Raw genomic sequence first — 167,123 nt, 5'->3', positions numbered from 1 at the left:
AGCGCCACCGACACCGAGGTGATCGTCCACCTCGTCACCTATTACCTGGACCAGCACGGCATGACGCCGGTCCAGGCGTCGGCCGCCGCCTTCAAGCGTTTCACCGGCGCCTTCGCCCTGGTGCTGATCTTCGCCGGCGAGCATGAGCTGATGATCGGCGCCCGCCACGGCACGCCGCTGGCCGTCGGCTATGGCGAGGGCGAGATGTATCTGGCCTCCGACGCCTTCGCCCTGGCGCCGCTGACCAACCGCATCTGCTATCTGGAGGACGGCGACTGGGTCGAGGTCAGCCGCACCGCCGCCATCGTCCACGACGCCACCGATGCGGTGGTCGAACGGCCGGTGAAGACCACCGCGGTGTCCGGCGCCCTGATCGGCAAGGACGGCTACCGCCACTATATGCTCAAGGAAATCTACGAGCAGCCGCAGGTCATCGGCGACACGCTGAACGCCTACATCAACCCGGAAACCGGCACCTTCTCCCTACCGGACTTCCCCTTCGATCTGGCCGGCGCCAGCAAGCTGACCATTGTCGCCTGCGGCACCGCCTATTACGCCGGTTTCGTCGCCAAATACTGGTTCGAAACGCTGGCCCGCATCCCGGTCGAGGTCGACATCGCCTCGGAGTTCCGCTATCGCGAGGCGCCGCTGCCGCCGGGCGGCATCGCACTGTTCATCTCGCAGTCGGGCGAGACGCTGGATACGCTGGAAGCGCTGCGTTACTGCAAGCGCCAGGGCCAGAAGATCCTGTCGATCGTCAACGCCCCGGAAAGCACCATCGCGCGGGAATCCGACGCCGTGCTCTACACCATGGCGGGTCCGGAGATCGGCGTCGCCTCGACCAAGGCCTTCACCACCCAGCTGACGACGCTGGCCTGCCTTGCCGTCACCGTCGGCCGCGCCCGCGGCGCCATCGACCAGGAGCGGATGCAGCAGATCGCCCACGCCCTGCGCGAGGTCCCGGCCCGCGCCGCCGACGTGCTGGCCCATGACGAGCGGCTGAAGGAGCTGGCGCAGGAGGTGTCGGAGGCCCGCGACGTGCTCTATCTCGGCCGCGGCGCCATGTACCCGCTGGCCCTGGAAGGGGCGCTGAAGCTGAAGGAAATCAGCTACATCCACGCCGAAGGCTACGCCGCCGGCGAATTGAAGCACGGCCCCATCGCGCTGATCGACGACAATGTGCCGGTGATCGTGCTGGTGCCGTCCGACGCCCTGTTCGAGAAGGTGGTGTCGAACGTGCAGGAGGTCTGCGCCCGCTCCGGCAAGGTCCTGCTGCTGGCCGACCGGAAGGGCATCGACAAGCTGAAGGACAAGGTCCGCTGGTCGGTCGAACTCCCCGCCTGCGACCCGCTGGTGGCGCCGCTGCTGTACGCCATTCCGGTGCAGCTACTGGCCTATCACACCGCGGTGCTTAAGGGGACTGATGTCGATCAGCCGCGGAATTTGGCAAAGAGCGTGACTGTGGAGTAAGAGACCGCTTGAAAAGAATTGGTATGTGCGCAGAGAATAGAGTCTCACACTGAAGAATAAACGGTCATACTGGACAACAAAGCCTCATACTGAATGACCTTGCACCTTCCGGGGATTCGGCACGCCATCGAAAAAGGCAGCCGCATCCCGGAGGTGTCATGGCTCGCCGCCGTTAAGCATTAGACCAGGACAGGAAGGCGGCGTGACTCAACAGAAACAGTCACCGGAAAATCCGGAGCGGTTTACTGTGTCCCTCGTTCCATGCCGGTTCACAGGTCGGGCTGCTCGGTTGCGCTGCGCAGATCGCGTTTCAGGATCTTGCCGATGATCGACGTGGGCAGGGCCGATCGGAACTCGATCGTCGACGGTCGTTCAAAACGGGACAGGCGGGGAACGAGGAAGCTGTGCAGGTCCTCCGCCGACAGCCCGGCGCCGGCCTTCGCGACGACGAACGCCTTGACCGTCTGGCCGCGTACCGGATCGGGTTCGCCGATCACGGCGACATCGCTCACCGCCGGGTGTTCGCGGATCGCGGCTTCGACCACGCGCGGATACACATGCTGCCCGCCGGCAATGATGAGATCCTTCAGCCGGTCGACGATGTGGAGATAGCCGTCCTCGTCGAGAAAGCCGATGTCGCCCGTGTGGAGATGTCCACCGGCCATCGCCTTTGCGGTCGCTTCGTCGTCGCTCCAATAGCCGGCCATGAGCTGGGGGCCGCTGACACACACCTCCCCCACCCTGCCCACCGGTTGGGGCGTCGTGCCGTCTTCAACGGACACGATCTCGACGATGGTCCCCGGCAGGGGCAGCCCGGCCGAACCGGGCTTGGTGGCGCCTTCGTAGGGGGTGCAGGTGACGACGGGGGATGCCTCCGTCAGGCCGTACCCCTCGACCAGCCTGCTGCCGGTCATCGCCTGGAAGCGCTCCTGCAGCAGCGGCGGCAGGCTATCGCCGCCGGAGATGCACAGCCGCAGCGACGACAGATCATGGAGGGCTGCGGTGGGGCAGTCGATCAGCGCCTGGAAAAGCCGGGGAACGCCGGTCATCATGGTCGGGCGCTTGCTCTGGATGGTGGCAAGAATCTCCCGCACGTCGATCCGCGGCAGCAACACCAGCTCGGCGCCGAGCGCGATGCCGAAGTTCATCACCGCGGTCATGCCGAAGACATGGAACAGCGGCAACACGGCAAGAAGGCGCTCCTGTTCCACCGCGCTTCCGGTGAGCCAGTCCCGGCACTGGCAGGCATTCACGAAGAGGCCGGCATGGGTGAGGACGGTCCCCTTGGGCACTCCGGTGGTGCCGCCGGTGTATTGGATGACGGCCGGCGCATGCTGCGGATCGATACCGACCGGAACACAGCGGCCGTCATTGTCGAGCAGGCTGGAAAAGGAGAGATGGCGTCCGTCATCCGGAAAGTCGGCGACGTCCCCCCGGTGCAACAGGGGATACAGCCAGTTCTTCGGGAAGGGCAGGCTTTCCGCCAGGGAGGCGACGATGATCCGGCGCAGCCGGCCCGGCCATCCCACCGCCGACAGGGTGGCCTGGAATCTTGGCAGGTCGAGGGTTATCAGGATTTCGGCGGCGGAGTCGGCGATCTGCCGTTCAAGCTCAAGCTCGGCATTCAGCGGGTTGGCGTTCACCACCGTGCCGCCAGCCTTGAGGATGGCATAGAAGGCGATGATGAAATAGGGACAGTTGGGCAGCAGAAGCATGACCCGTGTTCCCTCGCCGACACCCAGCTCCTGCAGCCCCTTGGCGGTCCTTTCGACCAGATCGAGGGTTTCGCCGAAGGAATGGCGCCGCCCGAGGAAATCCATGCAGGGCCGGTCCCGGTGGGTCGCGGCCGCCTCCTCGAGCAGTGCAGGCAGGGGCCGCGCCGGCGGCGGGCGGCGCCAGTCCAATCCGGGAGGATAGTTGCGCTCCCAGGGGTAGGTGACCCCCTGGGCGCCTGCCGTGGCGTCGGCGATGGACCTGATCATGACGTCGGTTCCGATCACGGGTGTGCCGGACACAGTCTATCGGACCTGCCGGGACCACCTCTTGATGCAGGTTAAAGCCGTTGCCTTGTCGCCATTCCCTGAAGGATGGATGATGCCGACCGGCGCGAAGTCTCACTGCGTGCCGAGAATGCACCGCGGGGCTTCGGCAAAAGCCTTCGACTCATCCGGCACAGTCTCCGCGCTCTGTTTGCTTTCTTCTTCAGGGTCTTGTTCCGTGCCCTCCGATTCCGGCAGCGGCTTCGGCAGTTCGTCCGCGGTCAGGGTTTCACGCTCCAGCAGGCTTCTTGCCCCTTGCTCCAGCATGGCGTGGTTCCTGCGCAAGATGTCCGATGCCCGCGATGCGGCGGCCTCGACCAGGGTGCGGACCGCCGCGTCGATGCGGCTGGCCGACGCTTCGCCGTAATGCCGGGGTTGCCAGAAGGCGCCCTGGGGTTGACCGAGAAGATGGCCCGGCTCGGTGTCGTAGCAGACCGCCCCCAGCGTTTCGTCCATGCCGTACCGCATCACCATGCCCCTGGCGATGTCAGTGACCTTCGCCAGATCGTCGGCTCCGCCCGTCGATACCTCGCCGAACACGATCTGCTCCGCTGCCCGGCCGGCCATCAGGACGGTCATCTTGTCTTCCAACTCGTGGCGGCCCATCAGGAAGCGATCCTCCGTCGGGCGCTGGATGGTGTAGCCGAGCGCCCCGATGCCGCGCGGAATGATCGATACCTTCTGGACAGGATCGGTGCCCGGGATCGCCATGGCGACCAGGGCGTGTCCCATCTCGTGGTGGGCGACGATGGATCGTTCGTGCAGGCTGAGAATGCGGGATTTCTTCTCCAATCCGGCGACGATCCGTTCGATGGCGGCCTCGAAATCCTCCGTCGACACGGCGTCGGCGTCCCGCCTCGTGGCGATCATCGCCGCCTCGTTGACCAGATTGGCCAGGTCGGCACCGGTGAAGCCCGGGGTCAGAGCCGCCAAGTTGGCGAGGTCCACATCCGGGCCGAGAGGGACCCGTCTGGTGTGGATCGCGAGGATTTGCGCACGTCCGGATTTTTCCGGCCGATCCACCAGGATCTGCCGGTCGAACCGCCCCGCGCGGAGCAGGGCCGGATCAAGGATTTCCGGGCGGTTGGTTGCCGCCAGCAAAACCAGACCGGCACTGGGGTCGAAGCCGTCCAGTTCGGCGAGAAGCTGGTTGAGCGTCTGTTCCTTCTCGTCGTGGCCGCCCAGCATCGGCAGGGATCCGCGTGCGCGGCCGAGCGCGTCGAGTTCATCGATGAAAATGATGGCCGGCGTTCGCTCCCGTGCGAGCGTGAACAGGTCCCGCACCCGCGCGGCCCCGACCCCGACGAACATCTCGACGAATTCCGATCCGTTGGTCGAAATGAAGGGAACCTTGGCTTCGCCGGCGACGGCCCTGGCCAGCAGCGTCTTGCCGGTTCCAGGCGGACCGACCAGCAGAATCCCCTTGGGCACATGGGCGCCAAGGCGCGAAAACTCCTTCGGATTCTGCAGGAACTCCACGACCTCCCGCAGTTCCTCCTTCGCCTCGTCGACACCGGCGACATCATCGAACCTGATGGAGACATCGGTCTCGGCGAACAGCTTGGCCTTGCTGCGGCCTATCGACAGCAGGCCTCCGCCCGCCCGCATGCCGGACATCCCGGCCAGACTCCACACGGCGAACAGGATCAGGAGCCAGCCGAACCAACTGACGATGCCTGATGCCCAACTTGACCCGCTGATGCCGCTGAAGGGGATGTGACGGGCCGAGAGGTCGCGGGCGATGTCGGGCGCGACACGGACGGTCTCGAATGTCCGCGACCCGTTGGGCAGAGGTTCGTTCAGCGTACCGGTCAGGGTGGTTTCGCCGACCATGACCTGCTCGATCTTGCCGCGATCCAGCAGATCCTGGAACTGGCTGTAGGGTATCGTTTGCGCCTGATGAACGCCGGGGAGCGCCCACAGCAGGAACAGCCCGACCCCGATCGACAGGGCAAGGGCAAGCCACAACAGCAGGTCGGCGCCGCGGTCGCTGTCCTTCTTGTCGTCCATGACACCTCCCGCTGCGGTCTGAACCGCCCGCATCCCCTGAAGGCTGCAGGGGCGTCCGCGTCCTGTCCTTTACTCAGGTTAAGGCCGGCATGGTGAAGCCGTGGATCAATGGCGGCATTCTCCCGATGCGGTTGCACGGATACCGTTCAGGGAGTCCGCCAAAGGAGTCCGGACCGCCATGGCCAAACCTGCTCCTCCCCAGCCAGCCCCGTCCGCCGAACCCCCGTCCGTCGAACCCCCGTCCGTCGAACCCCCATCCGTCGAACCGGTGTCCGAGTTGAACGTCGGATTGCAGAAGCTGTGCTTTCTGATCGTCAAGGCCCGCGAATTCGACGCCAAGGTGGAACCGTCCGATCTGGATGAGGGCTCCAACCCCAGCGACGACGGGATGCGGGCGGTGCTGGAGGATTCCGCCGACGATCCGACCCTGGCGGAACTGAAGGACGCCATCGACGGTCTCGACGACGACGAGGTGGTCGATGTGATCGCGCTGGTCTGGCTGGGGCGCGGCGATTTCTCGGCGAACGAATGGGCCGAGGCGCAGGCGCTGGCCCGGGAACGCCATACCGCCCGTTCCGCGGATTACCTCATCGGCATCCCCAACCTGGGAGACTGCCTGGAGGAGGGTGCCGCCCAGCTCGGTTTTTCCTGCGAGGAATTCGAAATCAACCGGCTTTAGGACGGATCGGCGGCGGAATGATTGAGGCGCGGCTTCGGCATCCGTCGCGGTCCGGTGGGGCCAAGCGGCGGGGCCGGGCCGCATGCCCCATTCAGAAATGGTTGCGCGCGGCCGCGCGGATGCGGCGGATGTCGTCGTCGACCTGTGCGGGCGTGGTGTGCGGCCCCAGATCGTCGAAATGCAGATGCTCGACCACCCTGATGCCGCACAGTCCCATGATCGCAACGTCCTGTGTCACCGTGAAGGCCTGCCTCTCCCCGGTCGCCTCCAGAAAGGCCATCGGGGCTCCGGAACTCGTGACGATCAGCCCCTTGCGCCCATGGAGTTTGCCCTCGACCTCCTCGCCCCGCATTTCCCAGGCAAATCCGTAACTGAAGACACGGTCCACATAGCCTTTCAGCATCGCCGGCATGCCGGCCCACCAGATCGGAAACACGAAGGAAACCGCCTGGGATGCCGTGATGAGGTCCTGCTCGCGCTGGATGTCTTCGGGTACCGGCCCCGTGCCGGCCAGTTCCTCCTCCGAAAGGACCGGGTTGAAGTCCATGGCGTAAAGGTCGCGCACGGTGACCGCGTGCCCACATTGCTCCAACTCGTCCACATAGGCGCCCACCGCCTGCCGGATGAAGCTGCCGGAGCGCGGATGCGCGAAAACGACGACGTGCTTCATGACACTCCTCCCGTTCCGGGCTCGCGCGGCGCGCGGCCGAGTTTCTGTTCCAGTTCCACGACCGCGCGCAACGTCCTGAGCACGCTGTCCGGCGTCAGGCTGATGGAGTCGATGCCGAGGCGCACCAGGAATTCGGCGATCTCCGGATAGTCCGAGGGCGCCTGTCCGCAGATGCCGCAGGGCCGGCCATTGCGCCGCGCGCCCTCCACGGCCTGGCGCAGGAAGGCCAGCACGCCGGGATCGCGCTCGTCGAAATCGAAGGCGACCAGCGGGCTGTCGCGGTCCACCCCGAGCGTGAGTTGCGTCAGGTCGTTCGACCCGATGGAAAAACCGTCGAATCGTTGGGCGAACTCATCCACCAGCAGCACGTTGTTGGGGATTTCACACATCACGTAGACCTGGAGGCCGTCACGCCCGCGCTCCAACCCGTGGCGCGCCATGGCGGCGATCACCCGATCGGCTTCCTCCAGACGGCGGCAGAAGGGCACCATCACCTTCACGTTGGTCAGCCCCATCTCGCCACGCACGCGGGCAAGCGCCCGACATTCCAGCGCAAAGCCTTCCTCGTAAGCCGGGTGGGCGTAACGCGCAGCCCCCCGGAAGCCCAGCATCGGGTTCTCCTCGACCGGCTCGAACCATCTCCCGCCGAGCAGGGAAGCGTATTCGTTCGTCTTGAAATCGGACAGCCGGACGATCACCGGGCGCGGGAAGAAAGCCGCCGCGATGGTGCCGACCCCCTCCGACAGGCGCTCCACGAAATAGGCGCTGCCGTCCGGGTGGTTGCGGGTCAGGTGGGCGATGCGGGCCCGCACGTCGGCGTCCTCGACACGCTCGGGGTGGACGAGCGCCATCGGATGGACCTTGATGGCCTCGTTGACGATGAACTCCATGCGCGCCAGCCCGACACCGTCCACCGGCAGCCGGCCGGTCTGGAAGGCCTGATCGGGATTGCCGAGGTTCACCATGATGCGCGTCTGCGGCCGCGGCAGCCGGCCAAGATCCAGGCGCTCCACCCGGAACGGAACGGCGCCGTCATAGACCTTGCCGGTTTCACCCTCCGCGCAGGAGACGGTCACCGTCTGCCCATCACGCAGGGCCTCCGTCGCGCGTTCGGCTCCGACCACGGCTGGAATGCCCAGTTCGCGGGCGACGATGGCGGCATGGCAGGTCCGGCCTCCCCGGTTGGTAACGATGGCGGCGGCCGTCTTCATCACCGGCTCCCAATCCGGCGTCGTGGTGTCGGCCACCAGAACCTCGCCCGGACGGAAGGCCGACAGATGGTGGGCGTCGGTCACCACGCGCACCGTCCCGGTGGCCATGCGTCCGCCGACGGCGCGTCCCGACGCGAGCACGGTCCCCTTCGCCTTTGGAACGAAGCTCTCCAGTTCCAGCGCCGTCCGCTGGGAGGCGACCGTCTCCGGCCGGGCCTGGACGATGTAGAGGCCGCCGTCCAGTCCGTCCTTGGCCCATTCGATGTCCATGGGTTGGCCGTAGTGATCCTCGATCCGGATGGCGTATCCGGCAAGCCGCAGCACCTCCTCGTCGGTCAGGCAGAAGCGCTCCCGGTCGGCGTCGGGGGTGGGGACGGTCCGCGTCGGCTCGCGCGTGCGGCCAGGCCGGTAAACCATCTTCACCTGCTTCTCGCCCAACCGCCGCTGAAGCACCGCGCGGTGGCCCTGCCGGAAGGTCGCCTTGTGCACATAGAACTCGTCGGGATCGACCGCCCCCTGGACGACCGTTTCCCCCAGCCCATAGGCGCCGGTGATGAACACGGCGTCGCGGAATCCCGATTCCGTATCCAGCGTGAACATCACCCCGGCCGAGGCGAGGTCGGAACGCACCATTTTCTGCACGCCAACCGACAGTGCGACCTTGAAGTGGTCGAAGCCCTGGTCGATTCGGTAGGAGATGGCCCGGTCGGTGAACAGCGAGGCGTGGCAGCGCCGCACCGCGTCGAGCAGCATGGCCTCTCCGGACACATTCAGATAGGTCTCGTGCTGCCCGGCGAAACTGGCGGTCGGCAGGTCTTCCGCGGTGGCGGAACTGCGGACTGCGACGGTCAGGCCCTCCCCGTACTCGGCCAGCAGGGCGCGGAAGGCCGTGCGGATTTGCGCCTCCATCGCCGGCGTGAGGCCGGCCGAGTAGACGATGTCGCGCGCACGGGCTCCGGCGCTCGCAAGCCGGGCCACGTCGTTCTTATCCAGCCCGTCGAGCAGCGCGTGGAGGTCCTCCCACGCCTTGGCCGCGGTCAGCGCATCGCGGAAGGCCGCCGCGGTCAGGGCGAATCCGTCCGGCACCTCGACCCCCAGCGGCTTCAGGTGCCGGTACAGCTCACCGAGGGAGGCGTTCTTGCCGCCCACCAGGGCCACGTCGTCGCGGCCGAGGTCGGAGAACCAGCGGATGTATGTGGCGTCCGGCATATCCGGCCTCCTTGTTCCGGCCTCCATGTCCCAAAGGCGCTGCATGGCCGGGTGGCGGTTTCGCCTCGTGCTCGCGGGCGTGACGGGTCGCTAGCCGACGACATGATGCTTGCCGACCGGGGTGACTGTGGTCGCCTGCGGCCCTTGGGCGCTTTCCTTTTCGGCGATGCTCAGGCGGACCTCCTGGTCAACCTTCAAGGCGTCGAAGGATCCGTCCGCCACGCTGTTGCGGTGGAAATAGACCTCCTGCCCGTCCGTCGTTTCGATGAAACCGTAGCCGTCTCCGGCGAACAGGCGGACCACGCGGCCGTGCAAGGGAACCACATGCGTCTTCACGTCCGCCCGGCGGCGGCGCGCGTAATCCTCCAACTCCCGGCGGGCCGCGTCGAACGCATCGCGCACGGCGACTCTCGGATTTTCGTGAGCATGGTCCTCGGGCCTGGCGTGACGCACGGCCAGCTTTTCCCCCGGCACGGTCAGGTCGATCCGGACCGCATAGAGCTTGCCCTGATGCTGGTGCCGGTGCGGCGCGTCGATGGTCACATGGCACGCCATGATGTGGTCGAAGAACCGCTCCAGCTTGGCGGCGTGCTCCCGCACGACCGTCTCCAGGGCGGGCGACGGTTCCAGATTGTCGAAGGTGATCTGCACCGGGAATTGCATGGCATTCCTCCTGTCGGTTGCCACCTGTCAGCGGCCGTGCACCACCCGTGAGTTCGGCGTTCGCCAGGGCGTGCCGGGCAGGGCGTGCCGGCCAGGGCGTGCCGGCGAGCGGCGCGTTCCACGACCATCCCCTCGACCGTAACGAGCAGACCAGCCACCTGGGATGCACAGCGCGCTGGCAACCATTCTGGCGGCTCCAGGAGTCCCGGCGTTAACCTGGATCAAGCGGCGACCCGAAGTCTTGCGGTCTAATGATCCGAGCCAACACTCCCGCAGCCAGCCATCCAGGAGGAAGTCGCCATGGAACCCTCAGGCATGAAGCCTCTGAGCCAGCGGCTTACTTCCGAGGACATCGTGGAGACGGTCGGCCGGATCGACGATGCCAGCATTGCCGCCATTCTGGAAACCGGAGCGAGCCGTGAGGAACTGCTCCAGGCATTTGCCTGGTTCTCCCAGGAGAGCGATACGATGGGAGAGGCGCGCCATGCACTGTCCGGCCGTGTCGAACAGGTGTACTGCATCCTGATTGGCGACAGCGAGTTCCCGGACCCGCGATAGCGGCCGGCCGTTCGCCGTCGCAAGGGCTGTCGCCACTTCCAAGCCGGCGCGGCGCCGGGAAAAGATTGTGTGATCGGGAACCGGAGGATCCGGGCCGGGCAGGCGCATGAGCGAGCCCGGCAAATCCTCAGTCTGACGCCGTGGGCAGCCGAAGGCGAGGCGCGGCTTCGGCAGGCGGCTTCCATACCCTCTCCCCTTCCCGACCGCCACCAGCCAGAAATTTCTGCACCTACTTTGTAAATTCCTATCATCTTGGGTAGAGCACGATCCATTCTGTATAGGGCATCGCATATTTGATTCAGATCAACTCTCCCATCCCCTCCGGAGCGCAAGTTCTGTATACTTAGTGAGTTTTCCAATCTCCGCCGTCGTTCCGTGACGGTTCTGTGGAGACGAACCATGTCTTCATCGCATGGCTTTTCGAACAGTGAAGCGCTGTACGCGGAACTCTTGAGTTTTTCTGTTGCAGCACTCGCAACCGGTTCGCACAGCGATCACGCTCTCCTGCTGCTGCACGAACGCTACCGGGAATCCGAGGACGGGGAAACCGCCCGGCGGAAGTGGCTGCTGCGCTCGCTGATCAGCACCCCCGCCCAAACGCCCCTTGGCGTCGCCGTCAAGCTGACCGTGGCCTGTCGCCTCGACGGACACCTGGATGCTGCCCAGGAAGCGGCGGAAGGTCCCATCGGCAGCCACATCATCGTTTCAGCCCTGATCGACTCGCTGGCGCAGGCCGAACTGCTCCCCCAGCTGCGCCCGGCAAACCCGAGCGGGCCGAGACATTAGGCACATGCGAGAAAGGCGTCCCATGCGGCCCGAATGCCAATCCTGCCCGGTTCGACGCGACGGGCTATGCGCAAGCGCCTCCGACGCGCAGCTCCAGGCGCTCGGCACCATCAAGCACCCGCTCTGGCATGTGCCTGCGGGCGGCTGCGTCTTCGCCGAAGGGGACGGCAGCGAGATGGTGTTCATCATTCGCCGCGGCTGGGCGGCGGTGTCCGTCTTCCACGAGAACGGGCGTCGCCAGGTGCTTCGCTTCGCCATGCCCGGAAGCATGGTCGGGTTCGAGACGACCGCCGACGGCTGCATGCCCTGCACGGTGGAGGCGCTGACCGACCTCACCGCCTGTCCGATCCCGCGCCAGTCGCTGATGCGGTTCTGCCAGACCGCACCGGAACTGACGTTGCGGATGTGGTCGCTTCTGGCGGCGGAGACGATTTCGGACTGGCGTCTGCTGGGCGGGCTCGGCACCTGCACCGCGACCGAGCGGATCGCCCGCCTGCTCGTCGCGCTGTGCCAACGCCAGCGCCGGGAGTCCGGCGCCTGTGTGGATGACGACTGTGTGGACGAGTTCGCGCTCCCGATCAGCCAGACGGTGATCGCCGACGCGACCGGCCTGACCTCGGTTCATGTCTGCCGGACCTTGAAGGAGATGCGGGCCGCCGGACTGCTGTCGTTCACCAAGGGGCGACTGCGCGTCATGGATTGGCCGCGGTTGGCCGATCTGGCGGAGATGTCCGAGACGCCGGCGCCCCAGTCCGCATTCCCGCCGCCGCCTCCGGTGTTGGAGCCGGACACATGGTGCGGGGGTACCTGGCACAATGCATCCGGCCGATGCCATGGATCATCGCCCATATCATCGCCCATCGGCCCCTCGTGACCAGCTGGCCGTGACCAAATGGCCGTGACCGGGTGGCGCAGGCAAGACCGGCCCACGCCACCCGGTCCGCATCGCCTGAGAAGGCCCGCTCCCTGCAACTCCGCTCCCAGCCGGTCCGCGTCTCAATCGGTGTGCCAATTCACCCTGAGGAGGCACTCGCCCTCGGCGTACTTCCACGTCACTTCACCGTGGTGATGGTGAGCGAGCGCTTCGGCGATGCGCCGGGGCAAGTGAAGATCCGTGGTCGTCACGTCCATCCCGTCGGCGGTGTCTTGGATGTCCATGATCCTGTTGAGCGGATGCTCGGCGGTCTCGAGTTTCTCCTGATGGCGGACCTGCGCCATGATCTCGGCACGATGGGCTTGGACGAAGGCGCCGCTCATCGTCAGGATGCCGGCCGGGATCCGCTCCTCGATGCGCTGGCAGGCCTGGCAGACGGTCTCCGTCGCATCGGCGGGCCTCGCCCCCCACCGCCAGCGACCGTCCTCGTAGACCGCGTGGCAGCGTGAACAGACGCTGGGATCGGCGGGTTTGAGGTCCGATTTGTAGGGGTCGTGCTCCTTCTCCTGGATCAGCCGGTCTCGCCGTTCCGGTTGCAGGCGGCCATCGATGACCGCGCGGCGGTTCTGAGGTTTTTGTCCCATGGCCACGTCCTCCCCGGTGAGCGGAAAGCGGTATACTCGCGCCCAGGCAAAACGCCGCCTTAACCTGGATAAACCCGTTTGCGATTGACCGGAGATTCACCGTCGGGGTCGATCTGGTTAACCTGGATCAAGGTGGGCTGCGATTTTTGGCGCGACGGTACGGAACCTATCCTCCGCTGCAGGAGACGGTTCATGATCAAGCATATACTTGTCCTGCTCGATGGTGACGCCGCCGACGAACGGGCGCTGAACGCCGCCTTTACCCTCGCCAAGCTGTTCCATGGGCATGTTGAGGTCTTCCACGTTCGGCCCGACCCGCGGTTGGCCATTCCGCCGATTGCCGAGGGCTTCTCATCCGACATGCTGGAGCGCCTGATCCGGGAGGCGGAGCAGGCGGACCAGGAACGGGCATCGCACGCAAGGCGCAGCTTCGACGCCGCTGTTGCGAGCGCCGGCATTCACAGCGTCGGCTATCCCGACGCCGACACCGCCATCGCGTCCGGTTCCATCACAGCGACATGGCGCGAAATGGTTGGCCAGCCGGAGGACATTCTCACTCAGCGTGGGCGCTGTGCCGACCTCCTCCTGTTCGCGCAGCCATTCGATGCTCCGGCCAATGTCCTGCGGCTGGAGACGGCATTGTTCGAAACCGGTCAGCCGATCCTGCTGGCGGCACCAGGCATGGATGGAGAGGCGCTTTCATCGATCGCAATCGCCTGGGACGGCAGCCGGCAAGCGGCAAGGGCGATCGCCGGGGCCATGCCGCTCCTGCGGCGGGCGCGGAATGCCACCATACTGACGGTGGACGGAGGCGATGACGTCAATGGTCCGACGGCGCCGATGATCACATGCCTTTCCGACCATCTGGCCTGGCACGGCATCTCCGTGGCGGTCGACGTCCTGCACAAGGACGGCCGCCCGACCGGCGAGTTGCTGACCGGAAGGGCGACGGAGATCGGTGCGGGTCTTCTGGTCATGGGCGGCTACGGACACAGCCGGTTCCGGGAAATGGTCCTGGGCGGCGCAACCCGCCATGTGCTGGGGACCGCTCTCGAATGTTCGGTCCTGATCGCACATTGAGGCGGCCAGCCACTGATAGTCCGGCATGGGAGGCATCGATGACGCACGATGGAATGCTGCTGTTCGATCTGGACCCGCATTGGCGGCATGGCCGCCGGATCGCCACCCATCTGGAGATTCCCGTTTCCCCGCATGAGGAGAGGCGCTTCGAGGATGGCGAAATGAAGGTTCGCCCCTTGATCAGCGTCAGGGACCGCGACGTGTTCGTTGTCCAGTCCCTGCTGGGCGATGCTCATGACAGCGTGCATGACAAGCTCTGGCGGCTCCTGCTTTTCATCGGGGCCCTGAAGGATTCGTCCGCGCGCCGGGTGACGGTGGTGGCCCCCTATCTGGCCTACAGCCGCAAGGACCGCCGCACGAAATCCCGCGACCCTGTGGCAACGCGCCAACTGGCGATCCTGTTCGAGGCGGCCGGTGTCGACCGGGTCGTCACGATGGACGTGCACAATCAGGCCGCATTCGAGAATGCTTTCCGCTGCCGGACCGAGCATCTTCTGGCACGACCCCTTTTTGCCGATCACGTCAAGGCGACGGCGGGGAATGACCCGATTGCCCTGGTTTCCCCCGATGTCGGAGGCATGAAGAGGGTCGAACAGCTTCACGAAACGCTGGAGCACAGCCTTGCCCGGCCGGTCGGTCTGGCCTTCATGGAGAAGACCCGCAGTGCCGGAGTTGTCGGCGGTGGCCAGTTGGTCGGCAACGTGGCTGGCTGCAGAGTGTTGGTTCTCGACGATCTCATTGCGACGGGAACCACCATGCTGCGGGCCGCCGAAGCATGCCGGACGGCGGGAGCCCTTTCGGTGGTGGCACTGGCGACCCACGGCGTGTTCGCGCCAGGTGCCGTCGAGATGCTGCAGTCGCCGGCCTTCGACAGCGTCGTGGTGACCGACACGGTACCGCCCTGGCGATTGGAGGGCGACATAGCGGTTCGAAGACTCACGGTTCTGGACACCACTCCGCTGTTCGCAGAGGCGATCGCCCGCATGCATGCCGGCGGTTCGTTGAGCGATCTTCTTTAGAACAGATGGCGGATCGCCCGACGTGGATGACCATCCGATACAGCGCGCGGATCGAATGCCGGCGGACCAGGACTATCCGCTCGAATTGAAGGTGGAGTTCCTACAGAGGCCCGATGTTTATTTCGATCGCCCCAGCCAGGTCGAAGCGATCGAAACCCGTCTTTCCTGGGTCTTCCTGACCGAGGGACATGCATACAAACTGAAGAAACCACGACGGCTTCCCGAAGTGAACCTGTCGACGGTGGCGTTGCGGCATGCAAATTGTCTGACCGAAATACGGTTGAACCGTCGACTCAGTCCGCTGGTTTATCACGCCGCCCTTTGCCTTGCCCTTCGGCCGGATGGTGGTCTCAGCTTGTGCGAGCGGCCTGGGCCTGCCGATCGTGTCGTCGATTGGGTGGTTTGGATGCAGCGCCTTCCGACCGACCGGCGGATGGACGAATTGATCGGCTCCAACACCTTGCAGACAAGCGACGTCCGGAATCTCGGGATTACGCTGTCGAGATTTTACCGCTTCAGTCGATCCGTTCCGATGCCGGCCGACAGGTACCTAGGCCGATTTGCCCAGGATGTTGAGAAGAACCAGATCGCGGCCAGAACCACACTCCCCAAAGGAATGGCCGACCGGGCAAACAAGGCTGCGATCTGGCAGCGAGGGTTTTTGACAACACAACGCGGGCTGTTGCGGAAGCGGGCGGAAGGCCGGCGGATCATCGAAGCTCATGGCGACCTTCGCCCCGAACACATCTTTTTTACGGTTCCCCTTCAGATCATCGACTGCCTTGAATTCGACCGGGCACTCCGGCTGCTCGATCCCGTTGATGAGCTTTCCTATCTCGGTCTTGAATGCGATCGCCTGGGAGAAGGGTGGATCGCCAGCCATCTTCTGAAGATTTACGAGGCGCGGAGCGGAGACAGGGCCGATCCTCATCTGGTCGCCTTCTATCGCAGTGTCCGCGCCTGTATCCGCATCCGTCTGGCCGCACACCGGCTGGCCGATGCCACTGCCGCCCAACGGAGACGGTGGTTGGAACGCATCGATCAATATCTCACATGCATCGAGAAACATTGACCCTATTCGGCCAGAGGGTCGGAGGTCCGAACAGCGGCATGGATGGGATGCAACTCGCTTGCCCCCCAGATTTCGGTGTGGGCGCAACCGGACGCACGGACGGTGGTCGCCACCCTCATTGCCGCGTCAATCCCTGGAGCGGTGAAGATGTCGAGGAAGTCGTAGGGACCGAGAACGGCAAAGCTGCTTCGCCATTCGACATCCGGACAGTTCTGGCCGATCTGTTCGGCGAGATGCTGCCGGATCTTGTCGGTGGATTTCGGTGGAGCTTTCGTCCCCTGGATAAGCCGTGTCAGCATGATGAATGTGGCCATGGCGTGCCTCTCCATTCCCGTGGCCGCTGGCTGGGAGGTCAGCCGGGCAGCCGAGCTGCGTTCATGACTTTTCTTCGGCTTTCACAATGGACGGCAGAGGAGCGATCCTCGTTAACCGAGATCAAGAGATCGCTCAAAATTGTCTGGCAGCGTCGAGAAGACCGATCACGTCGGAGTCATCCAGTTGGCGGAAGTCGCGGTAGAACGCTCCGATGGACATGAAAGAGGCGGGAGTTTCCAGACAGATGACGGTGTCCGCTGTTTCGGTGAATGCAGCCAGGCTGTCCGCCGGCGCCACCGGAACGGCCAACACGAGCGCCTTCGGACCCTCCTTGCGCACCGCTTGGAGAGCGGCGAGCATGGTGGCACCGGTGGCAATGCCGTCATCGACCAGGATGGCGGTACGGCCGGCTATGGCCGGCTGACGCCGACCTGCGAGATAAGTGGTGCGGCGTCGCTCCAATTCCTTGAGTTGACGACCCGTCTCCTCTTCGAGCCATGAATCGGGCAAAAGGAGGCCGACGTTGGAATTGATCACCGTCTCGATCGCCGCGTTCCCTCCTGCCCCACAACTGGCAATCGCACCGATCGCCAGTTCCGGCTGGTACGGAGCACCGAGTTTGCGGACCAGAACGAGCCCGAGCGGGGCGTGAAGCCTCCTTGCGATCTCCACCGCCACCGCAACACCGCCGCGCGGGAGGGCCAGGACAACGGGCGCCTGATCCCGCAGGGGCGACAGCTTTTCGGCCAGCCGCCTGCCGGCATCGGTCCGGTCCCTGAAAAGGGCCGTGATTCCGTCCCCCCCTTCCATCGCCGGCAAATGGCCCATGTGCCCTCCTCCCGGTGCTTCTTCAGGACAGCGGCTTCAGCCGCGCGCTTCCTCGGGCTTGCCGTCGCGCCGACCCTCGGCACTCGGAAAGCGCCGTTCCCTCGGATGGAAGGGCCGGTCGACCGATGCGCTGGCGGATGCCTGTTCGGCCATGGCGCGGGACATGCCCTGCGCCTGCTCCACCACCGCGGCCGCCTCTTCCGACCAGCGTTTCAGGCGGTCGGCCATCCAGTCGTTCCAGAGAGAGGATCGTTCCGCCGCATCCTCCACCGTTCCCATCCGCTCCACGGTGGACAATGCCGATTGGAGATCGTCCTGGCGATGTTCCAGCCAGTTGCGGCTCATGGTCTCGAAACCGCCGAACAGGTTCGACTGCATGCGCAAGATTGCCTCGGTCCGTTGCAGAAAGTTGGTTTGCAGCAGTGTGTTGGCGGTCCATATTGGAAATGCGCCTTCCAATTGGGGGGAAGCCGGTGTGTTGATCGCGTGGCTCCTCATCGATACTCCTCCTCTTCTGCCCGGCATTTGCCGCCGGCCAGCCCAGGCTGGGCATCGCGGGATTTAGAAGAGAATCTTTTTCTCGGCCCTTAATCCACGTTAAGAACAAGATGGTGCATTCGGACGGGAATACTTCTTTGGAGATTCCGAGGCCGAAATCGGCTGGTCGGTTCGGCCTTCGGCGGATGGGAGTTCAGGAGGACAGGATCACGGACGAGATCTGGACAAAGCCAATCTCCGCCGTCCTGACGGAGTTGGGGACCACGAGCATCGGGTTGGCCCGGACCGAGGCGGCTAGCCGCCGCAGGCGATACGGGTTCAACCGCCCCACGACGCATCACCGCCGGCCGCTGTGGCTGGAGTTCCTGTCGCGTTTCCTCAATCCGCTCGTTCTCATCCTGCTGTTTGCCAGCGCCTTGTCGGCGGCCACCGGCAATCTCACCAGCTTCGTCATCGTCTTCATCCTGGTCATACTCAGCGTCACCCTCGACTTCATCCAGGAGATGCGGGCGGAAAACGCGATCGAGGCTTTGCGCCGGTCCGTCGCCATCCGTGTCCAGGTCCGACGCGATGGTGTCGAGATCTCGGAAGCGGCGGATCTGCTGGTTCCCGGCGACATCGTCCGTCTGGCTGCCGGTGATCTCGTGCCGGCCGATTGCCGTCTCATCGAGGCACGCGACCTGTTCGTCAACCAGGCGACGCTGACCGGAGAACCCTATCCGGTCGAGAAGCACGCCGATGCGCTCTGCCCGTCGGCCGGCGGACCAGCCGAGGCGATCAACACCGTCTTCATGGGGTCCTCCGTCATCAGCGGCAGTGCCACCGCGGTGATTTGCCGGATCGGCGACGCCACCGTCTTCGGCCGGCTGAGCGGCAGCCTGACGGCATCGCCGCCGCCCACCGCCTTCGAACTGGGCATCCGGCAATTCGGGTTTCTGATCCTGAGGCTGACCATCTTCCTGGTCCTGTTCGTTCTGGCGGTGAATGTCCTGTTTCACCGCCCCTGGCTCGAGTCGCTGATGTTCGCCCTCGCCCTGGCGGTCGGGCTGACGCCGGAACTGCTGCCGATGATCGTCACCGTCACGCTGGCGCGCGGTGCGCTGCGCCTGGCCAAGCGCCGGGTGATCGTCAAGCGGCTGGCCGCCATGCACAACATCGGCGCCATGGACGTGCTGTGCACCGACAAGACCGGAACGCTGACCGAGGCCACGATCCGCATGGTCCGTCATCTGGATTGCCTCGGCGCGGAGAGCGAGCGCGTCTTCCGGCTGGCCTACCTGAACAGTCATTTCGAGAGCGGCATCAAGAGCCCCCTCGATGAGGCCGTCATCGCCTTCCGCAAGATGGATGTCACTGGCTGGGAGAAGATCGACGAGGTGCCCTTCGACTTCGAACGGCGCCGCGTCTCGGTTCTCGTCACAGACGGCTCCCGGCCCCTGCTGGTGGTCAAGGGAGCGCCGGAGGACGTGCTGCGGCTGTCCACCCACTATGAAGCCGACGAGGGTGTCGTGAAGCCGCTCGACCCGGCGGCGCGGGCACGGCTGGATGCCCTGTTCCAGACGTTGGGAGAGGACGGCTTTCGGGTGCTGGCCGTCGCCTCGAAGGTGATGGCGGCCGATCACCGGACCGCAACCCTGGGCGACGAATGCGAATTGGACTTCGCCGGCTATGCCGTCTTTCTCGATCCTCCCAAGGCGAGCGCCACCGCGGCGATCGGCGCCTTGGGCGGCGCCGGCGTCGCGGTCAAGGTTCTGACGGGCGACAACGAACGGGTGACGCGGCATGTCTGCGCGGAGCTTGGCCTCGCCATCACCGGCCTCGTCACCGGTGACGACCTGCGCGCGATGAGCGAGGAGGCCCTGCGCGCCCGTCTCGGCGAGGTCAATGTGTATTGCCGGGTGACGCCGCAGCAGAAGGAACGCGTGCTGTTGGCCTACAAGCGGTCCGGCCGCGTGGTCGGGTTCCTCGGCGACGGGATCAACGACGCATCCGCCATCCACGCCGCCGACGTCGGCATCTCGGTGGACAGCGCCGCCGATGTCGCGAAGGAAGCGGCCGGCCTCATCCTGCTCGACCACGACCTGTCGGTGGTGGGCGAGGCGGTGACGGAGGGGCGCCGCACCGTCCACAACGTCACCAAATACGTTCTGATGGGCAGCAGTTCGAATTTCGGCAACATGTTCAGCATGGCGGGCGCCTCCCTGTTCCTGCCGTTCCTGCCGATGCTGCCGACCCAGGTGCTGCTCAACAACCTGCTGTATGACGCGTCGGAAGCCGGCGTTCCGCTCGACAATGTCGAGGCGGACGTGCTGAGCGCCCCGGTACGGTGGGACCTGCAGTTGATCCAGCGCTTCATGCTGGTGTTGGGACCGATCAGTTCGGTGTTCGACTTCCTGACCTTCTATGCCCTGCTTCACCTGTTCGATGCCGACGAAGCGCTCTTCCAGACCGGATGGTTCGTGGAAAGTCTGGCCACGCAGGTGCTGGTGATCTTCGTGATCCGGACCCGCCACGCTCCCTGGCGAAGCCGTCCTCATCCGGTCCTGGCCGGGCTGACACTGGGCGCCGCCACCGTCGGCGCATTGCTTCCCCTCACCCCGGCGGGAACCTTCTTCGGCTTCGTCGCGCCGCCGGCCTCCTTCTACCTGTTCCTGGCGGCGGCGGTCGTCACCTATCTGGCCCTGGTCGAAGCGATCAAGCGGCTGTTCTTCCGCCACACCGCGTTGCATTGGAAGGCACGGCGCCCGCGCTCCAGACCATCCTGGCGAAGCTGATCCTCGCTGTCGCGTCGCCACCAGCCTGCAACACGGCCGTTGTTCGGGGCCGCCGAAGCACGGCTTCGACCGCCTTCTCCGGCGAAACGTCGCGCGGCCTTAATCCAGATAAAGGCGGCCGGCCCCGCCGGGTGCTAACAACCATCGCGTCACAAGGGTAATCCCAAGGGTAAACCAGGAGGATGCCATGAGCATGACTGAAACGAGCGCCGGCGAAAAGCCGAAGGAGCTCAAGACCACCGGCATGGCGGCCAAGGAAGTGGCGGAGCGCAATCGCCATCCGCTTTTCGCCCTGCGCGACGAGTTCGACCGCCTGTTCGACGAAGCGTCGTCCATGCTGCGCTTCCCGTGGAGCCGCCGCCCGATATTCGGCCTGGAGCCGCTGTTGCGCAGCGACGCCGATCTGGAAGCGATCGTGCCCCCGGCGGAAGTGGATGAACGGGAGACCGAATACCGCGTCACCCTGGAAATCCCCGGCATGGACGAGAAGGACGCCGAGGTTTCCATCCAGGACGACATCCTGACCGTCAAGGCCGAGAAGAAGGAGGAGACGGAAGAAAAGGACAAGAACCGCTATTTCTCGGAACGCCGCTATGGACTGTGCGCCCGCACCTTCCGGCTGCCGGCCAACGTGAAGGCGGACGCGATCACGGCCAGCATGAAGAACGGCGTGCTCACCATCGTGCTGCCCAAGAGCGAGCCGAGCAAGCCGACCAGGCGCACCATCGAAATCGCCAAGGTCTGATTTCCCGGCGCCGCCGGCTGCTGTGTCGGGCCGCGACATGGCAGCCGGCGCAAAGCATTTGGGCGGGAGACGGCCATGAACATCCATCCCGGTCCACTGTGCGATGGCGACAATCTTCTGCTTACGGACCTCTACGAGGTCGCGATGGTCGACGCTTACCTCGACCACGGAATGAACGGCACTGCATCATTCGAGCTGTTCGTCCGCACCCTGCCGAACGAACGGAATTTTCTGGTCGCAGCCGGCCTCGAACAGGCGGTTGCCTTCCTGGAGACGGCCAGATTTGCTCCGGACGATCTGGCATGGCTGCGCGACCATGCCCGGTTGTCGAACCGGACCGTCGACTATCTTGGGGACTTCCGCTTCTCGGGGGATGTGGACGCGCTCCCCGAAGGGACGGCCTTTTTCGCCCATGAACCGATCCTGCGCGTGACGGCCAGCCTGCCGGAAGCGCAGATGATGGAAACGCGCCTGATCAACCTGATTCACCTTCAGACCGTCATCGCCTCAAAGGCCGCAAGGCTGGTGTTGGCGGCAGACGGTCGCCCGCTGTTCGACTTCGGTCTGCGCCGGGCACACGGCGCTGAAGCCGGGCTCCTGGCTGCACGAGCCGCATACATCGCGGGCTTCGCCGGAACGGCAACCGCTTTGGCCGGCCGGCGTTTCGGCATTCCGATCGTCGGGACGATGGCGCATTCCTTCGTGCAAGCCCATCGGCAGGAAGCCGACGCATTCATCAACTTCGCCCGTTCACGTCCACGGAATCTGACCCTGCTGCTCGACACCTATGACACCGAGGCGGCAGCCGGGACCGTGGTGTCCCTGGCAGGCAAGCTGGCGGTCGACGGGGTCCATCCGTCTGCCGTCAGGCTGGACAGCGGCGACCTTGCCGCGCTGTCGCGCCGGGTACGTGCGATCCTCGATGCCGGTGGATTGAGCGGGACGCACATCGTGGCGAGCGGTGGATTGGACGAGTATGCGCTCGGGTCGCTTCTGACCGCGAATGCGCCCATCGACAGCTTCGGTATCGGCACCAGCCTGACCACCTCCAGCGACGTGCCCGCGCTCGACTGCGCCTACAAGCTGGTCGAGTATGCCGGGTTGCCTCGGCGCAAGCGCTCGCCCGGCAAAGCGACTTGGCCGGGGCGTAAACAGGTGTTCCGCAGCTACGATGCCGGCGGCCGGATCCGGACGGACCTGCTGTCCGTCGCCGAAGCGCAAGAGCCGGGACGTCCGCTGCTGATCCCGGTAATGCGGAACGGGCGCCGTGTCGGGGCACTGCCGGACCTGACCGCGATTCGTTCCCACGCTGCGGCCGAATTGGCGAGCCTGCCGGAGCCGGTGCGCGACCTGACGCATCATGCGACCATTGAAACCGTCATTTCGCCCGACCTTGAAGCGCTCGCCGAACAGGCCGACAGCATCTGTCAGGTCCGACCGGACCATCCATAACGGCAAGACACCGTATTCGGACATCGGATTTAGGCATCGCATTTCCGGGCGGGTCCTAACCTGGGTTAAACCCAGCCCCCGGACACGGGCGTAACCTGCTGCGCGATACCGCCATCATCAGCACCTGCTCGCCGGGCGGTGCGTTCAGGATGAGGTGCAGCCATGCCCTGGGAGATCATTCGCAAGCGACCTGACGACAAGGCCACCGCCGTCCTGACGGATTACGATCAGGCCCGCGCCGCCTTCACGTGGTCGGGGGCGCGCGCCGATCTGGACGGCCTGCCGGACGGGGGGCTCAACATCGCATACGAGGCCGTCGACCGGCATGTCGCGCATGGCCGGGGCGACCGGATCGCCTTGCGCTGGCTGGCCAAGGATGGAACGTCCCGTGAGTTCCGGTATTGCGATCTGGCCGAGCACTCCAGCCGGTTTGCAAGTCTCCTGCGCTCGCTGGGCGTCGGCAAGGGCGAGCGCGTCTTCAGTCTGCTCGGTCGTCAGCCCGACCTCTATGTCGCCGCCCTCGGCACGCTGAAGAGTGGCTGCGTCTTCTCGCCCCTGTTCTCCGCCTTCGGCCCGGAGCCGATCAGAACGCGCCTGTCGCTCGGCGACGGCCGGGTGCTGGTGACCAGCGAAACGCTCTACCGTCGCAAGATCGAGCCTTGGCGCCACGAGCTTCCCGGATTGAAGCATGTGCTGCTCGTCGACGGCGGAGCCGGGCCGGGCGACGGTGTCCTGGTTCTGCGGCGCGCGCTTGCGGCGGCGTCGCCGGACTTCGCCTGTGCGCAAACGACACCGGACGACATGGCTCTTCTCCACTTCACCAGCGGCACAACCGGCCGTCCGAAGGGAGCCGTGCATGTGCACGAGGCCGTGGTCGCCCACCATGCCACGGCCCGCTGCGCCCTCGACCTGCGGCCCGGCGACGTCTTCTGGTGCACCGCTGATCCCGGCTGGGTGACCGGCACCTCCTACGGCATCATCGCACCGCTGACCATCGGCGCCACGCTGCTGGTGGATGAGGCGGAGTTCGATGCGGAGCGGTGGTACGGCATCCTCCAGCGGGAGCGCGTCACCGTCTGGTACACGGCCCCCACCGCCATCCGCATGCTGCTGAAGGTGGGCGCCGAGGTGGCGCGGCGCTACGACCTGTCGTCGGTGCGCTTCATGGCGAGCGTGGGGGAGCCCCTCAACCCCGAGGCCGTTGTCTGGGCCCAGGAGACGTTCGGCCGCCCCTTCCACGACAACTGGTGGCAGACCGAAACCGGCGGCATCATGATCGCCAACTACGCCTCCGCCGACGTGAAGCCGGGGTCCATGGGCCGCCCGATCCCCGGTGTGGAGGCGGCAATCGTCGAACGCACATCCGACGGCCGTGTCCATCCGGTGGAAGAGCCGATGACCGTCGGTGAATTGGCCCTGCGGCCCGGCTGGCCCTCCATGTTCCGCGGTTATCTGGGCGAGGAGGAACGCTATCGGCGCTGCTTCGCCGACGGCTGGTACCTGAGCGGCGACCTCGCCATGCGCGATGCCGACGGCTATTTCTGGTTCGTCGGCCGCGCGGACGATGTGATCAAGTCCGCCGGCCACCTGATCGGCCCCTTCGAGGTCGAGAGCGCCCTCATGGAGCATCCCGCCGTGGCCGAAGCCGGGGTGATCGGGGTTCCCGATCCCATCGCCGGCGAGGCGGTGAAGGCCTTCGTTGCGCTGAAGCCGGGCTGGACACCGTCGGACGCGCTGCGCAAGGAGTTGCTCGGGCATGGCCGCACCCGGCTGGGTCCGGCGGTCGCCCCGAAGTCCATCGATTTCCGGGCCTCCCTGCCGCGCACGCGCAGCGGCAAGATCATGCGCCGTCTTTTGAAGGCGCGCGAGTTGGGCCTGCCTGAAGGCGATCTGTCGACGCTGGAAAGGGACGAGCGATGACCGACCAGTCTCTGGCCCCGCATGCGAAGCCGCGTCTGACCCGCGACCATCTGCTGGGTCTGCTGCGGCAGATGGTGCGCATTCGCCGCTTCGAGGAGCGGTGCGGCGAGCTGTACCAGCAGGAAAAGATCCGCGGCTTTCTTCACCTCTATATCGGCGAGGAGGCGGTGGCCGCCGGGGTGATGGGGTGCCTGCAACCCGAAGACGCCGTCGTCGCCACCTACCGCGAGCATGGACACGCCATCCTGCGCGGCGTCCCGATGACCGCCGTCATGGCCGAGATGTACGGGAAGGCCGAAGGCTGCAGTCGCGGGCGCGGCGGATCGATGCACCTGTTCGATGTCGGCACCCGCTTTTTCGGCGGCAATGCCATCGTCGCCGGTGGGCTGCCCCTGGCGGTGGGCATGGCGCTGGCCGACCGCATGCGTGGCCGGCCGCGGGTGACCGCATGCTTCTTCGGCGACGGCGCCGTTGCCGAGGGCGAGTTCCATGAGAGCCTGAACCTCGCCGCGCTGTGGAAACTGCCGGTCCTGTTCGTCTGCGAAAACAACCTCTACGCCATGGGCACGCGCCTTGACCGGGCACAGTCGCAGACCGACCTGCACCTCAAGGCCGCCGTCTATCAGGTCGCGTCGGAGGCGGTGGACGGCATGGACGTCGTCGCCGTCGAGGCGGCGGCACGGCGCATGACCGATGCGATACGCGATGGCGCCGGGCCGCAATTCCTCGAATGCCGGACCTACCGCTTCCGCGCCCATTCCATGTTCGACCCCCAGCTCTACCGCGACAAGGCGGAGATCGAGGATTGGAAGCGCCATGACCCCGTCGCCCGGCTGTCCGCCTGGATGCGGGAAACCGGCATGCTGCACGACGCCGATCTCCCCGCCATCGAACGGGAAACCGAGGCGGAGATCGAGGCGGCGGTCGCATTCGCCGAGGCCGGGCAATGGGAGCCGGTCGAGGATCTGGCGAAGGACGTCTATACCCGCGAGGTGCATCCATGACCGATGCGGACATCACCGTGGCGGCGGCCAGCCGAACGATCACTTACCGCGACGCCTTGCGCGAGGCGCTTCGTGATGCGCTGCTGCGCGACGAGCGGGTCTTTCTGATGGGCGAGGATGTCGGGTGCTACGGCGGATGCTACGCCGTGAGCAAGGGCCTGTACGACGAGTTCGGGCCGGACCGCATCCGCGATACGCCGCTGTCGGAATCCACCTTCGGCGGCGCCGGCAGCGGCGCCGCGCTGAACGGCATGCGTCCGATCGTCGAGATCATGACCGTCAACTTCAGCCTCCTGGCGCTCGACCAGATCGTCAACAACGCAGCGACGCTCCGCCACATGTCCGGCGGACAGGTGAGCGTGCCAGTGGTCTTCCGCATTCCGACCGGGGCGGGGCGCCAGCTCGCCGCCCAGCACTCGCACAGTCTGGAGGGCTGGTACGCCCATGTGCCGGGCCTGCGGGTGGTGGCGCCGGCCACCCTGGAGGACGCGCGCGGCATGCTGTGGACCGCACTGCAGGCCCCTGACCCGGTGGTGATGTTCGAGCATGTGATGCTCTACAATATGGAGGGAACGCTGGATGCCGCGGCTGGTCCGGTCGACATCGACCGTGCGGTGGTCCGCCGCCCCGGCACGGACGTGACGCTCATCACCTACGGCGGCAGCCTGTTCAAGACGCTCGCCGCCGCGCAAGCCCTGGCGGCGGACAATGTGTCGGCGGAGGTCGTGGACCTGCGCAGCCTGCGGCCGCTCGATGCCGAAACCGTGCTGGCCTCGGTCGCCCGCACCCGCCGGGCGGTGATCGTCGACGAAGGCTGGCGGACCGGCAGCTTCGCCGCGGAGGTCAGCGCCCGCATCATGGAGGGGGCCTTCTGGTCGCTCGACGCTCCGGTGGCGCGGGTCTGCACGGCCGAGGTGCCGATCCCCTACCCCCGGCATCTGGAGCAGGCGGCGCTTCCGCAACCGGCCGCCATCGTGGCGGCGGTCAAGGCGCTGATGGGGGCGTGATGGGCATTTTCCGCATGCCGTCTCTGGGCGCCGACATGGAGGCGGGCGTCCTGGTCGAATGGCTCAAACAGCCGGGCGATGCCGTCGCCCGCGGCGACATCGTCGCCGTTGTGGAAACGCAGAAGGGCGCCATCGAGGTCGAGACCTTCGAGGCGGGGGTGATCGAACGGCTGCTCGTCACTCCCGGAACCACGGTTCCGGTCGGCACACCGCTCGCCCTGCTCGCCGGAGCCGGTGAGAGCATCGTGTTGCCCAGCCCCGAGCCGCAGCCATCGGCGCCCCCTCCCCCGCCGCTGCGGGCACCGGCGCCGCTCCCGTCCCCTCCGGTCACGCCCCCTCCGGTCATGGTGGCGACCGCCCATCCGCCGGCGTCGCCGGCGGCACGGCGGCTGGCGACCGATCGTGGCATCGCCCTGACCGCCATTGCCGGCAGCGGGCCAGGAGGTGCCGTGCTTCTCGCCGACGTCGAGCGGGCCGCCGCTACGCCATCCGCCGCCCCGCAGGCGCGCGGATCGGATCTGGCGCAGATGCGGCGGGCGATCGCTGCGGCCATGGCCCGCTCCAATCAGGAAATCCCTCACTACTACCTGAGCACCACGGTGGCCCTGGCCAAGGCGCACGCTTGGCTCAGTGATCGGAACACGGGACGCCCGCCCGAACAGCGGCTGCTCCTGGCGGCACTGCAATTGAAGGCCGTCGCGCTGGCCTTGCGCCGCCTGCCCGAGTTCAACGGTTTCTGTATCGACGGGACGTTCCGACCGGCCGAGGGCATTCATATCGGCACCGCGGTGGCGATCCGCGGCGGCGGCCTCGTCGCACCCGCGATCCAGGACACCGACAAGCTGGCCGTGGACGAGGTGATGGCCCGCCTACGTGACGTGGTCGCCCGGGCACGCTCCGGGCGGCTGCGCAGTTCCGAGCTGCAGGATCCCACCATCACCGTCACCAGTCTCGGCGACCGCGGGATAGAAGGGGTATTCGGTGTCATCTACCCGCCGCAGGTCGCCATCGTCGGCTTCGGCAAGCCGGTCGAGCGGCCTTGGGTGGTGGATGGGCAGGTCGTTCCATGCCCCGTGATGACGGCGACCCTCGCGGCCGACCACCGGGTCAGCGACGGCCACCGTGGCGCCCTTCTCCTTGCCGAAATCGATCGTCTGCTGCAGGAGCCCGGATCGCTATGACGCCCGACGATGTAAGACGTGTGGTGCTGGAGGAGCTGAGCAACATCGCCCCCGAAGCCGACCTTGCCCTCCTCGACCCGGCGGCCGACCTCCGGGAGGCGCTGGACATCGACTCCATGGATCACCTGAACTTCGTGACGGCGCTGCACAACCGGCTGGGCGTCGCGATCCCCGAGGTCGATTACCCCCGCCTGATCACCCTCGATGGAGCGGTCGCCTACCTCATGGCCGATCCGGCGATTGCGGCAAAAGCCGGGATCGCATGACGCGAAGGGCGATGTTCCGATGGATGATTGGACAAGACACGAAGGCTCACCCTCGCCGCTTGGAGTTTCCTTCATCCCCGACGAAGACGCCTACAACTTCGCTCTCTATTCCAAGCACGCGACATCCGTCACTCTGTTGCTTTTCTCCGCACAGAATCCGATTGACCCCATCGCGATCCAGCCCTTCGATCCCCTTAGCAACAAGAGTGGCCGTATCTGGCACTGCCGGTTGCCCGCGACCACGGTCGACCGCGCGACCTACTATGCGTATCGCGTCGACGGACCGCGCGCGCCGGCCGAGGGGCAGCGGTTCGATCCCGAGAAGAATCTGCTCGACCCCTATGCGACGGCGGTCTTCTTTCCGTCCGGCTTCAGCCGCGAGGCCGCCCGCCATCCGGGACCCAATCCCGGTCGCGCCCCCCTCGGCGTCCTGCATGCCAAGGAGTCCGGCTTCGACTGGGCCGGCGACCATGCCCCGCGCCATACCCACGACACCATCATCTATGAATTGCATGTCCGAGGCTTCACCCAACGGGCGAATTCCGGCGTTCCGGCCGACCGGCGGGGCACCTTCGCGGGCCTGATCGACAAGATTCCGTACCTGCGGGACCTCGGCGTCACGGCGGTCGAACTGATGCCCGTGTTCCAGTTCGATCCCCAGGAGGGAAATTACTGGGGGTACATGCCGCTCAACTTCTTCGCCCTGCATCACACCTACGCAGCCGACCCCGAGCCGGCCGGCCAGCTCGACGAATTCCGGACGCTGGTCAAGGCGCTGCACGCCGCTGACATCGAAGTGATCCTCGACGTCGTCTACAACCACACGGTCGAAAGCGACGAAAGCGGCCCCACCTACAGCTTCCGCGGCATCGACAACACCACCTACTACCTTCTGGCCGAAGACCGCCGCCGCTATCGCAACGACAGCGGCACCGGGAACGTGCTGCATACGGCCAACCGCTATGTCTCCGGCATGGTCATGGACAGCCTGCACCATTGGGCGCGGCAGTTCCGCATCGACGGCTTCCGCTTCGATCTCGCCTCGCTGTTCACGCGCCGGGATGACGGCTCCATCGATCTCGAAGAGCCGCCGGTGATCAGTGCGATCCAGACGCATCCCGATCTGGCGCGCCTGCGGATGATCGCCGAGGCCTGGGACGTGGTCAGCTACCAGCTCGGCCGCTCCTTTCCCGGAACCACATGGCTGCAATGGAACGATACGTTCCGCAACGAGGTCCGATCCTTCATTCGTGGGGATCGAGGGGTCACCGCCGGCCTGATCCGCCGGCTCGGCGGCAGCGACGACATCTTCCCCGACACGCCCGAGGACGCCTATCACGCCTATCAGAGCATCAATTTCGTGACCTGCCACGACGGCTTCTGCCTGTACGATCTGGTCAGCTACGACCGGAAGCACAACGAGGCGAACGGCGAAGGAAACCGGGACGGCCGTGACGACAACCGATCCTGGAACTGCGGCTGGGAAGGAGACGTGAATCTGCCCGAGGCCGTGGCCAGGCTTCGGCGTAGGCAGGCAAAGAACCTGTTCTGCCTGCTGATGCTGGCGAACGGCACGCCGATGGTCGTGGCGGGCGACGAGTTTCTGAACACGCAGCGTGGCAACAACAACCCCTACAACCAGGACAACGAGACGACGTGGCTCGACTGGGATCTGCTGCGGACCAACGCCGACTTTCACCGCTTCTGCCGGGCAATGATCGCGTTCCGCAAAGCCCATCCCACGCTGTGCCGCAGCCGCAGCTGGCGCGAGGATGTGACGTGGTTCGGAACGACCGGCAGCCTCGACCCTTCGGCCGACAGCGGCACGCTCGCCTTTCTGCTGCGCGGCGGCACGCAAGGCGATGTCGATCTCTATGCCATGATCAATGCCTCGGCGGCGGAGCAGGAGTTCCTGATTCAGGATACCGCGCCACAGGGCTGGCGCCGGGTGATCGACACGGCGCTCGAAAGCCCCGGCGACATCGTGTCCCTGGATGATGCGCCACCGGTCCCCGGACCGCACCACAGGGTGGAGGCGCGATCGATCGTCGTGCTCGTCCGGCGCTGACGGGCCCCGCTGAAATCCGGGGACCCTACCCCCAATATCCGCCCCGGATGTGCATCGGCCTTAACCTCGATAAAGGCGGTGGCCGGATTCCTTTGGGATACTCTCCGGACGGATGAGCCCCGAGCCTTGGGAGGTCGGCCATGGCACCGATACCGCACCTCAGCTACGTCGTTTGCCAGAACGAGAATCATTGGACCGTCGGCTTCGCGCCGGGCGACGATTGCGGAAAATACCCGTCGCGACGGGAGGCCCTGGTGTCCGCGCTGCATGATGCGGTGCGGGTTCGGGAACTGGGATATGACGTCGATGTCTGGGTCCGCCGGAAGGATGGATCGCTGAGGCGGATCCGGGATCGGATCAATTTCGACAAATCCGCATCCCCCCGGACATGACTGTTCCGGTGCCGTCCGCGCCGAAAGATCACGACTACGACACCGGACAGCCGAGGATTCAGCGCCGAATGCGCTTGTCCACAACGCCGGGAATGTCCTGAGTCGGCTGCGGGAACTTGCCCTTGAGGGCATCCACACCCTCCTGCGGCCGGGCGGTGGGCACGAGATCCTGACGGGCACGGCGGCGTTCCGCGGTCGATATGTTCATCTCACGGTCACGGGTCTCGACCAGTCCCGGCTGGACCTCGCCGTCACGGTTGAACGACCATGCCAACATGGGAGGACCATAGGGCAGCCGATCGCCTGGTTGCGTGCCATTCTCCGACTGCCAGGTGTGCCAGGTCTTGCCGTAGCTGTTCATCTTGCTCTTCATCAGCTCGTGCTCGGCGATGTTGGGCAGGTTTGGCGCCACCAGCTGTCCGGACAGGATCTCACCGTTGTGGGGATGCCAATACTGGCGCTCCCGCCGCGGCAGCTGCTCGAACAGGCGCTCGGAGATGATGTACTCGACGCCCGTCAGATTGGCGCCGGCGGTGTTGCCGTCGAACAGCGCGCACTGGGCGAAGTCCTCGTTCATCTGACGGCAGAAATGGTGCGCCTCCATCTGGTGGTTGGGGTCGTTCTTCATGGGATGGAAGCCGACGAGGTAGATGTCCATGCCACCGACCGGCGCATTGCTCTGGAGCGCCGCCGCTCCAGCCTCGAGCACGTTGGTCTTCGCGCTCTCGGCGCTGCCCTGTGGGCTGACGGACGGCGCCACGGTGCCCATTCCGGTGCAGGCGGCAAGCGTGCCGACGAGCGCGAGGGGCAAAGCAGTTCGCTGGATTTGCATGGCTGTGGTCCAATCCTTCCATCAGGATGATCAAGGTGGCTCAGGCGACATCTCTCCCGCCTCTCGCCCTGGCGGAACGATCTTGCTCTGGAGTCGCCGGTTACCTTTCGGCAGCCTCCAACGCGGCCTGAGCCCGCTGGCGCGGGTTCGCCTCCGTGGAAATCGCTTCGATCCGTCCGAAATCACCCCGCAGGGCCTTCAGCGCGGCGCGCTCGCGGTCGATCTCCGCCGTGGTGCGGATGCCCAGGCGCCGGAACACCGGAACCGGCGGGCACCAGCCCTGGAGCGCGTGCTGGAGAAGAAATCCCGTCACGACGGCGGGCAGGATCAGGAAGCGCCGGTCGACGAAGGCGCCCAGCAGCGTACCCGTCAGCGCAAGCGTCGCCGCGTTCGCCTCCAGCGTCCGCTCGATGTCCCATTCGTGGTCGAGTTCGTCGAGGCGGTGGGCGATGTGCTCCGGGTGTTCGGCGTGGTGGCGCAGGCTCTCTTCGATCTCGGCGGCGAAACGGCGGTTGAGGTCTTCGGACGTGGCGTTTTCCACGCGGGATGCGGTAGCGGGCAGCAAGGCTCCCTCCTCTGTCGGAAATGCTGAGCGGTGTCCCATCCCAACATTAGATATGGCTGAAGTGTTCCCGATCGGGCTCCGACCGCTTTGGCGCCATGCCGTCCCGCGTTGGAAATGGAGGACGGCATGGCGCCAGATCCTCACTGCCGGCCCGTACCGATGCCGTCCGGCTGTCCGAAGCCGCTCCCGACGGGGCAGGTCACGGTCCGGGTGCGCTGCCTCCATTCCCACGAGACCGCCACCGCCATCACAGCCGCGCCGGCCGCGGCCAGCGGCAACCGGTAGGGCTCGAAATAGGTGAGCAGCAGGCCCGGCCCGAAGGCGAAGAGCAGGATCTTGTTGCAGGTCGGACAGGCAATGCCGAGAAACCCGAGCAGGCTACCGAAGCCGGCGCCGCGAACAGGGCATCGGGGCCGCCGGATGGCGACGTACACGCCGACCAGCACGGACTGGATGGCCAGCAGCGAGACCTCGAAGCCCTGGGTCGGCGTCATCCGCACGAACACCGGGTTCGGCCAGACCGCCGTGACCGTGCCGAGCACCAGGAAGGTGCCGATAGCCGCGGCTACGCCATGCCACGGCCGCACCGGCGCGAGACCACCAACATCGGCCGACGGGGCGGTCACGTCGGCGTTCATCCCTGGCCCCCATTCTTCCGCTTCGCGCGAACCTCGGCGACGATCTCCTTCATCGCCTTCAGGTCCAGCCCACCGGGGACAATATAGTTGCCGATGATGAAGCCCGGCGTGCCCCGGAGTTGCAGCATGGCGGCCTGCGCCGACACCTCCTTGAAGGCCGCATCGATCTGCGCATCACGCTCCTTCAGGTCGCGCTCGGCCCGTGTCAGGTCCAGACCGGCTTCCCCGGCGGCCTTCCGGATCTTGTCATCGTCCAGGCGGCCGGGGATGGTCATGAAGGCATCGTGGACCTGCTCGTAGCGGTCCTGCCAACGCCCGGCGAGCGCGAGCTTGGCGGCGTAGATCGAGGAGGCCCCGAACACCGGCCAGTGCTTGTGGATGATCCGGACGCCCTTGTCCTCGGCGGCCAGTTGCTTGACGGCCGGATGGACCCGGCGACAGACCGGGCATTGGTAGTCGAAATACTCTATCAGGGTGACGTCGCCCTGGGGGTTGCCGGCCACCACGGCGCTCGGCCCGCGTTCCAGCGCTTCGGGTCCAAGCTCGGCGACCATGGGCGGGGCCGCCGTTGCTTCGGCGGAGGTCGGCGCCACGAGGGAAGAGACTGCGACGGTACCGGCGCCGACGGCGACGGTTGAAACCAGCAGGGCCGCGAAGATTTTGGTCCGGTGTGAAGTCATGATGGGATGAGTCTCCGTGTTCGGGATGTGAGGACGATCTTGAGCATTCAGGCAAAGGCCGTCGGATGACGCACGGAAGAGAGGTCGCTTGACCCCGCCCTTTTCCCGTGCGCCCGTTTCCCGTGCGCCCGTTTACCCGGCCGACCGGGCCCTGCGGAGGGCGTCGAGGACGGCGTCCTCGGTCAGCACCTCGGGAAGGACGACGCCATGCGGCGCGCCGGGGCCGTAGACCACGTTGAAGGGGATACCGTAGCGGCCGTGCTGCGCGAGGTAGGTCATGATGGCCGCGTCCGGGCTGGTCATGTCTGCCTTCATCGCCACGATGCCATCGGCCGACAGGGCGCCCGCCACCGGCTCGCGATCGACCACCATCTTCTTGTTGACGATGCAGGTGACGCACCACTCCGCGGTCACGTCGACGAAGACGGTCTGGCCCTGGGCGACCAGCTTGCCGATGTCCGCCTGGTCGAACCGCCGCCATTGGGCCGACGCCGCCGCGGCGTCCGGTGCCGCCATCGCGCGGTGCCCGAGGAAGGCCGGGATGGCCAGCGTCCCGGCGAGCGCCGCCACCGCCACCGGCACGGCCGCAAGGCGCAGGTTCCGACCGCCGCGCATGGCCAGCGTCATGGCGGCGATGGCGACGGTGGCGGCCGCCGCGATGCTCCCGGTCACGACGACCGAGGTCTGGGCGGCGAGGACCGTGAGAAGCCAGACCGCCGTCCCGGCCAAAGCCAGGGCGAGCAGGTGGCGGAGGGCTCCCATCCACCGCCCCGGCCGCGGCAGCAGCCGGACCGCGCCGGGAAAGGCCGCCGTGAGCAAATAGGGGCTGGCGAGCCCGACGCCGAGCGCGCCGAACACAGCCAGGATCTCGAGCGGACCGCGGGCCAGCGCGAAGCCGACCGCAGTCCCGAGGAAGGGCGCCGAGCATGGCGTCGCCAACAGGGTTGCGAAGGCCCCCATGGCAAAGTGCCCGGCCAAGCCGTTGCCGCCGACACCTCCCAGCACGGTCATGACCGACGACGGAAGCCGGATCTCGAAGGCACCCACCATGCTGGCGGTGAAGGCGAGCAGGATGACGACCATTGCGGCGATGAAGACGGGCTGCTGGAACTGCATGCCCCAGCCGACCACCCCGCCCGCTGCCTTGACGGCGGCCAGGGCACCCGCCAGGACGAGCATGGCGGCGATGGCGCCCGCCGCCGTCGCCAGGAAGCCCAGCCGTACCCGGCGGAGTTCCTGCCCCTGTTGCCGGATGACCGACATCAGCTTGAGGGAGAGCACCGGCAGTACGCAGGGCATCAGGTTGAGCACGAGGCCGCCCAGGAGGGCCACCGCCAGGAAGGGCAGGAGATCGGCCATGCGGCCGGCGACCGCGGGCGCCTCGGCCGACACGGTGACGGGAGCCTCGACAGCCCGCCCGCCGTCGACGACCGTCACGGTAAGCGGCTTGCCCGGCAGGGTGACGGAGTCGGGACCCGCCGCGATCCGCACGGTCAGAATTGCCGCTTTCCCACCACCCTCGAACGCCACATCGGGCTTGCCGAACGCCCAGTCGCCGCCCTCGATGAAGACATCCGGTTCCGTCAATGGCACCGTGAGCGATATCACACGGACGGCGAGCGTCTTCTGCGCGGTGTCGGCCCAGACCCGCTCGACGGCCAGTCCCGAAGCGCTTCCGTCGCCGGGGACTTGGGCGATGAACCGGGCGATCAGGTTTCCGGCATCCGCATCGGCCGCCGCCGCACCGGCGGGGAGGTCCAGTCGGACCTGGTGCGCGGCCGGGACGCAGATGTCGCTGCACACCAGCAGGTCGACCGTGCCGCGCAGCGAGATGGGGTCACCCGGCCGTTCAGGCTTCACCTCGAGGGGGAGGACGACCTCGCCCTTGTAGCCGAGGGTCTCGATGCCGAGGGTGGAGAACCGGTGCGGCGCGGGCCAGTGCACCTCGATCGACGCGACATTCGTCGAACCGGTCCAGTCCATCTGGGGCGGAATGCCTGCGTCCTCCGGGCTGCGCCAGTAGGTCTTCCACCCATCCTCCAGGACGATGCGCAATCCGGCGGGAACCGTCTCCAGGTCTCCCGTCGCATTCACCGGGGACAGGATCTGCGTGTGCGATGCCTGGCTTGCCGAGACCGGTCCGGCGGCCGCGTCGGCGGAGGCCGGCGCCAGCATGGCGACGAGGGTCGCCGCGATCGGCGCCAGCACGTGGCGCCGCATCAGAAAGGAGAGCATGTCATGGTCCGTGAGCAGGGTCGAGCCAACGGGCACCTCGCCCTGCGGGCGGCGGTGTCCGGCGATCCGGTCACGAAAGGCGATGGCGAGACAGGCAATGCCCGTTCGCGTAGACGGCTCCGTGACCGCTCAGGCGGACGGACGCGGGGGAGGCAGGTCGGGGATGGTGGAGATGCCGCGCGACGGGTCGTCGGTCACGAAGCCATGCGCGTCGGCGTCCGCGGAGGGCGGAGGAATAGCGAATGCGGCCGTGGGCAGACCGCCGCAGACCGTGATGCATTGAACCGTGGAACACCGCGCCGGACCGGGCGCGTTCCCGTTGCGGCCGCAGGGCCGCTCGTCGTCGCGGGCGGTGGACACGAACTCCTGCACGATGGCTTGCCGCTGGCCCGCCATCGCGGTGACCACCTCCGACCTCTGGGCGAAGGCCGCACCGGGAAACGCCTTGACGGTGCCCGAACCGGCGGCGGCAACCAGCGCGGCCAGCATGAGCAGGCCCGCCACCAGTCTCCGAACCATGCTCGCCGTGCGATCCAACAGCGTCTCCCCGATGTGCTCCCTTGAGGCCAACCGCGATATGAACGTGGCCGCACCCCTACCCTGCTCACCCTTCCGCGAGTGGTGGCGGGATGCCGCGTCAATCTTATCGTCAGTGCCGCATCACCGATGGAGCCACTCTGGCCCCTGCCTGTTCGGATCGCAAGCGAATCCATTAGACATTAGGAAACTACGTTCTATCGGCTGCGCCCCGGCTTGGCTGGCATGCCGGTACAGATCTCTGTTTCCCTGACGAAGGACAATCATCATGGTGGCCATGTGGAGTGCCCAACTGTCGGTGATTTACCACCTCGGTTTCGGGCGGCACTCCACATGCGTCGGTCGCCCGTTTATTTTGAGCGAAACTCGTATGTCGTCCGGTGATCGCCGCAGGAAAGAGCGCGCGGTCAGCGCCGTCGCCAGTACCAGACACCGGAACGGAGGGAGAGGTGGGCCAGCTTCGCACACGCCCGGCGTTGCGGGGAGTGCGCAGCTCGTAAGTTCCTGAAAGTACTGGCCGTTTGGAGAAGGTGGTTGGGGGACTAGGATTCGAACCTAGGCTGACGGAGTCAGAGTCCGCAAGAACAGCCTGCGCTTTGCTGCGACACCATACGAGACGGCACGACAACACATTGCAATACCACGTATTTTTATTTGTCAGCTTGCGCTGATCATCGCCAGAATATCCTGTCCTTCACTCTGCCGTGCATACTGGGTGCTTACTGGAGGCCTGTTTATATAGGATGATATTCCGGAAGGAAGCGACCATGCCATCGACACGGATCACCAAGCGGGCTGTCGACGATGCGACGCCTGAAGCGCGGGATTTTTATCTGTGGGACAGCGAACTGAGCGGCTTCGGATTGAAAGTCACGCCATCGGGGACGAAGACCTATCTCGTGCAATACCGCGCCGGCGGACGCGGCATGCCAACCCGCCGCATCACAATCGGGCGGCATGGATCACCCTGGACCCCTGAGCAGGCCCGCCAGGAAGCCCGTCGCGTGCTGGCCACGGTGGATCTCGGCGACGATCCTGCCGCCCGGAAGGCGGACAGGCGGCGGGAATTGACAGTGTCAGAGTTGTGCGATCTGTACATAGCGGAAGGATGCACGACAAAGAAGCCTTCGGCCATCCGGGCCGACCAGGGACGGATCACGTGGCACATCAAACCCCTGCTGGGAAAAGGAAAGCCGGGGACATCACCCGGGGTGATATCGAGCGCCTGTTGCGCGACGTGGCGGCTGGAAAGACCGCCAGCCCACACCGCTCCAGCAAGGGCGGCAGCCGCGCAACCGGCGGAAAGGGCGCTGCGTCGCAAACCGTGATCCTGCTGAGAGCGATGTTCGCCTTCGCCATGGCTCGGGCGCTCCGATCCGACAATCCCGCGGCCGGAATCAAAACATTCAATGTCAGAAAGCTGGAACGTTTCCTGACCGCCGAGGAAATGGGCAGACTTGGCAAGACACTGATCGCGTTCGAACAGGAGGGGGCCAACCCATATCTCATCGCCGCCATTCGCCTCCTGCTGCTGACAGGATGCCGAAAATCCGAAATCTGAGCCTGACCTGGGACCACGTGGATGTCGCCTACTCCTACTTGCGTCTGCCCGACAGCAAGACCGGCGCAAAGGTTGTACCGCTGGGACGGGCCGCACTCGATATCCTGAGCAAGCTCCAACGCCGGCCCGGCAATCAATATGTCATCCCCGGCAAAGGGCAAGATGGACAGTTGGTCAACATCGACCGGACCTGGGAAAAGATCCGCACCGCAGCCGGTTTACCCGATGTTCGTTTGCATGATCTTCGACATAGCTTCGCCAGCGTCGGAGCCGCCAACGGAAGCAGTCTGCTGGTCATTGGGAAGATTCTTGGACATACCCAGCCAACGACGACCCAGCGTTACGCCCACCTGGCACATGATCCCGTCCTAACCGCGGCTGATCAAATCTCTGCCGCCATCGCTGACGCCCTTGACCAATCCAGTTCGCGGCGAAACCGCCAGCGCAAGTTTCGCCTTCGGCCAAATCGCGCCGTGACCCTGGCTGATGCACCGGTCTGACTGCAACAATCGCGACCCTTTGGGTGGGGTGATCAAGTGAAGGTGTGGCCGCAGGCGCTTGTCCAATTCCAGCGCACAGACCCGGATCCAACGGAAGAGGGTTCGTGCGATCGACCGTCTCGCCGCCGTCGAACGGCGAGAGGCCGGCGGGGTGCCGCATGCACCCGATCGTCAAACATCCGGCCCGTCACTGGCTTGCGGTGAACACTGCCAATTGGGCGTCGAATGCACGCTTGTAGGCGGGGCGGCCTTCGCCGCGGGCAACATAGGCCGAAAGGTTCGGATGCTCGCCGAGCAGACCCGATGCTTTCAGCCTCAGCAGCACCGACACCATCAACAGATCACCCGCGCTGAATGCGCCGTCGAGCCACTCGGCATCGCCGAGGCGATCCGACAGTTGCTCCAGCCGGACGCGAACCCGCTCCTCAACCAGCGGAAGCCTCTCCTTGCTCCAGGGCTTGTCGCTTTCCAGAACCTTGGTGGTTACGAGATCAAGGATCGGCGGCTCGACCGTGTTGAGCGCGGCAAACATCCACATGAGTACACGCGCCCGCGTCCGCGCGTCACCGGGCAACAGGCCCGCATGGCGTTCAGCGATATGGAAGACGATCGCACCCGTCTCGAACAGGGCGACATCATCATCCTCGAAGGTTGGAATCTGCCCGAAAGGATGAAGCGCCAGATGCGCGGGTTCCTTCATCGCAGCAAAGGAAACAAGGCGAACCTCATAGGGTCGGCTTACCTCTTCAAGTGCCCAGCGGACGCGCGTGTCGCGCGCCAAGCCCCTGCCGCCGTCGGGTGACCGTTCGAACGCGGTGATCGTGATGGTCATTCCAAGGTTCCATTCCCGGCTGGACGTTTCAAGCCGCCGATCCTGCGTGGACGGCCGCCTCAAGCACAGCGATGTCAATTTTGCGCATCGTCATCATTGCGTCGAAAGCGCGTTTCGCCGCGACGCCGTCGGAACCCGTCGTCAACTCGAGCAGCCGCCTCGGCGTGATCTGCCAGGAGAACCCCCACCGGTCCTTGCACCAACCGCAAGCGCTCTCGACGCCGCCGTTGGTGACGATCGCATTCCAGTAGCGGTCGGTTTCTTCCTGGCTTTCGGTAACCACCATGAAGCTGACCGCTTCGTTCGCCGTGAAATTCGGTCCACCGTTCAGACCCACGAACCGCCGGCCGAGCACCGTGAACTCGACGGTCAATTCGGAACCTTCGTGCCCACCGGGGAAATTGCCGGGCGCCATGTTCACACGGTCGACATGGCTGTCGGGAAAAGTGGCGGCGTAGAACTTGGCCGCTTCGGCGGCTTGGCCATGGTCGAACCACAGGCAGGTTACGAGATCGGGCATATCCGGTGCTCCTACTGGCTTGGTTGCTTCCGCACTTGCGTGCGGCGATCGGTGCCGCACTACATGTTGATTTCGGGTTCGACCAGTTTTGCGAATTTCCGCAGGCTTTCCTGCCAGCCGAGATAGCAGGCCTCTAGCGGGATCGCGTCCGGCACGCCCGCCTGCTCGATCGTCATGTCAGTGCCGACCGACACGGCCTTCAAGGTTACGGTCACTTTCATCTCACCCGGAAGGTGGGGATCATCGAACCTGTCCGTGTAGACGAGCCGCTCGTTGGGGACGAGTTCGAGATATTCGCCCCCGAAGGCGTGGCTGTGGCCTGTGGTGAAATTGCGGAACGACATCCTGTGCGTGCCGCCGACCTCGGCATTCAGTTCATGTACCGTGCAAGTGAAGCCGTGGGGCGGCAGCCAGCTGGCAATGGCGTCCGGCTCCACGAATGCCCGGTAGACTTTCTCCGGCTTGGCATTGACGACGCGATGCAGGCGGACGGTGTTGGGCATGTCAGTTCACCTTCGGTGCGGGGTTGAAGCTTTTGCCGCTTTCCGAGCGGAACAGCAGCGTCAGATAGCGATGGAGATGGTCGATGCTGTCGGCGGCAATGGACGCACCGCCCTTGGCCTTGGCGAGGACAAAGGCGCCCTGGAGAACGGCTTGGGTGTGCAGTGCGAGGCTTTCGGCACTCCAATCGGCGTTCACACCATATTTCCGCATGGCTTCGCGGATGTCGGTCTCGAGTGTCCTCGCATGGCCGGCGATATTGCGGGCGCATGCGGCCACGATCTCGGGACGGGTCTCATAGGCTTCCTGGGTGATCATGCCGGCGAAACAGGTGAAATCAGGAAGGTCTCCGGCAAGCAACTCTTTGCGGAACTCTAGGTAAGCGAGCAGCCGGTCCAGCGGGTCCGCGAGATCATGGTAGGGCGCCCGTGCGAACAGGCCGCCGGTCACCGCATCCCAGTGGGCGACAGCCGCAAGCATCAGGTCGTCCTTGCTCTTGAAGTGATGGAAAAAGCTTCCCTTGGTGACGCCGGCCTCGGCGCAGAGATCCTCGATCCGTGTTGCCGTATAGCCCTTGGTGCGCACGACCTTCAGCGCCGCGTCGAGAAGTCTGGACTTTGAATCAGGCTGCATGTCGATCACCCACTCACCATACCCACTGGTTGGTTTTTTGTACCGACTAGTTGGTATGGTGTCAAGCGGATAGAGTTTCGCCTGCCCGTCATCGCTGGAAAAGGCATTGTCACGCGAACGGAATCGACGCGCAGGAAGCCCGGAGCCCTCGAGGGAATCACGCCGCGGCAGTCGCGGCCCGCCAATCGGCCATCGCCTGCGCCCGCAAAGTGCGCAGAGAGCGGCGGGAAACCAAGTGGCGCTGAAGGTTGAAGGTGTTGTAAGCGGCGGCATGCATCGCGACGAAGCGCTGGGCGGACCCGGGCGACTTGAAACGTTGCATTTTGCGTTCGCGCCGGCGGACCGGCTGGTGCGAGACCTCGGCTCGGTTGTTCATCCGCCGCCCTTGCGCATGGCGGGCTGCCAAGCCGATCTCACGAAAGGCGGCCCCGTAGGACCGCAGCTTATCGGTGGTGACCTGGGTGGGCGTGAAGCCGTGCTTTTGAGCAGTTTGCGCATCAACTTGAGGGCCGCGGTCTTGTCGCGCCGACACTGGACGAGCGCCTCCAGCACTTCGCCTTCATCGTCGACGGCCCGCCACAGATACATTGGCCGGCCGCCAACCCGCACGACCATCTCGTCCAGATGCCAGCGCGGGCTGGGCGTCGGCCGCAAGTGCCGCAGGTTCCGGGCGATCGTCGGCCCAAACTTCGACACCCAGCGGCGCACGGTCTCGTAGGACACGTCGATGCCGCGTTCAGCCAGGAGTTCCTCGACGTCGCGGTAGCTCAACGTGAACCGGAGATACAGCCGGATCGCATGCTGAATGACCGCAGGCGGGAAGTGGTGCCGGGCGTACGTGAGCGGCGACATTCGATGAGGACAGCGGCGTTGCCGACGTCCTGCCACCGTTCTCGTGACAATGCCGATTCGACTTCTTCTCGGACGTGCTCCAATACCCCAAATTCTTAAAGTGCCTCTATACTCCTTGCGTCGATCACCTGGAAATATTCGGAAGGAGCGATCCCAAGCGCGCGCCGGAACATGGCACTGAATGCACTGGGGCTCTCATAGCCGAGGTCCATGGCGACCATTGAGATTGCCGAGCCCTCAGCGAGCATGCGAATGCCACATAGCAATCTGGCCTGCTGACGCCATTTCGAGAATGTCATGCCTGTCTCCAGAGGGAACATCCGCTCCAGTGTACGTTGGCTGGCGCCCGTCTGTTTGCCGAATTCCGACAAGTTGGTGGTACAGCTGGGCTCCTCCAGAATGGCATGGCAGATCCTCAATAGCCTTCGGTCACTGGGCAGGGGCAGATCAAGTGGCAGGACCGGCGCCGGGTGAATTTCGTCCAGAATCAGACTCATGATCCTGTCCTCCCGCCCGCCGTCCGAATAGTCGTTATCTAATTTGACGGCAGCAACGATCAATTCCCGTAAGAGCGGGCTGACCGCCACGACGCAGCAGCCTTTCGGCAAGTTCCGGCAGGCGTCAGGATCGACGTAGACCGTTCGCATTTCAACGCGGCCCGAGGTTTTCATTTCGTGCTCTACGCCGCCGGGTATCCAGACGGCCCGGAGTGAAGGAACCACCCAAGTACCTGCCATGGTCGTCACCGTGATAACGCCGCTGCAACCGAAGATCAGTTGGGAACGGTAATGGCTGTGCATGGGGATCACAAACTGGTCGGGAAGATCCCTGGCCATGGCTGCAACCGCACGGGGAGTGTTCTGGTAGTCGCTCCGGTCTTCGCTTTTGCCGAACATATCCCCTCCTGCTGCAAGAGTTGGCGTGTTTGAGGCATAAATTGGCGAGAGTGCGGGGGCAATGCCCCCGCAGTGAGTGTACTGTATCACTATAAACAAAACATCAAGCTTGGGGAAGTGCCCAATGAACGTCTATCGCAACTTCACGCAAGAACAGCTCGACATGGAATATAATGTCCGCGCTGGTATTCCTGATCATCTGGACATTTTCAACCGTTGGAAAAGCGACAGTGAAGAGTTCCGCGGGTCTGCAAACCTTCATGAGAATCTCCAATATGGTACCGATGCGGCCCAATCCATCGACCTGTTCCTCTCGGCTGAGATAAACGCTCCGATCGTGGTGTTCATCCACGGCGGCTATTGGCAATCCCTCGACAAGTCGGATTTCAGCTATATCGCAAAGCCATATATTGAAGACGGGTTCAATTTCGCTGCGGTTAATTACCGGCTGGCTCCCTCGGTGAGTATGGCAGAAATTGTCTCTGACGTGCAAAACGCCATGCTCTGGCTCTATCGGAATGCCCGGTCCTACCGCTGCGATCCCGAACGGATCTACGTCACCGGAAGCTCTGCCGGCGGCCATTTGACGGCCATGATGATGTCGACCGACTGGCAGAGCCTGTCGGCACCATCCGACCTCGTGAAGGGTGGCTGCGCCTTGAGCGGTCTTTACGACCTGGAGCCGATTCGGTTGTGCTACCTCAACCAAAAGGTTGGCCTGGATCAGCAAAGCGCGCGGGAGTACAGCCCGATCCTCCACATCCCCGCGGTGGCGCCGCCGCTGCTGATTGCCGTTGGGGGCGACGAATCCAGTGAATTCCACCGCCAGCAGGCCCTCTATGTCCAGGCATGGCGGGAAGCCGGCCTCTTCGTGCAGGAGATCGATCAGCCCGATGGCCACCATTTCGACATGTGCGATCGACTGGGCGACCGCCGCGAACCGCTGTACCAAGCGGTCGTCGGGATGATCCGGGCGCATAGCGCGGCCTGAGGATTTCCTCCCTCTTGTCCGGTCGATGACCGGGAGATGGCGCGCTCCGGGCATTCCTCACCCGGAGCGCGTGGTCGTCCGTCAGTCGGCGAAGGGGTCCGTCATCAGGATGGTGTCGTCGCGTTCCGGGCTGGTCGACAGCAGGGCGACCGGGGCCTGGATCAGCTCCTCGATGTGGCGGACATACTTGACCGCCTGGGCCGGCAGCTCCGCCCAGGAGCGGGCGCCGCGGGTGGTGTCCTTCCAGCCTTCGAAGGTCTCATAGATCGGCTCGACGCGGGCCTGGGAACCGGCGTTCGACGGGTAATAGTCGATCTCCTTACCGTCCAGCTTGTAGCCGACGCAGACCTTGATCTCGTCGAAGCCGTCCAGCACGTCCAGCTTGGTCAGGGCGATGCCGTCGATGCCGCCGGTCTTGACCGCCTGACGGACCATGACGGCGTCGAACCAGCCGCAGCGGCGCTTGCGCCCGGTATTCACGCCGAACTCCTTGCCTTTCTGGCCGATCAGCTCGCCGATGTCGTCCATCAACTCGGTCGGGAAGGGGCCGGAGCCGACACGCGTGGTGTAGGCCTTGCAGATGCCCAGCACATAGCCGACGGCGCGCGGACCCATGCCGCTGCCGGCGGCGGCGTTGCCGGCCACCGTGTTGGAGGAGGTGACGTACGGATAGGTGCCGTGGTCGATGTCCAGCATCGTGCCCTGGGCGCCTTCGAACAGGATGCGCTTGCCGGCGCGGCGCAGCTCGTCCAGCTGCTTCCAGACGACGGCGGCGTAGGGCAGGACCTGCGGCGCGATCTGGCGCAGGGGATCCAGGATGTCGGCCGGGGTCATCTCCGGCGCGCCCAGCGCGCGGAACAGCGCGTTGTGGTGGGCGAGCAAAGCGTCGACCTTCTCCACCAGCACGGCGTCGTCGGTCAGGTCGCACAGGCGGATGGCGCGGCGGGCGACCTTGTCCTCATAGGCCGGGCCGATGCCGCGGCCGGTGGTGCCGATCTTGCCGGCGCCCTTGGCCTCTTCGCGCGCCTTGTCCAGGGCGCTGTGCACCGGCAGGATCAGCGGCACGTTCTCGGCGACGATCAGGTTTTCCGGCGTGACGGAGACGCCCTTCTCCTTGATCGCGTTCACTTCACGGATGAAGGCCCACGGGTCGAAGACGACGCCGTTGCCGATGACAGACAGCTTGTTCTGGCGCACCACGCCCGAGGGCAACAGGTTGAGCTTGTACGTCACGCCCCTGATCACCAGTGTGTGGCCGGCGTTGTGACCGCCCTGGAAGCGCACCACCACATCGGCCCGGCTGGACAGCCAGTCGACGATCTTGCCCTTGCCCTCGTCGCCCCACTGGGCGCCGACAACCACGACGTTGGCCATGGGATTCTCCGTTGTGATGTCAAACCGTTATTGAAGAAGGCTCCGCACCTCCCGGCCGCGGTGCTGCATCGCGACCGGGAGGTGCGGTGTCTTTCTCGCCCAGTCGGCACCGGCTGAACGCCGATGCGGATGCCACTTCGCTGTGCACCGCTCTTGCGGCCGAAGCCCGGCGGCCGAATGGGGCCATTTGTGTTCAAAGCGACTGAAGCCTTGATTCAGGACTTGAACCGGTTGGGGTCGAAGGCGCCCGGCGGCAGCGATGACAGGGCTGCCGGTGGTGGGAACGGGTACCGCAGATAGGGTGCCTGCGGCTGGCCGGGAGGCGAATATTGACCATCGGCGAGAATGCGCTTCTTCGCGGACATCTGCACGACCTTGCAGCGGAAGGTCGTGATCTGTGCCGGTGCGAAATCATCGATCGGCGTGTAGTCGCGTTCTGGGCGGTATTTCTCCAGCACCTCATATTGCTGGCGCCGCACGGCTTCGAGATCCTCCGATGGATCGACGTGGCATCGTGCGAGCACGCTGTAATATTCGAAGCTGGTGTTTTGCCCCTTCGGCGCCTTTAGCAGAGCGACCAAATGGTCGATCTCGATGGTCACGTGCGGATTGCGGTGGATCAGTCCGGCCATTCGTCCGAAGCGGGAGCAGTGAAGTAGAAACACCCCGTCAATAAACCGGTAGCTCTGAGCCAAAACATAGGGAAAGGGATCGTCATGGATTGCGATACGGCAGACGACCTGGTCGGCAAGAAATTTCGAAATGGCCTCCCAGTCGTTCCATGCTAGGTCGGAACGCCGCATGCCATTGTCGAAATAGGCCGGTAGGGCAGTGGAGCTGTTCATTCTGCTTCGTCCCGATCAGCGGATGGCGAAGATGCCCTCGACCTCGACGGGGGCATCGAAGGGAAGGCTCTTGACGCCGATGGCGATGCGGGCGTGCTCGCCCCGCTCGCCGAAGGCCGAGGTCATGATCTGCGAGGCGGCGTTGATGATGGTCGGTGCATCTGCAAATCCTTCATCAGCGGCAACGAAACCACCCAGCCGGATGCAGCGTTCGACGCGGGTGAAATCGCCCTGGCAGGCGTGCTTCAACCAAGCCAGGACATTGAGGGCGCACAGTTCAGCTGCCTCCCGCGCCTGATCGACGGAGACGGTGCCCGGAACGCGGCCGACCCAGACCGGCTTGCCGTCCCTGACCGGCAATTGGCCGGACACATGAACGATTCCTCCATGTACGACATAAGGTTTAAAGGCTGCCGCAGACATTTGGATGTCGGGCACGTTTCGAAGAAGATCGTGGTTCAAAACCATGTGAAGCCCACCTTGCAGATATAATGAATTGTCGGAGCACGTAACAATGACAGTCCCGCCGCGCCGCCGCGCGCGCGCGGGCGCCATGTTTGCGCGTTCTCTCGCCAATCGGGATGCAAGCCCCGCGACAGCCAAATGGTCGCGCCCTGTCGGAGTGCAGTTTGGCATTCTTGCGACAGAGGTTGGCGCCGGCTCGCGAGCAGGCGCATCAGAAGCCGGATAGTCTCCTGTACGAACAGTTATGGGAGGCCACAATGAACATCTGCGCGAGCGATCGGCTTGAGAGGCTGCCGCTTTGTAGTTATCACCGGTTCCTTCTTCTGATCATTGGCCTAGCGTTCTTCTTCGATAATCTTGATCTGGCCATGATGACCTACCTTCTGGGGTCGATAAAGGCGGAGTTCGGGCTTACGACGGCTGAAGCCGGAATGTTGGGGAGTGCCAGTTTCGTCGGCATGGCGATCGGCGCGGTTTGTTCGGGTTTGTTCGCGGACCGGTTTGGAAGGAAACCGCTCTTTCAAATGAGCATGATCGTGTGGGGCGTGGGTAGTTATCTGTGCTCGACAGCGACGGACCCCCTGACGCTCGGGGTGTACCGGTTCATCCTCGGGATTGGCATGGGGATGGAGTTGCCGCTGGCGCAGACGCTGCTTTCCGAATTCATTCCAGCGAAGCGGCGCGGCAAGTATCTGGCCCTCATGGACGGAAACTGGCCGATCGCGTTCATCTGTGCCGGATTGATCTCCTACATGGTGTTGCCGAGCTACGGCTGGCGCACGATGTTCGAAATCGGCGCGGTTCCGGCGCTCTTCCTGTTCGCCATCCGGCGCTTCGTGCCGGAGTCCCCCCGGTGGCTGGAATCGCGGGGACGGGCCGCCGAGGCTTCGGCCATCGTGGACGGCATTGAAGGCACCGTGAAGAAGCGACTGAAGCTCACCGTACTGCCCCCGGTGATCGCCAGAACGGCGGGCAGCGCACCGGCATCGATCGGTCTGCGTGATCTGTGGAGCGGCGTCTACCGCCCCCGCCTCCTGACGGCATGCGCATTGTGGTTCTTTGCGCTTCTCGGTTTCTACGGGCTCAGCACTTGGCTCGGCGCGCTTCTGCAGCAATCCGGCTACGACGTGACGAAGTCGGTTCTCTACACGGTCTACATTTCGACCGGTGGTATCCCCGGGTTTCTCTGGGCGGCCTGGGCCGTCGAGCGCTGGGGGCGCAAGCCGACTTGCATCATCACGCTGCTCGGCGGAGCCCTCGCGGTCATGACGTACGGTTACGTCGCTCTGGGAAACCTGGGCATTCCGGCCCTCTTCGCATCCGGTTTCTCGATGCAGTTCTTCCTGTTCGGTATGTGGGCCGTTCTCTACACCTACACGCCGGAACTCTTCCCGACCGGGGCGCGGGCATCCGGTTGCGGCCTGTCTTCCACGGCCGGTCGCATGGGGTCCCTCATCGGCCCGACCACCGTCGGCATCATCCTGCCCGTCGCCGGAACGACTGGGGTGTTCGGGCTGGGCGCGGCTTGCTTCGTCATGGCGGCGCTTGTCATCTACAAATTCGGCATCGAAACCCGCGGTATGTCGCTGGAAGAAATTGCCACACACACGGAAGAGATGAATGTCGAGCCGGCTCTCGCCGGTTCCCGGCAGCAGTCGACCTGATGGCCGCACTGGCCGGTCCTGCACGACCCGGCGGAACTTGGGGGTAATAACAGGGTTGGCGGGTCGCAGTCATGGCCTAATGGCTTTGCCATTCCGGTCAAAGCCATGATTGGCGGGGGAGCGTGCAAACTTGGCGTTCTCCCGCGCGCAGGCACAGGGCGGACCGGGCACAATCGGGCCTGAGTACCGGCGGCATCATCTCCATGAGCCATGCCGCCGATGTTGCCAGCCGATAGAGAAATTTACTTTGGAATGCTCCAGGTCCGAAGAATGCCTGAATGAGCCTTAAGGAATTTACTGTCGAAACCCACCCCAAAAGCGAGTTTTTACCATGACGAGAATGACGGCGGCGGAAGCGGCGGTGCGGGTGCTGGAGCGGGAGGACATCGACGTCTGCTTCGGCGTCCCCGGCGCCGCGATCAACCCCTTCTACGCGGCGATGCAGCGGCGCGGCACGATGCGCCATGTGCTGGCCCGCCATGTGGAGGGCGCCTCGCACATGGCCGAAGGCTACACGCGGGCCAATGCCGGCAACATCGGCGTGTGCATCGGCACCTCCGGCCCGGCCGGCACCGATATGATCACCGGCCTCTATTCGGCGATCGCGGACTCGATCCCGATCCTGTGCATCACCGGACAGGCGCCGCGCGCCCGCCTGCACAAGGAGGATTTCCAGGCCATCAACGTGCCGGACATCGCCAAGCCGGTGACCAAGTGGGCATTGACCGTGCTGGAGCCGGCGCAGGTGCCCTACGTCTTCCAGCAGGCCTTCCACCTGATGCGCTCCGGCCGGCCCGGCCCGGTGCTGATCGACCTGCCGATCGATGTCCAGATGGCCGAGATCGAGTTCGACGACGAGGCCTACGAGCCGCTGCCGGTCTATAAGCCGGCGGCCACGCGCCAGCAGGTTGAAAAGGCGCTGGCGATGTTTGCCGCGGCGGAGCGTCCGCTGGTGGTTGCCGGCGGCGGCATCATCAACGCCGATGCGTCGGACAAGCTGGTCGAGTTCGCCGAGCTGCTGGGCGTGCCGGTGATCCCGACGCTGATGGGCTGGGGCACCATCCCCGACGACCATCCGCTGATGGCCGGCATGGTGGGGCTGCAGACCGCTCACCGCTACGGCAACGCGACGATGCTGAAGTCCGACTTCGTGCTGGGCATCGGTAACCGCTGGGCCAACCGCCACACCGGCTCGGTCGAGGTCTACACCAAGGGCCGCAAGTTCGTGCATGTCGACATCGAACCGACCCAGATCGGCCGCGTCTTCATGCCTGACCTCGGCATCGTCTCTGACGCCGGCGCGGCGCTGGACATGTTCATCGCGGTGGCGAAGGAGTGGAAGGCCGCCGGCAAGTTCAAGGACCTCGGCGGCTGGGTCAAGGACTGCCAGGGCCGCAAGCGGTCGATGCACCGCCGCAGCGACTTCGATCAGGTGCCGATGAAGCCGCAGCGCGTCTATCAGGAGATGAACAGCGCCTTCGGCCAGGACACCACCTACGTCACCACCATCGGCCTGTCGCAGATCGCCGGCGCGCAATTCCTGCACGTCTACAAGCCGCGCCACTGGATCAACTGCGGCCAGGCCGGCCCGCTGGGCTGGACCCTGCCGGCGGCGCTGGGCGTCCGGGTGGCCGATCCGAAGCGGCGCATCGTCGCCCTGTCCGGCGACTACGACTTCCAGTTCATGATCGAGGAGCTTGCGGTCGGCGCCCAGCACAAGCTGCCCTACATCCATGTGCTGGTGAACAACGCCTATCTCGGCCTGATCCGGCAGGCGCAGCGCGCCTTCCAGATGGACTTCCAGGTGCAGCTGTCCTTCGAGAACATCAACGCGCCGGAGATCGGCGTCTATGGCGTCGACCACGTCGCGGTGGCCGAGGGGCTGGGCTGCAAGGCCATCCGCGTCACCGAGCCCGACCGCATCCAGGACGCCTTCGCCCAGGCCCAGGCCTGGATGGACGAGTATCAGGTGCCGGTCGTCGTCGAACTGGTGCTGGAGCGGGTGACCAACATCTCCATGGGCACCGACATCGACAACGTCACCGAGTTCGAGGAGACGCTGGACCTGCCGGTGGAGGAGAGCGAGACCGTGCTGGTCTGACGGGCCAGAAGGTGAATTCCCTCCTGTTCACGAGAAGAAGAACCATGCCCAGATTTGCCGCCAATCTGACGATGCTTTATAACGAACACGTGTTTCTCGACCGATTTGCTGCCGCCGCACAGGATGGCTTCAAAGGCGTGGAGTATCTCTTCCCCTACGCCTATCCGAAGGAGGAATTGGCCGAGCGCTTGCACAGATACGGACTGACGCAGGTTCTCCACAACCTTCCGGCCGGCGATTGGGACGCCGGCGAGCGTGGTATCGCCGTGCTGCCGGACCGTGTCGGTGAATTCCAGGATGGGGTCGGACGGGCAATCGATTACGCGACCGCCCTCGGCTGCGCCCAGATCAACTGCCTCGCCGGCAAGACTCCTGCGGACGTTCCTGCCGATGTCGTGGAGCGCACGTTGGTGAACAATCTTTCCTTTGCAGCCGATGCCATGAGGAAGGTTGGGATTCGCCTTCTGATCGAGCCGATCAACACCCGCGACATTCCCGGATTCCATCTTTGCACCACCGCCCAGGCGAAACGCGTGATGGATGCGGTCGGATCCGACAACCTCTTCCTCCAGTACGATGTTTATCACATGCAGATCATGGAGGGAGACCTGGTGCCGACCATCGGCCGGCTGATCGACCGGATCGCCCACATCCAGATTGCCGACAATCCGGGCCGCAACGAGCCGGGCACCGGAGAGATCAACTACCCCTTCATCTTCGATGCGATCGACCGCCTTGGCTACGCGGGATGGGTCGGCTGCGAATACAAGCCGACCGCCAGCGCCAGTGCCGGGCTGTCCTGGCGCCCCATGTCCGGGCAGGGCAGGTCGATAATCAGCACAGGTTTCGACAAGAGGAGAACATCATGAAGGTCGGATTCATTGGCCTCGGCATCATGGGTGCCCCGATGGCCGGGCACCTGTTGGATGCAGGACACACCCTTTACGTCCACGATATCAACTCCGCTCCCCAGGAGTTGATCGCCAAGGGCGCCACGCCCTGCGGGTCGGGCCGCGAGGTCGCTGGAAAGTCGGACGTGATCATCACCATGGTGCCGGACACCTCGCATGTCAGCGCCGTCCTGTTCGGCGAGAACGGCGTCGCCGCCGGCCTGTCGTCGGGCAAGATCGTGGTCGACATGTCCTCGATCTCCCCCATCGAGACCAAGGAATACGCCAAGCGTATCAACGATCTCGGCTGCTCCTACCTCGACGCGCCGGTGTCGGGCGGTGAGGTTGGGGCCAAGGCCGCCTCGCTGACCATCATGGTCGGCGGCCCGCAGGACGCCTTCGACACGGTCAAGCCGCTGTTCGAGAAGATGGGCAAGAACGTTACACTGGTCGGCGGCAACGGCGATGGCCAGACCACCAAGGTCGCCAACCAGATCATCGTCGCGCTGAATATCGAGGCGGTGGCCGAGGCCCTGCTGTTCGCGTCGAAGGCCGGCGCCGATCCGGCCAAGGTCCGTCAGGCGCTGATGGGTGGCTTCGCCTCCTCCCGGGTGCTGGAGGTTCATGGCGATCGCATGGTGAAGCGCAGTTTTGATCCGGGCTTCCGCATCGCACTGCACCGGAAGGATCTCAACCTCGCCCTTTCCGGAGCCCGCGCCCTCGGCCTGTCGCTGCCGAACACGGCGACCGCGCAGGAATTGTTCAATGCCTGCGCCGCCAATGGCGGCGATGCCTGGGATCATTCCGGCATCGTCCGCGCGCTGGAACTGCTCGCCGGCCACGAGATTGGCCAGAACCATCGCCAGACCGACTGATCGCGGCAATCAGAATGGGCGGCAAAACCACCAAGACTTGGCATCGCCGCCCATCTGTAATGGGTCGATCCGGTGCCGGCCGAATTTCTAATGAATGGTCACTTTGAGAATGCAGCCGAAAGAGCTTTTGTGGGCGATGTTCCGGGCCGCGGTGGACGCAGCGTCGCCCAATCAGTGCGTTCCGCCGCATCTGCCTGATCCGCCCAAGGGACGCACGATCGTGGTCGGTGCGGGAAAGGCGGCCGCCGCAATGGCGCGGGCGGTGGAAGACCATTGGTCGGGTCCCTTATCCGGCTTGGTGATCACCCGCTATGGTCATGCAGCGCCGACCCGGTTCATCGAGACGGTCGAAGCCGGACACCCTGTGCCCGACGCGGCTGGCGAGGCGGCAACACGCCGCATTCTGCAGCTGGCCGGTGAGTTGGGACCTGACGATCTCCTGCTTTGTCTGATCTCCGGCGGCGGTTCCGCACTGCTTTCCCTGCCGGCGCCTGGACTTTCCATCGCCGATAAACAGGTGGTGAGCAAGGCGCTGCTGCGATCCGGCGCATCGATCAGGGAGATGAACTGCGTGCGCAAGCAGTTGTCGGCCATCAAGGGCGGCCGTCTGGCCGCCGCCACGCGTGCACAGGTCGTATCCTTGATCATTTCCGATGTGCCGGGGGATGATCCCTCGGTGATCGCCTCCGGCCCCACTGTACCCGATCGGACCACCTCCGCCGACGCGCTGGCAATTCTGCGGAAATACGCGATCGAACCACCGGCGGCGGTGGTTCGATACCTGTCGGAGACGCGCATCGTTGGCGAAGCATCGGGTAGAATGCGTGAGGATGTGAGAACCATCATGATCGCCACCCCGCAAATGGCACTGGAGCGCGCCGCCGAAACGGCGCGGAGCGCCGGCTTTACGCCGCTGATCCTGGGCAACGCCATCGAAGGCGAGGCGAGCCAGACCGCGCTGGTCCATGCCGGCATCGCCCGCCAGGTGATGGAACACGGCCAGCCGGTGGCCGGGCCCTGTGTTCTGTTGTCCGGCGGTGAAACCACCGTGACCGTGCGGGGGCATGGCCGTGGCGGGCGCAATGCCGAATTCCTCCTTGCGCTCGCCGTTGCGTTCGACGGAGTGCCGGATGTCTATGCGCTCGCCGCCGACACCGACGGTATCGACGGGACAGAGGACAATGCGGGTGCACTTCTCGCCCCCGACACTCTGAAGCGGGCGGCCGCGTTGGGGGTCGATGCGAAGGCGCGTCTGGCAGACAATGACGGGTATGGGTTTTTTCAGGCGCTCGGCGACCTTGTCGTGACGGGTCCGACGCTGACCAACGTGAATGATTTCCGAGCCATTCTGATCGACGGCCGCGAGCCGCAGTGCAAAGGACAGGGGTGAGCGATGCGCCGTCAGCGAAGCACCAAAATCGTGGCCACTCTCGGCCCCGCAAGTTCCTCGACGGAGATCATTCGTGCCCTTTACGATGCGGGCGTCGATGTCTTCCGGCTCAATTTCAGCCATGGCAGCCATGACGATCATGCGCTTCGCCATTTCATTATCCGCGACCTGGAACGGGAGGTGAAGCGGCCGATCGGCATCCTCCTCGATCTTCAGGGGCCGAAGCTGCGCATTGGCCGGTTCGCTCAAGAACGGGTACGGCTGGAGGCCGGGCAGCGCTTCCGCCTTGACACCGCGGATGCACCCGGCGATGCCTCGCGCGTGGCGCTTCCGCACCGGGAACTCTATGAGGCGCTGGAGCCCGGCGTTGAAATCCTTGTGGACGACGGCAAAATGCGGCTGCGGGTTGAGCGGTGCGGCGCTGATTTCGCCGAGACCGTCGTGGTCACCTCCGGCGTCCTGTCTGACCGGAAGGGGGTAAATCTACCCGGCGTCATCCTACCTTTGTCGGCCCTGTCCGACAAGGACAGGCGCGATCTGGAATTCGGCCTTCGCCTGGGCGTCGATTGGATTGCGCTGTCATTCGTGCAACGCCCGGAAGATGTGGCCGAGGCACGGGAACTGATTGCCGGGCGGGCCGGAATCGTCGCAAAGATCGAAAAACCGGCGGCTATGGTGGCATTGGGCGAAATCATCGCTCTGTCGGATGCCGTAATGGTGGCCCGTGGCGATCTGGGCGTCGAGATGCCGCCTGAGGACGTTCCCAGCGCCCAGAAGCGCATCGTCACCCATTGCCGAGCACTTGGGCGTCCGGTTATTGTTGCGACGCAGATGCTGGAATCGATGACAGCGGCGCCGGCGCCGACAAGGGCGGAGGCCTCCGACGTGGCAACCGCCGTCTATGATTGTGCCGACGCCGTGATGCTGTCGGCTGAATCCGCTTCCGGCGCTTATCCGGTGGAGGCTGTGGCGATGATGGACCGCATCGTCCGTCGTGTCGAACAAGATCCGCAGCACCGCAAGTTCACCGACGCCGCCCGGCCGAAACCCGAGGCGACGACCGCCGATGCCATCACGAACGCCGCACGGCAAGTCGCCGTCACGGTCGGGGCCGTGGCGATCGCGGCCTACACCACATCGGGCTCGACAGCACTGCGTGCTGCACGCCTGCGGCCGGGGGTTCCGGTGCTTGGCCTCACACCGGCTCTGTCCACCGCGCGCCGCCTGTCACTGGCCTGGGGAGTCCATGCGGCTCATTCTGCTGACGTGAGCGATTTTTCAGAAATGGTTCACCGGGCCTGTTCGATTGCTGTGCACGAAGGGTTGGCGAGTGCAGGGGATCGTCTGGTAATCACGGCCGGAGTGCCTTTCGGCACACCAGGCGCCACGAATGTACTACGGGTGGTAGGTGTTAAGGACAGCCCATACCCATCCACGTCACTGTCAGCAGGTACTGTCAAGTTGACGCGAATTGGGGCGCCGGGTTGACGGTATAGGGCTGACACGACGACGCACCCTGCGCGGATGTTCAGGCGGGGATGATCCGGCTTGATCAGTTCCCGCCTCTGACCGACGCTCATCAGCCGGAGGCCTTAAGGCGCGGCAACCAGCGCATCGGCCAGCGGTTCGTACCCGAGCGGCCTGATCAGGCTTGCCACGTGGCGCCGTGCCAGACCGATGCACGCCGCAGCGATGATGTCCGGATCCTTGTCATGACCGACAGCATCCATCAGCAGGCGCCACGCCGCCTTCGCCGGTTCGACCAGTCCCGCCTGCTGGGCGAGGATCATCACCAGTCGCCGGCCGTGGCGGACCAGAGCCTCGTAGGCGCGTTTCCACCCTTGCGCTTCCAGTTCCGCTCGCTCGCGACTGTCCGCCGCATCTTCACGCTGTACGCCGACGGCATGAGCCCCCGCGCCATCGCCCGACTGTTGAATGATGAGAACGTTCCAGGCCCCAGGAGGAGAAAATGGGTCGATACCACGATTCGCGGACAGGTCGCCCGCGGGACCGGTATCCTCAACAACGCCAATTATGCCCGCGTCCTGGATTGGGGACGTTGCGAGTTCGTCAAGGATCCGGGCACCAGCAAGCGCGTCGCCCGCATCAACCCTCAGGAAAAGCGGGAGATTGTCGAAGTCCCCGAACAGCGCATCATCGACGACGTTCTGTGGAACCGCGTCAAGGTGCGACAGAAAGCGGTTGCCACCGAGATCGGTCGGGATGAGCAGGGCAACGCTCTGAACCGTGTGCATCGGCGGGCGCTTCCTTCTGTCCGGCGTGCTGGTGTGCGGCGTCTGCGGCGGCCGCTACACCATCATGGGCAAGGACCGCTACGGTTGCGCCGGCCACCGGAATTCGGGCACCTACCCGAACGACCGCACCATCACCCGGCAAGCGATCGAGGGCCGTGTTCTTGCCGGGCTGAAGGAGCGCCTGCTCGGCGCCGACGTGGTCGCCGCCATTATTGAGAAAATGGTCGTGGCGCAACGGCGTGACCAGGCCGAGGCCCGGAACCGGCGCGGGGATCGGGAGCGCGCCCTCGCCGGAACCGACCGGAAGATCGCGTCGATCCTGGAGGCAGTGGAGAACGGGATGTACAGCCCGTCCCTGAAGGAGCGGCTGTCCGCCCTGGAGGCCGAGCGTGCCACGCTCGCCGCCGAGATCGACGCCCTGGGGACGGAGGCGCTGGAGATGCTGCTGCCGGCCAACCTGCCGGAGCTGTACCGGCGGAAGATCGCGGAGCTGGAATCCGTGCTCGGCGACGGCGACGAGGGGATGGCCGCGATGGAGATGATCCGGTCGATGGTCGACCGCGTCGTGCTGTCCCCCTGCCCCTCCGACGCCGGGCTGGAGGCGCAGCTTCATGGCGACCTGCTGGCGATCCTGGAGGCGTGCGCCGAGGCGGAACCCAAACGCCGACAGCCCGCCTCGTTGGAGGCGGGCTGTCAACTGTCGGTGGTTGCGGGGGCAGGATTTGAACCTGCGACCTTCAGGTTATGAGCCTGAAAGTGGGTGTGTTCGGTAAATGCGGTCAACCAGCAAGACCTGCTCAGCACGAAAGCACCGTGCTTACTGGGTGCTTACTGGAGCACCCAACCAGCCCAAACGCAGTTGATAAGTCATTGAAAAGGTTGGTTGGGGGACTAGGATTCGAACCTAGGCTGGCGGAGTCAGAGTCCGCTGTCCTACCGCTAGACGATCCCCCAGACCGTCACCGGGGCGGCTCGTTTGCCGTGCCCCGTGGTGTGGGCGGGTTTATAGCGACCATGTGCCGGGCTGTGAAGAGCTTTTTTCGCCTGGGATGCATTTTTTTCCAACGGCCACCGGCGGCCCGGATTTCCCCAGGGCCGCCGGTGGCGAATGGTGGTCAGCGCGGGGCGATGGCGGCGATCGGAGCGATGATGTGGCGGAGGTCGTCGTCGGACTCCAGTTCCTCCAGCTTGCGGGGAAGGCGGCGGCGCCAGTTGGGGTGCTGGTCCACCGTGCCGGGCAGGTTGGGCTGCTCGTCGTCGGCCAGCGCGTCCTCAATCTGCACCATCACGATGCGGGACGGAGTGCGCGCCAGATAGGCGTGAACAGCGGCCGACAGTTCCACGCGGAAAGGCTGGTCGCCATCATCGCTGGGATAGCTGTCCGGGCGCAGCCCCTCGCGCGACAACGCTTGCAGCAGGCGCCAGCGGTCGACTCCACGATCCCAGATGTCCTTGTCGCGGCTGGCATCGTCCGGATAAAGGCCGAGACGCCGGCGCCAGTCCAGGTCGCGGCCGGTCCAGAAGCCTTTGAAAGGCGCCAGATCATGGGTGCTGACCGTCGCCATCGACCCGGCGGGATAGTCGCCGGGGGACTTGAAGCCGCCGTCGACGGTGCGCTCGAAATAGAGCACGCGGTAGCTGAGGATGCCGGCCTGCTCCAGCGCCGGACGGAAACCCTCCGGCACGGTGCCCAGATCCTCGCCGATCACGACGCAGCGGTTGCGGCGGCTCTCCAGCGCCACGATGCGCAGCAGATCGTGGAAGGGATAGGCGACATAGGCGCCGGGGCTGCCGTCCTCCGGAATCCAGAACAGGTGCTGCAGCGCCATCACATGGTCGATGCGGAGCGCGGCGGCATGGCGCATGTTGGCGCGCAGAAGCTCGATGAAGGGGCCGTAGGCGGACTCACGCAGGCCCAGCGGCGACAGAGGGGCAAGGCCCCAGTTCTGGCCGTTCATGTTGAACTGGTCGGGCGGCGCCCCGACATTGGCGCCCTGCACCAGCATCGACGGATCGGCCCAGGCGGAGCCACCGCCGGGATGGGCGGCAACGGCAAGGTCGCGGTAGAAGCCCATGGCAAGCCCGGCGGAACGCCCGCGCGCAGCGGCCTCGCCCAACTGTCGGTCGGCCTCGAACTGGGTCCAGGCGAAGAAATCGACGCGGTCGGCATGCTCGGTGGCGAAAGCCGCGACCTCGGCGCTTCGCGGGTCCTGGAAGGCGGTTGGCCAACTCCGCCACATCCACTGCGAGGAATCTTCGCAGAAGAAATGCTCGTGCAGGGCATCGAACATGGCATGGCGGTCCAGCGCCGCGCCCATGTCCTGCCGGAAGGCGGCATAGGCGGCCTTGCGTGGGTGGTCGTCGGGAAGGGCACGGAATCGGGCGTGCAGAGCTTCCAGGAGCGGCAGCTTCAGCGCGGCGACGGCGGGGTAGTCGACCAGCTCAGCCTGACGGGCCGTTGCCAGGGCCGTCTGAAAGGCGGGGTCCCCGATGCGGTCGCGCAGATCGTCGGCTCCGGCGAATTCGGGTACGGAGGCCGGGTCGATGTAGAGGATGTTGAGGAACTGGCGGCTGGACGGGGAATAGGGACCGATGTGGTTGGGGTCGGCCGGAAACAGGGCGTGCAGCGGGTTCAGGCCGACCAGCCCGGCGCCCAGTCGACCGGCGATCTCGGCAAAGCCGGCGAGGTCGCCGAAATCGCCCATGCCCCAGTCATGCTCCGACCGCAGCGAATAGACCTGCAGGCCGATGCCCCAGCTGCGGCCGGCCGGCACCATCTCCTCCACCGTCACGCAGCGGTCCGGCGCCACGATCAGGGTGGTGGAGCCGGACGGCCCTGCCGCCCCGCCGGCAGCCTCCACATGCAGGTCCAGCCGGTGATAGCCGATGGGCAGCGATACGGGCAGCAGGGCGCCCAGCGCGCGGCGCTCGTAGGCCGTGCCGTCCAGGGTGGCGCGGTCGGTGATGGGCAGGTCGCGGACCGGGATGCGGCCACCCTGGGCCGTGCCGCCCTCCGGCGTCAGGTCCCACGCCAGGGTGGCATCGTCCAGGCCGGCCGGCAGAGCGACGCTCAGATCGATCCCCTGCCCTTCCCCAACCACCAACACCGGCGGCAGCGGGCGACTCCAGGACCGGCGCTCGACCGTGCGCAGGCTGTCGGCGACCTGATCGTCGGTGGCGGCCTGCAACCCCATGGCGGCGATCAGCGCCCGCTTGGTGGCGGCGGAGGTCTCCCGCCGGTTGCCCCAGATGTCGTGATAGTGGGGTTCTAGTCCAAGCAGATCGGCCAGCCGGTCGAGATCACTCATGCAGGGTCCCCGCGGGTTGTACGGAAAGAGGGTGGGGCTTAGGGATTGGGGGCGCGGCTCGTGGCGTCAATGTCGCCCGGCGGCCTATGCCATCGGCACTCCCCCATCAACCAGCCGACAGGGCGGTGCTCGCCGGCCCGGCCGCGGTCGGCGGCAGAGCGGAGGAAGCGATGGAGTCGTTCGTGGTCTCGCCCGCCGCATCGGCGGATGACGCCGCCAGCGCCGAAGCGGCAGCGGCGGCCTTGGCTTGGGCGATCTGCTCCAGCCGGCTGCGATAACCGTCGACGGCGGAGGCCACCTCCCGCGTCATCGCCTCAAGCGGGCGGTCGGGATCGACGGCCTGCATCAGGGCACGGGACAGGGCCTGCAGTTGGTCGCGGTCGTCGGCGGAGACGGGACCGGCTTCGGCGGCGGCCCGCACCTTGTCGGCGAGGGACTTGATGGCGCGGGCGACCGCCTCCACCGGGGCATGGTCGCCGTCGTCGCCCAGCCGGCGCAGCAGATCGTCGAGGAAGCCGCCGATGCGGCCGACATGGTCGATGGACATGCGGTCCGGAACCGGCCGTGCCAGCCCGGCCAGGGCGAATTCGATCAGGAAGGCGACCTGGATGCTGGCACGCAGCCGCTTCTGGGTGGTAACGGTGGCGATCGCTTCATTCAGCCGCATGCGGGCGCCGGACTGGGTCCATTGGCCGGTCGCCTTCAGCCGCAGCGTGTTGGGCGCGTCCAGCACCGGCACCTGCGCCCCCTCGCGCGGGGATTTGCGGCGGTCGGGGCCGGTGTAGTCGGCGGTGACGACGAAGCCCTTGCGCGCCTCGATCAGGCTGACGATGCGCTCGCGCACCTGCTTGGGCGACACCGGCTTCATCAGCAGGTCGTCGCCGCCGGCATTTGTGACGCGGGTCAGCAGCGCCGGGGTCGGCGCCCAGGTGGTGACGATGACGCAGGCAAACGGGTTGGGCACCGCCGGTTCGTTGCGCAGGGAGCGGATGAAGCGGAAGGCCTCCGAATCCTCGCCGTCGGCATCGACCAGCACCAGATCGGGCATGGCCGCGGCCAGCAGGCCGGCGGCGGCCTTCACCGAATCGAACAGCTCCACCCGGCGGAAGCCCAGCCGGATCAGCACGTCGCGGAACACGCGCGCGGTGTTGAGCTGGCTGTCGATGATCGCGGCGTCGACCTGCGAGAAATCGTAATCCGGCATCGTCCTACCCGAAGCTCCGCTGCCGCTGTGACGGGAACGCGCGGCGCAGCGTAACACGCTTTGTCTCCGCCCGTCGCGGTAGCATCTCCGCCGGGGGGATGGACAGTGGGCAAAGGATCGCAGGGCAACGCGCCATCGGTTTCATGCCGCCACTCACATGCCCGGCTGCTCCACCAAGGTGAAAACCAGGACGGTCCGCCCATCGACCAGGGCCGAGCGCCCGGCCAGATGGATGCGCTCGTCCCCCGCCCCGTCGGCGACGCGGGTGTCGAGCACGCAGCGCCAGCCGCGGCCGCCCGGCACGTCGGGCAGGGTCACGGTCAGGATATCGGCATGGGCGTTCAGCACGATCAGCAGGACGCCGTCGGACAGCGGCTGCCCGTCCGGGCCGACATGGGCGCCGGCGCGGCCGTTCAGCAGCAGGACGATGCAGCGCGCCTGGGTGTTGCGCCAATGCTCCGCCGTCTTTTCCACCCCCTGGGCGTTGTACCAGACGATGTCCTTCAGCCCGTTCGCCGCCACCTCCCGCCCATGCAGGAAGAGGGGGCGGCGCAACACCGGATGGGCGCGCCGCAATGCGACCAGCCGGCGGACGAAGGACACCAGCGACCCGTCACGCCTGGACCAGTCGAGCCACGTGATGTCGTTGTCCTGGCAGTAGGCGTTGTTGTTGCCGTCCTGGCTGTGGTCCAGCTCGTCGCCGGCCAGCATCATCGGCGTGCCCTGCGACAGCATCAGCGTCGCCAGCATGTTGCGCTTCTGCCGTGCCCGCAGTTCGTTTACCGCCGGATCGTCGCTCGGCCCCTCCACCCCATGGTTCCAGGAGCAGTTGGAGGAATGGCCGTCGCGGTTCTCCTCGCCGTTTGCCCAATTGTGCTTGTCGTTGTAGGAGACGAGATCGTGCAGGGTAAATCCGTCATGGGCGGTGATGAAGTTCACGCTCGCCCAGGGGCGGCGCCCGCGCTTCTCGAACAGGTCGGCGGAGCCGGCGATGCGGCCGGCCAGTTCCGGCAGCATGCCGTCGTCGCCGCGCCAGTAGCGGCGCACGGTGTCGCGGTAGCGGTCGTTCCACTCCGCCCAGCCCGGCGGGAAATTGCCGACCTGATAGCCGCCGGGTCCGACATCCCACGGCTCGGCGATCAGCTTGACGTCGGCCAGCACCGGATCCTGCCGCACCGCGTCGAGGAAGCCCGAGCCGGGGTCGTAGCCATAGGGCTCCCGTGCCAGCACGGTGGCGAGGTCGAAGCGGAAGCCGTCGACATGCATCTCCGTCACCCAGTAGCGGAGGCTGTCCATCACCATCTGGACCACCCGCGGATGGCTGAAATCCAGTGTGTTCCCGGTGCCGGTGTCGTTGATGTAATAGCGCGGGCTGTCCGGCATCAGCCGGTAGTAGCTGAGATTGTCGATGCCCTTGAAGGACAGGGTCGGTCCCAGATGGTTGCCCTCGGCCGTGTGGTTGTAGACGACGTCGAGGATGACCTCGATCCCCGCCTCGTGCAGGCGGGCGACCATCGTCTTGAACTCCGACAGGACGCCGGTGTTCATGTAGCGCGGCTCCGGCGCGAAGAAGCCGATGGTGTTGTAGCCCCAGTAGTTCGTCAGCCCGCGGGTGACGAGATGCTGCTCGTCGGCGATGGCCTGGACCGGCAGGAACTCCACCGAGGTGATGCCGAGCGCGCGCAGATACTCTATGACCGTCTGGGTCGACATGCCGGAGAAGGTGCCGCGCAGATGGGCCGGCACTTCCGGATGGCGCATGGTGAAGCCGCGGACATGGGTCTCGTAGAGGACCGTGTCGATCCAGGGAACGCGGCGGTGGCGGTCATGGCCCCAGGTGAAGGCGCCGTCCACCACCCGGCATTTCGGCATGCCGCGGGCGTTGTCGCGCCGGTCGAACGATAAGTCCTCGCGCGTCGAGCCGACCCGGTAGCCGTAATGGGCGTCCGACCATTTGAAGCCGCCGAACAGCGCCCGGGCATAGGGGTCGATCAGCAGCTTGTTCGGGTTGAAGCGGTGCCCCTCCTCCGGCTCGTACGGCCCATGGACGCGGTAGCCGTAGAGCAGGCCGGGGCGGGCGTCGGGCAGGTAGCCGTGCCAGACCTCGTCGGTGTGTTCCGGCAGGGTGACCCGTTCGACCTCGCGCTGGCCGGTCTTGTCGAACAGGCAAAGCTCCACCCGTTCGGCATGGGCGGAAAAGATCGCGAAATTGACGCCGAACCCGTCCCAGGTGGCGCCGAGCGGATGGGGCTTGCCGGGCCAGACCGGGGTGCGGGCGGGGGTGGAAGGCATCAGCGGGCGGCCTGTGTGGTGGACTTCTTTGAGGCGATCGTCAGGGCCGCCGATCCGGCGGGGCGGCGAATGGAACGTTTGGAACAGTATGAAACAGTTTCCGGGGCTTGTTCCATTGTTCCACGTCCTCGCTGCCTCGCCGCGACCGCGTACCGACTCCGCCGACGGTACAGCACCTCGCGGTTTATCCGCCGGGTCCGCATCGCGTCATCATTGGAGGGAACAGGGTTCCTATCGACCATCAGCCAGCGCACGCCTCACCGGTTCCCCGAAAAGACACAAGGGATCCAATAAGAAAGCCTCCCCCCGGCGGCGTCAAGGGAGGTTGGGAAAGTGGAGCGGGTTGTCGCGTGCGTCTCCCTCTCCCGTCGCGGGAGAGCGAAGGGTGAGGGGGGACTCACGGAATGGATTCTCGGTAGAGGGCCGCAATGCGTCCCCCTCACCCTAACCCTCTCCCCGGGGGGGAGAGGGGACTTTCCTTAATCCGCTTTCCTCTCCAGGATCAGCGTCGACAGCGGCGGGATGGTCAGGTCCAGCGAGTGGGTGCGGCCGTGCCAGGGCATTTCCTCGGCATAGACGCCACCGCCGGGGTTGCCGACGCCGCTGCCTCCGTATTTGCCGTCGTCGGTGTTCATCCGCTCGACATAGCGGCCGGGCAGCGGAACGCCGACGCGATAGCCCTGGCGCGGGACAGGGGTGAAATTGCAGACGGCGATGACGATGTGCTCGGGATCGTCGGCCTTGCGCAGGAAGCTGTAGACCGAGTTCTCGTTGTCGTTCGATTCGATCCACTCGAAACCGGACGGGTCGCAGTCGGTCTTGTGCAGCGGCTCCAACTCGCGGTAGAGGCCGTTCAGGTCGCGGACGAGGTCGCGCATGCCGCGGTGCATCGGCTGGTCCAGCAGGTGCCAATCCAGGCTGCGCGCTTCGCTCCACTCGTTCCACTGGGCGAACTCGCCGCCCATGAACAGCAGCTTCTTGCCGGGATGGGCGAACATGAAGCCGTAATAGGCGCGCAGGTTGGCGAATTTCTGCCAGTCGTCGCCCGGCATCTTGTTGATGAGCGAGCCCTTGCCATGCACCACCTCGTCATGGCTGAGCGGCAGCACGAAGTTCTCGGAGAACTGATAGATCAGCCCGAAGGTCATCTGGTGGTGATGATAGCGGCGGTGGATCGGGTCGTTCTGCATGTAATGCAGCGTGTCGTGCATCCACCCCATGTTCCATTTGTAGCCGAAGCCGAGACCGCCGAGGTAGGTCGGCTTCGACACCATCGGCCAGGAGGTCGATTCCTCCGCCACCGTCATCGCGCCCGGCTGCTGGCCATAGACCAGCTCGTTCATCCGCTTCAGGAAGGCGATGGATTCCAGGTTCTCGCGACCGCCGAACTTGTTGGGGACCCACTCCCCTTCCTTGCGGCTGTAGTCGAGATAGAGCATGGAGGCGACGGCATCGACGCGCAGGCCGTCCAGCTTGTACTGGTCGAGCCAGAACAGCGCGTTGCCGAGCAGGAAATTCTGCACCTCCGTCCGGCCGAAATTGTAGATCAGGGTGTTCCAGTCCTGGTGGAAGCCCTGGCGCGGGTCGGCATGCTCGTAGAGATGCGTGCCGTCGAAATCGCCCAGCCCATGCGGGTCGGTCGGGAAATGGCCGGGCACCCAGTCGAGCAGCACACCCAGCCCGGCGCGGTGGCAGGCGTTGACGAAGTCCTTGAAGTCCTCCGGCGAGCCATGACGGGCGGTGGGCGCATAGAGGCCGATCGGCTGATAGCCCCAGGAGCCATCGAACGGATGCTCGGTGATCGGCAGCAGCTCGATGTGGGTGAAGCCCATGTCCTTGGCGTAGGGGATCAGCCGCTCCGCCAGTTCCTGATAGGTCAGGAAGCGGTTGTCCTCCTCCGGCACCCGCGCCCAGGAGCCGAGATGCACCTCGTAGATCGAGATCGGCGCGGTGCGGTCGGAGGTGGCGAGCTTGCGGCTCTGCCAGTCCTGGTCGCGCCATTCGTAGGATGGCAGGCCATGGACCACCGAGGCGGTGGCCGGGCGCATCTCCGCCTGGAAAGCGTAGGGGTCGGCCTTAGCCGGCATCAGGTTGCCGTTGGGCCCTCGGATCTCGAACTTGTAGCGCTGGCCGGGACGGGCGCCGGGAACGAAGATTTCCCACACCCCGACCTCGACACGCCGGCGCATCGGCAGGCGGCGGCCGTCCCAGTTGTTGAAGTCGCCGACAACGCTGACGCTGCGGGCGCTGGGAGCCCAGACGGCGAAGGACACGCCGGCGACGCCGTCGACCTCGCGCGGATGGGCGCCGAGCTTCTCGTAGGTCCGCAGGTGGGTGCCTTCGGCCAGCAGATGGACGTCCAGTTCGCCCAGCATGTTGCCGAAGCGATAGGCGTCCTCGAACTCCTGGGTCGCCAGCGGGTATTGCGCGCGCAGGCGGTAGCGGAAACGCTCCGTCCGGTCGGGCAGCACGGCCAGGAAGAAACCGTCCTGATGGATGCGCTCGGCCTCGCCCGCTGGCTCGCCGGTGGCGCTGTCGATCACCCACAGCCGCTCGGCGCCGGGCACGAAGGCGCGGACCTCCACCGGGCGGCCGGGCGCCTCCTGCTGCATGCCGAGCACGGCGAAGGGATCGCCATGGTCGGCCCGCGCGATGGCGTCCGCCGCCGCGCGCAGGGCCTCGGCCCGGTGGTCGGTGGGGCCGGGGTTACGGCTTTCGGAGACGCCGGTCTGCGCCTGGTCCTTGCGGGTATCCGTCGTCATGTCGCTCGCCATTGGCCAAGTGCCCTTCTTCGTGGAGGCCCCATCGTCTTCATGGACCATAACCGTTCCATCCCCGTCATCCCCGCGAAGGCGGGGATCCAGGCTTACGCGCTAAACCCCGTTTTGGGGAGCCCTGGATTCCCGCCTTCGCGGGAATGACGGCGAACGAGGCGCTGCATGGTGCAAAGCCCCGCCGGAACGCCTTCTCCGGAGGTGAACATACCCGCGGCGGTTTCGTCACACCATGCCCGCCGCGGATTTGCCCGGTTACTCCTTCGCGCCCGCCTCGTTGGCGTCGTCGAGAAGGCCCAGCACGCCCTTGACCGGGATGCCGATCCAGTTGGGCCGGTTCGCCGCCTCGTAGCCGATCTCGTAGAAGGCCTTTTCCAGCAGGAACAGGGTCAGCAGGCCGCGCGCGGTGCCGCCCTCCGACGGCCAGGCCGGGCAGCCCTCGATCACCGTGCGATAGCCGTCGAGGAAGGACTCGACGCTGCGGCGCTCCCAATCGCGGGCGGCGGCCAGCGCCGGGCTGTCGCCGCTGTTGGACCCCTCGCCGGCGCTGTCCAGCCGGAACAGCGCCGCCCAGGCGGCATAGTTGAAGGAGCGCAGCATGCCGGCCACGTCACGCAGCGGGCTGGACTTGGCGCGGCGTTCCTCCAGCGTCTTGGCCGGCTCCCCTTCGAAGTCCAGGATGTACCAGTCGTTCTGCGCCCGCACGACCTGACCCAGGTGATAGTCGCCATGGATGCGGGTCTTGACGCCGTCGGCCGGCATCGACGCCAGCGCCGACAGCCGGTCCATCGCCTCCGCCCGGCGGGCCAGAAGCTGTTCGGCATCGGCCCGCACGTCGGCCGGCAGGCGGTCCAGCGTTCCCGGCAGGACGGCGAAGGCAGCCTCCGCCTGGACGCGAGCGGCATCGGCCCAGCGCGCCAGATCCTCGGCGGTGATCGGCTCCGGGTCGAAGGCCGGATTGGCGGTGCCTTGCTTGCCGGGGCCTTGCGCCAGCGCCCGGTGCAGTTCGGCGGTGCGCTGCCCCAGCGTGGTCATCATCACCAGATGCATGCCGAAGGGCTCGCCCGATTCGGCGGCGTCCTCGGTGGTGCCGGCGACGCCAAGGCGGATGTCCTCCAGCTGGCGCTCCAGCTCCTCGACCGTGCTGGCCCAGCCGTCGCCCTGGTTGCGGACGAAGGCCTGGGCCACCGCCAGCGCCGTCGGCGTGCCGTCGGCGGCGACCTGTTCGACCGTGCCCAGCAGGGCGGGGGTGTTGGCGAAGCCGACCTCGGTCAGGAAGCGGCCCATCTCGACTTCGGGATGCTCGCCCTCCACCAGACGGCGCAGCACCTTCAGCACGATCTGGCTGTCGACCAGGACGGAGGTGTTGCTCTGCTCCACGCCCAGACGCCGCACCTCGGGCTCTTCCGACAGCTCGATGGCGTTCAACGCCTCGGTCGCGGTGAAGCGGACGACGTCGTCACCGGCGGCGGCCTTCAGCGTGTCGCCGCGGCGCAGCGCCTCGATCAGCGCCAGGGCGAAGCCGTCGGCCTGCACGGCGTCATAGATGGCGCCGGTCCTGGGACCGCGCCGCACCTTGCCCAGCGTGTAGGGCAGCAGCGGCCAGCCGGTGCCGCCGGCCCCGCTCTCCCAACTCATCGCCAGCGGCAGGAAATAGCTCTGGTCGGCGGCGTCGCCATCCAGCCCTACCTGCGTCCTGACCAGCATGAAGCCGTCGCCGGGGCCCGGCAATTGGGCGGCCATGGTGACGTGCGAGCGGGTGATGCGGCGGTCCTTGGCGGAGAACCAGCGCTGCTTGGGCAGGAAGGCCTGCAGGATGTCGCGGCCAAGCTCGTCCGCCGCCTTGCCGCTGGTCAGGCTGTGCCAGCCGTCGCGCATGACGACGGTCAGCAGGTCCGGCACCGGTTCCGGCGGGGTCTCGTGCCAGGTCGGCAGCTCCGCCTCCGCCGTCAGGGCGAACCAGTAGAAGCCGTAGGCCGGCAGGGTCAGCAGATAGGGAAGGTCGCCGATCGGCGGGAAGACGGTGCGGCCCAGCAGTTCGACCGGGATGCGGCCCTTCCAAGTCTTCAGGTCCAGCTCCACCGCCTGGGCCGAGCGCGACAGGTTGGCGACGCACAGCGCGATCTCCGACCCGTTTTCCGTCTCCATGCAGCGGATATAGGCCAGGACCTTGCGGTTGCCGGGATAGAGCAGCGAGAAGCTGCCGCGGCCGAAGCTCTGGCGCTGCTTGCGCACCGCCACCAGCCGCTTCATCCAGTTCAGCAGCGACGACGGATTGCGCGCCTGCGCCTCGACATTGACCGCCATGAAGCCGTAGATCGGGTCGAGCACCGCCGGCAGGTAGAGCCGCGCCGGGTCGGCGCGCGAGAAGCCGCCGTTGCGGTCGATCGACCACTGCATCGGCGTGCGCACGCCGTCGCGGTCGCCGAGATAGATGTTGTCGCCCATGCCGATCTCGTCGCCGTAATACAGCACCGGCGTGCCGGGCATCGACATCAAGAGGCTGTTCAGCAACTCGATCTTGCGGCGGTCGTTTTCCAGCAGCGGGGCGAGGCGGCGGCGGATGCCGAGGTTGATCCTCATGCGCCGGTCGGCGGCGTAGAAGTTCCAGAGATAGTCGCGCTCGCTGTCGGTGACCATCTCCAGCGTCAATTCATCGTGATTGCGCAGGAAGATAGCCCACTGGCAGTCGGCCGGAATGTCGGGCGTCTGACGCATGATATCGGCGATGGGATGCCGGTCCTCCATCGCCACCGCCATGTAGATGCGCGGCATCAGCGGGAAGTGGAAGGACATGTGGCATTCGTCGCCGCCCTTTTCCGGATCGCCGAAATAGGGCAGCACGTCCTCCGGCCACTGGTTGGCCTCGGCCAGCAGCATGCGGTCGGGATATTCGGCATCCAGCGCGGCGCGGATCGCCTTCAGGACGTCGTGGGTTTCCGGCAAATTCTCGTTGTTGGTGCCCTCGCGCTCCTTCAGGTAGGGGATGGCGTCGAGCCGCAGCCCGTCGACCCCCATGTCCAGCCAGAAGCGCATGACCTTCAGCACCTCCTCCAGAACCTCCGGATTGTCGAAGTTCAGGTCGGGCTGGTGCGAATAGAAGCGGTGCCAGTAATAGGCGTTGGCGACCGGATCCCAGGTCCAGTTGGATTTCTCCGTGTCGCAGAAGATGATGCGCGTGCCCTGGTATTTCTGGTCGCTGTCGGACCAGACATAATAGTCGCGGTGGTTGGAGCCGGGAGGCGCCTCGCGCGCGCGCTGGAACCAGGGATGCTGGTCGGAGGTGTGGTTGATGACCAGTTCGGTGATCACCCGCAGGCCGCGGTTGTGGCATTCCTCCATGAAGTGCCGGAAGTCATCCAGGTTCCCGTAGGTCGGGTTGACCGAGGTGTAGTCGGCGATGTCATAGCCGTCGTCGCGCAGCGGCGATGGATAGAAGGGCAGAAGCCACACCGCCGTCACCCCCAGTTCCTGGATATAATCCAGCTTCTGGGTCAGGCCGGCGAAGTCGCCGATGCCATCATTGTCGGCGTCGAAGAACGCCTTGAGGTGCAGTTGGTAAATGACGGCGTCCTTGTACCAAAGCCGGTCCTGCCGATCGATCATGGGTCGAGCACTTTCGAGAAGCGTTTGACGGAACACGTGTCGCGGGAACACGGGACGGAAACAAGCCACGGGAGCGAAGGTTTCACCCCACCAGCCGTCAGACAACCCCTGACTTCCGGATAGGCAGGACGGCGAGAACCTGGGCGTACCGCGTTCAGAAGGGGCCGGCCGGAGGTTCCGGGCAACCGTTCGAAAGCGTAGCAATCCAAACTGGACATCGATTGACGCCGAAGGGTTATCCAGGCAGGGTGGCTCTACGCACAACTTTACGCCTATGGCGTATCGGATAAATCATGCTGGGCTCCTTCATCGTCGTCACCGGCGGCGACAGCCGCTATCATCCGTTGATCAGCGAGCTGATCGCGTCGCTGCGGGCGTTGAAGCCGGCGGCAGACTGCCCCATCGGCGTGATCGACGCGGGCCTGACGGACGGGCAGATCCTGGAGTTGAAGGCGCAGGGGGCCGCGGTGGTGACGCCGCCCTGGCCGGTCAGCATTCCGGCGCACAAGCTGCGCAACCGCATCCATTTGAAGGCCAACCTCGCCAAACTGCACCTGCCGACATATTTCCCCGGCTACGACACGGTGATCTGGATCGACGCCGACGCCTGGGTGCAGGATTGGGAGGCGGTGGAGATGCTGCGGCGGGGGGCGGCGCTGAACCGCTTCGCCATCGTCGCCCAATTCGGCCGCTTTTCGGAGACGGAGTTGCGGCTCGCTTGGTTGTTTGGGCCCTTCGCCCGGGTGCGGTCGATCCTGTACAAGAACTCCAGCCGCGCCGGACTGACCACGGCGGAATGCCGGGCGCTGGCGACCCGCCCGACCTTGAATGCCGGCGCCTATGCGCTGAAGTCCGACGCGCCGCATTGGGAGGCCTTCCAGCGCTGGCAGAAGCGGGTGCTGCGCAAGGGCCGGCTGTTCACCTCCGACCAGTTGGCGATGGCGGGGGCGATCTATCTGGACGGGCTGCCGGTCGAGCTTCTGCCGGAATGGTGCAACTATATCGGACCCTGGCGCTTCGACCCGGAGCGGCGGGAGTTGGTGGAGTATTACCTGCCCAATCGCCGCCTGGGCATCGTCCACATGGCCGGCGAGGACGCCATGCGCGCCGACCCGTCGGTGCTGCGCCCGGTGCTGGACATGCAGGACCGCACGCACCAGCTGAGCCTGCGCTATCCGGCCTGGGAAGTGCCGGCGGTGGAGCGGGTGGCGGAGGCGGTCTAGCGGTTCGGCAACGCCAGCCGCGCCAGATCGCGCACCGCGCGGTCGAGCGTCGCCGGGTCGTGGGCGGCGAAGCCGAGGAGGAGGCCGTTGCCGGCGGTCCCGGCGTCGGAACGGTGGTAGCTGGACAGCGGCGGCGCGGTCAGGCCGATGCGGGCGGCGCGCTCGGCCAGGAGATGGTCGGGGCAGTCGGGCGGCAGGCGGAGCAGGACATGCATGCCGGCTTCCCCCGCCTCGGCGCTGGCGAAGCCGGCGAAGGCGTCGGCGATCGACGCCAGGATGGCGGCGCGCTTGGCGGCGTAGAGGGAGCGCATGGCCCGCAGGTGCGAGGCGAAATGGCCGTCGGCCAGGAAGCGGTGCAGCGCCGCCTGCGGCACCACGCTGGTCCCGCCGTCGAAATGGCGGCGCGCGGCGCGCACCGGATCGACCAGATCGGGCGGAACCACGACATAGCCGAGCCGCAGCGCCGGGAACATCACCTTGCTGAAGCTGCCGACATAGATGACGCGGCCGGCGCCGTCCAGACCCTGGAGGGCGGCCAGCGGCGGACCGGCATAGCGGAACTCGCTGTCGTAATCATCCTCGACGATCCAGGCGTCGCGGGCCGCCGCCCAGTCGAGCAGGCGCAGGCGCCGCGCCAGGCTCATGGTCACGCCCAGGGGGAATTGGTGGGAGGGGGTGACCAGAGCCAGCCGGGCGCCGGACCCACGGGCCATGCCGGCGGCGACGTCGATGCCCTCGCCGTCCACCGGCACCGGGACCAGCCGCGCCCCGGCCCCCAGCAGGGCGGCGCGGTTGCCGGGCCAGCCGGGCTCCTCCACCCAGGCCTCGTCTCCGGGGTCGAGAAGCAGTTGCGCCATCAGCGCCAAGCCCTGCTGCGCGCCGGAAACGATGACCACCTGCTCCGCCTCGCAGCGCACGGCGCGGACCGCTCGCAGATAGGCAGCGATCTCCGCCCGCAGCGGGGCGTAGCCGAGCGGGTCCGGATCCGTCGCCAGCGTCCGTCCGCCGTGGCGCCAGCAGCGGCCGAGCAGCTGCGCCCACAGCTCGACGGGAAAGGCACCGAGGTCCGGCGTGCCGAGCGCGAAGGGCCGCCCCACCCGGTCGCGGGCGATGGCCGGCGCCTCGGCCAGCGCCCGGCCGCGGGCGGACAGGCCGACGCCGCGCCGGGCCTCGTCGCGGGCCGGAACGCCGCCGGGCGCCGCATCGGGAAGCGAGGGGGCAACGAAGGTGCCGGCCCCCACCCGGCCGCTGACATAGCCCTCCGCCAGCAGCGTGTCGTAGGCGGTGACCACCGTGTTGCGCGACAGCCCCCACTCGGTGGCGAGCGCCCGGCTGGGCGGCAGGCGCTCGCCCGGACGCAGCCGGCCATCCAACACCGCCTGACGCAGCGCGCGGTAGAGCTGGCGGTGCAGCGGCTCCGCCCCGTCGCGGTCGAGCGCCACCGGCCCGAGGCTGGACAGAACCGGACGTGCCGAGCGGGCCATGGCGAGCCTTTCAGGAGGATAGTAAATTGGTACCTATGGAATCGACATTCCGGACCTTTCGAAGGAGCCATTCTGCCGGCCATTCTGGGCCATCGCAACAGTTCCGGCCTTGAGCACGACCATGACCAGCCTTCTCACCGAGTCCCCTGCGGCCGATTCTCCCGCCGCCTTGGCCCAGACCCCGCGCACCCGTCCGGTGCGGCTGGGCGACCGCGGCAGCCATGACGTCGCCCTGATCCATTCCATCATCGACGAGGCGCCGATCTGCCACGTCGGCTTCGTCGACGACGCCATCAAGGGCCAGGGCGCTCCGTCCCCCATGGTGATCCCGACGGTTCCCTGGCGGGTGGGGGACGAGCTGATGATCCACGGCGCGTCCTCCAGCCGGATGATCCGGCGGCTGCAGGAGGGGGGCGAGGCCTGCATCACGCTGTCGCTGATCGACGGTTGGGTGCTGGCGCGCTCGGCCTTCCATCACTCCGTCAACTACCGCTCGGTCATGCTGTTCGGCCGGCCGCGGCTGGTGGCGGAGGAGACTGAAAAGCGCGCGGCACTCGACGCGCTGATGGAGAAGATCGAACCCGGCCGCAGCGCCAAGGTGCGGGCGCCCAATGCGCAGGAGCTGAAGGCCACATCCGTGCTGGCCTTCCCCATCGCCGAGGCGTCGGCCAAGCGCCGCTCCGGCCCGCCCGGCGACGATCCGGAGGATATGGACCACCCGGTGTGGGCGGGCGTGGTGCCCTTGCGGCTGACCGTCGGCGAACCGGAACAGGACCCTGCCCAGATCAAGGGGTGATAATCGGGGGCTGACAGCAGTCTGAAACAGAAAAAGGCCGCGACCGGGAAGCCCGGCGCGGCCTTTTTCTTGCGGTTTCTCCCGCTGGCGGGAAGGCCGGTCCGATACCCCCGGAACGGCCCCCTGCCAACCGTCCTTAGGACGACGGAGCGTTCAGCAGGCGCGGCAGGATCTGCGCACGACGGTTGGACGGCTCGCGGACGTTCGGACCGGTCTGAACCAGCAGTTGGCTCTCGCCCTTGCCCTGGGTCGTGATGTTGGCGGCCGGGATGCCCTTGGCGACCAGGGCCTTCTTGACCGCGTCGGCACGACGCACCGACAGCTTCTGGTTGTAAGCCGGCGACCCCGAGGTATCGGTGTGGCCGACGACGTTGATCTTGGCGCCACCGTTCTTCAGGATGGCCGACACCGCGTCACCGATCACGCGATCGGCGGCCGGGGTGATGTTCGACTTATCCCAGTCGAAGAACACCAGATATTCGCTCTGGACCGCGGCGACGGCGGCCGGAGCCGGAGCAGCGGCGGCCGGCGGGCACGGATAGCTGCCCTGATGGATGACATAGCCGCCGTCAGCGGTGCGGGCGGCGACGTTGCCCCAGCCGATGACCGGGTTGCACCACTCGGTGCCCTTGCCGACCAGGCTCGCGTCCTGGGCATTGGCGGCCGCCGACAGACCGAAAGCGACGATGGCGGCCGGGATGGCAGCCAGACCCGCGCGAACAATAGTCTTCATTGTCTTCACTCCCTTCCAGAACCCTTCCCCATCAGAGTGCCTGCGGGGGATGAACCTATCAATCGAAGCATCCGCCCGAGTTCAAGCGCGGCAGCGACCTTCCCAACATGTGGTGCGCGGTGGTGTTCCGACACCCCAGCCGATTGGCCGAACCGTACCCGTTCTTGGACCTATGCTCCACTTCCATAGCAGCTTTTCCGGTAGGTTTCCGCCAAATCCGTGTAACGGTGGCTGAGAACCGGAAAAACCGCGAGATCGCGCTCCGTCAGCTCGCGAACCGGTCTAGCAGGGCTGCCGGCCCACAAGAATCCGGACGTCACCCGCTTTCCGGGCGTCACCAGAGCACCGGCCGCGACCATCGCCCGCGACTCGACATAGGCCCCATCCAGGATGCAGGCCTTCATGCCGATGAAGCAGCCGTCTTCCAGCGTGCAGGCGTGCAGCAACGCCATATGGCCGACGGTGATGTCGTCGCCGATGTAGGTGCCCTGCCCTTCAGAGGCCACGTGGATCACGGTGCCGTCCTGAATGTTGGTGCGAGCGCCGATTCGGACCTCGTTGACGTCTCCACGCACGGTGCAGCCGTACCAGATGCTGCTGTTCGCCCCGATCACGACATCACCGATCACCGCCGCCGTTTCCGCGATGAACGCAGTCGGGTCGACGGTGGGCAGGATGCCGTTGAAGGCGCGAACAAGGCCGGTCATCAGGTCGTACCGAAGTCGTGCATGACGGGCGGGATTGAAGCACCGTAAGGCTTAAGGCACCACCTGATTTCGCATTGACAGGCCAAAGCAAATCCCGATTGGTGCCTCTGTGCAACAGTGCGGACAGGGGGCCACAACGCTGTCACAGCCCCCGCCCCATCCTGCCGCGGTACCCGATTACGGGAAAAGCGGCGCCTGATCGATGCCGGTCGTCTCGCCCAGCCCCATCATGACGTTCATGTTCTGGATCGCCTGACCCGACGCGCCCTTCACCAGATTGTCGATCACCGACACGATGATGGCGCCGCGCGGGGTGCGGTCGGCGACCACGCCGATCAGGTTGTGGTTGGAGGCGCGGACATGGCGCGTCGCCGGCACCACGCCGGCCGGGGTCACGCCGACGAAGGGCTCGTCGGCATAGCGGGCGGCCAGCGTCGCGCGCAGGTCGTCGGCGGTGACGCCGTCGGCCATGCGGACGTAGATGGTCGCCATCATGCCGCGGTTCATCGGCACCAGATGCGGGGTGAAGGAGACGGTGACCGGACGGCCGGCGGCCAGCCGCAGCTCCTGCTCGATCTCGGGCATGTGGCGGTGGTGGCCGACGCCATAGGCGTTGAAGCCTTCCGACACCTCGGTGAAGAGGTTGGCCTGCTTGGCGTCGCGGCCGGCCCCGGACACGCCGGACTTGGCGTCGATGATGATGCCGCCCGGCTCGATCTGGTTCTCCATCAGCAGCGGCAGCAGCGGCAGCAGCGAGCAGGTCGGGTAGCAGCCCGGATTCGCCACCACCCGCGCCTTGCGCACGCCCTGGCGGTTGAACTCGGTCAGGCCGTAGGCGACCTCCTTCTGCAGGCCGACGGCACGGTGCTCATGCCCGTACCAGGTGGCGTATTCGGCCGGGTCGCTCAGGCGGAAATCGGCGGACAGGTCGACCACCTTCAGGCCGCTGGGCAGGCCGGCGACAACCTCCTGCGTGGTGCCGTGCGGCAGGGCGCAGAAGATGAAGTCCAGGTTGTCCCACTTCAGCTCTTCGATCTTCACCAGATCGGGCAGGCCATAGCCGCCCAGATGCGGGAACACCTCCGCCATCGGCTTGCCGGCCTGTCGTTCGGCGGTCAGCGCGGCGATCTCCACGTTCGGGTGGCGCAGCAGCATGCGCACCAGTTCGGCGCCGGTGTAACCGGAAGCGCCCAGGATGCCGACGCGGATTTTCGAACCGCCGGGAGTGGTGCCCGGAATGCTGATGGAGGCCATGGAACCGATGTCCTTCGCTTGACGGGAGGAACGTTGAGGTTTGGGTAGGCGTGACGGTGAGGGCAAAAAGAAAGGGGCGCCCCTTTCGGGACGCCCCTCGCTTGTACCGTAAAGCAGCAGGCCCGTGTAGGGATTAGCGCTTCGAGAACTGGAAGCTGCGGCGGGCCTTGGCGCGGCCGTACTTCTTACGCTCGACCGTACGGGCGTCGCGGGTCAGGAAGCCGGCGGCCTTCAACGGCGGGCGCAGGGCCGGCTCGAAGTAGGTCAGCGCCTTGGAGATGCCGTGACGGACGGCACCGGCCTGGCCCGACAGACCGCCGCCGGCGACGGTGGCGACCACGTCGAACTGCTCAGAACGCTCGGTCACGCCGAACGGCTGGGCGATCATCATGCGCAGAACCGGACGGGCGAAATAGACCGACTGGTCGCGGCCGTTCACGGTGACCTTGCCGGAGCCCGGCTTGATCCACACGCGGGCGACGGCGTCCTTGCGCTTGCCGGTGGCATAGGCGCGGCCCTGGGCGTCCAGCTTCGGAGCGGCCAGCTCTTCGGTGACGGTCGCGGTGGCGGCGGCGCCCGTCAGTTCCTTCAAGCTGGAGAGGGTGGTGGTGACCTGAGCCATTGTTACGCGCTCCGCTTATTCTTCGGGTTCAGGGCGCCGATATCGAGGGCGACCGGCTGCTGCGCATCGTGCGGATGCGTGGCGCCCTTGTAGACCTTGAGATGGGTCATCTGCTGGCGGCCGAGCGGACCGCGCGGAACCATGCGCTCCACGGCCTTCTCGATCACGCGCTCCGGATACTTGCCGTCCAGGATCTGGCCCTTGGAGCGGCCCTTGATCCCACCCGGATAGCCGGTGTGCCAGTAGAAGATGTCGGCGTCGCGCTTGTTGCCGGTCAGCTTCACCTTCTCCGCATTGATCACGACGATGTTGTCGCCGCAATCCATGTGGGGGGTGTAGGTCGGCTTGTTCTTGCCACGCAGGATGTTCGCCAGGATGCTGGCAAGCCGCCCGAGAACGAGGCCGTCGGCGTCAACGACGTACCACTTCTTCTCGATTTCGGTCGGCTTCAGATTGAAGGTCTTCATCGCCACACTCGTTTCTTCGAATACGGATCGGCAGGCCGCCGATTCCGGGGCGCCGAAGCGGACGGCTTTCTACGGGCCGGAGCAGGCCTCTGTCAACGGAAAAATTTCTGTTTCCTTTCAATGGTTTGCAAACGCGGTAATAAGATACCGCGCAGGCAAACCCATTGATCTTAAACGATTTTTTATGACGCCCCATCCATGCGGTAATGAGATACCGCAACGGTGACGGGGGCGTGCGGCGGGATGGAGTAGGTTCCGGTGACATGGGCGACCGGCTCTGGATCGCCTTCGGAGAACAGCAGGATCTCGCCATAGGCCAGCCGCTTGCCCAGCTTCAGGACGCGCGCCTCGGCGATGATGGCGACGGGCGGCGGGCGGCGCAGGAAGTTGATGGTCATGCTGGTGGTCACCGCCAGCTCGACCCGGCCGATCAGGCTCAGCACCGCGCCATAGAGCGCCACGTCGGCCAGTCCGAACATCGCCGGGCCGGTGACGGTGCCGCCGGGACGGACGAAATCGTCCTTGTAGGGCAGGCGCAGGCGAATCGTCCCGGCGCTCAGGCTTTCCACGACGATGCCGAAATTCCCGACCAGGGGAACCCCCTCGCGGATCAGTTCCTCCAGCTCTTCCTTCGTCATGGCGGGAGCGGAGACGGGGGCGGCGCTTTGTGCGGTATCGACGGCGGACATGGACCCTCGGCCGGTGATCTCGGTTGGACCTCCGGACTGTGCGCCATCCCGGCCATTCGGACAAGTATGGTGCCGCTATTCGGCCGGCTTCGGCTCTGCGCGGGGCGGCTCTGGCGGGGTCGGGCTTGCGGGTTCCGGAGCCGCCGCGGGTGCGGTGGGTGCGGTGGGTGCGGTGTCGGTGGGGGCGGTCAGGCGGATCGGGCCGCCGCCAGTGGCGGGCGGAGCCGGTTCGGCGGCGGACTGCTCCGCCGGAGCGGGTGCCGCCGGCGCGACCGGTTCGGCGGGCGGGGCGAGCGGGACCGCCTTGATGTCCGATTTCGGCGTCTCCGATTTCGGCGCATCGGGCCTGGGGGCGTCCGCCTTGGGCGAATCAGCCTTGGGCGAATCAGCCTTGGCGGGCGCGGGATCGGCCGGGGTGGAATAGTCGGGGACGATGCGGGCCTGACTGCCGGTGATGACCAGAACCTTCTGGCCGATCGGCAGCGGCTGCGGCTCCTTCTGGGTCAGCGACAGCAGATCGCCGTTCGACTTGCGGACGATGTATTCCCAGCCGGTGGTGTCGCCGGCGATGTGCTCCATCGCCGTGCCCAGCAGGCCGCCGATCGCCGTGCCGCCGACGGTGCCCAGCGCGGCGTTCATGCCGCCCGTCCCCACCTGCGCACCCAGGATGCCGCCGGCCGCCCCGCCGCTGACCGCGCCGACCGTGCCGTTGGCGCTGATCGCCACCTGACGGAATCCGACGACGACGCCCGGCTCCACCTTGTTGGCCTGCTGGACCGCATTGGAGGCGTAGGTGTTGGGGGAATAGTCGGAGGTGCAGCCCGCAAGACCGCCGGCCGCGGCGATGAACAGGCAGAAGGAGACCGATCGGAGCACGGGGTAGCCATCCGTTTTGAAACCCGCCGAGTTTCTTACGGCAAAGCCCCCCGGCTCGTCACCGGGCAAAATCCGGACACGGCCGGAAGGCTGCGTTGCAGTGCAGCGATGGCCGCCCGGCGTCAGCGGCCGGCGGTCTGGTTGCTGGCCTTCAGCGACAGGTATTTCAGTGTCAGCTTCGGCACATTCTCGATCACCCAGGTGGCCATTGCCTCCTCCTCGCGCAGCGAGGTCTGCAGCAGCGGCGTGGCGAAGGCGAAGTTGCCGGCCTCCGCCACGGTCAGCAGCGAGCGGTAGCTCGCCACCTCGAAATTCTCGAAGGCGTAGTTGGCGAAGGAGTTCTTGAGGATCTCGTCCTCGGCGAAGGTATGGCCGAGCGCGGCGAGATTGCCCATGATCGACAGGGCGGTGTCCTTCAGCCCGGAATGGCTTTCCTGCAACTGGTCCAGGATCTGCTCGATGCGGGTGATCTGAGATTCGGTCTCGCCACGGTGCATGCGCAGGTGGTCCGAGACTTCCGGATAATTCACGAGGCGGTCCAGCTGGCGGTCCATCAGGGCCAGCGCCTGCTGTTCCACCGCATGGGCGTTGCGCAGGCCGGTGACGAACAGCGCGCGCGTGAGATCCGCGGGATAGGCGGCCATGTGTGTGCTCCTGTGGTATCAACGCTCCGTTGAACGTCTGCCCGCACCAACAGCGGGACACCGTCTTCGACGCTTACCGCTTCCGCCATAATTCAAAAGGGCAGAGCTTCGGCCACCCGTGTCCGGCACCGGCGGGGAAGTGCCACGACCGGGACACGGACGCGCGGTTGCCGGACGCAAGGGATCGCGGGGAAATGCTGGGCATGATCCGCATCCCCGCCAAAGGCGCCCCCGCAAGAGGCATCCCCGCCATGCCAGTCACCCTGCCCGGCTCCGTGGGCGCGGTGGTCGTCCTCATCCTCGTGCTGGCCGCTCTCGCCGGCTGGCGCCGGGCGGAGCCGGAGGACCTGACCGGCTGGCGCGCCGAACGGCTGGCGGCCTTCCAGGTCTGGCAGGCGGCCAACCCGGCCCGCGAGATCTGGGACCATCCCGACGCCCCGGTCCTTGTGGCCCTTCCCCCCGGCAGCTTTCTCCAGGGCTCGCCCGAATCGGAACAGGAGCGCTTTCCCGACGAGCCGCTGCAACGGCCGGTGTCGATCCGGCACCCCGTCGCCATCGGCAAATACCCGGTGACCCGCGGCGAATATGCCCGGTTCATCCAGGACAGCGGTTACAAGCCGCGGACGATCTGCCGCGGCTATGCCGGCGAGACGGAGCTGCTGCCGCGCTGGCATTTCTCCTGGCGCCGGCCGGGCTTCGACCAGACGAACCGGGACCCGGTGGTCTGCATCAGCTGGTACGACGCCAAGGCCTATGTGGACTGGCTCAGCCGGCGGACCGGCAAGCCCTACCGCCTGCCGACGGAGGCGGAGTGGGAATATGCGGCCCGCGCCGGCACCCGGACCGCCCGCTGGTGGGGCGACGATCCGGCCAAGGGGTGCGATGCGGCGAACGAGGCCGACCTGAGCGCCAAGGACCGCTTCACCGACTGGGAGGTCGCGAACTGCCGCGACGGCGCCCTGTTCACCGCGCCGGTCGGCAGCTATCGGCCCAACGGCTTCGGCCTCTACGACATGCTCGGCAATGTCTGGCAGTGGGTGGAGGACTGCGCGGCGGATGGCGGCGGGACATGCCCGCAACGGGTGATGCGGGGCGGATCGTGGCACAGCAATCCGCGCTATGTCCGGTCGGCGGTCCGCCGGATTGACGGGGCGGAGATCGGCTATGCCGCCTACGGCATCCGCGTCGCCCGCGATCCCTGAGGCCCCGCTACGGCCCCTTCGGCCAAGCAGAATCAGCCACGCAGAACCGCCAGCGCCGACAGCCCCTCCACCGCATGGTCGAGGAAGGCACGAACCCGGCCCGGCATCAGCCGCGCCGTCGGCACCACGACATGGACGGGCAGCGGCGCCGGCTCGGTGTGCGGCATCAGGCGCACCAGCGTGCCGGCGGCGAGATCGTCGGCCACCTGATAGGACAGCGGCCGGGCGATGCCATGCCCGTCGCGGGCGGCAAGCAGCGCCGGCTCGATGTGGCTGACCGACAGCCGCGGGGTGACCCGGACCACCCGCTCCCGCCCGTCGACCAGAAAGCGCCAGTCGGGCGGCCGCGGCCGGGCGGTCGACAGGATGATGTCGTGGCCGGCCAGATCCTCCGGCGCCGACGGAGTGCCGCGCCGCGCCAGATAGGTGGGGCCGGCGACCAGATAGCGCCCGACCTGCCCCACCCGCCGGGCGACGAGGCCGGAATCGGGCAAGGGGCCGATGCGGATCGCGACGTCCAGCTCCTCCTCGATCAGGTCGAGGTTGCCGTCGGACAGCACCAGTTCGACCCGGAGGTCGGGAAAGGCCCGCATGAAGTCGAGGACCAGCGGCGTCACATGCTTGCGCCCGAACATCACCGGCGCGGTGACACGCAGCCGCCCGCGCAGCGGCCGGTCGGTGCCGGTGGCGGCCAGCGCCTCGTCATAGTCGGCGAGAAGCCGGCGCGCCTGCTCGGCCAGCCGCCGGCCGGCGTCGGTGGGTGCGAGGTTGCGGGTGGTCCGCTCGATCAGCCGCAGGCCCAGCCGCTCCTCCAGTCCCGACAGCGCGCGGGTGACCGCGGGCGCCGACCGCCGCAGCCGCTTCGCCGCGCCGGCGAGGCTGCCGGCCTCCAGGATCGCCACGAAGATCGTCAGTTCGTCCAGCCGGTCCACAATTCTTCCGAATTCTGAAAGAGTCCCTTTTGATGAAAGCGCATTCCTGCCGACGCGCGCAAGTGGTTGGCTGTGGGCATCCGCGAAACAGTCATCCAGGGGAACCGTCCGATGAGCACCACCACCGAGCCCGCAATCACGCTCTACGGCACGCCGCTGTCGGGGCACAGCCATCGGGTGGAAGCCTTTCTGAACATCCTCGGCCTGCCCTACCGCTATGTCGAGGCCGGCGCCGAGCTGCGGCGGTCGGAAAGCTTCCTCGCCCTGAACCCATTCGGACAAATTCCGGTGCTGGTCGACGGCGACCTCGTCCTGCCGGACTCCGTCGCCATCCTGGTCTATCTCGCCGACCGCTATGACGCTTCCGGCCTGTGGAATCCGAAGGCGCCGGAGGACGCGGCGCGGGTGCAGCGCTGGCTGTCGATCGCCGCCGGCGATTTGCGCTTCGGGCCGGCCCTGGCGCGCATCCTGACGCTGTGGGGCGGAGCCGCTTCGCTGACCGACGCGCAGGCGGTCGCCGGGCGCGTCCTGCGCTTCATGGACGGTCATCTGGCAAGCCGCGACTGGCTGGCGGCGGAACGGCCGACCATCGCCGACATCGCCTGCTACGCCTATGTCGCCCGCGCGCCGGAAGGCCACATCCCGCTCGATCCCTATCCGGCGATCCGCCGCTGGCTGGAGCGGGTGGAGGCGATCCCGGCGCTGATCCCGATGCCGCAGAGCGCGATTCCGCAATCCGCCTGAACGCCCGCCACTGCAAACGTAGGAGCACGGCCATGGACCAGGACCGCATCCCCGACCCCTTCCATCCCGGCGAGCGGGAGGCGCAGGCGCGGGCCGGGTTCCGCGTGCCGTCGGCGCCGATCCGCGACCGGCTGATCCCTCAGCATCAGCAGTTCTTTCCGCTGCTGCCCTGGCTGCTGGTCGCCGCGCGTGACGAGGCCGGCGACCCGGCGGCCGGCGTGCTGACCGGCGCCCCCGGCTTCGTCTCCGCCGCCGACCCGCAGACGCTGTGGGTGCGGCCCGACCATGGCGCGTGGCAGCCCTGGCCGGCCGGACCGGCGGTGGGGGAACCGGTGGCGGCGCTGGGCATCGACCTCGCCACCCGGCGACGCAACCGGGTGAACGGCCGGGTGGCGGCCCGCGACGGGCTGGCCTTCGCCATGGCGGTGGAGGAGAGCTTCGGCAACTGCCCGCAATACATCCATGTTCGCCGGGCGGAGGATGAAGCCCCCTCCCCCGCCGGAGCCGTGGAAGCGTTGGCCGGACTGGACGGCGAGGCCCGGCGGCTGATCGGTGCGGCCGACACCGCCTTCGTCGCCTCCGCCTCGTCGGCGGGGCGTGACGGCCGGCTGGACGTGTCGCACCGGGGCGGGCCGGCGGGTTTCATCCGGATCGACGGCGACCGGCTGATCGTGCCCGACTATTCCGGCAACCGCTATTTCAACACGCTGGGCAACATGCTGTTGAACCCGCGCGCCGGGTTGCTGCTGGTCGAACCCGCCAGCGGCGACGTGCTGCACCTGACCGGGGCGGTCGGCATCGATTGGGAACCCGACCCTGCCCTGCCCAATGCCCAGCGCAGCTGGAGCCTGCAGGTGGAGCGCGGATGGCGGCGGAAGGCGGCGATCCCGCTACGTTGGAAGGAACCGGGGGAGCGTATCGGGGTACCGTGACGCATGGGTCACGCAACCGTCGCCAAGCGTCCGGATCTGTGCTTCGATGACGGTTCCATGACACTTGATGGATGGGTGTGTCGATGCGCAATTCCGCCTGTTCCGGGCGCTGGTCGCTGCTGTCCGGTGCGGTTGTCCTATCCCTTCTCGCCGGGCCCGCCCTGGCGGCTGATCCGGCGCCTCAAGGCTCGGTGCCTCAGAGCGACCTGCTGAACGCCGAGCTGTGGATGCAGCGGTCGGTCGAATACAAGGCCAACGCGCTGGCGGTCTATGCGCTGGGCAAGGTCCAGCTGGACAAGGCGCTGGCCGACAAGAACTGGACCGCGGCGACCGAGCAGACCGGCAATTACCAGGAGCTGCCGCCGGCCGTGGTGCTGGACCTGGACGAGACGGCGATGGACAACTCCGCCTATCAGACCGGTCTGGTGACCAGCGGCACCGACTTCTCGCCCAAGACCTGGGACGCCTGGGTGAAGGCGGAGAAGGCGACGGCGGTGCCGGGTGCGGTGGAGTTCACCCAATATGCCGAGTCGAAGGGCGTCAAGGTCTTCTACGTCACCAACCGCAGCGCCGACCAGGAGGAGCCGACCCGCCGCAACGCGCAGGCGCTGGGCTTCCCGATGGGCGGGAACGTCGATACCTTCCTGATGTCGAAGGAAAAGCAGGAGTGGGGTTCGGCGAAGAGCGCACGCCGCGCCGCCATTGCCAAGGATTACCGGATCGTCCTGCTGTTCGGCGACAATTTCAACGACTTCACCGATTCCGCCAACGGCAGCGAGGCGGAGCGGATGAAGGCCTATGAGACGGTGAAGGAGCATTTCGGGCGCGACTGGCTGATGCTGGCCAATCCCGGATACGGCTCGTTCGAGAGCGCGCCCTATGGGCATAATTTCAAACTGTCGGCGGACGAAAAGCGGGCCAAGAAGATCGGCGCGCTGGAACCCTGGGTGGCGCCAACCCAGTAAGGGTGTGACGGTGGTGCGCCAGATTTAAAAGATCAGGCGCACCGCCTGCACGATCACCACCCACGGCGTGCCGATCATCACCGCCCACACCGCCAGTCGCGGCAGACCCTGCATCTTGCGGACCTTCGGTTCGGCGGAGGGGGTGGCTTCGAACGAGGCGGCGTTGTAGATCGACATGGCCTGCTGCTCCATGAGCAAGATGACGGTGAGGACATCTTGCGGTTTCGATCCTTAACGACCATTAAAGAGCGCCGCCTGCGAAGTCGGCGTTTGCGCATTACCTCGACAGGCTAGGAATACCTCAAAAGAGCGCGGCGCCGTGGGGCGGATTGACCACCACGACACCGCGGGACGGGGTCTTACGGCTTCGCCACATGCCAGACATTGTTCACGCCGTCACCCGTGGCGTCGCCGGGCTTCATGTCCTTGGCCCAGGTGTAGAGCGGCTTGCCGTTATAGGCCCATTGGTGGCTGCCGTCGTCGCGGGTGACCACCGTGTATTTGCCCATCGGCTTGGCGGAGGCGGGAGCCATCAGCGGCGGCCAGTTGGTTGCGCAAGGCCCATTGCAGGCCGACTTGCCGGCGCTGTCCTTGTCGAAGACGTAGAGCGTCATGCCCTTCGCGTCGGTCAGGACGGGACCCATCGCGGTCTTGCCCGTCATGGCCGGTTCCTTGTCCTGGGCGAAGGCGTCCTGAACGAAGGCGGGCGCGCCGAACAGGACGGCTCCCAGGCCGATGGCGGCGGCGGTGACACGGAGTGCGGACGTCATTCTGCGGTTCCTCCCCAAAACCGGCCCGCCGGACGACGGACCCGATGGATGAAGGACGCACCTGGAGGCGCGGTTATTCCGCAGGCATCACACCGTCAGGTATTTGCGAACCTCCTGCTCGTCGAGGCCGCTGCGCGGGCCGGACAGCATCACCTCGCCGCGTTCCATCACCACCCAATCGTCGGCAAGGTCGCGGGCAAAGTCGAAATACTGCTCCACGAGCAGGATCGCCATGGTGCCCTTGTCGCGCAGATAGGAGATGGCGCGGCCGATGTCCTTGATGATGGAGGGCTGGATGCCCTCGGTCGGCTCGTCCAGCACCAGCAGGCGCGGGCGGGTCACCAGGGCGCGGCCGATGGCGAGCTGCTGCTGCTGTCCGCCCGACAGGTCGCCGCCGCGGCGCTCCAGCATGGATTTCAGCACCGGGAACAGCTCGAACACCTCGTCGGGAATCGAGCGTTGCGAGCGCGGCAGCGGGGCGTAGCCGGTAAGCAGATTTTCCCGCACCGTCAACAGCGGGAAGATCTCGCGCCCCTGCGGCACATAGGCGATGCCGCGGCGCGCCCGGTCGGCCGGCGCCATCTTGGTCACGTCGGCGCCGTCCCAGCCGATGGAGCCGCCGGACACCGGCTTCAGCCCGACGATGGCGCGCAGCAGGCTGGACTTGCCGACGCCGTTGCGGCCGACCAAGCACGTGACCTTGCCGATTTCGGCCTTCATGGAAACGCTGCGCAGGGCCTGGGCGGCGCCGTAATGCAGATCGAGGGAGCGAACGTCCAGCATCTTGGGATCTCCGGTCAGCGGCCGAGATAGGTGTCGATGACCTGTTGATTCGAACTCACCGCGTCCAGCGAGCCTTCGGCCAGGACGGAGCCTTCGGCCAGCACCGTCACCTTGACGCCGAGCGCACGGACGAAGCTCATGTCATGCTCCACCACGATCACCGAATGCTTGCCGGCGATGCTGCACAGCAGTTCCGCCGTCTGTTCGGTTTCGGCGTCGGTCATGCCGGCAACCGGCTCGTCGACCAGCAGAAGCTTGGGGTCCTGCGCCAGCAGCATGCCGATCTCCAGCCACTGCTTCTGCCCATGCGACAGGCTGCCGGCCTGACGGTTGCGCAGGGCCGACAGGCGCGTGATGTCGAGGATTTCCTCAATCCGGCTGCGGTCGTCGCGGCTGATGGCGTAGGTCAGCGTCTTCAGCGGCCGGCGCGGCGCCTTCAACGCCAGTTCAAGGTTGTCCCACACCGTGTGCGGCTCGAACACCGTCGGACGCTGGAACTTGCGGCCGATGCCGAGATTGGCGATCGCCGCCTCGCGCAGGCGGGTCAGGTCGGTGTCGCCCTCGAACAGGATGGTGCCGGTGTCGGGGCGGGTCTTGCCGGTGATGACGTCCATCATCGTCGTCTTGCCGGCGCCGTTGGGGCCGATGATCGCCCGCATCTCGCCGGGCATCATCACCAGTGACAGGCTGTTCAGCGCCTTGAAGCCGTCGAAGCTGACCGACACGCCGTCGAGATAGAGAAGGGTCGATTCCGCGCTCATGGGTCAGGCCCCCTTTTGGCCAGCGGTCTGGTTTGCGGTTTGGGCGTTGGGGAGGGCGGGGGTCTTGCGGCCGGGCAGCTTGGCCTTCAACTGCGCGCCCAGCCCCAGCAGGCCCTTGGGCAGGAACAGGGTGACCGCCACGAACAGGCCGCCGAGCGCGAACAGCCACAGCTCCGGCAGCGCGCCGGTGAAGTAGCTCTTGCCCATGTTGACCAGCACCGCGCCGAGGATGCCGCCGGCCAGCGTGCCGCGTCCGCCGACCGCGACCCAGATCACCGCCTCGATCGAGCTGGCCGGGGCGAATTCCGACGGGTTGATGATGCCGACCTGCGGGACGTAGAGGGCGCCCGCGACGCCGGCCATGCAGGCCGACAGGGTCCAGGCGAACAGCTTGTAGCTTTCGGTGTCGTAGCCCATGAAGCGGACGCGGCTTTCGGCGTCGCGCAGCGCCACCAGCACCTTGCCCAGCTTCGACCCGATGACGCCCGACGCGATCATGTAGGAGAGCGCGAGCGCAGCGACGGTCGCCACGAACAGCGCGACGCGGGTGGTGTCGGCCTGGATGTCGTAACCGAGGATGTCCTTGAAGTCGGTCAGGCCGTTGTTGCCGCCGAAGCCCATGTCGTTGCGGAAGAAGGCCAGCAGCAGGGCGAAGGTCAGCGCCTGGGTGATGATCGACAGGTAGACGCCGGTGACGCGGCTGCGGAAGGCGAACCAGCCGAAGGCGAAGGCCAACGCGCCCGGCACCACCAGCACCATGATCGCGGCGAACCAGAACTGGTCGAAGCCGAGCCAGTACCAGGGCAGCTCCTTCCAGTTCAGGAAGACCATGAAGTCGGGCAGGACCGGGTTGCCGTAGACTCCACGCGGGCCGATCTGCCGCATCAGGTACATGCCCATGGCATAGCCGCCGAGCGCGAAGAAGGCGGCATGGCCGAGCGACAGGATGCCGCAATAGCCCCAGACAAGGTCCAGCGCCAGCGCCAGCAGCGCGAAGCACAGGTATTTGCCCAGCAGCGAGACGGTGAAGACCGACAGGTGGAAGGGCGAGTCCGCCGGCACCCACAGCGTCATCACCGGGACCGCCACCGCCAGGAATGCCAGGATCGTCAGGACGATCCCAGCCTTGCGGTCCAGCCCCATCAGGAAAAAGCGCAGCAGCATCGGATCAGGCCTCCACCGCGCGGCCCTTCAGCGCGAACAGGCCGCGCGGACGCCGTTGGATGAACAGGATGATGAAGATCAGCACCAGGATCTTGCCCAGCACCGCACCGGCGTAAGGCTCCAGGAACTTGTTGATGGACCCCAGCGTCAGCGCGCCGACCAGCGTGCCCCAAAGGTTGCCCACTCCGCCGAACACCACGACCATGAAGCTGTCGATGATGTAGCCCTGGCCGAGGTTCGGGCTGACATTGTCGATCTGGCTCAGGGCCACCCCGGCCAGACCGGCGATGCCGGAGCCGAGACCGAAGGTCAGCGCGTCCACCCGCGCGGTGCGGATGCCCATGGCGTTGGCCATCGGCCGGTTCTGCGTCACCGCGCGGATCGACAGGCCGAACCAGGTGCGCTTCAGCGCCACCAGCAGCGCGGCGAAGACGGTGAAGGCGAAGATGACGATCCACAGCCGGCCATAGGTGATGGTCAGGCCGCCCAGTTCGAAGGCGCCGGACATCCAGCTCGGCGCCCCCACCTCGCGGTTGGTCGGGCCGAAGATGGAGCGCACCGCCTGTTGGAGCGCGAGAGACAGGCCCCAGGTGGCGAGCAGCGTTTCCAAGGGACGACCGTAGAGCCAGCGGATCACGCTGCGCTCGATGATGATGCCGACGCCGCCCGACACGATGAAGGCGGCGGGCAGCGCCACCAGGATCGACAGGTCGAACAGGCCGGGGGCATGGGCGCGGAAGAACTCCTGCACCAGGAAGGTGGTGTAGGCGCCGATCATCACCATCTCGCCATGGGCCATGTTGATGACACCCATCACGCCGAAGGTGACGGCGAGGCCGATGGCGGCCAGCAGCAGCACCGACCCCAGCGACAGCCCGTACCAGAGATTCTGCAAGGCGGCCCAGAAGGCCAGCTTCTGTTCCAGGGTGGAGACGGCGGCGGCGGCCGAGCGCTTGGTGACGTCGGACGCGCCGGAACCGGCGACCATGTTCAGCAGCACCAGCGCGTCGCGGTCGCCGCGGGCGGCCAGCGTGTCGGTCGCCGACTGGATTTCGGCATCGCTCATCTTCGACGCGGCCTCGCCGGTCAGCAGGATGGCGGCGCGTGCCTGCTCCATGGCGGCGCGCACGCCCTTGTCCTGCTCCTTGGCGATGGCGGCATTCAGCGTCTCCAGCGCAGCGGCGTCGCGGCTCTTGAACACCGCATCGGCGGCGGAGCGGCGGACGCCGGCATCGGGGCTCATCAGGGTGAGGGCGCCCAGCGAAGCGCTGATGGCGCGGCGCAGCGAATTGTTGATGCGGATCTTCTCGACCGCGGCGGCCGGCGCATCGCCCAGCGCGGCACGGGTCAGCGGGTCGGTCAGGGTGAAGGCGTCGCCGGCCTTGCGGGCGACGACCACGGTCCCATCGGCCTTGCGCACATAGAGGTCGCCGGCCTGCAGCGCCTCGATCACCGGCACGGCGGCCGGGTCGCCGGCCTCCGACAGTTGCGCCAGGGCCTTTTCGGTTCCGGAATAGCCGCCGCTGCCCAGGGCCTGGACAAGCGGGCGGAGATCGGCGGCATAGGCGGCGGTCGATGTGGCGACCACCACACAGACGGCCATCAGCCAGCGGAGAGCGCGTCGCATCGCGGGTCCTTCGGTGCGGGGGGCTTACAGACGTGCGACGCTTGCCCCCACCCCGACCCTCCCCCGCTTCGCAGGGGAGGGAGAGATCCCCTCCTCCGCATCGGACCGACCTTGGGTCGGCCGAGAGCGGGGAGGGTTAGGGAGGGGGCAAGCGTCGCGACCACTCAGACGATCAAGTCAGCGAACGCTACCCTCACGACCCCTTGCCGCCGCACTTGCCGGTCTTCACGTTGAAGTTGCCGCAGGACATCGGCTTGCGCCAATCGGCGATCAGGTCCTTGCTGTCCGGCAGATAGTCCGACCACTCGTCGCCCGGGACGAGGCCCGAGGTCTTGGAGACGACGTCGAACTGGCCGTTCTCCTGCACTTCGCCGATCAGGACCGGCTTGGTGATGTGGTGGTTCGGCAGCATCGCCGAATAGCCGCCGGTCAGGTTGGGGACCGACACGCCGACCATGGCGTCGATGACCTTGTCCGGCTCGGTGGTGCCGGCCGCCTCGACCGCCTTCACCCACATGTTGAAGCCGATATAGTGGGCTTCCATCGGGTCGTTGGTGACGCGCTTGTCGTTCTTGGTGTAGGCCTTCCACGCCTTGATGAAGTCGCTGTTGGCCGGGGTCTCGACCGACTGGAAGTAGTTCCAGGCGGCCAGATGGCCGAGCAGCGGCTTGGTGTCGATGCCGGCCAGCTCTTCCTCGCCGACCGAGAAGGCGACGACCGGAATGTCCTGCGCCTTCACGCCCTGGTTGCCCAGCTCCTTGTAGAAGGGAACGTTGGCGTCGCCGTTGATGGTGGAGACGACGGCGGTCTTCTTGCCGGCCGACCCGAACTTCTTGATGTCCGCCACGATCGACTGCCAGTCGGAATGACCGAACGGCGTGTAGTTGATCATGATGTCCTCGGGCTTGACGCCCTTGCCCTTCAGGTAGGCTTCGAGGATCTTGTTGGTCGTGCGCGGATAGACGTAGTCGGTGCCGGCCAGCACCCAGCGCTGGACCTTTTCCTTCTGCATCAGGTAGTCGACGGCCGGGATCGCCTGCTGGTTCGGGGCGGCGCCGGTGTAGAAGACGTTGCGGGAGGACTCCTCGCCCTCATACTGGACCGGGTAGAAGAGGATGTTGTTCAGCTCCTCGAACACCGGCAGCACCGACTTGCGGCTGACCGAGGTCCAGCAGCCGAACACGGCCGACACCTTGTCCTTGCTGATCAGCTCGCGCGCCTTCTCGGCGAACAGCGGCCAGTTGGAGGCCGGATCGACCACCACCGGCTCCAGCTTCTTGCCCAGCAGGCCGCCCTTCTTGTTCTGCTCGTCGATCAGCATCAGCATGACGTCCTTCAACGTCGTCTCGCTGATCGCCATCGTGCCGGACAGGGAATGCAGGATGCCCACCTTGATGGTGTCGTCCGCCGCCTGGGCCGGCATCGCGAAGGACGCCATCGCGCCCATGGCCAGACCGGCCAGCGCGCTGATCCCGAAGCTGGACGTCAGTTGCTTGGTCCGCATGAAGTTGCCCCCTTCCATTGGCGCCCCGGTTGCTCCGGGGCTTCGCCACATCGTCGGGGGAAAAGCTACCGCGCATGCGAAAGGCGGTATCTACGTCAAATGACACATACGGCCACGCCAGCGCCTCCATTGCCGTACCACCGGCGAAGGTTCGGAATAAAACCGCCGCCTCAGCGTCCAACTGCTGGATGAGCGCGTGTAACGGAGACAGCCGCCGGCGAGTGGGACGGCGATGCAAGGGAGCAACAGTGTGAACAGCAGAGCTGCCGACACCAAATGTCGCTTGCGGATTGTGGAAGGCTCATCGAAGGATACAACGCTCGATCCTTTCCGTTCACGTTCCGGTCCCATCGCCATGCATGATCTCCGCCGCCCGATCTCCCGCCGCTCCGCCGCCTTCTGCCTGGTCGGCGGGCTGGTCGGCGTCGTCCTGAGCGGTCCGGCGCTGGCCGCAGCGGCGAAGGAGGCGGCGTACGCCGCCAAGCCGCCGCTGGTCGCGGGCTGGGCCGCGGCGCTGGACCAGCGCGCGCAGGAAATTCAGAACGCGCCCAAGGCGCCTGCCACCCGCATCGGCTATGGCGCGGTGGTGAAGCTGGGCGACGGCGGCATGATCGAGGGCGTCGCCCCGGCGATGGACGTGCCCCCCGCCGAGGTGCAGGCGCAGGCCCCCACCCTGCCAGGACTAGCCCCGGTCGAGCCGGCGCCGCCGGTGGTGATCTCCGTGCGCTCGCCGCTGGCCGACCGCGTCGGCCGGATTTCCCGCCGCCTGATCGAGCTGGGCTATCTGCCCGCCGACAAATGGACCGACAGCTTCAACGACGATGTCGAGGCTGCCGTGCGCGCCTTCCAGCTCGCCGAGGGGCTGCAGCCTGACGGCAAGGTGGGCGAGGTGACGCGCCAGGCGCTGGACCGCACCCCGGCGCAGACGGTGGCGCTGCTGCGCCGCGCCGCCGCGGCGATGCGGGCGCAGCAGGCCTCCATCCCCGACACCACGGTGCTGGTCAACCTGCCCGGCCAGTCCGTCACCCTCATCGAACATGGCCGCCCCGCCTTCACCATGCGGGCGGTGGTCGGCCGGCCGTCGCGCAAGACGCCGCTGCTGCAGGACAAGATCACCAGCGTCACCATCAACCCGACCTGGACCGTCCCGCCGACGGTGCTGAGCGAGGACAAGCTGCCGGCCCTGCGCAAGAAGGGCACCACCGGCATCAAGAACGCCGCCGTCTATCTGGACGGATCGGAGGTGGTCAACACGCAGTCGGTCAACTGGTGGTCGGTCGATCCCGGCCGCGTGCGCATCGTCCAGAAGCCGGGCGACGACAACGCGCTGGGCCGCTTCCGCTTCAACCTGACCAACGGCGACGGCATCTTCCTGCACGGCACCAACGACCCCAGGCTGTTCAGCCGCGACCTGCGCGCCGCCAGCTCCGGCTGCGTACGGCTGGAGGATGCCCGGATGATGGCGGAAACGCTGCTGGGTGCGGCCAAGGTGACGCCGGCCGTCATCAGCCAGCAGCTCGACACCGGGGAGACCAAGACGATCCGGCTGCCGAACGCCATCCCCGTGCGCTTCGTCTACTGGAATGCGTCGGTCGACACCGCCGGCGTGGTGCGCGTCCACCCGGACATCTACGAGGATCCGCCCACGCTGGCGACTCCGTCCGGCCAATCGGGTTCGGCGGCTCCGGCCATGTCGGCAAATCCGGCGGCGGCAAATCCGGTGACGCCGGCCTCGACGCCGCGTCCGCTGTCGAAGCCGGCGCCGCTGCCGGTCCCGACCGCCCATGCGCCGACGCCGCTGTCCTCCGCCTCCACCCCTGCTCCGGCCAAGCCGCTGCCGACACCGACCGGCATGTGAGGCCGGGATGCGGATCGCCCGGATCGACCATTTCGTGCTGACGGTCGCCTCCATCGAGGCGACTTGCGCCTTCTACCGCGACGTGCTGGGGATGGAGGTCGTCACCTTCGCCGGCGGCCGCCGCGCCCTGTCTTTCGGCGCGCAGAAGATCAACCTGCACGAGGTCGGGCGGGAGTACGAACCGAAGGCCGCCCGCCCCACCGCCGGCAGCGGCGACTTCTGCCTGATCGCCGACACGCCGCTGGACGAAGTGATCGCCGAACTCAAGGCTCGCGACATCACCATAGAGGAAGGCCCGGTGAGCCGCACGGGCGCCACCGGGCCGATCCGTTCCGTCTATTTCCGCGACCCCGACGACAATCTGGTCGAGATCGCCAATTACGTCTGAAGGCGTTGCTCCGTCCTCAGCGTGCCTGCAGCATCCCCACCGCGCCGCGCGCGACCTCGTGCAGGTCGGCTTCGCCGCCGGACTGGACATGGGCGAACAGGCCGGCGCGCATGCGCGGATCCCAGAATTTGCGGATGTGGGTCGCCGTCTCCGTCACAGCCTCCTCATGGGGGTAGGTGGCGAAATGGACGGCGATCTGGTTCGCCATCCGGACCAGATCCTTGGCGTGGTTCGTGTGGCTCATCGGTGTCTCCGGAATGGGTTGGTATCAGCGGAACAGGATGACGGTGTCGCGGCGCGACAGCGCGCCCAGGGTCAAGTTGGCGTTGCGCGCCAGTTCAAGCGCCAGCGCCGTCGGGGCCGAGATGGTCGCCAGCAGCGGGATGCCCACCGCGGCGGTCTTCTGCACCAGTTCGAAGCTGCAGCGGCTGGTCATCACCACGAAGCCGCCGGCCGGGTCGGCACCTGAACCGGCAATGGCGCCGATCAGCTTGTCCAGCGCGTTGTGGCGGCCGACATCCTCGCGGGCCAGCCGGATGCTGCCGTCGGGCGCGCACCATGCCGCCGCATGGACCGATCGGTTGGCCCGGTTCATCGGCTGATGGTCCGGCAGGGCGCGGAAGGCGGCGGCCACGGCGGCCGGGTCGACCTCCAGCGCGGTTTCGATCTTGCGGGGCTCCCGAACGGCGTGGACAAGACTGTCCACGCCGCACAGGCCACAGCCGCTCCGCCCCTCCATGGAGCGGCTGCGCAGGCTTCCGCGCAGGAGACGCAGCGGGTCGACCGTCAGGTTGACGACGAAGCCCAGCGGCGTTTCCCGCACGGCGATTTTCTCGATATCAGCGGCGGTCCCGACGATCTCCTCGGCAAGGCTGAAGCCCAGCGCGAAGTCTTCCAGATCGGCGGGGGTCGCCATCATCACGGCATGGGACCGGCCGTTGTATTCGAAAGCGACCGCGGTTTCCTCCGGCACCTGCCATTCGACATCCGCGCCGTCCTCCATCCCGACACCGGCGGAAAAGCCGGTGCCGGTGACGGCAATGGAGCACATGAGGCTGTCGTCGGGACGGATGGAACCAGAAGGCATCGCGGTCATGCTTCCCACTCCTCAGGCCATTATTCGGCGGCGATGACGTTGGCGGCGGCGATGCGCTTGCGCTCGACGTCGTTCTTCGCGTAGTCGACCTGCCAGTCGGACGGCTGGTTGCTGCGGGTGACCTGCACCGCCGTCACCTTGTATTCGGGGCAGTTGGTCGCCCAGTCCGAATTTTCCGTGGTGATGACGTTGGCGCCGGTCACCGGGTGGTGGAAGGTGGTGTAGACGACGCCGGCCGGCATGCGGTCGGAGATGACGGCGCGCAGCGTCGTCGCCCCCATGCGGCTGGCGAGCGACACCATGTCGCCATCCTTGACGCCCCGGATCTCGGCATCCACCGCGTTGATCTCCAGCACGTCCTCCGGATGCCAGGCCACATTGGCGGTGCGCCGGGTCTGGGCGCCGACATTGTAGTGGGCGAGGATGCGGCCAGTGGTCAGCACCAACGGGTACATCCGCGTCGTCCGCTCGTCGGTCGGCACATATTCGGTGACCACGAAGCGGCCGAGGCCGCGGGCGAAGCTCTCGCCATGCATGATCGCCATGCCGGTGTCGTCGTCCTCGAAGCCGGTGCAGGGCCACTGGACGCTGCCGACACGGTCGAGCTTCTCGAAGCTGACACCGCGGAAGGTCGGGGTCAGCCGGGCGATCTCGTCCATGATTTCCGACGTGGTCTCGTAGTGCATCGGGTAGCCCATCGCCGTCGCCAGCGCACAGGCGACCCAATGCTCGTCCTTGCCGACCTTGGACGGCATCGCCTTGCGGACGCGGTTGATGCGGCGCTCGGCGTTGGTGAAGGTGCCGTCCTTCTCCAGGAAGGAGGTGCCGGGGAAAAAGACGTGGGCGAAGGCCGCCGTCTCGTTCAGGAACAGGTCCTGGACGATGACGATGTCCAAGGCTTCCAGTGCCGAGGTGACGTGGGTGGTGTTGGGATCGGACTGGACGATGTCCTCGCCCTGCACGAACAGGCCGCGGAAGCTGCCGTCATGCGCGCTGTCGAACATGTTCGGGATGCGCAGGCCGGGTTCCGGATCCAGCGTGACGCCCCAGGCGGCCTCGAACTCCTGGCGGACGGCGTCGTCCGACACGTGGCGGTAGCCCGGCAGCTCGTGCGGGAAGGAGCCCATGTCGCAGGAGCCCTGCACGTTGTTCTGACCGCGCAGCGGGTTCACGCCGACGCCCTCGCGGCCGATGTTGCCGGTCGCCATCGCGAGGTTGGCGATCGCCATCACCGTGCTGGAGCCCTGGCTGTGCTCGGTCACGCCCAGGCCGTAGTAGATCGCGGCATTGCCGCCGGTGGCGTAGAGGCGGGCGGCAGCGCGGACCTGATCGGCCGGGACGCCGGTGCGCGATTCCAGATGTTCCGGCGAGTTGCGGTGCTCGGCGATGAACGCCTCCCACTTCGCGAACTCCTTGGGATCGCAGCGCTCCTCGACGAAGGCGCGGTTCACCAGCCCTTCGGTGACGATGGTGTGGGCGATGGCGTTGACCACGGCGACGTTGGTGCCGGGCTGGAGCTGGAGGTGGTACTCGGCCTGGACGTGCGGGCTGCGCACCAGATCGATGCGGCGCGGGTCGATGACGATCAGCTTGGCTCCGGCGCGCAGGCGCTTCTTCATGCGCGAGCCGAACACCGGGTGGCCGTCGGTCGGGTTGGCGCCGATGACCAGGATGACGTCGGACTTGTCGACGCTCTTGAAGTCCTGGGTGCCGGCCGAGGTGCCGAAGGTCTGCGACAGGCCGTAGCCGGTCGGCGAATGGCAGACGCGGGCGCAGGTGTCGATGTTGTTGGTGCCGAAGGCGGCCCGGATCATCTTCTGGACGACATAGACCTCTTCGTTGGTGCAGCGCGACGAGGTGATGCCACCGATGGAGCCGCGGCCGTACTTGGCCTGCACCGCCTTCAGCCGCTCGGCGGCGTAGGCGATCGCCTCCTCCCACGACACCTCGCGCCATGGGTCGGTGATCTTCTCGCGCACCATGGGCTTCATGATGCGGTCCTTGTGGGTGGCGTAGCCCCAGGCGAAGCGGCCCTTGACGCAGGAGTGGCCCTCGTTGGCGCCGCCATTCTTCCACGGCGTCATGCGGACCACCGTGGTGCCCTGAAGCTCGGCCTTGAAGGAGCAGCCGACGCCGCAATAGGCGCAGGTTGTGATGACGCTGTGTTCGGGTTGGCCGTGCTCGATGATCGACTTCTCGGTCAGGGTCGCGGTCGGGCAGGCCTGGACGCAGGCGCCGCAGGACACGCACTCGCTGTCCATGAAGCTTTCCTTGGCGCCCGCTGACACCGTGGAGGCGAAGCCGCGGCCGTCGATGGTCAGCGCGAAGGTGCCCTGGGTTTCCTGACAGGCACGGACGCAGCGCGAGCAGACGATGCACTTCGAAGCGTCGAAGGTGAAGTAGGGGTTGCTCTCGTCCTTGGCAGCAGCGCGATGGTTTTCGCCGTCGAAACCGTACCGGACGTTGCGCAAGCCGACGGCACCGGCCATGTCCTGCAACTCGCAATCACCGTTGGCGGCGCAGGTCAGGCAGTCGAGCGGATGGTCGGAGATGTACAGCTCCATCACGCCGCGGCGCAGCTTAGCCAGCTTGTCGGTCTGGGTGTGGACCTTCATGCCGGGGGCGACGGGGGTGGTGCAGGAGGCCGGGGTGCCGCGGCGCCCCTCGATCTCCACCGCGCAGAGGCGGCAGGAGCCGAAGGGCTCCAGGCTGTCGGTGGCGCACAGCTTCGGCACGGTGATGCCGGCGTCCATCGCGGCTCGCATCACGGAGGTGCCTTCGGGAACGGTGATGGCGCGGCCGTCGATCTCCAGCGTCACCAGGGTCTCGGAGACGCGGGCGGGTGTGCCGTAGTCGGTCTCGTGGATGAGGGTCATCTCGGGTGCTCCTGGGTCGCTCGTTATTCGGCGGCGATGTGGGTGACGCGGACGGCCGGGGCTTTTTTGCGGAAGTCTTCCGGGAAGTGCTTCACCGCGCTGCGCACCGGATAGGGCGTCATGCCACCCATGGCGCAGAGCGAGCCGTCCACCATCACGTCGCAAAGGTCGGCGAGCAGTTCGAGGTTCGCATCGACGTTCTTGCCGGCGATGATCTTGTCCAGCGTCTCCATCCCGCGGGTCGAGCCGATGCGGCAGGGGGTGCATTTGCCGCAGGATTCCGCCACGCAGAATTCCATGGCGAAGCGCGCCTGCTGGGCCATGTCGACGCTGTCGTCGAAGACGACGATGCCGCCGTGGCCGACCATCGCGTCCTGCGCCGCGAAGGCCTCGTAATCCTTGGGCAGGTCGAACTGCGAGGGCGGGAGGTAGGCGCCGAGCGGACCGCCGACCTGCACCGCGCGGATCGGCCGGCCGGTGATGGTGCCGCCGCCATACTCGTACAGCAGCTCGTGCAGGGTGATGCCGAAGGCCTTCTCGACGATGCCGCCATTCTTGATGTTGCCGGCGAGCTGGAAGGGCAGCGTGCCGCGCGACCGGCCGACGCCAAAATCGCGGTAATACTCGCCGCCCTTGTCGAGGATGATCGGCACCGAGCAGAGCGACAGCACGTTGTTGACCACCGTCGGCTTGCCGAACAGGCCTTCCAGCGCCGGCAGCGGCGGCTTGGCGCGGACCATGCCGCGCTTGCCCTCCAGGCTTTCCAGCATCGCGGTTTCCTCGCCGCAGATGTAGGCGCCGGCGCCGACGCGGACGTCGAGGTGGAAGCTGCGGTCGGTGCCGTGGATGTTGTCGCCGAGCCAGCCCTCGTCATAGGCCAGCTTGATGGCATGGCGCAGGGTCGCGGTGGCGTGCGGGTATTCCGACCGCATGTAGACGTAGCCTGAGGTTGCCCCCACCGCGATGGCGGCGATGGTCATGCCCTCGATCAGACAGAAGGGATCGCCTTCGATGATCATGCGGTCGGCGAAGGTGCCGCTGTCGCCCTCATCGGCATTGCAGCAGACGAACTTCTCGTCCGCCTTGGCCTGCATCACCGTGTTCCACTTGATGCCGGTGGGGAAGCCGGCGCCGCCACGGCCGCGCAGGCCGCTGTCGGTGACGACCTTGACGATCTCCGCCTGGGACATCGCCAGCGCGTTCTCAAGGCCCCGGAAACCGCCATGGGCGCGGTAGTCCTCGACCGACAGCGGATCAATGATGCCGCAGCGGGCGAAGGTCAGCCGCTCCTGGTTCTTGAAATAGGGGATTTCCTCGGTCAGGCCGTGGCCCAGCGCGTGCTCACCCCCGGTCAGGAAGCCGGCGTCGAACAGGCCGGGCACGTCGGTCGGGGTGACCGGGCCGTAGGCCACGCGGCCTTCCGGAGTTTCGACTTCGACCAGCGGTTCCAGGTAGAGCATGCCGCGCGAGCCGTTGCGGACGATGCGCAACGGCAGGTCGCGCTTGGTGGCCTCGGTCCGGATAGCGGCGGCCACGGCGTCGGCGCCGACCGAGAGGGCGGCAGAATCGCGCGGGACGAAGACGGTGATCAGATGGCCGCTCATTGCGCGTGACCCTTGTGGCTGAGGGCGCGGGGAATCTGCTGGTGAGCCTGCGGGTTGGTCCGCGTCTCGGCCGCCAGTTCGTCGAAGCGGTCGGGCGAGACCCGGCCGTGCAGGTTCTCGTCGATCATGACGGCGGGCGAGAGGGCGCAGTTGCCGAGGCAGAAGACCGGTTCCAGGGTGAAGGCGCCGTCGGCGGTGGTGCCGTGGAAATCGACCTGCAGGCTCTTCTTGATGTGGTCGACCAGCGCGTTGGCGCCCATCGACTGGCAGGCCTCGGCCCGGCAGACCTTGATGATGTGGCGGCCGGGCTTTTCGCGGCGGAATTCGTGGTAGAAGGAGACGACGCCATGCACGTCGGCGCGCGAGAGGTTCAGCTCCGTCGCCAGAAGGGGGATGGCCTGTTCGTCGATATAGCCGAACTCTTCCTGCAGCGCGTGAAGGATCGGCAGCAGGGCGCCGCGCAGATGCCGATTGCTTTCGACAATCGTCATGGCGCGCTCAGCGCTCCACGGATGGCTTGCGTTCACGGGTGTCCCTCCTTGCGATCGTCCGCGCCGCACTTGAGGTCGGCGTCGTTCTGGCTTGGCTCTGTTGGCTTTTTCCAGGCGTCTCTCAGCGCCCGGCACCGTCAGAGTGTCGGAGGATACGGTATGCCAGCAAATTGTATTTTCCGATGGGCTGATAGCTTTTGGCTATCAGGAACGGCCCGTCAGCGGATCGCCACCCGCCAGGGGATCATCGCCTCGGCGACGCTGATCGCGATCCGGTGGGCGATGTCGGCGTCGGATGCCGCCACCGCCAGAGCCCTGGCCAGCGGCGGCGGCGGGTCGCGGTCGGCATAGGCGAGGCCGACGACGTGGCTCAGTTCCGGATCGACCAGCGGCAGGGCGATGATGTCGGCATTCGGCGGGACGACGGTCAGCAGCTGGCCGGGGACGATGCTGGCGCAGGTGCCGGTGCGCACGATGATGTAGAGGCTGACGATGGAGTTGGTCTCCATCGCCGCCTGCACCGTCCGCCCGGTCATGCGAAAGGCGGTGTCGGCGATGCGGCGGTTCTGCATGTCGGGCGTCAGCAGGCAGAGCCGCAGGTCGGCGGCCTTTTCCCAGGCGACCGCCCCCTGCGCGACCAGCTCCTCCGGCAACTCGTCGCGCCGCGCCAGCAGGTAATAGCGCTCGGTGTAGAGCGGCAGGGTGCGGACGTTGTTCAGCGGTTCGTTGTCGAGATAGGTGATGGCGGCGTCGAGTTCGAATTCGTCGAGACCGCGCTGGATCTCGCGCGAACTAAGCGAGACGATGCTGGAGCGGATGTGCGGGAAGCGCGTGGCGAAGGGCGTCAGCACATGCGGCACCGCCGGCAGAGCCGTGGGAATGGCGCCGAGCCGCAGATGGCCGGTGACGCCCTGGGCCAGGGCCAGCAGCTCGTGGCGCAGGTTGTCGCGCTCGCCGACGATGCGGCGGGCATATTCCAGCACCTTCATCCCCTCGGGCGTGAAGCCTTCGAACTTCTGGCCGCGCTCGACGATGGGGACCTGAAGCTCCTCCTCCAGCTGGCGGATGGCGTTGGAGAGGGTGGGCTGCGAGACGTGGCAGCTTTCCGCCGCACGGCCGAAATGCTTTTCGCGCGACAGAGCCAGCAGATAGACGAACTTGCGGAACATGCTCAGGCCGCCGGGTCGAAGGGCGGCACCGGCAGGCCCGGAACCTCCACCGCCATGGCGAACAGGCCGCCGGACTGCGGGAAGCGCTCCAGCTCGTCGGCCGGGCGGCCGGCGCTGGCGGTGGTGACGTAGAGCGTGCGCAGGTCGGGACCGCCGAAGGCGACCATGGTCGGGCAGCGCGCCGGCAGCGGGTGTTCCGACAGCAGGCGGCCATCGGGGGAGAAGCGCGCGACCCGCCCGCCCTCATAGAGCGCCGTCCAATAGCAGCCCTCCGCATCCACCGCCGCGCCGTCCGGCCGGCCGCGGTCGCCCTCCTTCGGCTCCAGCCGGATGAAGACCTCGCCGTCGGAGATCGCGCCGGTGGCCGGGTCGTAGCGGTAGCGGCGGACGGTGAAGGTCGGCGTGTCGGCGTGGTAGAGCGTCCGCCCGTCCGGGCTGAAGGCGAGGCCGTTGGAGGTCAGCAGCCCGCCGGCCAGCACCGCCAGCCCGCGCCGGTCATAGCGGTAGAGATGCGCCTTGCCGCCGGCCTTCGGCTCGTCCAGCGTGCCGGCGAGATAGCGGCCGGCGGGATCGGTCTTGCCGTCGTTGAAGCGGCTGGCGCCCTGGTCCTCCGGATTGGCGGCGAGACGGGTCACCGGCCGCCCCTCCCCGTCCAGCTGCCACAGGCCGGAGCGCAGGCCGGCGATGAAGCCGCCGCCCTTGCGCGGGGCGACGCAGCCGATCTCCTCCGGCAATTGGGTAACGCGGTTGGCGCCGGTGGCGGGATCGAAGCGGTTCAGCGCCCGGCCCTTGATGTCGACCCAATAGAGCGCCTGTTCGTCCACCGACCAGACCGGCCCCTCCCCCAGCTTGGCACGGGCGTCGAGCACGCAGGTGAAGGCGGTCATCGCGTGATCCTCACTGTTCCAACGGACCCGCAGGGTCGGACAGATCGGCCGCCCGATCAAGCCCGCCGGTGGGGGCGCCGGTGGGCGGCGGGATGGAACAGCGTGGAACAGGATCCGGCGGATGTTCCATCGGCCGGCGGGGCCGCTACCGGCGCGGGGAGAAGGGACCGGCGGCGCGGCGGCTGACCGGGCCGGGGGTGAGGTTGGGGTAAGGCTCATGCTGGTTGACGGTCCAGGGGAAGACGCCCTGGGGCCCCTCACCCTCCGGCCGGGCCAGGATGGCGGCGACGGCGCGCGGGTCGGGCGGCATGCGCTCGCGCAACGCGCCGGGGAGGTCGTCGTCCAGTTCGGGGACGGTGACGGCGGGGGGATCCTCAGGTTTGGGAGCGGGTTTGGCGGCGGGCTGAGGATCGGGCCGGGGGTCGGCTTGCGGGGCTTGCCGCTTGGGTGCGGCCATGTCGAGGCCGGCGAAGAGGCCGAGCCGTTCGGCCAGCCAGCGCACCGTCGCCGGATCGCCGGAGGAGACCAGCCGCTCGATCTGCTCGGCGACCAGGATGCGCAGCGAGGACAGGCGCAGCTCGGCCTCGCGGTTCAACGCCTGCCGTTCCCACCACACCCTGTGACGGAAATCCTTGGAGCCGTAATAGGCGCGCCACAGCGTGGTGCGGCTGCAGCCCATGGCGCGGGAGACATGGAGGAAGCTGCTGCCGCGCGCCAGCATGCCGGCGGCCATGATCCATTGCTCCTCGTGGAACTGCGACCCAGGGACCAGCGAGCCTTCGGCGGGCACCGGCGGCTCCTCGGCCCAGCAGGGGAAACGGTCACCAAGAGCGTTGGGGGCGAGGGTGCGGCTGTCGAGGGGCATGGGGTGGCTCCGCGAATGAGTGGGCATTGCGGAGAGGGTATGGGATTTTTGTCCTGTAGTGGGGAGATTTTGGGAAAAGGGGGGTGGGCGGAGATGAGAATGACAGCTTGTGGTTCAAAACAGACATCATGAAGAGTCAAATGCCAAGATCAAGCTTGGATTCCCTTTTTCATTGATACATGATAATAAGAATCATCCATCGGTAGGCGAATTATAGACAATATGCCTCCGCCGTTGCGCAGGCACGATCGGGACGAAAATTATGAAAATATATTCTGTAGAGGTTGAAAACTTCCGAGGCATTCGTTCCGCGAAGCTAGTCTTGCCTAGCCATGCGGTTATCATTGGGGATAACAACACTGGAAAATCTTCACTGCTAGAAGCGATTGACCTTGTCCTCGGCCCGGATCGATTGAATCGACGTCCGCCAATCGACGAACACGATTTTTATCAAGGTAAATATCTCGCAGTTCCCGCCGAAGGCGCAACGCCCACCGAAGCGCCCAAGATCATTATCAAACTGACAATCATTGACTTGTCAATCGAGCAAAAAGCCCGATTTGGCGACTATGTAGAGTGGCTGAAAACAGGAACGGGCGATTTTTATGATGACCCAAATCCGAATGGAGTAGATGCGGCCGATATCGCTGCGGCGCTGCGCGTAACATTTATAGGCGCTTATGATTCCGAAGAAGATGATTTTGAGGGCGCAACCTACTTTAGCCGCAGCATCGTAGAATCAGACACACCAACCATATTCTCAAAGAAGGACAAGCAGCACTGCGGCTTCCTTTTTTTACGATCACTGCGCACAGGATCCCGAGCGCTAAGCCTCGAGCATGGCAGTCTACTTGACTTGATACTTCGTCTAAAAGAAATCCGCCCGCAGATGTGGGAGGATACGATTTCTACGCTTTCTGGTTTGGACGTGGCGAGCGATCCGAAGTTAGGCATTTCGGGTGTGCTCGACAGCATCAACAAGTCGCTAAAAAAGTATGTGCCTCGAGAATGGGGAATGAAGCCACATCTCAAGGTATCAAGCTTAACACGAGAACATCTTCGCAAGGTAGTAACTGCGTTCATTGTTACAGGCAACGGCGATCATGCCGCTCCGTTCTTTCGACAAGGGACAGGCACGATTAACATGCTGGTATTAGCAATGCTTTCCCAAATTGCCGAAGACAAGCAGAACGTAATATTTGCCATGGAGGAAGTGGAGACGGCAATTCCGCCGTATGCGCAAAAGCGCATTGTTCATGAACTCCGCAAACTTTCAGCTCAGTCGATTTTTACCTCGCACTCGCCTTACGTGCTGGAGGAATTCAGTCTCGATGAAACAGTCATCCTTTCGCGGTCAGACGACGGCGTACTAAGACAAGGAAAGGTCACACTTCCGGAAAGTGTGAAGCATAAACGCTATCGGCAAGAATTCCGGACGCGATTTTGCGAGGGGCTTCTGTCACGACGCGTACTGATCGCCGAAGGTGCGACAGAAGCAACTTCTTTCCCGATTGCCGCTCGAAGATTAGCAGAGCTGAATCCTGCTACCTATGCATCACTTGAAGCGCTAGGTATCTGTGTGATTAATGCAGGAACAGAAAGCCAGATTGCGGACCTCGCCAGTCTCTACAGGAGTCTTGGCAAGAGAATTTTTGCACTCTGCGATAAGCAAACAGATGCAGCAAAAGCTGCTATTGAAAATCAAGTTGAACAACTTTTTATGCACGGGGAAAAAGGCATTGAAAATCTTGTTCTCAAGAATACAACCCAAGAGGCCTTAGAACGTTTTGCTGATAGTCTCGAGTGGCCACCGCATCTTATAGAAAAATATCCGGTTCCGAAATCACAGGCAATTGCCGCGCTGACCGATTATTTTGGGTGGTCGAAGGGAAACTGGGGCATTGCTGACTTCATAGCTCAATGTAGTGAAGACGAAATACCAGAGTGGCTGCGCGAATCCTGCGCGACACTGAAGGTTCTGTGTGATCCGCCACCTCCTCCGCCTCCGGTTGCAGAACCAACATTGGAGTTGACTGAGGCGGTCTCATAGCTGGAGGTGAGAATGGTGGATCTAACTGACGCACAAATAGATGTCATTCGCACCAATGGCCACCAACTCGTAACGGGTGGCCCTGGTTCGGGCAAGACAACTGTCTCTATCCTGAAAGCTGCGAAGATTGCACAAGAAAATCTAGGTCCAGAACAACGGATTCTCTTTTTGAGTTTTGCGCGTGCGACGGTTTCACGCGTGCTAGAGGCAATCGACGAGGAACGCCAGATCACACCACAAGAAAAGAAGCGTATTGAAGTCGACACCTATCACTCATTCTTCTGGAGAATTTTAAAGACGCATGGCTACCTCATTGGCTTCCCTCGACGAATATCAATTCTAACCCCGCCGAATGAAGCGATTGCATTGTCGGGCATTCGTAGTGAGTATAAGTCAGAGAAAAAACTCTCCGAAGAGGAAAGGGCCGAAAAGCGAGGGCGCGAAGAAGCCGAGCGTATTCGGCTAGCGACGCAGGAGGGAAAGGTTTGCTTTGATCTTTTTGCCGGCTGTGTGGGTGCTCTTCTGCACGGATCTCGGAATGTGCGAAACTTGGTCTCGATAATGTATCCCTTTATCATTCTCGATGAATTCCAAGACACGAGCGCCCATCAGTGGTCAGTTGTGCAGGCTTTAGGGATGGGGAGCACACTAATAGCGCTCGCCGATCCAGACCAACGCATCTTCGATTTTATCGGAGCTGATCCTAAGCGCCTAGATCATTTCAAGGCAGCCTTCAATCCAACGGTTCACGATCTCGCCAGCGATAATCATCGTAGCAAAGGCACAGAAATAGCGTTGTTCGGCAATGATATTCTTGCCGGGAAGTTTCGCCAGAATATTTATCAAGGAGTCGAATTCAAGATCTTTGAATCAAACCCGAACCAAGCATTCGCGACTTTGGTAACGCAGGTGCTGCAGGCTCGAAAGCGCCTAATTGATAGCGGTAATAAAGATTGGTCTATCGCTATCCTTGTTCCAACAAAACGGATGACACGTATTGTATCTGACGTTCTTCGAGAGCCATATGGCTCTTTACCGGCGATCAACCATACGGCTGCTGTCGATATGGAAGGGCCAATACTTGCCGCAGAGATTATCGCATTCCTGCTAGAACAAGGCACCGACACCAATTTCTTTAATGAATTTATTCATCTTCTTTGCAGCTATTTCCACGGGCGAGGTGGCGCTGTTCCGACTAAGGGAGATATGAATGAGGCAACTCGATTCCAAGCTGCACTGGCGAAGTGGAACGAATGCAGAACTCTAGAAAGGCCGACGCCCGCTAATAGTGTGCTGAAAACAACCTTTGCAGTTTACACAGCGGCAACATCATTAACGTTAACGGGCGATCCCGACAATGACTGGATGGCGGTACGGAGGGTTCTTGAAACCGGTACCTGTTCCCGTCTGAAAGACGTTGCAAATGACGTGCGGAACGTCCGTTTGCTCCAACGGGGAACCGTGCTTCGACAGAGCTTGGCCCAGAATTGGCGTGACTATGGCAAATATCATGATGCACTAGCGATAACTCGGCAGTCTTTTTTGCAGGAACATTTTGCTGCGGCGCACAAACCGGAATCTGGTGTTGTCGTAATGAACATGCACAAGGCCAAAGGAAAGCAGTTTGATGAGGTCATTATTTTTGAAGGCTGGCCTAAGCGTGCTAGAGGAGAAATTGTTGCCAATCCCGATCGGATCGTAACTGCCAATTCTCAAGTCGGTTCAATGAGTCACGCGCGCCAAAACTTTCGAGTAAGCATTACACGCGCAAAATCTCGCACCACGATACTTACCCCACGGGATGATATCTGCGTACTACTAACAGCAAGCGTCTGCTAAGAGTGCCAGTACACCCAATTTCCCAATGAGTTTTCTTCCCCAAACAAAATCCGCTCCCGGCTCAAAGCAAACCTCACCGACAGTTCACCATTTGGCAAATTCCCTGTCACCCGCAGAGGTTTATTCCCCAGCCGCTACCCCATCGCCTCCACCGCCCTCCGCGACGCGACGCAGCGGGTGACTTCGGTCAGCAGTTGCACGCGGTCGATGGGCTTCGGCACATGGCAGTCCATGCCAGCCTCGTAGCATTGGGCGATGTCGTCCGGGAAGGTGTTGGCGGTCAGCGCCACGATGGCGACGCGGGACTCCGGGCCGGGCATGGCGCGGATGGCCCGCGTCGCCTCCAGGCCGTTCATCACCGGCATGTTGATGTCCATCAGGATGGCGTCGAACCGCTCGCGGCCAACCGCCTCCACCGCCTGGGCGCCGTCCGCCACCGCCGCGACGCTGTGGCCGGCCTGTTTCAGCAGGGTGACGGCCAGAAGGCGGTTCATCTCCACATCCTCCACCACCAGGATGCGCAGGGACTCCGTCGCCGGGGCCGCCGGGGCCGCCGGGGCCGCCGGGGCCGCGGGTGACGGCGTGGGCGGGGGCGGCTCGGCTGCCGACTGGGGGGCCGAGCGGGTGGCCGATCCGGCGGGCGGCTCCGCCGGCAACTCCGGGGCCGGCGCCGGGGACGGGATGGAGGACGGGAGGGCGGCGGGCGGGGGCGGCGGGCGCAGGCGGTCCAGGCGCTCGCGCAGCTCCGCCGGGTCATAGGGCTTGGCGATCAGGTCGTAGCCGCCCATCGCCACGTCGTCGGCCACCACCGCATGGGCGGCGAAGCCGGAGGCCAGCAGGACCGGCAGGTCGGGGCGCAGGCGCCGCGCCTCGCGCGCCAGCTCGGCGCCGTTCATGCCCGGCGGCATCACGATGTCGCTGAACAGCAGGTCCAGCGGCTCCGGCCCGCGCAGCACCAGCAGGGCCTCGCCGGCCCCCGACGCGGCGGTCACCCGGTGGCCCCAGCTGCGCAGCAGGGCGCAGCCGTGCTCCCGGATGTTGTGGTCGTCCTCCACCATCAGGATCGACAGGCTGGGCCGGGGGGCGGGAAGCCGGGCGGCGGGCAGAGGGGCGCCGGCAGGCGGGGGGCGCCCTCGGGGGCCGCGCGGGCGGGCGGGAAATGGATGGTGACGGTGGTGCCCTGCCCCACCCGGCTGGCCAGGGTCAGCGTGCCGCCATGCAGCTCCACCAGACGGCGGGTCAGCGGCAGGCCGAGACCGGCGCCCTCGGTCTGGCGGTTCTCCGGGCTGGCGACGCGGGCGTAGGCCAGCAGGACGCGGCCCAGATCCTGTTCGGGGATGCCGACGCCGTTGTCGCGCACCTCCAGCAGCAGGCCGCCGTCCGGGGCCGGGGCGGCGGTCAGCGACACCGTGCCGCCGGAGGGGGTGTATTTCACCGCGTTCGACAGCAGGTTCAGCAGGATCTGGCGGATGCGGCGCTCGTCGCCGCGCATGTGGCGGGCGGCGGGCTCCACACTTGCCGAGAGGGCGATGCCGGCGCGGGCGGCGCGCGGGGTCAGCAGGCGGATGGCGAAGGTGGCGGCGGCGTCGAGGTCGACCGGATCGTCGTCAAGGGTCAGCTGGCCGGATTCGGCGCGGACATGGTCGAGGATCTCGTTGATCAGCTCCAGCAGATGCTGGCCGCTGTCGCGGATGTTGACGGCGAAGTCGCGGTAATGGGCGGTGCCGACCGGCCCCTCCGACTCCCGCGCGATCAGGTCGGCGAAGCCGATGACGGCGTTCATCGGCGTGCGCAGCTCGTGGCTCAGGCTCGCCAGGAACTCGGTCTTGCTGCGGCTGGCCGATTCGGCGGCGTGGCGGGCGTCCTGAAGTTCGGCCTCCATGATCTTGCGGGCGGTGACGTCGCGCTCGACGCTGACGTAATCCTGCGGGGCGCCCCAGTCGTCGGTGACCAGCCGCACCGCCGCCTCGATCCACACCCAGCGGCCATCGGCATGGCGCAGGCGATAAGTGGTCTTCAGGGTCGGGCGGTCGGGGGTCAGGCGGGCGAGGCCGGCGGCGAGGGCGTCGCGGTCGTCGGGGTGAACGCGCTCCACCAGCGGGCGGCCGATCAGCTCGGCCGGCGGGCTGCCCAGGCTGTCGCGCGTCGCCTCCGAACAGAAACGGCGCACGCCGTCCAGGCCGATGCGGCCGATGATGTCGGTGACGCTGCGGGCCAGCAGGCGATAGCGCGCCTCGCTGGCGCGGATCGCGCGTTCGGCCTCGTGGCGGCGGGTGATGTCGCGGGCGCCGACCGACAGCATGACGATGGCGCCGCTCTCGTCGCGGATCGGCACCTGCGACACCTCCCACCAGCGGGTGACGCCGTTGTGGGTGTGCTGCTCCTCGAAGCGGGTGGGGGCGCCGGCGTCGATGCAGGATTGCAGGTCGGCCATCACCTTGGCGGCGAGGTCCGGCGGCAGCAGGCGGTCGAGCGGCTGGCCCTCCGCCTGCTGGGCGCGGTCGCCCATCATGGCAAGGGCGGCGGCGTTGGCGCAGTGCAGGGTGAAGCTGCCGTCGGGGTTGACGCGGACGATGGCGAGGCTGTCGGCGGAGCTGTCGAAGACGGCGCGGAACAGGGCGGCGCTCTCGGTCAGCGCGTCCTCGTCGGTGATGCGGCGGTGCTCCCGCGCCAGCATGGTGCCGAGCAGGCCGATACCCAGCGTGGTGAAGGCGACCAGCGGCAGCGCCGCCTCCTCCATCACCCGCATGGCGAGGTCGAGGTCGGGCAGCAGCAGGAAGGCCAGCAGGGTCAGCGGCGTCATCGCCAGACCGAATAGCGACAGGAGGCCGAAGCCGAGGGCGCCCTTCCCCCTTCCCTGGCCGCTTCCGCCCTGCCCGGCGGCGCGGCGCTCCATCGGACGGGCCAGCAGCGGCGCGGCCAGCGCGGTCAGCAGGATGCCGCCGAGGCCGGACAGCGCGCCGACGCCGCCCAGCCACAGCCGCACCGCGCCGGCGATGGCGGCCGACAGCAGGGCCGCCGGCAGGCCGCCGAACAGCCCGGCCAGCCCGACCATCGCGTTGCGCAGGTCGATCAGCACCCCACCCGCCACCGGATAGGCGTCCAGCATCGAAATGGCGGCGGCCGCGCCGAACAGCAGGCCGGAGAGGAGCGCGAAGGCACGGCGTCGGCGGGCGCCGAACCGGCGCAGCACATGGCGGTAGGCCAGCAGAACCAGCGCCAGCAGGCCGACGCCGTGCGTCAGGGCGATGACGATGCCCGTTCCCATGCTTCCGCCCTCCCCCGCGCCCGCAAAGCTTGACGCGAACTTTTACACAGGCAATCAAACAAGAAGAAGAAACGATTCGAAACAGTCATACCGCCTTTTTTCCTACTACTACCGATGATGGTGGCTTGACCGGCGGCGTTACGTGGATGTCGTGTTTGCCCGGCGGTTCGGCTAGGATGGCCCGGCGAGTTGTTCGTGGTCGTCTTGTTCTCGGTGGCTTCGGCATGTTCTTGAAGATCTTCTCACGGAGCCTGGTCGCCCGAACGACGGCATCGGCGGTGTTGCTGGTGTCGGTGCTGGTCGCCGTGCCGATGATCGTGCTGATCCAGGCCGATGTGCGGAACACCCGCGCCGAGCTGGCCATCCGGGCGGAGATGGCGACCCGCATCGTGCTGGAGGATGTGACCAACGCCCTGTGGGACCTCGACCCCGAAGAGGCGGCGACGGCGCTGAACCCGCTGCGCTCGATCGACAGCTTCGCCGAGGCGGTGATCCTGGGCACCCATGGCGAACGCTTCGCCGTCTACCGCAAGCCGGGCACCACCATCGGTGCGGAGGACGCCGCCACCGTGGCGGCGGTGCCGCTGACCCACCAGGACCGCGGCGGCGGCACCCGCAGCATCGGCACCCTGCTGGTCAGGCTGGACACCGGGCCGACCGACGACGCCATCCGCCACCATGTGCTGGTGCTGGGCGGGATCGGCGCCGTGACGCTTCTGCTGGTGGTGCTGGGCGTGATCTGGGCGACGCGCGGCATGACGCTGCCCATCGCCGGCATGACCCGCGCCATGGACGATCTGGCGGCCGGCGACGTGACGGTGACCGTGCCGGTGCGCCACCGCGACGACGAGATCGGCCGCATGGCCAGGGCGCTCGGCACCTTCCGCCAGAACGCCATCGATCTGCGCGCCGCCAAGGAGCGGGCGGAGCAGGCGGTCGCGTCGAAGGCCAAGTTCATGGCCGCCGCCAGCCACGACCTGCGCCAGCCGGCCCAGTCGCTGCTGATGCTGACCGCCATGCTGCGCGCCACCGCCCCCGATCCGAAGGTGGAGGATTCCGCGCGCAAGATCGAACAGGTGGTGATGACGCTGAAGCAGCTGCTCGACGAGCTGCTGGAGGTGTCGCGGCTGGATGCCGGCGGCGTCACCGCCAACAAGGCGGTGCATGAGGTCGCCGACCTGTTCGAGGCGCTGGATTCGCAATATGGCCCGGTCGCCCGTGGCAAGGGGCTGGCCTTCGCCGTGCCGCAACACCGCGCGGCGGTGCTGACCGACCGGGTGCTGCTGCTGCGGCTGCTGGGCAACCTGATCGACAACGCGATCCGCTACACGAATTCCGGACAGGTGCAGGTCGCCTGCCTGGAATCCGGCGGCTGCCTGATCGTCGAGGTGCGCGACACCGGCATCGGCATTCCCGCGGACCGGCTGGACGCCATCTGGGAGGAGTTCCACCAGATCGGCAACCCGGAGCGCAACCGCGACAACGGCATCGGGCTCGGCCTGTCGATCGTCCAGCGGCTGGCCACGGTGCTGGACCACCCGGTCAAGGTGCGCTCCACGCCGGGGAAGGGCTCGGTCTTCTCGGTCACCGTGCCGCTGGCGCCGGTGGAGCGGTCCCTTGCGGATGGGACGGCGGACGAGCCGGTGCCCCCTGCCCTGTCCCTCGCTCCGGCTCCCGCCCCTGCCCCGGCTGCCGCCAATGGCGCGGTGGTGGCGACGCTGGCCGACGCGCCGGCGAAGGACGGCGAGATCGCGATCCTGGTGATCGACGACGACCAGTTCGTGCTGTCCGCCATTTCGATGTTCCTCACCACGGCGGGCCACCGCGTCGTCGGCGCCTCCACGGTCGCCCAGGGACTGCGCTCGGTGGAGGACGGCACCGTCCGGCCCGACGCGGTGATCGCCGATTACCACCTGTCGGCCACCGAGAACGGCCTGGACTTCATCGAGACGGTGTGGCGGCGGCTGGGGCTGCGCATTCCGGCGGTGCTGATCTCCGGACGGCTGGACGGCGCGGTGGCGGCGCGCGCGGCGGAGATGGGCGTCACCGTGGCCGCCAAGCCGATCATGCCGGACCGGCTGTCGACCCTGGTGGAGCAGATGACCGCCGGGCGGCCGGCGGCGGCGCTTCCGCTCGGCACCGCCACTCCGCATAAGACCCTGAGCGAATGACGGCATCGGCCGGGAGCCGGATGTTTAGTACCAAAATTATCTCACATATCCCGCTGTGCTGTGGCACAACAATCGGGCTGCGCCCGAGGACGGTCCTGCAACCCTGTCCAAGGGCGGAAAAAGAAGCAACCTCGGAGGATCCCATGCGCGGCGCCACCACGACCGACATCACCCGTGCCCGTGACATCATCGCCGGCTTCGACTTCGGCTATGTGGTCGAACGCGCCGTCGCCTCAGGCATGACCCGCAGCACGTCCGGGATCGCATTGGCCCAGCTGAAGGACTTCCTGCTGGCCTGCGCCGAGCATCCGGACCGCGACATCGTCCCGCAGTCCGCCGCCTGCGACGATCTGTGGCATGAGTTCATCGTCGCCGACACCCGCGCCTATTTCCGCTTCTGCGAGGCGGTCTATGGCGAATACCTGCATCACAACGGCGTCGCCGTTCCGGCCGAGCGGATGGCCGCCGCCCGCACCGACAGCGCCCGCCTGTTCGCCGGTGCTGACTGCCTGCGGGAAGCCGCGAAGGCTGACTGCCTGCGCGAGGCGGCGACGGTCGACTGCCTGCGTGAGGCGAAGGCTGCGGATTGTCTGCGCGAAGCTGCGCAAGCCGACTGCCTGCGTGAAGCCAAGCCGGCCGATTGCCTGCGTGAGGCGAAGACTGCGGACTGTCTCCGCGAAGCCGCGAAGGCCGATTGCCTGCGGGAAGCGAAGACTGCGGACTGTCTCCGCGAAGCTGCGAAGGCCGATTGTCTCCGTGAGGCCAAGCCGGCCGACTGTCTGCGCGAAGCACGGTCGCAGGGCGCCGCCTGACGCGGCACCGGCTTCAGCGAAAAGCCCCTGTCCGGCAGCGGACAGGGGCTTTTTTCATGCGGTCACCCTGCCCTGCCCCGCGCCGGCTCAGCCGAAGTTCAGGCCGCCGAACGGGGTGATGAAATTCTCGCTCAGCACATTCCCGCGCAGCGCGACATAGTCCGGCACCACCAGCGGAATCACCGGCAGCTCGTTCATCACCAGACATTCGGCGTCCTTGTAGACCTCGGCACGGCGGCTGGGATCGGGGATGGCCATCGCCTGTTCGATCAGAGCATCGAACTTCGGATTCGACCAGCCGACCGGATTGAAGCGGCTGCGGCTGCTGAACAGCTCGTCCAGGAAGTTCATCGGGTCGGGGTAGGTGGCGGTCCAGCCGAACAGGAAGGAATCATAGTCGCGTCGGCGGGACCGCGAGATGAATTCCTGGCGCGGAGAGATCACCAGCTTCGCCGGAATGCCGGCGTTGTTCCATTGCGAGACGTAATAGACGAACTCCCGCCGGTATTCCGGAATGACCGCGACCTGGAAGGGATCCATGCCGCGGCCCTCCGGATATCCCGCCTCCTCCAGCAGTTGCTTCGCCAGCATCGGATGGTAGGCCAGCGGCTCCAGCCTTTCGTTCGACAGCAGCGCCGGCGGAACGATGCCGTTGTGGACGGTCGCCACCCCGCGGAAGAAGCGCTCCGCCATCGCGGTGCGGTCGATCAGCAGCGACATCGCCCGGCGCACCCGCAGATCGGCGAAGGCCTTCACCCGGCGAGGATCGAGCGCGACCACACGCGTCTGCATGCGCGGCACGTTCGACAGCCAGCGTTTGAAGCCGGGATCGTCCATCACCCCGCGCAGCGCGTCGGTGTCGACGAAGGTGAAGTCGATCTGGCTGTCGTTGAACAGCGTGATGCCGTCGTTGCCGATGCCGGTGGCGAGGAAGGACACCCGCTCGAATGGCACCGCACCGCCGCGCCAGCCGGGATTGGCCTCCACATCCATGCGGATGCCGTCGTTCGACCGCACCAGCCGGTAGGGTCCGGTTCCGGCCGACATGGTGCGGAACCAGTCCGGGCCGGCCTTTTCCGCCGCTTCCACATCGACGATGTTCAGCCGGGCGAAGGGGAAGACGGCGCAGGGTTCGTCGCAGACCACCTCAAGCGTCCGGTCGTCGACCACGGTGATGCCCGACAGCCCGGCGGCGGTCTTCGCCCGCAACTCGCGAAAGCCCCGCACCTTGGACAGGGCCAGCACCGCGAAGTTGGCGCCATCACCGGCCAGGGCCGCCTCGAAGCTGCGCTTGACGTCGGCGGCGGTCAGGGGGCGGCCGGTGTGGAAGGTGACGTTGTCGCGGATGGTCAGCCGCCAGCGGCGGGCATCCTCCGACCCCTCCCAGGCGGTGGCGAGGCCGGGGAGGATGCGGCCCTGGGGATCGACCGTGGTCAGGCTCTCATACATCGAGCCGAGGACCTGACGCGCGACCAGATCATTGACGGTCAGCGGGTTGATCGCGCCGGGCAGGGCCTTCAGCCCGATCCGTAGGGCAGGGGCGGCGGCCATCGCCGGACGCGGCAGGGCGCCGGCCAGCCCGGTCGCTCCAAGGAGGCTTCCGAGCAATCCCAGGAACTGTCGTCTCTGCACCGCCGGCATCGCTGATCCGTAAGGTCGATGGTCTCGTCACTGATCCTTACCATGGGGCAGGGCAGGCGGTCACCCTGGCCGACCGCCAGAGGCTTTCGCAATCGAAAGCAACCGTGGGATGCTCTCGATTTCTGGCGCAACCGGAGCGAGTTTTCGCATTCGAAAGCTTTGGCCGGCACCACTACTATGATGCTGCGAGGTATACAGTTCCAGACGCAGGGATAGATCCCCTCTCCCCCCCGGGGAGAGGGTTAGGGTGAGGGGGAGCGTAGGGAGGATTCTCGGGCTAGCCACACTGTGCATCCCCCTCACCCCGACCCTCTCCCCGGGGGGGAGAGGGGGATGTGCTTTTCTCCGAAAGCCTGACTCTCAGCCGTTCAGCAGGGCGTCGATACGGTCGCGCAGAGCCTGCAGCCGCTCGCGGTGTTCGCGCAGCAAGGCCTGGGCGACGGTGTCGATGGCGGCGAGGTCCTTGTCCATCCGGTTGATCGCCTTGCCCAGCACCCGCAGCGGCTCCGCCGTGCTGGAGGCCGCCGGCCGGGCCGCCCGCACCGCACCGACGGTCAGGCCGCCGGTCCGCGCCGTCTGCCACAGCCGGCGCAGCTCCGCCTCGTCCTCGACGAAGGCCAGCTCGACCAGGGCGGAGCGCGATACCGCATCGGGATTAGCGCGGTAGTCGGCCAGGATGTCGTCGGGCAGGCGCAGCACCTTCAGGCGCTTGGACACCTCGGCCTCCGAACAGCCGACGGCCGCCGCCACCTCCGCCTGGGTGTAGCCATGCGCCTCGATCAGCTGCGACAGGCCGCGGGCGAGGTCGATGGCGTCGAGGTCCACGCGCTGGACATTCTCGATCAGCGCGATCTCTTCGGGCCGGCCCTTGGTGATGATGGCGGCGATGGTGCCGCGGCCGAGCAGCCGGTGGGCGCGCAGCCGCCGTTCGCCGGCCACCAGCCGATAGCGGCCCTTCTCCGTCCCCTCCTGAACCAGCACGGGTTGCTGCAACCCGTGGCGGGCGATGGAGTCGGCCAGCGAGCGCAGGGAGTCATCGTCGAACACGGTGCGCGGCTGGCCGGGATTGGTCTCCACGGCGTCCAGATCGACTTCGACCAGCCGGGGCAGCACGCCGCTCAAGCCGAACATGCGGTCGGTCTCGGCGGCGAAGCCGGCCTCCTTGGCCTGGAGCACGGTGGCGGCGGTCTGCCGGGTCAGCTTCTTAGGCGGCATCGACGGTCTCCTGCAGGCGGCCCATGGCGGTCAGCAGGGCCGAGGCGATGGCGGCATAGCTCTCCACCCCCGGCGCACCGATGTCGGCGTCCAGCGTGATGACGTTGGCGCCGGCGGCCTGGGCGTAGATGGTGGCGCGCGGCACCGGCGGGAACACGCGGCGGCTGTCGCCCCACAGGCGCTGGATGTCGTCGAGCGACGAGCGGTCCTGGGTCTGGCGCGGATTGACCATGGTCGGCAGGATGCCCAGCACCTCCAGCCGCGGGTTGAGGCGCCGCTGGATCTTGGCGACGGTGTCGAGGAAGGCGCTGACGCCGAGGATGGCGTGCGGCTCCGCCTGGCAGGGCACCAGGACGTAATCGGCGGCGGTCAGCGCGTTGATGGTCACGGCGCCGAGGTTGGGGGCGCAGTCGATGACGATCACGTCATAACGCTCCCGCACGCCGTCCAGCATCTCCGCCAGCGCGGTCTGGGCGTTGGTCAGGTTGCCGGGAAGTTCGGTATCGGCACTGGCCAGCGCGATGCTGGAGGGGACGACGTCCAGCCCCTCGACGCTGGTGGGGCGGATCACCGCGTCGAGCGGCGTCTTGCCCATCAGCGCGTGATAGAGAACCTTCCCCGCCTCGGTCAGCGCCACCACGTCGGTCTGCGGCACGCCGACATGGACGGTGGCGTTGCCCTGCGGATCGGCATCGACCAGCAGAACGCGGTTGCCGGCGCGCGCCAGGATGAAGGCGAGGTTGATCGAGGTCGCGGTCTTGGCGGTGCCGCCCTTCTGCAGGCCGACGGCGACGGTGGTGCCGCGGCGGGGGAGGGCGCTTTCCGGCCGTTCCAGATCCAGCAGCAGAAGCCGGCCCAGCAGGTCGCGGGGCAGGGCCTCCTTACCGGTTTCCCACTTGCTCAACCTCTGCTTGTCGTACTTGCGGCCGGTCAACTCGTTGACGTAAGCCGCCATCTGCGTCTGGGTCAGGCCGCGCCGTTCCCGCAACGCCTTCAACTGTTCCCCTGTCACGCCCCGTCCTCCTGCCCCGGCACCGGTTGGCAGAGACCCTAGCAAGTCGTCGCCACTCCGGCAACGGGTGTCTACCGAACGGGTGGGGCACGGATGTAGCTCCCTCTCCCGGGGCGGGAGAGGGCGATTCACACCGTCTCGTCGTATTCCACCTTGGGAACGTCGATCCAGTTTTCCGGCTGGCCCTGGTCCTTCTTCCAGAACAGGACCGGCAGGTCGGCGTTCAGCACGCGGCCGAGCACGGCGCCACGCGCCTTCATGGTTTCCTTGTATTCCGCCGTCTCGACGATGCGGACGCCATAGCCGGGGATGCGGTCGGCGGCCAGGACGGGACCGAGCGCGTTCTTGAACTTGCGCAGGTCGTTGTCGGAGCCGACGCGCTTGCGCAACGGCTCCAGCGCCATCCAGAAGGCATGGCCGCGGGCGAGGTGGGCGCGGGCGATCTCGTAGAGACGCTTTTCCACCGGCTTCAGCGCGAAATACTGGTCGTCGTAGCTCAGCAGATTGTGGCCCAGCGCCGCGCGGGTGACCCAGCCCGACAGCGTCAGCTTCAGCCCGCGCACCGCCCGCTCGCCGTCCTTCTTGCGCTGGTAGAGCAGCTTGTAGTCGGAAATCCACGAGAAGGCGCCGCTCTCGCCCTCCCCGCCGGTTTCCAGGTTGGTCTTGATCTGCGTGCCCTGCAGCCGCTCCAGCGCCCCTTCGATCTTGTCGTAGGCGCTGCCGCCGGCGGTCTTGCCGACGATGCGCTGGAGGTCGCTGGTGGTGAAGTGCAGCTCGCCCAGCTTGGAGCCCTTGCCGGAGTCCATTTTCTCGCGCAGCAGCGAGATGGCGTAGAGCAGCACCGCCTTGTCCCAGATCGTCGCAACGCCGACATTCTTCGGCGCCCGCACCTCGATCCGCACCTTGCCGTCATCATAGGTCGGCAGCGATTCCGCCTTGTCCTTCGACAGGCCGAACAGGCTGTAGACCATCATGTGGCGGTCGTTCTGGACATCGCCGGTCAGCGGGGAATCGAGCCGCAGAGCCAATTGCAGCGGCCGGTCGAGCAGCTCGGCGTTGGTGGTCTGGGTCATGCGATCTCTCCGCGGGTCCCGTGCGGCTTGAAGGGGTCCTAGCCATAATCCACAAGCCTGCCGCCCTGTTCCACACTGCCGGACCAAACGTCGCCGTTCTGCCGAAAGATTCCCGTGACCAGGGCGGATTGGGGTGCCGAATGTCGCCGTTCTGCCAGTTTTGCCGGCCGGGGGCGGATGCGGGCCGATGACGCGGCGGCGGACCGGCTGCCGCCGGGCGATGGCGGCGCCAACGTCTGCGTTCTGCCGTGCCGGAGGGGGGCAGGGCGGGGGAATCGACGGACAGAGCACTGATTTCATTGGGTTATTGTGGTGCCTCTACCCGGCGATGGCGGTCGAATGCCGCCTTGGATGGCCTTTGACTGGCAGAACGGCGACGTTCGGACGATCCGCCGAAGGGCCGATTCCCACCCGATTCTCTGCCGATTCCATGCGGGGGAGGGTGGGGGAGGGGAGAGATCCGCTCCATCATTCGGCAGAACGGCGACGTTCGACCGTGCGGTCCGGGCGTCGCACGCTGCCGATGCCCAAGAATCTTTCGGCACAACGGCGACGTTTGGACCCGAATCTTTCGGCACAACGGCGACACTTGCAGGCGGCCGGCCGCGGCGACTCCGGCCCAAGTGATTGATTCCGCCGTGAGAATCCCGTCGAGCGTCCGCGAAATGCCGTCGGTGGGCGATTTTTCCAAGACCGTGGACAGATGCGCGACGGCACGTACACATTTCAAAAAACGGGCGAAAACCGCCCTTACGCCATCGACATGCGCCCTTGCCAGATGCTGGCCGGCGCCACGGGTGTTTGCATCCGTGTTTTCTGAAGGAACGAGCAGCATGCGGTAACGGAGAACCGACCTCCGCAAACACAAAAGGCCCGGATTGCTCCGGGCCCTTCGTGTCGGACGGAGGAGACCGAGGGAAACCCGGGCACCCCACATCTGGCGGTTTGGCGACTCCATGATGGCAGGGCAGGCCCGCAAAGCCAAGCGGATTCAAGAGCGAGTCCGTTGACGCCATTCCCTTGTCTCCGCCCGTCCACGGATCGACCGACAGACGGGTAACGCAATGAAGCCATACATCGATATGTACAGGCGCTGGATCGCCGTGCCCGGCATCCAGGCCGCCGACATCGCGGTGTTGTCCGCGCTCTACGCCCATGCCGACCGCGACGGTGTCTGCACCGCCACGCAAGGGGAGCTGGCCGAAGAGCTGGGGCAAAGCCGCGCCTGGTTCAACGCCGTGCTGAAGGGCCTGCAGGAGAAGGCGTCGCGGGAAACGGCGGCGGCGCTGGTCTGCGCCAAGCCGCGCCGGGGCCTGCGCGGCTTCGCCTATCAGCTGGCGGGGATGGAGGGCTTTACCGCCGGCATGTCCTGTCAGCCGGCTGACAGCAGCGGTTCGCCGGCCGGCATTTCCTTGGAATCCCAGAATCCTGAATCCTCCTCCTCCCCCTCGGGTGGGAGCATGGATCGTGGGGAGATGGATCGGCGGGACGAGGCTTTGCCGGCGGACTGGCAGCCGGATGCCGCCGATCTGGCCTGGGCAGCGGCAGAGCGGCCGGAGGTCGATGCCGGCCGGGTGACGGCCAAGTTCGTGTCCTGGTGCCGCAAGGCCCACCGCCGCAACGGCTACCGCCCGCCGGATCCGGGAGCCGCCTGGCGCCGCTGGATCGCCCGCGAGCTTGTGGTGCCGGCCGAGCCATCCGCCACACCTGCCTCTCAGCCGTCCGTCCAGTCCTCCGCCCCACAATCCCGCCGGGAGCCCCGCAATGACCGCCGCTCAAGCCCTCTGCGTGCCGGCCCCCCACACGCAAATTCCGTCTCCGATGCCGCCGGCCGCAACCGTGAAACCCTTGCAGCCTTGCGCCTTCGCCTCGCTGGCCAGGCTTGAGGCGGCGGATCTGCGGTTCGAGACGCAGGATCTGTCGCCCGAGGAGATCGGCGCGCTGGCCGACCGGGTCGAGCAGGCCATTGGCGCGCTGACCCCGGCGATCGGCATCGAGAATGTGCTGATCGGGCTGGAGAAGCTGGCCGAGCGCTTCGCGCTGGAGTTGCCCGACACCGACCTGCTGGAGGCCGACGTGCGGGCGATGGCGGGCTGGCCGGCCGACCGCTGGATGGCGGCCTTCGAGGCGGTGTGGGCGGGGTTCCGCAGCGGCTGGAGCCGCTTTCCGACGCTGGGCGACTTCCGCGAGGCGCTGGGCGCTTTGCCGCCGGCAGCGGAAAGCCGCGCCGCCGACGATCTGCGGCGTCTGGCCGGCCGGCTGCGCCAGGAACAGCACTTGCGCGCCCGCACCGAGGAGCAGCGCCGCCGCACCCGCGCCCGTGAAGCGGCACTGGCCGAGCGGCAGCGCGAACTGGCGCTTGTCCCGCCGCCGGACGATCAATCGCCAATGTTGCATTCGCCCCATGGCGGCCAGCATTATCCGCCGGACCACCAGAGAGTGCCGACAGCGGATGAAACCGAACCATCGCCCGCCGCATCGCCCGCCGGGCACCGCCGACGCACAGGCGCTTCTGACCCGTGCCGTCACCCATCACCAGAACGGGCAGCTGGCCGAGGCGGCGACGCTCTACGAGCAGGTGCTGAAGCGGCTGCCGAGGCAGGCGGACGCGCTGCACCTGTCGGGCCTGATCAAGGCGCAGACCGGTGCGCTGGCGGAGGGGATCGAGCGGATCCGGCAGGCGATGAAGGCCGATCCGAAGCAGCCGATCTTCCATGCCAATCTGGGCCGGCTGCTGGAGGCGGCGGAGCGGTGGGAGGAGGCCGCGACGGCCTTCCGCAATGCGGCCCGTCTGGCGCCGCTCGACCCGTCGCCGGCGCGGATGGAGGCTGCGGTGCGGACGCGGCTGGGCCAGCAGGGACCGGCGGCGCAGGCACTGCTGCGCGCGATGGCGCTGGAACCGGCCGACGCCGGGAGCGCCGGGGATCTGGGCGACGCGCTGTACGATTGCGGGCAATTCCTGCCGGCGGCCGACTGGTATGGGCGGGCGGCGAGGCTGGAGCCGCACCGGGTGCTGGCCGCCTTCAACCGGGGGGCGGCCCTGCGCGACGCCGGCCGGCCGGATCGGGCGGAGGCGGCCTTCCGGGCGCTGGCCGGGCTGGCGCCGCAGATGATGGAGCCGCTGGAGCAATGCGTGCAGATCCGGCAGCAGGCCGGCGACGGGGCGGGAGCCCTGGCGGCGGCGCGCCGGCTGCTGACGCTGGATCCGGGGCATTCGGCGGCGGTGCGGAGCCTGGGGGTTTCCGAAAGCGATCCGGTTTGGCTGGCGCGGCTGGTGAGGCTGGATCCGCTGGCGGACGAGCCGGTGCTGGCGCTGGCCGGGCAGCTCTATGGCCGGCGGACCGCGGCGGCGGAGCGGGCATACCGCCATGCGCTGGCCCTGGCGCCGGCCTCCGGGCTGGCGCTGTCGGGGCTTGGGCTGGCGCGGGCGACACTGGGGGTGGAGCGGGCAACGCGGTGGAGCCTGCGCGCGGTGCGCGTGGCGCCCGGCGACGCGGCGCTGGCGGCCAATGCCGGATCCGCCTTCCAGCTGGCCTCGCAGCCGGAGGCGGCGCTGTCCTGGCACCGGCGGGCGCTGGCGCTGATGCCCGACGACACGGCGGCCTGGGTCAACATCGGCACCTTGCTGCTGGATGCCAACGCGGCGGAGGAGGCGATCCAGCCGCTGGAGCGGGCAAGGCGGCTCGACGATCCGGGGCAACTGGCGCTCGCCTATTCAAATCTCGGCGTCGCCTGGATGGCGCTGGGGCTGCATGGGGAGGCGGTGGCGGCCTTCCGCGCTGCGCTCGACCGGGCGCCGGACGATGCGACGATCCGCTCCAACATGCTGTTCTGCCTGTGCTTCGACGATGGCGCCGATCCGGTGGAGGTCTTCCGCGAGCATCGCGTCTTCGAGCGGTATCTGCCGACGGTTCCGGCGGCGCCCCATGCGGTGGAGAGCCGCGATCCGGACCGGCGTTTGCGCGTCGGCTATCTGTCGCCGGACTTCCAGCGCTATCCGGGGCCGGGCTACCATTTCCTGCTGCCGCTGATCGAGGGGCACGACCGCCGGGCGGTGGAGGTCACCTGCTATCACAACGACCGCAGCCGCGATGCCACCACCGAGCGTTTCCAGGCGGCAGCCGACCGCTGGCGCGACGTGGCGGCCCTGTCGGACGAGGATCTCGACCACCGGATCCGGCAGGACCGCATCGACATCCTGGTCGATGCCGGCGGCCACATGTCGCGCAACCGCATGCCGCTGGTGGCGCGCGGCCCGGCGCCGCTGCAGGTCAGCCTGCCGCTCTATCCCAACACGACGGGGCTGAGTGCCGTCGATTACCAGATCGCCGATCCCCGCGTGGCGCCGCCGGGGGCGGATGCGCTGCATGTGGAGAAGCTGATCCGGCTGCCGGGATGCGTGCTGTGCTACCGCCCGGCGGAATCCGGCTTCGCGCCGCCGGACCGGCCGCCGATGGAGCGCAACGGCCATGTCACCTTCGGGTCCTTCAACAACATCACCAAGGTGAACGCCGCCACCATCGCCCTGTGGGCGCGGCTGCTGGCTTTGGTGCCGACGGCGCGGCTGGTGCTGAAATGGCGGGGGCTGGGCAGCGGCGGCGGTGCCGACCGGCGTCTGCTGGCCGCCTTCGCACGGCACGGCATCGGGGCGGAGCGGCTGGAACTGCGCGGCATCACTCCCGATCCGTACCAGGATTACCTCACCATCGACGTGGCGCTGGACCCCGTCTTCGCCAATGGCGGAACCACCATCTGCGACGCGCTGTGGATGGGCGTGCCGGTGCTGAACCAGAGCGGACCGACCAAGATCGGCCGCTGGGGCGCCACCATGCTCGACGCGGTCGGGATGGCGGATCTGGTGACGCGGGACGATGACGGCTATCTGGCGCAGGGCGTGCGGCTGGCGAGCGACCGTGGCTTCCTCGACGCGCAGCGCGAGGGTCTGCGCGAGCGGATGCGGCGGTCGGCGCTGATGGACGAGGCCGGCTATGCCCGCGCGGTGGAGGCCGGCTATCGCACCGCATGGCGCCGCTGGTGCGCCGGGCTGCCGCCGGCTGCGTTCGATGTGGTGGACGGGGAGGGGCGGGCATGAGTTTCTGCGATCTGGCGACCGTCCGCAGCATCCTGGTCGTCAAGCTGGACGAGGCCGGCGACTTCGTGATGGCGACCCCCTTCCTGCGCGGCCTGCGCGCCGCCGCCCCGCAGGCGCGCATCCTGCTGGCGGTGCGCGAGGCGGTGGCGGATCTGGCGCTGACCTGCCCCTGGGTCGACGGGGTGATCGCCCCCCGGCCGAAGGAGGGCGGCGGCATCGATTTCCGCGGCATCAGTCCCGGCGGGCTGAAGCTGTTCGCCGAGTGCTATCGCGCCGGCTTCGATCTGGCGCTGGTGCCGCGCTACGACTTCGACCGGCATGGCGCGACGACGCTCGCCGCCAACAGCCGGGCGCGGCTGGTCGCCGGCTTTTCCGAGCGGGTGACGCCGTGGAAGGCGGAGGGCAACCAGGGCTTCGACCGCGCCTATGGGCTGGCGCTGACCCCGCCGCCCGGCCGGCACGAGGTGGAGCAGAACGCCGCCCTGCTGGAGGCGCTGGGGGCGCGGCCGGATCTGGGACCGCTGGAACTGACGCTGACGGCGGAGGATCGCGAAGAGGCACGGCGGCTTCTTGGCGCTCCCGATGGCCGGCCGCTGATCGCGGTGGCGCCGGGGGCGGCCAGTCCGCGCCGTGACTATCCGGCTGACCGGCTGGCCGCGGTGGTTTCCGCCGTCGCTGCGACGCTCGACGCGCGGGTCGCCGTGCTGGGCACCCTGGAGGAACGGCCGGCGGCGGGCGCGCTTTTGGCGGCGTTGCCGGGACGGGCCATCGACCTGACCGGCGCCACCCCGCTGCGCGTCGCCGCCGCGGTGATGGCGGACGCGGCGTTGGCGGTCACCATGGATTCCGCCCCTGCCCATGTGGCGGCGGCGATGGGGGTGCCGGTGGCGGTGTTCTCCTGCCATCCCATCGGCGGTGATCCCAACCATTTCCACGCGCCGGAACGCTTCCGGCCCTGGACCGGCGGTCGCGAGGAGCGGGCGCTGGTCCTGCGGCCCGAGGCGGCGGTGCCGCCTTGCAGCGTGTCCTGTCTGGCGGCCGAGGCGCATTGCATCGCCGCCATCGACCCGGCCGACGCCGCCCGGCGCATTCTGGGCTTGGTGGGAAAGGGCGGTAAGGGCTGAGCCCAAAAAACGCCTTATCGGCCGTCATTCCCGCGAAGGCGGGAATCCAGCCACATCCGCCGCTGATCTGCGGAGTTTCCTGGATCCCCGCCTTCGCGGGGATGACGCAAAGTTCCTTTTGTTCCAGAGGCTTCCCTGGGAGAGGGCGAGTACGGTTGAGTCCTTCCCCGGACCGCAAATCGCAAAAGTTGCTTTCGAAAAAGAAAGTGGGCGGATCCACGGGGTGCGTGGATCCGCCCGAGGCGAGGAGACTGAAAGCCGGTGCCTGAACGTGCCTGAAAAGGCACCGGCGTTCCGGAAGCCCGGCTGCGCAGGACAGTGCAGCCGGGCCGTCCGAACCGAGGGTCTCCTATCCCTGTGACACCGTTACCCCCCGATTACCCGGCAATCAGGCCGCGCAGCTGCCGGTTGGCGACGGCCAGCATGGCGAGATCGACCGCCGGCTGGGCGCGCAGTTCGGCCAGAAGCTGCTCGACGCGATCGACCACCAGATTGCGGCTGGCGATCCAGGCGTCCACCGCGGCGGACTCGTCGCCCTCGCTTTCCAGCACGCGCACGGTCAGCGCGCTCTGGTGGGCGAACAGGTCGTCGACGATGGCGGCGACCGCCTGACGCTGCCAGTGGTTGTCGACCTTGGCGCCGGCGGCGCGGTCGCGCAGCCATTCCAGGCCGAAGCGGCGGCCCAGCCCGAAATAGACCGAGGCGACGCCTTCCACCGCGCGGCCGGTGCGCTCGGCGATGCGCACCAGATCCGGGGCGGCGGCCAGAACCGGCAAGGCGGCGATCCGGCGGGCCAGATCCTCCGGAACGCCCTGGGCGATGGCGTCGGCGATGCGGGTGGCGAGGCGGGAGGATTCCTCCTCGTCGAGGAAGCGGTCCAGACCGGCGGCCAAAGCCTCCACCCCCGGACGGAAGGCGGCGGATTCGCGGCCCAGATCCAGCGGGTGCGGGCTGTGGGCCAGGAACCACGCCACCGTGCGGTCGAGCAGATGGACGGTCTCCAGCATCAGCGCCGTCTGCAGCGCCGCCGGCACGACGTTGTCGAGCGCGTCGATGGCGTCCCACAGCGGGCGCAGCTGGAACACGTCGCGGGCGATGGCATAGGCGCGGGCGACGTCCGCCGGGCCGAGGCCGGTCTTTTCCACCATGTCGCGGACGAAGGTGGCGCCGACGCGGTTGACCAGGCTGTTGGTGACCGCCGACGCCACGATCTCGCGGCGCAGGCGGTGGCGGAAGATCGCCTCGCGCTGGCCGTCGCGCAGCGGCTGCGGGAAGTAGCGCAGCAGATCCTCGACCGTCGCCGGATCGTCCGGCAGCTCCGACGCCAGCAGCTCGTCATAGAGCGTGATCTTGGCGTAGGCCAGCAGCACCGCCAGTTCCGGCCGGGTCAGGCCGCGCCGTTCGGCCATGCGCTGGGCCAGTTCCTCGTCGGTCGGCAGATACTCGATGGCGCGGTTGAGGCGTCCGCTGCGCTCCAGGTTGCGGATGAAGCGCGACTGCGCCTCCAGCAGGGCCGGCCCTTGCGCCTCGGCGATGGTCAGTGCCTGGGTCTGGCGGTAGTTGTCGGCCAGCACCAGCCCCGCCACCTCGTCGGTCATGGCGGCCAGCAGGGTGTCACGCTGCTTCAGCGTCATGTCGCCCCGCGCCATGACATCGCCCAGCAGGATCTTGATGTTCACCTCATGGTCGGAGGTGTCGACGCCGGCGGAATTGTCGATGGCGTCGGTGTTCAGCTTGATGCCCTTTTGGGCGGCTTCGATGCGGCCGCGCTGGGTGACGCCCAGGTTGGCGCCCTCGCCGACCACCTTGGCGCGGATCTGGCCGCCATCGACGCGCAGCGCGTCGTTGGCCTTGTCGCCGGCCTCGGCGTTCGTCTCGGTCGACGCCTTGATGTAGGTGCCGATGCCGCCGAACCACAGCAGGTCGACCTCCGCCGTCAGCAGGCGGCGCATCAGTTCCACCGGCGACAGGTGGGCCGGTTCGATGCCGAAGCGGGCGCGGACCTCCGCCGTCAGCTCCACCGTCTTGGCGCTGCGCTCCACGATCATGGCGCCCTGCGACAGCTTGGAGCGGTCGTAATCGGCCCAGGAGGAGCGGGGCAGGGCGAACAGCCGGTTGCGCTCCTCCCAGCTGATCGCGGGGTCGGGATCGGGATCGAGGAAGATGTGGCGGTGGTCGAAGGCGGCCAACAGGCGGATGTGCTTCGACAGCAGCATGCCGTTGCCGAACACGTCGCCCGACATGTCGCCGACGCCGACCACGGTGAAGTCGGTGGTCTGGATGTCGGTGCCCATCTCGCGGAAATGGCGCTTCACCGATTCCCAGGCGCCGCGGGCGGTGATGCCCATCACCTTGTGGTCGTAACCGGCCGAGCCGCCCGAGGCGAAGGCGTCGCCCAGCCAGAAGCCGTGATCGACCGACACGCCGTTGGCGATGTCGGAGAAGGTGGCCGTGCCCTTGTCGGCGGCGACCACCAGATAGGGATCGTCGGCGTCGTGGCGCACCACGTCCTTCGGCGGCACCACCGAGCCGTCGGCGGCCAGATTGTCGGTGACGTCCAGCAGGCCGCGCATCAGCGTCTTGTAGCACTCGATGCCTTCGGCCAGAGCGGCTTCACGGCCGGCGCTGGGGGCGGGGGGCCGCTTCACGACGAAACCGCCCTTGGAGCCTACGGGCACGATGACGGTGTTCTTCACCATCTGCGCCTTCATCAGGCCGAGGATCTCGGTGCGGAAATCCTCGCGCCGGTCGGACCAGCGGATGCCGCCGCGGGCGACCTTGCCGCCGCGCAGATGGACGCCTTCCATGCGCGGGCTGTAGACGAAGACCTCCACCCACGGACGCGGCAGCGGCAGCTCCTCGATCGAGCCGCTGTCCAGCTTGAAGGACAGATGCGGCTTCGGCGTGCCGTCCGGGGCGGCCTGATAGGCGTTGGTGCGCAGCGTGGCGCGGATCAGGTTGACGAAGCGGCGCAGGATGCGGTCGTCGTCCAGGTTGGTGACGGCGTCCAGCGCATCCTCGATCTGCTCCAGGATCGGGGTTTCGTCCGCGAGGTTCTTCGGGTCGAAGCGGGCGGCGAAAAGCCGGGCCAGCAGCCGCGCGGTCTGCGGATGGGCCGACAGCGTCGCCTCGATGGTGTCCTGGGCGTAGGCAAAGCGGGCTTGCTTCAGGTACTTGGCATAGGCGCGCAGCACCGTGACCTCGCGCCCGGCCAGCCCGGCGCGCAGGACCAGACGGTTGAAGCCGTCATCCTCCATCCGGCCGTCCCAGACGTCGGCGAAGGCCTCCTGGAAGGTCTGCTTGACCTTGACGCAGTCCACCGGCTGGCCGGTCTGGGTGCGGGCGGCGAAGTCGTGGATCCACACCGACGGGGCGCCGCCGGCGGGGCGGACCTCGTAGGGCTGCTCGGTGATGACCTTCAGGTCCATGTGCTCCAGCATCGGCAGCACGTCGGACAGCGGCACCGGCCGGCCCTGGTGGTAGATCTTGACGTGCAGCTCGTCGCCGTCGGCCTCCAGCGGGTGGAACAGCACGATGCCGAGGCGCTGTTCGGAGAGCGCGCGTTCGATGCGGTCGATGTCGTGGACGGCGGTTTCCGCGGTGAAGGTCTCGCGGTAGCCCGCCGGGAAGGCGTCGGCGTAGCGGCGCAGCCGGGCGTTGCCGGTCTCCTCGCCCTGCGCCTCGACCAGGGCGTCGCGCAGCCGGTCGGCCCAGCTGCGGGAGACCTGGACCAGCCGGGATTCGATCTCGCTGATGTCGACGGCGGGAATCTTGCCCGGCTCCGTCTTCACCATCAGGTGCAGGCGGGCGAGCGCGCTGTCCGACAGCTGGGTGAAGTAGGAGGCGCAGGTGCCGTGGAAGGCGGTTTCCAGCACCGACTGGATCTTGCGGCGCAGCGCGGTGTCGTAGCGGTCGCGCGGCACGAAGACCAGGGCGGAGACGAAACGTTCGAACGGGTCGCGGCGGACGAACAGGGCGAGCCGCTGGCGTTCCTGCAGGTGCAGGATGCCGACCGCCGTTTCGAACAGCTCGTCCGACGGGGTCTGGAACAGCTCGTCGCGCGGGTAGGTTTCCAGGATGTTCAGCAGCGCCTTGCCGTCATGGCCGGCCGGGTCGAAGCCGGCGCGGCCCATGACGCGGGCGACCTTGCGGCGCAGGAACGGGATCTCGCGCGGGCTGCGGTTGTAGGCGACGGAGGTGAACAGGCCGACCGCCAGCGTGACGCCGACCACCTTGCCCTGGTCGTCGAAGCGCTTGACCAGAATGGCGTCCAGCGGGACCGAGCGGTGCACGGTGGCGTGCCGGGTGCCCTTGGTCACCAGGAGCGCGCGCGGCTGGCGCAGGAAGGCGCGGATTTCCTCCGGCAGCACGGCGGCGTGGCCATGCTCGTCGAACACGGTGATCTCGGGGTTGCGCAGCACGCCCAGCCCGCTGCCGTCCACCAGCTCCAGCCAGGGCTCCTGCCCCTCCTCGCCGATGGTGGCGATGTAGAGGCGGCTGCCCAGCAGGGTCATGTTACCGTCGTCGACCCAGCTCAGGAAGTCGGCGGCCTCCTTCGATTCCTCGGCGTCGGGGGCGTTGGCGATGTCGGTGCGGGCGCTGCGCACGCGCTCGCGCATCGGCGTCCAGTCCTCCACCGCCGCGCGGACGTCGGCCAGCACCCGCTCGATCCCCTCGCGCAGGCGGGCCTGGGCGGCCGGGTCCGACAGCGGGTCGATCGAGCAGTGCATGAAGGATTCGTCGCGGGCGCCGTCCTTCTCTTCACCCGGTTCGAGAAGCTCGACGATGCGGCCCTCGGCATCGCGGACGACGCGGGTGACGGGATGGATGATGAGGTGGACGGTGACGCCCTGCCGGTTCAGCTCCGCCGTGACGGAATCGACCAGGAAGGGCATGTCGTCGTTGACGATCTCCACCACCGAGCGTTCGGTCTGCCAGCCATGCTCGTCCAGCCGCGGGGCGTAGACCCGCACCTTGGGCACGCCGGGCACACGCTGCTGGCCCCACTGCCACATGGCGAGAGCGGCGCCGTAAAGCTGTTCCGGCGTACCGCGCAGCAGGTCGTCGGGGGGCACGTTGGCATAGAAGCGCTTCACGAAGCGCTCCGCCCGCGCGTTCGGAACCCGGCTGCGCACCAGTTCGGCCAGTTGCTGCCGCAAGTCGCCTGCCAGGTCCTTCGTCGCCGTACGCATGATGGTGGATGTCTCCTCTCGGGGTTTTCTTTGGATTGGTAGTACCACCCCACAAACAACATTTCGACGGCAAATAAACGGCAGGATTTCTGACCAAGCGGCGATTCGCACCCCTTTGGGGGTATTTCTCCAAAGATTCGGACAATCCAGTGACATGTCCGCCAAATTTATCCATAGCGCGTTCACATCCCCGGCACGAGCGATACCGTGGCAAAGGCGCACAGCGCCGATCCGCCACATCCGACGGTGGCCGGAGGGGTGGTTCAGGCGAGGGAATGCCGACTCGATTCGGCGGGATCGCCCTTTCGCCGACAAATCGACGGGAAGTCAGCGAAATGGCCCGAAAATCAGGTCAGTGTCGCTGACCGAATGACGTTTCCGAACGCCGCCGGGGCGCTTTCCGACAAGCTATCGACGAGCCGGCGGGCATGGGCGGAAAGATCAGCAAAATTGCGGGCGCACAGCACCAGCAGACGGGGCGCCCACGGGTCGCTCAGCGGCATGACCCGCAGGCCGCCGCTGTCGAGCGCCCGCAGCGCCGCCGTTTCCGGCACGATGCCGACCCCGACGCCGCGTTCGACCAGCCGGCACAGCGCCACCGGTCCGCGAACCCGCACGCGGTAGGACAGGCTGCGCCCGGCGCGGGTGGCGTGGCTGTTCAGATACTCCTGCAGGGCGCTTCCGGCGCTGAGGCCGACGAAAGGCTCGTCCAGCAGCTCGGCGAAGGCGATCCGGTCGCGGTCCGCCAGCCGGTGGGACAGCGGCAGGACGGCGACCAGCCGGTCGCTGCGGAAGGGCCGGGTCTCCAGCCCGCCGAGGTCGACCATGTCGGCAACCACGCCGAGGTCCGCCAGCCCGGCGGCCACCGCCTCGACGATGGCGTGGCTCGGCCGTTCCTCCAGGTCTATGTCGATGCTGGGATTGTCGGCGAGGAAGCCGGCGAGCGCGTCGGGCAGAAATTCGTTGATCGCCGCGGTGTTGGACAGCAGCCGGACATGGCCCTTCAAACCCTTGGCGTATTCCGCCAGCTCGCCGCGCATCCGTTCCAACTGGTGCAGGACGAGGCGGGCATGGTGGACCACCGCGCGGCCGGCCGGGGTGGGGCGGACGCCGCGGCGGAAGCGGTCTAGCAACGGGACGCCCAGCGCGTCCTCCATCCCCCGCACCCGCGCGCTGGCCGATGCAAGCGCCATGGCGCTGCGCTCCGCCCCGGCGGTGATGCTGCCGGTCTCCACGATATGCAGGAACAGCCGCAGGTCGGTCAGGTCGAAGCGCATGGCGATTCTCATATGCCCCCAAGGGCCGCAGCCTGCCTTCGTCTCGGCCGAAGGCAGGCTGCGGCAAAGCCACATTGTGACGATCCGCCGCATCGATCAAGCTTGTCCCAGATGAAGAGGTGGAACGACGAGGGGAGGACTGAGCATGGCCCTGCCGGATCGCGGCAACACCGGTCCCGACGACGGAAGCGGTTTTCTGGCCGGGGTGGACCGCCGGCTGGTGGTGGTGGCGCTGGCGCTGGCGCTGCTGACCCTGTTGGCGCTGCTGGACCAATACCGGCCGACACCGGGATCGGCGCCGCCGGTGGAGTGGCGGCTGCCCAGCGTGGAACTGCCGCGCACGGTGCCGATGGCGACGGCGCCCAGCCTGCGGCGGGATGAGCTTCTGGGGGCGGACTGAGCGGGTCAGCCGGTCGGCAGGCTGTCGCTTCCCTCGCCCAGCGGGCGTTCCATCAGCACGCCGTCGAGCCAGCGGCCGAACTTGAAGCCCACCGCCGGCAGGATGCCGACAGGCCGGAAGCCGCAGGCGCTGTGCAGGCCGATCGAGCCGTGGTTGGCGCTGTCGCCGATCGCCGCGATCATCCGGCGGTAGCCCGCCGCCTCGCACATCTCCAGCAACGGGATCATCAGCGCCCGGCCGATGCCGCGCCGGCCCATGTCCTCGGCGACATAGACCGAGTTCTCCAGCGTGAAGCGGTAGGCGCTGCGCGTGCGGTACGGTCCGGCATAGGCGTAGCCGGCCAGCCGCCCCTCGCACTCCGCCACCAGATAGGGCAGGCCGCGGGCCAGGATGTCGGCACGGCGCCGCGCCATCTCCGCCTCGTCCGGCGGGACCTCTTCGAAGGAGGCGGTGCCGTACAGGACATGGTGGGCGTAGAGCGTCGTGATGGCGGGAATGTCGGCGTCGGCGGACGCCCGCACCGTGATGGCAGGCATGATGACTCAGCTCCGTTGAGGACGGTCGGCAGGAAGAAGAAGGGCGCAGACGGTCGCCAACCCGCCGCCGACGCCGAGAAGCGCGAAACCCCAGCCCCAGCCGGCGCCACCGGCTCCACCGGCCTGGTCCAGCACCAGCCCGACCGCCAGCGGTGCCGCGCCGCCGGCGCCAAAGCCGAGGATGGAGCGCACGGCGAGCGCCGCCCCCAGGCTGCCCGGCTCGACCGATTCCGTCATCGCCGTCGACAGCACCGGCGAATCGCCCAGCGCGGAAAAGCCGTAAAGCGCCGCCACCGCCAGCACGAGCGCCAGCGGCATCCCGTCCATCCAGCCGATGGTGAAGGAACAGGCCGCGCCCAGCACGCCCATCGCCACCAGCACCAGCCGGCGGCCCAGCCGGTCGGACGCGCGGCCCATCAGCAGCGAGGACAGGAAACCCGAGATGTGGATGGCCGCGGCGATCCACAGACCGCGAACCCCGGCGCCGCCGGAACCGGCGAGGCTGGCGGTCAGGAAGGCGGGCAGCCACGCCCACATGCCCAGCAGCTCCCAGCAATGGGTTGTGTAGCCCACGGTCAGCAGGAGGGAGCGGCGGTCGGCCAGGAAGCGGAAGGCGCCGCGCAGCCGCCGCGCTCCGCCGCCGGCCACCAGATTGGCCCGGCCGCGCAGTCCCGGCGTGCCGAGCAGCGCCGCCAACAGCGGCCCCAGCCCGCAGGCGATGAAGGCCGCTTCGTAGCCGAACCGCTCCGACAGGCCGGCGGCGAGCGCGATGGAGCCGAAATAGCCGAGCGACCCCGCCGCGAGCAGCCAGCCCACCGCCGCGCCGCGCCGCGCCGCCGGCACGCCCTGCGCCACCAGCATGATGGAGGGGGCATAGGTGCCGCCCTGGGTCAGCCCGACCAGCGCGAACAGCAGCAGCCCGCTTTCCGCCGAGCGGGCGAAGAAGGCGAAGGCGAGGCCGGTCAGCGCCGTCGCCCAACTGGCCCACAGGAAGACGCGCTTGGCGCCCAGACTGTCGGCGAACCAGGAGGAGCCGACCAGAGACAGCGCATAGCCGACGTTGAAGGCGGTCTGGATCGACCCGGCCTCCCCCGCCGACATGCCCCAGGCCTGCATCGCCGGCCCGAGCGCGCCGGCATAGACCATGAAGGACAGCGAGGTGGCGAAGCGGCTGGCGCACAGCAGCACGAGCCAGGTTTGCCGAGGGGCTGGGTGGTCGGCAGGAGCGGGGATGGCGGCGGTCGTCATGACCACACCGTCGCGGAGGGCGGATAAAAAGGCAAATTTATTGATTTGATCGGAACCATAAGGAAGACTGCGGGTATGCGTGGCCTGAATCTCGACCAGCTCATCACCTTCGCCACCGTCGTCGAGCATGGCGGCTTCACCGAGGCGGCCGGGCGGCTCGGCCTGACCCAGCCGGCGGTCAGCATGCAGATCCGCAATCTGGAGGAGCGTTTCGGCGTGCGGCTGGTGGAGCGGGTGGGCAAGCGGGCCTTGCCGACCGCGGCCGGGCGTGACCTGCTGCCCTTCATCCGCCGGCTGCGCGAGGAGATGGAGGCGGCGGCGGTCGCCATGGGCCGTCACCGCGCCGGGCAGGTCGGGCGCGTGCGCATCGGCACCGGCGCCACCGCCTGCATCTACCGCCTGCCGCCGATCCTGACGGCGCTGCGCAGCGCCCATCCGGGGCTGGAGATCATCGTCGTCACCGGCAACACGCCGGACATCCTGGACGCGGTGGAGGGCGGCTCGCTCGATCTGGCGCTGGTCACCCTGCCGGCCGGCCGTCCCGGCCTGTCCATCGAACCGGTCTGTGCCGAGGAGCTGGTCTGTGTCGGCCCCAGAGGTGGCCCCGGCGACGGCGCCCGGTCTCCGGCTCCGGCGGTCGCCCCGGCGGCGCTGGCCGACCAGACGCTGATCCTGTACGAGCGCGGCGGGACCATGCGCGCGGTGATCGACGGCTGGTTCATGGCCGGCGGCATCCAGCCGCGCCCGGCGATGGAGCTGGGCAATGTGGAGGCGATCAAGAACCTCGTCGCCGCCGGGCTGGGCCGGTCGATCCTGCCGTCGGTCACCGTTGAAAGTCCGCAGGATTGCGACCGCTTCGCAGTTCAGCCTCTGACACCACCCTTGATCCGCAAGTTAGGGTTGGTGTTGCGGCGTGACAAAGTACTCGATGCGGGCGTACGGGCGATGGTGAAGGCAATCACCGATATGCGGTAACAACATCGATAAAATTTCGCACATTTACGATCAGGAGGAATATTGCTTTTGGAAGGTTTACAGAGGCTTTAGCCAGTGCGCACTCTCGCCGTCTGAGACTTTCGTTTTTCTTGGGCGCCTATGACCAAGCAGCAGTCTGTCCCGGACGAGTCCGCCGGCAACCGAATGGAAGGCCGGTGGAGCGGGCATGCCCAATCGACCTCCGGGCCGGACGCAAAACTGCTGGCGCGGCTGGCGGAGCTGGAGCGCGAGAATGCCCGGCTGCAGATCGCGCTGTCCACCGCCTGCACCGGCTGCGACGATCTGCTGACGGTCACCGCGCTGAACGAGGATCTGCGCACCGCCTTCACCGCGCTGGAGCGCAGCCGCGCCGCCCATGCCGACAGCGAAAGGCGGCTGCGCGCCATCCTGGACAGCGCCACCGGCCACGCCATCCTGACCCTGTCGCCGGCCGGCCGGGTGACCAGCTGGAATCCCGGCGCCGTCCGTATCCTGGGCTGGACGGAGGAGGAGGCGCGGGGACAGCCGGTCGACATCCTGTTTCCGCCGGAAGAGGTCGCCGCGGGCGTGCCCGACGCGCTGCGGGTGCGTGCGCTGGCCGAGGGCCGCGTCCAGGAGGAGCGCGCCTTCCGTCGTCGCGACGGCGCTGCTGTCTGGGGGGCGCTGACCATCCTGCCGCTCCAGGGCGACGAGGAGGGGTTCCTGTGGATCCTGCATGACCGCTCCGACGAGCGGCGGATGGAGGAGGCCATCGCCGACGCGCGCCGGCGCGCCACCGACATCCTGGACAGCATCGACGAGGCGCTGGTGGCGCTGGACTGCGACTATCGCGTCATCTACCAGAACCGCCGCGCCGAACAGCTCGACCACCAGTCGCTGTCGGCGATGCGCGGCCGCCGCCTGTGGGAGGTGTGGCCACAGATCGCCGGGTCGGATCTGGAGGCGCTGTGCCGCAAGACGATGACGGAGCGTCAGCCGACCAGCATCGAAAAGCGCTTCGACGGCGAAGGCACCACCCTGTGGCTGGAAATCCGCTACCTGCCGACGGCGGAAGGGGTGGGCTGCTTCTTCCGCGACATCACAATGCGCAAGCGGGCGGAGGAGGAGGCCCGCGCCTCGCACGAGCGGGCGGTGAAGATCCTGGAGAGCATCAGCGACGCCTTCTATGCCGTCGATCACGACTGGCGCTTCACCTACATCAACCGCAAGGCCGAACAGCTCTGGGGCCGGTCACGCGACACCCTGCTGGGCCGCTGCCTCTGGGAAGCCTTCCCCAATGCGCTGGGCAGCGAGTCGCTGGAGGCGCAGAAGCAGGCGGTGCGCGAAGGGCGGGAGATGACCATCGAGGTGATGTCCCCCGTGCTGGGCGACTGGGTGGAGGTCAGCATCTATCCCAACGCCGACGGGCTGTCCGTCTATTTCCGCGACATCACCGCCCGGCGGCAGGCGCAGCAGGCGCTGTTGCAGGCGAAGGAGTCGGCGGAGGCGGCCGACCTCGCCAAGGGCAAGTTCCTGGCCGCGGCCAGCCACGACCTGCGCCAGCCGCTGCAGGCGCTGCTGCTGTTCGTCGACGTGCTGAAGCCCTATGTGCAGGGCAGCCAGGGCACCAATGCGCTGATGCATCTGGGACGCGGGCTGGACGCGCTGAAGGAACTGCTGGACAGCCTGCTCGACATGTCGCGGCTTGATGCCGGCGTGGTCCAGCCGAACATCGAGACCGTGCCGGTCGCCCCGCTGTTCGAGCACATCGCCGCATCGTACCGGCCGGTGGCGGCGGCGAAGGGGTTGGAGCTGCATGTCTCCTCCTGCAGCGCCGCCGCCCGCACCGACCGCACGCTGCTGACCCGCATGGTGCGCAATCTGGTGGAGAACGCCCTGCGCTATACCGAGAGCGGGCGGATCGACATCGAATGCCGCCGGGCCGGCGGGCGGCTGCTGATCGAGGTGCGCGACACCGGGATCGGCATCCCGCCCGACCATCTGGAGCGCATCTGGGAGGAGTTCCATCAGGTCGGCAACCCGGAGCGCGACCGCAACCGCGGCCTGGGGCTGGGGCTTGCCATCGTGCGGCGGCTGTCGCAGCTGCTGAACCATCCGGTGGATGTCCAGTCCACGCCGGGGCAGGGGACCAGCTTCGTCATCGCCCTGCCGCTCGGCCGCAGCATCGAGGCGCCGGCGACCGCGGCGGAAGCGGCGACGACCGGGCGCGGGCGCTTCGCCGTGGTGGTCGACGACGACGCCATCGTGCTGTTGGGGCTGGAGACGATCTTCCGCGAATGGGGGTACGAGGTGCTGGTCGCCGGCTCCGCCCAGAAGGCGGTGGAGGGGTTGAGCCGGATGGGCCGGCGCCCCGACCTGATCGTCGCCGACTACCGCCTGCGCGAAGGGCAGTTCGGGACCGACGCGGTCGCCCGCATCCGCGCGCTGTATGGCGATCCCGGCAAGCCCCCTGTCCCCGGCCTGATCCTGACCGGCGAGACCGGCCCCGACTGCGAACGCGACGCCGCCGCCCATGGGCTGGGCATCATCCACAAGCCGGTGACCCCGCGCCAGTTGAGCCACGCGCTGGGCGAGCTGCTCGGGGGGACGTGACGGTTCGGCGGCCGTCCGTCCCCCCGGCGGAGCGTGCGTGCGTCAGCCCTGCTCGATCAGGTCGGCGCAGGCGTCCACCGCGGCGGCGGCGTAGGGGCGGATGCGCGGCGGGATCTGCGACGGGTTGATGCCCGGCCCGAGGATGCCGACGCCGACCGGCTTCATGAACTGGAGCTGCAGGTCGATCAGGCTGGAGATGACGGCATGGCCCATGACGTTGCCGTGCTCGGTCTCGCCCCGCTCGATGATGCCCAGCGCCACGGCGCCGGCGACGTCGTCGCGCATCAAGAGGCGCTTGATCGCCAGCGGCTTTTCCATCGAGCCGGGAACCCAGACCTCCGCGACGATGCCGAGGCCGCGGCGGGCGGCGACGGTGCGCGCCTCGTCCAGCATCTCTTCCACCTCTTTGCGGTGGAACCGTCCGAGCACGATGCCGATGTTGCTCACCCTCTGCTTCTCCCATGTTCGCGGTGTAACCTTCGCCCAAACTGTCGCGTCGTCGCGCAAAGCGCAAGGGCCGTCCGCGCAAAGCGCCGGAGCAGTCGCACGGTGCCGATGGAGGCCTGATCGGTACGGAGATTTCCCGTCGGCTTCATAAAGTTGCGCGGGTAATTCCCGCCGCATTGCGGCGAGGCTCAAACTGTCGCAGAGGCGGATCCAAGGAAAAACCCTGATGGACAGGCTCGGTCTCCTTGTGCGAACTGTTGCCGAGTGCGACAGGCCGTCGCACTGCGCTACAATTCAGCACAAATTGGTCGCCGCCGCTTTTCTTACGACCATGTAATGATGAGGGCGTTGCGGCTGCGACGGACCTGGAGGCGGGGGAGCCGGCAGGGGCGTCGTCAGCCCAAGAGAACGACCAGGCGAATCCGGAACGGCAATCATGTTGAAAGGTGCGATCGAATACGCGCCGTCGACCTTCGAGGAGCGGGGGGCCGCGGTGGCCTTCACCACGCCGCTGCTGTCCCAGACCCGTGTGCGCCGTGGCGAGCGGTCGAAGCTCGAGGTGCTGATCCCCAGCCTGTCGCAGGGCATGGGCATCTATGTCGTCGCCTGGAAGGCGGTGCCGGACATGGTGTCGATGACCATGCACGACCGCTATCTGCACGACCTGATCGTGAAGGAGGACGCCTGCTCCCCGCACGAGATCCGCCGGGCGACGCTGAAGGCGGCGCGGCGCGGGCTTGCCGGGCCGCAGGCGGCGCAGGCCGCCCGCCGCGCCCTGGAGGAGGACGAGGAGCAGAGCACGCTGACCCACTACCTGCTGATCCTGGCGATCCTGAAGGCGGTGGGTCTGGAATCGCCGGAGATGCTGAAGGCCGGCATCGACACCGACGAGGGGCAGCGGCTGACCCGGCAGCTGATGACCCGCGCGGCGGAAAGCCTGCGCATGGACGCCACGCTGCTCTATGCCCGGCTGGCCGACATCGCGGCGGTCGCCGCCCCGGTCGGGCTTGCGCACTCGCCCCGGCCCGGCCGGCTGACGCGCGGGCTGAACGACCTGAAGAGCTTCCGCGACAGCATGACCGAATGGGCGCGCGACGTGCCGAGCGACGCCGCCCCGGTGGCGGAGTTCTGCGCCGAGGTGGCGCAGCACACCATCGCCATCGGCGACAAGGTTCTGGGCGACTTCCACCGGCGGGTGGAGGCCATCGGGCCGCTGATGCGTGACTGGGACATCGAGATCCTGCGCGTGCGCGCCCAGGCCGGCCGCATGGCGTGGCTGCTCGACGGCTGGAGCCACATCACCGGGGCATGGGAGGTGGCGCAGGCCGAGGACCACCACCAGCAGGCGGCGACCGTCAACGACCTGTTCCGCATCCTGCCGCTGCTGCCGCGCAAGGAGACGAGCCGCGACTTCGTGGAGGATGCCAAGCAGGTCAAGCTGGCCCATCGCCGCTCCGTCCGCATGCTGGAGGACTGGCGCACCGGCCAGATGGACATCGACGCCATCCGCCGGATCGAGGCGGTGAAGGCGCGCGTGCCATGACGGGAGGGGCGGAGAAAAAGGGGCGGGTGGACCGCCTGCCGGGGCTGGAGACCAAGCTGTTCGACATCCCCGAGGACAAGTTCATCGAGGTCGTCCGCCTGCTGGAGCGGGTGCGTGACCATCCCGACGTGCGCCAGACCTTCGCCGCCATCCGCCCGCGGCTGGTCCAGGTCCGCCCCGAGCGCCGCCCGACGCTGAAGCGCGTGCTGTGCATGCCGTTCGAGGATGTGCTGGAAAGCTTCAGCGGCGTCGACGTGCCGCTGGGCCGCATCGAGCGGCGGGTGATCGACCCGGTGTGGACGCTGGTGACGGAGTGCGGCGACACCGCCCTGATCGACCAGCTCGACCGGCAGGTGCAGGAGACGGCGCCCGGCAATCTCAACGCGTTGCGCAACATCGGGCGCCGGCTGTGGCCGATGGGCGCCCAGGCGATCCGGGGAGCGGTGGAGCAGGACGCCGCCCGGCACGCGCTGTGGCGCGTGCTGCATGGCGACGAGGATCTGCAGCGGCAGGTGCTGGACGTCGCCGCCTTTCTGGAGATCGGGCTGACGGTGGAAGCGCTGAAGGACGCGCTGGCGCCGAAGCCGCTGCCGGCGTTCGAGGACGAGCATGTCGGCGTCATCGAGCAGGCGGTCCAGGCGGTGGCGCGGCAATCCACCGGGCTGGTCTATTACCTGCTGCTGGTCGCCGCTTCGCGCATGGCGAACCCGGCCGATTTGCTGACGGTGCTGAACGACCTGGATTTCGGCAAGGCGCGGCGCGAGCAGCCGGTGATCTTCGCCCAGCTGAGCGGGCTGGTGGTCACCAATCTGGAGGAGCGGTCGGCCCGGCTGGACGGCAACGGCTACAGTGCCGGACCGGGCGTGGCCGCCGCCGCCATCGCGCCGGAGGAGGCCATCGCCATCGCCGAGCGGCTGGTCGCCAGCGTCAACACCACCTCCGCCGTCATGGATTTCCTGGCCGAGCCGGTCTATCGCGAGCGGCTGGAGGCGGTGAAGACGGCGGTGCGGACGATGGTGGCCGGAACCGTGCTCGACACCGCGTCCGGCGGCATCCTGACCGCCGTCGCGGCCCCGGCGGAGAACGGCCGCCCCGCCGCGGTGGACGAGGACGCCCAGGCGGCGGCCGAGGACCATGCCCGCGCGCTGCGCCGCTGCGAGGGGCTGGCCGATGCGCTCGGCCTGCACGAGCCGCTGAAGACGGCGATGGCGTCGATGGAAAAGGGGCTGATGGCGAAGGCGCATGCCCTGCTGGCGCAGTATCCCAAGGCGGCTGGCAACCCGGACGATGCGGAAACGGCGGAGATCAGCCTGTTCTACGCCCTGCGCCTGCTGGAGCTGGTCGCCGGCCCCGCCAAGGCCGACCAGCTCCGCACCGCCATCATGGCCGCGACGGGAGAATTCGCGGAGGAGTAGGGGGTGAAGCTCCCTCTCCCGCCCCGGGAGAGGGAAGGGGCCCAAGCGGAGCTTGGGAAGGGTGAGGGGTGTTCCAAGGAACCATGCGGTTAGGGATTCTTGCTTTCCCCCTCACCCTCCCCGCCTGCGGGGGGTCCCCTCCCTCTCCCGGGGCGGGAGAGGGCTTATACTCACGACGCCGCCGGAAGGGCGTCTCTCGCTGCGTCCTTGGCCGCGCTCTCATCGGCGTAGCGGCGGGCCAGGATGGCGCCGACCATCAGCTGGATCTGGTGGAACACCATCACCGGCAGCAGCACCAGACCGGCGGTGGCCGGGGCGAACAGGACGCCGGCCATCGGCACGCCGCTGACCAGCGACTTCTTCGAGCCGCAGAAGACGATCACCGCCTCGTCGGCGCGGGAGAAGCCCAGGCGGCGGCTGAGCAGCGTCGTGCCGATCAGGAACACCGCCAGGATGGCACCGTCGATCAGCACCACCACGCCCAGCGCGGCCGGCGGCACCTGATGCCACAGGCCGTTCACCACCGCCTCGCTGAAAGCGAGATAGACGACCAGCAGGATCGAGCCGCGGTCGGTGAAGCGCAGCATCGTCTTGTGCCGCGCCGCCCAGGCGCCGACCCAGCGCCGCAGAAGCTGGCCGGCGACGAAGGGCAGCAGAAGCTGCGCCGCGATGGTCTGCAGCGTGTCGAGCGACAACGCCGTGCCCTGCACCTTCAGGAACAGCGCCACCAGCAGCGGCGTCATCAAGATGCCGGAGATGTTGGACAGGGTGGAACTGCACACCGCCGCCGCCACATTGCCCCGCGCCATCGAGGTGAAGGCGATGGAGGACTGGACGGTGGAGGGCAGCAGGCAGAGGAACTGCACCCCGATCGCCAGGGCCGGCGGCAACAGGCTGTGCGGCAGCGTTTCCACCACCGCCCAGCCGATCAGCGGGAAGGCGACGAAGGTCAGGCTGAAGATCAGCAGATGCAGGCGCCAATGCGCCATGCCCGCCACCACCTCTTCCCGCGGCAGGCGGGCGCCGTGCAGGAAGAACAGCAGCGCGATCGCCGCCTCCGCCAGCCAGTGCACGCCCTGGGCGGCTTGGCCCTCCACCGGCAGCATGGTCGCCAGCCCGACGGTCGCCACCAGCGCCATGGTGAAGCCGTCCATGTTCGGGCGAGGCACGCGAATCATTGGTTGGTCCCCCAAATCGTTATCACTGGCCGGACATAACGCCTTGGCTTCTCTTATAACGGCCTTCTCCGTTCTGGAATACAGTATTCAACATGCATGGCAGCCTTGAAAAGATTGGGGAAAATCGGCGTACCCCCGGCTCTTTCCACGATGCGGAAATCTCCGGCGGAGGCGCGGTGGGGCCAATCTCTTGAAGCTCAATAGGTTTTCGGCCGTCTCAGCTACCCCCTTGCCACCGGCCTTGCCATACGGTAACGTATGGTCAAAGAACGGATGATTTCCCAGGGGAGCGATACGTCCATGCTGTCCAACCAGTACCCCAGCCTGAATTTCGACCTCGGCGAGTCGGCCGACATGCTGCGCGATTCGGTGCGGAGCTTCGCCGCCAACGAGATCGCCCCCCGCGCCGCCGAGATCGACCACAGCAACGAGTTTCCGAACGAGCTGTGGCGCAAGATGGGCGACCTCGGCATCCTCGGCGTGACGGTCGAGGAGGAGTATGGCGGCGCCGGCATGGGCTATCTGGAGCATGTCGTGGCGATGGAAGAGGTGTCGCGCGCCTCGGCCTCCGTCGGCCTCAGCTACGGCGCCCATTCGAACCTCTGCGTCAACCAGATCCGCAAGAACGGCAACGAGGAGCAGAAGCGCCGCTATCTGCCCAAGCTGATTTCCGGCGAGCATATCGGCGCGCTGGCGATGTCGGAGCCGAACGCCGGGTCGGACGTGGTGTCGATGAAGCTGCGGGCCGAGAAGAAGGGCGACCGCTACGTCCTGAACGGCACCAAGATGTGGATCACCAACGGCCCCGACGCCGACACGCTGGTGATCTACGCCAAGACCGACATCAATGCCGGCCCGCGCGGCATCACCGCCTTCCTGGTGGAGAAGGGCTTCAAGGGCTTCTCGGTGGCGCAGAAGCTGGACAAGCTGGGCATGCGCGGCTCCAACACCGGCGAGCTGGTGTTCGAGGATTGCGAGGTGCCGGAGGAGAACATCCTGGGCGGCGTCGGGCGCGGCGTGAACGTGCTGATGTCGGGGCTGGATTACGAGCGCGCGGTGCTGTCCGGCGGCCCGCTCGGCATCATGCAGGCCTGCATGGACGTGGTGATCCCCTATGTCCACGACCGCAAGCAGTTCGGCCAGTCGATCGGCGAGTTCCAGCTGATGCAGGGCAAGCTGGCCGACATGTACACCATCATGAACGCCGCCAAGGCCTATGTGTACGCCGTCTGCAAGGCCTGCGACCGTGGCGAGACCACCCGCAAGGATGCCGCCGCCGCCATCCTGTTCTCTGCCGAAAAGGCGACCTGGATGGCGCTGGAAGCCATTCAAACGCTGGGGGGCAACGGCTACATCAATGAGTACCCGACCGGTCGCCTGCTGCGCGACGCCAAGCTCTATGAGATCGGTGCTGGCACCAGCGAGATCCGCCGCATGCTGATCGGGCGCGAACTGTTCAAAGAGACGGCGTAAGCCGGACGGAAAAGATCGAGGGAAAGGGACAGACCACCATGACCGACAGCATCGTCATCGCCGCCGCCGTCCGCACGCCGATGGGCGGCTTCCAGGGCGACCTCATGGGCCTGACCGGCCCGCAGCTGGGCGCCACTGCCATCCAGGCGGCGCTGGAACGCGCCGGCTTGGCCGGAGACGCGGTGGACGAGGTGTTCATGGGCAACGTGCTGTCGGCCGGTCTGGGCCAGGCGCCGGCGCGCCAGGCGGCGCTGGGCGCCGGGCTGCCGAAGGGGGTGGGCTGCACCACCATCTCCAAGGTCTGCGGCTCGGGCATGCGGGCGGTGATGTTCGCCCATGACGTCATCAAGGCCGGTTCGGCCAAGGTGGTGGTGGCTGGCGGCATGGAGAGCATGTCGAACGCCCCCTACCTGCTGGACCGCGCCCGCGCCGGCTACCGCATGGGTCACGGCAAGGTGCTGGACCACATGTTCTTCGACGGTCTGGAGGACGCCTACGAGAAGGGCCGCCTGATGGGCACCTTCGCCGAGGAATGCGCCAGCAGCTACAACTTCACCCGCGAGGCGCAGGACAACTACGCCATCGAAAGCCTGAACCGCGCCCGCAAGGCGGTGGAGGACGGCTCCTTCAAGGCGGAGATCGCGCCGGTCCTGGTCAAGGGCCGCAAGGGCGACACGCTGGTCGACACCGACGAGCAGCCGGGCAAGGGCGATCCGAAGAAGATCCCGACCCTGAAGCCGGCCTTCGCCAAGGACGGCACGGTGACGGCGGCGAATGCCTCGTCGATTTCCGACGGCGGCGCGGCGCTGATCGTCACCACCCGCAGCGAGGCGGACAAGCGCGGCCTGCGCGTGATCGCCGAGATCAAGGGCCATTCCAACCACGCCCAGCAGCCGGCGCTGTTCACGACGGCCCCGGTCGGCGCCATGCAGAAGCTGTTCGAGAAGGTGGGCTGGTCGGCGCGTGATGTGGATCTGTTTGAGATCAACGAGGCGTTCGCCGTGGTGACCATGGCGGCGATGCGCGATCTCGACCTGCCGCACGACAAGGTGAACGTGCATGGCGGCGCCTGCGCGCTCGGGCACCCGATCGGGGCTTCGGGGGCGCGGATCCTGGTGACGCTGCTGGCGGCGCTGGAGAAGTATGACCTGAAGCGCGGTGTGGCGTCGCTTTGCATTGGTGGCGGTGAGGCGACGGCGATCGCGGTGGAGCGGGTGTAAGGCTCTCCCGCCCTTATTCCCCCTCTCCCCCCCGGGGAGAGGGGACCATAAAGATTGAGGAAACGCCCGATGCACCTGACCGAAGAACAGACCATGGTCCGCGACATGGCACGCGCCTTCGCGCAGGACCGGCTCGCGCCGACCGCCGCCGAGCGTGACCGCAGCGGCGCTTTCCCCAAGGCCGAACTGGCCGAGATGGGCGAACTCGGCCTGATGGGCATGCTGGTGCCGGAGGAGTTCGGCGGCGCCGCCACCGACCATGTCGCCTACGCGCTCGCCATCGAGGAGATCGCCGCCGGTGACGGCGCGGTCTCCACCATCATGAGCGTGCACAACTCGGTCGGCTGCATGCCGATCCTGAAGTTCGGCAGCGACGCCCAGAAGGACCGCTTCCTGAAGCCGATGGCGCGCGGCGAGATGCTGGGCGCCTTCTGCCTGACCGAACCGCAGGCCGGGTCCGACGCCTCCGCCATCAAGACCCGCGCCCGCCGTGACGGCGATCATTGGGTGCTGAACGGCACCAAGCAGTTCATCACCTCGGGCTCGCAGGCCGATGTCGCCATCGTCTTCGCGGTAACCGATCCGGCGGCGGGCAAGAAGGGGCTCAGCGCCTTCATCGTGCCGACCGACACGCCCGGCTATCAGGTGGCGCGGACGGAGGAGAAGCTGGGACAGCACTGCTCCGACACCTGCCAGATCGTCTTCGAGGAGTGCCGGGTTCCCGCCGACCTGATGCTCGGGGCCGAAGGCGCCGGCTACAAGGTGGCGCTGGCGAACCTGGAGGGCGGGCGCATCGGCATTGCCTCGCAGTCGGTCGGCATGGCGCGCGCGGCGCTCGACCACGCCATCCGCTACGCCCAGGAGCGCCAGAGCATGGGCGTGCCGATCATCCAGCATCAGGCCATCGCCTTCCGCCTCGCCGACATGGCGACCCGGGTGGAGGCGGCACGCCAGATGGTTCTGCATGCGGCCAGCTTGCGCGATGCCGGGGTGCCCTGCATGAAGGAGGCGGCGATGGCCAAGCTGTTCGCCTCGGAAATCGCGGAGAAGGTCTGCTCCGACGCCATCCAGATCCATGGCGGCTATGGCTATCTCAATGATTTCCCGGTCGAGCGCATCTATCGCGACGTCCGGGTCTGCCAGATCTACGAAGGCACCAGCGACATTCAGCGGCTGGTCATCAGCCGCGCCCTCACCCAATAATCAAGACCGCCAAACCGGGAGGAAGACGGCATGACCGTCCTGAAGAGCGCCCTGAACGCGCGCTCCGCCGAGTTCCAGGCCAACGCCGACGCCATGCAGGTGCTGGTCGACGATCTGCGCCGGAAGGTCGCCGCCATCCAGCAGGGCGGCGGCGCCAAGGCCCGCGAAAAGCACCTCGCCCGCGGCAAGCTGCTGCCGCGCGAGCGCATCCGCCAGCTGCTCGACGTCGGCTCGCCGTTTCTGGAGCTGTCGCAGCTGGCCGCCGACGGCGTCTATGCCGACGACATTCCGTCCGCCGGCATCATCGCCGGCATCGGCAGCGTCGCCGGGCAGGAGTGCATGATCGTCGCCAACGACGCGACGGTGAAGGGCGGTACTTACTACCCGCTGACGGTCAAGAAGCACCTGCGCGCGCAGGAGATCGCCCAACAGAACAATCTGCCGTGCATCTATCTGGTGGATTCGGGCGGCGCCAACCTGCCGAACCAGGACGAGGTCTTCCCCGACCGCGACCATTTCGGCCGCATCTTCTACAACCAGGCCAACATGTCGGCCGAGGGCATCCCGCAGATCGCCGTGGTGATGGGAAGCTGCACCGCCGGCGGCGCCTATGTCCCGGCGATGTCTGACGAGGCGATCATCGTCCGCAACCAGGGCACCATCTTCCTCGGCGGCCCGCCGCTGGTGAAGGCCGCGACCGGCGAGGTGGTGTCGGCGGAGGATCTCGGCGGCGCCGACGTGCATTCGCGCACCTCCGGCGTCACCGACCATTACGCGATGAACGACGCCCATGCCCTGGCGATGGCGCGTCGCGTGGTGTCGAACCTGAACCGCGCCAAGCACATCGACCTGGATCTGCGCGAGCCGGAGGAACCGGCCTTCGACCCGCGCGAGCTGTACGGCGTCATCCCCAGCGACGCCCGCAAGCCCTTCGACGTGCGCGAGGTGATCGCGCGGGTGGTCGACGGCTCGCGCTTCGACGAGTTCAAGCCGCTCTACGGCACGACGCTGGTCACCGGCTTCGCCCACATCTTCGGCTATCCGGTCGGCATCATCGCCAACAACGGCATCCTGTTCAGCGAGTCCGCGCTGAAGGGCGCCCATTTCGTCGAGCTGTGCTGCCAGCGCCGCATCCCGCTGGTGTTCCTGCAGAACATCACCGGCTTCATGGTCGGGCGGAAATACGAGGCCGGCGGCATCGCCAAGGACGGCGCCAAGCTGGTCACCGCGGTCGCCTGCGCCAAGGTGCCGAAATTCACCGTCATCATCGGCGGCAGCTATGGCGCCGGCAATTACGGCATGTGCGGCCGCGCCTACAGCCCGCGCTTCATGTGGATGTGGCCGAACGCCCGCATCTCCGTCATGGGCGGCGAGCAGGCGGCCGGCGTGCTGGCCCAGGTCAAGCGCGACGCCATGGAAGCCCAGGGCAAGCCCTGGTCGGCCGAGGACGAGGAGGCGCTGAAGGCGCCCATCCGCGCCCAGTTCGAGCGCGAGAGCCATGCCTATTACGCCAGCGCCCGGTTGTGGGACGACGGCATCATCGACCCGGCCGACACCCGCATGGTGCTGGGCCTCGGCCTGTCGGCCTCGCTGAACGCGCCGGTGCCGAAGACGCCCTTCGGCGTCTTCCGGATGTGAGGAGAGAGCCATGAGCGACATCCTCCCAAACGATATTCTGGTCGACATCGCCGACAGCGGCGTCGCCACCGTCACCATGAACCGTGGCGACGTCCACAACGCATTCAACGAGCAGGTCGTCGCCGACCTGACATCCGCCTTCCGGCAGGTGGGCGAGGATCCGGCGGTGCGGGTCGTCCTGCTGCGCGGGGTGGGCAAGAGCTTCTCGGCCGGGGCTGATCTGTCCTGGATGAAGAAGATGGCCGGCTACTCCCGCGAGGAGAATCTGGCCGACGCCATGGGGCTCGCCACCATGCTGCGCACGTTGGACGAATGCCCGAAGCCCACGGTCGCCGTGGTGCAGGGGCCGGCCTTCGGCGGCGGCGTCGGGCTGGTTTCGGCCTGCGACATCGCCATCGGCGTCGAGACGGCCACCTTCGCGCTGTCGGAGGTGCGGCTGGGCATCATCCCCGCCGCCATCAGCCCCTATGTCATCGCCGCCATCGGTGAGCGCGCTTGCCGCCGCTACTTCCTGACCGGCGAGCGCTTCAGTGCGGCGGAGGCCCACCGCATCGGCCTGCTGCACGAGCTGACCAATGCCGACGGGCTGGAAGAGACGGTGGCGAAGACGGTCAAGAACCTGATGGACAGCGCCCCGACGGCGGTCACCGCCGCCAAGGAGCTGATCCGCGCCGTCGCCCGCCGGCCGCTGACCGACGACGTGGTGCGCGACACGGCGGAGCGCATCGCCCGCCAGCGCGCCAGCGCCGAAGGCAAGGAGGGCGTCGGCGCCTTCCTCGACAAACGCACCCCGTCCTGGCGGAGCTGATCCACATGTTCGACAAGATCCTGATCGCCAACCGCGGCGAAATCGCCTGCCGGGTCATCCGCACCGCCCGCCGCCTGGGCATCAAGACCGTCGCCGTCCATTCGGAGGCCGACGCCAAGGCGATGCATGTCCAGATGGCCGACGAGGCCGTCTGCATCGGCCCGGCCCCGGTCGGCGAAAGCTATCTGCGCGGCGACGTCATCCTCGACGTGGCGAAGCGCACGGGGGCGCAGGCCATCCATCCCGGCTACGGCTTCCTGTCGGAGAATGCCGGCTTCGCCGCGGCTTGTGCGGAGGCCGGCGTCGTCTTCATCGGCCCGCCGATCGAGGCGATCCGCGTCATGGGCTCCAAGGCGGAATCCAAGCGGCTGATGGCAAATGCCGACGTGCCGCTGGTGCCGGGCTATCACGGCACCGACCAGGACTTCGCCACCCTGTCGGCGGAGGCCGAGCGCATCGGCTATCCGGTGCTGGTCAAGGCGTCGGCCGGCGGCGGCGGCAAGGGCATGCGCGTTGTGCGCGCCGCCAACGAGCTGGCCGACGCGGTGGCCGGCGCCCAGCGCGAGGCCAAGGCGGCGTTCGGCGACGACAGCCTGCTGCTGGAAAAGTATCTCGGCCGGCCGCGCCATGTCGAAATCCAGGTCTTCTGCGACACCCACGGCAACGGCGTCTATCTGTTCGAGCGCGACTGCTCGGTGCAGCGCCGCCACCAGAAGGTGATCGAGGAGGCGCCTGCCCCCGACCTGCCCGACGACCTCCGCCGCCGCATGGGCGAGGCGGCGGTGGCCGCCGCCAAGGCGGTGAACTATGTCGGCGCCGGCACCGTCGAGTTCCTCTATGAGGATGGCGGCTTCTACTTCATCGAGATGAACACCCGCCTGCAGGTGGAGCATCCGGTGACGGAGAAGATCACCGGGCTCGATCTGGTCGAGTGGCAGTTGCGCGTCGCCGCCGGGGCGGAATTGCCGCTGCGCCAGGAGCAGCTGACCCGCCGGGGCCATGCCTTCGAGGCGCGGCTCTATGCGGAAGACCCGCAGCGCGACTTCCTGCCGGCCATCGGCAAGCTGGTCCGTCTGCGCCCGCCGGCCGAGAACGATCATGTCCGCGTCGATACCGGCGTCCGCGAGGGCGATTCGGTGACGATGTATTACGACCCGATGATCGCCAAGCTGATCGTCTGGGACGAGGACCGCGACTCTGCGTTGCGCCGCCTGCGGGTGGCGCTGGCCGAGTATGAGGTCGTCGGCGTCACCACCAATGTCGGCTTCCTCGGCGCCATCGCCGGCCATCCGGCCTTCAAGGCGGTGGAGATCGACACCGGCTTCATCGAGCGCCACCGCGCCGACCTGCTGCCGCCGCCGGCCCCGGTGGCCGACAAGGCGCTGGCCGCCGCCGCCCTGTCGGTACTGCTGAAGCGCCGGGAGGAGGCCCAGGCCGCTCTGCGCGCCCGCTCGGACCGCTACTCGCCCTGGCTGCTCGCCAACGGCTGGCGGCTGAACGAGGAGAACCATTACGACCTGCGCCTGATGGACGGCGAGACGGCGCGCGAGGTGACGCTGCATTTCCGGGCAGATGGCTACGAGGTCGCGGTGGATGGCGGCAAGGCGATACCCGTCACCGGGGTCGGCCTCGCCGACGGGCTGCTGACCGCGACGCTGGACGGCATGCGCACCCGCGCCACCGTGGTGCAGCAGGGGCTGGACATCACCGTGCTGATCGACGGCGCGGTGTCCCGCCTGACTCTGGACGACCCCAGCGCCCGTGCGGCGGAGCAGGAGGGCGGCTCCGGCCGTCTGACCGCGCCGATGCCGGGCACCGTGGTTCGCGTGCTGGTCGAAGCCGGCCAGAGCGTCGAGGCCGGCGCGCCGCTGATGCTGCTGGAGGCCATGAAGATGGAGCACACCATCAAGGCGCCGGCGGCCGGCACCGTCAGTGCCGTGAATTTCGCGGCGGGCGATCAGGTGTCGGAAGGCGTCGACCTTCTGGTTCTCGACATCGCGGAGGCCTGACGATGCAGTTGCCGAAATTCGTCCGCATGGTGGAGGTCGGCCCGCGCGACGGCCTCCAGAACGAAAAGTCGATGGTGCCGACGGCCGTCAAGGTGGAACTGGTCAACCGCCTGTCCGACGCCGGGTTGAGCGTGGTCGAGGCGGCCAGCTTCGTCTCGCCCAAATGGGTGCCGCAGATGGGCGACAGCGCCGAGGTGCTGGCCGGCATCGCCCGCAAGCCCGGCGTGCGCTATGCCGCCCTCACCCCCAATCTGAAGGGGCTGGAGGGTGCGCTGGCGGCGAAGGCCGACGAGGTGGCGGTGTTCGGCGCCGCCTCGGAAAGCTTCAGCCAGAAGAACATCAACTGCTCCATCGCCGAGAGCCTGGACCGCTTCGCCCCCGTCATGGAGCAGGCCAAGGCGGCGGGCGTGCCGGTGCGGGGCTATGTCTCCTGCGTGCTCGGCTGCCCCTATGAGGGGGAGATCGCGCCGAAGGCGGTGGCGGATGTGGCGGAGCGGCTGTTCGCCATGGGCTGCTACGAGATCTCGCTGGGCGACACCATCGGCACGGGTACGCCGACCAAGGCGCAGGCGATGATCGCCGCGGTGACGGAGCGGGTGCCGGTGGAGAAGATCGCCGTCCACTTCCACGACACCTATGGGCAGGCGCTGGCCAACATCCTGGCGGCCCTGCAGATGGGCGTGGCGGTGGTCGACAGCTCCGTCGCCGGTCTCGGCGGCTGCCCCTATGCCAAGGGGGCCAGCGGCAACGTGGCGAGCGAGGACGTGCTGTACATGCTGAACGGCCTCGGCATCGAGACCGGGGTCGATCTGGACAAGTTGATAGCGGCCGGTGCGTTCATCAGCGACGCCATCGGCCGCCCCACCGCATCGAAGGTGGCCCGCGCTCGTGGTTGTGCGTGAGGGAATCTTCGGCAACGAAGGGCCGCGCTTCCGAAAGGGGGCGCGGCCCTTTCGTATTTGGGGGGAATGTCTGATGGCAGAACGTCAGGAATCAACGGAGAGATATCAGGGAGTCATTGCTGGTAGCGCGAGTGAAATTAAGTGGTGATAGTCTGCATATCTGGTATAATTTTACTGTTTGAATACCATCGAATTCAATCCTGCGTTCCCGATTCGGGGCTATTTCTTGGGTTGGCGCGCTTGATTCTCCGGATTTTTGGTAAATTCCGATTACCTTCTCTTTTTCCTTCTCAATATGCTGCGGAAGCTGAACCGGAGGCCCACAATATGATGACAGGAAAATATATCGCCTATTAATTGATATTTACGCGTTTGACTCTCCGAAAAACCTAGAAAATACCCTTGCGTTCTCGTTCAGAGGGAATGCTGGGGTAATGAGCGTGCTATCTTCGAAGAGCTGCGGCGAACACGTTGAGCAGGACCCGTCGCGATCCCCCGAAGCCTTCATCAGATATTGGAGCGACAAGGGCGGGTCGGAGCGCGCCAATTACCAGAAATTCATCAACCAGCTCTGCGCACTGATCGGGACGGCGGAGCCGGAAGCGTCGTCGGAACAGGACGCGCTCAACAACTACGTCTATGAAAAGAGGGTTCGGGCGCTCGATCTGGAGGGCGATGACGGGCGGAACAACTATCTCGACTGCTACAAGCGGGATTGCTTCGTCCTGGAGGCCAAGCAGTCGCGCAAGCGCCAGCGCGGCGGGCAGGAAGTGGGCGACCTGTTCGGCGGGTTGCCCCACAGTTCCCCGCCTGCCGGGACACGCCCGTCATGGGACCGGCTGATGCGGCAGGCGCGCGCCCAGGCCGAACGCTATGCCAAGGCGCTGCCGACCGATCACGGCTGGCCACCCTTCCTGATCGTCGTCGATGTCGGGCATGTGATCGAGACCTATGCCGACTTCACCGGTCTGGGGAAGGCCTACATGCCCTTTCCCGACAGCCGGTCGCACCGGATCAGGCTGGCGGATCTCGCCGATCCGGAGATACGGGCGCGGCTGAAGGCGATCTGGGAAGCCCCCAAAAGCCTCGACCCCAGCGCCCGGCGGGCCGAGGTGACGCGGGACATCGCGCAGCGGCTTGCCCGGCTGGCGCAGAGCCTGGAAAAGCGCTACGAGCCGAAACAGGTGGCGCTGTTCCTGATGCGCTGTCTGTTCACCGCCTTCGCGCAGAATGTCGGGCTGCTGCCGGACGGCGCCTTCACCGGCGTGCTGAACGACGCCCGGCCGAACCCGCAATTCCTGCCGCGCTATCTGGAACCCTTCTGGCGCAGCATGGACAAGGGCAGCGATCATGACACCACCATCCGCGCCCGCGTCCGCCACTTCAACGGCGGGCTGTTCCGCGAAGCCGAGGCGCTGGCGCTCGACGGGCAGGAGATCGGCGAACTGATCGCCGCCTGTTCACGCGACTGGAAGAATGTGGAGCCTGCGATCTTCGGCACCCTGCTGGAAAACGCGCTGAGCAAGCGCGAGCGCAGCCAGTACGGCGCGTTCTTCACGCCGCGCGCCTATGTGGAAAGGCTTGTGGTGCCGGCCGTCATCGAACCGCTGATGGCGGAGTGGCGGAACGCGCAGGTGATCGCCGAGAATGCGCGGCAAAAGAACGATCCGGCGCAAGCGATCAAGCAGATCAAGGATTTCCACCAAAAGCTCTGTTCAGTGAAAATCCTGGATCCGGCCTGCGGGAGTGGAAACTTTCTTTACGTCGCCCTGGAGAAGATGAAGGCCCTGGAAGGGGAGGTCATTGCGACGCTGGAGGATATCGGCGGCGGGACGCAGGCCAATCTCGATCTCGCCGGGCACACCGTCGGTCCGCACCAGCTTCTTGGACTGGAAAAGAACCCCCGTGCCGTGCCGATCGCTGAACTGGTGATCTGGATCGGTCATCTGCAATGCCATCTACGCCAGCGCGGGCCGGAAAGCCTGAGCGAACCGATCCTTCACTCCTACGACAACATCCGGCAGTGCGACGCGGTGCTGAGTTGGGATCGGGTGGAGCCGATGCTGGACGAGGCCGGGCAGCCGCGGGTGAAGTGGGACGGCCTCAGCTGGAAGACCGACCCCTTCACCGGTCAGGAGGTGCCGGACGAAAGCCGGACGGTTCCGTTGCAACGCCATGTCGGCGCCAGGCCGGCGGACTGGCCGGAGGCCGATTACATCGTCGGCAACCCGCCCTTCATCGCCGGCAAGGACCTGCGCGCCGAACTGGGCGACGGCTATGCCGAGGCGCTGTGGAAGGCCTATCCGCACATGCCCGGCGGCGCCGATTTCGTCACCTACTGGTGGGACAAGGCGGCCGATCTGGTGCGCAAGGGAGCGGCCCGGCGCTTCGGCTTCATCACCACCAACAGCATCACCCAGACCTTCAGCCGCCGGGTCATCCAACGGCATCTGGACGCAAAGACACCGCTGTATCTGGCTTTCGCCATCCCGGACCACCCCTGGGCGGACGGGCAGGGCGCGGCGGCCGTGCGCGTGGCGATGACGGTGGGTGCGCTCGTCGAACATGACGAACGGACCGGCTTGTTGAAGACGGTGGTGCATGAAGGACAGGCACCGGATCGCGATGGGGCGGCGCCAGTGGTGCTTGCCGTGCGGCAAGGGCGCATACACGCGAACCTGACCACCGGAGCGGACGTGGCGGCAGCGAAAGCGCTCAAGGCAAATGACGGGTTATCCTCTCCCGGTGTCAAGTTGCATGGGTCGGGCTTTCTCGTCACCCCGGCACAGGCGCGCGCGCTCGGGTTGGGGCGGATTGCCGGATTGGAAGAGAGGATACGCGAATACCGGAACGGCCGTGACCTGACCGGGCGCTGCCGTGGGCTGATGGTGATCGACCTGTTCGGCATGACGGAAGCCGAGGTCAGACAGAAGTATCCTGACGTTTATCAGTGGCTGTTGGATCGCGTGAAGCCGGAAAGGAATGCAAAATCGAAATCGAAAGATGGCGCGGAGTATGCGCGTATGTGGTGGAGGTTCGGGAAAGCTAGGCCTGAGCTAAGGAAAGCCATTGGTGGGACAGCGAGGTTTATTGCTACGGTAGAGACCGCAAGACATAGAATTTTCCAATTTTTAACGGAACGGATTCTGCCTGATAACATGCTGATTAACATCGCGCTCAGCGATGGGTATTCCCTTGGCGTCTTGAGCAGCAATATCCATGTCAAATGGTCTTTGGCAGCGGGTGGTACGCTGGAAGATCGGCCGCGCTACAACAAAACCCGCTGCTTCGACACCTTCCCCTTCCCCAACGCCACGCCGCATCAGAAGCGGGTGATCGGGCAGCTTGCCGAGGAACTCGACGCCCATCGCAAGCGGGTGCTGGCCGAGCATCCCGACCGGCTGACGCTGACCGAGCTTTACAATGTCCTGGAAAAGGGGCGGAGCCGGGAGGAGCTGACCGCGCGCGAGATGGAGATTTACCAGTTGGGGCAGGTCGGTGTGATGCTGGACCTCCACAGCCGGATCGACCATGCGGTGGCGGACGCCTATGGCTGGCCTGCCGATCTGGAGGATGCGCGGATTCTGGAAAATCTCGTGGCGCTGAACGCCGAGCGTCACCGCGAGGAACGCGACGGGCTCGTCCGCTGGCTGCGGCCGGACTACCAGAACCCGAAGGGACAAGGCGCCGCCGTCCAGATCGCGGCGACGCTCGACATCGCGGCGGACACGGCGAAGCGGATCGTCTGGCCGAAGGCGCCGACCGAACAGGTCCACAGCCTGATGGCGGCGCTGAACCGCTGCGGCCGTGCCGTCGAAGCCGAAAGCCTCGCCCGCCAGTTCAAGGGCGCCAAGTCGCCGCGGGTCAAGGAACTGCTCGACATCCTGGTGTCGGTCGGCCACGCCCGGCAGATCAACAACCTCTATGCGCCTTAAGGGGCGGGTCCGGAATTCGCCGGCTCCGCGTCCCGATGCGAGGGGAGTTGCCCCGGTCACGGCTTGCGGCAGATCACCTCGGTCGGGAGGATGCGCTGCTCCTCCAGGTTCCTGACCTGATTGCGCGCCATCTCGCGGAACTCCGAGCCCAGAAGGAGGTGGAAGCCGAGGGTGGGCGGGCCGTCGCGCTCGATCCGCTCGCGCAGTTGCTGGAACCATGCGCGGCCTTCCGCGCTGGTGTCCCGCCAGCCGATGATTTCGAAGCCGCTTGCGCTCAGCAGATCGCGGAGTTCATCCGGCGCGGCGAGGAAGCTGGTGGCGGGGTCGCGTGCCCATGGCACAGGGAAGTGAACCGGACCGCCCGGTCCTTCGAGCAGATCGTAAAGGCCGAACAGGCCGCCCGGTTTGAGGACGCGCGCGACCTCGGCGTAGAACCGCCGCTTGTCGGAAATGTTCATCGCCACATGCTGGGTATAGACCCGGTCGAAGCTGGCGTCGGGCAGGGGAATATCCAGCGCCGAGCCTTGCAGATACTCGACGATGCCGTCCAGCCCGACCCGGTCGGCAAGGACGGTTGCCGTGCGGCAGTATTCTTCGGTGAGGTCCAGCCCGACGACCCGGCAGCGGTAGAGATCGGCGAGGTGGCGGGAGGGGCCGCCAAGGCCGCTGCCGACATCGAGGACCCTGGTGCTTGTGTCCAGACGGAGGGCCCGGCCGAGTTCGGCGGTGGCTTCGCGCCCGCGGATGTGGAACTCGTCGATCGACGCGAGGTCGTCGGGACGCAGACGGGAGAGGTCCTTTCCCGCCCGTTCCAAGGCAGCGAGGATTTCCGCAGCCAAGTCCTGGCGCCCGTAATGCTCGGTCACCCGTTGCTCGACAGACATGCCGCCCTCCCCTGGTTCGATCCCGGTCCCAGCGGGTGTGCAATCATCGGCCGGACCGGGCATCCTGGCAACTGCGCCTTGGAAAGCGCCGCTGCCGCCGACGGCAGGCCTTCCGGTATCATCCGGATATGCGGCATCCTAAATTGTACGTACTACAAACTTGACGGTCCGGGCCGTCCGGCGCATCATCATCGACGTGATGGATGGTGCCGAAAACGCATTGTTCCCACGACGCCGACCGGCCTGAGCGCCGGCCGGAACCACGGCTGGAGTTCCAGTGGCAACGACCCACGGCCGCTTATCGCGCGCCGCCACATGACCTGTTGCCCGTCCGGCTGTTCGGCGGCGGAGCCATACCGGGGGGGCGCCGCCGCCGATTGTTTTTTGGCGCCGATTGTTCTTTGAGCCGACTGTTTTTTGGGCAGTGGCCACGAACCGGTCCAATCCCCGCCATCCTCCCGCCTCATTTCTGTCACGTCCTGTCCCGCTCCGCATTTCACCAGGGCAGCGGTCAGCGCGTAATGGATTTTGCCGAATTTCATACCACTTTTGAGCAAAGACCCCGGCAATCCCTGCCGAAATCGCTCGAAAATCAAACGAAACTTCGAAAAATATTGATGCGCTTTCGCAAAATGGGGGTATGGGCTGTGGCTTTAACGCGCCATTAACCAGACTGGATTGAGTTTAGGCACATCAGACGCGGCCAACTCCAACCAGCACGCGAAGTTGACTTCCAGGCTAGATGGAAATGGTTCGTCCCGTGTTAATGCCGATATGTCGGTTTCCCTTGGATTTGAAAGGCCCGCCCCCATGACCGTGCCGGCAGTCCTCCGCGATGTGGCGCAGTATGGCGCCTACGCCGCCGGCCGGGGCCGACATGCGGGCCTGCTGGTCGCGGTCCTGCTGCTGGCCGGCTGCCCGGCCAACACGGTCGGACCCTGGGGGGGAGCCGACGTGACGGCGGCCCGCCCGCCCGCACATCCGGCGACCCCGCCGGTGCCGAAGCCCAAGCCGGTCCGAAAGGCTCCCGACGCCGCCACGCTGGCGCCGGCCCTGCCGATGCCGATGCCGGGCCCGCCGGTGACCAACGGGGAACTGACCGCCGATCAGGCCACCACCCATCTGGCGGCCATCGGATCCGACAACGCCGCCCAGGCGGCGATGCCGCCTAATGCCACCCAGACGGCGATGCCGTCTAACGCCGCCCAGGCGGCGATGCCTTCCATGGGCGGCACGCCCACCCAACCCGCAACCACCAACGCCGACCCCGACAGTCTTGTCGGGCTGGACGAAGTCCAGACTCTCAAACTCCTGGGGTCCCCCGTTGCACGGGAAGAGGCGCCTCCCGCCAAGATCTGGCGGTATGCCAAGGGCGATTGCACCCTCAAGGTGTTCTTCTTCATGGATATGACCTCGTCCCAGGACTTCCGCGCCCTCTCTTACGATATGAAGAGCAGCCAAAATGTCCCTGACGCCGACCACCGATGCTTCGCCCAACTCCTCGCTCAAGCTGACCCAGGGCGCCCTGTCCGCGCCGGGGTTCAGTAAGGCGGAGTCGAACAAGGGAATGTCCGCAATGACCGAACCGACCATTGCCCGCATCGCTCTGGTGGACGACGACGACCTGTTCCGTGAGTCGCTCAGCCTCAACCTCGGCGACGAGGGGTACGAGGTCATCACCTTCGACCGCGGCGAACCGGCGCTCGACTTCTTCGCCGAAGGCGGGTCGGTCGACATCGTCCTCCTCGACTGGCGCATGCCCAAGCTGGACGGCATCGACGTCCTGCGCCAGATGCGCGCCCGCGGCATCGCCACGCCGGTCATCTTCCTGACCGTGCTGTCCGACCAGATTTACGAAGAGGCCGCCCTGGCCGGCGGCGCGCTGGACTTCGTCGAGAAGTCGCGCAGCCTGTCGATCCTGCTGAAGCGCATGCGCCTGATCCTGGATGGCATCAAGGGCGACGCCACCAAGGCCGCCGAGGATGCGGAGGCCGGCGGCAACAGCACCAGCCACCGGCTGGGCGAGCTGGAGCTGCGCCTGGACAACAGCCGCGCCTTCTGGAAGGGCAAGCGCATCGACCTGACGCTGACCGAGTTCAACATCGTCAAGCTGATGTCGACCCGCCCGGAAGAGGACGTGTCCTACCGCGAGATCTACGACCTCGTCCACGGCAAGGGCTTCGTCGCCGGCTACGGCCCGTCGGGCTACCGCGCCAACGTCCGTGCCTTCATCAAGCGCATCCGCCAGAAGTTCCGGTCGGTCGACGCGACCTTCGCCTGCATCGAGAACTATCCGGGCTTCGGCTATCGCTGGGGCAAGGGTGAGAACGCGGCCAACCAGGGCCGCGATGAAGATGGTATCGGCGAGGATATGCTGATCGATGGCGCTGCTGCCGACTGACCTCGCGTTGCGGGCGCCCCGACGGGCGTCCGCCCGCCTGCTCTGGCTCTGGCGCTCGATGGCGAGCCGCCTGCTGCTGCTCACCCTTGTCTTCATCGCAGTGCCGGTCCTGCTCTATGACCAGTTCCAGCGCGCCGACGAGGCGTCGCAGCAGCTTCTGCTGAAAAGCGCCCAGCGCCAGGGCGAGCTGATCGCCCGCGCGCTGGAACCCGAACTGCTGGGCGTCGACCGCACCGCCCTTCCCAGCCTGAGCATCGCGCTCGCCCGCTATGGCGACGACCGCACGCGGCTGAAGCTGCTGGTGCGTCCGCGCGTGACCGCCACCGGCGCCGCCACCACCCCGTCCGGGGCCAAGGCCGGGCCGGAGCCCTTCTTCTACGTCGCCGCGGCCCCCAGCCTGTCCACCGCCGACATCGACGCCGAACGGCGCCTGCTGCTCGAACAGGGCGTGCTGGACCGTCTGGGGTCGAGCTGCGCCGGCAATGCGACGCTGGCGATGCGCGTCCCCCATCTGGAAGGCGGGGAGGAGGTGCTGTCCTCCATCACCCCGATCAAGACCAGCTTCGGCTGCTGGGCGCTGGTGACCAGCCACGCGACGGAAGCCTACATTTCCTCCTCCATTGGCCGCCCATACTGGAGCACGCCGGCGGTCCAGGCCGCCGCCGCGATCTATCTGGCGATGGCCGCCCTGGTGCTGGCGGTGCTGGCCGGCATCTGGCGCAACCTGAACCGCTTCGGCGATCTGGCCCGCCGCATCGTCGGCGGCGACGACACGCCCGAACGCGGCGACCGCGACGCCTCCTTCGCCGCGCGCAACACCGTGCCGGAACTGGCCGGCGTGGCCGAGGATTTCGACCGGCTGGTCGCCACGCTGCGCGACAGCGCCCAATCGCTGCGCCGTGCCGCCGAGGACAACGCCCACGCCTTCAAGACGCCGATCGCCGTGATCCGCCAGTCGGTGGAGCCGCTGCGCCGCGCCATGCCGGCGGAGAACACCCGCAGCCAGCGCGCCCTGACGATGATCGAGAAGTCGCTGGACAAGCTGGACGGGCTGGTGTCCTTCGCCCGCCGCATGGACGAGGCGGCGGCCGACCTGCTGGCCCCCGCGCGTCGCCGGGTCGATTTGTCGTCGCTGGTGGAGCGGATGGCCGGCGGCTATACCGGGCTGCTGGCCGAACGCCGCCTGCACATGCGCTCGCGCATCGATGCCGGGCTGGTGGTGCGGGCCAGCGAAGAGACGCTGGAGACCATCGTCGAGAATCTGGTGGAGAACGCCGTCAGCTTCTCGCCGCCCGACGGGACGGTCAGCGTCCGCCTGACCCGCAGCGGCTCCCAGGGCGCAATGATGGCCGAACTGGTCGTGGACGACGAAGGGCCGGGTGTCGATCCCGCCAACCTGGATCGCATCTTCGAGCGCTATTTCTCCCACCGCGAACCCGGCCGCGGCATGCCGGAGGACGAGGCGGCGGCGCATCAGGCCGGCGCGGCCCATTTCGGCATCGGGCTGTGGATCGTCCGGCGCAACATCGAGGCCTTCGGCGGCCGTGTCCGCGCCGAGAACCGTCCCACCGGCGGCCTGCGCATGACGGTGGCCCTGCCGCTGGCGGCCTGATCGGCTGTACTGCGGCGTCCCAAGCGACATTCGGGGCGAACGGGCTTCGGATCTGCGGCGTCTTCGCCGCTCCGGCTATGGTCCGGCATGGCCTGATCCCGTTTTTTCCGTTAGGATTGGGGCTGCCAGCCGAACAGCATTCCGAGCCGCCGATGGACCGCAATCTCGATTCCACCGACATCAAGATCCTGCGCGAACTGCAGGATGACGGCCGCCTCAGCAATGTGGAGCTGGCCCGCCGCATCAACCTCAGCCCGGCCGCCTGCCTGGAGCGGGTGAAGCGGCTGCAGGCCGACGGCATCATCCAGCGCTATGTCGCGCTGCTCGACCCGCACCGGCTGGAAGCGGGAATGCTGGTCTTCGTCGAGGTGGTGCTGGACCGCACCACGCCCGACAATTTCGACGATTTCAAGGCCACCGTGCTGCGCATGCCGCAGATCATGGAATGCCACATGGTGGCCGGCGGCTTCGACTATCTGGTCAAGGCCCGCGTGCGCGATATGAACGAATACCGCCTGTTCCTGGGCGAACTGCTGTCCACCGCCCGCGGCGTGCGGGAAACCCACACCTACGCCGTGATGGAAGAGGTGAAGAGCGTCACCGCGATCCCGCTGGATGGGCTGTCGAACGGGTCGTTACGCGGGTGAATGGTCAGACAGCAAAGCATTTTCCAAATTGCACAGTGGCTTAGAGCCGGCTGTCCATTCTGGACGCATTTTGCGAAAATTGTGGCGGGCCAATTTTACACCGACCTTACAGTTCAACGCGGCGTTTGTTCATTTGCCAACATTATGACGCGGCATGCCACTTGCAGCGGAGGGGCAGGCCCGGGAGGCGACCGATGAGTCGCCCGGCGGTTGCGATGCCGTCTGCATCCCCGGCCATTTCCTTCGAGACTTTGGCTGGAGCGGAGCCGCCTCATGCGCGTCAACACACCGATCACCGACCGGGAAGTCCATCTGACCGAGGGGGTTCCCCTGGTGTCCCGCACCGACACCGGCGGGCGCATCACCTTCGTGAACCAGGCCTTCGTCGAGATCAGCGGCTTTGACGAACATGAGCTGATCGGCGCGCCCCACAACCTCGTCCGCCACCCCCACATGCCGAAGGAGGCTTTCGCCGACCTGTGGGCGACGGTGAAGAAGGGACGGCCCTGGGAAGGGCTGGTGAAGAACCGGACCAGGGGCGGCGATTACTATTGGGTGCGGGCCAATGTCACCCCGGTGGTCGAGAACGGCGCGGTCACCGGCTATATCTCGATCCGCTCCAAGCCCTCGCGCGAGGAAGTCGCGGCGGCCGAGGCGCTGTATGCGGAGATGCGCGACGGCCGCGCCGCGCTGGCGCTGGAGGAAGGCGCCCTGGTGCGGAAGAGCCGCACCGGCCGGGCCGCCGCCTTCGCCTGGACCAGCCTGTCGGGGCGCATGGCCGCGGTGTTCGGGCTGCTGATCCTCGCCATGCTGCTGGCGGGCTGGCTCGGCCTGGACGGCATGTCGAATTCCAACCGGTCGCTGCGCACCGTGTATGAGGACCGCACGGTTCCCGCCTATCAGATCGGCGAGATCCAGAACCTCGCCCGCGACAGCCGGCAGCGCCTGACCGACCTCGCCGCCGACCTGCGGGCGGAAAGCGGCGCCGGCGACCTCGCCGCGGTGGAGGCCGCGGTGGAGAAGGAGGTGGCGGACAACGGCGCGGCGATGCGGCGCCTGCTGGCCGACTATCTGGCGACCTATCTGACCCCGGAAGAGGCCGTCCTCGCCGAGACATTCAAGCCGCTGGTCGGGACCTATCTGCAGCGGGGGATCGAACCGGCGCTGGCGCTGGCGAAGCGGAAGGATGCCGCCGCGCTGGATGCCCATCTGCGCAGCGCCGTCCGCCCGGCCTTCGCCGACCTGCGCCGGGTGTCCGACGCCCTGCTGGAGCTTCAGATCCGGGTTGCCCGGGAAGAGTTCGACAACGCGGAACGGGATTACGGACGCCGCGTCGTCCAGGTCGCCGTGGCGATGCTGCTGAGCGCCCTGCTCGCCGCCCTGTTCGGCTGGGCGATCCTGCGCACGGTGCGCCGTCCGCTGGCGCTGCTGGAACGGACCTTCGAGCGCATCGCCCGCGGCGCCCTGACCGACCCGATGCCGGCCGTCGGCGTGCCGGAGTTCCGCCGCGTGGCGTCGGAGCTGAACGCCATGAAGGCGAAGCTGGCCTATGGCATCCACGAGAAGCACGAGACCGAGATGCGCCAGAAGGCGCTGACTCGCCAAGCCCTGCTGGAAACCTGCAAGTCCATTGAAGGCGACCTCGATTCCACCTGGATGGGCGTGGAACTGGCGAGCCGGCGGGCCGGCGACGGCATCCGGCACCTGATGCAGTCTCTGGGCGTGGTGCGGGAGAACACCGTCGTGGTGTCGGCCGCCTCCGAACAGGCCAGCGCCAACGCCCAGTCGGTCGCCGCCGCGACGGAGGAGCTGAACTCCGCCGGGCACGAGATCGCCCGGCAGGCGGCGCGCTCCAGCGAGGTGGCGCGGCGCGCTGTGGACAGCGCCCGCGGCTCCGCCACCGCCATCGGCCAGATGGAGGTCGCGACGGAGGAGATCGCCAAGGTCGCCAGCCTCATCAACTCCATCGCCGGCCAGACCAACCTGCTGGCGCTGAACGCCACCATCGAGGCCGCGCGGGCGGGGGAGGCCGGCAAGGGCTTCGCCGTCGTCGCCAGCGAGGTCAAGACGCTTGCCAACCAGACGGCGAAGGCGACCGAGGACATCGCCCGCCAGATCGAGCAGCTGAAACAGGCGGTCGGCGGCAGCGTCACCGCGATCCAGACCGTCATCTCGGTGATCGAGGAGATCGACGAGGCCGCCGCCGCGACCGCCGCCGCGGTGGAGGAGCAGTCGGCCGCCAACGCCGAGATCGGGCGCAGCGCCACCAACTCGGCCGGCGGCGCCTCCCAGGTGTCGGGCAGCGTGCTGCACATCCGCGACCAGACCGACGAGATCACCGGCATCGCCACCGACGTCAGCCGCCGCATGACCGACACCCAGGGCGCGGTGGCCGACCTGAAGCGCCGGCTGGTCATCGCGCTGCGCCAGTCGGTGGCGGGCGACCGCCGCGTCTCCAACCGCATCCCGTGCGAGGAGCCGATCGGCCTGACCGTGGCCGGCGACCGCCGCACCGTCACCATGCTCGACCTGTCGCTGGACGGGCTGCTGGTGGATAGCAAGGGGCTTTCGGAACTGGCCGAGCAGACGCGGCTGACCGTGACCCTGCGCGACGTCGGCGACCTGCCGGCCATCGTCGCCGGGATCAGCGACCTCGGCCTGCATCTGGCCTTCGACGAGCTGTCGGACGCGCAGTCCAACCGGCTGGAGCGCGCCTACGACGCGATGATCGAGGCGGATTCCGCCATCATCCAGTCCGCCCAGAACACCGCGGCGGCCCTGGCCAAGGCGCTGGAGGGAGCGCTATCCAACGGCAGCATCGGCGAGGAGGCGCTGTTCTCGACAGAGTTGGAGTCCATCCCCGGCACCGAGCCGGAACAGTGCATCGCCCCCTTCACCGAACTGACCGACCGGCTGTTCCCGGCGATCCAGGAGCCGGTGCTGGCCTCCAATCCGCGCTTCCAGTTCTGTGCCGCGGTCAACGCCGTCGGCTATCTGCCGACCCACAACGCCCGCTATTCCGAACCGCAGCGGCCGGGCGACGCCGCCTGGAACGCCGGCCATTGCCGCAACCGCCGCGTCTTCGCCGACCGCTCCGGCCTCGCCGCCGCCCGCAACACCCGTCCGTTCCTGCTGCAGGCCTACCGCCGCGACATGGGCGGCGGCCAGATGGTGCGCCTGAAGGAGGTCGATGCGCCGATCGTCGTGCGCGGCCGCCACTGGGGCAACCTGCGGCTGGCCTATATGCCGTAGGCGCCTCAGAGCGCGATCAGTCGCAGGGCGAGCGCCTGGGCGACCGCGTGGCTGCGGGAGTGGACCGACAGCTTGCGCATGCAGTTCTTGACGTGGAAGTTGGCGGTGTTCTCGCTGATGCCGAGGATGATGCCGATTTCAGCCGCCGTCTTGCCGCGGGCCGACCAGGACAGGCAGTCGCGTTCGCGGCCGGTCAGCCGCGGCGGCTCTGCGGCGGGCAGGCTGCTCTCCACCCCCCGCAGCTGGACGATGCGGTCGTTGCAGTAGAGCATGAACATGCTGAGCGGGAAGCGGACCCGCTCGACGGTGCGGGCGAACTCCTCGGCCGTACCGGTCCAGAACAGCGTCGTCAGCGCCGACACCGGCGACCCCGTCCGCGACACGCCGTGGAAAGGGATCGTCAGCCCGTCGCGATAGCCGTGATCGGCGGCGAAGCCCATCACCCGAGTGATCGCGTCGGACATCGCCGGGTCCAGCGTGCCGGATCTCAGCCCATCGACCGCTTCGCTCCAGGAAAAGGCGACGTTGGATAGCTTGGCCGTCTGGGCGACCGGGTCGATCTCGTACAGGCGCTCGTCCGAATAACCGGCGATGAAGTCCTCGCGCGCCGTCGTCAGGTAGAAGGGGGTCGCGACCTCGCACCCCGGCTCGCCGATGCCGCGGATGTCGAGGTGGCTGAAGCCTGAAAAGCCGGTGCGGTCCGCAACCTCGTTCATCAGTCGGACGACGTCGCCGATCGTCATGCAGGAATTCAGCCGCCCGATATCGTCGAAGAACATGTTCGGCATGCTGTGCAGGCTCCTCCATCATCCGGTCTTTCCCGGCGTTTCGTTCCCGGTCCCGGCCCGCTGCCGTCCGGCGGGTGGGTGGGCTTGCCAGATCTCGCCCTACCAGATCTGGTAGTCGCCCTTTGCGGGAAAAATGCTTACAGGAATATGCCGAAAGCCGCAGTTGCGGCATTTCAACTCACCCTCGTGGGTATCGGTGCCACGAACTCAACGAATCGGCTCCATCCTGCGGTTTGTCGGCCGCAAGATGGACGAAAGCAATGCAGGGATGCAGCGGTGATGCCGGAATGGACACTGAACTATATGCGCTGAAAGCCATCGACGAACTAGGCAAAACTAATAGAAACAGCCCATCACTGGCCATCGATGACCGTTCAAGATTTTGCTGATGAACGGGACCACCACGACCAGGGGCGCATCAAGACTGAAGTTGCGACAACGGGACGCATTTTAATCTGCATATTTGTTTTTGACTAAAATGGTTGCATTTCGCACCATCCGCAAGTTGCGGATGCAATTGACAAAGAAGCCGAGAATTGAGTCGGACAATTCCAGAACGTCCCATTTCCCGACAGACGGGGACCCGAGGGCCCGCCACACAGGGGGTCTTCCCGCTTGTCCGGCGATCCTGCCGCACCCTCCACCCGCTCCCGAATTGACCGGGCCCATCCCGGAAGGACACGCGATGCCGATCAGCACCGCCGGCCGCGCCGGCATTCTTCTCGCCCTGGCCTGCAGCCTGCCGCTGCTGGCGTCCTGCCAGACCGTCCGCCGCCCCTATCCTGAAATCTATGTGCCGTCGGCGATCTATGCCCAGCAGCGCGGCTGGCTGGTCGAGCGCTACACCCCGACCAATCCCGGCGCCGTGCCCTATTGCGTCGCGTCGAAGCAGTCGCCGGCGCAGGAACTGGCATTCATCGCCACCCGGACCAACACCGGCCTGTCAATGAACAAGACGGGCGTGCCGGTGATGGCGACGGCGACCTATCCGATCGAGATCGTGTTCGACAGCGGCAATGTCCATCATGTGCAGGCAAAGCCTGGCGGCTTCGGCATGCTGATCGCGCCGCTCGGCGGACCGGAGGTCGGGGCGGTGCTGTCCCGCTTCGCTTCGGCCGGCACGGTGGCGCTGGCGGTGCCGGGCCTCGGCATCCGCAAGCTGTACGATCTGGACGGGTCGAGCTGGGCCATCGGCAAGCTGTCGGAGTGCATCGGCGCGCCGTCGCGCACCAAGCATGCGCCGACCAAGCCGGCGCCCGGGTCGGTGCAGTCCGGCGGCCCGTCGCCGTCGGGTAAGGCGCCGTCGGCCGGCCCGGCCCCGCAGCTCGAAACCATCGCGCCCGAGACGCCGGCTTCCGCCTACAGCCCGGCTCCGGCTCCGGCCCAGTCGCCTGCCCCGGCGGCCCCGGCTTCCGGCGGCATCGACCTCGACATGCAGATCGACCAGCCCATCGACCTGGACGAACCGAAGCGCTGATCCGTCCGCCAACGGAATGGCGGCTGCAATGGCGGCGGTCCGATGGGGGAACTCGGATCGCCGCCCACCAAACGGAATGGAATGGGGGTATTCATGGAAGGTTCGGTTCTCACCTTTAACGAGGCGGCGCAGGAAGGCCTGATCCGCACGGCGGAAGGCAAGCGCTTCCGTTTCGGGCGCTCCGACTGGAAGGACAACTCCGTGCCGTCCGCCGGGCTCAGCGTCGACTTCATGGCGGAGGAGGACTTCGCCCGTGACATCTACTGCCTGAAGGGCGGCGCCTCGTCGCTGGACGAGGCGTTCGGCAAGGCCAACACGGCGCTGCAATCGGCTTTGAAGGGGGCGGCCTTGAAGGGGACGACCCTGAAGGGTGGCCCTGGCCTGTCCGAACATCCGGTGGTCAAGCGGCTGAAGGCGGCACCGGTGCTGTCCTGGTCAATCCTGATCGTGCTGGGCTGCATCCTGCCGCTGTTCGGGCTGATGGGCGATTCGATCTCGATCCTGTCGATCGGCAAGATCGTCAACACCATCACCGACAGCGCCCGGCTGTTCGGCGGCTTCTCCGGCCGCCCGACCAGCGTCCCGGTCCAGATCTACCTGCTCTATCTGCTGTACCTGATCCCGCTTTCGGCCGCCTACAACGTCTATGGCGAGGTCACCGGCAAGCCGCAGAAGGCGGCGCAATGGGCGGCGGCGGTCCTTCCCTTCGTGATGACGCTGCTTCTCCTGACCGACGACATCGGCCGCCGGGCGCTCTTCGACTTCGTGCGCTTCGGCTATTTCGTCCTGATGGCCGGTGCCGCCGGGCTCGGCTGGCATCTGGTGATGGAGCGCAAGCGCACCTGACGGCCGCCTTCGGGCCAATCGCGCGGAAATACGCCTGACCCGGACGCCGCCCCGTCGTGGGCGGCGACGGACATGCAGTGGGGATGTCTCGTGAAACAGCTATTGATGCCGCCCCTGGCGCTCGGCCTGCTGCTCTCGCTCGCCTCGGCGGCGGGTGCGGCGGAAGACGGCCGGCGCCTCGCCTTTTCCGGAGCCCTGAAGGTCGAGATCCTCGCCGACGGGCCGTCCTGGTGCGCCGACCGCGCCGCACTCAAGGTGGTCGCCGAGGACAGGGGACTGTTCGCGACGGACGACTTCGCATCGCTGGTCCGCCGCATCGGCTCCATGGTCCTGCCGAAGGAATGCCCGGCCGCCGGCCGCGCCGCGCTCGTCGGGGTGGAGAAGGCCAGCGGCGCCGTCGTCTGGCGCGGCGAGGCCACCGCGGCCAGCGACTGGACGGTGGTGGCCGCCGGACCGTCCACGCCCGCGCCGGTCCTCCAGCCGGCACTTGCTCCGGCACCCGCTCCGGCAGCCGTGCCCGCCCAGCCCGTTCTGGAGATCGGCAAGAACTATCCCGGCATGCTGCTTCTGCTTCTGCGGCGGAACGCGACGCTGGCGGCGGATACCGGAACCCTGTCCTGGTGGGCCGGGCACCGCTTCAACCGCGAGTACCAGCAGGTCCGCTATCAGGAGTTCAAGCTCCAACCCCTTCTGGAGCGGGCCAAGGCCGATCTGTCGGCCGCCATCGGCCATGCCGATCCCGACCGCGTGACCATCGTCTACCGCACCGAATTCCAGCCCTACGACTTCGCGACCCAGCGTTTCCCGATCACGCAGAAGATCACCTCGCTGTCGGTCCAGCCCAGCTGGTGCTGCGTCGACTCCAAGCTGCCGAACAACATCACGGTCGAGGTCGACGGGCTGGACGCCATCGCCGGCATTCCGATGGACCGCGGATCGGCGCAGTCCTTCGCCGAAGGGCGCACGAGCTACGGGTCGGTCGACCGGACGCTGATGATCGGCGCCACGCTGAAGATCGACCCGGCCGGCTTCAAGTCCGACGGCTGGCGCGGGACGACGACCTCGGCGAAGCTGGAAAGCGCGGTCATCTATGCCGACCGCGATGCCACCACCGTGCTGTACCGCTTCGACGAGCGGGCGCTGGCGGGCATGTTCGCCGAGCGGGACGCCCGCAAGGCCGCCGCCGCCAAGGCGGAGCAGGAGCGCCAGCGCGAGCAGGAGCGCCAGCGGATGATCGCCCAGCGCGACCAGGACATCCGCACCCTGGCCTCCCTGCCGGCCGGCGCCCGGCTGGCCAACCTGATGCAGCCCGGCCGGATCGAGTATGGCGCCCGGCTGAACAGCCTGCGCGACGCCCGCGCCAATGCCCTGCTCCAGGGTCAACCGGTGGCCGTCACCATGCTGGTCCAGGCCGGTGCCGGCGGGCGGAGCGGCGTCGACACCAGATGGCCGGGCAAGCTGCAGGTCAGCGTGCCGGAGAACGGGCCGGAGCTGAAGACGGACGGCTGGTACGTGGTCCGCGGCGAGCTGACGGTCCCCGAAGGCGGCGACACGCTGCCGCCGGCCACGCTGGAAGCGGCGGCCGTCCACGCCTGCGCCAGGGCGGAATGCGCCGACGCGGCGGACGCCACCTTCATCGTCGACCAGAAGCTCGCCGCGGCGGGCCTGTCCAAAGGAGCCTTCTGATGAAGGTCAGCAAGAAGCTCGTTTCGGCGCTCGTCCTCGGCGCCCTGGTCGTGGCCGGCGGCGGCTGGGTCCTGGCGAAGCAGCATGCCACCGCCCAGGCCCGCGATCTGGTCGACGGTTTCCTGATCCGCGAAGGGCTGAACGGCCGCGTCAGCTATGCCGACCTGTCGGCATCGCCCTTCGGGTCGGTCAGCCTGCTGGGGGTGACGGTCACCCTGTCGCCGGATGCCGTTGTCCGCGCCACCAGCGTGGACGTGTCCGACATCGCCCTGCAGAACGGCGAGGTCCGCAAGGCCCGGCTGTCGGCCAGCGACGCCGACGTGCCGGTGCTGGCGATGGCGCGGGCCAACCGCTACAACCCTGTCCTGCGCGACCTCGTCAGCCTCGGCTACACCAGCCTGCGCGGCGACGTCTCGCTCCTGCTGGACTACGACGACCAGCGGCAGTCGCTGTTCGTGGAAACCAGCGGCAGCGTGCGGGATGCCGGCGGCTGGAACGCGCGGCTGCGGGTGGAGGGGGTCGACCCGGCGATGGTGGCGACCGCCCGCCGTCTGGCCTCCGGCAGCTTCAACCCGCTGGAACTGATGGGCGCCGCCACCCAGAACATGGACATGCTGTTCCGCGTGGCGCTGGCCGAGGCCGACGTGACGGTCGACAACAGCGGCGTCCGCCGCCGCGAGCGCGAGATCGTGGCCACCGACTTCCCGCCGAAGGAGGACCCGTCCGCCCAGCGCCGCCCGCCGCTGGACCCGACGGCGCTGATCCGCGCCGGCATGGCGCCGGAAGCGGCGAGGATGTCGGCCGTCGCCATGGGCAACTGGGTGAAGGACGGCGGCAAGCTGCGGGTGGCGACCGGGCTGCCGCGGCCCGTGCCGATGTTCAAGCGCGGCGGCCCCTTCTCGCCGATCGAGCCGATCTTCGATTCCCCCGAAGGCTTCCTGGCCGTGACCAAGGCGACGATCAGCAACTGACCGGCAACCGCCGGCCTGCATCCACGGGTGACCTCATGATGATCGGGCATTTCCTCAAGGCGGCGGCGCTGGGCATGGTGGCCGCGTCGCTGGCCGCCCCGGTGACGGCGGGGGCCGCGGCGGCGGAAGGTCCGTCGGCCAGGGTTTCCGCCGCCGACCTGCTGATCGACCCCGCGGGGCTGCGCGGCAGGTCGGTCGAGGTGAGCGGCGCGGTCGCCGCCTTCGCCAACATCTTCCAGATGCAGGACGAGCGGTCGGGGCAGGGGATCCAGTTCTCCAGCAACGACCGCAACATCCGCGCCTTCCTGCTGAACAACTGCACCATCCGCAGCGACAGCGAGCCGCTGAAATGCGACGGCCAGCTGACCGGGCAGGTCGGCGCCGGTCCCTTCCTCGACCGCATCGATTCGATCGCCCTGCGCGCCCGCGCCACCGGCGAGCGGGTCCAGTGGCCGGCCGCGGCGGTTCCGCAAGTGGTCGCCCGCCCGCCCGCCGGCCCGTCCGCCATCCCGCAAACCGTCCCGGTCCCGGCGCCTGCCGGGGACCGTGCGCTGGTGGACGACGCCACCATCGCGGATCAGGCGGCGAGGATCGCCCGCCTCTACAAGACCGGGGGCCTGAAGGGGCTGGAGCGCGAGGTTACCGCCTGCAGCCGGGAGGCGACGGCCGACACCCCGTCGCTGCCGCGGGTGCGGGCCTGTTTCGCCGCGGAGATCGCGTCGGCCATCGTCGCGATCCCGCAGACCGATGGCCGCAAGGGAATTCCCGGCCTGCTGATACGCTCATCCTACGAAGAGCGGTTGAAGGACCAGCTCGACACGCTCGGTGTCGTAGGCGCCGACCGTCCAGCCGTGCTTGCCGGCATGGTCGCCCGCGTCACGGCGGCGCTTCCCGCCGAACTGCGGCCG

At 66.9% G+C, this 167,123-nt stretch carries 132 protein-coding genes, 1 tRNA gene and 4 pseudogenes (1 of these 137 only partly in view); 67 read left to right on the top strand and 70 right to left on the bottom strand.

The genetic code is table 11. The features are described from left to right. The coding region (glmS, locus tag ACCD06_RS27330; protein ID WP_413344815.1) for a glutamine--fructose-6-phosphate transaminase (isomerizing) at positions 1–1,470 on the top strand (1,470 nt) is incomplete at its 5' end. 269 nt (positions 1,471–1,739) lie between these two features. Here glmS and ACCD06_RS27325 read toward each other — a convergent pair. After that, positions 1,740–3,452: a long-chain-fatty-acid--CoA ligase gene (locus ACCD06_RS27325; protein WP_413344813.1), complete on the bottom strand. Its 1,713-nt coding sequence runs from the start codon at positions 3,450–3,452 to the stop codon at positions 1,740–1,742. Positions 3,453–3,584: 132 nt separating this feature from the next. After that, a complete protein-coding gene (ftsH, locus tag ACCD06_RS27320) occupies positions 3,585–5,519 on the bottom strand; it encodes an ATP-dependent zinc metalloprotease FtsH (RefSeq protein WP_109156729.1) in 1,935 nt (644 codons plus the stop codon). A 277-nt stretch (positions 5,520–5,796) separates the two neighbouring features. On the opposite strand from ftsH, the gene ACCD06_RS27315 reads away from it, so the two are divergent. Beyond that, complete coding sequence (locus ACCD06_RS27315) at positions 5,797–6,198, top strand: DUF3775 domain-containing protein (RefSeq protein WP_413344811.1); 402 nt, start codon at positions 5,797–5,799, stop codon at positions 6,196–6,198. A gap of 91 nt (positions 6,199–6,289) precedes the next feature. On the opposite strand, the gene ACCD06_RS27310 is transcribed toward ACCD06_RS27315, so the two are convergent. The 3 genes from ACCD06_RS27310 to ACCD06_RS27300 form a co-directional block, all read right to left on the bottom strand. Next, complete coding sequence (locus ACCD06_RS27310) at positions 6,290–6,868, bottom strand: NAD(P)H-dependent oxidoreductase (RefSeq protein ID WP_109156731.1); 579 nt, start codon at positions 6,866–6,868, stop codon at positions 6,290–6,292. Continuing rightward, complete coding sequence (ppsA, locus tag ACCD06_RS27305) at positions 6,865–9,288, bottom strand: phosphoenolpyruvate synthase (RefSeq protein WP_109156732.1); 2,424 nt, start codon at positions 9,286–9,288, stop codon at positions 6,865–6,867. The genes ACCD06_RS27310 and ppsA overlap by 4 nt, the downstream gene beginning before the upstream one ends. A 90-nt stretch (positions 9,289–9,378) precedes the next feature. Continuing rightward, complete coding sequence (locus tag ACCD06_RS27300; protein ID WP_109156733.1) at positions 9,379–9,951, bottom strand: HPF/RaiA family ribosome-associated protein; 573 nt, start codon at positions 9,949–9,951, stop codon at positions 9,379–9,381. A 315-nt stretch (positions 9,952–10,266) separates the two neighbouring features. Here ACCD06_RS27300 and ACCD06_RS27295 point away from each other — a divergent pair, with 315 nt between their 5' ends. After that, positions 10,267–10,509, top strand: a complete 243-nt coding sequence (locus ACCD06_RS27295; protein ID WP_199232036.1) for a hypothetical protein — start codon at positions 10,267–10,269, stop codon at positions 10,507–10,509. A gap of 6 nt (positions 10,510–10,515) precedes the next feature. On the opposite strand, the pseudogene ACCD06_RS27290 reads toward ACCD06_RS27295, so the two are convergent. Next, a pseudogene (locus ACCD06_RS27290) lies at positions 10,516–10,671 on the bottom strand (IS5/IS1182 family transposase); the annotation flags it as partial. A 237-nt stretch (positions 10,672–10,908) separates the two neighbouring features. Between ACCD06_RS27290 and ACCD06_RS27285 the strand changes: the two are divergent. Together ACCD06_RS27285 and ACCD06_RS27280 are read left to right on the top strand one after the other, a co-directional pair. Continuing rightward, the gene (locus ACCD06_RS27285; protein ID WP_413344808.1) at positions 10,909–11,295 is read left to right on the top strand and encodes a hypothetical protein; all 387 of its coding nucleotides are present in this window, start codon (positions 10,909–10,911) and stop codon (positions 11,293–11,295) included. A gap of 22 nt (positions 11,296–11,317) precedes the next feature. Continuing rightward, complete coding sequence (locus tag ACCD06_RS27280; protein WP_413344806.1) at positions 11,318–12,169, top strand: Crp/Fnr family transcriptional regulator; 852 nt, start codon at positions 11,318–11,320, stop codon at positions 12,167–12,169. A 122-nt stretch (positions 12,170–12,291) separates the two neighbouring features. Here ACCD06_RS27280 and ACCD06_RS27275 read toward each other — a convergent pair whose 3' ends face one another. Then, the gene (locus ACCD06_RS27275; protein ID WP_109157262.1) at positions 12,292–12,813 is read right to left on the bottom strand and encodes a BCAM0308 family protein; all 522 of its coding nucleotides are present in this window, start codon (positions 12,811–12,813) and stop codon (positions 12,292–12,294) included. 78 nt (positions 12,814–12,891) lie between these two features. Between ACCD06_RS27275 and ACCD06_RS27270 the strand changes: the two genes are divergently transcribed. The 3 genes from ACCD06_RS27270 to ACCD06_RS27260 are packed head-to-tail and all read left to right on the top strand — an operon-like array spanning position 12,892 to position 15,984. Beyond that, positions 12,892–13,893 (top strand): universal stress protein, encoded by a 1,002-nt coding sequence (locus tag ACCD06_RS27270; RefSeq protein ID WP_146205454.1) that lies wholly within the window; start codon positions 12,892–12,894, stop codon positions 13,891–13,893. A gap of 38 nt (positions 13,894–13,931) precedes the next feature. Beyond that, positions 13,932–14,912: a ribose-phosphate diphosphokinase gene (locus tag ACCD06_RS27265; RefSeq protein WP_109157260.1), complete on the top strand. Its 981-nt coding sequence runs from the start codon at positions 13,932–13,934 to the stop codon at positions 14,910–14,912. Positions 14,913–14,934: 22 nt separating this feature from the next. Next, on the top strand, positions 14,935–15,984 hold the full coding sequence (locus tag ACCD06_RS27260) for a hypothetical protein (protein WP_146205453.1): 1,050 nt from the start codon (positions 14,935–14,937) through the stop codon (positions 15,982–15,984). A gap of 2 nt (positions 15,985–15,986) precedes the next feature. Here ACCD06_RS27260 and ACCD06_RS27255 read toward each other — a convergent pair whose 3' ends face one another. From ACCD06_RS27255 to ACCD06_RS27245, 3 genes are all read right to left on the bottom strand, one after another. Continuing rightward, positions 15,987–16,298: a GYD domain-containing protein gene (locus ACCD06_RS27255; RefSeq protein ID WP_109157258.1), complete on the bottom strand. Its 312-nt coding sequence runs from the start codon at positions 16,296–16,298 to the stop codon at positions 15,987–15,989. A 133-nt stretch (positions 16,299–16,431) separates the two neighbouring features. After that, the gene (locus ACCD06_RS27250) at positions 16,432–17,127 is read right to left on the bottom strand and encodes a phosphoribosyltransferase (RefSeq protein WP_247871614.1); all 696 of its coding nucleotides are present in this window, start codon (positions 17,125–17,127) and stop codon (positions 16,432–16,434) included. A 36-nt stretch (positions 17,128–17,163) separates the two neighbouring features. Beyond that, complete coding sequence (locus tag ACCD06_RS27245) at positions 17,164–17,505, bottom strand: hypothetical protein (RefSeq protein WP_158282114.1); 342 nt, start codon at positions 17,503–17,505, stop codon at positions 17,164–17,166. A 305-nt stretch (positions 17,506–17,810) separates the two neighbouring features. Here ACCD06_RS27245 and mgtA point away from each other — a divergent pair, with 305 nt between their 5' ends. The 9 genes from mgtA to ACCD06_RS27200 all read left to right on the top strand — a co-directional run bounded on the left by mgtA (position 17,811) and on the right by ACCD06_RS27200 (position 30,042). Beyond that, positions 17,811–20,399: a magnesium-translocating P-type ATPase gene (gene mgtA, locus ACCD06_RS27240; protein WP_109157256.1), complete on the top strand. Its 2,589-nt coding sequence runs from the start codon at positions 17,811–17,813 to the stop codon at positions 20,397–20,399. A gap of 187 nt (positions 20,400–20,586) precedes the next feature. Beyond that, positions 20,587–21,144: an Hsp20/alpha crystallin family protein gene (locus tag ACCD06_RS27235; protein WP_109157255.1), complete on the top strand. Its 558-nt coding sequence runs from the start codon at positions 20,587–20,589 to the stop codon at positions 21,142–21,144. Between the two features lie 75 nt (positions 21,145–21,219). After that, positions 21,220–22,596, top strand: a complete 1,377-nt coding sequence (locus ACCD06_RS27230; RefSeq protein WP_109157254.1) for a nicotinate phosphoribosyltransferase — start codon at positions 21,220–21,222, stop codon at positions 22,594–22,596. Positions 22,597–22,758: 162 nt separating this feature from the next. After that, a complete protein-coding gene (acsA, locus tag ACCD06_RS27225; RefSeq protein WP_109157253.1) occupies positions 22,759–24,516 on the top strand; it encodes an acetate--CoA ligase in 1,758 nt (585 codons plus the stop codon). Then, positions 24,513–25,520, top strand: a complete 1,008-nt coding sequence (gene pdhA / locus ACCD06_RS27220; protein ID WP_109157252.1) for a pyruvate dehydrogenase (acetyl-transferring) E1 component subunit alpha — start codon at positions 24,513–24,515, stop codon at positions 25,518–25,520. Before acsA ends, pdhA begins: the two co-directional genes overlap by 4 nt. After that, the gene (locus ACCD06_RS27215; protein WP_413344800.1) at positions 25,517–26,527 is read left to right on the top strand and encodes an alpha-ketoacid dehydrogenase subunit beta; all 1,011 of its coding nucleotides are present in this window, start codon (positions 25,517–25,519) and stop codon (positions 26,525–26,527) included. The genes pdhA and ACCD06_RS27215 overlap by 4 nt, the downstream gene beginning before the upstream one ends. Then, positions 26,527–27,708, top strand: a complete 1,182-nt coding sequence (locus ACCD06_RS27210) for a dihydrolipoamide acetyltransferase family protein (RefSeq protein WP_413344798.1) — start codon at positions 26,527–26,529, stop codon at positions 27,706–27,708. The genes ACCD06_RS27215 and ACCD06_RS27210 overlap by 1 nt, the downstream gene beginning before the upstream one ends. Beyond that, on the top strand, positions 27,705–27,974 hold the full coding sequence (locus ACCD06_RS27205) for an acyl carrier protein (protein ID WP_109157249.1): 270 nt from the start codon (positions 27,705–27,707) through the stop codon (positions 27,972–27,974). Before ACCD06_RS27210 ends, ACCD06_RS27205 begins: the two co-directional genes overlap by 4 nt. A gap of 19 nt (positions 27,975–27,993) precedes the next feature. Further along, positions 27,994–30,042: a glycogen debranching protein gene (locus tag ACCD06_RS27200; RefSeq protein ID WP_109157248.1), complete on the top strand. Its 2,049-nt coding sequence runs from the start codon at positions 27,994–27,996 to the stop codon at positions 30,040–30,042. A gap of 450 nt (positions 30,043–30,492) precedes the next feature. Here ACCD06_RS27200 and ACCD06_RS27195 read toward each other — a convergent pair whose 3' ends face one another. The 6 genes from ACCD06_RS27195 to ACCD06_RS27170 form a co-directional block, all read right to left on the bottom strand. Next, positions 30,493–31,266 (bottom strand): OBAP family protein, encoded by a 774-nt coding sequence (locus ACCD06_RS27195; RefSeq protein ID WP_199232112.1) that lies wholly within the window; start codon positions 31,264–31,266, stop codon positions 30,493–30,495. A 100-nt stretch (positions 31,267–31,366) separates the two neighbouring features. After that, positions 31,367–31,831: a DUF2892 domain-containing protein gene (locus ACCD06_RS27190; protein ID WP_109157246.1), complete on the bottom strand. Its 465-nt coding sequence runs from the start codon at positions 31,829–31,831 to the stop codon at positions 31,367–31,369. Positions 31,832–31,971: 140 nt separating this feature from the next. Further along, entirely contained in the window at positions 31,972–32,469 is a 498-nt protein-coding gene (locus ACCD06_RS27185) for a hypothetical protein (protein WP_109157245.1), read from the bottom strand. After that, positions 32,466–33,149 (bottom strand): DsbA family protein, encoded by a 684-nt coding sequence (locus tag ACCD06_RS27180; protein WP_109157244.1) that lies wholly within the window; start codon positions 33,147–33,149, stop codon positions 32,466–32,468. The genes ACCD06_RS27185 and ACCD06_RS27180 overlap by 4 nt, the downstream gene beginning before the upstream one ends. 132 nt (positions 33,150–33,281) lie before the next feature. After that, positions 33,282–35,384: a protein-disulfide reductase DsbD family protein gene (locus ACCD06_RS27175; protein ID WP_413344795.1), complete on the bottom strand. Its 2,103-nt coding sequence runs from the start codon at positions 35,382–35,384 to the stop codon at positions 33,282–33,284. A gap of 129 nt (positions 35,385–35,513) precedes the next feature. After that, positions 35,514–35,903 (bottom strand): hypothetical protein, encoded by a 390-nt coding sequence (locus ACCD06_RS27170; protein ID WP_146205452.1) that lies wholly within the window; start codon positions 35,901–35,903, stop codon positions 35,514–35,516. A 761-nt stretch (positions 35,904–36,664) separates the two neighbouring features. Between ACCD06_RS27170 and ACCD06_RS27165 the strand changes: the two are divergent. The 3 genes and pseudogenes from ACCD06_RS27165 to ACCD06_RS27155 form a co-directional block, all read left to right on the top strand. Beyond that, positions 36,665–36,961, top strand: a pseudogene (locus ACCD06_RS27165) (Arm DNA-binding domain-containing protein); the annotation flags it as partial. A 119-nt stretch (positions 36,962–37,080) separates the two neighbouring features. After that, entirely contained in the window at positions 37,081–37,482 is a 402-nt protein-coding gene (locus tag ACCD06_RS27160; protein ID WP_247871611.1) for a hypothetical protein, read from the top strand. Then, complete coding sequence (locus tag ACCD06_RS27155; RefSeq protein WP_109157241.1) at positions 37,461–37,982, top strand: site-specific integrase; 522 nt, start codon at positions 37,461–37,463, stop codon at positions 37,980–37,982. The genes ACCD06_RS27160 and ACCD06_RS27155 overlap by 22 nt, the downstream gene beginning before the upstream one ends. 187 nt (positions 37,983–38,169) lie before the next feature. Here the strand turns inward: ACCD06_RS27155 and ACCD06_RS27150 are convergent, their stop codons facing one another. The 6 genes and pseudogenes from ACCD06_RS27150 to ACCD06_RS27125 form a co-directional block, all read right to left on the bottom strand. Then, complete coding sequence (locus ACCD06_RS27150) at positions 38,170–38,814, bottom strand: glutathione S-transferase family protein (RefSeq protein WP_413344792.1); 645 nt, start codon at positions 38,812–38,814, stop codon at positions 38,170–38,172. Between the two features lie 28 nt (positions 38,815–38,842). Then, on the bottom strand, positions 38,843–39,334 hold the full coding sequence (locus tag ACCD06_RS27145) for a VOC family protein (protein WP_413344790.1): 492 nt from the start codon (positions 39,332–39,334) through the stop codon (positions 38,843–38,845). Positions 39,335–39,393: 59 nt separating this feature from the next. Further along, positions 39,394–39,837, bottom strand: coding sequence for an SRPBCC family protein (locus tag ACCD06_RS27140; protein WP_109073769.1), 444 nt, complete (start codon positions 39,835–39,837; stop codon positions 39,394–39,396). Between the two features lies 1 nt (position 39,838). After that, positions 39,839–40,468 carry a TetR/AcrR family transcriptional regulator gene (locus ACCD06_RS27135; protein ID WP_109073770.1) on the bottom strand — a complete coding sequence of 210 codons (630 nt, stop codon included), beginning with the start codon at positions 40,466–40,468 and terminating at the stop codon, positions 39,839–39,841. A 157-nt stretch (positions 40,469–40,625) separates the two neighbouring features. After that, positions 40,626–41,320 (bottom strand): annotated as a pseudogene (locus ACCD06_RS27130) (IS6 family transposase). A 95-nt stretch (positions 41,321–41,415) separates the two neighbouring features. Continuing rightward, on the bottom strand, positions 41,416–42,216 hold the full coding sequence (locus ACCD06_RS27125) for an AraC family transcriptional regulator (RefSeq protein ID WP_109073768.1): 801 nt from the start codon (positions 42,214–42,216) through the stop codon (positions 41,416–41,418). Between the two features lie 124 nt (positions 42,217–42,340). Between ACCD06_RS27125 and ACCD06_RS27120 the strand changes: the two genes are divergently transcribed. Continuing rightward, positions 42,341–43,207 (top strand): alpha/beta hydrolase, encoded by an 867-nt coding sequence (locus tag ACCD06_RS27120; RefSeq protein ID WP_109073767.1) that lies wholly within the window; start codon positions 42,341–42,343, stop codon positions 43,205–43,207. A gap of 81 nt (positions 43,208–43,288) precedes the next feature. Here the strand turns inward: ACCD06_RS27120 and ACCD06_RS27115 are convergent, their stop codons facing one another. The 3 genes from ACCD06_RS27115 to ACCD06_RS27105 all read right to left on the bottom strand — a co-directional run bounded on the left by ACCD06_RS27115 (position 43,289) and on the right by ACCD06_RS27105 (position 45,894). Beyond that, the gene (locus tag ACCD06_RS27115) at positions 43,289–44,581 is read right to left on the bottom strand and encodes an adenylosuccinate synthase (protein WP_413344787.1); all 1,293 of its coding nucleotides are present in this window, start codon (positions 44,579–44,581) and stop codon (positions 43,289–43,291) included. A 215-nt stretch (positions 44,582–44,796) separates the two neighbouring features. Continuing rightward, positions 44,797–45,426, bottom strand: coding sequence for a pyridoxamine 5'-phosphate oxidase family protein (locus ACCD06_RS27110; RefSeq protein ID WP_199232169.1), 630 nt, complete (start codon positions 45,424–45,426; stop codon positions 44,797–44,799). 15 nt (positions 45,427–45,441) lie between these two features. Beyond that, entirely contained in the window at positions 45,442–45,894 is a 453-nt protein-coding gene (locus ACCD06_RS27105; RefSeq protein WP_109157748.1) for a RidA family protein, read from the bottom strand. A 254-nt stretch (positions 45,895–46,148) separates the two neighbouring features. Here ACCD06_RS27105 and ACCD06_RS27100 point away from each other — a divergent pair, with 254 nt between their 5' ends. The 8 genes and pseudogenes from ACCD06_RS27100 to ACCD06_RS27065 all read left to right on the top strand — a co-directional run bounded on the left by ACCD06_RS27100 (position 46,149) and on the right by ACCD06_RS27065 (position 55,814). After that, positions 46,149–47,555 (top strand): MFS transporter, encoded by a 1,407-nt coding sequence (locus ACCD06_RS27100; protein ID WP_109157750.1) that lies wholly within the window; start codon positions 46,149–46,151, stop codon positions 47,553–47,555. A gap of 331 nt (positions 47,556–47,886) precedes the next feature. After that, the gene (gene gcl / locus ACCD06_RS27095; protein ID WP_413344784.1) at positions 47,887–49,656 is read left to right on the top strand and encodes a glyoxylate carboligase; all 1,770 of its coding nucleotides are present in this window, start codon (positions 47,887–47,889) and stop codon (positions 49,654–49,656) included. Positions 49,657–49,700: 44 nt separating this feature from the next. Continuing rightward, complete coding sequence (hyi, locus tag ACCD06_RS27090) at positions 49,701–50,525, top strand: hydroxypyruvate isomerase (RefSeq protein ID WP_109157674.1); 825 nt, start codon at positions 49,701–49,703, stop codon at positions 50,523–50,525. Continuing rightward, positions 50,519–51,421, top strand: coding sequence for a 2-hydroxy-3-oxopropionate reductase (gene glxR / locus ACCD06_RS27085; RefSeq protein ID WP_109157675.1), 903 nt, complete (start codon positions 50,519–50,521; stop codon positions 51,419–51,421). Before hyi ends, glxR begins: the two co-directional genes overlap by 7 nt. A 109-nt stretch (positions 51,422–51,530) precedes the next feature. Continuing rightward, the gene (locus tag ACCD06_RS27080) at positions 51,531–52,811 is read left to right on the top strand and encodes a glycerate kinase (protein ID WP_109157672.1); all 1,281 of its coding nucleotides are present in this window, start codon (positions 51,531–51,533) and stop codon (positions 52,809–52,811) included. Between the two features lie 3 nt (positions 52,812–52,814). Further along, a complete protein-coding gene (gene pyk, locus ACCD06_RS27075; protein WP_109157673.1) occupies positions 52,815–54,299 on the top strand; it encodes a pyruvate kinase in 1,485 nt (494 codons plus the stop codon). A gap of 224 nt (positions 54,300–54,523) precedes the next feature. After that, a pseudogene (locus tag ACCD06_RS27070) lies at positions 54,524–54,943 on the top strand (recombinase family protein); the annotation flags it as partial. A 115-nt stretch (positions 54,944–55,058) separates the two neighbouring features. After that, positions 55,059–55,814 (top strand): recombinase zinc beta ribbon domain-containing protein, encoded by a 756-nt coding sequence (locus ACCD06_RS27065; RefSeq protein WP_413344781.1) that lies wholly within the window; start codon positions 55,059–55,061, stop codon positions 55,812–55,814. A gap of 132 nt (positions 55,815–55,946) precedes the next feature. Here the strand turns inward: ACCD06_RS27065 and ACCD06_RS27060 are convergent. From ACCD06_RS27060 to treS, 6 genes are all read right to left on the bottom strand, one after another. Continuing rightward, positions 55,947–56,020, bottom strand: a tRNA-Gln gene (locus ACCD06_RS27060). Between the two features lie 161 nt (positions 56,021–56,181). Continuing rightward, entirely contained in the window at positions 56,182–58,374 is a 2,193-nt protein-coding gene (gene malQ, locus ACCD06_RS27055; protein ID WP_109075182.1) for a 4-alpha-glucanotransferase, read from the bottom strand. Positions 58,375–58,480: 106 nt separating this feature from the next. Further along, positions 58,481–59,578, bottom strand: a complete 1,098-nt coding sequence (locus ACCD06_RS27050) for a two-component system response regulator (protein WP_109075181.1) — start codon at positions 59,576–59,578, stop codon at positions 58,481–58,483. 153 nt (positions 59,579–59,731) lie between these two features. Next, a complete protein-coding gene (glgX, locus tag ACCD06_RS27045) occupies positions 59,732–61,870 on the bottom strand; it encodes a glycogen debranching protein GlgX (protein WP_109075180.1) in 2,139 nt (712 codons plus the stop codon). 479 nt (positions 61,871–62,349) lie between these two features. After that, a complete protein-coding gene (gene glgB / locus ACCD06_RS27040; RefSeq protein ID WP_413344778.1) occupies positions 62,350–64,632 on the bottom strand; it encodes a 1,4-alpha-glucan branching protein GlgB in 2,283 nt (760 codons plus the stop codon). Positions 64,633–64,899: 267 nt separating this feature from the next. Further along, the gene (gene treS / locus ACCD06_RS27035; protein WP_109075178.1) at positions 64,900–68,250 is read right to left on the bottom strand and encodes a maltose alpha-D-glucosyltransferase; all 3,351 of its coding nucleotides are present in this window, start codon (positions 68,248–68,250) and stop codon (positions 64,900–64,902) included. 293 nt (positions 68,251–68,543) lie between these two features. Between treS and ACCD06_RS27030 the strand changes: the two genes are divergently transcribed. After that, positions 68,544–69,473: a glycosyltransferase gene (locus ACCD06_RS27030; RefSeq protein WP_109075177.1), complete on the top strand. Its 930-nt coding sequence runs from the start codon at positions 68,544–68,546 to the stop codon at positions 69,471–69,473. Here ACCD06_RS27030 and ACCD06_RS27025 read toward each other — a convergent pair. Further along, positions 69,470–70,957 carry a PLP-dependent aminotransferase family protein gene (locus ACCD06_RS27025; protein WP_109075176.1) on the bottom strand — a complete coding sequence of 496 codons (1,488 nt, stop codon included), beginning with the start codon at positions 70,955–70,957 and terminating at the stop codon, positions 69,470–69,472. The two genes, ACCD06_RS27030 and ACCD06_RS27025, sit on opposite strands and share 4 nt — an antisense overlap. Before the next feature lie 121 nt (positions 70,958–71,078). Between ACCD06_RS27025 and ACCD06_RS27020 the strand changes: the two genes are divergently transcribed. Further along, entirely contained in the window at positions 71,079–71,753 is a 675-nt protein-coding gene (locus ACCD06_RS27020) for a pyridoxamine 5'-phosphate oxidase family protein (protein WP_413344775.1), read from the top strand. A 136-nt stretch (positions 71,754–71,889) separates the two neighbouring features. On the opposite strand, the gene ACCD06_RS27015 is transcribed toward ACCD06_RS27020, so the two are convergent. The 8 genes from ACCD06_RS27015 to ACCD06_RS26980 form a co-directional block, all read right to left on the bottom strand. Further along, positions 71,890–72,486 (bottom strand): OmpA family protein, encoded by a 597-nt coding sequence (locus ACCD06_RS27015; protein WP_109075174.1) that lies wholly within the window; start codon positions 72,484–72,486, stop codon positions 71,890–71,892. Between the two features lie 170 nt (positions 72,487–72,656). Beyond that, complete coding sequence (locus ACCD06_RS27010; protein WP_109075173.1) at positions 72,657–73,193, bottom strand: gamma carbonic anhydrase family protein; 537 nt, start codon at positions 73,191–73,193, stop codon at positions 72,657–72,659. Between the two features lie 177 nt (positions 73,194–73,370). Further along, complete coding sequence (gene argC, locus ACCD06_RS27005) at positions 73,371–74,447, bottom strand: N-acetyl-gamma-glutamyl-phosphate reductase (protein WP_109075172.1); 1,077 nt, start codon at positions 74,445–74,447, stop codon at positions 73,371–73,373. Between the two features lie 133 nt (positions 74,448–74,580). Further along, positions 74,581–75,069 (bottom strand): 30S ribosomal protein S9, encoded by a 489-nt coding sequence (gene rpsI / locus ACCD06_RS27000; protein WP_109075171.1) that lies wholly within the window; start codon positions 75,067–75,069, stop codon positions 74,581–74,583. Between the two features lie 2 nt (positions 75,070–75,071). Then, positions 75,072–75,536, bottom strand: coding sequence for a 50S ribosomal protein L13 (gene rplM / locus ACCD06_RS26995; RefSeq protein ID WP_109075170.1), 465 nt, complete (start codon positions 75,534–75,536; stop codon positions 75,072–75,074). 182 nt (positions 75,537–75,718) lie between these two features. Further along, positions 75,719–76,225, bottom strand: coding sequence for a PaaI family thioesterase (locus ACCD06_RS26990; RefSeq protein ID WP_199232001.1), 507 nt, complete (start codon positions 76,223–76,225; stop codon positions 75,719–75,721). A 75-nt stretch (positions 76,226–76,300) separates the two neighbouring features. Beyond that, positions 76,301–77,101 carry a hypothetical protein gene (locus tag ACCD06_RS26985; protein WP_109075168.1) on the bottom strand — a complete coding sequence of 267 codons (801 nt, stop codon included), beginning with the start codon at positions 77,099–77,101 and terminating at the stop codon, positions 76,301–76,303. A gap of 122 nt (positions 77,102–77,223) precedes the next feature. Beyond that, positions 77,224–77,745: a ferritin-like domain-containing protein gene (locus ACCD06_RS26980; protein WP_109075167.1), complete on the bottom strand. Its 522-nt coding sequence runs from the start codon at positions 77,743–77,745 to the stop codon at positions 77,224–77,226. A gap of 251 nt (positions 77,746–77,996) precedes the next feature. Between ACCD06_RS26980 and ACCD06_RS26975 the strand changes: the two genes are divergently transcribed. After that, a complete protein-coding gene (locus ACCD06_RS26975; RefSeq protein WP_109075186.1) occupies positions 77,997–78,947 on the top strand; it encodes a formylglycine-generating enzyme family protein in 951 nt (316 codons plus the stop codon). Positions 78,948–78,979: 32 nt separating this feature from the next. Here the strand turns inward: ACCD06_RS26975 and ACCD06_RS26970 are convergent, their stop codons facing one another. Next, positions 78,980–79,879: a LysR family transcriptional regulator gene (locus ACCD06_RS26970; RefSeq protein ID WP_109075166.1), complete on the bottom strand. Its 900-nt coding sequence runs from the start codon at positions 79,877–79,879 to the stop codon at positions 78,980–78,982. A gap of 111 nt (positions 79,880–79,990) precedes the next feature. On the opposite strand from ACCD06_RS26970, the gene ACCD06_RS26965 reads away from it, so the two are divergent. From ACCD06_RS26965 to ACCD06_RS26955, 3 genes are all read left to right on the top strand, one after another. Further along, complete coding sequence (locus ACCD06_RS26965) at positions 79,991–80,623, top strand: glutathione S-transferase family protein (protein ID WP_109075165.1); 633 nt, start codon at positions 79,991–79,993, stop codon at positions 80,621–80,623. A gap of 32 nt (positions 80,624–80,655) precedes the next feature. After that, positions 80,656–81,555, top strand: coding sequence for a pyridoxamine 5'-phosphate oxidase family protein (locus ACCD06_RS26960; protein ID WP_413344769.1), 900 nt, complete (start codon positions 80,656–80,658; stop codon positions 81,553–81,555). Positions 81,556–81,638: 83 nt separating this feature from the next. Further along, positions 81,639–82,520 (top strand): 5'-nucleotidase, lipoprotein e(P4) family, encoded by an 882-nt coding sequence (locus ACCD06_RS26955; RefSeq protein WP_109075163.1) that lies wholly within the window; start codon positions 81,639–81,641, stop codon positions 82,518–82,520. Positions 82,521–82,544: 24 nt separating this feature from the next. Here ACCD06_RS26955 and ACCD06_RS26950 read toward each other — a convergent pair whose 3' ends face one another. The 7 genes from ACCD06_RS26950 to urtA all read right to left on the bottom strand — a co-directional run bounded on the left by ACCD06_RS26950 (position 82,545) and on the right by urtA (position 89,129). Further along, positions 82,545–82,697, bottom strand: a complete 153-nt coding sequence (locus ACCD06_RS26950; RefSeq protein ID WP_169054982.1) for a hypothetical protein — start codon at positions 82,695–82,697, stop codon at positions 82,545–82,547. A 182-nt stretch (positions 82,698–82,879) separates the two neighbouring features. Beyond that, positions 82,880–83,290, bottom strand: a complete 411-nt coding sequence (locus ACCD06_RS26945) for a hypothetical protein (protein ID WP_109075162.1) — start codon at positions 83,288–83,290, stop codon at positions 82,880–82,882. Between the two features lie 87 nt (positions 83,291–83,377). After that, a complete protein-coding gene (gene urtE, locus ACCD06_RS26940) occupies positions 83,378–84,073 on the bottom strand; it encodes an urea ABC transporter ATP-binding subunit UrtE (RefSeq protein WP_109075161.1) in 696 nt (231 codons plus the stop codon). 14 nt (positions 84,074–84,087) lie between these two features. Further along, positions 84,088–84,834 (bottom strand): urea ABC transporter ATP-binding protein UrtD, encoded by a 747-nt coding sequence (urtD, locus tag ACCD06_RS26935; protein ID WP_085084212.1) that lies wholly within the window; start codon positions 84,832–84,834, stop codon positions 84,088–84,090. A gap of 3 nt (positions 84,835–84,837) precedes the next feature. Further along, a complete protein-coding gene (gene urtC, locus ACCD06_RS26930) occupies positions 84,838–85,995 on the bottom strand; it encodes an urea ABC transporter permease subunit UrtC (RefSeq protein WP_413344827.1) in 1,158 nt (385 codons plus the stop codon). A gap of 7 nt (positions 85,996–86,002) precedes the next feature. Continuing rightward, positions 86,003–87,625 (bottom strand): urea ABC transporter permease subunit UrtB, encoded by a 1,623-nt coding sequence (gene urtB / locus ACCD06_RS26925; RefSeq protein ID WP_109075159.1) that lies wholly within the window; start codon positions 87,623–87,625, stop codon positions 86,003–86,005. Positions 87,626–87,818: 193 nt separating this feature from the next. Beyond that, positions 87,819–89,129 carry an urea ABC transporter substrate-binding protein gene (gene urtA, locus ACCD06_RS26920; RefSeq protein ID WP_413344764.1) on the bottom strand — a complete coding sequence of 437 codons (1,311 nt, stop codon included), beginning with the start codon at positions 89,127–89,129 and terminating at the stop codon, positions 87,819–87,821. A gap of 355 nt (positions 89,130–89,484) precedes the next feature. Here urtA and ACCD06_RS26915 point away from each other — a divergent pair, with 355 nt between their 5' ends. Together ACCD06_RS26915 and ACCD06_RS26910 are read left to right on the top strand one after the other, a co-directional pair. Next, the gene (locus ACCD06_RS26915) at positions 89,485–90,987 is read left to right on the top strand and encodes a L,D-transpeptidase family protein (protein ID WP_413344762.1); all 1,503 of its coding nucleotides are present in this window, start codon (positions 89,485–89,487) and stop codon (positions 90,985–90,987) included. Between the two features lie 7 nt (positions 90,988–90,994). Further along, positions 90,995–91,375, top strand: a complete 381-nt coding sequence (locus ACCD06_RS26910; RefSeq protein ID WP_109075156.1) for a VOC family protein — start codon at positions 90,995–90,997, stop codon at positions 91,373–91,375. 16 nt (positions 91,376–91,391) lie between these two features. On the opposite strand, the gene ACCD06_RS26905 is transcribed toward ACCD06_RS26910, so the two are convergent. The 8 genes from ACCD06_RS26905 to ACCD06_RS26870 form a co-directional block, all read right to left on the bottom strand. Next, positions 91,392–91,619, bottom strand: a complete 228-nt coding sequence (locus tag ACCD06_RS26905) for a formate dehydrogenase subunit delta (protein ID WP_109075155.1) — start codon at positions 91,617–91,619, stop codon at positions 91,392–91,394. Between the two features lie 24 nt (positions 91,620–91,643). Continuing rightward, on the bottom strand, positions 91,644–92,471 hold the full coding sequence (gene fdhD, locus ACCD06_RS26900; RefSeq protein WP_109075154.1) for a formate dehydrogenase accessory sulfurtransferase FdhD: 828 nt from the start codon (positions 92,469–92,471) through the stop codon (positions 91,644–91,646). A 20-nt stretch (positions 92,472–92,491) separates the two neighbouring features. Continuing rightward, entirely contained in the window at positions 92,492–95,347 is a 2,856-nt protein-coding gene (gene fdhF / locus ACCD06_RS26895; RefSeq protein ID WP_413344759.1) for a formate dehydrogenase subunit alpha, read from the bottom strand. A 23-nt stretch (positions 95,348–95,370) separates the two neighbouring features. Next, positions 95,371–96,951 carry a formate dehydrogenase beta subunit gene (locus ACCD06_RS26890; protein WP_413344757.1) on the bottom strand — a complete coding sequence of 527 codons (1,581 nt, stop codon included), beginning with the start codon at positions 96,949–96,951 and terminating at the stop codon, positions 95,371–95,373. Continuing rightward, the gene (locus ACCD06_RS26885; protein WP_109075151.1) at positions 96,948–97,478 is read right to left on the bottom strand and encodes a formate dehydrogenase subunit gamma; all 531 of its coding nucleotides are present in this window, start codon (positions 97,476–97,478) and stop codon (positions 96,948–96,950) included. Before ACCD06_RS26885 ends, ACCD06_RS26890 begins: the two co-directional genes overlap by 4 nt. A gap of 182 nt (positions 97,479–97,660) precedes the next feature. After that, positions 97,661–98,611 carry a LysR family transcriptional regulator gene (locus ACCD06_RS26880; protein ID WP_109075150.1) on the bottom strand — a complete coding sequence of 317 codons (951 nt, stop codon included), beginning with the start codon at positions 98,609–98,611 and terminating at the stop codon, positions 97,661–97,663. 2 nt (positions 98,612–98,613) lie between these two features. Beyond that, on the bottom strand, positions 98,614–99,498 hold the full coding sequence (locus ACCD06_RS26875) for an SMP-30/gluconolactonase/LRE family protein (RefSeq protein WP_413344754.1): 885 nt from the start codon (positions 99,496–99,498) through the stop codon (positions 98,614–98,616). Positions 99,499–99,643: 145 nt separating this feature from the next. After that, complete coding sequence (locus tag ACCD06_RS26870; protein ID WP_109075148.1) at positions 99,644–100,363, bottom strand: hypothetical protein; 720 nt, start codon at positions 100,361–100,363, stop codon at positions 99,644–99,646. A 262-nt stretch (positions 100,364–100,625) separates the two neighbouring features. Here ACCD06_RS26870 and ACCD06_RS26865 point away from each other — a divergent pair, with 262 nt between their 5' ends. Further along, positions 100,626–102,413, top strand: coding sequence for an ATP-dependent nuclease (locus tag ACCD06_RS26865; protein ID WP_413344752.1), 1,788 nt, complete (start codon positions 100,626–100,628; stop codon positions 102,411–102,413). A gap of 12 nt (positions 102,414–102,425) precedes the next feature. Continuing rightward, positions 102,426–104,252, top strand: a complete 1,827-nt coding sequence (locus ACCD06_RS26860; RefSeq protein ID WP_109075146.1) for a UvrD-helicase domain-containing protein — start codon at positions 102,426–102,428, stop codon at positions 104,250–104,252. Positions 104,253–104,386: 134 nt separating this feature from the next. Here the strand turns inward: ACCD06_RS26860 and ACCD06_RS26855 are convergent, their stop codons facing one another. Continuing rightward, positions 104,387–105,310, bottom strand: a complete 924-nt coding sequence (locus ACCD06_RS26855; protein ID WP_413344750.1) for a response regulator — start codon at positions 105,308–105,310, stop codon at positions 104,387–104,389. Further along, the gene (locus ACCD06_RS26850) at positions 105,310–107,520 is read right to left on the bottom strand and encodes a PAS domain S-box protein (protein ID WP_413344748.1); all 2,211 of its coding nucleotides are present in this window, start codon (positions 107,518–107,520) and stop codon (positions 105,310–105,312) included. Before ACCD06_RS26850 ends, ACCD06_RS26855 begins: the two co-directional genes overlap by 1 nt. A gap of 224 nt (positions 107,521–107,744) precedes the next feature. Between ACCD06_RS26850 and ACCD06_RS26845 the strand changes: the two genes are divergently transcribed. Together ACCD06_RS26845 and ACCD06_RS26840 are read left to right on the top strand one after the other, a co-directional pair. Continuing rightward, positions 107,745–109,691, top strand: a complete 1,947-nt coding sequence (locus ACCD06_RS26845) for an ATP-binding protein (protein WP_413344746.1) — start codon at positions 107,745–107,747, stop codon at positions 109,689–109,691. Between the two features lie 143 nt (positions 109,692–109,834). Next, entirely contained in the window at positions 109,835–110,503 is a 669-nt protein-coding gene (locus ACCD06_RS26840; RefSeq protein ID WP_247871575.1) for a hypothetical protein, read from the top strand. Positions 110,504–110,590: 87 nt separating this feature from the next. On the opposite strand, the gene ACCD06_RS26835 is transcribed toward ACCD06_RS26840, so the two are convergent. The 4 genes from ACCD06_RS26835 to ACCD06_RS26820 all read right to left on the bottom strand — a co-directional run bounded on the left by ACCD06_RS26835 (position 110,591) and on the right by ACCD06_RS26820 (position 115,444). After that, entirely contained in the window at positions 110,591–112,111 is a 1,521-nt protein-coding gene (locus tag ACCD06_RS26835; protein WP_247882627.1) for an ABC transporter substrate-binding protein, read from the bottom strand. Positions 112,112–112,504: 393 nt separating this feature from the next. Then, entirely contained in the window at positions 112,505–113,359 is an 855-nt protein-coding gene (locus tag ACCD06_RS26830; protein ID WP_413344743.1) for a ParB/RepB/Spo0J family partition protein, read from the bottom strand. Then, a complete protein-coding gene (locus ACCD06_RS26825; protein ID WP_109075141.1) occupies positions 113,349–114,371 on the bottom strand; it encodes an AAA family ATPase in 1,023 nt (340 codons plus the stop codon). Before ACCD06_RS26825 ends, ACCD06_RS26830 begins: the two co-directional genes overlap by 11 nt. A 128-nt stretch (positions 114,372–114,499) precedes the next feature. Then, positions 114,500–115,444: a replication initiator protein A gene (locus ACCD06_RS26820; protein WP_109075140.1), complete on the bottom strand. Its 945-nt coding sequence runs from the start codon at positions 115,442–115,444 to the stop codon at positions 114,500–114,502. A gap of 1,064 nt (positions 115,445–116,508) precedes the next feature. Here ACCD06_RS26820 and ACCD06_RS26815 point away from each other — a divergent pair. The 3 genes from ACCD06_RS26815 (at position 116,509) to ACCD06_RS26805 (ending at position 121,660) form a co-directional block, all read left to right on the top strand. Further along, positions 116,509–117,330: a MarR family transcriptional regulator gene (locus ACCD06_RS26815; RefSeq protein ID WP_109075139.1), complete on the top strand. Its 822-nt coding sequence runs from the start codon at positions 116,509–116,511 to the stop codon at positions 117,328–117,330. A gap of 566 nt (positions 117,331–117,896) precedes the next feature. After that, positions 117,897–120,536 (top strand): tetratricopeptide repeat protein, encoded by a 2,640-nt coding sequence (locus tag ACCD06_RS26810; protein WP_413344740.1) that lies wholly within the window; start codon positions 117,897–117,899, stop codon positions 120,534–120,536. Further along, positions 120,533–121,660 carry a glycosyltransferase family 9 protein gene (locus ACCD06_RS26805; protein ID WP_109075138.1) on the top strand — a complete coding sequence of 376 codons (1,128 nt, stop codon included), beginning with the start codon at positions 120,533–120,535 and terminating at the stop codon, positions 121,658–121,660. The genes ACCD06_RS26810 and ACCD06_RS26805 overlap by 4 nt, the downstream gene beginning before the upstream one ends. A 377-nt stretch (positions 121,661–122,037) precedes the next feature. Here ACCD06_RS26805 and ACCD06_RS26800 read toward each other — a convergent pair whose 3' ends face one another. Further along, entirely contained in the window at positions 122,038–126,852 is a 4,815-nt protein-coding gene (locus ACCD06_RS26800) for an NAD-glutamate dehydrogenase (protein WP_109075137.1), read from the bottom strand. A 347-nt stretch (positions 126,853–127,199) separates the two neighbouring features. Continuing rightward, a complete protein-coding gene (locus tag ACCD06_RS26795) occupies positions 127,200–128,129 on the bottom strand; it encodes a LysR family transcriptional regulator (RefSeq protein WP_413344737.1) in 930 nt (309 codons plus the stop codon). 145 nt (positions 128,130–128,274) lie between these two features. Here ACCD06_RS26795 and ACCD06_RS26790 point away from each other — a divergent pair, with 145 nt between their 5' ends. Next, entirely contained in the window at positions 128,275–128,529 is a 255-nt protein-coding gene (locus ACCD06_RS26790; protein ID WP_413344735.1) for a hypothetical protein, read from the top strand. 5 nt (positions 128,530–128,534) lie between these two features. Here the strand turns inward: ACCD06_RS26790 and ACCD06_RS26785 are convergent, their stop codons facing one another. Continuing rightward, positions 128,535–129,065 (bottom strand): N-acetyltransferase family protein, encoded by a 531-nt coding sequence (locus ACCD06_RS26785; RefSeq protein WP_413344733.1) that lies wholly within the window; start codon positions 129,063–129,065, stop codon positions 128,535–128,537. Between the two features lie 6 nt (positions 129,066–129,071). Then, positions 129,072–130,313 (bottom strand): MFS transporter, encoded by a 1,242-nt coding sequence (locus tag ACCD06_RS26780; RefSeq protein ID WP_413344731.1) that lies wholly within the window; start codon positions 130,311–130,313, stop codon positions 129,072–129,074. A gap of 75 nt (positions 130,314–130,388) precedes the next feature. Here ACCD06_RS26780 and ACCD06_RS26775 point away from each other — a divergent pair, with 75 nt between their 5' ends. Both ACCD06_RS26775 and ACCD06_RS26770 read left to right on the top strand, forming a co-directional pair. Beyond that, entirely contained in the window at positions 130,389–131,288 is a 900-nt protein-coding gene (locus ACCD06_RS26775) for a LysR family transcriptional regulator (protein WP_413344729.1), read from the top strand. A 120-nt stretch (positions 131,289–131,408) separates the two neighbouring features. Further along, positions 131,409–133,880 carry a PAS domain-containing protein gene (locus ACCD06_RS26770; RefSeq protein WP_413344727.1) on the top strand — a complete coding sequence of 824 codons (2,472 nt, stop codon included), beginning with the start codon at positions 131,409–131,411 and terminating at the stop codon, positions 133,878–133,880. 42 nt (positions 133,881–133,922) lie between these two features. On the opposite strand, the gene ACCD06_RS26765 is transcribed toward ACCD06_RS26770, so the two are convergent. Then, entirely contained in the window at positions 133,923–134,327 is a 405-nt protein-coding gene (locus ACCD06_RS26765; RefSeq protein WP_085084143.1) for a 6,7-dimethyl-8-ribityllumazine synthase, read from the bottom strand. Positions 134,328–134,763: 436 nt separating this feature from the next. Between ACCD06_RS26765 and ACCD06_RS26760 the strand changes: the two genes are divergently transcribed. Next, positions 134,764–135,870, top strand: a complete 1,107-nt coding sequence (locus ACCD06_RS26760) for a hypothetical protein (protein ID WP_109075130.1) — start codon at positions 134,764–134,766, stop codon at positions 135,868–135,870. Then, a complete protein-coding gene (locus ACCD06_RS26755) occupies positions 135,867–137,285 on the top strand; it encodes a hypothetical protein (protein WP_413344725.1) in 1,419 nt (472 codons plus the stop codon). Before ACCD06_RS26760 ends, ACCD06_RS26755 begins: the two co-directional genes overlap by 4 nt. A 170-nt stretch (positions 137,286–137,455) precedes the next feature. Here the strand turns inward: ACCD06_RS26755 and ACCD06_RS26750 are convergent, their stop codons facing one another. Beyond that, positions 137,456–138,463: a bile acid:sodium symporter family protein gene (locus ACCD06_RS26750; RefSeq protein ID WP_413344723.1), complete on the bottom strand. Its 1,008-nt coding sequence runs from the start codon at positions 138,461–138,463 to the stop codon at positions 137,456–137,458. Positions 138,464–138,763: 300 nt separating this feature from the next. On the opposite strand from ACCD06_RS26750, the gene ACCD06_RS26745 reads away from it, so the two are divergent. The 8 genes from ACCD06_RS26745 to ACCD06_RS26710 all read left to right on the top strand — a co-directional run bounded on the left by ACCD06_RS26745 (position 138,764) and on the right by ACCD06_RS26710 (position 151,651). Next, positions 138,764–139,936 (top strand): isovaleryl-CoA dehydrogenase, encoded by a 1,173-nt coding sequence (locus tag ACCD06_RS26745; protein WP_136704033.1) that lies wholly within the window; start codon positions 138,764–138,766, stop codon positions 139,934–139,936. Between the two features lie 38 nt (positions 139,937–139,974). After that, the gene (locus ACCD06_RS26740; RefSeq protein WP_109075126.1) at positions 139,975–141,156 is read left to right on the top strand and encodes an acetyl-CoA C-acyltransferase; all 1,182 of its coding nucleotides are present in this window, start codon (positions 139,975–139,977) and stop codon (positions 141,154–141,156) included. Positions 141,157–141,225: 69 nt separating this feature from the next. Then, positions 141,226–142,359 carry an acyl-CoA dehydrogenase gene (locus ACCD06_RS26735; protein WP_413344720.1) on the top strand — a complete coding sequence of 378 codons (1,134 nt, stop codon included), beginning with the start codon at positions 141,226–141,228 and terminating at the stop codon, positions 142,357–142,359. Between the two features lie 30 nt (positions 142,360–142,389). Next, positions 142,390–143,997 (top strand): carboxyl transferase domain-containing protein, encoded by a 1,608-nt coding sequence (locus ACCD06_RS26730; RefSeq protein ID WP_413344718.1) that lies wholly within the window; start codon positions 142,390–142,392, stop codon positions 143,995–143,997. Between the two features lie 10 nt (positions 143,998–144,007). After that, positions 144,008–144,805, top strand: coding sequence for an enoyl-CoA hydratase/isomerase family protein (locus tag ACCD06_RS26725; protein ID WP_413344716.1), 798 nt, complete (start codon positions 144,008–144,010; stop codon positions 144,803–144,805). A 5-nt stretch (positions 144,806–144,810) separates the two neighbouring features. Continuing rightward, positions 144,811–146,814: an acetyl-CoA carboxylase biotin carboxylase subunit gene (locus ACCD06_RS26720; protein ID WP_413344714.1), complete on the top strand. Its 2,004-nt coding sequence runs from the start codon at positions 144,811–144,813 to the stop codon at positions 146,812–146,814. Positions 146,815–146,816: 2 nt separating this feature from the next. Then, the gene (locus tag ACCD06_RS26715; RefSeq protein ID WP_109075121.1) at positions 146,817–147,716 is read left to right on the top strand and encodes a hydroxymethylglutaryl-CoA lyase; all 900 of its coding nucleotides are present in this window, start codon (positions 146,817–146,819) and stop codon (positions 147,714–147,716) included. 434 nt (positions 147,717–148,150) lie between these two features. Further along, positions 148,151–151,651 (top strand): class I SAM-dependent DNA methyltransferase, encoded by a 3,501-nt coding sequence (locus ACCD06_RS26710; RefSeq protein ID WP_413344712.1) that lies wholly within the window; start codon positions 148,151–148,153, stop codon positions 151,649–151,651. Between the two features lie 56 nt (positions 151,652–151,707). Here ACCD06_RS26710 and ACCD06_RS26705 read toward each other — a convergent pair whose 3' ends face one another. Continuing rightward, complete coding sequence (locus tag ACCD06_RS26705; RefSeq protein WP_413344710.1) at positions 151,708–152,535, bottom strand: class I SAM-dependent methyltransferase; 828 nt, start codon at positions 152,533–152,535, stop codon at positions 151,708–151,710. An 810-nt stretch (positions 152,536–153,345) separates the two neighbouring features. Here ACCD06_RS26705 and ACCD06_RS26700 point away from each other — a divergent pair. The 5 genes from ACCD06_RS26700 (at position 153,346) to ACCD06_RS26680 (ending at position 160,447) form a co-directional block, all read left to right on the top strand. Beyond that, positions 153,346–154,083 (top strand): hypothetical protein, encoded by a 738-nt coding sequence (locus ACCD06_RS26700; RefSeq protein WP_413344708.1) that lies wholly within the window; start codon positions 153,346–153,348, stop codon positions 154,081–154,083. A 28-nt stretch (positions 154,084–154,111) separates the two neighbouring features. Then, positions 154,112–154,936 carry a response regulator transcription factor gene (locus ACCD06_RS26695; RefSeq protein WP_413344706.1) on the top strand — a complete coding sequence of 275 codons (825 nt, stop codon included), beginning with the start codon at positions 154,112–154,114 and terminating at the stop codon, positions 154,934–154,936. Beyond that, positions 154,917–156,548, top strand: a complete 1,632-nt coding sequence (locus ACCD06_RS26690) for a sensor histidine kinase (RefSeq protein WP_413344704.1) — start codon at positions 154,917–154,919, stop codon at positions 156,546–156,548. The genes ACCD06_RS26695 and ACCD06_RS26690 overlap by 20 nt, the downstream gene beginning before the upstream one ends. A 152-nt stretch (positions 156,549–156,700) precedes the next feature. Then, positions 156,701–157,195, top strand: a complete 495-nt coding sequence (locus ACCD06_RS26685; protein ID WP_109075116.1) for an Lrp/AsnC ligand binding domain-containing protein — start codon at positions 156,701–156,703, stop codon at positions 157,193–157,195. A 273-nt stretch (positions 157,196–157,468) separates the two neighbouring features. After that, positions 157,469–160,447: a methyl-accepting chemotaxis protein gene (locus tag ACCD06_RS26680; RefSeq protein WP_413344702.1), complete on the top strand. Its 2,979-nt coding sequence runs from the start codon at positions 157,469–157,471 to the stop codon at positions 160,445–160,447. 5 nt (positions 160,448–160,452) lie between these two features. On the opposite strand, the gene ACCD06_RS26675 is transcribed toward ACCD06_RS26680, so the two are convergent. Continuing rightward, positions 160,453–161,235 carry a LuxR C-terminal-related transcriptional regulator gene (locus ACCD06_RS26675; RefSeq protein WP_413344700.1) on the bottom strand — a complete coding sequence of 261 codons (783 nt, stop codon included), beginning with the start codon at positions 161,233–161,235 and terminating at the stop codon, positions 160,453–160,455. A gap of 685 nt (positions 161,236–161,920) precedes the next feature. Here ACCD06_RS26675 and ACCD06_RS26670 point away from each other — a divergent pair. From ACCD06_RS26670 to ACCD06_RS26650, 5 genes are all read left to right on the top strand, one after another. Continuing rightward, entirely contained in the window at positions 161,921–162,712 is a 792-nt protein-coding gene (locus tag ACCD06_RS26670; RefSeq protein WP_413344698.1) for a hypothetical protein, read from the top strand. Between the two features lie 93 nt (positions 162,713–162,805). After that, entirely contained in the window at positions 162,806–163,558 is a 753-nt protein-coding gene (locus ACCD06_RS26665; RefSeq protein WP_109075112.1) for a hypothetical protein, read from the top strand. Between the two features lie 90 nt (positions 163,559–163,648). After that, entirely contained in the window at positions 163,649–165,244 is a 1,596-nt protein-coding gene (locus ACCD06_RS26660; protein ID WP_146205437.1) for a DUF4852 domain-containing protein, read from the top strand. Continuing rightward, entirely contained in the window at positions 165,244–166,215 is a 972-nt protein-coding gene (locus ACCD06_RS26655; RefSeq protein WP_109075110.1) for a hypothetical protein, read from the top strand. The genes ACCD06_RS26660 and ACCD06_RS26655 overlap by 1 nt, the downstream gene beginning before the upstream one ends. Before the next feature lie 35 nt (positions 166,216–166,250). Further along, on the top strand, positions 166,251–167,123 hold the 5' portion of the coding sequence (locus tag ACCD06_RS26650) for a hypothetical protein (RefSeq protein ID WP_413344695.1). It continues 393 nt past the right edge of the window; only the first 873 of its 1,266 coding nucleotides appear in the window; the start codon lies at positions 166,251–166,253; its stop codon lies off the right edge, out of view.

It is taken from the genome of Azospirillum sp. CT11-132, from assembly GCF_047302835.1.
Lineage (GTDB): Bacteria > Pseudomonadota > Alphaproteobacteria > Azospirillales > Azospirillaceae > Azospirillum.
This window is presented reverse-complemented; position numbering and strand designations above follow the sequence as displayed.

What these genes read in the sequence shown, in the direction of transcription:
- ACCD06_RS27325 (WP_413344813.1), bottom strand. Translation starts at nt 3,452, where the DNA reads ATGATCAGGTCCATCGCCGACGCCACGGCAGGCGCCCAGGGGGTCACC.
- ftsH (WP_109156729.1), bottom strand. Translation starts at nt 5,519, where the DNA reads ATGGACGACAAGAAGGACAGCGACCGCGGCGCCGACCTGCTGTTGTGG.
- ACCD06_RS27310 (WP_109156731.1), bottom strand. Translation starts at nt 6,868, where the DNA reads ATGAAGCACGTCGTCGTTTTCGCGCATCCGCGCTCCGGCAGCTTCATC.
- ppsA (WP_109156732.1), bottom strand. Translation starts at nt 9,288, where the DNA reads ATGCCGGACGCCACATACATCCGCTGGTTCTCCGACCTCGGCCGCGAC.
- ACCD06_RS27300 (WP_109156733.1), bottom strand. Translation starts at nt 9,951, where the DNA reads ATGCAATTCCCGGTGCAGATCACCTTCGACAATCTGGAACCGTCGCCC.
- ACCD06_RS27295 (WP_199232036.1), top strand. Translation starts at nt 10,267, where the DNA reads ATGAAGCCTCTGAGCCAGCGGCTTACTTCCGAGGACATCGTGGAGACG.
- ACCD06_RS27285 (WP_413344808.1), top strand. Translation starts at nt 10,909, where the DNA reads ATGTCTTCATCGCATGGCTTTTCGAACAGTGAAGCGCTGTACGCGGAA.
- ACCD06_RS27280 (WP_413344806.1), top strand. Translation starts at nt 11,318, where the DNA reads ATGCGGCCCGAATGCCAATCCTGCCCGGTTCGACGCGACGGGCTATGC.
- ACCD06_RS27275 (WP_109157262.1), bottom strand. Translation starts at nt 12,813, where the DNA reads ATGGGACAAAAACCTCAGAACCGCCGCGCGGTCATCGATGGCCGCCTG.
- ACCD06_RS27265 (WP_109157260.1), top strand. Translation starts at nt 13,932, where the DNA reads ATGACGCACGATGGAATGCTGCTGTTCGATCTGGACCCGCATTGGCGG.
- ACCD06_RS27255 (WP_109157258.1), bottom strand. Translation starts at nt 16,298, where the DNA reads ATGGCCACATTCATCATGCTGACACGGCTTATCCAGGGGACGAAAGCT.
- ACCD06_RS27250 (WP_247871614.1), bottom strand. Translation starts at nt 17,127, where the DNA reads ATGGGCCATTTGCCGGCGATGGAAGGGGGGGACGGAATCACGGCCCTT.
- ACCD06_RS27245 (WP_158282114.1), bottom strand. Translation starts at nt 17,505, where the DNA reads ATGCAGTCGAACCTGTTCGGCGGTTTCGAGACCATGAGCCGCAACTGG.
- mgtA (WP_109157256.1), top strand. Translation starts at nt 17,811, where the DNA reads ATGGGAGTTCAGGAGGACAGGATCACGGACGAGATCTGGACAAAGCCA.
- ACCD06_RS27235 (WP_109157255.1), top strand. Translation starts at nt 20,587, where the DNA reads ATGAGCATGACTGAAACGAGCGCCGGCGAAAAGCCGAAGGAGCTCAAG.
- ACCD06_RS27230 (WP_109157254.1), top strand. Translation starts at nt 21,220, where the DNA reads ATGAACATCCATCCCGGTCCACTGTGCGATGGCGACAATCTTCTGCTT.
- acsA (WP_109157253.1), top strand. Translation starts at nt 22,759, where the DNA reads ATGCCCTGGGAGATCATTCGCAAGCGACCTGACGACAAGGCCACCGCC.
- pdhA (WP_109157252.1), top strand. Translation starts at nt 24,513, where the DNA reads ATGACCGACCAGTCTCTGGCCCCGCATGCGAAGCCGCGTCTGACCCGC.
- ACCD06_RS27215 (WP_413344800.1), top strand. Translation starts at nt 25,517, where the DNA reads ATGACCGATGCGGACATCACCGTGGCGGCGGCCAGCCGAACGATCACT.
- ACCD06_RS27210 (WP_413344798.1), top strand. Translation starts at nt 26,527, where the DNA reads ATGGGCATTTTCCGCATGCCGTCTCTGGGCGCCGACATGGAGGCGGGC.
- ACCD06_RS27205 (WP_109157249.1), top strand. Translation starts at nt 27,705, where the DNA reads ATGACGCCCGACGATGTAAGACGTGTGGTGCTGGAGGAGCTGAGCAAC.
- ACCD06_RS27200 (WP_109157248.1), top strand. Translation starts at nt 27,994, where the DNA reads ATGGATGATTGGACAAGACACGAAGGCTCACCCTCGCCGCTTGGAGTT.
- ACCD06_RS27195 (WP_199232112.1), bottom strand. Translation starts at nt 31,266, where the DNA reads ATGCAAATCCAGCGAACTGCTTTGCCCCTCGCGCTCGTCGGCACGCTT.
- ACCD06_RS27185 (WP_109157245.1), bottom strand. Translation starts at nt 32,469, where the DNA reads ATGAACGCCGACGTGACCGCCCCGTCGGCCGATGTTGGTGGTCTCGCG.
- ACCD06_RS27180 (WP_109157244.1), bottom strand. Translation starts at nt 33,149, where the DNA reads ATGACTTCACACCGGACCAAAATCTTCGCGGCCCTGCTGGTTTCAACC.
- ACCD06_RS27175 (WP_413344795.1), bottom strand. Translation starts at nt 35,384, where the DNA reads ATGCTCTCCTTTCTGATGCGGCGCCACGTGCTGGCGCCGATCGCGGCG.
- ACCD06_RS27170 (WP_146205452.1), bottom strand. Translation starts at nt 35,903, where the DNA reads ATGGTTCGGAGACTGGTGGCGGGCCTGCTCATGCTGGCCGCGCTGGTT.
- ACCD06_RS27155 (WP_109157241.1), top strand. Translation starts at nt 37,461, where the DNA reads ATGCCGAAAATCCGAAATCTGAGCCTGACCTGGGACCACGTGGATGTC.
- ACCD06_RS27150 (WP_413344792.1), bottom strand. Translation starts at nt 38,814, where the DNA reads ATGACCATCACGATCACCGCGTTCGAACGGTCACCCGACGGCGGCAGG.
- ACCD06_RS27145 (WP_413344790.1), bottom strand. Translation starts at nt 39,334, where the DNA reads ATGCCCGATCTCGTAACCTGCCTGTGGTTCGACCATGGCCAAGCCGCC.
- ACCD06_RS27140 (WP_109073769.1), bottom strand. Translation starts at nt 39,837, where the DNA reads ATGCCCAACACCGTCCGCCTGCATCGCGTCGTCAATGCCAAGCCGGAG.
- ACCD06_RS27135 (WP_109073770.1), bottom strand. Translation starts at nt 40,468, where the DNA reads ATGCAGCCTGATTCAAAGTCCAGACTTCTCGACGCGGCGCTGAAGGTC.
- ACCD06_RS27125 (WP_109073768.1), bottom strand. Translation starts at nt 42,216, where the DNA reads ATGTTCGGCAAAAGCGAAGACCGGAGCGACTACCAGAACACTCCCCGT.
- ACCD06_RS27120 (WP_109073767.1), top strand. Translation starts at nt 42,341, where the DNA reads ATGAACGTCTATCGCAACTTCACGCAAGAACAGCTCGACATGGAATAT.
- ACCD06_RS27115 (WP_413344787.1), bottom strand. Translation starts at nt 44,581, where the DNA reads ATGGCCAACGTCGTGGTTGTCGGCGCCCAGTGGGGCGACGAGGGCAAG.
- ACCD06_RS27110 (WP_199232169.1), bottom strand. Translation starts at nt 45,426, where the DNA reads ATGAACAGCTCCACTGCCCTACCGGCCTATTTCGACAATGGCATGCGG.
- ACCD06_RS27105 (WP_109157748.1), bottom strand. Translation starts at nt 45,894, where the DNA reads ATGGTTTTGAACCACGATCTTCTTCGAAACGTGCCCGACATCCAAATG.
- ACCD06_RS27100 (WP_109157750.1), top strand. Translation starts at nt 46,149, where the DNA reads ATGAACATCTGCGCGAGCGATCGGCTTGAGAGGCTGCCGCTTTGTAGT.
- gcl (WP_413344784.1), top strand. Translation starts at nt 47,887, where the DNA reads ATGACGAGAATGACGGCGGCGGAAGCGGCGGTGCGGGTGCTGGAGCGG.
- hyi (WP_109157674.1), top strand. Translation starts at nt 49,701, where the DNA reads ATGCCCAGATTTGCCGCCAATCTGACGATGCTTTATAACGAACACGTG.
- ACCD06_RS27080 (WP_109157672.1), top strand. Translation starts at nt 51,531, where the DNA reads ATGCAGCCGAAAGAGCTTTTGTGGGCGATGTTCCGGGCCGCGGTGGAC.
- pyk (WP_109157673.1), top strand. Translation starts at nt 52,815, where the DNA reads ATGCGCCGTCAGCGAAGCACCAAAATCGTGGCCACTCTCGGCCCCGCA.
- malQ (WP_109075182.1), bottom strand. Translation starts at nt 58,374, where the DNA reads ATGAGTGATCTCGACCGGCTGGCCGATCTGCTTGGACTAGAACCCCAC.
- ACCD06_RS27050 (WP_109075181.1), bottom strand. Translation starts at nt 59,578, where the DNA reads ATGCCGGATTACGATTTCTCGCAGGTCGACGCCGCGATCATCGACAGC.
- glgX (WP_109075180.1), bottom strand. Translation starts at nt 61,870, where the DNA reads ATGCCTTCCACCCCCGCCCGCACCCCGGTCTGGCCCGGCAAGCCCCAT.
- glgB (WP_413344778.1), bottom strand. Translation starts at nt 64,632, where the DNA reads ATGACGACGGATACCCGCAAGGACCAGGCGCAGACCGGCGTCTCCGAA.
- treS (WP_109075178.1), bottom strand. Translation starts at nt 68,250, where the DNA reads ATGATCGATCGGCAGGACCGGCTTTGGTACAAGGACGCCGTCATTTAC.
- ACCD06_RS27030 (WP_109075177.1), top strand. Translation starts at nt 68,544, where the DNA reads ATGCTGGGCTCCTTCATCGTCGTCACCGGCGGCGACAGCCGCTATCAT.
- ACCD06_RS27025 (WP_109075176.1), bottom strand. Translation starts at nt 70,957, where the DNA reads ATGGCCCGCTCGGCACGTCCGGTTCTGTCCAGCCTCGGGCCGGTGGCG.
- ACCD06_RS27020 (WP_413344775.1), top strand. Translation starts at nt 71,079, where the DNA reads ATGACCAGCCTTCTCACCGAGTCCCCTGCGGCCGATTCTCCCGCCGCC.
- ACCD06_RS27015 (WP_109075174.1), bottom strand. Translation starts at nt 72,486, where the DNA reads ATGAAGACTATTGTTCGCGCGGGTCTGGCTGCCATCCCGGCCGCCATC.
- ACCD06_RS27010 (WP_109075173.1), bottom strand. Translation starts at nt 73,193, where the DNA reads ATGACCGGCCTTGTTCGCGCCTTCAACGGCATCCTGCCCACCGTCGAC.
- argC (WP_109075172.1), bottom strand. Translation starts at nt 74,447, where the DNA reads ATGGCCTCCATCAGCATTCCGGGCACCACTCCCGGCGGTTCGAAAATC.
- rpsI (WP_109075171.1), bottom strand. Translation starts at nt 75,069, where the DNA reads ATGGCTCAGGTCACCACCACCCTCTCCAGCTTGAAGGAACTGACGGGC.
- rplM (WP_109075170.1), bottom strand. Translation starts at nt 75,536, where the DNA reads ATGAAGACCTTCAATCTGAAGCCGACCGAAATCGAGAAGAAGTGGTAC.
- ACCD06_RS26990 (WP_199232001.1), bottom strand. Translation starts at nt 76,225, where the DNA reads ATGTCCGCCGTCGATACCGCACAAAGCGCCGCCCCCGTCTCCGCTCCC.
- ACCD06_RS26980 (WP_109075167.1), bottom strand. Translation starts at nt 77,745, where the DNA reads ATGGCCGCCTATCCCGCGGATCTCACGCGCGCGCTGTTCGTCACCGGC.
- ACCD06_RS26975 (WP_109075186.1), top strand. Translation starts at nt 77,997, where the DNA reads ATGCCAGTCACCCTGCCCGGCTCCGTGGGCGCGGTGGTCGTCCTCATC.
- ACCD06_RS26965 (WP_109075165.1), top strand. Translation starts at nt 79,991, where the DNA reads ATGAGCACCACCACCGAGCCCGCAATCACGCTCTACGGCACGCCGCTG.
- ACCD06_RS26960 (WP_413344769.1), top strand. Translation starts at nt 80,656, where the DNA reads ATGGACCAGGACCGCATCCCCGACCCCTTCCATCCCGGCGAGCGGGAG.
- ACCD06_RS26955 (WP_109075163.1), top strand. Translation starts at nt 81,639, where the DNA reads ATGCGCAATTCCGCCTGTTCCGGGCGCTGGTCGCTGCTGTCCGGTGCG.
- ACCD06_RS26950 (WP_169054982.1), bottom strand. Translation starts at nt 82,697, where the DNA reads ATGTCGATCTACAACGCCGCCTCGTTCGAAGCCACCCCCTCCGCCGAA.
- ACCD06_RS26945 (WP_109075162.1), bottom strand. Translation starts at nt 83,290, where the DNA reads ATGACGTCCGCACTCCGTGTCACCGCCGCCGCCATCGGCCTGGGAGCC.
- urtE (WP_109075161.1), bottom strand. Translation starts at nt 84,073, where the DNA reads ATGCTGGACGTTCGCTCCCTCGATCTGCATTACGGCGCCGCCCAGGCC.
- urtD (WP_085084212.1), bottom strand. Translation starts at nt 84,834, where the DNA reads ATGAGCGCGGAATCGACCCTTCTCTATCTCGACGGCGTGTCGGTCAGC.
- urtB (WP_109075159.1), bottom strand. Translation starts at nt 87,625, where the DNA reads ATGCGACGCGCTCTCCGCTGGCTGATGGCCGTCTGTGTGGTGGTCGCC.
- urtA (WP_413344764.1), bottom strand. Translation starts at nt 89,129, where the DNA reads ATGCGGACCAAGCAACTGACGTCCAGCTTCGGGATCAGCGCGCTGGCC.
- ACCD06_RS26915 (WP_413344762.1), top strand. Translation starts at nt 89,485, where the DNA reads ATGCATGATCTCCGCCGCCCGATCTCCCGCCGCTCCGCCGCCTTCTGC.
- ACCD06_RS26910 (WP_109075156.1), top strand. Translation starts at nt 90,995, where the DNA reads ATGCGGATCGCCCGGATCGACCATTTCGTGCTGACGGTCGCCTCCATC.
- ACCD06_RS26905 (WP_109075155.1), bottom strand. Translation starts at nt 91,619, where the DNA reads ATGAGCCACACGAACCACGCCAAGGATCTGGTCCGGATGGCGAACCAG.
- fdhD (WP_109075154.1), bottom strand. Translation starts at nt 92,471, where the DNA reads ATGACCGCGATGCCTTCTGGTTCCATCCGTCCCGACGACAGCCTCATG.
- fdhF (WP_413344759.1), bottom strand. Translation starts at nt 95,347, where the DNA reads ATGACCCTCATCCACGAGACCGACTACGGCACACCCGCCCGCGTCTCC.
- ACCD06_RS26890 (WP_413344757.1), bottom strand. Translation starts at nt 96,951, where the DNA reads ATGAGCGGCCATCTGATCACCGTCTTCGTCCCGCGCGATTCTGCCGCC.
- ACCD06_RS26880 (WP_109075150.1), bottom strand. Translation starts at nt 98,611, where the DNA reads ATGTTCCGCAAGTTCGTCTATCTGCTGGCTCTGTCGCGCGAAAAGCAT.
- ACCD06_RS26875 (WP_413344754.1), bottom strand. Translation starts at nt 99,498, where the DNA reads ATGACCGCCTTCACCTGCGTGCTCGACGCCCGTGCCAAGCTGGGGGAG.
- ACCD06_RS26870 (WP_109075148.1), bottom strand. Translation starts at nt 100,363, where the DNA reads ATGCCCCTCGACAGCCGCACCCTCGCCCCCAACGCTCTTGGTGACCGT.
- ACCD06_RS26865 (WP_413344752.1), top strand. Translation starts at nt 100,626, where the DNA reads ATGAAAATATATTCTGTAGAGGTTGAAAACTTCCGAGGCATTCGTTCC.
- ACCD06_RS26860 (WP_109075146.1), top strand. Translation starts at nt 102,426, where the DNA reads ATGGTGGATCTAACTGACGCACAAATAGATGTCATTCGCACCAATGGC.
- ACCD06_RS26855 (WP_413344750.1), bottom strand. Translation starts at nt 105,310, where the DNA reads ATGGTGGAGGACGACCACAACATCCGGGAGCACGGCTGCGCCCTGCTG.
- ACCD06_RS26850 (WP_413344748.1), bottom strand. Translation starts at nt 107,520, where the DNA reads ATGGGAACGGGCATCGTCATCGCCCTGACGCACGGCGTCGGCCTGCTG.
- ACCD06_RS26845 (WP_413344746.1), top strand. Translation starts at nt 107,745, where the DNA reads ATGTTCTTGAAGATCTTCTCACGGAGCCTGGTCGCCCGAACGACGGCA.
- ACCD06_RS26840 (WP_247871575.1), top strand. Translation starts at nt 109,835, where the DNA reads ATGCGCGGCGCCACCACGACCGACATCACCCGTGCCCGTGACATCATC.
- ACCD06_RS26830 (WP_413344743.1), bottom strand. Translation starts at nt 113,359, where the DNA reads ATGCCGCCTAAGAAGCTGACCCGGCAGACCGCCGCCACCGTGCTCCAG.
- ACCD06_RS26820 (WP_109075140.1), bottom strand. Translation starts at nt 115,444, where the DNA reads ATGACCCAGACCACCAACGCCGAGCTGCTCGACCGGCCGCTGCAATTG.
- ACCD06_RS26815 (WP_109075139.1), top strand. Translation starts at nt 116,509, where the DNA reads ATGAAGCCATACATCGATATGTACAGGCGCTGGATCGCCGTGCCCGGC.
- ACCD06_RS26810 (WP_413344740.1), top strand. Translation starts at nt 117,897, where the DNA reads ATGAAACCGAACCATCGCCCGCCGCATCGCCCGCCGGGCACCGCCGAC.
- ACCD06_RS26805 (WP_109075138.1), top strand. Translation starts at nt 120,533, where the DNA reads ATGAGTTTCTGCGATCTGGCGACCGTCCGCAGCATCCTGGTCGTCAAG.
- ACCD06_RS26800 (WP_109075137.1), bottom strand. Translation starts at nt 126,852, where the DNA reads ATGCGTACGGCGACGAAGGACCTGGCAGGCGACTTGCGGCAGCAACTG.
- ACCD06_RS26795 (WP_413344737.1), bottom strand. Translation starts at nt 128,129, where the DNA reads ATGCGCTTCGACCTGACCGACCTGCGGCTGTTCCTGCATATCGTGGAG.
- ACCD06_RS26790 (WP_413344735.1), top strand. Translation starts at nt 128,275, where the DNA reads ATGGCCCTGCCGGATCGCGGCAACACCGGTCCCGACGACGGAAGCGGT.
- ACCD06_RS26785 (WP_413344733.1), bottom strand. Translation starts at nt 129,065, where the DNA reads ATGCCTGCCATCACGGTGCGGGCGTCCGCCGACGCCGACATTCCCGCC.
- ACCD06_RS26780 (WP_413344731.1), bottom strand. Translation starts at nt 130,313, where the DNA reads ATGACGACCGCCGCCATCCCCGCTCCTGCCGACCACCCAGCCCCTCGG.
- ACCD06_RS26775 (WP_413344729.1), top strand. Translation starts at nt 130,389, where the DNA reads ATGCGTGGCCTGAATCTCGACCAGCTCATCACCTTCGCCACCGTCGTC.
- ACCD06_RS26770 (WP_413344727.1), top strand. Translation starts at nt 131,409, where the DNA reads ATGACCAAGCAGCAGTCTGTCCCGGACGAGTCCGCCGGCAACCGAATG.
- ACCD06_RS26760 (WP_109075130.1), top strand. Translation starts at nt 134,764, where the DNA reads ATGTTGAAAGGTGCGATCGAATACGCGCCGTCGACCTTCGAGGAGCGG.
- ACCD06_RS26755 (WP_413344725.1), top strand. Translation starts at nt 135,867, where the DNA reads ATGACGGGAGGGGCGGAGAAAAAGGGGCGGGTGGACCGCCTGCCGGGG.
- ACCD06_RS26750 (WP_413344723.1), bottom strand. Translation starts at nt 138,463, where the DNA reads ATGATTCGCGTGCCTCGCCCGAACATGGACGGCTTCACCATGGCGCTG.
- ACCD06_RS26745 (WP_136704033.1), top strand. Translation starts at nt 138,764, where the DNA reads ATGCTGTCCAACCAGTACCCCAGCCTGAATTTCGACCTCGGCGAGTCG.
- ACCD06_RS26740 (WP_109075126.1), top strand. Translation starts at nt 139,975, where the DNA reads ATGACCGACAGCATCGTCATCGCCGCCGCCGTCCGCACGCCGATGGGC.
- ACCD06_RS26735 (WP_413344720.1), top strand. Translation starts at nt 141,226, where the DNA reads ATGCACCTGACCGAAGAACAGACCATGGTCCGCGACATGGCACGCGCC.
- ACCD06_RS26730 (WP_413344718.1), top strand. Translation starts at nt 142,390, where the DNA reads ATGACCGTCCTGAAGAGCGCCCTGAACGCGCGCTCCGCCGAGTTCCAG.
- ACCD06_RS26725 (WP_413344716.1), top strand. Translation starts at nt 144,008, where the DNA reads ATGAGCGACATCCTCCCAAACGATATTCTGGTCGACATCGCCGACAGC.
- ACCD06_RS26720 (WP_413344714.1), top strand. Translation starts at nt 144,811, where the DNA reads ATGTTCGACAAGATCCTGATCGCCAACCGCGGCGAAATCGCCTGCCGG.
- ACCD06_RS26715 (WP_109075121.1), top strand. Translation starts at nt 146,817, where the DNA reads ATGCAGTTGCCGAAATTCGTCCGCATGGTGGAGGTCGGCCCGCGCGAC.
- ACCD06_RS26710 (WP_413344712.1), top strand. Translation starts at nt 148,151, where the DNA reads ATGAGCGTGCTATCTTCGAAGAGCTGCGGCGAACACGTTGAGCAGGAC.
- ACCD06_RS26705 (WP_413344710.1), bottom strand. Translation starts at nt 152,535, where the DNA reads ATGTCTGTCGAGCAACGGGTGACCGAGCATTACGGGCGCCAGGACTTG.
- ACCD06_RS26700 (WP_413344708.1), top strand. Translation starts at nt 153,346, where the DNA reads ATGACCGTGCCGGCAGTCCTCCGCGATGTGGCGCAGTATGGCGCCTAC.
- ACCD06_RS26695 (WP_413344706.1), top strand. Translation starts at nt 154,112, where the DNA reads ATGACCGAACCGACCATTGCCCGCATCGCTCTGGTGGACGACGACGAC.
- ACCD06_RS26690 (WP_413344704.1), top strand. Translation starts at nt 154,917, where the DNA reads ATGGCGCTGCTGCCGACTGACCTCGCGTTGCGGGCGCCCCGACGGGCG.
- ACCD06_RS26685 (WP_109075116.1), top strand. Translation starts at nt 156,701, where the DNA reads ATGGACCGCAATCTCGATTCCACCGACATCAAGATCCTGCGCGAACTG.
- ACCD06_RS26680 (WP_413344702.1), top strand. Translation starts at nt 157,469, where the DNA reads ATGCGCGTCAACACACCGATCACCGACCGGGAAGTCCATCTGACCGAG.
- ACCD06_RS26675 (WP_413344700.1), bottom strand. Translation starts at nt 161,235, where the DNA reads ATGCCGAACATGTTCTTCGACGATATCGGGCGGCTGAATTCCTGCATG.
- ACCD06_RS26670 (WP_413344698.1), top strand. Translation starts at nt 161,921, where the DNA reads ATGCCGATCAGCACCGCCGGCCGCGCCGGCATTCTTCTCGCCCTGGCC.
- ACCD06_RS26665 (WP_109075112.1), top strand. Translation starts at nt 162,806, where the DNA reads ATGGAAGGTTCGGTTCTCACCTTTAACGAGGCGGCGCAGGAAGGCCTG.
- ACCD06_RS26655 (WP_109075110.1), top strand. Translation starts at nt 165,244, where the DNA reads ATGAAGGTCAGCAAGAAGCTCGTTTCGGCGCTCGTCCTCGGCGCCCTG.